The 225626-nt window shown below is 60.8% G+C and carries 219 protein-coding genes and 1 tRNA gene (2 of these 220 running past the window's edge); 127 read left to right on the forward strand and 93 right to left on the reverse strand.

Annotated elements, in window-relative coordinates; genetic code table 11:
- The 5 genes in view from J5289_RS05790 to J5289_RS05810 are tightly spaced (at most 49 nt apart) and all read right to left on the reverse strand, a layout consistent with a single transcriptional unit that may run on beyond the window.
- Positions 1 to 83 carry the 5' end (the start) of a phosphoribosyltransferase family protein gene (locus J5289_RS05790; RefSeq protein WP_209182913.1) on the reverse strand. Its footprint begins 547 nt before the window's first position, so the window shows 83 of its 630 coding nt (coding positions 1–83); its start codon is at positions 81 to 83; its stop codon lies off the left edge, out of view.
- A 49-nt stretch (positions 84 to 132) separates the two neighbouring features.
- Positions 133 to 495 carry a DUF305 domain-containing protein gene (locus J5289_RS05795; RefSeq protein ID WP_209182914.1) on the reverse strand — a complete coding sequence of 121 codons (363 nt, stop codon included), beginning with the start codon at positions 493 to 495 and terminating at the stop codon, positions 133 to 135.
- A gap of 49 nt (positions 496 to 544) precedes the next feature.
- Positions 545 to 853: a BrnA antitoxin family protein gene (locus J5289_RS05800; RefSeq protein WP_209182915.1), complete on the reverse strand. Its 309-nt coding sequence runs from the start codon at positions 851 to 853 to the stop codon at positions 545 to 547.
- Positions 837 to 1250 carry a BrnT family toxin gene (locus J5289_RS29705; protein ID WP_307877414.1) on the reverse strand — a complete coding sequence of 138 codons (414 nt, stop codon included), beginning with the start codon at positions 1248 to 1250 and terminating at the stop codon, positions 837 to 839. The genes J5289_RS05800 and J5289_RS29705 overlap by 17 nt, the downstream gene beginning before the upstream one ends.
- The gene (locus J5289_RS05810) at positions 1166 to 1936 is read right to left on the reverse strand and encodes a hypothetical protein (RefSeq protein WP_209182917.1); all 771 of its coding nucleotides are present in this window, start codon (positions 1934 to 1936) and stop codon (positions 1166 to 1168) included. The genes J5289_RS29705 and J5289_RS05810 overlap by 85 nt, the downstream gene beginning before the upstream one ends.
- Positions 1937 to 2165: 229 nt before the next feature.
- Between J5289_RS05810 and hisS the strand changes: the two genes are divergently transcribed.
- From hisS to hisG, 3 genes are read left to right on the forward strand one after another with little or no spacing between them, the layout of a single operon-like run.
- Entirely contained in the window at positions 2166 to 3716 is a 1551-nt protein-coding gene (gene hisS / locus J5289_RS05815) for a histidine--tRNA ligase (RefSeq protein ID WP_209182918.1), read from the forward strand.
- Positions 3717 to 3747: 31 nt separating this feature from the next.
- A complete protein-coding gene (locus J5289_RS05820; RefSeq protein ID WP_209187335.1) occupies positions 3748 to 4869 on the forward strand; it encodes an ATP phosphoribosyltransferase regulatory subunit in 1122 nt (373 codons plus the stop codon).
- Entirely contained in the window at positions 4866 to 5567 is a 702-nt protein-coding gene (gene hisG, locus J5289_RS05825; protein WP_209182920.1) for an ATP phosphoribosyltransferase, read from the forward strand. Before J5289_RS05820 ends, hisG begins: the two co-directional genes overlap by 4 nt.
- 345 nt (positions 5568 to 5912) lie before the next feature.
- On the opposite strand, the gene J5289_RS05830 is transcribed toward hisG, so the two are convergent.
- Positions 5913 to 6359: a DoxX family protein gene (locus J5289_RS05830; protein ID WP_209182921.1), complete on the reverse strand. Its 447-nt coding sequence runs from the start codon at positions 6357 to 6359 to the stop codon at positions 5913 to 5915.
- A gap of 199 nt (positions 6360 to 6558) precedes the next feature.
- Between J5289_RS05830 and J5289_RS05835 the strand changes: the two genes are divergently transcribed.
- Positions 6559 to 7266 carry a glutathione binding-like protein gene (locus J5289_RS05835; RefSeq protein ID WP_209182922.1) on the forward strand — a complete coding sequence of 236 codons (708 nt, stop codon included), beginning with the start codon at positions 6559 to 6561 and terminating at the stop codon, positions 7264 to 7266.
- 56 nt (positions 7267 to 7322) lie between these two features.
- Here the strand turns inward: J5289_RS05835 and J5289_RS05840 are convergent, their stop codons facing one another.
- The 3 genes from J5289_RS05840 to groES form a co-directional block, all read right to left on the reverse strand.
- Positions 7323 to 7766 carry a hypothetical protein gene (locus J5289_RS05840; RefSeq protein ID WP_202617130.1) on the reverse strand — a complete coding sequence of 148 codons (444 nt, stop codon included), beginning with the start codon at positions 7764 to 7766 and terminating at the stop codon, positions 7323 to 7325.
- Positions 7767 to 8515: 749 nt separating this feature from the next.
- Positions 8516 to 10168, reverse strand: coding sequence for a chaperonin GroEL (gene groL, locus J5289_RS05845; RefSeq protein WP_142824104.1), 1653 nt, complete (start codon positions 10166 to 10168; stop codon positions 8516 to 8518).
- Between the two features lie 66 nt (positions 10169 to 10234).
- Positions 10235 to 10531, reverse strand: coding sequence for a co-chaperone GroES (gene groES, locus J5289_RS05850; RefSeq protein WP_142824105.1), 297 nt, complete (start codon positions 10529 to 10531; stop codon positions 10235 to 10237).
- 319 nt (positions 10532 to 10850) lie between these two features.
- On the opposite strand from groES, the gene J5289_RS05855 reads away from it, so the two are divergent.
- The 4 genes from J5289_RS05855 (at position 10851) to mctP (ending at position 14495) form a co-directional block, all read left to right on the forward strand.
- Entirely contained in the window at positions 10851 to 11699 is an 849-nt protein-coding gene (locus J5289_RS05855) for a TIGR01459 family HAD-type hydrolase (RefSeq protein WP_209182931.1), read from the forward strand.
- Positions 11700 to 11720: 21 nt separating this feature from the next.
- A complete protein-coding gene (locus tag J5289_RS05860) occupies positions 11721 to 12701 on the forward strand; it encodes a bifunctional riboflavin kinase/FAD synthetase (protein ID WP_209182929.1) in 981 nt (326 codons plus the stop codon).
- Positions 12702 to 12832: 131 nt separating this feature from the next.
- Positions 12833 to 13030 (forward strand): DUF3311 domain-containing protein, encoded by a 198-nt coding sequence (locus tag J5289_RS05865; protein ID WP_111217578.1) that lies wholly within the window; start codon positions 12833 to 12835, stop codon positions 13028 to 13030.
- A complete protein-coding gene (gene mctP / locus J5289_RS05870; protein WP_209182930.1) occupies positions 13020 to 14495 on the forward strand; it encodes a monocarboxylate uptake permease MctP in 1476 nt (491 codons plus the stop codon). Before J5289_RS05865 ends, mctP begins: the two co-directional genes overlap by 11 nt.
- 316 nt (positions 14496 to 14811) lie before the next feature.
- Here the strand turns inward: mctP and J5289_RS05875 are convergent, their stop codons facing one another.
- The gene (locus tag J5289_RS05875; RefSeq protein ID WP_209182932.1) at positions 14812 to 15252 is read right to left on the reverse strand and encodes an RES family NAD+ phosphorylase; all 441 of its coding nucleotides are present in this window, start codon (positions 15250 to 15252) and stop codon (positions 14812 to 14814) included.
- Positions 15252 to 15662: an antitoxin Xre/MbcA/ParS toxin-binding domain-containing protein gene (locus tag J5289_RS05880; protein ID WP_209182933.1), complete on the reverse strand. Its 411-nt coding sequence runs from the start codon at positions 15660 to 15662 to the stop codon at positions 15252 to 15254. Before J5289_RS05880 ends, J5289_RS05875 begins: the two co-directional genes overlap by 1 nt.
- 292 nt (positions 15663 to 15954) lie before the next feature.
- Here J5289_RS05880 and ileS point away from each other — a divergent pair, with 292 nt between their 5' ends.
- Positions 15955 to 18930, forward strand: coding sequence for an isoleucine--tRNA ligase (gene ileS / locus J5289_RS05885; protein ID WP_209182934.1), 2976 nt, complete (start codon positions 15955 to 15957; stop codon positions 18928 to 18930).
- A gap of 134 nt (positions 18931 to 19064) precedes the next feature.
- A complete protein-coding gene (locus J5289_RS05890; RefSeq protein WP_142824109.1) occupies positions 19065 to 19694 on the forward strand; it encodes a hypothetical protein in 630 nt (209 codons plus the stop codon).
- A gap of 16 nt (positions 19695 to 19710) precedes the next feature.
- On the opposite strand, the gene J5289_RS05895 is transcribed toward J5289_RS05890, so the two are convergent.
- Complete coding sequence (locus tag J5289_RS05895; RefSeq protein ID WP_209182935.1) at positions 19711 to 20166, reverse strand: nucleoside deaminase; 456 nt, start codon at positions 20164 to 20166, stop codon at positions 19711 to 19713.
- A gap of 145 nt (positions 20167 to 20311) precedes the next feature.
- Between J5289_RS05895 and J5289_RS05900 the strand changes: the two genes are divergently transcribed.
- The 3 genes from J5289_RS05900 to J5289_RS05910 are packed head-to-tail and all read left to right on the forward strand — an operon-like array spanning position 20312 to position 23785.
- Positions 20312 to 22336, forward strand: a complete 2025-nt coding sequence (locus J5289_RS05900) for a pseudouridine synthase (protein WP_374108571.1) — start codon at positions 20312 to 20314, stop codon at positions 22334 to 22336.
- A 6-nt stretch (positions 22337 to 22342) separates the two neighbouring features.
- Positions 22343 to 22903: a 16S rRNA (guanine(966)-N(2))-methyltransferase RsmD gene (gene rsmD, locus J5289_RS05905; RefSeq protein WP_209182936.1), complete on the forward strand. Its 561-nt coding sequence runs from the start codon at positions 22343 to 22345 to the stop codon at positions 22901 to 22903.
- A gap of 3 nt (positions 22904 to 22906) precedes the next feature.
- Positions 22907 to 23785, forward strand: a complete 879-nt coding sequence (locus J5289_RS05910) for a patatin-like phospholipase family protein (protein ID WP_374108572.1) — start codon at positions 22907 to 22909, stop codon at positions 23783 to 23785.
- On the opposite strand, the gene J5289_RS05915 is transcribed toward J5289_RS05910, so the two are convergent.
- On the reverse strand, positions 23782 to 25587 hold the full coding sequence (locus J5289_RS05915) for a monovalent cation:proton antiporter-2 (CPA2) family protein (RefSeq protein WP_209182937.1): 1806 nt from the start codon (positions 25585 to 25587) through the stop codon (positions 23782 to 23784). The two genes, J5289_RS05910 and J5289_RS05915, sit on opposite strands and share 4 nt — an antisense overlap.
- 119 nt (positions 25588 to 25706) lie before the next feature.
- Between J5289_RS05915 and J5289_RS05920 the strand changes: the two genes are divergently transcribed.
- From J5289_RS05920 to lpxK, 6 genes are all read left to right on the forward strand, one after another.
- Positions 25707 to 27053, forward strand: coding sequence for a TldD/PmbA family protein (locus J5289_RS05920; protein WP_209182938.1), 1347 nt, complete (start codon positions 25707 to 25709; stop codon positions 27051 to 27053).
- A gap of 98 nt (positions 27054 to 27151) precedes the next feature.
- Positions 27152 to 27961, forward strand: coding sequence for a 3'(2'),5'-bisphosphate nucleotidase CysQ (locus J5289_RS05925; RefSeq protein ID WP_209206725.1), 810 nt, complete (start codon positions 27152 to 27154; stop codon positions 27959 to 27961).
- A 59-nt stretch (positions 27962 to 28020) separates the two neighbouring features.
- The gene (locus J5289_RS05930; protein ID WP_111217599.1) at positions 28021 to 28272 is read left to right on the forward strand and encodes a DUF4170 domain-containing protein; all 252 of its coding nucleotides are present in this window, start codon (positions 28021 to 28023) and stop codon (positions 28270 to 28272) included.
- Between the two features lie 162 nt (positions 28273 to 28434).
- Positions 28435 to 29754, forward strand: a complete 1320-nt coding sequence (gene waaA / locus J5289_RS05935) for a lipid IV(A) 3-deoxy-D-manno-octulosonic acid transferase (RefSeq protein WP_209206723.1) — start codon at positions 28435 to 28437, stop codon at positions 29752 to 29754.
- A 25-nt stretch (positions 29755 to 29779) separates the two neighbouring features.
- The gene (locus J5289_RS05940) at positions 29780 to 30496 is read left to right on the forward strand and encodes an HAD family hydrolase (RefSeq protein WP_209183017.1); all 717 of its coding nucleotides are present in this window, start codon (positions 29780 to 29782) and stop codon (positions 30494 to 30496) included.
- Between the two features lie 58 nt (positions 30497 to 30554).
- A complete protein-coding gene (lpxK, locus tag J5289_RS05945; protein ID WP_209206722.1) occupies positions 30555 to 31604 on the forward strand; it encodes a tetraacyldisaccharide 4'-kinase in 1050 nt (349 codons plus the stop codon).
- Here the strand turns inward: lpxK and J5289_RS05950 are convergent.
- Together J5289_RS05950 and mutL are read right to left on the reverse strand one after the other, a co-directional pair.
- Positions 31601 to 31831 (reverse strand): DUF2093 domain-containing protein, encoded by a 231-nt coding sequence (locus J5289_RS05950; protein WP_142824119.1) that lies wholly within the window; start codon positions 31829 to 31831, stop codon positions 31601 to 31603. The genes lpxK and J5289_RS05950 overlap by 4 nt on opposite strands.
- Before the next feature lie 60 nt (positions 31832 to 31891).
- Entirely contained in the window at positions 31892 to 33706 is a 1815-nt protein-coding gene (mutL, locus tag J5289_RS05955) for a DNA mismatch repair endonuclease MutL (protein ID WP_209182941.1), read from the reverse strand.
- A gap of 333 nt (positions 33707 to 34039) precedes the next feature.
- Between mutL and J5289_RS05960 the strand changes: the two genes are divergently transcribed.
- The 3 genes from J5289_RS05960 (at position 34040) to J5289_RS05970 (ending at position 39420) form a co-directional block, all read left to right on the forward strand.
- A complete protein-coding gene (locus J5289_RS05960) occupies positions 34040 to 35776 on the forward strand; it encodes a response regulator (protein ID WP_209182942.1) in 1737 nt (578 codons plus the stop codon).
- A 111-nt stretch (positions 35777 to 35887) separates the two neighbouring features.
- The gene (locus tag J5289_RS05965; protein ID WP_209182943.1) at positions 35888 to 37243 is read left to right on the forward strand and encodes a bifunctional diguanylate cyclase/phosphodiesterase; all 1356 of its coding nucleotides are present in this window, start codon (positions 35888 to 35890) and stop codon (positions 37241 to 37243) included.
- 131 nt (positions 37244 to 37374) lie between these two features.
- Positions 37375 to 39420, forward strand: a complete 2046-nt coding sequence (locus J5289_RS05970; RefSeq protein WP_209206721.1) for an NADH:flavin oxidoreductase — start codon at positions 37375 to 37377, stop codon at positions 39418 to 39420.
- A gap of 73 nt (positions 39421 to 39493) precedes the next feature.
- Here J5289_RS05970 and J5289_RS05975 read toward each other — a convergent pair whose 3' ends face one another.
- The 5 genes from J5289_RS05975 to J5289_RS05995 all read right to left on the reverse strand — a co-directional run bounded on the left by J5289_RS05975 (position 39494) and on the right by J5289_RS05995 (position 43568).
- On the reverse strand, positions 39494 to 40051 hold the full coding sequence (locus tag J5289_RS05975; RefSeq protein ID WP_142824124.1) for a PRC-barrel domain-containing protein: 558 nt from the start codon (positions 40049 to 40051) through the stop codon (positions 39494 to 39496).
- 278 nt (positions 40052 to 40329) lie between these two features.
- Entirely contained in the window at positions 40330 to 41217 is an 888-nt protein-coding gene (locus J5289_RS05980; RefSeq protein WP_209187337.1) for an SMP-30/gluconolactonase/LRE family protein, read from the reverse strand.
- A gap of 4 nt (positions 41218 to 41221) precedes the next feature.
- Positions 41222 to 41854, reverse strand: a complete 633-nt coding sequence (locus J5289_RS05985) for a 2-dehydro-3-deoxy-6-phosphogalactonate aldolase (protein ID WP_209206720.1) — start codon at positions 41852 to 41854, stop codon at positions 41222 to 41224.
- Positions 41851 to 42780 (reverse strand): 2-dehydro-3-deoxygalactonokinase, encoded by a 930-nt coding sequence (locus J5289_RS05990; RefSeq protein WP_209182948.1) that lies wholly within the window; start codon positions 42778 to 42780, stop codon positions 41851 to 41853. Before J5289_RS05990 ends, J5289_RS05985 begins: the two co-directional genes overlap by 4 nt.
- Positions 42780 to 43568 carry an SDR family NAD(P)-dependent oxidoreductase gene (locus J5289_RS05995; protein WP_142824128.1) on the reverse strand — a complete coding sequence of 263 codons (789 nt, stop codon included), beginning with the start codon at positions 43566 to 43568 and terminating at the stop codon, positions 42780 to 42782. The genes J5289_RS05990 and J5289_RS05995 overlap by 1 nt, the downstream gene beginning before the upstream one ends.
- A gap of 110 nt (positions 43569 to 43678) precedes the next feature.
- Between J5289_RS05995 and J5289_RS06000 the strand changes: the two genes are divergently transcribed.
- The 11 genes from J5289_RS06000 to J5289_RS06050 all read left to right on the forward strand — a co-directional run bounded on the left by J5289_RS06000 (position 43679) and on the right by J5289_RS06050 (position 54452).
- Positions 43679 to 44476 (forward strand): IclR family transcriptional regulator, encoded by a 798-nt coding sequence (locus J5289_RS06000; protein ID WP_209182949.1) that lies wholly within the window; start codon positions 43679 to 43681, stop codon positions 44474 to 44476.
- A gap of 206 nt (positions 44477 to 44682) precedes the next feature.
- Positions 44683 to 45417 carry a LuxR family transcriptional regulator gene (locus tag J5289_RS06005; protein WP_142824129.1) on the forward strand — a complete coding sequence of 245 codons (735 nt, stop codon included), beginning with the start codon at positions 44683 to 44685 and terminating at the stop codon, positions 45415 to 45417.
- A gap of 376 nt (positions 45418 to 45793) precedes the next feature.
- Positions 45794 to 46969, forward strand: a complete 1176-nt coding sequence (locus tag J5289_RS06010; RefSeq protein WP_142824130.1) for an Mrp/NBP35 family ATP-binding protein — start codon at positions 45794 to 45796, stop codon at positions 46967 to 46969.
- A 416-nt stretch (positions 46970 to 47385) separates the two neighbouring features.
- A complete protein-coding gene (gene corA / locus J5289_RS06015) occupies positions 47386 to 48363 on the forward strand; it encodes a magnesium/cobalt transporter CorA (RefSeq protein WP_142824131.1) in 978 nt (325 codons plus the stop codon).
- Between the two features lie 17 nt (positions 48364 to 48380).
- On the forward strand, positions 48381 to 50282 hold the full coding sequence (locus J5289_RS06020; protein ID WP_111217627.1) for a potassium transporter Kup: 1902 nt from the start codon (positions 48381 to 48383) through the stop codon (positions 50280 to 50282).
- A gap of 96 nt (positions 50283 to 50378) precedes the next feature.
- Positions 50379 to 51560 carry a cell wall hydrolase gene (locus J5289_RS06025; protein ID WP_244615286.1) on the forward strand — a complete coding sequence of 394 codons (1182 nt, stop codon included), beginning with the start codon at positions 50379 to 50381 and terminating at the stop codon, positions 51558 to 51560.
- A 266-nt stretch (positions 51561 to 51826) separates the two neighbouring features.
- Positions 51827 to 52171, forward strand: coding sequence for an AtpZ/AtpI family protein (locus J5289_RS06030; protein WP_142824132.1), 345 nt, complete (start codon positions 51827 to 51829; stop codon positions 52169 to 52171).
- Positions 52172 to 52251: 80 nt separating this feature from the next.
- Positions 52252 to 53004 (forward strand): F0F1 ATP synthase subunit A, encoded by a 753-nt coding sequence (locus J5289_RS06035; protein ID WP_111217911.1) that lies wholly within the window; start codon positions 52252 to 52254, stop codon positions 53002 to 53004.
- Positions 53005 to 53072: 68 nt separating this feature from the next.
- Positions 53073 to 53300 (forward strand): F0F1 ATP synthase subunit C, encoded by a 228-nt coding sequence (locus J5289_RS06040; RefSeq protein ID WP_111217634.1) that lies wholly within the window; start codon positions 53073 to 53075, stop codon positions 53298 to 53300.
- 75 nt (positions 53301 to 53375) lie between these two features.
- Complete coding sequence (locus J5289_RS06045; protein ID WP_209182951.1) at positions 53376 to 53957, forward strand: F0F1 ATP synthase subunit B; 582 nt, start codon at positions 53376 to 53378, stop codon at positions 53955 to 53957.
- Between the two features lie 3 nt (positions 53958 to 53960).
- Positions 53961 to 54452, forward strand: a complete 492-nt coding sequence (locus tag J5289_RS06050; protein WP_111217638.1) for a F0F1 ATP synthase subunit B — start codon at positions 53961 to 53963, stop codon at positions 54450 to 54452.
- Between the two features lie 52 nt (positions 54453 to 54504).
- Here J5289_RS06050 and J5289_RS06055 read toward each other — a convergent pair whose 3' ends face one another.
- Together J5289_RS06055 and J5289_RS06060 are read right to left on the reverse strand one after the other, a co-directional pair.
- Complete coding sequence (locus J5289_RS06055) at positions 54505 to 55179, reverse strand: ribonuclease HII (protein WP_209182952.1); 675 nt, start codon at positions 55177 to 55179, stop codon at positions 54505 to 54507.
- Positions 55180 to 55293: 114 nt separating this feature from the next.
- Positions 55294 to 56451, reverse strand: coding sequence for a PA0069 family radical SAM protein (locus J5289_RS06060; protein ID WP_209206719.1), 1158 nt, complete (start codon positions 56449 to 56451; stop codon positions 55294 to 55296).
- 143 nt (positions 56452 to 56594) lie between these two features.
- On the opposite strand from J5289_RS06060, the gene J5289_RS06065 reads away from it, so the two are divergent.
- The gene (locus J5289_RS06065; protein WP_209182954.1) at positions 56595 to 57116 is read left to right on the forward strand and encodes a glycosyltransferase family 2 protein; all 522 of its coding nucleotides are present in this window, start codon (positions 56595 to 56597) and stop codon (positions 57114 to 57116) included.
- An 18-nt stretch (positions 57117 to 57134) separates the two neighbouring features.
- On the opposite strand, the gene moaB is transcribed toward J5289_RS06065, so the two are convergent.
- The 4 genes from moaB to J5289_RS06085 form a co-directional block, all read right to left on the reverse strand.
- Entirely contained in the window at positions 57135 to 57689 is a 555-nt protein-coding gene (gene moaB, locus J5289_RS06070; protein WP_209182955.1) for a molybdenum cofactor biosynthesis protein B, read from the reverse strand.
- Complete coding sequence (locus J5289_RS06075; protein ID WP_209182956.1) at positions 57686 to 58594, reverse strand: 4-(cytidine 5'-diphospho)-2-C-methyl-D-erythritol kinase; 909 nt, start codon at positions 58592 to 58594, stop codon at positions 57686 to 57688. The genes moaB and J5289_RS06075 overlap by 4 nt, the downstream gene beginning before the upstream one ends.
- A 6-nt stretch (positions 58595 to 58600) precedes the next feature.
- Positions 58601 to 60436 carry a tetratricopeptide repeat protein gene (locus J5289_RS06080; RefSeq protein ID WP_209206718.1) on the reverse strand — a complete coding sequence of 612 codons (1836 nt, stop codon included), beginning with the start codon at positions 60434 to 60436 and terminating at the stop codon, positions 58601 to 58603.
- A 119-nt stretch (positions 60437 to 60555) separates the two neighbouring features.
- Positions 60556 to 61572, reverse strand: a complete 1017-nt coding sequence (locus J5289_RS06085; protein WP_142824140.1) for a polyprenyl synthetase family protein — start codon at positions 61570 to 61572, stop codon at positions 60556 to 60558.
- A 108-nt stretch (positions 61573 to 61680) separates the two neighbouring features.
- Between J5289_RS06085 and J5289_RS06090 the strand changes: the two genes are divergently transcribed.
- Positions 61681 to 61911: a DUF2007 domain-containing protein gene (locus J5289_RS06090; protein ID WP_209182958.1), complete on the forward strand. Its 231-nt coding sequence runs from the start codon at positions 61681 to 61683 to the stop codon at positions 61909 to 61911.
- 8 nt (positions 61912 to 61919) lie between these two features.
- The gene (locus tag J5289_RS06095; protein WP_209182959.1) at positions 61920 to 62693 is read left to right on the forward strand and encodes a tRNA1(Val) (adenine(37)-N6)-methyltransferase; all 774 of its coding nucleotides are present in this window, start codon (positions 61920 to 61922) and stop codon (positions 62691 to 62693) included.
- 66 nt (positions 62694 to 62759) lie between these two features.
- Here J5289_RS06095 and J5289_RS06100 read toward each other — a convergent pair whose 3' ends face one another.
- On the reverse strand, positions 62760 to 64097 hold the full coding sequence (locus tag J5289_RS06100) for an Nramp family divalent metal transporter (RefSeq protein ID WP_209182960.1): 1338 nt from the start codon (positions 64095 to 64097) through the stop codon (positions 62760 to 62762).
- A 456-nt stretch (positions 64098 to 64553) separates the two neighbouring features.
- Here J5289_RS06100 and J5289_RS06105 point away from each other — a divergent pair, with 456 nt between their 5' ends.
- The 4 genes from J5289_RS06105 (at position 64554) to J5289_RS06120 (ending at position 68528) form a co-directional block, all read left to right on the forward strand.
- Complete coding sequence (locus J5289_RS06105) at positions 64554 to 65162, forward strand: hypothetical protein (protein WP_209206717.1); 609 nt, start codon at positions 64554 to 64556, stop codon at positions 65160 to 65162.
- Between the two features lie 303 nt (positions 65163 to 65465).
- Positions 65466 to 67274, forward strand: coding sequence for a DUF3857 domain-containing protein (locus J5289_RS06110; RefSeq protein WP_209182962.1), 1809 nt, complete (start codon positions 65466 to 65468; stop codon positions 67272 to 67274).
- A 180-nt stretch (positions 67275 to 67454) separates the two neighbouring features.
- A complete protein-coding gene (locus tag J5289_RS06115) occupies positions 67455 to 68318 on the forward strand; it encodes a S49 family peptidase (RefSeq protein ID WP_209182963.1) in 864 nt (287 codons plus the stop codon).
- 18 nt (positions 68319 to 68336) lie between these two features.
- Positions 68337 to 68528 (forward strand): hypothetical protein, encoded by a 192-nt coding sequence (locus J5289_RS06120; RefSeq protein ID WP_142824147.1) that lies wholly within the window; start codon positions 68337 to 68339, stop codon positions 68526 to 68528.
- Between the two features lie 90 nt (positions 68529 to 68618).
- Here the strand turns inward: J5289_RS06120 and J5289_RS06125 are convergent, their stop codons facing one another.
- Together J5289_RS06125 and J5289_RS06130 are read right to left on the reverse strand one after the other, a co-directional pair.
- Entirely contained in the window at positions 68619 to 68933 is a 315-nt protein-coding gene (locus J5289_RS06125; RefSeq protein WP_142829223.1) for a type II toxin-antitoxin system RelE/ParE family toxin, read from the reverse strand.
- A gap of 8 nt (positions 68934 to 68941) precedes the next feature.
- The gene (locus J5289_RS06130) at positions 68942 to 69217 is read right to left on the reverse strand and encodes a hypothetical protein (RefSeq protein WP_142824148.1); all 276 of its coding nucleotides are present in this window, start codon (positions 69215 to 69217) and stop codon (positions 68942 to 68944) included.
- 104 nt (positions 69218 to 69321) lie between these two features.
- Here J5289_RS06130 and J5289_RS06135 point away from each other — a divergent pair, with 104 nt between their 5' ends.
- The 7 genes from J5289_RS06135 (at position 69322) to glyS (ending at position 77299) form a co-directional block, all read left to right on the forward strand.
- Positions 69322 to 70281, forward strand: coding sequence for a glycine--tRNA ligase subunit alpha (locus J5289_RS06135; protein ID WP_209182964.1), 960 nt, complete (start codon positions 69322 to 69324; stop codon positions 70279 to 70281).
- Positions 70282 to 70375: 94 nt separating this feature from the next.
- Entirely contained in the window at positions 70376 to 70927 is a 552-nt protein-coding gene (locus tag J5289_RS06140) for a LemA family protein (protein WP_209182965.1), read from the forward strand.
- Between the two features lie 95 nt (positions 70928 to 71022).
- Positions 71023 to 72297 (forward strand): 3-phosphoshikimate 1-carboxyvinyltransferase, encoded by a 1275-nt coding sequence (locus J5289_RS06145; protein ID WP_209182966.1) that lies wholly within the window; start codon positions 71023 to 71025, stop codon positions 72295 to 72297.
- 48 nt (positions 72298 to 72345) lie between these two features.
- Complete coding sequence (locus J5289_RS06150) at positions 72346 to 74286, forward strand: DUF2207 domain-containing protein (RefSeq protein WP_374108239.1); 1941 nt, start codon at positions 72346 to 72348, stop codon at positions 74284 to 74286.
- Between the two features lie 81 nt (positions 74287 to 74367).
- A complete protein-coding gene (locus J5289_RS06155; protein ID WP_209182967.1) occupies positions 74368 to 74652 on the forward strand; it encodes a type II toxin-antitoxin system RelE/ParE family toxin in 285 nt (94 codons plus the stop codon).
- Positions 74653 to 74662: 10 nt separating this feature from the next.
- The gene (locus J5289_RS06160; protein WP_209182968.1) at positions 74663 to 74959 is read left to right on the forward strand and encodes a HigA family addiction module antitoxin; all 297 of its coding nucleotides are present in this window, start codon (positions 74663 to 74665) and stop codon (positions 74957 to 74959) included.
- A gap of 105 nt (positions 74960 to 75064) precedes the next feature.
- On the forward strand, positions 75065 to 77299 hold the full coding sequence (glyS, locus tag J5289_RS06165) for a glycine--tRNA ligase subunit beta (protein ID WP_209206715.1): 2235 nt from the start codon (positions 75065 to 75067) through the stop codon (positions 77297 to 77299).
- Between the two features lie 32 nt (positions 77300 to 77331).
- Here the strand turns inward: glyS and J5289_RS06170 are convergent, their stop codons facing one another.
- The 4 genes from J5289_RS06170 to purD form a co-directional block, all read right to left on the reverse strand.
- Positions 77332 to 77928, reverse strand: coding sequence for a histidine phosphatase family protein (locus tag J5289_RS06170; protein WP_142824153.1), 597 nt, complete (start codon positions 77926 to 77928; stop codon positions 77332 to 77334).
- Positions 77929 to 78097: 169 nt separating this feature from the next.
- Positions 78098 to 79915, reverse strand: coding sequence for a methyl-accepting chemotaxis protein (locus J5289_RS06175; RefSeq protein WP_209182970.1), 1818 nt, complete (start codon positions 79913 to 79915; stop codon positions 78098 to 78100).
- A gap of 382 nt (positions 79916 to 80297) precedes the next feature.
- Entirely contained in the window at positions 80298 to 80744 is a 447-nt protein-coding gene (locus tag J5289_RS06180; RefSeq protein ID WP_209206713.1) for a plant virulence effector HPE1-like domain-containing protein, read from the reverse strand.
- 115 nt (positions 80745 to 80859) lie between these two features.
- Positions 80860 to 82131 carry a phosphoribosylamine--glycine ligase gene (gene purD / locus J5289_RS06185; protein ID WP_209182972.1) on the reverse strand — a complete coding sequence of 424 codons (1272 nt, stop codon included), beginning with the start codon at positions 82129 to 82131 and terminating at the stop codon, positions 80860 to 80862.
- A 160-nt stretch (positions 82132 to 82291) separates the two neighbouring features.
- Between purD and J5289_RS06190 the strand changes: the two genes are divergently transcribed.
- The 4 genes from J5289_RS06190 (at position 82292) to ubiA (ending at position 88032) form a co-directional block, all read left to right on the forward strand.
- The gene (locus tag J5289_RS06190) at positions 82292 to 84604 is read left to right on the forward strand and encodes a Tex family protein (protein ID WP_209182973.1); all 2313 of its coding nucleotides are present in this window, start codon (positions 82292 to 82294) and stop codon (positions 84602 to 84604) included.
- 141 nt (positions 84605 to 84745) lie between these two features.
- Complete coding sequence (locus J5289_RS06195) at positions 84746 to 86005, forward strand: cyclopropane-fatty-acyl-phospholipid synthase family protein (protein ID WP_209182974.1); 1260 nt, start codon at positions 84746 to 84748, stop codon at positions 86003 to 86005.
- Positions 86006 to 86134: 129 nt separating this feature from the next.
- Positions 86135 to 86944, forward strand: a complete 810-nt coding sequence (locus tag J5289_RS06200; protein ID WP_209182975.1) for a MipA/OmpV family protein — start codon at positions 86135 to 86137, stop codon at positions 86942 to 86944.
- A 125-nt stretch (positions 86945 to 87069) separates the two neighbouring features.
- The gene (gene ubiA, locus J5289_RS06205) at positions 87070 to 88032 is read left to right on the forward strand and encodes a 4-hydroxybenzoate octaprenyltransferase (RefSeq protein ID WP_209182976.1); all 963 of its coding nucleotides are present in this window, start codon (positions 87070 to 87072) and stop codon (positions 88030 to 88032) included.
- A gap of 51 nt (positions 88033 to 88083) precedes the next feature.
- Here ubiA and J5289_RS06210 read toward each other — a convergent pair whose 3' ends face one another.
- Positions 88084 to 88650, reverse strand: a complete 567-nt coding sequence (locus J5289_RS06210; protein WP_111217689.1) for a DUF6101 family protein — start codon at positions 88648 to 88650, stop codon at positions 88084 to 88086.
- A 319-nt stretch (positions 88651 to 88969) separates the two neighbouring features.
- Here J5289_RS06210 and J5289_RS06215 point away from each other — a divergent pair, with 319 nt between their 5' ends.
- The gene (locus J5289_RS06215; RefSeq protein WP_209182977.1) at positions 88970 to 91546 is read left to right on the forward strand and encodes a DUF1217 domain-containing protein; all 2577 of its coding nucleotides are present in this window, start codon (positions 88970 to 88972) and stop codon (positions 91544 to 91546) included.
- A gap of 516 nt (positions 91547 to 92062) precedes the next feature.
- Positions 92063 to 94528 (forward strand): DNA translocase FtsK, encoded by a 2466-nt coding sequence (locus J5289_RS06220; protein ID WP_247749036.1) that lies wholly within the window; start codon positions 92063 to 92065, stop codon positions 94526 to 94528.
- Positions 94529 to 94562: 34 nt separating this feature from the next.
- Here the strand turns inward: J5289_RS06220 and J5289_RS06225 are convergent, their stop codons facing one another.
- Positions 94563 to 95987: an FAD-binding oxidoreductase gene (locus J5289_RS06225; protein WP_209182979.1), complete on the reverse strand. Its 1425-nt coding sequence runs from the start codon at positions 95985 to 95987 to the stop codon at positions 94563 to 94565.
- Positions 95988 to 96022: 35 nt separating this feature from the next.
- The gene (locus J5289_RS06230; RefSeq protein ID WP_209182980.1) at positions 96023 to 97000 is read right to left on the reverse strand and encodes an L-threonylcarbamoyladenylate synthase; all 978 of its coding nucleotides are present in this window, start codon (positions 96998 to 97000) and stop codon (positions 96023 to 96025) included.
- 238 nt (positions 97001 to 97238) lie between these two features.
- Between J5289_RS06230 and J5289_RS06235 the strand changes: the two genes are divergently transcribed.
- Entirely contained in the window at positions 97239 to 97532 is a 294-nt protein-coding gene (locus J5289_RS06235; protein ID WP_142824164.1) for a hypothetical protein, read from the forward strand.
- Between the two features lie 47 nt (positions 97533 to 97579).
- Here J5289_RS06235 and pip read toward each other — a convergent pair whose 3' ends face one another.
- Both pip and J5289_RS06245 read right to left on the reverse strand, forming a co-directional pair.
- On the reverse strand, positions 97580 to 98602 hold the full coding sequence (gene pip, locus J5289_RS06240) for a prolyl aminopeptidase (RefSeq protein WP_257623375.1): 1023 nt from the start codon (positions 98600 to 98602) through the stop codon (positions 97580 to 97582).
- Positions 98603 to 98617: 15 nt separating this feature from the next.
- Positions 98618 to 99226: a DUF6656 family protein gene (locus tag J5289_RS06245; RefSeq protein ID WP_209182981.1), complete on the reverse strand. Its 609-nt coding sequence runs from the start codon at positions 99224 to 99226 to the stop codon at positions 98618 to 98620.
- A 614-nt stretch (positions 99227 to 99840) separates the two neighbouring features.
- Here J5289_RS06245 and J5289_RS06250 point away from each other — a divergent pair.
- Together J5289_RS06250 and J5289_RS06255 are read left to right on the forward strand one after the other, a co-directional pair.
- Positions 99841 to 101085 (forward strand): SRPBCC family protein, encoded by a 1245-nt coding sequence (locus tag J5289_RS06250; protein ID WP_142824166.1) that lies wholly within the window; start codon positions 99841 to 99843, stop codon positions 101083 to 101085.
- A gap of 2 nt (positions 101086 to 101087) precedes the next feature.
- A complete protein-coding gene (locus J5289_RS06255; RefSeq protein WP_209206711.1) occupies positions 101088 to 102173 on the forward strand; it encodes a hybrid-cluster NAD(P)-dependent oxidoreductase in 1086 nt (361 codons plus the stop codon).
- Positions 102174 to 102185: 12 nt separating this feature from the next.
- Here J5289_RS06255 and J5289_RS06260 read toward each other — a convergent pair whose 3' ends face one another.
- Positions 102186 to 103118, reverse strand: coding sequence for a glycoside hydrolase family 25 protein (locus J5289_RS06260; RefSeq protein ID WP_209182983.1), 933 nt, complete (start codon positions 103116 to 103118; stop codon positions 102186 to 102188).
- A 146-nt stretch (positions 103119 to 103264) separates the two neighbouring features.
- On the opposite strand from J5289_RS06260, the gene J5289_RS06265 reads away from it, so the two are divergent.
- Positions 103265 to 103741: a BA14K family protein gene (locus tag J5289_RS06265; RefSeq protein WP_209182984.1), complete on the forward strand. Its 477-nt coding sequence runs from the start codon at positions 103265 to 103267 to the stop codon at positions 103739 to 103741.
- A gap of 56 nt (positions 103742 to 103797) precedes the next feature.
- On the opposite strand, the gene J5289_RS06270 is transcribed toward J5289_RS06265, so the two are convergent.
- Complete coding sequence (locus J5289_RS06270; protein ID WP_209182985.1) at positions 103798 to 104796, reverse strand: transporter; 999 nt, start codon at positions 104794 to 104796, stop codon at positions 103798 to 103800.
- Between the two features lie 136 nt (positions 104797 to 104932).
- Here J5289_RS06270 and J5289_RS06275 point away from each other — a divergent pair, with 136 nt between their 5' ends.
- Positions 104933 to 106708, forward strand: coding sequence for an acyl-CoA dehydrogenase (locus J5289_RS06275; protein ID WP_209206709.1), 1776 nt, complete (start codon positions 104933 to 104935; stop codon positions 106706 to 106708).
- Between the two features lie 23 nt (positions 106709 to 106731).
- Positions 106732 to 107484, forward strand: a complete 753-nt coding sequence (locus J5289_RS06280; RefSeq protein WP_209182987.1) for a crotonase/enoyl-CoA hydratase family protein — start codon at positions 106732 to 106734, stop codon at positions 107482 to 107484.
- Positions 107485 to 107502: 18 nt separating this feature from the next.
- Here J5289_RS06280 and J5289_RS06285 read toward each other — a convergent pair whose 3' ends face one another.
- A complete protein-coding gene (locus tag J5289_RS06285) occupies positions 107503 to 108753 on the reverse strand; it encodes a class I SAM-dependent RNA methyltransferase (protein WP_209182988.1) in 1251 nt (416 codons plus the stop codon).
- On the reverse strand, positions 108750 to 109505 hold the full coding sequence (locus J5289_RS06290; protein WP_142824174.1) for a TlyA family RNA methyltransferase: 756 nt from the start codon (positions 109503 to 109505) through the stop codon (positions 108750 to 108752). The genes J5289_RS06285 and J5289_RS06290 overlap by 4 nt, the downstream gene beginning before the upstream one ends.
- A gap of 431 nt (positions 109506 to 109936) precedes the next feature.
- Here J5289_RS06290 and J5289_RS06295 point away from each other — a divergent pair, with 431 nt between their 5' ends.
- Complete coding sequence (locus J5289_RS06295) at positions 109937 to 111943, forward strand: methyl-accepting chemotaxis protein (protein WP_209182989.1); 2007 nt, start codon at positions 109937 to 109939, stop codon at positions 111941 to 111943.
- Between the two features lie 56 nt (positions 111944 to 111999).
- Here J5289_RS06295 and J5289_RS06300 read toward each other — a convergent pair whose 3' ends face one another.
- Positions 112000 to 112890: an AraC family transcriptional regulator gene (locus J5289_RS06300; RefSeq protein WP_209182990.1), complete on the reverse strand. Its 891-nt coding sequence runs from the start codon at positions 112888 to 112890 to the stop codon at positions 112000 to 112002.
- Between the two features lie 167 nt (positions 112891 to 113057).
- Here J5289_RS06300 and J5289_RS06305 point away from each other — a divergent pair, with 167 nt between their 5' ends.
- Both J5289_RS06305 and J5289_RS06310 read left to right on the forward strand, forming a co-directional pair.
- Positions 113058 to 113789 (forward strand): SDR family oxidoreductase, encoded by a 732-nt coding sequence (locus J5289_RS06305; RefSeq protein ID WP_209182991.1) that lies wholly within the window; start codon positions 113058 to 113060, stop codon positions 113787 to 113789.
- Positions 113786 to 114061, forward strand: a complete 276-nt coding sequence (locus tag J5289_RS06310; RefSeq protein ID WP_257625415.1) for an Atu4866 domain-containing protein — start codon at positions 113786 to 113788, stop codon at positions 114059 to 114061. The genes J5289_RS06305 and J5289_RS06310 overlap by 4 nt, the downstream gene beginning before the upstream one ends.
- A gap of 18 nt (positions 114062 to 114079) precedes the next feature.
- Here J5289_RS06310 and dxs read toward each other — a convergent pair whose 3' ends face one another.
- The 4 genes from dxs to J5289_RS06330 form a co-directional block, all read right to left on the reverse strand.
- A complete protein-coding gene (gene dxs, locus J5289_RS06315) occupies positions 114080 to 115996 on the reverse strand; it encodes a 1-deoxy-D-xylulose-5-phosphate synthase (protein WP_209182993.1) in 1917 nt (638 codons plus the stop codon).
- A gap of 122 nt (positions 115997 to 116118) precedes the next feature.
- Positions 116119 to 117042 carry a pirin family protein gene (locus J5289_RS06320; protein WP_209182994.1) on the reverse strand — a complete coding sequence of 308 codons (924 nt, stop codon included), beginning with the start codon at positions 117040 to 117042 and terminating at the stop codon, positions 116119 to 116121.
- Between the two features lie 138 nt (positions 117043 to 117180).
- Positions 117181 to 117432: an exodeoxyribonuclease VII small subunit gene (locus tag J5289_RS06325; protein WP_209182995.1), complete on the reverse strand. Its 252-nt coding sequence runs from the start codon at positions 117430 to 117432 to the stop codon at positions 117181 to 117183.
- 2 nt (positions 117433 to 117434) lie between these two features.
- On the reverse strand, positions 117435 to 118379 hold the full coding sequence (locus J5289_RS06330) for a histone deacetylase family protein (RefSeq protein WP_209182996.1): 945 nt from the start codon (positions 118377 to 118379) through the stop codon (positions 117435 to 117437).
- A 164-nt stretch (positions 118380 to 118543) separates the two neighbouring features.
- Here J5289_RS06330 and J5289_RS06335 point away from each other — a divergent pair, with 164 nt between their 5' ends.
- Complete coding sequence (locus J5289_RS06335) at positions 118544 to 118945, forward strand: thioesterase family protein (protein ID WP_209182997.1); 402 nt, start codon at positions 118544 to 118546, stop codon at positions 118943 to 118945.
- On the opposite strand, the gene J5289_RS06340 is transcribed toward J5289_RS06335, so the two are convergent.
- The 3 genes from J5289_RS06340 to J5289_RS06350 are packed head-to-tail and all read right to left on the reverse strand — an operon-like array spanning position 118946 to position 120818.
- A complete protein-coding gene (locus J5289_RS06340; RefSeq protein ID WP_209182998.1) occupies positions 118946 to 119509 on the reverse strand; it encodes a biotin transporter BioY in 564 nt (187 codons plus the stop codon).
- A 29-nt stretch (positions 119510 to 119538) separates the two neighbouring features.
- Positions 119539 to 120141, reverse strand: coding sequence for an energy-coupling factor transporter transmembrane protein EcfT (locus tag J5289_RS06345; RefSeq protein ID WP_209182999.1), 603 nt, complete (start codon positions 120139 to 120141; stop codon positions 119539 to 119541).
- Complete coding sequence (locus tag J5289_RS06350) at positions 120141 to 120818, reverse strand: energy-coupling factor ABC transporter ATP-binding protein (protein WP_209183000.1); 678 nt, start codon at positions 120816 to 120818, stop codon at positions 120141 to 120143. Before J5289_RS06350 ends, J5289_RS06345 begins: the two co-directional genes overlap by 1 nt.
- 109 nt (positions 120819 to 120927) lie before the next feature.
- Here J5289_RS06350 and J5289_RS06355 point away from each other — a divergent pair, with 109 nt between their 5' ends.
- The gene (locus J5289_RS06355) at positions 120928 to 122118 is read left to right on the forward strand and encodes a winged helix-turn-helix domain-containing protein (RefSeq protein ID WP_209183001.1); all 1191 of its coding nucleotides are present in this window, start codon (positions 120928 to 120930) and stop codon (positions 122116 to 122118) included.
- Positions 122119 to 122187: 69 nt separating this feature from the next.
- Here the strand turns inward: J5289_RS06355 and ribB are convergent, their stop codons facing one another.
- Together ribB and aroC are read right to left on the reverse strand one after the other, a co-directional pair.
- Positions 122188 to 123288 (reverse strand): 3,4-dihydroxy-2-butanone-4-phosphate synthase, encoded by a 1101-nt coding sequence (ribB, locus tag J5289_RS06360; protein WP_209183002.1) that lies wholly within the window; start codon positions 123286 to 123288, stop codon positions 122188 to 122190.
- Between the two features lie 10 nt (positions 123289 to 123298).
- The gene (aroC, locus tag J5289_RS06365; RefSeq protein ID WP_209183003.1) at positions 123299 to 124396 is read right to left on the reverse strand and encodes a chorismate synthase; all 1098 of its coding nucleotides are present in this window, start codon (positions 124394 to 124396) and stop codon (positions 123299 to 123301) included.
- Positions 124397 to 124833: 437 nt separating this feature from the next.
- On the opposite strand from aroC, the gene J5289_RS06370 reads away from it, so the two are divergent.
- Complete coding sequence (locus J5289_RS06370) at positions 124834 to 125091, forward strand: DUF1344 domain-containing protein (protein ID WP_209183004.1); 258 nt, start codon at positions 124834 to 124836, stop codon at positions 125089 to 125091.
- 15 nt (positions 125092 to 125106) lie between these two features.
- Here J5289_RS06370 and J5289_RS06375 read toward each other — a convergent pair whose 3' ends face one another.
- The 3 genes from J5289_RS06375 to J5289_RS06385 form a co-directional block, all read right to left on the reverse strand.
- On the reverse strand, positions 125107 to 125700 hold the full coding sequence (locus tag J5289_RS06375) for a histidine phosphatase family protein (protein ID WP_209183005.1): 594 nt from the start codon (positions 125698 to 125700) through the stop codon (positions 125107 to 125109).
- Positions 125701 to 125720: 20 nt separating this feature from the next.
- Positions 125721 to 126539: an enoyl-ACP reductase FabI gene (gene fabI / locus J5289_RS06380; RefSeq protein WP_209183006.1), complete on the reverse strand. Its 819-nt coding sequence runs from the start codon at positions 126537 to 126539 to the stop codon at positions 125721 to 125723.
- 121 nt (positions 126540 to 126660) lie between these two features.
- The gene (locus J5289_RS06385; RefSeq protein ID WP_209206707.1) at positions 126661 to 127845 is read right to left on the reverse strand and encodes a DnaJ C-terminal domain-containing protein; all 1185 of its coding nucleotides are present in this window, start codon (positions 127843 to 127845) and stop codon (positions 126661 to 126663) included.
- 305 nt (positions 127846 to 128150) lie between these two features.
- Here J5289_RS06385 and J5289_RS06390 point away from each other — a divergent pair, with 305 nt between their 5' ends.
- The 3 genes from J5289_RS06390 (at position 128151) to J5289_RS06400 (ending at position 133363) form a co-directional block, all read left to right on the forward strand.
- A complete protein-coding gene (locus J5289_RS06390; protein ID WP_209183008.1) occupies positions 128151 to 129155 on the forward strand; it encodes an ornithine cyclodeaminase family protein in 1005 nt (334 codons plus the stop codon).
- A gap of 13 nt (positions 129156 to 129168) precedes the next feature.
- Entirely contained in the window at positions 129169 to 130713 is a 1545-nt protein-coding gene (hutH, locus tag J5289_RS06395; RefSeq protein WP_209183009.1) for a histidine ammonia-lyase, read from the forward strand.
- Positions 130714 to 130804: 91 nt separating this feature from the next.
- Positions 130805 to 133363: a DUF1217 domain-containing protein gene (locus J5289_RS06400; protein ID WP_209183010.1), complete on the forward strand. Its 2559-nt coding sequence runs from the start codon at positions 130805 to 130807 to the stop codon at positions 133361 to 133363.
- Between the two features lie 81 nt (positions 133364 to 133444).
- Here J5289_RS06400 and J5289_RS06405 read toward each other — a convergent pair whose 3' ends face one another.
- Positions 133445 to 133903: an RT0821/Lpp0805 family surface protein gene (locus J5289_RS06405; RefSeq protein WP_142824196.1), complete on the reverse strand. Its 459-nt coding sequence runs from the start codon at positions 133901 to 133903 to the stop codon at positions 133445 to 133447.
- A gap of 63 nt (positions 133904 to 133966) precedes the next feature.
- Here J5289_RS06405 and pdxH point away from each other — a divergent pair, with 63 nt between their 5' ends.
- Positions 133967 to 134587, forward strand: a complete 621-nt coding sequence (pdxH, locus tag J5289_RS06410; protein ID WP_209183011.1) for a pyridoxamine 5'-phosphate oxidase — start codon at positions 133967 to 133969, stop codon at positions 134585 to 134587.
- 4 nt (positions 134588 to 134591) lie between these two features.
- Here the strand turns inward: pdxH and J5289_RS06415 are convergent, their stop codons facing one another.
- A complete protein-coding gene (locus tag J5289_RS06415) occupies positions 134592 to 135638 on the reverse strand; it encodes a polysaccharide deacetylase family protein (RefSeq protein ID WP_209183020.1) in 1047 nt (348 codons plus the stop codon).
- A 255-nt stretch (positions 135639 to 135893) separates the two neighbouring features.
- Between J5289_RS06415 and J5289_RS06420 the strand changes: the two genes are divergently transcribed.
- Positions 135894 to 137198 carry a D-alanyl-D-alanine carboxypeptidase gene (locus J5289_RS06420; protein ID WP_209183012.1) on the forward strand — a complete coding sequence of 435 codons (1305 nt, stop codon included), beginning with the start codon at positions 135894 to 135896 and terminating at the stop codon, positions 137196 to 137198.
- A gap of 91 nt (positions 137199 to 137289) precedes the next feature.
- The gene (locus tag J5289_RS06425; protein WP_209183013.1) at positions 137290 to 137598 is read left to right on the forward strand and encodes a MazG nucleotide pyrophosphohydrolase domain-containing protein; all 309 of its coding nucleotides are present in this window, start codon (positions 137290 to 137292) and stop codon (positions 137596 to 137598) included.
- 55 nt (positions 137599 to 137653) lie between these two features.
- Here J5289_RS06425 and tldD read toward each other — a convergent pair whose 3' ends face one another.
- The 3 genes from tldD to J5289_RS06440 form a co-directional block, all read right to left on the reverse strand.
- Positions 137654 to 139069, reverse strand: coding sequence for a metalloprotease TldD (gene tldD / locus J5289_RS06430; protein WP_209206705.1), 1416 nt, complete (start codon positions 139067 to 139069; stop codon positions 137654 to 137656).
- A gap of 61 nt (positions 139070 to 139130) precedes the next feature.
- Positions 139131 to 139745: an invasion associated locus B family protein gene (locus J5289_RS06435; protein ID WP_209187346.1), complete on the reverse strand. Its 615-nt coding sequence runs from the start codon at positions 139743 to 139745 to the stop codon at positions 139131 to 139133.
- Between the two features lie 82 nt (positions 139746 to 139827).
- Positions 139828 to 140442: an invasion associated locus B family protein gene (locus J5289_RS06440; RefSeq protein WP_142824202.1), complete on the reverse strand. Its 615-nt coding sequence runs from the start codon at positions 140440 to 140442 to the stop codon at positions 139828 to 139830.
- Between the two features lie 340 nt (positions 140443 to 140782).
- Here J5289_RS06440 and coxB point away from each other — a divergent pair, with 340 nt between their 5' ends.
- From coxB to J5289_RS06495, 12 genes are all read left to right on the forward strand, one after another.
- Entirely contained in the window at positions 140783 to 141673 is an 891-nt protein-coding gene (gene coxB, locus J5289_RS06445) for a cytochrome c oxidase subunit II (RefSeq protein ID WP_142824203.1), read from the forward strand.
- Positions 141674 to 141693: 20 nt separating this feature from the next.
- The gene (ctaD, locus tag J5289_RS06450) at positions 141694 to 143394 is read left to right on the forward strand and encodes a cytochrome c oxidase subunit I (protein ID WP_142824204.1); all 1701 of its coding nucleotides are present in this window, start codon (positions 141694 to 141696) and stop codon (positions 143392 to 143394) included.
- Positions 143395 to 143454: 60 nt separating this feature from the next.
- Positions 143455 to 144411, forward strand: coding sequence for a heme o synthase (locus J5289_RS06455; protein ID WP_142824205.1), 957 nt, complete (start codon positions 143455 to 143457; stop codon positions 144409 to 144411).
- Positions 144411 to 144545: a hypothetical protein gene (locus J5289_RS29160; protein WP_142824206.1), complete on the forward strand. Its 135-nt coding sequence runs from the start codon at positions 144411 to 144413 to the stop codon at positions 144543 to 144545. Before J5289_RS06455 ends, J5289_RS29160 begins: the two co-directional genes overlap by 1 nt.
- A gap of 75 nt (positions 144546 to 144620) precedes the next feature.
- Positions 144621 to 145169: a cytochrome c oxidase assembly protein gene (locus tag J5289_RS06460; RefSeq protein WP_244615291.1), complete on the forward strand. Its 549-nt coding sequence runs from the start codon at positions 144621 to 144623 to the stop codon at positions 145167 to 145169.
- 60 nt (positions 145170 to 145229) lie between these two features.
- On the forward strand, positions 145230 to 146105 hold the full coding sequence (locus J5289_RS06465) for a cytochrome c oxidase subunit 3 (protein ID WP_142824208.1): 876 nt from the start codon (positions 145230 to 145232) through the stop codon (positions 146103 to 146105).
- A gap of 118 nt (positions 146106 to 146223) precedes the next feature.
- On the forward strand, positions 146224 to 146607 hold the full coding sequence (locus J5289_RS06470; protein ID WP_142824209.1) for a DUF983 domain-containing protein: 384 nt from the start codon (positions 146224 to 146226) through the stop codon (positions 146605 to 146607).
- A 7-nt stretch (positions 146608 to 146614) separates the two neighbouring features.
- Positions 146615 to 147364, forward strand: coding sequence for an SURF1 family protein (locus tag J5289_RS06475; RefSeq protein WP_247749039.1), 750 nt, complete (start codon positions 146615 to 146617; stop codon positions 147362 to 147364).
- A 127-nt stretch (positions 147365 to 147491) separates the two neighbouring features.
- On the forward strand, positions 147492 to 148499 hold the full coding sequence (ispH, locus tag J5289_RS06480) for a 4-hydroxy-3-methylbut-2-enyl diphosphate reductase (protein WP_209183022.1): 1008 nt from the start codon (positions 147492 to 147494) through the stop codon (positions 148497 to 148499).
- 33 nt (positions 148500 to 148532) lie between these two features.
- Positions 148533 to 149501 carry a homoserine kinase gene (locus J5289_RS06485; RefSeq protein ID WP_209183023.1) on the forward strand — a complete coding sequence of 323 codons (969 nt, stop codon included), beginning with the start codon at positions 148533 to 148535 and terminating at the stop codon, positions 149499 to 149501.
- Positions 149498 to 149938 carry a ribonuclease HI gene (gene rnhA, locus J5289_RS06490; RefSeq protein WP_209183024.1) on the forward strand — a complete coding sequence of 147 codons (441 nt, stop codon included), beginning with the start codon at positions 149498 to 149500 and terminating at the stop codon, positions 149936 to 149938. Before J5289_RS06485 ends, rnhA begins: the two co-directional genes overlap by 4 nt.
- Positions 149939 to 150020: 82 nt before the next feature.
- Positions 150021 to 150329, forward strand: a complete 309-nt coding sequence (locus tag J5289_RS06495) for a Dabb family protein (protein WP_111217796.1) — start codon at positions 150021 to 150023, stop codon at positions 150327 to 150329.
- 58 nt (positions 150330 to 150387) lie between these two features.
- Here J5289_RS06495 and J5289_RS06500 read toward each other — a convergent pair whose 3' ends face one another.
- On the reverse strand, positions 150388 to 150873 hold the full coding sequence (locus tag J5289_RS06500; RefSeq protein ID WP_209183025.1) for a peroxiredoxin: 486 nt from the start codon (positions 150871 to 150873) through the stop codon (positions 150388 to 150390).
- Positions 150874 to 150934: 61 nt separating this feature from the next.
- A complete protein-coding gene (locus J5289_RS06505; protein ID WP_247749005.1) occupies positions 150935 to 151771 on the reverse strand; it encodes a protein-disulfide reductase DsbD domain-containing protein in 837 nt (278 codons plus the stop codon).
- 134 nt (positions 151772 to 151905) lie between these two features.
- Between J5289_RS06505 and J5289_RS06510 the strand changes: the two genes are divergently transcribed.
- The 3 genes from J5289_RS06510 to J5289_RS06520 all read left to right on the forward strand — a co-directional run bounded on the left by J5289_RS06510 (position 151906) and on the right by J5289_RS06520 (position 153970).
- Positions 151906 to 152511, forward strand: a complete 606-nt coding sequence (locus J5289_RS06510; RefSeq protein ID WP_209183026.1) for a YqgE/AlgH family protein — start codon at positions 151906 to 151908, stop codon at positions 152509 to 152511.
- Between the two features lie 93 nt (positions 152512 to 152604).
- Positions 152605 to 152796, forward strand: coding sequence for a CsbD family protein (locus J5289_RS06515; RefSeq protein ID WP_111217804.1), 192 nt, complete (start codon positions 152605 to 152607; stop codon positions 152794 to 152796).
- A gap of 88 nt (positions 152797 to 152884) precedes the next feature.
- Positions 152885 to 153970, forward strand: coding sequence for a putative zinc-binding metallopeptidase (locus tag J5289_RS06520; protein ID WP_209206704.1), 1086 nt, complete (start codon positions 152885 to 152887; stop codon positions 153968 to 153970).
- 25 nt (positions 153971 to 153995) lie between these two features.
- Here J5289_RS06520 and J5289_RS06525 read toward each other — a convergent pair whose 3' ends face one another.
- The 4 genes from J5289_RS06525 to thrC all read right to left on the reverse strand — a co-directional run bounded on the left by J5289_RS06525 (position 153996) and on the right by thrC (position 160283).
- Complete coding sequence (locus J5289_RS06525) at positions 153996 to 156833, reverse strand: sensor domain-containing phosphodiesterase (RefSeq protein ID WP_247749041.1); 2838 nt, start codon at positions 156831 to 156833, stop codon at positions 153996 to 153998.
- Between the two features lie 74 nt (positions 156834 to 156907).
- Positions 156908 to 157519 carry a GNAT family N-acetyltransferase gene (locus J5289_RS06530; RefSeq protein WP_209183029.1) on the reverse strand — a complete coding sequence of 204 codons (612 nt, stop codon included), beginning with the start codon at positions 157517 to 157519 and terminating at the stop codon, positions 156908 to 156910.
- Between the two features lie 47 nt (positions 157520 to 157566).
- On the reverse strand, positions 157567 to 158865 hold the full coding sequence (locus tag J5289_RS06535) for a pitrilysin family protein (protein WP_142824219.1): 1299 nt from the start codon (positions 158863 to 158865) through the stop codon (positions 157567 to 157569).
- 17 nt (positions 158866 to 158882) lie between these two features.
- On the reverse strand, positions 158883 to 160283 hold the full coding sequence (gene thrC / locus J5289_RS06540; protein WP_219276564.1) for a threonine synthase: 1401 nt from the start codon (positions 160281 to 160283) through the stop codon (positions 158883 to 158885).
- A 311-nt stretch (positions 160284 to 160594) separates the two neighbouring features.
- Between thrC and J5289_RS06545 the strand changes: the two genes are divergently transcribed.
- Positions 160595 to 161218 (forward strand): hypothetical protein, encoded by a 624-nt coding sequence (locus tag J5289_RS06545; RefSeq protein ID WP_209183030.1) that lies wholly within the window; start codon positions 160595 to 160597, stop codon positions 161216 to 161218.
- Between the two features lie 91 nt (positions 161219 to 161309).
- Here the strand turns inward: J5289_RS06545 and J5289_RS06550 are convergent, their stop codons facing one another.
- The 3 genes from J5289_RS06550 to J5289_RS06560 form a co-directional block, all read right to left on the reverse strand.
- Entirely contained in the window at positions 161310 to 161612 is a 303-nt protein-coding gene (locus J5289_RS06550; protein ID WP_209183031.1) for a DNA-binding transcriptional regulator, read from the reverse strand.
- On the reverse strand, positions 161584 to 161979 hold the full coding sequence (locus J5289_RS06555; protein WP_257623373.1) for a type II toxin-antitoxin system RelE/ParE family toxin: 396 nt from the start codon (positions 161977 to 161979) through the stop codon (positions 161584 to 161586). Before J5289_RS06555 ends, J5289_RS06550 begins: the two co-directional genes overlap by 29 nt.
- Before the next feature lie 107 nt (positions 161980 to 162086).
- Entirely contained in the window at positions 162087 to 162779 is a 693-nt protein-coding gene (locus J5289_RS06560; protein ID WP_111217934.1) for an HAD family hydrolase, read from the reverse strand.
- Positions 162780 to 162937: 158 nt separating this feature from the next.
- Between J5289_RS06560 and J5289_RS06565 the strand changes: the two genes are divergently transcribed.
- The 3 genes from J5289_RS06565 to J5289_RS06575 all read left to right on the forward strand — a co-directional run bounded on the left by J5289_RS06565 (position 162938) and on the right by J5289_RS06575 (position 164793).
- Entirely contained in the window at positions 162938 to 163606 is a 669-nt protein-coding gene (locus J5289_RS06565) for a GntR family transcriptional regulator (protein ID WP_209183033.1), read from the forward strand.
- Positions 163607 to 163783: 177 nt separating this feature from the next.
- Complete coding sequence (locus J5289_RS06570) at positions 163784 to 164368, forward strand: biotin transporter BioY (RefSeq protein WP_209183034.1); 585 nt, start codon at positions 163784 to 163786, stop codon at positions 164366 to 164368.
- Positions 164365 to 164793 carry a DUF1284 domain-containing protein gene (locus J5289_RS06575; protein WP_209206703.1) on the forward strand — a complete coding sequence of 143 codons (429 nt, stop codon included), beginning with the start codon at positions 164365 to 164367 and terminating at the stop codon, positions 164791 to 164793. The genes J5289_RS06570 and J5289_RS06575 overlap by 4 nt, the downstream gene beginning before the upstream one ends.
- On the opposite strand, the gene J5289_RS06580 is transcribed toward J5289_RS06575, so the two are convergent.
- Positions 164760 to 165473, reverse strand: a complete 714-nt coding sequence (locus tag J5289_RS06580; protein ID WP_209183036.1) for a helix-turn-helix transcriptional regulator — start codon at positions 165471 to 165473, stop codon at positions 164760 to 164762. The two genes, J5289_RS06575 and J5289_RS06580, sit on opposite strands and share 34 nt — an antisense overlap.
- Before the next feature lie 71 nt (positions 165474 to 165544).
- Here J5289_RS06580 and J5289_RS06585 point away from each other — a divergent pair, with 71 nt between their 5' ends.
- Complete coding sequence (locus J5289_RS06585) at positions 165545 to 165874, forward strand: NIPSNAP family protein (RefSeq protein ID WP_209183037.1); 330 nt, start codon at positions 165545 to 165547, stop codon at positions 165872 to 165874.
- Positions 165871 to 166236, forward strand: coding sequence for an antibiotic biosynthesis monooxygenase (locus J5289_RS06590; RefSeq protein WP_209183038.1), 366 nt, complete (start codon positions 165871 to 165873; stop codon positions 166234 to 166236). Before J5289_RS06585 ends, J5289_RS06590 begins: the two co-directional genes overlap by 4 nt.
- A 5-nt stretch (positions 166237 to 166241) precedes the next feature.
- Here the strand turns inward: J5289_RS06590 and J5289_RS06595 are convergent, their stop codons facing one another.
- On the reverse strand, positions 166242 to 166589 hold the full coding sequence (locus tag J5289_RS06595; RefSeq protein ID WP_209183039.1) for a DUF86 domain-containing protein: 348 nt from the start codon (positions 166587 to 166589) through the stop codon (positions 166242 to 166244).
- The gene (locus J5289_RS06600) at positions 166590 to 166886 is read right to left on the reverse strand and encodes a nucleotidyltransferase family protein (protein ID WP_142824229.1); all 297 of its coding nucleotides are present in this window, start codon (positions 166884 to 166886) and stop codon (positions 166590 to 166592) included. It abuts the gene before it with no gap.
- 144 nt (positions 166887 to 167030) lie between these two features.
- Between J5289_RS06600 and J5289_RS06605 the strand changes: the two genes are divergently transcribed.
- The gene (locus tag J5289_RS06605) at positions 167031 to 168164 is read left to right on the forward strand and encodes a site-specific DNA-methyltransferase (RefSeq protein WP_209183040.1); all 1134 of its coding nucleotides are present in this window, start codon (positions 167031 to 167033) and stop codon (positions 168162 to 168164) included.
- Positions 168165 to 168278: 114 nt separating this feature from the next.
- Here the strand turns inward: J5289_RS06605 and J5289_RS06610 are convergent, their stop codons facing one another.
- From J5289_RS06610 to mutY, 3 genes are read right to left on the reverse strand one after another with little or no spacing between them, the layout of a single operon-like run.
- Complete coding sequence (locus J5289_RS06610) at positions 168279 to 168644, reverse strand: nuclear transport factor 2 family protein (RefSeq protein ID WP_111217840.1); 366 nt, start codon at positions 168642 to 168644, stop codon at positions 168279 to 168281.
- A gap of 4 nt (positions 168645 to 168648) precedes the next feature.
- Positions 168649 to 169263 (reverse strand): HAD family phosphatase, encoded by a 615-nt coding sequence (locus J5289_RS06615; RefSeq protein WP_209183041.1) that lies wholly within the window; start codon positions 169261 to 169263, stop codon positions 168649 to 168651.
- Between the two features lie 16 nt (positions 169264 to 169279).
- On the reverse strand, positions 169280 to 170362 hold the full coding sequence (mutY, locus tag J5289_RS06620) for an A/G-specific adenine glycosylase (protein ID WP_374108238.1): 1083 nt from the start codon (positions 170360 to 170362) through the stop codon (positions 169280 to 169282).
- A 96-nt stretch (positions 170363 to 170458) separates the two neighbouring features.
- Here mutY and J5289_RS06625 point away from each other — a divergent pair, with 96 nt between their 5' ends.
- From J5289_RS06625 to J5289_RS06655, 7 genes are all read left to right on the forward strand, one after another.
- On the forward strand, positions 170459 to 170959 hold the full coding sequence (locus J5289_RS06625) for a DUF721 domain-containing protein (RefSeq protein ID WP_209183042.1): 501 nt from the start codon (positions 170459 to 170461) through the stop codon (positions 170957 to 170959).
- Between the two features lie 62 nt (positions 170960 to 171021).
- Entirely contained in the window at positions 171022 to 171246 is a 225-nt protein-coding gene (locus J5289_RS06630; RefSeq protein WP_209187348.1) for a DUF6290 family protein, read from the forward strand.
- Positions 171230 to 171502, forward strand: a complete 273-nt coding sequence (locus J5289_RS06635) for a type II toxin-antitoxin system RelE/ParE family toxin (RefSeq protein WP_209183044.1) — start codon at positions 171230 to 171232, stop codon at positions 171500 to 171502. The genes J5289_RS06630 and J5289_RS06635 overlap by 17 nt, the downstream gene beginning before the upstream one ends.
- A 211-nt stretch (positions 171503 to 171713) precedes the next feature.
- The gene (locus J5289_RS06640) at positions 171714 to 172409 is read left to right on the forward strand and encodes a DsbA family protein (protein ID WP_209183045.1); all 696 of its coding nucleotides are present in this window, start codon (positions 171714 to 171716) and stop codon (positions 172407 to 172409) included.
- Positions 172410 to 172829: 420 nt separating this feature from the next.
- Positions 172830 to 176288 (forward strand): chromosome segregation SMC family protein, encoded by a 3459-nt coding sequence (locus tag J5289_RS06645; RefSeq protein ID WP_209187349.1) that lies wholly within the window; start codon positions 172830 to 172832, stop codon positions 176286 to 176288.
- A 506-nt stretch (positions 176289 to 176794) separates the two neighbouring features.
- Entirely contained in the window at positions 176795 to 177688 is an 894-nt protein-coding gene (locus J5289_RS06650) for an MBL fold metallo-hydrolase (RefSeq protein ID WP_209183047.1), read from the forward strand.
- Between the two features lie 117 nt (positions 177689 to 177805).
- Positions 177806 to 179296, forward strand: a complete 1491-nt coding sequence (locus J5289_RS06655) for a diguanylate cyclase domain-containing protein (RefSeq protein WP_209183048.1) — start codon at positions 177806 to 177808, stop codon at positions 179294 to 179296.
- Positions 179297 to 179539: 243 nt separating this feature from the next.
- Here the strand turns inward: J5289_RS06655 and J5289_RS06660 are convergent, their stop codons facing one another.
- Complete coding sequence (locus J5289_RS06660) at positions 179540 to 179977, reverse strand: hypothetical protein (protein WP_209183049.1); 438 nt, start codon at positions 179975 to 179977, stop codon at positions 179540 to 179542.
- Between the two features lie 240 nt (positions 179978 to 180217).
- Here J5289_RS06660 and J5289_RS06665 point away from each other — a divergent pair, with 240 nt between their 5' ends.
- The 3 genes from J5289_RS06665 to J5289_RS06675 all read left to right on the forward strand — a co-directional run bounded on the left by J5289_RS06665 (position 180218) and on the right by J5289_RS06675 (position 184686).
- A complete protein-coding gene (locus J5289_RS06665; protein ID WP_142824241.1) occupies positions 180218 to 180850 on the forward strand; it encodes a CatB-related O-acetyltransferase in 633 nt (210 codons plus the stop codon).
- A 161-nt stretch (positions 180851 to 181011) separates the two neighbouring features.
- The gene (ppdK, locus tag J5289_RS06670; RefSeq protein WP_209206699.1) at positions 181012 to 183678 is read left to right on the forward strand and encodes a pyruvate, phosphate dikinase; all 2667 of its coding nucleotides are present in this window, start codon (positions 181012 to 181014) and stop codon (positions 183676 to 183678) included.
- 87 nt (positions 183679 to 183765) lie between these two features.
- A complete protein-coding gene (locus J5289_RS06675) occupies positions 183766 to 184686 on the forward strand; it encodes a DUF1499 domain-containing protein (RefSeq protein WP_209183051.1) in 921 nt (306 codons plus the stop codon).
- A 3-nt stretch (positions 184687 to 184689) separates the two neighbouring features.
- On the opposite strand, the gene J5289_RS06680 is transcribed toward J5289_RS06675, so the two are convergent.
- Complete coding sequence (locus J5289_RS06680; RefSeq protein WP_209183052.1) at positions 184690 to 185151, reverse strand: thiol-disulfide oxidoreductase DCC family protein; 462 nt, start codon at positions 185149 to 185151, stop codon at positions 184690 to 184692.
- 30 nt (positions 185152 to 185181) lie between these two features.
- Positions 185182 to 186096, reverse strand: coding sequence for an MBL fold metallo-hydrolase (locus tag J5289_RS06685; RefSeq protein WP_209187351.1), 915 nt, complete (start codon positions 186094 to 186096; stop codon positions 185182 to 185184).
- A gap of 183 nt (positions 186097 to 186279) precedes the next feature.
- On the opposite strand from J5289_RS06685, the gene J5289_RS06690 reads away from it, so the two are divergent.
- Positions 186280 to 186354: transfer RNA gene (locus J5289_RS06690), tRNA-Gln, on the forward strand.
- Positions 186355 to 186442: 88 nt separating this feature from the next.
- Here the strand turns inward: J5289_RS06690 and J5289_RS06695 are convergent.
- From J5289_RS06695 to J5289_RS06710, 4 genes are all read right to left on the reverse strand, one after another.
- Entirely contained in the window at positions 186443 to 187294 is an 852-nt protein-coding gene (locus tag J5289_RS06695; RefSeq protein WP_209206693.1) for a hypothetical protein, read from the reverse strand.
- Positions 187233 to 189035: an ATP-binding protein gene (locus J5289_RS06700; protein WP_209206691.1), complete on the reverse strand. Its 1803-nt coding sequence runs from the start codon at positions 189033 to 189035 to the stop codon at positions 187233 to 187235. The genes J5289_RS06695 and J5289_RS06700 overlap by 62 nt, the downstream gene beginning before the upstream one ends.
- Positions 189032 to 190378 (reverse strand): SIR2 family protein, encoded by a 1347-nt coding sequence (locus J5289_RS06705; RefSeq protein WP_209206689.1) that lies wholly within the window; start codon positions 190376 to 190378, stop codon positions 189032 to 189034. The genes J5289_RS06700 and J5289_RS06705 overlap by 4 nt, the downstream gene beginning before the upstream one ends.
- Before the next feature lie 162 nt (positions 190379 to 190540).
- The gene (locus J5289_RS06710) at positions 190541 to 191416 is read right to left on the reverse strand and encodes a hypothetical protein (RefSeq protein WP_209206687.1); all 876 of its coding nucleotides are present in this window, start codon (positions 191414 to 191416) and stop codon (positions 190541 to 190543) included.
- Positions 191417 to 191483: 67 nt separating this feature from the next.
- On the opposite strand from J5289_RS06710, the gene J5289_RS06715 reads away from it, so the two are divergent.
- From J5289_RS06715 to J5289_RS06735, 5 genes are all read left to right on the forward strand, one after another.
- Positions 191484 to 192299 carry a metallophosphoesterase gene (locus J5289_RS06715; protein WP_209206685.1) on the forward strand — a complete coding sequence of 272 codons (816 nt, stop codon included), beginning with the start codon at positions 191484 to 191486 and terminating at the stop codon, positions 192297 to 192299.
- A gap of 42 nt (positions 192300 to 192341) precedes the next feature.
- A complete protein-coding gene (locus J5289_RS06720) occupies positions 192342 to 193292 on the forward strand; it encodes an ABC-three component system protein (protein WP_219276565.1) in 951 nt (316 codons plus the stop codon).
- Entirely contained in the window at positions 193279 to 193530 is a 252-nt protein-coding gene (locus J5289_RS06725) for an ABC-three component system middle component 6 (protein WP_209206682.1), read from the forward strand. Before J5289_RS06720 ends, J5289_RS06725 begins: the two co-directional genes overlap by 14 nt.
- A complete protein-coding gene (locus J5289_RS06730; RefSeq protein ID WP_209206680.1) occupies positions 193527 to 195287 on the forward strand; it encodes an ABC-three component system protein in 1761 nt (586 codons plus the stop codon). Before J5289_RS06725 ends, J5289_RS06730 begins: the two co-directional genes overlap by 4 nt.
- A 445-nt stretch (positions 195288 to 195732) precedes the next feature.
- Positions 195733 to 195978 carry a DUF5334 family protein gene (locus J5289_RS06735; protein ID WP_247750669.1) on the forward strand — a complete coding sequence of 82 codons (246 nt, stop codon included), beginning with the start codon at positions 195733 to 195735 and terminating at the stop codon, positions 195976 to 195978.
- A gap of 7 nt (positions 195979 to 195985) precedes the next feature.
- Here the strand turns inward: J5289_RS06735 and J5289_RS06740 are convergent, their stop codons facing one another.
- Positions 195986 to 196537, reverse strand: a complete 552-nt coding sequence (locus J5289_RS06740) for a hypothetical protein (protein ID WP_209206676.1) — start codon at positions 196535 to 196537, stop codon at positions 195986 to 195988.
- A gap of 99 nt (positions 196538 to 196636) precedes the next feature.
- Complete coding sequence (locus tag J5289_RS06745) at positions 196637 to 197074, reverse strand: GNAT family N-acetyltransferase (RefSeq protein WP_209206674.1); 438 nt, start codon at positions 197072 to 197074, stop codon at positions 196637 to 196639.
- A 152-nt stretch (positions 197075 to 197226) separates the two neighbouring features.
- Here J5289_RS06745 and J5289_RS06750 point away from each other — a divergent pair, with 152 nt between their 5' ends.
- The 7 genes from J5289_RS06750 (at position 197227) to J5289_RS06780 (ending at position 207394) form a co-directional block, all read left to right on the forward strand.
- Positions 197227 to 197772 (forward strand): chloramphenicol phosphotransferase CPT family protein, encoded by a 546-nt coding sequence (locus J5289_RS06750; protein WP_209206672.1) that lies wholly within the window; start codon positions 197227 to 197229, stop codon positions 197770 to 197772.
- A 336-nt stretch (positions 197773 to 198108) separates the two neighbouring features.
- Positions 198109 to 198702 (forward strand): hypothetical protein, encoded by a 594-nt coding sequence (locus J5289_RS06755; protein WP_209206670.1) that lies wholly within the window; start codon positions 198109 to 198111, stop codon positions 198700 to 198702.
- 48 nt (positions 198703 to 198750) lie between these two features.
- On the forward strand, positions 198751 to 200664 hold the full coding sequence (locus tag J5289_RS06760) for an AAA family ATPase (protein WP_209206669.1): 1914 nt from the start codon (positions 198751 to 198753) through the stop codon (positions 200662 to 200664).
- 581 nt (positions 200665 to 201245) lie between these two features.
- Positions 201246 to 201995, forward strand: coding sequence for a hypothetical protein (locus J5289_RS06765; RefSeq protein ID WP_209206668.1), 750 nt, complete (start codon positions 201246 to 201248; stop codon positions 201993 to 201995).
- Positions 201996 to 202005: 10 nt separating this feature from the next.
- Positions 202006 to 204309 carry a DDE-type integrase/transposase/recombinase gene (locus tag J5289_RS06770; protein WP_209206667.1) on the forward strand — a complete coding sequence of 768 codons (2304 nt, stop codon included), beginning with the start codon at positions 202006 to 202008 and terminating at the stop codon, positions 204307 to 204309.
- The gene (locus J5289_RS06775) at positions 204306 to 205256 is read left to right on the forward strand and encodes a TniB family NTP-binding protein (RefSeq protein WP_209206666.1); all 951 of its coding nucleotides are present in this window, start codon (positions 204306 to 204308) and stop codon (positions 205254 to 205256) included. The genes J5289_RS06770 and J5289_RS06775 overlap by 4 nt, the downstream gene beginning before the upstream one ends.
- A complete protein-coding gene (locus tag J5289_RS06780) occupies positions 205253 to 207394 on the forward strand; it encodes a TniQ family protein (protein ID WP_209206665.1) in 2142 nt (713 codons plus the stop codon). The genes J5289_RS06775 and J5289_RS06780 overlap by 4 nt, the downstream gene beginning before the upstream one ends.
- Here the strand turns inward: J5289_RS06780 and J5289_RS06785 are convergent.
- The 3 genes from J5289_RS06785 to J5289_RS06795 form a co-directional block, all read right to left on the reverse strand.
- The gene (locus tag J5289_RS06785; RefSeq protein WP_209206664.1) at positions 207391 to 208065 is read right to left on the reverse strand and encodes a hypothetical protein; all 675 of its coding nucleotides are present in this window, start codon (positions 208063 to 208065) and stop codon (positions 207391 to 207393) included. The two genes, J5289_RS06780 and J5289_RS06785, sit on opposite strands and share 4 nt — an antisense overlap.
- The gene (locus J5289_RS06790) at positions 208062 to 208808 is read right to left on the reverse strand and encodes a DNA-processing protein DprA (RefSeq protein ID WP_209206662.1); all 747 of its coding nucleotides are present in this window, start codon (positions 208806 to 208808) and stop codon (positions 208062 to 208064) included. The genes J5289_RS06785 and J5289_RS06790 overlap by 4 nt, the downstream gene beginning before the upstream one ends.
- Positions 208809 to 209030: 222 nt before the next feature.
- On the reverse strand, positions 209031 to 210203 hold the full coding sequence (locus J5289_RS06795) for a Fic family protein (RefSeq protein WP_209183115.1): 1173 nt from the start codon (positions 210201 to 210203) through the stop codon (positions 209031 to 209033).
- 243 nt (positions 210204 to 210446) lie between these two features.
- On the opposite strand from J5289_RS06795, the gene J5289_RS29165 reads away from it, so the two are divergent.
- Positions 210447 to 211496, forward strand: a complete 1050-nt coding sequence (locus J5289_RS29165; RefSeq protein WP_247749007.1) for a D-alanyl-D-alanine carboxypeptidase family protein — start codon at positions 210447 to 210449, stop codon at positions 211494 to 211496.
- A gap of 81 nt (positions 211497 to 211577) precedes the next feature.
- Here the strand turns inward: J5289_RS29165 and J5289_RS06805 are convergent, their stop codons facing one another.
- Positions 211578 to 212279, reverse strand: a complete 702-nt coding sequence (locus tag J5289_RS06805; protein WP_209183116.1) for a RibD family protein — start codon at positions 212277 to 212279, stop codon at positions 211578 to 211580.
- Positions 212280 to 212494: 215 nt separating this feature from the next.
- Here J5289_RS06805 and J5289_RS06810 point away from each other — a divergent pair, with 215 nt between their 5' ends.
- Entirely contained in the window at positions 212495 to 213100 is a 606-nt protein-coding gene (locus J5289_RS06810) for a hypothetical protein (protein WP_209183117.1), read from the forward strand.
- Positions 213101 to 213145: 45 nt separating this feature from the next.
- On the opposite strand, the gene J5289_RS06815 is transcribed toward J5289_RS06810, so the two are convergent.
- The 3 genes from J5289_RS06815 to J5289_RS06825 all read right to left on the reverse strand — a co-directional run bounded on the left by J5289_RS06815 (position 213146) and on the right by J5289_RS06825 (position 215552).
- The gene (locus J5289_RS06815) at positions 213146 to 214174 is read right to left on the reverse strand and encodes an LLM class flavin-dependent oxidoreductase (RefSeq protein ID WP_209183118.1); all 1029 of its coding nucleotides are present in this window, start codon (positions 214172 to 214174) and stop codon (positions 213146 to 213148) included.
- Positions 214175 to 214354: 180 nt separating this feature from the next.
- Complete coding sequence (locus J5289_RS06820; RefSeq protein WP_247749008.1) at positions 214355 to 214807, reverse strand: hypothetical protein; 453 nt, start codon at positions 214805 to 214807, stop codon at positions 214355 to 214357.
- 247 nt (positions 214808 to 215054) lie between these two features.
- On the reverse strand, positions 215055 to 215552 hold the full coding sequence (locus tag J5289_RS06825) for a histidine kinase (protein ID WP_209183119.1): 498 nt from the start codon (positions 215550 to 215552) through the stop codon (positions 215055 to 215057).
- A 302-nt stretch (positions 215553 to 215854) separates the two neighbouring features.
- Between J5289_RS06825 and J5289_RS06830 the strand changes: the two genes are divergently transcribed.
- From J5289_RS06830 to J5289_RS06850, 5 genes are all read left to right on the forward strand, one after another.
- Positions 215855 to 216067 (forward strand): hypothetical protein, encoded by a 213-nt coding sequence (locus tag J5289_RS06830; RefSeq protein WP_209183120.1) that lies wholly within the window; start codon positions 215855 to 215857, stop codon positions 216065 to 216067.
- 151 nt (positions 216068 to 216218) lie between these two features.
- Positions 216219 to 216755, forward strand: a complete 537-nt coding sequence (locus tag J5289_RS06835; protein ID WP_209183121.1) for a PadR family transcriptional regulator — start codon at positions 216219 to 216221, stop codon at positions 216753 to 216755.
- 14 nt (positions 216756 to 216769) lie between these two features.
- Complete coding sequence (locus tag J5289_RS06840) at positions 216770 to 218680, forward strand: ABC transporter ATP-binding protein (RefSeq protein ID WP_257623371.1); 1911 nt, start codon at positions 216770 to 216772, stop codon at positions 218678 to 218680.
- A gap of 144 nt (positions 218681 to 218824) precedes the next feature.
- Positions 218825 to 219814, forward strand: a complete 990-nt coding sequence (locus tag J5289_RS06845; protein WP_209183122.1) for an aldo/keto reductase — start codon at positions 218825 to 218827, stop codon at positions 219812 to 219814.
- Positions 219815 to 219983: 169 nt separating this feature from the next.
- Positions 219984 to 221099 carry a metallophosphoesterase gene (locus tag J5289_RS06850; protein WP_209183123.1) on the forward strand — a complete coding sequence of 372 codons (1116 nt, stop codon included), beginning with the start codon at positions 219984 to 219986 and terminating at the stop codon, positions 221097 to 221099.
- Positions 221100 to 221223: 124 nt separating this feature from the next.
- Here J5289_RS06850 and J5289_RS06855 read toward each other — a convergent pair whose 3' ends face one another.
- The gene (locus tag J5289_RS06855) at positions 221224 to 222573 is read right to left on the reverse strand and encodes a hypothetical protein (protein WP_209183124.1); all 1350 of its coding nucleotides are present in this window, start codon (positions 222571 to 222573) and stop codon (positions 221224 to 221226) included.
- Positions 222574 to 222816: 243 nt separating this feature from the next.
- Here J5289_RS06855 and J5289_RS06860 point away from each other — a divergent pair, with 243 nt between their 5' ends.
- The 3 genes from J5289_RS06860 to J5289_RS06870 all read left to right on the forward strand — a co-directional run bounded on the left by J5289_RS06860 (position 222817) and on the right by J5289_RS06870 (position 224871).
- Positions 222817 to 223107 carry a hypothetical protein gene (locus J5289_RS06860; protein WP_209183125.1) on the forward strand — a complete coding sequence of 97 codons (291 nt, stop codon included), beginning with the start codon at positions 222817 to 222819 and terminating at the stop codon, positions 223105 to 223107.
- Positions 223108 to 223279: 172 nt separating this feature from the next.
- Positions 223280 to 223909, forward strand: coding sequence for a hypothetical protein (locus J5289_RS06865; protein WP_209183126.1), 630 nt, complete (start codon positions 223280 to 223282; stop codon positions 223907 to 223909).
- 173 nt (positions 223910 to 224082) lie between these two features.
- Entirely contained in the window at positions 224083 to 224871 is a 789-nt protein-coding gene (locus J5289_RS06870; RefSeq protein WP_209206660.1) for an SDR family NAD(P)-dependent oxidoreductase, read from the forward strand.
- A gap of 143 nt (positions 224872 to 225014) precedes the next feature.
- Here J5289_RS06870 and J5289_RS06875 read toward each other — a convergent pair whose 3' ends face one another.
- Positions 225015 to 225440, reverse strand: a complete 426-nt coding sequence (locus J5289_RS06875; RefSeq protein ID WP_209206658.1) for a helix-turn-helix domain-containing protein — start codon at positions 225438 to 225440, stop codon at positions 225015 to 225017.
- 102 nt (positions 225441 to 225542) lie between these two features.
- On the opposite strand from J5289_RS06875, the gene J5289_RS06880 reads away from it, so the two are divergent.
- On the forward strand, positions 225543 to 225626 hold the 5' portion of the coding sequence (locus J5289_RS06880; RefSeq protein WP_209206656.1) for an aromatic alcohol reductase. Its footprint extends 855 nt past the window's final position; the window shows 84 of its 939 coding nt (coding positions 1–84); it begins with the start codon at positions 225543 to 225545; its stop codon lies beyond the right edge, outside the window.

Consider the following 225626-nt stretch of genomic DNA (forward strand, 5'->3'; position numbering starts at 1 on the left):
ATCGGCACGATTGGCAGATCAAGCCGATAGCCGGCGACATCGACGGTCCAGTGCTGGGTTTCGATGGCGGCGGGATCTGTCATGGGGTCGGCCTCGGGCGGGGATGAAAGCGTGATTGCGCTGGTGCCGGTCTTACTTCCCGTGCGCCTTCAGCCAGGCCTCCATTTCCTTTATCTCCTTCTGCTGGGCCTCGATGACGCCCTTCGCCAGTTTGCGAAGTTCCGGATCCTTGCCGTATTGCAGTTCGACCTTCGCCATCTCGATGGCACCCTGATGATGGGGGATCATGCCGCGCACGAAATCGGCGTCGGCATTGCCGCTGTAGGTCAGGCCCATGTCCTTGTGCATTTTCGCGTTGGCAGCCGCAAAGGCCTGGCTCGACGGGCTCTGGTCACCCATCGGCTTGCTCATATCCATCTTTGACATGTCTTCGGCAAAGACGGTGCTGGAGGCAAAGGCGAGTAGGGAGGCCAGGAGGATGGTTTTCGTGAGCATAGAATTCCTCGTTCGGGGATGGGTCGAAATTTGGGTGAAGTCAGTTAGTTCAGATTTTGGCCGCCTTGCGCAAAGCCTCGTTGATACGGCTCTGCCAGCCCTTGCCGGTGGCCTTGAAGGCATCGATGACATCGGGATCGAGCCGCAGCGAGATTTGCCGCTTCGGCGCCTCGACCGCCGGTCGCCCCCGGGCCCGGCGAATGCTTTCCGCCAGATCCGGGAAAACCTCGGCAAACGGACGGGCATTCTTGAAGTCTTCCTCGGTCCATTCAGGATTGTCGGAAACCTCCTCCCAATCCTGGTCTGAATAGCCCCGGCCATTCTGGAAGTCGCTCCGCATTTCAGTTTTCTTTGTCATTCAACAGGCTCCTTTCGGCTTTGTGCGCAGGCCGCATCGATATTACCGAGACCGCCTCGCGCCCGAGAACGGCGAAGATGACTGCGGTCGTACCGTCATGTCGTCGCCCGATGGCCTTGAACCGTCCGAGTTTTGCCGGTTGCAAAAGAGCTGCAAGAAAGAAATCCGCGTCGAGTTCGGCGAAATCGAGGCCGTGCTTGTCGAAATTTGCGAGCCGCTTGCGCTCGTCCCACGTAATTTTCATCGCAAGAATACCCCCGAAGTGAATATTTGTCGATAATAAAAGTGCTACAATAAAACTTGCATCCTGCGCTATCCGCGCGACAGGCGGGCGGCGATCACCTGATGGACGATCTGGTAGTCCCGGCTCTCCTCGCCGAGCGGCGCCACCGGCCATGTCCAGCGCTCGATGGCCTCGGGCGGTGCGATGCCGAGCAGCAGGTCTGCCTGCTCGTGGATCTTGCCTGTCCGGTCGATGACGGCGTAGGCGATATCGGTGACAAGGCAGCTGCGACAGGGCAGGACGGCGAGGTCGGCAAGATGTGCGCCGACGAGGCGTGCCGCCGCATCCGCCGGCATGGTGCCTTTGCTGTCTTCGGATAGTCGCCGCTGCACGCCCCGGCCGATCTGCGACAGGAGGTTGGCTGACACAACGAGGTCGAGGTAGGGAACCTGCCGCAAAAAGCCGAGCGGTTCGAGGGCTTTCCCGGCGGCGAGCTGGTCATAGCCCGAGAGGTCGCGCTCGATCAGGCGGACGTTGCCGAGACGCCGGGCCTTCAGCCAGAGCCGCAGCGATGCCAGATGCACGAGATCGACCAGCACGACGGTATCGAAAGCCTGGGACAGTTCGACAATCGGTACATCGCGCAGCAGGCCTGAACCGAGCACCACGGCGGTGCGCCGCTGGGTAAGATCGGCCATTGCATCGAGCATAGCCTTCTGGCTGCGCATCTCGTGCTCTGCCCAGGCCGCTCGGCAGCGTCCGGCTCGCGACCAGAGGCTGACGGAAGAGCGGACGAACCGTCGAAACGGCTTGCCGGTGAGGGGCAGGGTGGCGATTTGCTGCAGCGTTTCGGCAATCATCGGCAGGCAGCGTCGGGCAAGGGTGGGGCCAAAACCAGGATGGCGGATTTTGCGGGTGGCGGCATGGCGGTTTGCTGGAGCATCGATGTCGGCCTTCCCGGAAAGATATCGGCGAGGGTGGCATTTTTCCCAGGCAACCGCCAGCCGCCGAATTGCCGTTGCAACCCTTGCCGCAATCGGCCCGATCCGCTAGGAAACCGCCACTGTCACAGGACCGGAATGCAGCGCCATGAACGACAAGCCGAAGAAGCCCCAGAAGCTGAGAGCCCGCCTGCCGCGCGGTTTTGGTGATCGCACTGCTGCCGATATCCATGCCACCAACGAGATGGTCGCAAAAATCCGCGAGGTCTACGAGCGCTACGGTTTCGACCCGATCGAGACGCCGCAATTCGAATACACCGATGCGCTCGGAAAATTCCTGCCTGACAGCGACCGTCCGAACGAAGGCGTGTTCTCGCTGCAGGATGACGACGAGCAGTGGATGAGCCTGCGCTACGACCTGACGGCGCCGCTCGCCCGCCATGTCGCGGAGAATTTCAACGAGATCCAGCTGCCCTACCGCACTTACCGCCAGGGCTACGTCTTCCGCAACGAAAAGCCCGGCCCCGGCCGCTTCCGCCAGTTCATGCAGTTCGACGCCGACAGCGTCGGCGCACCCGGCGTCCAGTCCGATGCCGAAATGTGCATGATGATGGCCGACACGCTGGAAGCGCTTGGCATCAAGCGCGGTGACTACGTGATCCGGGTGAACAACCGCAAGGTTCTAGATGGGGTCATGGAAGCAGCGAAGATCACAGATCCGGCGCAGAAGCTCACAGTACTCAGAGCTCTGGATAAGTTTGACAAGTTCGGCTGGGCTGGCGTGAAGCTGCTGCTTGGTGATGGTCGTAAGGATGAGAGTGGCGACTTTACTAAAGGCGCCGGCTTGAATGATGACCAGATAAAGGTGCTTGAGTGGTACATCAACGTTGATGAACTGGCAGATGGCGGTCTCAAGCAGAATTTAGATTTTGTAAGTTCCTTAGAATACTTGTTTGCCGATAAAAGCGAGATCGGTACCGAGGGCTTTGCAGAGCTGAAGACAATCGCATCTATCATTACGTCTGCTGGTTACCTTAGAGACCGAATTCGCATCGACACCTCCGTCGTCCGTGGCCTCGAATACTACACCGGCCCCGTCTACGAAGCCGAACTGACCTTCGACGTCACCAATGAAAAGGGCGAAAAGGTCGTTTTCGGCTCGGTGGGCGGTGGCGGTCGATACGATGGGCTCGTGTCGCGTTTCATGGGCCAGCCTGTGCCGGCCACCGGCTTCTCCATCGGCGTTTCGCGCCTGATGACGGCGTTGAAGAACCTTGGCAAGCTCGGTCAGGACGAGGTGCTGGCACCTGTGCTCGTCACCGTCATGGACAGTGATATCGAGTCTCTGGGAGGCTACCAGCGGCTCACGCAGGCGCTTCGTGGCGCCGGGATCCGTGCCGAAATGTACCAAGGCAGCGCCAAGAAGAAGATCGGCGACCAGCTGAAATACGCGGACCGTCGCGGTTGCTCGATCGCCATCATCCAGGGCGGCAACGAGCGGGCCGAGGGCGTGGTGCAGATCAAGGACCTGATCGAGGGCAAGCGCCTTTCCGGCGAGATCGAGGACAACGCATCCTGGCGCGAGGCGCGGGTGGCGCAGGAGATCGTGCCGGAAGCCGAGATTGTCGCCAAGGTGCAGGCGATGCTGGCAGCCCAGGCGGAGGACCGCAAGCGGGCGATGCAGGGGCAGCAGGCATGACGCGGGCAAGCGCCCGGGGGGAGATCGCCTGATGCCGCTGATCGATCTCCCGACTTTTGCGCCCGAGTTGCTGGCCGAATTTTCGGCCCGTCGCACCAGCCGCATCGACACACCCGTCATCCAGCCCGCCGAGCCGTTCCTGGACATGGCCGGCGAGGATCTGCGCCGCCGGATCTTCATGACCGAGAGCGAGACGGGCGAAAGCCTTTGCCTGCGCCCGGAGTTCACCATTCCCGTCTGCCTGCGCCACATCGAAACGGCGACAGGCACGCCGAAGCGCTACTCCTATCTGGGCGAAGTCTTCCGCCAGCGCCGCGAGGGCAGCCACGAATTCTACCAGGCCGGCATCGAAGATCTCGGCGACATCAATATATCGAGTGCCGACGCGCGTGCCATCGGCGATGCCACCGGCATCCTCACCCGCCTTTTGCCCGGCCGTCGCCTCAAGGTGACGCTCGGCGATCAAGCTGTGTTCGAGGCAGTCGTGCAGGCGCTCGGCCTGCCGCTCGGCTGGCAGAAGCGGCTGATCCATGCATTCGGCGATACCGCGCAGTTGCAGGCGTTGCTCGCCCGTCTGGTCAGCCCGCAATTCGTCACAGATCTCGACGACGACGTCGCCCGGCTGGTGGCGGAGGATGACGAGGCAGCGCTTGTTGCCCACATCGACGGGACGATGCAGAAGACCGGATATTCGACCAACGCCAGCCGCTCGCCGCAGGATATCGCCCGCCGGCTGAAGGAAAAGCTGCTGCTTTCGGAAACACGGCTCGACGATGCGGCCTATGGTGTGCTCGAGGAGTTCCTGTCGCTGAACGTGCCGCTGTTCAATGCGTCTGCAGCACTTGCCGGCTTTGCCGATGCGGCAGGCCTGCGGCTCGGCAATGCGCTGTCGCGCTTCGACGGCCGGGTGGCGGCGCTTGCCAATGCCGGCGTCGATCTCACCACCATCGAATACCGCGCCGCATTCGGACGGCCGCTGGATTATTATACCGGGCTGGTCTTCGAGGTCGCAGCCGAGGGATCGCCTGCGGTACTCGCCGGCGGTGGTCGCTTCGACCGGCTGATGGCGCTGCTCGGCGCCCAGAACCGCATTCCGGCTGTCGGCTTCGCGCTCTGGCTCGATCGCATCGAGAGTGAGAGGGCGCCGGCATGACCGTGACCATTGCCTTGCCCTCCAAGGGTCGCATGAAAGATGACGCGTCCGACATTTTCGCGCGCGCCGGCATGCCCATCGTCGCCGTCGGCAACGACCGTTCCTATCGCGGCCGTGTCGAAGGTTGGGACGGCGTCGAGATCGCCTTTCTCTCGGCATCCGAAATCTCCCGCGAGATCGGCAACGGCAGCGTCGATTTCGGCGTCACCGGCGAGGATCTCATTCGCGAGGGTCTGGCGGAAGCCGACAAGCGCGTCGAGTTTTGCGCCCGGCTCGGCTTCGGGCGGGCCGATGTCGTGGTCGCCGTGCCGGAAATATGGCTCGATGTCGATACCATGGCGGATCTCGGTGACGTCGCTGCCGATTTCCGGAGCCGCCGTGGCCGCCGCCTGACGATCGCCACCAAGTATGCCCGGCTGACCCAGCAGTTCTTCTCGAGCCAGCACGGCATCCAGCTCTACCGCATCGTCGAGAGCCTCGGCGCCACAGAAGGCGCGCCGGCCTCGGGTTCGGCGGATATCATCGTCGACATCACGTCCACGGGCTCGACGCTTGTGGCGAACCACCTGAAGGTGCTGTCTGATGGCATCATCCTCCGTTCGCAGGCCTGCCTTGTCAGGGCCCGGAAGGATAGCCACGCCGATGACCCGCTGATCGCCCGGATCGTCGCCGCAGTCAAAACAGCACTGCCGGAATAAACAACATCCCGACAACAGAATGGCCCACCGTGCGGATACGGTGGGCCCCAGACTGCTGACAAAGCTATGATCTAACAACTCTGCAGGTCACTCGGGAAATTGAGCCGGTTGTCAAACTCCCCTCATCCTCGCCCTTGTGGCGGGGATCCAGTCAGCTCAAGTCTTTGAGCTGAAAGAGTCTTTTGACCCGACAGACGTCGCGTCGCTGGATCCCCGCCACAAGGGCGAGGATGAGGGAGAGCAAGGTATCGCTTTCGTCAAACACGCTTTTTCAGGGTTTGTCAGCAGTCTGAGGCCCACCGTGCGGACACGGTGGGCCTTTTTGCATTGCGAGCGTTTAGGCTATCAGGCTGCGAGCGGGTAGGATCCGCGGCGGGCGTCGAGCGAGTAGGCGCCTGGACCGACTGTGGCGAGGAAAATGTAGGCGCCGGCAAGCGTGAAGTTCTTCATGACCATGATCTGGTTGAGCGCGTTGATCCAGCCCAGTGCCGCGTCCGGAAAGCCCGGAACGTTGACGGTCGGGAGGTGGAAGACCACTGCGGTGAAGATGCAGAATGCAGCGATTGCCCAACCGACGATGCGCACCTGGAAGCCGACGAGGACGCAGAGGCCGGTGACGAGTTCGAACAGGCCGGCAACGTAGGTCAGTAGCGTCGCACCCGGCATACCGGCGCCAGCGATCATGCCGGCAGTTCCGGCCGGGTCGGTCAGCTTGCCGAAGCCGGCGAAGATGAACATGAATGCCAGCAGGACGCGGGCAACGAGAATGATGATATTGTTGGTATTGGACATCGGACCCTCCGGATGTGCATTGCCGATCGCGGCAATCTCTGGAGCGCTTATTCGCTATTTTGCGTCCGTTGAAAAGATGAACGATCAAAGACGCTTCGTTCGCAAATAGTGAACGCGATGAGCGCCTGTTGACTTTGCAAACCGCGCCGGCAGGTTATGATATCGTTTCCCGTCAGACATATCCAAAAAGGCAATTCCCATGGCAGATCTGTCCTCCTTCCCGATCACCCGCCGCTGGCCGGCGAACAATCCCGATATCATCCAGCTCTATTCCCTGCCGACGCCGAATGGCGTGAAGATTTCCATCGCGCTGGAGGAATTGGAACTGCCCTATGAGGCGCATCTTGTCTCGTTCGGGACCAATGACCAGAAGACGCCTGAATTCCTGTCGCTCAACCCGAATGGCCGCATCCCGGCGATGATCGATCCGGATGGACCCGACGGCAAGCCTATCGGCCTGTTCGAGTCCGGTGCGATGCTGGTCTACCTCGCCGAAAAGACCGGCAAGCTGATGCCGACGGATGCTGCCGGTCGCTATGACGTTCTGCAGTGGGTGTTCTTCCAGATGGGCGGCATAGGCCCGATGTTCGGGCAATTCGGCCATTTCTTCAAATATGCCGCCGACAAGGTCGCCAACAACAGTTACCCGGTCGAGCGTTACCGCGACGAGACGAAGCGCTTGCTGGGGGTTCTGGAAGAACGCCTGAAGGGTCGGCAGTGGCTGATGGGCGATCTCTATACCATCGCCGATATCGCTTGCTTCCCGTGGGTGCGCGGCGTCGACGTCTTCTACGGCGGCAAGGATGTGCTGGGTCTTGCCGATTTCCCGGTGGTCATGGATTGGGTGGCGCGCTGCACGGCACGTCCGGCCAGCCAGAAAGGCCTCGAAATCCCGAAGCGTGACTGATCCCGGGATTGGTGGAACTTGCGGAGCCGGCACCGTTGCGCTGGTTCCGCAGCACTTTACTGGCGGCTGCCTGTGCTTTCGGATGCGCCGATCTTGAACCGCGGGAACAGGAAGACGCCGACCATGCTGCCGGAGTAGCGCTCCTCGGTGCCGATGGACTCGCCGATGCAGAAAACCGGCTGCCGCTGTCCGCCTTCGGCAAGCACGGTTGTGGAGAAGCAGAACGAGGAGGACGAGGTCGCTGCCTGTTCGAAAAGTTCCAGAATGCGGGAATGGTCGCGGCTGTCGTAGCAGCGCATCAGGTTCAGCAGGCCGCATTCCGTCACGTGCAGGCCGTGCAGTATCGTGCTGAGGCTGCCGAGCTTGATCACACCGCTGGCGAGATCGCCGATCCAGCGCTCGGACACGCAAAACTGGCTTAGAAGTTCATGGTCTTCCTCGACGCCACGGGATCCCTCGATGAAAGGCGCCGCAAGATTGGCTTTGGCAATCTTAAACAAAACGTTCCCCACTCCCGTGCGGCCACTCCCTGGCCAAGTACACTATCAGATTGTATATTTCCCGTCTCGCCTCAGATAGAAAAGCGAACGATTTGTAGCCGATGCCACGCGTTATTACTATAATCGCAGACATGGCGTTCAGGTTAGACACTTGAAAACCGTAACGCTCAAGTAGCGAAATTTGTTTCGCAAGAGCCGCAAAGCATCTTTAGACTGCAACTTGTTGGGAGCGAAGGTCTTTCGCAGATAACCTGCCGTTTTCCGCGCCCTGGTTCATCAAGGTCCGTTTTATAGAAGAATTATTAAAAACAGCAATGGGCCAAACGACGAAAACACGTCATATGTGCGTGTCAAAGCATATACTTAATGATCGTTTGCTGTTCAAGGTAAACCGGCTTTCGACTGGTCGTGTGCAAAAGCAGGAATTGAGAAGACATCGTCAAGAGACCGGATGCACGGCAGGAAACCATCGCTTCGCTCCCAATGCATGCGTGGAAAGGGGAGGGGAGTTCTTTTGAGATGAGCCTGTCGCTCATTCTCCAGGCGTCTCGGGCGCACTCTAGTCCGGGGACCAGAGCCCGTGATTTTGTCGACAGCACCGAGCTAACTTTGCGGAGACGGGATCAGAGGAATTGCCGGGATGCAATCTATGGGAGAATCGCACGGTATTCTTCTGCGTCGTCCCGAGGCGGCGGACAAAAAAGGGCGACCCGAAGGCCGCCCTCTCGATAGTGCGGTGATCCGAAGGATCACATCATGTCCATGCCGCCCATGCCGCCCATGCCGCCGCCCATTCCGCCGCCCATGCCGGCGCCGGAGTCCTTCTTAGGAGCTTCAGCAATCATGGCTTCGGTGGTGATCAGCAGCGAGGCAACCGAGGCTGCGTTCTGCAGAGCCGTACGGACAACCTTGACCGGATCGACGATACCCATGGCGATCATGTCGCCATATTCGCCGGTCTGGGCATTGTAGCCGTAGTTGTCGGTGTTGCTTTCGAGGATCTTGCCGACGATGATCGAGCCTTCGTCACCAGCATTTTCTGCGATCTGGCGAACCAGCGACTGCAGAGCCTTGCGGATGATGTTGATGCCGGCCGTCTGGTCGTCGTTGGCGCCCTTGATGTTGAGGACGACAGATGCGCGCAGAAGTGCGGTACCGCCGCCGGGGACGATGCCTTCCTGTACGGCAGCGCGCGTTGCGTTCAGCGCGTCGTCGATACGGTCCTTCTTTTCCTTGACTTCAACTTCGGTCGCACCGCCAACGCGGATGACGGCAACGCCGCCAGCGAGCTTGGCAAGACGTTCCTGCAGCTTTTCGCGGTCGTAGTCAGACGTGGTTTCTTCGATCTGAGCCTTGATCTGCGCGACGCGGCCTTCGATGTCGGACTTCTGGCCCGAACCGTCGACGATCGTCGTGTTTTCCTTGGTGATCGAGATCTTCTTGGCGCGGCCGAGCATTTCGAGCGTAACCGACTCGAGCTTGATGCCGATGTCTTCGGAGATCACAGTGCCGCCCGTCAGGATGGCGATGTCTTCGAGCATTGCCTTGCGGCGATCGCCGAAGCCAGGAGCCTTGACAGCAGCAATCTTCAGGCCGCCGCGCAGCTTGTTGACGACGAGCGTTGCAAGAGCTTCGCCTTCGACGTCTTCAGAGATGATGAGGAGCGGCTTGCCGGTCTGAACGACAGCTTCGAGAACAGGCAGCATTGCCTGCAGGTTGGAGAGCTTCTTCTCGTGAAGGAGAATGTAAGCGTCTTCCAGTTCGGCAACCATCTTTTCTGGATTGGTCACGAAGTAAGGCGAGAGGTAGCCGCGGTCGAACTGCATGCCTTCGACGACTTCGAGTTCGGTTTCGGCGGTCTTGGCTTCTTCAACCGTGATGACGCCTTCATTGCCGACCTTCTGCATCGCTTCAGCGATGTACTGGCCGATTTCCTTTTCGCCGTTGGCAGAGATCGTGCCGACCTGGGCCACTTCGTCCGAAGTGCTGATCTTCTTTGCCTTGGATACGATGTCCTTGACGACTTCGGCAACGGCGAGATCGATGCCGCGCTTCAGGTCCATCGGGTTCATGCCGGCAGCAACAGCCTTGCCGCCTTCGCGGACGATGGCCTGGGCCAGAACGGTTGCAGTCGTGGTGCCGTCGCCGGCGATGTCGTTGGTCTTCGAAGCAACTTCGCGGACCATCTGGGCGCCCATGTTTTCGAACTTGTCTTCGAGCTCGATTTCCTTGGCGACAGAAACACCGTCCTTGGTGATGCGCGGAGCGCCGAAGGACTTGTCGATGATGACGTTGCGGCCCTTAGGACCGAGCGTGACCTTTACTGCGTCAGCGAGGATGTCGACGCCGCGCAGCATTTTTTCGCGCGCAGTACGGCCGAACTTAATTTCTTTAGCTGCCATGTTAAAAACTCCCGGGCTGATGCCCAATTGGTTTTATGGAATTGTTGACGAAGAAAACCGGCTGGATCAGCCGATGATCCCCATGATGTCGGCTTCCTTCATGATGAGAAGGTCTTCGCCGTCGAGCTTGACTTCAGTGCCCGACCACTTGCCGAACAGGATGCGGTCGCCAGCCTTGACGTCCAAAGGAATGATCGTGCCCTTGTCGTCACGAACGCCGGTGCCGACAGCGACGATTTCGCCTTCCTGCGGCTTTTCCTTGGCGGTGTCAGGAATGATGATGCCGCCCTTTGTCTTGGCTTCAGATTCGACGCGGCGTACGACGACGCGGTCGTGCAGCGGGCGGAAATTGGTGGTTGCCATTGTCTAATCCCTCGATCGAATGACATTCACGGACCACGGGGGATCCGTATGGGTAGTGTTGGCACTCAGCCTCGGCGAGTGCTAACGACCTGCATTTAGGGACGGCGGTCGCGGGAGTCAATAACAGCGATAGTGAATTTTTGTACCGGAATTGTGACCCCGGCCAGAATTGCACGAACCCGTTGCTGGCCATGCAAGCGCATCCGCCATGCGACTGCGGCAATTCGGCGTCCCGGGCGAGCGGTGCTTTTTCAGACTTGTAATCTTGAAGCTGGTTTGCGATGTCAGCCGCAACGTCTTTTACCGGAAGAACAACGGCATGGCCAAGCGTATCGATAGCCTCCGCGACCTCACCAGCGCCTATGACGTCGTCCTGTGCGACGTCTGGGGCGTACTTCACAACGGCGTCGTGGCCAATGCAGATGCTTCGGCGGCGCTGGAGGCTGCCCGTGGGCGAGGCCAGACCGTGGTGCTGATCACCAATTCCCCGCGTATCTCGCCGCAGGTCGTCGAGCAGTTGCGGACCATCGGCGTTTCGGACGGTGCCTATGACCGTATCGTCACATCCGGCGACGTCACGCGCACGCTAATCGCCGAGGGTCCGAAGTCGGTGTTTCTGCTCGGCCCGGACCGCGATGTCGCCCTGATCGAGGGCCTTGGTGTGGACCGTGTTTCCGCTGACGAAGCGCAGTCGGTGGTCTGCACCGGCTTTTTCGACGACGAGACCGAGACCCCGGAAGACTATACCGACATGCTGAAGGCCTTCGCGGCTCGCAACGTGCCGATGATCTGCGCCAATCCGGATCTAATCGTCGAGCGTGGCCACAGGATGATCCCGTGCGCCGGCGCCATGGCTGCCTATTACAACCAGATGGGCGGCCAGACCCGCGTTGCCGGCAAGCCGCACCGGCCGATCTATGAGGCGAGCCTTGCGGCCGCCCGCGAGGTGCGCGGCGATTTCGATCTGTCGCGTGTTGTCGCCATCGGCGATGGGATGCCGACGGACGTGCGGGGCGCACTCGGCTATGGTCTGGACTTGCTCTATATCAGCCAGGGGATCCATGCCGGCGAATACACGATTGACGGCAAGGCGGATGAAGCAATCCTGCATGCCTTCCTGGACAGGGAGCAGGCGTCACCGACATGGTGGATGCCGACGCTCGCCTGAAACAGTCTGGATATTGACGCTATGACCGTTTTTCATCGAAACGAGACCCGTGAACAACTGCCGGCGCACCTGCGCGGTGGCGTGATCGCCATCGGCAATTTCGACGGCGTCCACCGTGGCCACCGGTCGGTGCTGGATCGGGCGCTGGAGATTGCCAGGGCACGCGGCGTTCCGGCACTGGTGCTGACATTCGAGCCGCATCCCCGCTCGGTGTTCCGCCCGGACGAGCCTGTCTTCCGTCTCACGCCTGCGCCGCTGAAGGCGCGCATCCTTGAGGCGCTCGGCTTTGACGCCGCCATCGAATATCCGTTCGATCGCGAATTTTCGCAACGCTCTGCAGACGAGTTCGTCAGCACGATCCTGATCGACTGGCTCGGCGCCTCCGAAGTCGTCACCGGCTTCGATTTCCATTTTGGCCACGGCCGCGAAGGCGGTCCGGCCTTCCTGATGAACGCCGGCAGTCGCCATGGTTTCGGGGTGACGTTGATCGACGCCTTTCGCGACGAGAATGCCGAGGTGGTGTCCTCGAGCCGTATCCGCGCATTGCTGGTGGACGGTGAAATGTCCGAGGCCGCCGGTCTGCTCGGCTATCGCTACCTCGTGGAAGCCGACGTCATAGGAGGCGAAAAACTCGGGCGCACGCTCGGCTATCCCACGGCCAACATGCGGCTGCCACCGGAAACCGAACTGCGCAACGGCATCTATGCCGTGCGCTTCCGCACTGCCGACCGTGTTATCTACGATGGCGTCGCCAGCTACGGACGCCGCCCGACTGTGACAGAAAACGGCGCGCCGCTGCTCGAAACCTTTTTGTTCGATTTCAGCGGCGATCTCTACGGGCAGCACTGCTCGGTGTCGTTTTTTGGCTATCTGAGGCCCGAACTGAAGTTCGACGGACTGGAGCCGCTGATCGCCCAGATGCGCAACGACGAGGCCGAGGCGCGGGCGTTGCTGTCAGGCGTCGCACCTCTCGGCGAACTCGACCGCATCCTCAATTCCTGATGCTGCGCCGCGCAATCGAATTGTGGGGTTTGTAAGGCAAAATTGCTTGCGCAGCCAAGCTTAGCGTTTATGTCTTGGGCATTCTAGAAGCGGAATCGCCGCGCTAAAATGTCCGAAAGGCACTGCTCATCATGGACAAACGTTCCGGAAAGGCAGCCCTCTGGCTGCTCGTCATTCCCTACATCGGGCTCCTCTGGGTGCCGTTCTACAATTTTCGCGATCCGGTGCTGTTCGGGTTTCCGTTCTTCTACTGGTACCAGCTTCTCTGGGTGCCGCTCACGGCTCTGCTGACATACATCGCTTACCGGAGCACGCGCCATGACGACTGATATCAATCCAACGGCGCTCGCCGTCTTCCTGTTCTTCTTCGCGCTGGTCACCGTCATGGGCTTTGTCGCCGCCCGTTGGCGCAAGCCGGAGACACTGGCCCATATTGACGAATGGGGCCTCGGCGGCCGTAATTTCGGCACTTGGATCACCTGGTTCCTCGTCGGCGGCGATTTCTACACCGCCTACACGATCATAGCAGTGCCGGCGCTGGTCTATGCCGTCGGCGCCTACGGCTTCTTCGCGCTACCCTATACGATCGTCGTCTATCCCTTCGTCTTCATGGTCATGCCTGTTCTCTGGAAGCGCGCCAAGGACCATGGCTATGTCACCGCCGGCGATGTCGTGCACGGCCAGTACGGCTCGCGCGGCCTGGAGCTGGCCGTGGCGATCACCGGCGTCATCGCCACCATGCCATATATCGCATTGCAGCTGGTGGGCATGACCGTCGTGCTCAAGGCGCTCGGCCTGCACGGCGAACTGCCGCTCGCCATCGCCTTCATCATCCTTGCGGTCTACACCTACTCGTCCGGTCTTCGTGCGCCGGCGCTGATCGCCTTCGTCAAGGACATCATGATCTATATCGTGGTGATCGTCGCGGTCGCCGCCATTCCGATGAAGCTCGGCGGCTACGCCAGCGTCTTTGCCGCAGCCGACGCCGATTTCCAAGCCAAGGGGTCCGGCAGCCTGTTGCTCGGCAGCAATCAGTATGTCGCCTATGCCAGCCTTGCGCTCGGCTCGGCACTTGCCGCCTTCATGTATCCGCACACACTGACCGGCATCTTCGCCTCCAACAGCGGCAACACCATCCGCAAGAATGCCGTGCTGCTGCCAGCCTACACGCTGCTGCTCGGCCTCCTGGCGCTGCTCGGCTACATGGCGCATGCCGCCCATCTCACGGTCTCAAGCCCGAACGAAGTGGTGCCGGCGCTGTTCCAGTCGCTGTTTCCGAGCTGGTTCACGGGCTTTGCCTTCGCAGCGATCGCCATCGGTGCGCTGGTGCCGGCTGCCGTCATGAGCATCGGTGCGGCCAACCTCTTCACCCGCAATTTCTGGAAGGCCTACGTCAATCCCGACGTCAGCCATGCGGGCGAGGCGCAGGTCGCCAAGATCGCCTCGCTGGTGGTCAAGGTCGGCGCGCTGCTGGTCATCCTGTTCCTGCCGACGCAGTTCGCCCTCGACCTGCAGCTGCTCGGCGGCATCTGGATCCTGCAGACCCTGCCGGCTCTTGTGTTCGGCCTCTACACCAACTGGTTCCGGGCACAGGGCCTCCTTGCCGGCTGGTTCGTGGGCTTCTTCGGCGGCACCTATCTGGTGTGGATCAACGGCTGGAAGCCGATGCAGGCCATCGCCTTCGGCGGCGCGCCCGTCATGATCTACATCGGCCTGCTGGCCCTTGCGGCAAACATCGTCGTCGCTTCTGCAGTGAACGCGGTGACGAAGGGTAGGGCCGTCGCACAGGCCTGACGGATCGAGCCTGGCCGTGGGTGGCAACGCCCGCCTCCTGGCAAACCCTGAAGAAGCTTGGTTGACGAGAGCTATCCCCACTCTCCCTCTTCCTCGCCCTTGTGGCGGGGATCCAGCGACACGGCGTCTGTCGGGTCAAAGGACTCTTTCAGCTCAAGGACTTGAGCTGAATGGATCCCCGCCACAAGGGCGAGGAAGAGGGAGAGTTTGGCAACCGGCTCAATTCCCGACTGACCTGTAGACTTGTTGGATATTGCCTTTGTCAGCCGTCTGGCCCGGGGGCTGCAACGCCTGCTGTCTCTTGCTCCCATTGACCCTACAGCTGCAGGAGACGGCTGTCGAAAGGATAGGATTTACTCTCCTCGATCCGGATTTCACCGGCGCGGGGATGCTGCGGGTTGATGAGAATGTTGGCCGCCGGCGGCATGATCGCTGACGGCACGCGGATCAGGCAAGCCTCGCCGCTCCGCAGGAGCTGGCTGCCTTTCGAGCGGGTGCGATTGATGTCGTCGAAATCGCCCTGATCGATGTCAATGTCGACTATTGGCAGATCGTCCGGACTTGAAATCCGCAACAGCTGGAAGGTCTCCGGAATCTGCTCAAGGCTGACCTGCACGAGCGTCTCCAGCAATGCAGTGGACGGATGATCGCAGCAATAGACGACAGGTATGCCCAGGTCGTGCCATCGGCCTGGCGCGACCAGCCCACCGCGACCGGAGAGGTCCGCGTAGTTGGATATGCGCCAGAGGATTGTCATCAGACATAAATGCCGTAGTCTATCTGATACAGCGACGTCTCGACCAGACGGGCTCCGGTCTCCGATTCCAGCAGGTCGATCGGGGCGATCCCTTTCAGCGCGCGATTGGGCTTGCGCAGCCAACTGTGGGCCTTGTCATGGTCGCCAAAAACCTTGTCTGCCAGCTCGCTGATGCGCAATAGGCGCTGGGCGCTGTCGTTTTCGGCAAGCGTCAGAGGCTCGCCTTTCTCGACACGCCGCGCAAGCGTTCTGCGCGGCGCCACGAAACGATGGATCTCCTCCGTCGAGAAGCCATGCTCTCTGAGTTGACCGACTGCCTTCGCCTCGAACGAGGGCCAGGCATTGTCGGTCACCATCACAAGTGCCGCTTGTGTCGACCTGCCGCCAGCTATCGGAAAACTATCTGCCATGGGGATGCTCCGTGCCATTTGCCAGTCATCATACGCGCAAATGGCCAAATCTTCAATCGTCGCTTTCGCCGCCGCCAACCTCTTCCTTTTCCCCCGAAAACCGCTTATGAACCGGCGGTAATGACCCAATTTTGGCTGGCAGTAGCGATACGAATTATAGGCCCGGCTTTCCGCGCGCATTAGCTGCCGGAAGGTCCGGGTTCTTGGCGCTTCCCCCAAGCGCTCCTCCGCCACCGAAAATTTCCCGATTGGATGCGCCCGCTTGGGGCTGCAAGAGACGATTGTCAGCACAATGACCGATACGCCTGAAAAGATCGACTATTCGAAGACCCTTTACCTCCCCGAAACCGAGTTCCCGATGCGCGCAGGCTTGCCGCAGAAGGAGCCGGAAATGGCGGCGAAATGGAAGCAGATGGGGCTCTACAAGAAGCTCCGCGCTTCTGCTGCCGGCCGCGAAAAGTTTGTCCTGCACGACGGCCCTCCCTATGCCAACGGCAACATCCATATCGGCCACGCGCTGAACAAGGTGCTGAAGGACGTCATCACCCGCTCGTTCCAGATGCGCGGCTTCGATGCGAACTACGTGCCCGGCTGGGATTGCCACGGCCTGCCGATCGAGTGGAAGATCGAGGAAAAATACCGCGAGAAGGGCAAGGACAAGAACGAGGTCCCGGTCAACGAATTCCGCCAGGAATGCCGCGACTTCGCGCAGGGCTGGATCGACATCCAGTCGGAAGAATTCTGCCGTCTCGGCATCGAGGGCGATTTCGACAATCCCTACACGACGATGGCCTTCCACTCGGAAGCCCGCATCGCCGGCGAACTGTTGAAGATCGCCAAGTCTGGCCAGCTCTACCGCGGCTCCAAGCCGATCATGTGGTCAGTGGTCGAGCGCACCGCGCTGGCCGAGGCCGAGGTCGAATACCACGAGGTCGAGAGCGACACGATCTGGGTGAAGTTTCCGGTGGTGAGTGCCGCGCTCGGAGCAGGTGCTCGCTGGGTTGATGAAAGTGACCTGCCGCAACTTGCGGAAGATGATCTGGCTATCAAAAAAGATTTGCTTGGCGCCAATGTTGTAATCTGGACGACCACGCCGTGGACAATTCCTGGCAACCGGGCCATCGCTTATTCATCGCGTGTGGCCTACGGTGTCTACGAAGTGACGGCATCAGAAAATGATTTTGGCCCGCGTCCGGGCGAAAGGCTGATTTTTGCAGATAATCTTGCCGAAGACTGCTTTGCGAAAGCCAAGCTTCAGTTCAGTCGTCTGCGAGGCGTTTCCGCCAAGCAGCTCGCCGCCATTACCTGCGGGCATCCGCTTGCGGCACTCGGCTACACCTTCAAGGTCCCCCTCATCGACGGCGACCACGTTACCGACGATGCCGGTACCGGTTTCGTGCACACCGCCCCGTCCCACGGTCGCGAAGACTTCGAGGCGTGGATGGCGAATGCGCGCCAGCTGGAAGCCCGTGGCATCTCGTCGAAGATCCCGTTCCCGGTCGACGATGCCGGCTTCTACACCGAGGATGCATTCGGCTTCGGCCCCTCGGCGGAAGGCGGTGCTGCTCGCGTGCTGGACGACAACGGCAAGAAGGGCGATGCCAACAAACGCGTCATGGAGGCTTTGATCGCTGCCGGCAACCTCTTTGCCCGTGGCCGCATCAAGCACGATTACCCGCATTCCTGGCGCTCCAAGAAGCCGGTCATTTTCCGCAACACGCCGCAGTGGTTCGTCTACATGGACAAGCAGCTGGACGACGGCAAGACGCTGCGCATCCGCGCGCTGGAGGCCATCGACCAGACCCGCTTCGTACCGGCCGGCGGCCAGAACCGTCTGCGCGCCATGATCGAGCAGCGCCCGGATTGGGTGCTGTCGCGCCAGCGCGCCTGGGGCGTGCCGATCTGCGTCTTTGCCGATGAAGAAGGCAACGTGCTGCTGGACGATGCCGTCAACGAGCGCATCCTTGCGGCCTTCGAAAAGGAAGGCGCCGACGCGTGGTTTGCCGAAGGTGCCAAGGATCGCTTCCTCGGCAACGAGCATGATGGCGACCGCTGGCAGATGGTCACCGATATCCTCGACGTCTGGTTCGACAGTGGCTGCACCCACACCTTCACGCTGGAAGACCGGCCGGACCTGAAATGGCCGGCCGACGTCTATCTCGAAGGCTCCGACCAGCATCGCGGCTGGTTCCATTCGTCACTGCTGGAAAGCTGCGCGACGCGTGGCCGCGCGCCTTACAACGCTGTCGTCACCCATGGCTTCACTATGGCCGAGGACGGTCGCAAGATGTCGAAGTCGCTCGGCAACACAGTCACCCCGCAGGAAGTCATGGGCCAGTCCGGTGCCGATATCCTGCGTCTCTGGGTCATGAACACCGATTATTGGGAGGATCAGCGTCTCGGCAAGACGATCATCCAGACCAACATCGATGCCTACCGCAAGATCCGCAACACGCTGCGCTGGATGCTGGGAACGCTGGCCCACGATCACGGCGACGACATCGCCTATGCAGACTTGCCGGAACTAGAGCAGCTGATGCTCAACCGCCTGTCCGAACTGGATAAGGTGGTGCGAGGAGGCTACGACGAATTCGATTTCAAGCGCATCGTCCGCTCGCTGTCCGATTTCGCCAATGTCGAACTGTCGGCCTTCTATTTCGACATCCGCAAGGACGCGCTCTATTGCGATGCGCCGTCGAGCCCTAAACGCCGTGCGGCCCTCTATGTCATCCGCAAGCTGTTCGATTGCCTCGTCCTGTGGTTCGCGCCGATGATGCCGTTCACCACCGAGGAGGCATGGCTGTCGCGCGATCCCAATGCTGTCTCCGTGCATCTTGAGCAGTTTCCGACGATTCCCGGCGAATGGTCGAACGAGCCAGTTGCGGAAAAGTGGAAGAAGGTTCGCACTGTTCGTCGTGCCGTCACCGGCGCGCTGGAAATCGAGCGCAAGGACAAGCGCATCGGCTCCTCGCTGGAAGCTGCCCCCGTCGTCCATGTCGGCGATCCCGAGCTTCTGGCGGCGTTGGAAGGTCTCGATTTCGCCGAGATCTGCATCACCTCGGATATTTCCGTCGTGGCAGGCGAGGGACCGGCAGAAGCCTTCCGGCTTGAGGACGGAACCAAGGTCGCCGTCGAGCAAAAACTTGCCGAAGGCGTCAAATGCGCCCGCTCGTGGAAAATCACCAAGGACGTCGGATCTGACCCGGCTTATCCCGATATTTCCGCCCGCGACGCAGCCGCAATGCACGAATTGGCGGCTTTGGCGTGAAGAAAATTACCGGATGAATTGCGTTAACTGCGTTCATCCGGTAAAAGCTGCCTGAAATTGGCCGAAGTTTTGCGCGAAGGGGCGTAGAACCGTGGTGGGCAATGAGTGCGCCGGCACGGCTGGGAAGGGTTTTCATGAAAGCGTTGCATAGGGTTCGTGTTGGCGTCTGCTTGGCTGCTTTGTTGGCAGGCTGCGGCGCGATGTCCGGCTGCATGAGCAGCCCGACCTACGGCACCGACAAGACATCGGGCGAACAGCTGTTCGATGACATCGCCGATATCGGCTCGATCTCGGCTGCGACGCCCAAGGAAAATGCCGTCAAGTATCCGCCTCGTCCGGGCCTCGTAGTGCCGCCGGCCAATGGCAGGTCGACCCTGACGCAGCCGCAGCAGTCGCTGGCCTCCTCTGACAATCCGAACTGGGTCGAATCGCCTGAAGACGCCCGCAAGCGTCTCGTTGCCGATGCAGACGCCAACAAGAATTCCGCCACCTACCGTTCGCCCTTGGTCTATTCCGATAGCCACGCCAACCAGATGACGCAGGCGCAGCAGACCGCGGCCTATCGCGAGGCGCGCAAGCAGCAGGACGGCACATACATCGACCAGCGCCGCTACCTGATCGACCCGCCGGCACAGTACCGCCAGGTTGCCGATCCAGCCGCCCTCAACGATCTCGGCACGCCGGAATCGAAGAAGGAAAAGAAGCGCCTGAAGGATGCCGAAGCAGCCCAGCAGACCAGCAGCTGGTGGAAGCCATTCCAGTAATCGAAGCCTGAGCGCGCTATTCGCCGCGCCGGGCCTGGAAAAAAGCCTTGAGGATATCGCTGGCATCGCTTTCGGCGAGGCCTGAATAGACCTCCGGACCGTGATGGCATGTCGGCTGCGCAAAGAAGCGCACGCCATTGTCGATGCCGCCGCCTTTCGGATCCTCCGCGCCATAGTAGAGCCTGCGGATGCGGGCGAACGAAATTGCCGCGGCACACATCGTGCAGGGCTCCAGCGTCACGTAGAGATCGGCATCGACCAGCCGCTCCTGGCCTAGCGTCGCGCTGGCAAGCCGGATCGCCACGATTTCGGCATGGGCGGTGACATCGTTCAATTCCCGGGTTCGGTTGCCGGCCCTGGCGATGACGGTGTTGTTGAGAACAACCACGGCGCCGATCGGCACTTCGCCACGCTGTCCGGCGGCGCGGGCTTCATCCAGCGCCAGCGCCATGAAATGATTTGTCCTCGCCATCAAGATTTTCCACTTAACCGAAGCGGCGTGACCTGATAGGACACGCCAAAGACCAATTTGGTCTAAAAACTCAGGCAAACATCAAATGACATTCAATGACAAGCCCAAGCGGCCTGGGTCCAAGCCCTTTCTTCGTGATAAGCCGATGCCGAAGCGCGAAGACACCAACGCTGCAAAACCCGCGCCTTCGAAGCTGACCAAGGCGAATATCCCGGATGACGCCGAGCGTATCTCCAAGGTGATGGCACGCGTCGGCGTCGCCTCCCGCCGCGATATCGAGCGGATGATCATGGAAGGCCGCGTCAAGCTGAACGGCGTGCAACTCGACAGCCCGGTCATCAACGTCACCCTGACGGACAAGATCGAGGTCGATGGCGTGCCGATCCGTGGTATCGAGCGCACCCGTCTGTGGCTCTACCACAAGCCTGCCGGCCTGGTGACCACCAATGCCGATCCGGAAGGCCGCGATACCGTATTCGACAACCTGCCGGACGACCTGCCGCGCGTCATGTCGATCGGCCGCCTCGACATCAACACCGAAGGCTTGTTGCTGCTGACCAACGACGGCGGCCTTGCCCGCGTGCTGGAATTGCCGACCACCGGCTGGCTGCGTCGCTACCGCGTCCGCGCCCACGGCGAGATCGACCAGGATGCGCTCGACAAGCTGAAAGAAGGCATCGCCGTCGATGGCGTGCTCTATGGCTCTATCGAGGCAACGCTCGACAAGGTGCAGGGCTCCAACGTCTGGATCACCATGGGTCTTCGCGAAGGCAAGAACCGCGAAATCAAGAACGTCCTCGGCGCTCTCGGCCTCGAGGTTAATCGCCTGATCCGCATTTCCTACGGCCCGTTCCAGCTCGGCGACCTGCCGGAAGGCCAAGCTGTAGAAGTCCGTGGACGCACGCTCCGCGACCAGCTCGGTCCGCGCCTCGTCGAAGACGCCAAGGCGAATTTCGATGCGCCGATCTACAACGTGAGCGGTGGCGACGCAGCTGACGACGACGAAGCGCCCGCCTCCCGTCCGCAGCAGCGCGATGACTGGGTCAAGCGCGAAAAGTCCAGCGACAAGCGCGCTCCCGCCCGTGGCCATCTCGATACGAAGCGCGAAGACAGCAAGGGCGGTGCCCGTGGCAAGGACGACGACCGTCCGAAGCGCGCACCGATGACGACGCCGCGCCGCAGCGCCAATGTTTGGATGGCGCCCGGCGCCCGTCCTCTTGGCGAGAAGGCAGCCGAAAAGGTGGCCAAGAACCTCGAACGATATGGCCCTTCGACCCGTGGTCCGCGCGTGCGCCCCGGCTCCGAGCGCCCGGATGAAGGTCCGCGCGTCCGTGTCAGTCGCGTCAGCGACAGCGAAGGAGAATGGATCCGCGCCACTGACGATTCCGACGACGCCAAGGGCAAGGGCGGCGGTTTCGGCCGCAAGAGCGCCGGCGGCGACCGTCCGCCACGCGGCGACAAACCGTTTGGCGACCGTGCCCCGCGCGGCGACCGGCCCCAGGGCGCAAAGTCCTTCGGTGATCGTCCGGCCCGCAGCGACAAGCCATTTGGTGATCGTGCTCCGCGTGCCGATAAGCCGTTTGGCGACCGCCCGCGTGGCCCGAGCCGCCCGCGTACCGAGGGCGAGGATCGCCCACGGACCAGCTCTTTCCGCAGTGACAGCCGCTCGGATGCCCCTCGTAGCGATCGTCCCTCCGGCGATCGGCCACCGCGCGGTGATCGTCCACAAAGCGATCGTCCTCGTGGCGACCGCCCTTATTCCGGCAGGCCGCGCACTGAAGGCGAGGATCGTCCCCGTGCAAAGCCGTTCCGCTCCGACGCTCCGCGTGGCGATCGTCCTGTCCGCAGCGAACGTCCGCAGGGCGAACGTTCCCTTGGTGACAAGCCGAGAAGCGACCGCCCGACGCGGTCCTTCGATGGCGACCAGCGGTCCGAGCGTCCGGCAAGGACTGAACGTCCCTCCGGTGAGCGCTCGTATGGCGACAAGCCGGCCGGTGCAAAGCCAGCAGGCCGTCCTTATACAGGCAAGCCAGCCGGTAAATCCTTCGGCGGCAAGCCAGCGGGCAAGCCGGGTGCAAAGAGCTTTTCCGGCAAGCCACGCGATGGTGCCGGCAGCGGTCGTCCGGCAGGGGGTGCTCCAAGGGGCGGCCCGAAGGGCAAGAGGGGCTAACGGACGGTGAGGATTGTCGGCGGAGAGTTTCGCGGTCGGTCTCTAGCCGTGCCCAAGTCCAACGCGATCCGGCCAACGGCTGACCGGACGCGCGAGAGCCTGTTCAATATCCTGAGCCACGCCTATCCCGAGGCGATCGACGCGACGCGCATGATGGACCTCTTCGCCGGTACCGGCGCGGTCGGCCTCGAGGGTGCCTCGCGCGGCTGCCGTCACGTGCTGTTTGTCGAAAGCAGCGTCGAGGGGCGCGGCCTCCTTTGGGAAAATATCGATGCGCTCGGCCTGCACGGCCGAACGCGGATGCTGCGCCGCGACGCCACCGATCTCGGCAGCGTCGGCAATCTCGAGCCGTTCGACTTCCTGTTCGCGGATCCACCTTATGGCCATGGCCTCGGCGAGAAAGCCTTTGCGGCGGCAGCAGATGGCGGCTGGCTAGTGCCGGGTGCTCTTGCGATCCTCGAAGAGCGTGCCGATATCGTCGTCAATGTGCCGCCTGCCTATATGTTGCTGGAGGTGAGGACCTTCGGTGACAGCAAGATGCATTTTTTCCGCTACCAGCCGGTTTGAGTTATGAATACGATCACCAGACTGGGTGATGAGATCACCGACACCATGGACACCTACAGATCGTCTCTGCCATCCGTGGCCGTATCCTTCGGCGGCGGCGGTGCACGTGGGCTTGCCCATATCCACATCATCGAGGCGCTGGACGAACTCGGCATCCGGCCGGTCGCCATTTCCGGCTCGTCGATCGGCGCTATCATCGGTGCAGGCATGGCGTCTGGCATGAGCGGGCTCGAGATCCGCGACCACGCTCTCTCCAGCATCGGCAACAGGAAGGCTGTCGCCAACCGGATCTGGGGTCTCAGGCCGAAGTCGGTACGCGGCCTGAAGATCGGGCAGTTCGATCTCGAGCGCGTGCTGCGGGCTTTTTTGCCGCATCAGGTGCCGGATAGTTTCGACGGTCTCCGCATTCCGATGAAGGTGATCGCTACCGATTATTATGGCCAGGCCGAGGTGGTCATCGAAGATGGCGATCTTATAGAGGCCTTGGCCGCTTCCGCCGCCATTCCGGCCATTTTCATGCCCGTGCGGCGAAACGACCGCGTCATGATCGACGGCGGCATTATCAATCCAGTGCCTTACGAGCATCTGATGGATCTTGCCGATATCGTCATCGGCGTCGATGTTGTCGGCGCGCCGGATGGTGACGGTACTCATGTGCCGAACCGTATGGAAAGCCTGTTCGGCAGCGGCCAGTTGATGATGCAGACGGCGATTGCCCTGAAGCTCCGCCTGCGTCCGCCGCAGATCTTCCTGTGCCCCGCAGTCGGGCGTATCGGCGTTATGGATTTTCTCAAGGCTCGCGAAATCCTCGCCATGTCCGTCGGCATCAAGGACGAGCTGAAATATGCGCTCGACGAGATCCTGACCGCACGCCAGACCTAGAGACTCGCTGGCTCCGACAGATCGTCGCTGGCATCGATGACTTCGACCGACCGCTTTGGCTTGATCAGCGGTTCCGGCTTGACCGGCTTCGAAAACAGCATGTCGGCACCTGCCTGCGGACCTTCCGTCGTCTGCAGAATCAGCCGCTGCTCGTCGCGCCTGCGAATATCTTCCTGGATCGCCATTGCCTCCGCTTCACCGACTCCGAGTTCCTCAAGGGTCCGCCGGCCGAACAACAGACCTGATTCCAGCGTCTCACGCAGCTCGTAATCGACGCCCGCTTTTCGCAGCGCGATGGAGTGGATACGGTCGTAGCTGCGCACGAAAATCCGGGCATGGGAATATTCAGCCTGCACCAGTTCGACGATCTTGTCGGTGATTTCCCGCGTGTGGGTGCAGATGACCACGATCTTGGCGCGGTCTATGCCGGCGGAGCGCAGCACGTCCTTGCGGGTTCCATCACCGAAATAGATGCGAAAACCGAAGGACGACGCCTGCCGGATGCGGTCGGCGGAAAAGTCGATCACCGTCACCTCGCGGCCTCCGGCAAGCAGGATCTGTGCGGCGATCTGGCCGAAGCGCGAAAAGCCGATCATCAGCACGTCGGCACCGGCGCCCTCGAAATTCTCGTCGATCTCTTCATGCGCATCGCCTGACATCAGTCGCTTCGAGAGCGCCACGGCAAGGGGCGTCAGCGCCATCGACAGCGTGACGATGGCGATCAGCAACGAGGCGGTGCTGTCGGAAAGCAGTCCGCCGGTGGACGCGGCTGTGCTGAACAGAACGAAGCCGAATTCGCCGCCCTGGGGCAGCAGCAGAGCGATGCGGATGGCGTCGTTATGCGACGAGCCCGATATCCGGCAGAGGGCATAGATGACAAGCGCCTTGACCGCCAGCAACACCGGCACGGCCATGAGTATGAAAAATGCGTGATCGTAAATCACCTGAAGCTGCAGCGACAGGCCGACGGCAATGAAGAAAATCGCCAGCAGCACGCCGCGAAACGGTTCGATATCCGCCTCCAGCTCGTGCCTGTACGAGGATTCTGCCAGCATCACCCCGGAGAGGAAAGCGCCCATTGCCATCGACAGCCCCGCCATTTGCATCAGCGTGGCCGAGCCCAGCACGACGAACAGTGCTGCTGCGATCATCGCCTCGCGGGCGCCGGTCCGGCCGATCACCTGGAACAGCGGCGTCAGCAGGTAGCGGCCGACCACGATCATGCCGGCTACCGCGCCTATGGCGATGGCAAGATCGGTCAGGGGATGGGCTTCCTGCTTCGGCCCGTCGAGCACAGTGATCAGTGCCAGCAGCGGCACGATGGCGAGATCCTGGAACAGCAGCATCGAGAAGGATCGCTGACCGTAACGGGTATTGATATCGCTCTGGTCGTCGAGGATCTGCATCGCGAAGGCGGTGGACGACAGCGCCAGGCCGAAGCCGGCAATGACACTGCCGCGCCAGTCGACCATGCCCGTAAGCCATGCGGCGAGCGTAAGGGCCATGCCGGTGAAAATGACCTGGGCGCTTCCGAGGCCGAAGATATCCCTGCGCATCTGCCAGAGCCTGGTCGGCTTCAGTTCGAGGCCGATGATGAACAGCAGGAATACGACGCCAAGCTCGGCTACGCCGAGAACAGCTTCGCCGTCGCTGATGCCATGCAATACGGGGCCGATGACGACGCCGGCCGCCAGGTAGCCGAGCACCGTACCCAATCCAAGCTTCTTGAAGATCGGCGCTGTAACGACGGTACCGCCGAGCAGCAACAGCGTTTCGGTGAAGAAGGCGTTGGGGGCTGACATGGTCTGTATCTTTCCGTAGGTAGGCAGTGCATATGCTGTCGAGCCCCAAGAATCGACACGCTCGGCCTTGATGCTTTCGGTACTGCACAATAAATGGAAGACGAAGGAAAGGCCAACTCATGTCCTCTGAAATCGATTCCGCAACACTACTTTCCCGCGCCGGCCAACTGATAGATCTCGCCCGCAAGGCCGGTGCCGATGCCGCCGATGCGGTCGTCGTGCGTTCCCGCTCGCAATCGGTGAGTGTGCGCCTCGGCAAGGTCGAAGGCACCGAGTCCTCCGAGAGCGATGACTTCTCGTTGCGTGTCTTCGTCGGCAACCGGGTCGCCAACGTCTCGGCCAATCCGGGTTTCGATCTCCAGGTTCTGGCCGAACGCGCCGTTGCCATGGCGAAGGTGTCTCCGGAAGATCCGTTTGCGTGTCTCGCGGACGACGACAAGCTGGCCCGCAACTACCCCGATCTCGATCTCTACGACCCGACCGAAGTCTCCACCGACCAGCTGCGTGAAGCCGCGCTGGCGATGGAGGAGGCAGGGCTTGCCGTCAAGGGCGTCAGCAAGTCCTCCGGCTCCGGCGCATCGGCCGGCATGGGCGGCATGGTGCTGGTGACCTCCCGCGGCTTCGAAGGTGCCTACATGGGCTCGCGGTTCGGCCGATCCGTCAGCGTCATCGCCGGCGAAGGCACGGGCATGGAGCGCGACTACGATTTCGACAGCCGTCTCTACTTTGCCGATCTGGATTCCGCCGAGGACATCGGCCGCCGCGCCGGAGAGCGGGTGGTCAAGCGCATCAATCCGCGCCAGGTTCCGACCGGCAAGAATGTCACCGTGGTCTTCGACCCCCGCGTCGCCCGCAGCTTCGTCGGACACATCGGCGGCGCCATCAACGGCTCCTCGGTCGCCCGCAAGTCGAGCTTCCTGCGCGACAAGATGGGCCAGCAGGTGCTGAAATCCGGAATGTCCATCACCGACGATCCACTCATCGTCCGCGGCTCCGCCTCGCGTCCTTTCGATGGCGAAGGCGTCAGCGGCCAGCGTCTGGTGATGATCGAGGATGGCGTGCTCAAGCACTGGTTCCTGTCGACATCGACCGGCCGGGAAATCGGCATGCCGACAAACGGCCGTGGCGTTCGCGGCGGCACAACCGTTACGCCATCGTCCACCAATCTTGCGCTAGAGCCCGGCGAGATGTCGCCGGAAGAGCTGATCAAGAGCGTCAAGGACGGGTTCTACGTCACCGAACTGATCGGCCAGGGCGTCAACATGATCACTGGCGAATACAGCCGTGGCGCAACAGGTTTCTGGATCGAGAACGGCGAACTGACATTTGCAGTGTCGGAGGTGACCATTGCCTCCAATCTCAAGGACATGTTCATGCGCTTCACGCCGGCCAACGATATCGACCGGAGCTTCAGCACCGCAGCGCCGACCATAGCCATCGAAGGCATGACGCTGGCCGGCCTCTAAAGTGCCTGTGTTTGGAAGTGCATAAAAACAAAGAGATAGAGCATTTTTGCGTTTCCGTGAAACGCTGAAATGCCCTAGGGCGTTACGGGAACAATAGCATGGCCGAGAGCGCAACGTTCAGCTGGCAAAGTGACCTGGACCTGATTGTCCAGGCGGCCCAGGAGGCCGGCGAAGTGGCACTCGGCTTCTTCCAGCAGTCTCCGGAAGTCTGGTGGAAAAATGGTGGGCAATCGCCCGTCAGCGCCGCGGACTATGCCGCCAACGATGTGCTTTCCAGAGTGCTGCAGGCGGCCCGGCCGGATTACGGCTGGCTCTCCGAAGAGACCGACGACGCATCCGATCGCCTCCAGCGCCGCACGTTGTTCGTCGTCGATCCGATCGACGGGACGCGCGGGTTTCTGGCTGGCTCGGAGATCTGGTGCATCAGTGTCGCCGTCGTTACCGACGGGCGCCCTGTTGCCGGCGTTCTGTTTGCGCCAGCGCTCCGCGAACTCTATGTCGCCGGGCTCGAAGGGCCTGCGCTCAAGAACGGCAATATACTCAAGGTGTCCGAGCCAAGAGCCGGCGATGTCCATCGGCTGGCAACTGCTGAAGACATGATTGCTGGCTTTGGCGCGGCGTTCCGCAGCACCGTGCAGCGCGTGAAGCACATCCCATCGCTTGCCTACCGCCTCGCCATGGTGGCCGACGGAAGGCTGGAAGGTACATTGGTCAAGCGCGATTCCCATGACTGGGATCTGGCCGCAGCCGACCTGATCCTGCAGCGTGCCGGGGGGCAGCTTGTCGACCTTGCCGGCGACCTGCTCGTCTACAACAAGGCTGTGGTAAAGCATGCCGAACTTTGTGGTGCCGGAGAGGCCCTGATGCCGGAATTCCTGCATCAGCTTGCCTCCCGACGAGACGGTTGACCTTTCACCCAAAATCGCTCAGATGAGCGTTGGGGGAGCGATAGGAAAGAAAGACAGATATGACTGACTCCAGCGCTAAAAAGCAGCTTCTGCATCTCGTTTTCGGCGGCGAGCTCGAAAATCTCAACGACGTGAATTTCCGTGATCTGAGCGGCCTCGACATCGTCGGTATTTTCCCCGATTATGCCAGCGCGCACATGGCCTGGAAGGCCAAGGCTCAGCAGACTGTCGATAACGCTCATATGCGATATTTCATCGTTCACATGCATCGCCTGCTCGATCCGCAGGATTCGGCCTCTCCCAAAGGCTGATTGCGGAAACCATTGATACAGCCGTGATTGTCGCGGGTCGGTCATAAATTTGCCAAGCATCTGGTTTTACTGCTCTTTTCGAGCTGAAACTTTATTTAGTCCAGTCGCAACAGTTTGGGTTTTGGCATTGATGACGATCACCACGGATCGGAGGCTTCTGCGATGAGCAGCTTTAGGGCGCGTATGGCGCTGAAAGCCTATCGTCTCGGCGGCGTCGCGATCTCGCCACTGATGACGCCCTACCTTGCGCTGCGTGCGACCAACGGCAAGGAAGACAAGGCAAGGCGTGGCGAGCGCTTCGGCTATGCCAGCGCCAACCGCCCGCAGGGTCCTCTGATCTGGTTCCATGCCGCAAGCGTCGGCGAAACCTCGGCCGTCGTGCCGCTGATCCGCGAAATCCGCCAGCGAAACATCCACGTGCTGTTGACGACAGGTACAATGACGTCGGCGCAGGTGACCCGCGAGCGTCTCGGCAATGACGTCATTCACCAGTATGTCCCGCTCGACCTGAAGCCTGCCGTCGCCCGCTTCCTCGACTACTGGCAGCCGGATTGCAGCATCATCGCCGAATCCGAGATCTGGCCGACGACGATCGGTGAACTCGTGGCGCGGCGTATCCCGCAGATCCTCGTCAATGCCCGCATGTCGGACAAGTCCTTCAGCCGCTGGCAGCGCCATCCGTCGCTGGCTGCAGCGCTGCTGGAAAATATGGCACTGGTTCTGGCGCAATCGGATGTCGATGCGGAGCGTTTTCGCGACCTTGGTGCGCTGCAGGTGAGCACCTCCGGCAACCTCAAGGTTGATACCGACGCACCGCCCTATGATGCGGCGGTGCTGGCCGATTACATGCGGCAACTCGGCACCCGCAAGACCTGGGCTGCCGTCTCGACCTTTGAGGGAGAGGAGAATGCTGCCGCCGTCGTCCACCGCACCCTCAAGGCGCGCGACGATCTGCTGACGATCCTCGTCCCGCGGCATCCCGAACGTTGCGACGATATCGAGAAGATGCTGCTGGCACAGGGGCTGAAAGTTGCCTGCCGGACCCGCAACGATCCGCTGACCGCCGATGTCGATGTATTCCTCGGCGACACCATCGGCGAAATGGGCCTTTACCTTCGGATGACCGAGGTGGCTTTCGTCGGCCGCTCGCTTTTCGAGAACAAGGGTGGCCAGAACCCGATCGAGCCGGCAATGATGGGCTGTGCGATCCTGACAGGCGGCCACGTGCAGAATTTTCGCGAGTCCTACCAAAGGCTGGCGCGCAGCGGCAGCGCCCGCATGGTTCGCGACACAGAAATGCTGGCCAAGGGCGTCCACTACCTTTTGACCAACGACACCGCCCGCGCCACCATGATCGAGGCCGGCTTTACGGCGGTGCACGAGATGCGCGGCGCCCTGACGGCGACGATCAAGGGGCTCGAGCCCTATATCAATCCACTGACGCTCAAAGCCCGGCTGCTGCCGAAGGCCGCGCAGGCTTGAGGACTTCCTGGTGACTGACGAACGACTGGCCACCATCCGGGGCATCCTTTTTGACAAGGACGGCACGCTGCTCGACTACAACAAGAGCTGGCTGCCGGTGAACCGGCAACTGGCGCAGATCGCCGCCGGCGGCGAGGCCGCGCTGGCGGACCGATTGTTGCTTGCCTGCGGCATGGACCCTGTGTCCGGCCACGTCGTTCCAGACAGCCTGCTCGCAGCCGGCAACACCCGCCAGATTGCCGAAGGACTGGTCGCCGCCGGTTCGACCCTCGACCTCGACGATCTCACGCGCCAACTTGACGACCTGTTTTCCGGCGCTGCCCAGTTTGCCGTTCCGGTCACGGATCTCGCCGCCTTCTTCGGCCGTCTGAAGGCGAGAGGATACCGTCTTGGCGTCGCCTCCAGCGACAATCAGACTTCCATACGTGAAACTGCCCGGCATTTCGGGTTTCTCGACTGCCTCGATTTTATTGCCGGCTATGACAGCGGGTTCGGCGTCAAGCCTGAGCCCGGCATGGTGCTCGGCTTCTGCGAGGCCACAGGCCTGTCTCCGGGCGATGTAGCCATGGTCGGCGATAACAATCACGATCTCCACATGGGACGTAACGCCAGCGTCGGGCTCACCATCGGCGTCCTGACCGGCACCGGTTCGCCGGAAAGCCTTGCCGCCGCGGCAGACTATTGCCTCGATGACATCACGGGGCTCGAGCCGCTTCTGCCCGACGCCCTGATGTCGCGCTAACCGCTTGCATTCAAGCGCAAACTGCCGTCTCTTTGCCGATAATCGAACAGGGGATCACATGGTATCGGAAGCACCGCCATTCTGGTGGACGAAGCCCGATTGGCGCGCGCGCCTGCTTTGGCCGGTGTCGTACCTCTATGGCCGCATCGCCGGCAAGCGCATGGCCAATGGCCGGCGAGCTTCCGTCCCGGTTCCAGTCATCTGCGTCGGCAATTTCACGGTCGGGGGCGCCGGCAAGACGCCGACTGCGCTCGCTCTAGCCCGTCAGGCAAAGGAAAAGGGGCTGAAACCCGGCTTCCTCAGTCGTGGCTATGGCGGCTCGGCGCGTGGCATCACCGTCGTCGACCCGGATAAACACACGGCTGTGGTAGTCGGCGATGAGCCGCTGCTTCTTGCGCGCGAAGCCCTGACGGTGATTTCACGGCGACGCATCGAAGGAGCCCGTCGCCTGGTCGAAGAGGGCGCCGATCTCATCATCATGGACGACGGTTTCCAGAGCGCCCAACTCGCCATCGATTATGCGCTGCTGGTGATCGATGCCAACAGCGGCATCGGCAATGGACATATCGTACCCGGAGGACCGTTGCGCGCGCCCCTTGGCGAACAGCTCCGGCATACGTCCGGGCTGCTCAAGGTCGGCAGCGGCAAGGCTGCCGATGCGGTGGTGCGGATGGCAGCTCGCGCCGGCAAGCCGTTTTTCACCGCCGTCCTGAAGGTGCGGGGGCAGGAGGGTTTGGCCGGCCAGAGCGTACTGGCCTTCGCCGGTATCGCTGACCCGCAGAAGTTCTTCCGCACAGTCGAATCCACCGGTGCCACAATCGTCGTCCATCGGCCTTTCGGAGACCACCAGCACTTAATCGATGCGGCAATTACCGATGTTCTCGACACGGCAAGACGCCACGACCTGAAGATCGTCACGACATCGAAGGATTATGTGCGTTTGCTTGGCAGATCCGGCGCTGCGCAACAACTGGTTGCCGAGAGCCTTGTCATTGAGGTCGAGATGACCTTTTCGGACCACCGCGCCGCGGATCTCATCATCGACAACGCCCTCGCAGGCTGCCGTAGCCGGAGGCTCGCGGCAGGCACCTCCGGGACCAAGGGCTAGCGACGCTGGTTGGGCAGGATACCGGCGCGCTTGTCGGCCTCAAACGAGGCGATGGCGTCGGCATAGGGTTCCTGGCGGGCAACGCTCCAGTAGCGGAGTTCGTCGAGCGGAATGCGCTGTCCGGTCATAGCGCAGATAACATGGGAGCCGGGCGCCAGCAGCTGGAAGTCGCCGTCGAGATAGCGCACCTTCGCTTCGCGGTTTCCGCTTCCCTCTAAAAGGTTCATTTCCGTCGTTCTCCTGCCATCGCCTGCCTTAGCGCGGCGGCGGGCATATTTCCAGCTTTTTCAGCTCCGGCCGAACAGCCGCTCGATATCGCTGAGCTTGAGCTCGATATAGGTCGGTCGCCCGTGGTTGCATTGGCCGGATCCGGGCGTTGCTTCCATCTGCCGCAACAGCGCGTTCATCTCCTCCGGGCGCAGTTGCCGTCCGGAACGCACCGAGCCATGACAGGCCATGGTCGCCGCGACATATTCCAGCTTTGCGCCCAGCAGCGATGACGTATCCCATTCGGCAATCTCGTCGGCGAGCTGGCGGATCATTCCCTGCGCATCGACCTCGCCCAGCATCGCCGGCGTTTCGCGCACTGCGATTGCTCCCGGTCCGAAGCGCTCGATGGCAAGTCCCAGATTGCCGAAGCTTTCGGCATGCACCATCAGCCGGTCGCAATCCTCTTCCGGCAGATCGATGATTTCGGGGATCAGCAGCACTTGAGACGGCATGCGCCTGGAATGCAGCGCCTTGCGCATTTCCTCGAACACCAGCCGTTCATGGGCCGCGTGCTGGTCGACGATGACCAGTCCATCTTCCGTCTGTGCGACGATGTAGTTCGCATGGATCTGCGCCCGGGCCGCGCCGAGGCGGTGCTGTGGCTGTGGTGCATCCGGCTGGAGGCCGGCATGGCCTCTGTCTACGCGCGCCGCCGGGGCCGATAGGTCCTCGAATGTTGCCTGCGCCGGTTCGCCGAAGCCGCTTGCCACCAACGTTGCATCGTATGGGCGCGATGGCGAAGTCTGTGGTGACCACGGTGTTGAAGGCGGGGAGGGGCGCCACGCCGCCTGGGCGCCGCCCCGGAAAGAGCGGAGCATGCTGTCGGCGCCGGTGGTTGCGGCCCGGTCGCCATCGCGCGACAACGCCTCGCGAATGGACCCGACGATCAGTCCGCGCACGAGGCCGGGATCGCGGAACCGCACATCGGATTTCGCCGGGTGGACGTTGACGTCGACCAGCGCCGGATCGATGCTGATCGACAGCACCGCCACCGGATAGCGCCCCGACGGAATTGTCTCGGCATAGGCGCCGCGGATCGCCGAGAGGATCTGCTTGTCCTGCACCGGTCGGCCATTGACGAAGGCGTACTGATGCGCTGCGTTGCCACGATTGAAGGTCGGCACACCGGCATAGCCCTTCAGACCGACGTCCTCGCGCTCGGCATCCAGCGCAATGGCATTGTGCTTGAAGTCCTCGCCGAGCACCTGCGCCATGCGCGCCAGCCTGTCGTCGCCGGTTGCGGCAAACTCCAGTGTCGAGCGGTCGGAGCCCGAGAGCACGAAGCGCACATGCGGAAAAGCGATGGCCATCCGCTTCACGACTTCGGTGATAGCTGCTGCCTCGGCACGTTCCGTCTTCAGGAATTTCAGGCGGGCGGGCGTTGCGAAAAAGAGGTCGCGGACCTCGACGATGGTACCGGGATTGGCGGCTGCCGGCCGCAGGTGCAGCAGCCTGCCGCCGGCGACGGCGATTTCGGCGCCGTCCGCGCCATCCGCCCTGCGGCTCGAAATCGACAAGCGCGCCACCGAGCCGATCGAGGGCAACGCTTCGCCGCGAAAGCCGAGGGTGCGGATGTTGTCGAGCGTATCCGATATCTTCGAGGTGCAGTGTCGGCGTACGGCAAGTTCGAGATCGTCCCGGTCCATGCCGCTGCCGTTGTCGCTGACCCGCAGCAGTGCCTTGCCGCCACCGGCAGTGGCGATCTCGATACGCGTTGCGCCGGCATCCAGTGCGTTTTCGATGAGTTCCTTGACCGCACTCGACGGCCGCTCGATGACTTCGCCGGCGGCGATCTGGTTCACCAGGGTTTCGGAAAGCTGCTTGATGTTCATGGCAGCATTTTCCCGGATTCTTGACCCCGTGGAAAGGAGAAACTGTCCGCTCAGGGCGCCGTCCACCTTATTCCGCGACGCAACATGTTCGCATCGCCATTAATCGGACCTTAATACTAAAAAGGCAGATTTCCGTTATTGTTTGAAATGATTGCAGGCGGTGCATCGCACCTGATCTCGGCGCGTGATGGCCAGCTGGAAACCGTCACATATACTGGCCGGCATCCGTCTGTTTCAAACAGCTTGCCAGCATGCTTACCGCAATTCGGCGCCGGCCAGACCGTGCCCGCCTGAGGGCCTCTCAGTGATCGATGCCATAGGGGAATCGGACGAATGACTGCCGAGTTTGAGAAGGCAGTGCTCTCCGTCAATGACGATGCGCCTGCCGATGGCACGCTGCAGACGGCGCTTTTCGATGCGATTTGCGAGGGGCTGCAGTCCGCATTCTTCGTCTACGATAAAAACGATACGCTGCTCTTTGCCAGCCGCCAGGTTCTGAATTTCTACCCGATTTCCGAGCACCTGTTGCGGCCGCAAACCCGACTGCGCGACTTCCTCGGTGCCGTCTTCGACACCGGTATCCGCCAGCGCGACATTGCCGGCAAGCGACCCGTTCCGAGCAGCCGCGAGGACTGGCTGTCTCAGACGATCGCCACCCACTGGCGCGAACGGTACGAATTCACCGAGCGCCATGGCGCCGATCGCTGGGTACGCTTTACCAAGCGCCGGCTCTCCAGCGGCTACGGTGTCTGCATCATCACCGATATTTCCGAGACCCGCAAACGCGAGGAGCAGTGGCGGGCGGACCTCGAGCGCGTTCAGCTCACCGAGGATATCCTCGACAACCTGCCCTTTCCGCTGTTCGTGAAGGACAGGGACCTGACCTACGTCGCCGTCAACAAGGCGCTCTGCGACAAATACCAGAAGTCCGCCGACGAGATCCTCGGGCGCAAGAGCAGCGACCTGTTTTCCACCGATGTCGCCCAGCGGTTCGGTGAAAGCGACCAGCATGTGATCGACACCGGTGACCTGTCGATTTCGCGCCAGCGGCAGATCGATCGCAGCGGCATGGAGCGGGACATCGTCACGCGCAAGCTCCGGATCGGCAAGCCCGGCCGCTATTTTCTCGTCGCCACGATGCAGGATTTGCCGACCGACGGCGGCGATTTCGACGAGTTCGGCCTTGCGTCCGCCATCACCGAATCCGGCGACCGCAGCTATCGGCGGGCCTATGTCCCGGTCGAGACGCTGCAGGCAGCCCTGCACAGACTGCCCGCCATGGAAACGTTCACCCCTGAAACGTTCAACGGTCAGAAGATACTCCTCGTTACCAACGATCTTGCGGCTGAATCGACGGCCCTGAAGATGCTTGCCAAATACGGGTTCGAGGCTTGCGTGGTGCGCAGTGAGGGCGAGGAGGCGGCGTTTCTCGATTTTGCAAGCTCGCTCGGTGTTCGAATCGATCTGGTCGTCATCGACAACCAGATCGGCGTGCGCGGCATGGAGCTGGCCGAACGCCAGAATATCGCGGCCCTCTGCCTCGACGGCGCGCAACTCGCCAACGAATTGACCTTCCGGATTGCCCGGTATTTCAACCGCAACATGCGCGGCAAGAGGCTCGCGCCGAAACATCCCGATGAAAAAATCTGGCCGATCTCGATCAGCACGGAAGACAACAGCTGCGAGATTCTGGTCGCTGAAGACAATGCCATCAACAAGATCGTCTTTTCGCAGATCCTCGAAGGCCTCGGCTATAGCTACAAGATCGCTTCCACCGGCGATGAGGCGGTGAGGATGTGGACCGAATACCGTCCCCAGCTGATGCTGATGGACATCACGCTGCCCGGCCTCAACGGGTTCGAGGCAACCAGGCTGATCAGGGAGGTCGAGGCAGGTTCGGCCAGTCGAACACCGATCGTCGGCGTCCTGACCCAGGCGCTCGACCAGGATCGCGATGCGTGCTTTGCATCCGGCATGGACGACGTCATCCTGAAACCCGTGAGCCCCGACATGCTGCAACTGGTGTTCCTCAAGCATCTCGGCAACGCACAGGCCCGCGAAACTGCTTAGCCACAAGCGCGCGCAGCCTCTCCCGCCCGGTCTCGCCAGGGCGTCGCTATCCATTTTTTAAGACTTAGCCGGCATTCTGCCTCATGGGTGGGAGACGTGTCGGAATTGCAGATGAAATCACCGGATTTGCCGCCCTTGCCCGTTAGCCAGACTGAGCTGCAGGCCATGGCATATACCGATCCGTTGACCGGGTTGGGCAATCGGTATCGCATGCGCGACCGCGTACGGCTGCTCGCGGAAGAGCGTGCCAGCGATCCTGCGCCCTTTACAATCGCCATTGCCAACCTGGATGCCTTCAAGCCGATCAACGACTTGTTCGGCGCAGAAGCCGGCGACGAAATCCTCTGCCAAGTCGCCCACCGTCTCAAGGCATGCATTCCTGATGGCGCAACCGTGACCCGTCACGATGGCGACGAATTCGCCTTCGTCCTGCCGCTGGTGTTCGAGCGTGTCGGCGGCGAGAAATTCGGCCAGATGATCCGCGAGGTGCTTTCCGCGCCCTACGACCTCGGCGACCGCAATGTCCGCCTCTCGGCGTCCTTTGGTCTTGCCATACACCCCTTTGCCGGCGACAACTTCGATGCCCTGCTGAAAAGCGCAGAGACCGCCCTTTACCGGTCGAAGCGTCGGGGTCGCGGCCAGATCACGGTCTATTCCAATGAAATCGCCGAGGAGATGAAGCGGGCGACGCAGCTGGAGCAGGCCCTGCGAAACGCCATCATCTCCGACGCCATCGATGTTCACTTCCAGCCGATCGTTTCGCTTGCCAACGACACCGTGGTCGGCTTCGAAGCGCTCGCCCGCTGGAGCGATCCGGATCTCGGCTTCGTTTCTCCGGCCGTCTTTGTGCCGCTGGCCGAGGAGCGCGGCTTTATCGATGCTCTCTCCGAGACCTTGCTGCGCAAGGCTGCGGAGGCAGCACTCGCCTGGCCGCGCGAATTGTTCCTGTCGTTCAACCTTTCGTCGGCGCAGCTGATGGATCCGGGAACCTCCAGCAGCGTGCTGGCAATTCTTGCGCGCGTCGGCTTTGACCCGCGCCGGCTCGAGCTGGAAATCACCGAGACCGCAGTCATGACATCTGCCGAGACGGCCCACCAGATCATCACCGACCTGCGCGCCGCCGGTGTCCGCATCTCGCTCGACGATTTCGGCACGGGTCAATCCAGCCTTGGCCGGCTGCGCGAGTTCATTTTCGACAAGGTCAAGATCGATCGCGCCTTCGTCTCGCGCATCAACAGCGACCGCGCATCCGAACATATCATCAAGGCCATTCTCGCCATGTGCGAAGGGCTGGACCTCGAGGTGGTGGCCGAAGGCATCGAGGACAGCGACGAGGCCGAAAAGCTGCGTTCCCTCGGCTGCGGCATGGGGCAGGGCTATTTCTACGGCAGGCCCGTCGATGGCGCCGCCACGCTGCGTTATCTGCACGAACGCTATTACGCGCTGAGCGATCACGCCAACGCCTGACACTCCAGGGTGTCTGTTTCGATCGCGCCGCTGCGCGACCACCGCGCGCCGCCGATAGGCCTCGCATTCTGCATCCAGCTCGGCAATGATGTCTGTCATGACGAACCCTTGGCATGCAGAGAAGACATATCATGGCCGAACCGACTGACCCCCTGCTGCAACCCTATCAGCTGAAGCATCTGACGCTCAAAAACCGCATCATGTCGACGGCCCACGAGCCGGCCTATTCCGAAGGTGGAATGCCCACCGACCGCTATCGCCTGTACCACCGCGAAAAAGCCAAGGGCGGTATCGCACTGACGATGACCGCGGGCTCTGCCGTGGTCTCGCCCGACTCGCCGCCGGCATTCGGCAACCTGCACGCCTACAAGGACGAAATTGTTCCGTGGCTGAAGGCGCTCACTGACGACTGTCATGAGTTCGGGGCAGCTGTCATGATCCAGCTGACCCATCTCGGCCGGCGCACCGGCTGGAACAAGGGCGCCTGGCTGCCTGTACTGGCGCCGTCGGCGATCCGCGAGCCCGCCCATCGCGCCTTCCCGAAGGAAGCCGAAATCTGGGATATCGAGCGCATCGTCGCCGATTATGCGGCTGCGGCGGTGCGGATGCAGTCCTCCGGTCTTGATGGTATTGAGCTCGAGGCCTATGGCCATCTCATGGACGGCTTCTGGTCACCGGCCACCAACCACCGCGACGACGCGTTCGGCGGATCTTTCGAAAACCGCATGCGTTTTTCGACTATGGTCACGGAAGCGGTCCGCAAGGCCGTCGGGCCTGACTTCATCGTCGGCATCCGCCTGGTGGCCGACGAAGACTGGGAGAAGGGACTGTCTCGCGAGGAAGGCGTGGCCATCGCCAAGACGCTTGCCAGCGGCGGCCAGATCGATTTCCTGAACATCATCCGCGGCCATATAGACGGCGATGCTGCGCTGAACGAAGTCATCCCGATCCAGGGCATGCGCGCGTCGCCGCATCTCGATTTTGCCGGTGATATCCGGGCGGCTACCAAGTTCCCGGTATTCCACGCTGCCCGCATCGCCGATGTCGCCACGGCCCGCCATGCGATCGCCGAGGGCAAACTCGATATGGTCGGAATGACGCGGGCCCACATCGCCGATCCGCATATCATCAACAGGATCATGGCAGGCGAGGAGGCCCGCATCCGGCCCTGCGTCGGCGCCACCTACTGTCTCGACCGCATCTACGAAGGCGGCGAGGCGCTGTGCATCCACAACGCCGCCACCAGCCGCGAGGCAGAGATCGGCCATGACATTGCGAAAGCCGAAATTGCCCGCAAGGCCGTCGTAATCGGCGCCGGACCGGCCGGCCTCGAGGCGGCGCGCGTTCTAGCCGAACGCGGGCATCATGTCGACGTTCTCGAGGCAAGCGGGCAGGCGGGTGGGCAGATCAATCTCCTTGTCCGCAACTCCAGACGCAAGGAAATGATCGGCATCGTCGACTGGAGGCTGCAGGAGCTCGAGCGTCTCGGCGTCATGATCCACTACGACACCTATGCCTCGGCAGACGAGGTGCTGCCGTTTGCTCCGGACCTCGTGGTTGTCGCCACCGGTGGCATCGCCCAGTCGCCGGAGCTGGAGGCCGGTGACGAGCTGGTGACCTCGAGCTGGGATATTCTCGCCGGCGCCGTCAAGCCGGAGGGCAGCGTGCTGTTGTTCGACGACAACGGCGGCCATCCCGGCATGTCGGCTGCAGAGGTTATCGCCATCGCCGGCGCAGACCTCGAACTGGTCTCGCCGGAGCGCTTTTTTGCGCCGGAGATGGGCGGTATGAACCACGTCCCCTACGCCAGGATCTTCGCCGAGAAGAACGTCCGGGTGACGATCAACACGCGCCTCAAATCGGTGCGGCGCGAGGGAAATGGCCTTGTGGCCGTGCTGGGGTCGGATTATTCGGAAAAGACCCGGATCGAGCGCCGCGTGTCGCAAGTGGTGGTCGAACACGGGACCATGGCCAACGCCGAGCTTTACGATGAACTGAAGCCCTTGTCGCGAAACCTCGGAGCGATCGATTACGGTTCGCTGATCGCACGAAAGCAGCCCTTGCGGACGAGCAATCCCGAGGGCAGCTTCGACCTGATCCGCATCGGCGACGCAGTCTCCAGCCGCAACGTCCACGCCGCAATCTACGACGCTCTGCGATACTGTTCGCTGCTATGACGTCGCATAGCAAAACGGCGGCGTTTTCACGCCGCCGCCGATAATCTATCGTCTGCTATAACCCGCCGTCGGGTTACTTGGTGGTCGTGGAACCGTCAGCCGGAGCGGTCGTCCCGCCGGCCGGAGCCGTTGTTGCCGGTGTCGAAGACGACGATTCGGAGGACTGCATTGCCAGCGTCTTGAATTCCGGAGCCGACTTCAGCGTGTCGGCCGACTCGGATGTCGTCAGCTTGACGGTACCGTCGGTGTTCTGGGCGATCGAAATGTTGCTGATCGGAACTGCGACGTTCTTGGCGCCGATACCCAGGAACCCGCCGACGCCGACCACGGCCGCAACGATGCCGCCATTCTTCTGCATGATGAGGTCGCTCACCTTGCCGATGCTTTCATTGGCACCATTGTAGACGGACTGGCCGATATAGGTGTTGGCACTGACCTGATCGGGCGACTGCTGGGTGATGTAGGAACCCGTGGAAGTTGCAGCCGGCGCGTCTGTTGACGGTGCCGTTGCCATCGGTGTCGTGGTTGTCGAAGGTGTCGTTGAAGTCTGCGCGAAGGCGACTGGAGCAAAGACGGAGGCAGCTGCAAAGATAGCGCCGGTAGCGACAGTGGTCATAAACTTGGTATTCATCGTCAATCTTCCTTTCGAGTGGATCGGTTGACCCCCGACATGGGCGGCGCCTGTCTCAGGCTCACCATCATCATGCCGGTTCTTATAGGAAATGGACGAATCTACGCTTTGTTCCTCGAAAAAACGGATGAAATTAGTGTTTTGCGGTAATCCTCAAGAAAGGCCGGAATGGCGCTTACTGGCGCAAAACGTCTGTCTGCGGGGCTTTCTCACCGCGTGCAAAAGGCGCCGGACAGTCGCCGGCGCCTTTCGAATTCCCGCAAATTAATCGCGATATATTAGAGAATGTAAGCCGGATCGAAGACGCCCTTGACCGTGATCCCGAGCTCCATGAGGGCACCAGCCTGCGGTTGTGTCGCCCGAGCCTCGTCATCGAGCCCTTCCCAGGCAGTCGTCACCACCAGGCGATCCGCATTGGGGCCGACGAAGGCCGGGCATGAGGGCTGCATGGCAGGCACGCGATGGCGCTCGATGCGCAAGCCATCCGGGCTGTAGCGATCGACGAAGCCCGATCCCCAGCGAGAGTTCCAGATGTAGCCGTCGGCATCGCAGACCGAACCGTCGATGCCGCCGATATCCTCCGAGCTGTCGACCAGCACCGTTGGCTCGCCGATGGGCAGGCCGGTCGCGGGGTCGACGAGGACACGCATCAGCCGGCTGATCCGCGTGTCGGTGTAATAGCCGAACGATCCGTCCGGCGAAAAGCAGATGGAGTTCGGGATGCTGATGCCATCGAATATCTTCGTCACCTTGCCTGCCGCAACGTGATAGATCGCGCCTGCCTGCATTTCCGCCCGCTTGCCCATGGTACCGATCCAAAGCGCGCCGGAAATATGCGTTCTGCCGTCGTTGGAGCGGTTTTCCGGCTTGTCCGCTTCGAGCGGCAGATAGAAGGTCAGGGCGCCGGTGGCGATGTCGCGGATGAACAGACCCTGTTCCGTTGCCAGCAGTTGCCTGTCCGCGTCGATACGCGCGAGGACGCTTGCCATCATCGGCAACTCGTGGACCTTCTTCCGGCCGCTGCCGAGCTGCAGTTCATGCAGTTCCTTGCCGAGAATGTTGAACCACCAGACCGTATCGGTCGCGGGATCGTAGGTCGGGCCTTCCCCAAGCACCGATGCGGTGTCGCACAGGATGTTGCCCTGGAATTCGTGAATGTCCGTCATGCCGTCACGCTCCTACTGCTGCATCATAGGCTGAGATGGTAACGCGCGCCCGCTCGGCAACATCGGCGGCAGTCATTCCGGGCTTGTAGAGGCTGGTGCCGAGCCCGAAGGCGAGGATGCCCACCTTGGTGTAGTCGGCAAAATTCTGGTCGGAAACGCCACCGACGGCGGCAATCGTCAGTTCCGGTGGCAGGATGGCGCGGATGCCGGTAATGCCGGAAGCGCCGAGCACGCCGGCCGGGAAGAACTTGAGGCCGGTAGCACCGGCGCGGGCGGCCGACAGGGCCTCCGTTGCGGTGAAGCAGCCGGGCATGGTCACCATGCCGAGGTCGCGACCACGGCTGATGACGGCAGGTTCGACATTCGGCGTTACCAGCAGCTTGCCGCCGACGGCATCGAGCCTGTCGACGTTCTCGACATCCAGCACGGTGCCGGCGCCGATGAGGCAATCGGCCGGTGCCATCTTGGCGGCCATTTCGATGGAGCGAAACGCGTCCGGCGAATTCAGCGGGATTTCGATGGCCGTCATGCCGGCTTCGATCAGCGCGCCGACGATGGCTTGCGTCTCTTCCGGCTTGATGCCGCGCAGGATGGCGATCAGCGGACGTTTCATCGGCGGGAAGGGGATACGGGTCATACGGCTGTTCTCTCATCGTTTGGCCAGATTGCCTTGGCGGCAGCGGAAAGCCCGCGTCGTACGGCGGCATCGGCGTCGATTGACTGATAGGATATAGATAAGGATTTGAAAGCAGTTTCATAGAGCGATTGCAGGCCGCCCGAGGCGACCAGCGTGATTGTCGCACTGTCGCCGGCAGAGGACAGGGCGCCCGCGATCTCGGCGCCGATCAGCGTTCCGGAAATCCAGGCCTTGGCGCCGGCAGGCGAAAGCCCGTGCAACAACTGCCCGGAGCGGGCACCGAACAGAAGGCTGGTCGCCATTGTCGGCTGCCTGAAAATCGCGCCCACCGCAGCCTCGAACGCTGGGGTATCGGGTTCGCCGGCACCGGCGATAGCCTGCGCCAGAATGCTGTGCTTGCTGATGACGTCGAACAGTTCGCCGGTCATGAAGGTCGAGAAGCCAGAAACTGTACCATCAACGACGCGGACCCATTTCGAATGGGTACCGGGCATGCAGACAATCTGCTCGCCGCGACTTTCGCCGGTGAGCGCTCCCAGCAGCTGCGTCTCTTCGCCGCGAATGACGTCGGGCGCCTCGCGAGCGCGCTGGGCGAGGCCCGGAAGAATGCGGATGTCCCGGTCCTGTCCGGGCACGGACACGGCCCCGGTAAGGATTGCCGAGAGCGCGGTCGGCGTGTCGATATAGCCGGCCTCGACCCAGCCTTGCCTGGCACCGGCCATGCCGCAGATGATCACGGGTACGTCGGCCGGAACCGAGAGGCTGTCGAGATGCCCCTGCAGGACGCCGGCAAAGCCGAGGCTCGCTGCGGTCGTCATGCCTTCGCCGCTGCGACGCTCGCCGAGAATGTTGCCATCCGTCCCGATCAGCCACAGTCGAAAGCTGCTGGTGCCCCAATCGACAGCCACATAGGCTGGTCTTTCCATCAGAAAACGCCTCCGTCAACGATAATGGACTGCGCCGTGATGCCGGCTGCGAGGTCCGATGCAAGGAAAAGGCAGGGACCGACGAGGTCCTCTGCCGTGAGAACATGTTTAAGGCACTGGCGGTCGACCATCCTGGCGATGCTTTCGTCGGTCAGCCACAATTCCTTCTGGCGCTCGGTGACGATCATGCCGGGCAGGATCGCGTTGACCCGGATGTCCTCAGGCCCCAGTCGGCCAGCCATGCTTTTGGTCAGGCCGATAATGCCGGCTTTGGCAGTCGCGTAGATCGGCACGTCGGGCATGTTGAGCATGAAGGCGATCGACGAGAAATTAATAATCGCGCCACCGCCACCAGCCCGCATCAGCGGCGCGACGGCCTGTGACACGAAGAACATCTGCTTCAGGTTGATGGCCTGGCTGTCGTCCCAATCCGCCTCCGATACCGTATCGAACTGATGCCGACCGTCCCATCCGGCATTGTTGACCAGCACCCGGATCGCGTCAAAGTCGGATTCGATGGCGGCAACGGTGCTCCTGATGGACGATACGTCGCGCAGGTCTGCATGATAGTAGGAGACAGGATGGGCCGAGCTGTTCGAGATCCGAGCGGCCAGCGCCCGGCTCGCGGTTTCGGCAATGTCGATAAAGGCAACCCGTGCGCCCTGCATCGCGAAACCTTCGACCAATGCTGCCCCGATGCCGGAGCCTCCGCCGGTAATGAGGACGGCCTTGTCTTTGAGATCGGCAATTTGCGCAGACGGTGTCTTCAAAATATCCTCCTGTCGCATCGAATTCCATTATTCGGAACTCAATTTGACTATTTGGAATTATCCGACTAGCGTCCAGCTGTGTCAACCGGCGATGCATCCATTTCGTCGCCCTTCGTAAAGGCAAGAGCATGGCGGGGAGCGAGCGAGCGACGACAGCAGACACCGGCACGCTGGGCAAGGTCATGGCGTTGCTGGACATCATTGCCCTGGCGGACACGCCGATGCGCTTCACCGATATTCTGGAGATTTCCGGACAGCCAAGGGGCACGCTGCACCGGCAACTCGGCCATATGGTGCGCGAAGGCCTGCTGGAGGTGGACAGGGATGGGCGATATCGCCCGGGCCTGCGCCTTCTCACCTTCGCAGCCCGCAGCTGGGCCGGAAGCGATATCAGGCGCATCGCCGAGCCGCATCTCGCTTTGCTCCACGACCAGACAGGCGAGACCGTCCACTTCGGCATTCTGCAGGATCTGCAGGTCATCTACCTCGACAAGGTCGAAGGCCGACAGTCCGTGCGGATGTATTCTCATATCGGCAATGCTGCACCCGCCTATTGCACCGGCGTCGGCAAGGCCGCGCTCTCGACGCTGAGCGATGCCGAGCTCCATGCCCGGGCCGCGCGGATGGAATTCGTAGCTTTCACGCCGCGTACGCACCTGACGGAGGCGACGCTGCTCGAAGAGATCAGCGATATCCGGCTGCGGGGCTTCGCTCTGGATAGGGAAGAACATGAGGCCGGCATATGCTGCGTTGCCGCCGCTATCCCGCCGGTCGGCGCGCGTCCACCGTCAGGAATCTCGGTCACAGGGCCGGCCTATCGTGTCACCGAGGATAGGTTGCGCCAATGGGCGCCGCTGGTGCAGGCGGCAGCGATGTCGATCTCTACCGATATCGACATTCGACTCGGTCCGCGTTCGAAGTTCTAGGCGATAGCATCAGGTGGTCCCGGCAACCGGCAATAGAACCGCGACTGGGGACAAAGATATGGTGCTACTCTTTTACTTGGATTTTGTAGTTGAGTAATTGCCTCATCTTGGCCATGTTGACGCGCCGCTTGCTGGCGCATGTTCTCGAACGCGCCGGCTTGGGAAATCGTGATTTCGTTTCGATTTTGCGTGTAGAAGATAGTATCATGGGGCTCATGGATCAGGCGGTACTCAGCTCGCACGATTTCGTTTCTGAAATTGCGGGCCTGAAAACACAGTTCGACGTCTTCAGATTCTTGAAGCGTGTCGCCGACGCCTATCGTTGCCGGACATTCTTGGTCCTGAACCTGCCGCCGACCACCTCTTTCGCATTGCAGAGCAACACAGTCGTTACCAACTGGCCCCCGGAACTCCTCACGCTCTACGACCAAGAGCGTCTCCTGGTGAACAGCACGGTGATGCGTCACCTGCGCAATTCCACCCTGCCGTTTTGTTTCGACTCGTCGAGCCCCGATATGGAGCGCGACGATGGAAAGACGAAAACGATTGTCGGGCTGCTGGAGCGGTTTCGCATTCCGCGCGGTGCGTATTTTCCAACGCACGATGCCTCCGGTCTTCGTGGCGCAGTTTCCTTTTCAGGCGAGCGTGAAGCCTTTACGCCTCACGAAATGCGCGATCTCAGCTATATTGCCATTCATATCTTCGAGCAGCTCGGCACGATCCGCAACATTGATACGCGCCTGACGGACCCGCTGACCGACCGCGAGATCGACTGCCTGACCTGGACGGCAGCCGGCAAGACCAGTGCCGAGATCGCCGAAATTCTCGGGCTGTCCGAGCACACGGTCAATCACTATCTCAACCGCACGACCAAAAAGCTCGACACTGTCAACCGCACCCAGGCTGTGGCGAAGGCGTTGCGCATCGGCATCATCAAGTGAAAGTATCTGCGTAATATTTATGCAGTGATTTACTGGTCGCCTAAGAAAATGGCTCTGCTCCGGCTGAATTTCTTCTTGCGCCGTTCCGGGCTTCGCCCTGCGCCCCTTGAAATCAATGCATTTTTTGTTTCATCCCAAACTGGCACGCTTTCTGCATCATCACTTTCAGGTCCAGAGGGGACTTTCATAACAGCGCCGGTCAACGGGCGCGGATGATACAGGCCGCTGTCGACAACGTGATGCTCCTCCCAGCACCGTTCGAGACAGCGGCCTTCATATTTTGGGATCTTGAAACTCTTGTAAAATCAGCACTGCCTCTTGGCAGATGCGCATGAAGGTCTATGACTGGATTGACAAAAGCAGGGAGTTTTGCCGCATGGCCGACGTCACGAAGGAACAGGTTCTCGAAACGCTGAAGACCGTTCACGGGCCAGACACCGAAAAGAACATCGTCGAACTCGGCATGGTCTCGGACATCTTCATTTCCGATGCAAAGGTCTATTTCTCCATCACCGTTCCGGCTGACCAGGCGACCGAGTTGGAGTCGCTGCGCCTGGCAGCAGAGCGTGCCGTCAAGGAAATCCCTGGCGCCAAGGGCGCTCTGGTGACTCTGACCGCCGACAAGAAGGCTGGATCCGCACCCCCGAGGCCGACACCCCCAAAGCCGGGCCCGGCCCCAGCTCCCCATAGCCACGGCCATTCCCACGCGCAGCCGGCAAAGGCTGCATCGCCTCCGTCGCGCGGCGCAAAGATCGGCGTACCCGGCATCGGAGCCATAATCGCTGTCGCATCAGGCAAAGGCGGCGTCGGCAAGTCGACGACGGCGGTCAACCTTGCTCTGGCGCTGCTTGCCAACGGTTTGCGCGTCGGCGTGCTCGATGCCGATATCTACGGTCCGTCCATGCCACGGCTGCTGAAACTCTCCGGTCGCCCCCAGCAGATCGAAAACCGCATTATCGTGCCTATGGAGAATTACGGCCTGAAGGTCATGTCGATGGGATTCCTGGTGGAAGAGGAAACCGCGATGATCTGGCGCGGGCCGATGGTGCAATCGGCCCTGATGCAGATGCTGCGCGAGGTCGCCTGGGGCGAGCTTGACGTGCTCGTCGTCGACATGCCGCCCGGCACTGGCGATGCTCAGCTGACGATGGCCCAGCAGGTGCCGCTCGCCGGCGCCGTCATCGTCTCGACGCCGCAGGACCTGGCGCTGATCGATGCCCGCAAGGGCCTCAACATGTTCCGCAAGGTCGAGGTGCCGGTGCTCGGCATCGTCGAGAACATGAGCTATTTCATCGCCCCCGACACAGGCGCACGCTACGATATCTTCGGTCACGGCGGCGCCCGGCTGGAGGCGGAGCGCATCGGCGTGCCGTTCCTCGGCGAGGTGCCGCTGACGATCAACATCCGCGAGACATCCGATGCCGGCACGCCGCTTGTGGTCTCCGAACCGGACGGGGTGATTGCCGGCGTCTATCGCGACATCGCCACCAAGGTGTGGGCGCAGGTGACCGGCCAGCCTCTGCGCGCCGCGCCGGCAATCGTCTTCGAATAGCATGCACGTGCCCCATAGTGCCGCCGCATTGCCTTGTCGGCACAATGTGCTACCCATGCCGTCGCGCCGTTTCTGCGGTCAAAGCGCACGGGAAAAGGGGTTGGACTTGATTCTTTGTCCGCTATGCTGCATATGCGCCGCCGATGCGATGGTCGCCGGATATGCCCTGGGGCAGCGGGCGGCTTGTTGGAAACTTCGGTTCGTGGCCGCGCAAGGGAATTGTGCGCCGCCCGCGAAATTGGTACTGCAACGCAGTGGAGCATGGATACGCCTTCCCGACAGGATCGGCAGAACGCGTCCCGGAGTTTTATGAAATTTTCAGAGATTTCGTCCCTAGGATCGCAGTCGTCGCGCATGCAGCGCCATGACGTCGGCTGTCTGCCCCGCCGTTTCCGGTCCATGGCAGGAGTAGGCCATTGATCACTGCCTACCGTTCCAACTGCAAATCGGTGCCGCGCGCCGATATCGTTGCCGCCAGCACCATCTCGGACGACATCGTCTGGATCGATCTGGTCGACCCGACCCGCGAGGAAGAAGACAAGCTCGAGGCGCTGCTCGGCATCCAGGTTCCGACCCGTGACGATCTGAAGGACATCGAGCCATCGAGCCGCCTCTACAACGAGAACGGCGCCGTCTTCCTGACCGCATCCCTGGTATGGAAAGCCGACTCCGAGCTGCCGAGCCTGACCGACGTCGGCTTCATTCTCGTCGGCAACAGGCTGGTGACGATCCGCTATGCCAATCCGAAATCCTTTGCCCTGTTCATAGCAGCACTGCACCGGATCCCGGAAGACATGCGCAGCGGCGCCGCCTTGCTCGCCAAGCTGATGGAAACCATCGTCGATCGTACCGCCGAGATCCTCGAGCAGGCCGTGTCGCGGATCGATGTGCTGTCGACCCACGTGTTCGGCGACAAGGCGCGGAAAGTCCGCCGTCCTTCGAACTATCTCGAGGAAAAGCTGCGCGACGTCGCCGGCCACCACCGTCTGGTGAGCAAGTCGCGCGATAGCTTGATGTCGCTGTCGCGACTTCTTACCTTCATGCATACGATCCCGGCTGTTCAGCAGGATCGCGAGACCAAGGATCTCTGTCGCAACGTGACGCGGGATGTCCAGTCTCTTTCGGAACATGCGTCTTTCATTGCCGGCAATATCACCTTTCTGCTGGATGCTTCGCTCGGGTTGATCAATATCGAGCAGAATTCCATCATCAAGATATTCTCGATTGCTTCCGTCGTGTTCCTGCCGCCGACGCTGGTTGCGTCTGTCTACGGCATGAATTTCGAACATATGCCCGAGTTGCACTCGACGTTCGGGTATCCTGCCTCCCTCGTGTTGATGGTGGTCTCGGCCGTCGTCCCGTTCTTCTTTTTTCGTTGGAAAGGCTGGCTCTGAGAGCCTAGTGGTCCCGAATGTCTCACGAAATCGATCATTCTCCTGACAGGAAGATGAGCCCGCGCAAACTCTTCTACCTGACGCTCGGCTCCGTCGGCGTCGTCTATGGCGACATTGGCACGAGCCCGCTCTATGCCTTTCGCGAGGCATTGAAGCCGGTTGCCGCCGACGGCCTGACGCGCGGCGAGGTGATCAGCCTCGTGTCGCTGATGTTCTGGGCGCTCACCATCATCGTCACCTTCAAGTATGTCCTTTTCCTGCTGCGCGCCGATAACGACGGCGAAGGCGGCACACTCTCGTTGCTGGCGCTGCTGCTGAAGACCGCCAATGGCCATACCGCCGTGCTGATGTTCCTGGGGCTGAGCGGCGCCGCGCTCTTCCTCGGCGATGCGATGATCACTCCGGCGCTGTCGGTTCTCTCGGCGGTCGAAGGCCTGAAGCTGGTGACGCCGCACTTCGGGCCCTATGTGGTGCCGATTGCCGTCGCCATCCTGGCGCTGCTGTTTGCCATCCAGTCGCATGGTACCGGCGCCGTCGCCCGCTATTTCGGGCCCATTACCGCCGTCTGGTTCATCGTCATCGGCGTCGCCGGCCTGCTGCGTATTCCGGACGACTACGGCATCCTCAACGCCTTCAATCCCTGGTACGGCATCACCTTCCTGATGCACGAGGGCATTCTCGGCATCATCGTGCTCGGGGCGGTCTTCCTGACCGTTACCGGTGCGGAAGCGCTTTACGCCGATCTAGGCCACTTCGGTCGCCGACCCATCCAGTGGGCCTGGTTTGCGCTGGTCTTCCCGTCGCTGACGCTGAACTACCTCGGCCAGGGCGCCATGGTGCTGCGCGAGCCGCTCACCATGTCCGATCCGTTCTTCCTGATGTTCCCACACTGGGCGCTGCTACCGGTCGTATTCCTTGCCACCTGCGCCACGATCATCGCCAGCCAGGCGGTCATCACCGGGGCGTTCTCGCTCACCCGCCAGGCGATCCATCTCGGCTTCCTGCCGCGCATGGAGATCCTCTTCACCTCTGAGACCAATACCGGCCAGATCTTTCTGCCGTCGGTCAACACGCTGCTGTTCTTCGGCGTGATCTTCCTCGTGTTGAGTTTCCAGACCTCCGATTCGCTGTCGACCGCCTACGGGATCTCTGTGACGGGCGCGATGGTGGTGACTTCCGTCATGGCTTTCGAGTTCGTCCGCGTTCGCTGGAACTGGTCGCTGCCTCTGACCATCGTCGTGCTGATGCCGCTGTTCCTGCTCGAGATGGTCTTCCTCGGCGCCAACCTGCTGAAGATCCACGACGGCGGCTACATTCCGGTCATGATCGCCACCGCCTTCACGGTCGTCATGTGGACATGGCGACGCGGCACGGCGATCCTGATGGAAAAGACTCGTCATACGGATATTCCGCTGCCGTCGTTCGTCAGTTCCATCGAGCGGAAGAGCGACCACTCGCCGGCTTCCGTTCCGGGCACCGCCATCTTCCTGACCAGCGACCCCGAATCCGCGCCCGCAGCACTGCTTCACAATCTGAAACACAACCATGTTCTGCACGAAAAGAACGTCATCCTGACCATCCGCACGGTCAACAAGCCAAGGGTCGCCAACAGCGACCGCTACACGGTGCAAAAGGTCTCAGAGCGGTTTTCACGTGTCGAGCTACGTTTCGGATTCATGGAATCGCAGAACGTCTCGCAGGCACTGGCCGCCTTGCGCAAATCCGGATTGAAGTTCGACATCATGTCGACCTCCTTCTATCTCGGACGCCGCAAGCTCGTGCCGGATGCAAAATCGGGCATGCCGCACTGGCAGGACCGCCTGTTTATCGCGCTCGCCAATGCCGCGACCGACCCGTCCGACTATTTCCGCCTGCCGGCCAACCGCGTGGTCGAACTCGGCTCGCACGTCATCATCTGATCGGCGGGGGATCTCGGCGAAATTAACCATCCATCAAGGTTAATAGGACATTATCTGCTAATGTTCCCGTCGGTGATGGAGTGGGTGTTGCGTCGCATGAGTTCGTACCAGGCCAAGCCTCGCCGGCAACCCAGAAACTGGCTTTCGCCCGCAGTCTTCGGCTGCTGCGCCTGGCTGATTTTCCCCTCCGTATCAGCGCAGGCCGACATTGCCGGGCTGCTCTCCGGCTCCGACGATTCGGGCAGCAACTGGCGCATGGTGCTGACGACGTCGCCGGCCGGCTCCATCCATCAGGCGGAGCTTGCCTTCGCCAATGCCGACGAAAGCGGCATCGAGGGTGGCGGCATGCTGTTGCCGGATGGGCGGCGTATTGCTTTCCAGTCCAAGGAAAAAGGCAGCGACCCGCGCCCGGACGAAGACCGCGTCCGCCGCCGCGACAAGAAGGGCAGGGTGACGGACGTCGTTCCCATGTCGCCGCCGAAAGATTTCACCGCCGGCTCCATCCTGCAGCGCACGACGCTGCTGTTCCACCCGGAACTCGACGTGCCCACCTCCGGCACCGGCGAGAAGACGGCGTTCGTCAAGGACGATATCGGCGACGGCGGCGTGCAGACAGCCTTCCTGTTTTCCAAGCAGGAGCCCCTGAAGGCCGATGGCGGTGTTCCACCCATTCTCGCAAGCCTCGTCACCAATCCTGTCGCCGACAGTCTGGCGCTGGGCTATGCCGAGCCCGGGCCCGACTATGCCACCGTCTCGCCCTTCGACAGCATCCTGAGTAAGCAACCTGCCGACAGCGGCCGTTTCGTGCCGCAGATCGGCGCCAAGGACCATCTCTGGGCGGCAAGCGTGTTGCCTGCAGCCGTATTTTCACCGGACGAACAGCAGTGCCTTGCGACCGGCATCTATTTCGAGGCCCGTGGCGAATCGGTGAAGGGGCAGGCGGCCGTGGCGCAGGTCATTCTTAACCGGGTCCGCAACCCGGCCTATCCGAAAACCATCTGCGGCGTCGTCTACCAGAACGAGGACTGGACCAACGCCTGCCAGTTTTCCTTCGCCTGCGACAAGGTCAAGGACCGCGTTAATTCGCCCGTTCATTGGCAGATCGCCCGCCAGGTGGCGATGGCGGTGACGGCCGGCAAGATCTGGCTCCCGGAAGTCGGCTCCGCGACCCATTACCATGCAGTCTACGTCAAGCCGCGCTGGGCGGCCGAGATGGTCAACGTCGGCCGCATCGGCATGCATCTCTTCTATCGGACGTATGGCGGCGGCTGGAGCTGACCGCCCGACCCCCGGGACGCGGCGCCCGCGGCAGCGGGTGCGACTTTCTGTCGTGATTTCGCAAAGCTCCCTTCAAGCGCATATAAGTCGATGATTTGCCTGCCTTTATTAATGGCGGGACATGTGCTTTCTACGTCTTGACTATGCTTTTCCATAAAACTATGTTCGCCCGAGTTCAAAACGGGCCGAAAGGTGGCTAAGCCTCCAGTTCGTTCTTAGGTTATCGGGGAAGGGTAGCGTTAAGGAACGGCAGCAGGGAGGGCGCCATGGTGGGGGATCAGGACGAAGGTCTTGAAAAGCGTAGGGCGCAATTGGGAGCCGAACTGGCAAACAAACGCGCTGCGACGGGGGAAGCCGAACGGGGGGAAGCTCGGGCTCAGGCCAGCCGCAAAGGCTATGCTCAAGCACTGAAACTCTCCAGCGAATTCGTTTCTGCCATCATTGTCGGCGCACTCATCGGCTACTTCTTGGACCGTCTGGCTGGCACCGGACCGTGGGGCATGATTATTTTCCTGCTCCTCGGGTTTTGTGCTGGTGTGCTGAATGTCTTGCGTATGGCCGGGAAGGTATCCACCCCAACGGTCGGCGACAGCAAGTCGGACAGGAAATAGGCAACAAGACTGCGCATCAGCGCATGTCTTCGAAGCATGGATATCCGCTGCTGAGGCGGGCAAGTGAGAGAGAACGCGCGGTGGCCAACGGTCCGATTCATCAATTCCAGATCAATAAGATCGTTCCGATCGAAATCGGCGGGCTGGATTTCTCATTCACCAATTCGTCGCTGTTCATGGTCGCATCGGTCGTTCTGGCTGGCGGATTTCTCTATTTCGCAACGGCGTCGCGCAGCCTGATCCCGGGCCGCGCCCAGTCCGTCGCCGAAATGTCCTACGAATTCATCGCCAATATCCTGCGTGAAGGTGCTGGCTCCGCCGGTATGAAATTCTTCCCGCTGGTCTTCACGCTGTTCATGTTCGTGCTGACCGCCAACCTGCTTGGCATGTTCCCCTATTTCTACACGGTAACAAGTCAGATTATCGTCACCTTCGCGTTGTCGATGCTGGTGATCGGCATTGTCGTGGTCTACGGCTTTTTCAAGCACGGCCTCGGCTTTCTGAAATTGTTTCTGCCGCAGGGCGTTCCCGCAGTGCTGCTGCCCCTTGTCATTTCGATCGAGGTTATCTCGTTCCTGGCCCGGCCGATCAGCCTTTCCGTCCGTTTGTTTGCCAACATGCTGGCTGGTCACATCACGCTCAAGGTGTTCGCAGGCTTCGTTGCCTCGCTTGGAGCCCTTGGCGCGCTCGGCATCGGTGGTGCCATCCTGCCTCTCATCATGACCGTCGCTCTGACGGCCCTCGAATTTCTCGTGGCATTCCTGCAGGCCTACGTATTTGCAGTGCTGACATGCATGTATCTGAACGATGCGCTGCATCCGGACGGCCACTGAGAAGTAAAGTCGTTGGTGCCGCGTGCACCAGTTAAAGCCAAAACCTATCAATCTAAGGAGTTTCTAACATGGACGCAGAAGCAGCAAAGTTCATCGGCGCCGGTATCGCTTGCATCGGCATGGGTGGCGCAGGCATCGGCCTCGGCACGATTTTCGGCAACTACCTGTCGGGCGCTCTTCGCAACCCGTCGGCTGCCGATGGCCAGTTCGGCCGTCTGATCTTCGGTTTCGCCGTTACGGAAGCTTTGGGCATCTTCTCGCTGCTCGTTGCTCTCCTCCTCCTCTTCGCCGTTTGATTTGTACGGTTTGATGGATCACGGCTTGCGGGAAGCGAGCCGTGATTCTTCGTATTTGCACCACTGGAGGTGAGCATGTTTGTGACTCCGGCTTATGCTGAAGAAGCCGCGCCGGCACCCGGCGAAGTGCACACGGAAACGGGTGTGGCCCCAGGCCATCACGCGTCTTTCCCGCCCTTTGACCCCAAGACATTTCCGTCTGCGCTGCTTTGGCTGGTGATTACATTCGCCATCTTCTACATCGTCATGCAGAAAGTCCTCGTGCCACGCGTTGGCGGGATCCTCGAGAGCCGGCATGCCCGGATCGCGCAGGATGTCGAGGAAGCCGCACGCCTGAAGGCCGAAGCCGACGCCGCTGTCGCGACCTATGAGCGCGAACTGGCAGAAGCCCGTGCCAAGTCCAATGCTATCGGTGCCGCAGCCCGCGCCGAAGCAAAGGCGAAGGCGGAAGCCGAACGCCGTGCCATCGAGGCAAGCCTGGCCGAAAAGATCAAGACCGCCGAAGCACGGATCGCCGAAATCAAGGCGAAGGCATTTGCCGACGTCGGCGCTGTTGCCGAAGAGGCTGCGTCATCCGTGGTCGAGCAGCTGATCGGTGTGCCGGCTTCGCAGTCCGAGGTTGCCGCTGCTGTCGCCAACGTCAAGCAGGAGGCATAAGCCATGGAATTCCATCTGGACGAAACCTTCTTCGCTCTCGTTGGCCTGCTGCTGTTCATCGCCCTCATCGTCTACATGAAGGTTCCCGGCATGATGGCGAAGTCGCTCGACGAGCGCGCCGACCAGATCCGCAACGATCTGTCGGAAGCCAAGCGTCTGCGCGAGGAAGCCCAGCATCTGCTGGCCGAGTACCAGCGCAAGCGCAAGGAAGCGGAAGTCGAGGCGGCCAATATCGTTGCCTCTGCCGCTCGCGAAGCCGAGTTGCTGACAGCCGAAGCCAAGAAGAAGACGGAAGAATTCGTCGAACGCCGCACTGCAATTTCCGAGCAGAAGATCAAGCAGGCAGAGCTCGACGCCATCAAGGAAGTTCGCGCTGCCGCTGTCGACTTGGCAATCGCCGCAGCCCAAACCGTCATCGCCAGCAAGGCAGACGCCGGTGTTCAAGCGAAGCTGTTCCAGGCAGCGCTTGGCGACGTCAAGGCAAGCTTGAACTAAGCTTTGTACACATCAATGCGAAAGGCCGGGCATCGTCCCGGCCTTTTTGCATTTAGGGGGTTTCGTTGGCGAGGACATCCTTGCGCATCGGCCGGAAGCTCATGCGGTGCAAAGGGCAGGGGCCGACAAGCTCGATGCTGCTGCGATGAACGGCGGTGGCATAGCCGGCATGGGCTGCAAAGCCATAGGCCGGAAATACCATGCCGGCCCTGACCATCATCCGGTCGCGCGTCACCTTGGCAAGAATCGAAGCTGCAGCGATCGACAGCGACCGCCGGTCGCCCTTGACCACAGCCCTGCCCGAACAGGGGAGGCCTGGTGGCACGTCGAGCCCGTCGACAAGCACGAAGCCTGCCGGGATCGCAAGACCGCAGACAGCCCGCCGCATGGCATCGAGGCTCGCCTTGCGAATATCGGTCGCGTCGATGCGCCCGGCGCTGGACGATGCGATTGAGATCGTCGATGTCGCAATGATGAATTCGAACAGCTCTTCCCGTCGGGTCGCAGACAATTGCTTGGAATCGTTCAGGCCTTCGGGAATGTTATCGGGATCGAGGATGACGGCGGCAGCAACGACAGGCCCGGCGAGAGGACCTCGGCCTGCCTCGTCCGTGCCGGCAACCGGCCAGTGGCCTGCCTTGCGCGCCGAGTGCTCGAGCGTGAAATCCGGGACGAGCGGCAGGTCTTCGAAGAGCTGGGGAGAATCGGGTGGCGTGCGACGTGTCATGCGGCTGACCCTCGCACGCCAACCCGATTTCCTGCAAGTCCCCCGGCATTGGGGCGGCCAAGCCGGGGGATATCCTTTGGACAGTCAGGGCAACCGTCCGCAGGAATGGGGTTTTCAGAGCAGCGACAACTGAACGCCACTGCCATCCGGCGGAACGAACAGATCGGTGCGCAGCCGAATGCTGCGGCGCGTAAGACCGAGCCTCTTGGTGGCCATCTCGAACCGGCGGCTGATCTGCCAGGCGTAGGGTCCGGCACCCTTCATCCGCTTGCCAAAATCCGCATCGTAATCCTTGCCACCGCGCATCTCGCGGACCAGCGACATCACATGCCGGTACCGGTCCGGATAGTTCTGCAGCAGCCAGTCGCGGAACAGCGGGCTGACCTCGAGCGGCAGGCGCAGCATCACATAGCCGGCCTCCTGAGCCCCGGCCGCCTTGGCCGAATCGAGGATCTTCTCGAGTTCATGGTCGTTGAGTGCCGGGATCATCGGCGCCACCATGACCGAAGTCGGGATGCCGGCTGCGGAAAGCATCCGGACTGCCTCCAGTCTGCGTGCCGGCGTCGAAGCGCGGGGCTCCATGGTGCGCGCAAGCTTGCGGTCGAGCGTGGTGACCGACAGCGAGACGCGCACGAGGTTCTTTGCCGCGAGTTCGCCAAGGATATCGAGGTCGCGCAGCACCATCGCCGATTTGGTGACGATGGATACCGGATGGTTGGCCCGGTTCAGCACCTCCAGGATCTGGCGCATGATCCGCCATTCCTTCTCGATCGGCTGATAAGGATCGGTATTGGTGCCAATGGCAATGACCTTCGGCTCGTAGCCGGGTTTGGCCAGTTCTCTTTCCAGCAGCTTCGGCGCATCCGGCTTGGCAAACAGCTTGGCCTCGAAATCCAGCCCGGCAGACAGCCCCATATAGGCGTGCGTCGGGCGCGCGAAACAGAAGATGCAGCCATGCTCGCAGCCACGATAGGGATTGATCGAGCGATCGAAGGGAATGTCCGGCGACGTATTGCGGGTAATCGCCGTGCGCGCTTTCTCGATCTGCACCTCGGTCCTGAAGGGAGGCAGGTCTTCCAGCGACTGCCAGCCGTCGTCGACGCTCTCGCGGCTCGATGGTTCGAAGCGACCGCCAGGATTGAGCCCAGCACCGCGACCACGCCGCCGGTCGATGTCGATCCGCAGACCGGACGAAACGATCAGTGCATCAGCCATATCTGCCGTGTTGGCAGGCGCGAATGCGGCCTGCCCTGCAAGGGACTGTTGGTTCATCGGTGGCTCCAGCGGCAGGGGATGCCCGTGCATCCCGATGTCTGACCTTGATTAAATTCCTATCGCAGCAATGAGAACAATGCAAGAACAAAATGCGGAAAACTGCGCTAGCATTCGATTATGCACCGCACTATAAACGAGCGATGTTGACAGTCATAATCGAATGCCGGGATCAGGAACCCGAATTGGCGCAGACACTTGCGTCCCTCGTCGCGGGTGCGATCGAGGGCCTGGTCTGTGACGTCGTGGTTCTCGACCATGGCTTAAGCGATGGCACCGAGCGCGTCGCCGATGCCGCCGGCTGCCGCTATCATACCGAATGGGATCTCGGCGAGATCCTGCGCTCCGCACGCGGCGAGTGGCTGCTCCTGGTAGAACCCGGCGCGCGCCCGCAGGCCGGCTGGATAGACGAGATCGGCGAGTATATGGCACTGAACAAGTTGCCTGCCCGCTTCACCGCTTCGCGTGGATACAGGCGGCCGTTGCTGCAGCGCATCGGTCGGGCGGTGTCGCCGCTGGAGTTCGGCTTCCTCATTTCAAAGGCTCAGGCCGTGGCCGCTGCCAGAAGCGGCATGACGCTGGCAGAACTTGCCAGGGGCCAGAAGCCCGGAAAGCTGTCGAGCGAGATCATCCCGTCCTGGGTGGCGGCGCGCTCGGTGCGCTGATCTGGCTGGCCTCTTTGATCAGACGGATTGCCCGCCGCGCTTGAGGTGCTCGTCGAGGCGAGGCATGATCTCGATGAAATTGCAGGGCATGTGACGGTAGTCGAGCTGTGCCTTCAGGATGCCATCCCAGGCATCCTTGCAGGCCCCGGGCGATCCCGGCAGTACGAAGATGAAAGTGGCATTGGCCAGCCCTGCCGTCGCCCGCGACTGGATCGTCGACGTGCCGATCTTGTCGTAGGAGATGCGATGGAAGACCGCCGAAAAACCCTCCATGCGCTTTTCAAACAGCGGCTCCAGCGCATCCGGCGTCACGTCGCGGCCGGTAAAGCCGGTGCCGCCGGTAGTGATCACCACATCGACTGCGGGGTCCGTGGTCCAGGCTTCCACGGTAGCGCGGATCTGTGCGATATCGTCGGGCACGATGGCGCGGGCGGCCAACCGATGGCCGGCGTCTGCAATGCGCCTCACCAGAGTGTCACCGGATTTGTCGTCTTCGGCTGTGCGGGTGTCGGAGACGGTGAGCACGGCAATGCCGACTGGCACGAAAGGCCGCTGTTGCGTCGAGCCTGTCATCGGAGATCTCCTGCGGTTGTCTGCGTTGCCTGAAAATACCAGTCCGGCCTGTGGCTGTGAAGCGAAGCGGCCGCAGCTTTGGCTGCATCCAGATCGTCAAACAGGGCAAAACAGCTGGCACCAGAGCCGGACATCCTGACGAGCCTGGGTCGTTGCCCGGCCATCAATACCGATAGCTCGCCGATCTCGGGGCAAAGTGCACGCGCCGGCGGTTCTAGATCGTTGCGGAGGCTGTCGATCACGGAAAGCCACTCGTGGCTACTCTTCAGTTGCCGGTGTTCGAAACCGAACGGTGGATTGTTCTTCTCCCTCAACTGACGAAAAACCGCCGGTGTCGATACCCCGACCAGAGGGTTGCCGATCAGCAAGCCGAAGGAGGGAAAGTCCGGCAGCACGTCGATCTCCTCGCCGATGCCACGGGCGATCAGCGGCCGGCTCGTCAGACACATCGGCACGTCAGCCCCGAGTTGCAGCGCAAGAGCCTTCAGCTTATCCGGCGTGAGAGTGATGTTCCAAAGCCGCATCAGCCCGCGCAAGGCCGCAGCGGCATCGGCCGAGCCGCCACCTATGCCGGAGGCGATGGGCAAGCTTTTCTCGAGATGAATCATCACCGGCGGTGCACTGCCGCCAGATGCCTGCCGCAAAAGATCGCGCGCCCTGATCACGAGGTTGCTAGTGGGTTGCTCCTGCGGGCCAAGAGACGTTGCGAACCGTCCGGATATCTCGAAACCGTCAGCATCGGCGGAGCGGAACCCCAGCCGGTCGCCATGATCGGTAAAAGTCACCAGCATGTCGAGCAGGTGGTAACCGTCGCCCCGAAGTCCCGTCACATGCAGGGCAAGGTTGATTTTCGCGGGCGCCTCTTCCGTGAGGTCGAAGGCGCCCGCGTCAAAAATCGATAGCATCGGTCGTCAGGATTTCTTGTCGACTGGCGGGGTCTCGGCCGGGACTGCTGCCGGCGGCTTGGATTTCTCCGCAGCCTTGGGGTCGTCGAGCGGCGGCAGGCCGTTGGCGATCTTGTCCTTCAGACGCGGCAGGTCGGCCTCTTCCGGCTTGTAGGTAATCGCCCGGTTCCACTGGTAGACGGCCTCGAGACGACGCCCGACGCGCCAGTATGCATCGCCGAGATGGTCGTTGACGGTGACATCGCCGGCTTCCAGCTGCACGGCGCGTTCCAGTTCCTTGACCGCATCGTCGAAGCGGTTGAGGCGGAAATAGGCCCAGCCGAGCGAATCGACGATGTAGCCGTCGTCAGGTCGCGCATCGACAGCCTTCTTGATCATCGCCAGCCCCTCGTCGAGGTTGCGGTTCATGTCGACCCAGGAATAGCCGAGATAGTTGAGCACCTGCGGCTGGTCGGGGTTTAGCTCGAGCGCCTTCTTGAAGTTCGGCTCGGCAATGTCCCACTTCTTCAGGCGCTCATAAGCGATAGCGCGCTGGTAGAAGATGTTCCAGTCGGCTTTGGTCGGCACTGGGCCGATGACCTCGACAGCCTTGTCATAGTTGTCGGCCATCGCCTGGTAGTTCTTGGCCTGAGACAGCACGTTGCCATAGGCAAGGTAGCTGCGGATATCCTTCGGATCGGACTCGATCAGCGACTTCAGGTGCTTGAGTGCATCTTCGGACTTGCCGCCCTGTGCCAGCGCCAGCCCGAGTTGCAGTTCAGAGATGCGGGCCATTGGCGATCCCGGCGGCACCTGCTTGTAGAAGGCGATGGCGCGGTCCATCTGGTCCTGCTTTTCGGCAATGCCGCCGAGCAGCACCAGCGTGTCCGAGCTCTTCGGGTCCAGCGCATTCGCCGTCTCGAGGTACAGCGATACCACGTCTTCGGCGCCATCGCGGTTTAGCGCGGCGGCAACGGAGAACAGCACGGATGCGGTCCCCTGCGAGGCGTTGGTCACGGCCTGCTCCGGCTTTTCACCCTTGCCGATGCTGTCGCGCAGCGCGTTCAGCGGCGCAAAATTGCTGATCATGCTGTCGCCGACGGAGATTGCGTCCAGCGCCTTCTGCTTGTTGCCTTCCTTGGCTTCGAGCGAGGCAAGCGCCATGACGGCGCGCATGTAGGTGTCCGGTGCCGTGGCGCCGCCGTCCTTGTCGAGCACGGCGCTGTTGAGGTGCGTGCGAGCCGATTTGGTATCGCCGATGACAAGGGCGATGGTGCCGGCCTGGTAGTTCTTGAAGATGTCGAACCAGTTCGGCCCCTGCATCTTGTCGACCATCGCCAGCGCTTCCTTGCCGCGTCCGGCGCCGACCTGCGCCCAGGCGGCAAGCAGCCCGTTCATCATCCGGTCGAGGTCGTTCGGGCCGGTGTATTTGAGGATAGCCTGGGCTGCGCTGTAATCGTGGCGGCGCATGGCGTCCATGCCGCGCACGATTGTGGTGATCCGCTCGACCGTCGGGTCGGACTTCAGTTCGTTGGCATATTTGACGCCTTCGTCGATATTGCCGTTGAGCAGCAGCGAAATCATCAGGCGTTGGCGGATTTCCGGGTTGCCCGGCTCGATCATCAGCGCCTTTTTGTAGAGCGCTATGGCGTTGATGTAGTCATGGTCGACATCGGCCGTGCGGGCGGCAAGAAAGGCGCCGGAAAAGGTATCGACGCGGTCCGGCTCGAAGGTCACCGTATCGCTCGCATCCACTGCCTTCTTGGACGTATCTTCGGCGTGCAGCACGTTGATTGCAGTCACCGAAATGAACGCGGCGAGAGCTGCGCTCGAAAGCAAACGAATGGCAAGTGTTTGCCGCATTAGAGAACCTTTCTTGGAGGGCAACCGGAAGCCGGTCGCGCCATGCATTCTTTCAGCACTGATTCACAACAGGATGGCTTTTTTGAAGCGGCCCCGCAAGAAATGCAGCTCGTCGCTTGTCAGTTAACGCGCTCGATGCAGAAGTCGATGACTTCCATCAGGGCCGATTTGCCGGGGCTGTCCGGCAACGGTGCCAGGGCATCTCGCGCAATCGTGCCGTAGTGGACGGCCCGTCCGATGGTGTCGTTGAGGGCGCCGTACTTGGTGATCAAACCCAAGGCCTTTTCGAGATTGGCGTCGCTGCTGTTACCGTTCTCGATGGCGTCGCGCCAGAAGGCACGCTCTTCCTCGGTGCCCCGGCGATAGGCGAGGATGACAGGCAGGGTGATCTTGCCCTCGCGAAAATCGTCGCCGACATTCTTGCCGAGATCGACGGCCTTGCCACCATAGTCGAGCACATCGTCGACCAGCTGGAAGGCGAGACCAAGATTGGTCCCGTAGGATTTCAACGCATTGCGGCCTGATTTGCCGCCATTGGCAACGATCGGCCCGACTTCCGCAGCCGCAGCAAAAAGCGCCGCCGTCTTGGCGCGGATGACCGAGAGATAGTCGTCCTCGGTGGTCTCCATGTTCTTGGCGACCGACAGCTGCAGGACTTCGCCCTCGGCAATGACACAGGCAGCCGTCGACAGCACGTCGAGTGCTTCCAGCGACCCGACATCCACCATCATGCGAAATGCCTGGCCGAGCAGGAAGTCGCCGACCAGCACGCTCGCCTGGTTGCCCCAGATCATGCGGGCCGTGGAGCGGCCACGGCGCAGATCGCTTTCGTCGACCACGTCGTCGTGCAGCAGCGTTGCCGTATGCATGAACTCGACAGAGGTCGCCAGCTTGACGTGGTTTTCGCCCTTGTAGCCAAACAGCGCTGCAGAGGCGAGCGTCAGCATCGGCCGCAAGCGCTTGCCGCCGGAGGAAATCAGATGCTCCGCGACCTCCGGGATCATCTGCACATCGGATCCAGCCTTGGAAAGGATCAACTGGTTGACACGCTCCATATCTGCCTTGGTCAGGTCGACCAGCGGCTTGACGGAGGCCAGTCTGTTTTTGCTTTCTTCAAGCGGTATCACGACGCCCAACGTCCCGAACTCCTGTTCATTTTGTGAAAACGACAATAAGAAGGGGCAGGGGACGCGGCAAGGGGCGAATTGTCCGGTCGCGCAAAATTGACAGGAAACGCCAGGTTCATGCACGAATTGATACGCACCAACGATCCCGTCACGCTTTCATTCGCCGAAAGCCTGATGAAGGATGCGGGTATCCGCTGCATGGTTGCCGATGAGGCAATGAGCATTCTCGAAGGCTCGCTCGGCATGCTGCCGCGTCGCTTCCTGGTCGACGGGGAGCGCGCCATCGAGGCCCGCCGCATCCTGATAGACGCCGGCCTTGGCGACGAGTTGCGCGCCGAGCGGCGCTGAGAGCGGCGATGAGCGAACCCGGCGAAACAATCGACGCTTTTCATCGCGGTGCGTTCCATATCGTCCAGCCGAAGGGCCGGGGACATCGCGCCGGCATGGATGCCATGCTGCTGGCCTCACTCGTCGACGATAACCGCGCCATCAGGGTTGCCGATCTCGGCGCCGGTGCCGGCGCTGCCGGTTTTGCCGTTGCCTCACGCCTCGAGCGTGCCGAGGTCACGCTAATCGAACGGTCTCCGGAAATGGTCGCCTTTGCCGAAAAGGGCCTCGCGCTGTCCGAAAACAGCCGTTTTGCCGGCCGGATATCGGTCGTCAGTGCCGATGTCACGCTGACAGGCAAGCGACGCAATGCTGTGGGCCTTGCCGACAACAAATTTGACCACGTCATCATGAATCCGCCCTTCAACGACGGCAGCGATCGGCTGACGCCCGACCCCCTCAGGGCGGAGGCGCATGCCATGACGGAAGGCCTTTTCGAGACCTGGCTGCGCACAGCCAGCGCCATCCTGGTCCCTGGCGGCCAGCTTTCGCTGATTGCCCGTCCGGAATCGATGGGCGAGATCATCGCTGCCTGCGGCCGGCGTTTCGGCGGGATCGAGATCACTGCCATCCATCCTCGCAACGGCGAAAGTGCGGTGCGGATCCTGGTGACCGCGATCAAGGGATCGAGGGCCCGCCTTGCTCTGCGCTTTCCGCTCGTCATGCACGAGGAAGGCGGCAACCAGTTCATGCCCTTCGTCGACGATCTCAACAACGGACGTATTGCCTATCGTCGACGGTAATGGATATATCTCTTTTTTTTCAAGTATTTCCGGACGCAAAACCGCTCAGCGCTTTTGCTGGAATTGCTAGAAGAAGATGTCTCCCAGTAGCTTGATGTTCAGAAGGGCAATGGCGAAGGCAATCAGGTAGGCAATTGCACTCAGCCAGCGCGGAGCCACCAGGGCACCCATCTTCGCCTTGTCGGCGGTAAACATCACCAGCGGGAAGACGGCGAAGGAAAGCTGCAGGCTGAGCACCACCTGGGTCAGGATCAGCAGTTCCGACGTGCCCTCGTCGCCGAACCAGATGGTGACGATAGAGGCCGGGATGATGGCCAGACCGCGCGTCACTGCCCGGCGGATCCACGGCTTCAGCCTGATCTGCAGAAAGCCTTCCATGACGATCTGGCCTGCCAGCGTCGCGGTCACCGTCGAATTGATGCCGCAGCAGAGAAGAGCAATGCCGAACAGGGTCGGCGCAATCGCCATGCCCAGCAGCGGTGCCAGCAGCGAGCTCGCATCGCCGAGTTCGACCACATCGGTCTTGCCGTGGGCATGGAAGGCGGCAGCGGCAAGGATCAGGATCGCAGCGTTGATCAGCAGCGCAAAGGTCAGCGCCACCGTCGAGTCGATCGTTGCAAACGTCAGCGCCTCGCGCTTTTCCGGCAGGGTCTTGCCGTATTTGCGGGTCTGGACGATGCCTGAATGCAGATAGAGATTGTGCGGCATGACGGTCGCCCCGAGGATGCCAAGCGCCAGGTACAGCATTTCCGGATTACGAACGATGTCTGTGGTCGGCAGGAAGCCACGGATGACGCCGCCCCAATCCGGATCGGCAAGTGCGATCTGGAAGGCGAAGCAGCAGGCGATGACGCCAAGCAGGGTAATGATCAGTGCCTCGATCCAGCGGAAACCGAGCCGCTGCAGATAGAGAATAAGAAATACGTCGAGCGCCGTCAGCAGCACACCCAGTTCCAGCGGCATGCCGAAGATCAGGTTGAGCCCGATGGCGGTGCCGATGACTTCAGCGATATCGGTGGCGATGATGGCGATTTCGGCGAGTGCCCAGAGCGGCACCGCGACATAGCGCGGGAATGCATCGCGACAGGCCTGCGCCAGGTCCCGGCCGCTGGCGATGGCGAGCCGGGCGCACAGCGCCTGCAGCACGATGGCCATCAGGTTGGACAGAAGCGCCACCGAGAGAAGCGCATAACCGAATTTCGAGCCGCCGGCGAGCGACGTCGCCCAGTTGCCGGGGTCCATGTAGCCGACCGCCACAAGATAGCCCGGCCCGGCAAACGCCATCATCCGGCGCAGCTTCGATCCGCTCTTCTGGGTGTCCACCGAACCATGCACGTCGGCAAGGCTGAGATCGAGGCTGTCCTGCCGCCAGCCGGCATCGGTTTTCGGTTTGATCGCGTCCATGGTGTCCTCGTCTGTATGCTGCAATGCAAGACTAGTTGTTTAGAATGATAATGCAAGTCATTCGCAACAAGAAATTTATGTGACGAGAAAATTTGCCGTGGCGGGGGTCATTTGCGGCAGCAGAGCGATGAGATGGTCAGGCTGATCGGGGGCGGAGGGATAGCGCGCGCATCGGCTTCGGTAGGCGCGGCCGCGTGGTGCGATACCGCCGGATAACAGCGCTACAAGGCCATAAATCGTGTCGGTATTCAGCTATGGGCAAGATGTTTATATTTATTGTTAATAATTTATACGTCATATATTCGTCATCAAACAGTCATGAAGACGCGTCCTTGACCCCTGCGCCCCATGTTCGCAAGGGTTGGCCGGGAAGGGGCATCTTTGGCAATCATCTGCTTTGCAAATAGCCGGTCGGAAATCGGAGGGCGCGCTGCCGCTGCCGTAGCGAGCGAGCTATTGAACGAGGGGTTTGGTGCCGCACTTTACGACTGCCTGGAACGGTTTGCTCTGGAAACCCACCTGCAATTTCCGCGCGACACATCGGTGCGAAATCCGGTTTGTGGAAGGCAGTTCATCGAAGAGACCAGAGCCCTCGCCCGAACCCATGAACATCTTGTCATCGACCTCTCCGGTGCCGGGGACCAGATCGCCGCGATCGCCTTTGCCATGGCGGATCTCGTGCTCATTCCCTTCCTCCCCCATCAGCCGGACGCCGCTCCGTTCGTAAGGACAATCGAGCTCCTCGACATACTGTCCTCCCACCGCTCGCAACCTCTGCGCCGTGCAGTTTTCCTCGCCAGCCACGACAGCATCAGTCCACGCGTGCATCTGGAGATTTCCGGCCAACTGATCCGCCGCGGCCTCGCAACATTCCCAGTGTCCTTCCAAGACCCGCCAGAGCAAGTCGTGGCAACCGGCAAAGTGCGATGCATCGATCACACTGAAGTCGCTGCCGAGAACGCCGCATCCTTCCTCAAGGCCGACATCGCACGCTTCACACAATACGCCCTCAACGCAGCCCTCCACCCAAACCACTCCACCACCTGCGCGCTGGCGGCCAGCTGATAAGGCTGTGGGCGCGTAAAAGTTACGGATCAAGCGCCTAAGTCCAGACCGCGCTACCTACTTCGCCACGGGAGTAGGAGGCACTTGCGCTACCTTCAGCCTGATTTCATTTTCGCCTAATATCGGGGTGATGCTTGTGGCATGCCGCCTGCCCACTCGTCGTCCACGAAGGTGATTGCAATGAAAAACGATTTGCCTTCCCGGTCGTCGCGCTCATGCATCCTGGCAAATCTTGCCGTTCAAACGCTTCTGTGCGCAGCGAGTATTCTAGTCCTCGCCCGAGAAGGCCATGCCGACCAACCCATGGAAAGGGTTGAAAGCATTCATTACGAAGTCGCACCGGATTATACATACAAGTTTACGATGGTCATCGACGACTTCGTGCAAAAGCAAGCGCAGATCAAGGATCTGTCGCAGTTTGCAATGACATATGACCCTGCCAGAACGTCGTTTCGTTTTATAAAAGGGTGGGTCGATGGACCCGACGGCGTTCGTCACGAACCGGCACCGGATGCCATATTCACCCGTCCAAGCGCCGCCTCGCGCGACGCACCGGGCTTCGTCTCCTCCGTGACGACGACGATTGTAATGCCAGCGGTGACAACCGGCAGCCATGTTCAATACGAGATCGAGGAGGTCATCTCCAAACCGTCCCTGATGGGCTTCAACGCGGCGGCATGGCTCGACCCGTTTCGAGACGCCAACGAGCAGGTGGTCATTGACATGCCTGCCGCACTTCCTTTCACCAGCGCCAGCCAGGGTGGTTTCGCAGTCTCCGACACGACGGCGAACGGCATTCGTCATATCGTGGCGGATGCCAGCGTGAGAAACGTGTCGGCCGGCGACAGAGAGCAGCACATGGCAGCTCTTCTGGAGTTCGAGCCGCTGTTTCTCGGCACCTCGCTGCGCAGTTACAACGAAGCCGGCGACATCTACTACCGCGTCAACAAGGGCAAGCCGGTTGTCACGGCAGAGATCGACGCGCTCGCCAAGAGTATCGTCGGAGATCGCAAGGGGCTCGACGCAGCACGCGCTATCTATGACTGGTGCGCCAAGAACATCCGCTATCTCGCCGTTTATATGAGCGATGACGACGGCTACGAATCGCATGACGCCGCGACCATCTTGAAAAACGGTTATGGCGATTGCAAAGACCACGTTACGTTGATGCAAGCCCTTCTTTCTGCAGAAGGCATCCGCTCCCAGCCGGCACTCATCGACTGGAGCAATCGGGCCAGACCACTTCCGCTCTGGTCGCCCTACGAGATCAATCACGCGATAATTTATCTGCCCGACTTCGATGTCTTCGCCAACCCGACCAGCCCCTTCACCCCGTTTGGTGTCCTCGATCAGGGACTGAGCGGCAAGCTCGCCATTGTCGCTGGCGAGCATTCCGAGGTGCGACGCACGCCTGAGATGACGCCGGAAACCGCGCAATTCGTCACCAAGGGCTCCATACGCATCAACGACGACGGAACCATCCTCGGCCAGGCGACCGCGACCATGTCACCCAGCATCGAAATGTCGCTCCGCTCGGCCCTGCAAAACCCCGATGAAAACAACCGCCGGATCGACCGCAAGCTCCGCAACACACCCGAAGGCGGCTTTGGCCGGCTTGTGACGAGCGGGCCGGAGGACATGGATCATCCTTTCAAACTCACGATGGACTGGCATAGTCCCCATGGCATGGACCCGACGGGTGGTGCGTTCGTGCTGCCATCGCCGCCGCTGTTCGACCCGATCGATGAGCTTCGATCGTTTCTCGACCGGAAGGGCAGGCGGGTTACGCCGATGGAGTTGCCCGTGCGTGATCTCAAATGGGCTTATAGCGTCGCCATGCCCGCCTCTTTCTGGATCGCTACTGCGCCCAGGGATGTCGATATCAGCAACGAAGTTGGGTCTTACAAGGCGATCTACCAACGCCAGGACGACTGCCTGGTCGTCCAACGTCAACTTGTCCTGAAGGCGAGAGAGCTCGAACCTTCCGCCTACGCCGATCTGGAGCGCCTTATCTATGCAGCGCAGAACGACTTTACAGCCATCGTGACGACAGGCGCCAGACAGATCGGATCTCCCGAGACGAGTGCAGACAGCTCCAAATGCCATCCTTGATCCGCTCCGTAATCTGATTGCTCCACCGCTTGCGCAGAACGCCACGAATCTGCAGCCAGTCACCCCGCAAATCAGGGCGCGCTGCGCTCTTCGCCCGCTTTCGTCCCGTCAGCCATTGTGTTTGCCGTTTCAATCCATACATGCTTGTGACTTGAACGGGACCAAAACAAGGGTTTGACGATGGCTGGACTGCTGAGACGACTGCTGCCGAAGCGATTTCGCAAGGAGGGGACGGTGATCCCCGTTGTTCGCCTCAGCGGTACGATCATGGCAGGTGGCAGCCCTTTCCGGCCAGCCCTCAATCTGGCCAGTGTGGGCCACGCTCTCGACAAGGCGTTTTCGATGAAGGCATCACCTGCGGTTGCCATTGTCCTCAACTCACCGGGTGGCTCGCCCGTCCAGTCGCGCATGGTCTACAATCGCATCCGCGACCTCGCGGTCGAAAAGAAGAAGAAGGTGCTCGTGTTCGTCGAGGATGTGGCTGCTTCCGGCGGCTACATGATTGCGCTCGCCGGCGACGAGATCATCGCTGACCCGACCTCGATTGTCGGATCTATCGGCGTTGTCTCCGGCGGCTTCGGTTTTCCCGAACTGCTGAAGAAGATCGGCGTCGAGCGGCGTGTCTACACCGCCGGCAGCAACAAGGTGATCCTCGATCCTTTCCAGCCGGAAAAGGAAAAAGACATCGACTACCTCAAGAGCCTGCAGCTTGAGATCCACACGATTTTCATCGACATGGTCCGCGAGCGCCGCGCCGGCCTGATCAAGGCGGACGATGATACGATCTTCTCCGGCCTGTTCTGGACGGGAACAAGGGGACTGGAGCTCGGCCTCATCGACGGCCTCGGCGAAATGCGCCAGGAGCTGAAGAAACGCTATGGCGAAAAAACGAAAATCGAGCTCGTCTCGTCGTCGCGTGGTCTGTTTGGAAGAAAGGCGCCAAGTATCGCCTTGCCCGGCCTTGACAGCATTGCCGCAGGTCTTGCATCCGGGCTTGCGGAAGCCGCAGAAGAAAAGGCACTATGGGGCCGATACGGATTATAACAACGGAACAGCCCCGGCATGGCGCAGCTCATTTTCATCATCGTTATCGGCAGCGTCTGCTGGCTGATCTACAAGCGCTTCATCAACGCGGCGCAGCGGCTGCAACAGCAGTCGCAGCGCCAGGAGCGCGAGCGCAGCACCGGCGCCATGGGCACGCTCGTCAAGGATCCGTTGACGGGCGAATACCGGCTGAAGAGGGACGAGGAATAGCGGGTCGCGGGATGCTAGTTCCGGATCAAACCTGCGAAATGCGTGCAGTGCCAAATGATTGACCAGGCTAGCTGCACCGCGAGTGCATCGCTAGCGCCGATGCCGGACCCGCGAAACCCAATCGGCTCCTGCATAGCTGATGCAGACTATTAGGATAGTGCGTGTTGGGTCGTCGACGGTGAAACAAACAACTGCTTTTTCAGAGGCCGGTATAGCGCGTAACCCGGGATAGATTTCGTCACGCACGGTGCCGATTTTCGGAAAGTCTGCGAGCGACGCAATGAAATTCACGATTTCATCTGTCTTTGCCAGTCCGACTGCAATGCCGGCATAGTCCGAAATCATCGAAACGGTCTCAAAAAGATCGTCTTCGACCGCCGGGTGCCTACGGATCGTATAGCGCATGGATGGCCTTACATGTTGTGTTGCGCGCTCAGCTTTTTCTTCACGCGCTCGGCCATGTCAGCGCCGTCCCACGGTAACCAGTCACCGACAGGCAAGGCCATCCGTCGCCGGATTTCATCTGTCAGTCCCACAGGATCTTCGGCGGAAGTTTCATTTTGAAGCATCATCCGGGCAATGCCAGCTTCCACCACGCTCGAGATCGACGGATAGATACCCTCCTCGACCAGTCGTTCTGCATAGCGCAAATAGTCTTCGGTAAGGGTAATCTCTGTCTTGACGTTCATTGTCCTTCTCCGATGAAGCCGGTGTTTCTCTATACTTGTTATCTTGACCCCTGTCCCCTCCCATGGCACCAGTCGCGCTTCTTACCGCAATTCGGATCCCCATCATGACGGCTGCAGCCATTCCCGATCACATGAACCCGAAGCGCTCGTTCCAGGCGCTGATCCTGACGTTGCATGCCTATTGGGCGGATAAGGGTTGTGCGGTCCTGCAGCCCTATGACATGGAAGTCGGCGCCGGTACCTTCCATCCCGCGACGACGTTGCGCGCGCTCGGTCCGAAGCCTTGGAAGGCAGCCTATGTGCAGCCGTCGCGCCGCCCGTCCGATGGCCGATACGGCGAAAACCCCAATCGCCTGCAGCACTATTACCAGTATCAGGTGATCCTCAAGCCGAACCCGCCGAACCTGCAGGAATTGTATCTCGGCTCGCTGGCCGCCATCGGTCTCGATCCGCTGCTGCACGACATCCGCTTCGTCGAGGACGATTGGGAAAGCCCGACGCTGGGCGCCTGGGGTCTCGGCTGGGAGTGCTGGTGCGATGGCATGGAAGTCTCGCAGTTCACGTACTTCCAGCAGATTTGCGGCATCGAATGCGCACCCGTCGCCGGCGAACTGACCTACGGTCTCGAGCGGCTGGCCATGTATGTGCAGGGCGTCGATAACGTCTACGACCTCAATTTCAACGGCCGCGAGGGCGACGAGAAGATCTCCTATGGAGACGTCTTCCTGCAGGCGGAGCAGGAGTATTCGCGCCACAATTTCGAGTTCGCCAACACCGAGATGCTGCATCGCCACTTCATCGACGCAGAGAAGGAGTGCCTGGCGCTTCTGGCATCAGGCGCGCCGGGCGAGGGCGACAAACGGGTCCTGCACAAATGCGTCTTCCCGGCCTATGACCAGTGCATCAAGGCCAGCCACGTGTTCAACCTGCTCGATGCGCGCGGCGTGATCTCGGTCACCGAGCGCCAGAGTTACATCCTGCGTGTGAGAACGCTCGCCAAGGCTTGCGGCGAGGCCTTCCTGCTGACCGATGCTGGCGGCGCCACCGTCATGCAGGCGGCCTGAACCGCTCGTAGATCGACCCTTAAATGACGCATGACATCGGCGCCGGGAACGCATAGGGTCCGACGCAATTCTCTGTCGTTCCGGGGGCTTGACGATGTACATTATTCTGGGCGTGGCTGTGCTGGCCGCGATCTATGTGATCTTTGTCTACAACGGTCTCGTGCGTGCCCGGCAGGTGGCCGAAGAAGCCTGGTCCGGCATCGACGTGCAGCTGAAGCGCCGCGCCGACCTGATCCCCAACCTGATCGAAACCGTGAAGGGCTATGCCACCCACGAAAAATCGACGCTGGAGGAGGTGGTCTCCCTGCGTAACCAGGCGCAGGCCGTGCCATCAGGCGATGTCGCCGCTCGCGGTGTCGCCGAAGGGCTGCTCGGGCAAGCTCTCGGCCGGGTCATGGCGCTGGCCGAAGCCTATCCCGACCTCAAGGCCAACCAGAATTTTGCCGAGCTGCAGGCCTCGCTGGAAACGATGGAGAGCGAGTTGCAAATGGCGCGGCGCTATTACAACGGCGCTGCCCGCGACCTGAACGTCAAGGTCGAGAGCTTCCCGAACAATCTCGTGGCCGGCCCCTTCGGTTTTGCCAAGCGTCCTTATTTCGAAGTCACCAACGAGGCCGACCGCGCCGTTCCCACAGTAAAATTCTAGATCTTTCCCCTTTCGGAATGGTTTTGCGACGGATATGGAGGCGATAGAACCTGTTGCCGGGTTACCGTTTCGTTGGCAGATGGAAGAGATTGACGATGGGCAGAGCGAAACTCACGATTATCCCGCCGGGCAAGCCGCTCACCGGTCGCGCCATGCCGCCGGGATCGAAGTCGATCACCAATCGCGCGCTGCTTCTGGCCGGCCTCGCCCAGGGCACAAGCCGGCTGACCGGCGCGCTGAAAAGCGACGACACCCGCTACATGGCCGGCGCCCTGCGCGCCATGGGCGTCAGCGTCGAGGAGCCGGATAACACGACTTTCATCGTCACCGGTACGGGTGTGTGGTCTGCGCCGGAAAAGCCGCTGTTTCTTGGAAATGCCGGCACTGCGACGCGCTTCCTGACGGCGGCGGTGGCAAGCGTTGCTGGAACCGTCGTCGTCGATGGCGACCAGCATATGCGTAAACGGCCTATAGGGCCGCTGGTCACCGCATTGAAATCACTCGGCATCGACGTTGAAGCTCCGACAGGATGTCCACCTGTGACAGTGCGTGGCAACGGCCATTTCGGCTCTGGCCGGGTGGAAGTCGATGCCGGCCTTTCCAGCCAATATGTCTCGGCATTGTTGATGGCTGCACCTCTGGCATCGCCGGGCGCAAACCAGCCCGTCACCGTAACCCTTGCAGGTGCAGACATCGGCGCGCGCGGCTATGTGGACCTGACCCTGGATGTAATGCAGGCTTACGGAGCCAAGGTTGAGCAGCGCGACGGCGTCTCCTGGACCATTCAACCGACCGGCTACACTGCAACTGATTTCCACATCGAGCCGGATGCTTCGGCCGCCACCTATCTCTGGGGCGCCGAGGTGCTCAGCGGCGGGGCCATTGACATCGGAACGCCGGCAGACGCGTTTACCCAGCCGGATGCCAAGGCGTACGCGGTGATCTCGGCGTTTCCGCATATGCCTGATGTCATCGACGGATCGCAGATGCAGGACGCTATCCCGACCATCGCCGTGCTGGCCGCTTTCAACGAGACGCCGGTGCGCTTCGTCGGCATCGCCAACCTGCGCGTCAAGGAATGCGATCGCATCCGCGCCCTGTCGACCGGCCTGAACGCCATCCGCGAAGGGCTGGCGACGGAGGAGGGCGACGACCTGATCGTTGCTGCCGATCCGAGCCTCGCCGGGCAGCGTCTGGAAGCGGAAATCGATACCTTTGCCGATCACCGCATTGCGATGAGCTTTGCGCTGGCTGGTCTTGTTATCGACGGGATTACCATTCTGGATCCCGATTGCGTTGCCAAGACATTCCCTGACTACTGGCAGGTGCTGGCATCGCTGGGGGTGACTTATACGGACGACGCCAGCTAGCGAAACCGTTTCGCGGCGCGCGCTACACTGGGTTCGGGGGAACGCATCGTGATACGGATTGCCGCACGTCTTTGTCTGCTGTGTCTTGGGCTGCTCGTTGCCGGGGCTGCATCGGCGCAGGAGGTCATCACCGCCTTCCAGCAGGCCATCATCCTCGACAAGGACGCCTCGATGCAGGTGACCGAGACAATCGGCGTCAATGCCGAGGGTCGCGATATCCGCCATGGCATTTTTCGCGATTTCCCGCTGACGTTCCAGGATGCGACCGGCAGGACAGCGACCGTCGATCTTACGGTTCAATCGGTTAGCCGCGATGGCAGCCCTGAGCAATGGCGCAGCGAGAGTATCGAAGGCGGCATCCGCATTTATATCGGGTCTGCCGACGTCACCCTCAGCCCCGGACGCCATGAATTTCAGCTCACCTACAAGACCAACCGCCAGACCCGCTATTTCGACGACCACGACGAGCTGTACTGGAACGTCACCGGTACCGGATGGGTGTTCCCGATCCTGCAGGCGTCGGCAACGGTCATGCTGCCCGAAGGTGTCAGGCCGCAGGGTCTCGATTTTGCCACCGGGCCGCTTGGATCAAAGGGCAGGAATGCCCGGGTCAGCGAGGACGGCAGCGATGTCGTTTTCGAGACCACCCGGCCGTTGGCGCCAAAGGAAGGCCTGACGATCGCCATCAAGCTGGCAAAGGGCGCCGTCGATGCTCCGAGCGTCGACCAGCAGCGCGCCTGGTTCCTGCGCGACAACAGCGACCTGATCATCGCCGGCATCGGCCTGTTGCTGGTGCTGGCGTACTATAGACGCAGCTGGGTCAAGGTTGGCCGCGACCCCGACCGCGGTGTCGTCGTACCCCGCTGGGATGCACCTGAAGGAACCTCGCCAGCCTTGGTCAACTATATAGACAATCGCGGCTTTTCCTCCGGCGGCTGGACCGCACTGTCCTCCGCCGCGCTCAATCTCGCCGTCAACGACTACGTCGTGCTGGAAGATCTTGACAGCAGCATCGTCATCCGCCGCACGGCCAAAACTGCAGCCGGCAAGCTCGATGCCGGCGAGCAGACGTTGCTGAACGCGATTGGCGGCAAGGACGACGCGCTGGTCATCGACAAGGCCCACGGCGAAAAGGTTCAGGCAACCGGCGAGGCGTTCCGCGACGCGATCGAGAAGGAACATCGCGACGCTTACTACAAGAGCAACGCGCTCTACACGTTCGGTGGCATCGTGCTGTCGCTGGTGGTGTTCGTCTGCATCGTCGTTTTCGGCCGGCTGCACGAAAATGCAATGCCGCTGATCATCGTGCCCGGCATGCTGTCGGTTTTCGGCGTCGCGGTCGCCGCCTTCATTGGAAGGTCGTTCCGTCCCAATGCAGGCACGGTGCGCAAGGTCTTCGCGGTACTGGTCTTTGCCTTCATCGCCTTTGTCGCCGTCTCTGTCGTCGCCATCCTCTTCGCTGCGCAGACCTCGTCGCCCGCCATCGTCGGCGACCTGCCGCTGACGGTCGCGATCATCGGCATCTTCGCTGCCAATTGCGTCTTCTTCTTCCTGATGGGCGCGCCGACTGCCCTCGGCGCCAGGGTGATGGATGGCATCGCCGGGCTCCGGCAGTACCTGACGCTCGCCGAAAAGGACCGGATGAACATGCAGGGCGCTCCGACCATGTCGCCGAAGCATTTCGAAACGCTGCTCCCCTATGCGGTGGCGCTCGGCGTCGAAAAGCCCTGGACTAAAAGCTTCGAGAGCTGGTTTGCCGCAGCCGCCATCGGCGGCGTTGCTTACGCGCCAGGCTGGTACGGCGGCAGCTTCGGTGCCGACAGCTTCTCAGACCGCATCGGCGGCTTCTCCTCATCGATGGCCTCGACCATAGCCTCGACGATCCCGGCTCCCGTCTCCACCTCCGACAGCGCCTTCTCCAGCAGCGGCGGTGGCAGCTCATCCGGCGGCGGCGGCGGCGGCGGCGGTGGAGGCGGGGGCGGTTGGTGAGTTGAGGGAGCGCGGCGAAGCCCAACCCCACGGCTTGACCTAGTTATGTATCATGGTATGATACGGTGAAATGGAAGCTGAATGGTAATTCTTTCGTTCAAGGATGGGTCGACGCGCGCCGTTGCTTCCGGCGTTGTGCCGAAAGGCTTTCCCGCCGACCTTGCGCGACGTGCTATTCGCAAGCTGACCATGATCGAATATGCCAACCAGCTTTCGGACCTACGTTCGCCGCCCGCAAATCATCTCGAGGCGTTGAAGGGAGATCGTGCCGGCCAGCATTCCATCCGCATCAACGATCAATGGCGGATTTGCTTCGTCTGGACCGATGCTGGCGTCGAAGATGTCGAAATTGTCGATTACCACTGAGGACGACGCAATGAAGCACATTCTCCCACCGGTGCATCCGGGTGAAATCCTTCGGGAGGAGTATCTGGCACCGCTTAAAATGAGCGCCGGTGCCCTCGCGCGCAAGCTGAACGTCCCGCGAACGCGCATCGAGCGTCTGGTCGCCGAGGAAACGCCGGTGACCATCGATACCGCGTTGCGGTTGGCCCGCTTTTTCGACACGACGCCGGAGTTTTGGATGAATATGCAAACTGGCTACGAACTGAAGCGCCAGGCGGAGGAAAAGAGAGCCGAGATCGCCGCTATCCCAGTCCTCCATGTCGCTTGAACATGGCCGGGTCATCGCTGATTTAAACGATTGCCTTGATGACTTTTGCTGCCGGGCTTGCTAAGCCCGCCGCAATCATTGGCAGCAACGCAAAGACCATTTCCCATGCCCGATCTCCTGCTTGAACTTCGCTCCGAGGAAATTCCGGCCCGCATGCAGCGCAAGGCCGCGGGAGACTTGAAGAAGCTTGTCACCGACGCACTGGTCGATGCTGGCCTGTCCTACGAGGGTGCGCGGGAATACTGGACGCCGCGGCGCCTGACGCTCGATATTCGCGGACTGACCGCGCGTTCCGCCGATGTCCGCGAGGAGCGCAAGGGACCGCGTCGCGATGCCAACGCCCAGGCGATCGAAGGTTTTCTGCGCGCCGCTGGGTTGTCGTCCATCAACGAAGCGCAGATTCAGAGCGATCCCAAGAAGGGCGAATTCTACGTCGCAATCATCGCCAGGCCCGGCCGCGCTGCCGAGGAGATCATTGCCGACGTCATGCCTGGCATCATCCGCAATTTCCCCTGGTCGAACCCGATGCGCTGGGGTGCCGCTTCTGCAAAGCCCGGCTCGCTGCGCTGGGTCCGCCCGCTGCAGTCGATCGTCTGTACCTTCGGCACTGAGCATGAAGGCACTGTCGTCATCCCGTTCGAGATCGACGGTATCGTCGCGTCCGACGTCACCTATGGCCACCGTTTCCACGCGCCCGCAGCGATCACCGTCAAGCGCTTCGACGACTATGTTGCCGGCCTGGAGAGAGCCAAGGTCATCCTCGACGCCGAGCGCCGCAAGGAAATCATCGCTGCCGATGCAGCAAACCTGGCCTTTGCCAGCGGACTGGAACTGGTCGACGATCCAGCCCTGCTCGAGGAGGTTTCCGGCCTCGTCGAATGGCCGCAGGTGCTGATGGGCGAGTTCGAGGCGGATTACCTGACGATCCCCTCCGAAATCATCCGCCTGACGATCAAAACCAACCAGAAGTGCTTCGTCACCCGTCCCCGGGGCAGCGAGACGCTTTCCAACAAGTTCGTGCTGATCGCCAATATCGAGGCCAGCGACGGTGGCGCGGAAATCATCCACGGCAATGGCAAGGTCGTGCGCGCCCGGCTATCCGACGCGCTGCACTTCTGGAAGCGGGACCAGGGCGATCTCCCCGACCTCAACACGCTTCAGGCGTCGGCTGCAAAATTCAATCTCGACCTCGGCAAGCCGCTCGACCAGCGCATGGCCAAGCTCGATGCCCTCAACGTCACCTTCCACGCCAAGCTCGGTAGCCAGGGCGAGCGCGTTGCGCGCATCCGCAAGCTCGCTGCAGCACTGGCAGCGGTGACCGGTGCCGATGCAGGCCTCGTAGACCGCGCCGTCGTGTTGGCAAAGGCCGACCTGCGCACCGAAGCCGTTGGCGAATTCCCGGAGTTGCAGGGGCTGATGGGCCGGAAATATGCGGCTCTCCAGGGCGAGGACCCGTCTGTCGCTGCTGCCATCGAAGATCACTGGAAGCCGAACGGCCCATCTGACCGGTTGCCGCAGGATAAGGTCGGACTGACCGTGGCGCTAGCCGACAAGCTCGACACGCTCGTCGGGTTCTGGGCGATCGACGAGAAGCCGACTGGCTCCAAGGACCCCTATGCCCTCCGCCGCGCAGCGCTCGGCGTCGTGCGTATCGTGCTCGAACAGCGCATCCGCCTGCCGATCATGCGCTATCTTAGCGACCACATGGCGATAGTCGATGAATCCGTCGAAATGGCCGGCCTCCGCCAGCAGATGCAGGAGCATCCGGACGGACTGATGAAGTTCGGCCACGCGAACGGCGAGCAGATGCTGGCGCGCGAGCGCGACCTGCTGTCGTTCTTCCATGACCGGCTGAAAGTCTATCTGCGCGATCAGGGCGCCCGCTACGATCTGATCGATGCGGTCCTGACACCAGAGACGGACGACCTGCTGATGGTGGCCCGCCGCGTCGAGGCCCTGACCTTCTTCATCACCTCCGAAGACGGCAAGAACCTGCTTGCCGGCACCAAGCGTGCAACCCAGTTGCTTGCGGCCGAGGAAAAAAAAGGTACCGTCGTCGCCGATGCCGTGACCCCGGCTTTGTTGACACTCGATGCCGAGAAGGATCTGTTTGCGGCCGTCGCCAAGGCCTCCGGGGAGGCGTCTTCCGCTATCGCCACGGAGGACTTCCGCTCGGCGATGACGGCATTGTCGACGCTGCGCCTGCCCGTCGACCGGTTCTTCACGGATGTCCTGGTCAACGACGAGGACGTTGCCGTGCGTGGCAACCGCCTGGCGCTGCTTCGCCTGATCCGCGAAGCCACTGGCACGGTTGCCGATTTCTCAAAGATATCCGGCTAGATTAACTATCGGCGGCCCCGGTGAGCCGCCGATCAGTACATAAAAATTTGCGTCTGGTTCCAGCGGCGGATGACTGGCTCCCCGAGGTCGTGCTCGTATCCGAGCACGCTGATGCTCGCCGTGTCGAGAACCAGCAGCGCGCCGCCTTCTGGCGGCAGGCCGATCCAGCGGGCGCTGAGCACACGCAGGAAATGGGCGCTGGAAAAGATCAGCACGCGGTCGTTTCGCGCCCGCAATGCGGCAATGATGCTGTCTGCCCGCGCACCGACATCGGCGGCAGCTTCGCCCTCAGGGGCGCCATCGCGAAACAGATGCCAGTCCGGACTTGTCTTCAGGATGTCCTTCGTCGTCACCCCTTCATAGGCACCGTAGTCCCATTCCGCCAGGTCCGCCTTGATCTCCCGCCGGTCACCAAAACCGGCGAGGGCGCAGGTGTTCGATGCGCGCATGGACGGGCTCGACCAGACGGCGTCGAAATGCTGGCCCTGCAGCCGGTCGGCCAGTTTCACGGCCGCTGCTTCGCCTGCTGCGGTCAGCGGAATGTCGGACCGGCCCGTATGCTGTCCGGAAAGGCTCCACGCCGTCTCGCCGTGCCGCACCAGGGTGATTTCAGGCCATGCACTGCTCATGTCGCTACCTTTCGCTCATCTGCGGCTGTCGCATCCGATAACCCCATATCGCGGCGGCGGTGCTGCCAAGTCAACTGCCGATAACGTGATGTGCGCGACAGGTCCACCGCAGGCAAAAACCGCCGGATCGCTCCGGCGGTTGTGGAAAGATCGTCGATTTTTCCGGGCATCAGGCAGCGCGGCGGGCCTGCTGCATGGTGGGGCGGCCATCGGAGATGCGGAAGCCGCGGATCAGGTCGAGCAGCTCCTCGGTGTCGCTGGCCAGCGTTTCGGCCGAAGCCGTGGTTTCTTCCGCCATGGCTGCGTTCTGCTGGGTGGCGGCGTCGAGCTGGTTCATGGCCGTTGAAATGGAGCGCAGCGTCGTATCCTGTTCGGAGGCGCTGTGGGCGATCTTCGAGACGATCTCGTTGGCCGCCTTGATCTGGCCGGAGATGCGCTTCAGCGCCTCGCCGGCGTCGCCGACCAGGCGCACGCCGTGCTCGACCTGCGTCGAGGACCGGGCGATCTGCTCCTTGATTTCCTTGGCGGCCGCTGCTGAGCGTTGCGCCAGTTCGCGGACCTCCTGGGCGACCACGGCAAAGCCCTTGCCGGCTTCACCGGCGCGTGCAGCCTCAACACCGGCATTGAGCGCCAGCAGGTTCGTCTGGAAGGCGATCTCGTCGATGACGCCGATGATCTTGCCGATCTCCGTGGACGACTGTTCGATGCCGCTCATGGCGCCGATCGCCTGTGCCACGACGCCATCGCTGCGCGAGGCCTCGACGCTGATGGTGTCGACGCGCTTGCTGGCCTCATGGGCGCCTTCCGCTGTCTGGCGGACGGCAACGGTGAGCTCATCGAGAGCCGCCGATGTTTCCTCGAGGCTGGCGGCCTGGCGTTCGGTACGCTGCGACAGTTCATTGGAGGCGCGGCGGATCTCTTCCTTCGAGACGCCGATGTCGTTGCCCTTGGAGTTGACGCGGCTCATCGCCGCCTCCAGATGCGACAGGGCTTCGTTGAAGTTGTTGCGCAGTCCGGCATAGCTGGCGCCGAGGTCGCCGCAGCGGATTGTCAGGTCGCCCTTCGCCAGTTGCTCGAGCGATTGGCCGATGGTCGCGACGACGCGTGCCTGCAAGTCGGCCTGGTCCTGCTGATGGCGAACGTTCTCCTGGCGCTCGGCACTGATCTGTCGTTCCTGGGCTTCCTGAAGTTCGGCCAGCGCATGCCGCTCGCGGATTTTCTGCTGCAGCGATTGTGTCGCCTTCGCCATCATGCCGACTTCGTTGTGCAGGCCGGTGTGCGGGATCGCAAGCGTAACGTTCTCGTCCGCGACGGCATTCAGTGCGCCGCGTACATCGGCCAGTGGCCCGGAGATGCTGCGGATCACATACAGTGCGGCAGCGATGGCGATCACGAAGACCGCAAGGCCGACCAGCAGCGTTTGCCAGATCGTCGCCCGTACCTGCGCTTCCAGGTCGTCCATGTAGACGCCGGTCGCAAGCGTGATGTGCCACGGCGCAAAGACCTTGGCATAGGCGCTCTTGCGGAAGAATGCATCGGCTGGCTGTTGCGGCTTGGGTCCGTAGAAATCGACGACGCCACCGCCGGCCTTTCCGACCTTGACGAGTTCGTCGCGATACATGTTGCCTTTCGGATCCGGCTTGCCCTTGTTGCTCAGCCCGACCTTGGAAGGATCGTAGTGGATTTTGAGGACGACGTCGTCGTCATAGCCGAAGAGGTATCCATCCGGTTCGAAACGGATATGCGAAAGCTCGTCGAATGCCTGCGCCTGCGCCTGCTCGTGCGTCAGCGTGCCGGCTTTTTCCCGATCGTAATATTGCTGGAGGATAGACAGCCCGGACTCGACCTGCGTGCGCAGCAGTGCGTAGCGCTCGTGGTAGATGGCTGCCGCAGAACTCTGGATTTGATAATAGGTGACGCCAGCAAAGGCGATCATCAGGCCGGTAACCAGCATCATCAGCTGGGTCGAAATTCGCAGGTTCTTCATCAGGCCTCGCAACGGAATAGGTTCGATTATCCCGGTGCGGTATCCTACCGCTTGATCCTGCGCCGTCGATCATGGCGCATCTGTTGCTGCTGAAGTCACATGCTGCTTCCGGTACGGCGAAGTTGCATCGCGTTCACCTAACAATGCTTTAAAGCTGTCCATATTTAGGGCTTTTATCGGCATTAACAGAGGTGATTGTCACCGTAACGGCGCATCCGAGAGTTTTCAGCCCCGAATGCTGCGAGAAACGGCGGTGAGGGCGAATATCTCTCGGCATCTGCGAAAAACAAAAATGCGCCCCTGCTTCTCTTCAGGGACGCATCTTTCTGCCTTTCGGCGCACCCCTATCGACTGGAGTTCGATGGGGAGGGGAATGAGCGGGCTACTGAAGGCGCAACTGGAAATCCGAGGTGTCGAGAGGCTTGGTCAGCGGCGTGGCTGCGGCGATCGCTGCCGTCATCGCACTGCGATCGATGCCGTCAGGCGATACCCCGGCTGCGGCCAGTGCTTCCGGCGACGCCTTACTGATGAATACGACCGGCGATCCGCCCAGCCAGGCTTCGGTGCGGACGACCTTCTGCTCGCCGTTGATCTGGCGCACCACGGTCGTCTGCGTCCCCACCGGCAGTTCGGGAACCACATAGCTTTTCTTGGCGACCGCCTGCTTGATCGGCGCGCAATCGACGCAGACCTTCGACTGGATGCTGTCGCCGCTGGTGCGCGTCGCGCCGTCGAGCGTCAGGAACGACGATGCAGATGCGGAGCCGCAGATCAGCATGGCTGAACTGCTGATCAAAACGAATGCTGCACTCAGGATCGTGGGACGCATGAAACTCTCCATCGGATACTGCGAAGAGATTAGCGCGCCTTTGTTTCCATCCGGTCAGCGGAATCGGTAAAACTTTATCGGAAACGCGGATTTGGGGTAGAAAAGGGCCGTCCAGTCAGGCCTTTTCGCGCTCGATTGCCCGCCAGCCGATATCGGTGCGGCTGAAGCCGTTGTCCCAGACCACCTGCTCTGAAAGCGAATAGGCGCGCTTCTGGGCCTCGCCGACGCTGCTGCCCAATGCCGTCACCCCGAGCACCCGGCCTCCGGTCGCCACCAGCACACCGTCCTTCAAAGCTGTCCCGGCATGAAACACCTTCGCACTGTCGCTGTCTGCGGGCAGGGCGGCGATGACGGAGTTTTTCGCATAAGTCCCGGGATACCCCTTCGAGGCCATGACGACGGTCAGCGCCGCATCGTCGCTCCATTCGGCGGTCACCTTGTCGAGCGTGCCGTTGGCGCAAGCGAGCAGCAGCGGCAGAAGATCGCTTCTCAGCCGCATCATCAGCACCTGGCATTCTGGATCGCCAAAGCGGACATTGTATTCGATCAGTTCCGGCCCCTTGGCGGTGATCATCAGGCCGGCAAAGAACACGCCGGAAAACGGCATGCCACTTTCGGCCATGCCGCGCATCGTCGGCTCGATGATCTCCTTCATCGTCCGCTCGATCAACTCGGGCGTCATCACTGCGGCTGGCGAGTAGGCTCCCATGCCGCCGGTGTTCGGGCCGGTATCGCCGTCGCCGACGCGCTTGTGGTCCTGGGCGGTGGCCAGCGCCAAAGCGTGAGTTCCGTCGCTGAGGCAGAAGAAGCTTGCTTCCTCGCCATCGAGAAAGGCTTCGACGACGACTTCCGCACCCGCCGACCCGAAGGCGCCGTCGAAACAGTCGTCGACAGCAGCAATCGCCTCGTCCAGCGTCATCGCCACGGTGACGCCCTTGCCGGCAGCAAGACCATCGGCCTTGACGACGATGGGCGCGCCCTCGGCGAGAATATAGGCCTTCGCCTTGCCGGCATCGTCGAAACGCTGGTAGGCGCCGGTCGGGATATTGTAGCGGGCGCAGATGTCCTTGGTGAAACCCTTGGAACCCTCGAGCTGCGCAGCAGCAGCGGACGGGCCGAAGACGGCGATGCCGGCCTCGCGCAAGCGGTCGCCAAGCCCCGCAACCAGCGGCGCCTCGGGGCCAACGACGACAAAATCGATGGCTTCCGAGAGGCAGAAGGCGGCAACGGCGTCGTTGTCTTCGGTATCGACGGCCACCAGCGTTGCATGCTCGGCGATGCCGGGATTGCCGGGAGCGGCGTAAAGCTTGGTCAGCAGCGGCGATTGCGCCAGCTTCCAGGCCAGCGCATGCTCGCGTCCGCCCGATCCGATCAACAGAACTTTCATCGCCTGCCCCTTTGTTGCCAGAACTTGGCGGTTAAGCAGCCCTGCCGCAAAGGTCAAGCGGCAATTCCTGTGGAGTCCACCAGAAGCACCGACTGAGATCATTGCCTTGCCGCTTTCTCGGACTATGGTCGCCGCAATCAGACGCAACGCAGAGATCCCCATGGCCGCAGACATCCGCTCCATCGCAGCAATCATTTCCGCCGAGATCAATGCCCGGCCTGAGCAGGTGGTTTCGGCGGTCGGCCTTCTCGACGAGGGCTCGACGGTGCCGTTCATCGCCCGCTACCGCAAGGAAGTGACCGGCGGGCTGGATGACGGGCAGTTGCGGACGCTGGCCGAGCGGCTCGTCTACCTGCGCGAGCTCGAGGCACGGCGCGCCTCGATCAGCGACAGCATCACCAGCCAGGGCAAGATGACCGACGAGCTGCAGCGCAAGATCGCAGGCGTAACCACGAAGGCCGAGCTCGAGGATATCTACCTGCCGTTCAAGCAGAAGCGCCGCACCCGCGCCGAGATCGCCCGCGAGCGCGGTCTAGGGCCATTGGCGGAGGCAATCCTGAAGGATCGCAGCCGTGAACCCGCGCAGCTTGCCGAGGGCTATGTCGCCAACGAGGTGACCGATGTGAAGATGGCGCTCGAGGGTGCCCGCGACATCATTGCCGAGGGCATCGCCGAAAATGCCGATCTCCTGAAGACCTTGCGCGCCCATATGCGTCAGAATGCCCAGCTGCGCGCCAAGGTCGTCGATGGCAAGCAGGAGGCCGGCGCGAAGTTCTCCGACTATTTCGATCACACCGAGCGCTGGGCAACGGCTCCCGGCCATCGGGCTCTCGCCATGCTGCGCGGCTGGAACGAGGAGATGCTGACGCTGACGATCGAGATCGACGCCGATCTTGCGTCACCCTTCAAGCCGGTCGAGCGGATGATCGCCACGGCCTACGAGATCGGCGCCCAGAAGCCCGGCGACCGCTGGCTGATGGAGGTCGCAAGCTGGACATGGCGCGTCAAACTGTCGATGTCGCTGTCGCTCGACCTGATGCGCGAGCTGCGTGAACGGGCCGAGCAGGAGGCGATCCACGTATTTGCGCGCAATCTCAAGGACCTGCTGCTCGCAGCACCCGCCGGCGCTCGCGCCACCATGGGTCTCGACCCCGGCATCCGCACGGGCGTCAAGGTTGCCGTCATCGATGCCACCGGCAAGCTGCTCGAGACCGCCACCGTCTATCCCTTCCAGCCGCGCAACGATGTGCGCGGTACGCTGGCGACGCTCGCCGCGCTGGCAGTCAAGCACAAGGTCGAGCTGATCTCGATCGGCAATGGCACCGGCAGCCGGGAAACCGAAAAGCTGGTGAGCGACATGCTGCTCGAATTGCCCGGCGCCAAGCCTACCAAGGTCATCGTTTCCGAAGCGGGCGCCTCGATCTATTCGGCATCGGAAGCGGCAGCCCTGGAGTTCCCGAATCTCGACGTGACGTTGCGCGGCGCAGTATCGATTGCCCGGCGGCTGCAGGATCCGCTGGCCGAACTGGTCAAGATCGAGCCGAAATCGATCGGCGTCGGCCAGTACCAGCATGATGTCGACCAGCAGAAGCTGTCGCGCTCGCTGGATGCCGTCGTCGAGGATGCAGTGAATGCCGTCGGTGTCGATCTCAACACGGCCTCGGCGCCGCTGCTTGCCCGCGTTTCAGGCCTTGGTGCGGCGATTGCAGAATCCATCGTCCGCCACCGCGACGAGGCCGGACGTTTCGAAACCCGGCGCGATCTCCTGAAGGTCGCGCGGCTTGGGCCCCGGGCCTTCGAGCAATGCGCCGGCTTCCTGCGCATCACCGGCGGCAAGGAGCCGCTCGACGCCTCCTCGGTGCATCCGGAAGCCTATGGCGTCGCCAAGAAGATTGTCGCCGCCTGCGGTCGCGACCTGCGCAGCTTGATGGGTGACAGCGCCGCGCTGAAGGCGGTCGATCCACGCGCCTTCGTCGATGAACGCTTCGGCCTGCCGACCGTGCGCGATATCTTGGCCGAGCTCGAAAAACCCGGCCGTGACCCGCGCCCGAGCTTCAAGACGGCAACCTTTGCCGAGGGTGTCAACGAAATCAGCGACCTAAAGCCAGGCATGATGCTGGAGGGCACTGTTACCAATGTCGCGGCCTTCGGCGCCTTCGTCGATATCGGCGTACACCAGGACGGTCTGGTTCACGTCTCGCAGCTGGCGGACCGTTTCGTGAAGGATCCTCATGAGGTGGTGAAGGCCGGCGACGTCGTGAAAGTCCGCGTCGTCGACATCGATGCCAAGCGCAAGCGCATCGCCCTCAGCATGCGCAAGGACGCCGGCGATGACGCCGCGCCACCGGCCCGGGAGAACCGTAGCGGTCCCGAAACGCGGGTGATGCCCGCAAAGCAGCAGGGCAATCGCCCGGCACCGCAGACGCAGGGCAGCTTCGGCGCGGCGCTCGCCGATGCGCTCAAGCGAAAATAGTCACTTAGCTTATATATTTGCAAGAATGTCACACTGCGGCAATGTTCGTGCCGGAGTGCCTGTACCGCCGTTCGTAAGCTTGCCAGACTATCTTGAGGGGATAATGTTTCCTGATTGTCTGTCATATGATTGCGAGGCGTCATGGCGTCGTCACTGCTTGCTCTTGTCACCAAAATTATCCGCAAAGGCTCCCTTCAGATCACGCTCTCCAACGGCGAGACGCATCTGCTCGGTGATGGCACCGGCCAGACAGTTGCGGTGCGCACCGCCGACCGCGAGGCGGAGGACGCCATCGCCACAGATCCGACGCTGAAGCTCGGCGAAATGTTCATGGAAGGCCGGTTCATCCTCGAACAGGGCGACATCTATGATTTCCTGTCGCTGGTGAAGCTCAACACCACGGACGAGTTGTTCGATCTCAAGATCGCCATGAAGCTGATCGGCCGCATTGCCTGGCAGCAGCTGAAGAGCCGCCTGCCGGTCAACCGCAGCAAGCACAATGTCGCCCACCACTACGATCTCTCGGCCAAGCTTTTCGACCTCTTCCTCGACGAGGACTGGCAGTATTCCTGCGCCTATTTCGAGCCGCCGGGCATCGGTCTCGACGAAGCCCAGCTCGCCAAGAAGCGCCATATCGCTGCCAAGCTGCGGCTCGAGCCCGGTCAGTCCGTGCTCGAGATCGGCTCCGGCTGGGGTGGAATGGGGATGTACCTGGCGGAATCGACGGAGAATGTCGATTTCACCGGCATCACGCTCAGCGAGGAGCAGCTTAAGGTGTCGCGCGCGCGCGCTGCAAAGCGCGGCCTTTCCGACCGGGTGCGTTTCGAACTGCAGGATTATCGCTACCTCAGCGGACGCAAGTTCGACCGCATCGTCTCGGTGGGCATGTTCGAGCATGTCGGCATCGGCAATTATCGCAAGTTCTTCAGCAAGGTCTCCGAGTTGCTCGCCGATGACGGGGTGATGGTGCTCCATTCCATCGGTCGCCCGAGGCCAAGCTTCTCCACCAACGCCTTCATCGAGAGATACATCTTTCCCGGCGGCTATATCCCGTCTCTGGCCGAGACGACGCCGGCTCTGGAAAAGGCCAACCTGCTGGTCAAGGACATCGAAATCCTGCCGATGCATTACGCCTATACGCTGCGTCACTGGCGAGAACGTTTCATCGCCCGCAAGGAGGAAGCCGTCGCCCTCTATGACGAGAAATTCTTCCGGATGTGGGAGTTCTACCTGGCAGGTTCGGAGATGGCCTTCCGCTGGGAGCAGCTTTTCATCTTCCAGATCCAGATCGCCAAGGACCAGTTCGCGGTTCCCGACAACCGGAATTACATTGCCGAAAACGAGGCTAGGCTGAAGGAATTCGAAGCTCGCCGCGCACCGTTGGAAAAGGTCGTGTTCTGATCCCCGCGTCCTTGCCATGACTGTCTGCGGGCGAACAGGGTCGGCGCTTGGTTAAGCAAGTGGTAATGCGATCCGGATAAGTTTAGGCATTCCGGGCTCTTGCCTTTGTATTGCGTAGTAGGATTTCCCATGGCCAAGACCTCGAGTCTGCTGATTTCGTTTGGATTTTTTGCGACAATGGCAGGGGCCGCCACGGCTGGCGACGGTCGTGCCTGGTGGTCCGGCGATTGGTATGTCAGCGTCGGCGCTGCCGGCTTCGTCGGTCCCAAATTCGAGGGCGCCAAGCACAACAAGTTACAGTTTTCGCCGCTGATCTCCTTCGGCAAGCAAGGACCTGCGCCGCGATTTACCTCGCGCAACGACAATCCGGCTTTTGCATTGCTCGATACCGGGACATTTCGGGCCGGCATCGTCGGCAAGTTTGTGCCGAGCCGGGATTCGAGCGACGGGCGTGAACTGCGCGGGCTGAAGGATGTCAAATGGGGCGCAGAGGCCGGTGGCTTCGTCGAGGTCTACCCGACCGACTGGATCCGCGCCCGTGCCGAAGTGCGCCAGGGTATCCGCGCCCATAACGGCATCGTTGCCGATGTGGCGGTTGATGCCTTCACCGACATCGCCCCTGATCTGCGGCTCTCCGGTGGACCGAGGGCAACCTTCGCGACGGCGAACTATTTCGATACCTATTACGGTGTCGACGGCAAGGAATCGGCGGCCAGCGGGCTCGATCGCTACAATCCCGGCGGCGGCCTGAAATCCGTCGGTGTCGGCGGTGCGCTGACCTGGCAGGCAACCAAGAATTTGAGCACCAGCTCCTTCGTGGAATACCAGCGGCTGAAGGGTCCTGCAGCCGACAGCAGCCTGGTGCGTGAACGCGGCGACAAAAACCAACTCGTCATCGGCCTGTCCGCCACCTACCGCTTCGGCTTCACGCTGAACTGATAAGGCGCCCGTCGGAACAGTTCGGCGAAAGTGCTTGGCAGTTTTGCGTCTGGAAGTGCGTGAGAGCAGATAGGTCCAACATTTTCGCATTTCCGTGAAACGCTGAAATGTTCTAGACATTTCCCATGAGCAACAGCCACGATTTCCGCGACCGAGTCGCCGATGCGCCATCCGATAACTTCGTCTACAGGGCATTGCCGCCTTGGCTGTGGCCCTATGCCCAGCTGGCACGCTGGGACCGGCCGATCGGCTGGCAGCTGCTGCTATGGCCGTGCTTCTGGTCGGTGACCTTGGCCGCCAATGCCGCCTTGACGCTGGGCGAGTTCGTCGGTCCGCTGCTGTTCTACCATCTCATCCTCTATTTCATCGGCGCGGTGGCGATGCGCGGTGCCGGCTGCACGTTCAACGATCTCATCGATCACGATATCGATGCTTCCGTGGCGCGCACCCGCTCGCGGCCTTTGCCGTCAGGCCGTGTCAGCCGCAAGCAGGCAAAGATATTCATTGCATTGCAGGCTCTCGTCGGACTGTTCGTTCTCCTGCAGTTCAACTGGTTCTGTGTGGGCCTCGGCTTGCTGTCGCTGGGACTGGTGGCGGTGTACCCCTTTGCCAAGCGCTTTACCGACTGGCCGCAGTTCTTCCTCGGGCTTGCCTTTTCCTGGGGCGCGCTGATGGGCTGGGCCGGCATCTTCGGCAGCCTGTCGCTGCCGCCGATCCTGCTCTACATCGCCGCTATTCTCTGGACCATTGGCTACGACACCATCTATGCCCATCAGGACAAGGAGGACGACGAACTGATCGGCGTCCGCTCGACGGCGCGACTGTTCGGCGAAAAGACGAAGGTATGGCTCGTGGGCCTCTATGGCGCGGCGCTGGTGCTGATGTTCCTTGCCTTCGCGCTGGCCGGCGCAGGTCTCATCGCATTTCTTGGCCTTGTCATCGCCGGCGGCATGTTTGCCTACCAGATCGTCGTCCTCGATATCGAAGACGCGCCACAGTGCCTGATCCTGTTCCGCTCGAACGGCAGGGTGGGCGCCATCATCTTTGCCGGCTTGCTGTTGTCCATGGCGCTTTCCACCCCCGGATAAAACGCAAAACCCGGCGCAGGCGCCGGGTTTCAGGGGAGGGGGACTTGATCCTCAGTCGCGGGCGATGATCTCGCGACCGGCGATCTTGAGTGTGACGCCCATCTTGCCCGATATGCGACGAACCAGGAAGCGGGGGCGTCTGTCGGCAAAGAACGAATGGCGGCGGCGCGGCTGGGTTTCGTTGGTACGCACACCGCCGAGATGATCTTCGAGCAGGCGAGCGACGCCATCCGCTTCGACCATCATCATCGGGATATTGAAGGCTTCGGACCATGTGCGCCAGTCGGCAGCGATGTCGCTGAGATCATGGGCGACGAGCAGCGGGATGCAGAGATCCGGATCGTCATGGTGCAGTTCGAGCGTCACGGTCACTTCGCCGTCGCCATGGTCGATGGCCCGGGCGGCAACGCCCTTGAAGGCGCGCTTCGGCAGGGCAATCGAAAGCGGCAGTCCGCTCGATGGCAGCACCTTGCGCAGCACGGCACCGCGGGAGTCGATGGTGATCGTCACGTCGCCGGTAGCACCGCGCATGGCATAGCTGACATGCTGCGGGAAGCGGTTTGGATCGAGCCGCAGTGTCGTTCCGGCCCAGACAGGCTTAAGGACGGTATTGGTCATCGTTTTCTACCCTTGTCTTATCATGAGAGCCGGTTTTCCGGTCTTCTTGACGGAGAACTTTCGCCCTCTCGATGACCCGAGACTAGGCGCACCCCCTTCCAGACAGCTTAAAAATTGCGGTTAAGAAAAGTTTGCGTCGTCAAATGGTTAGCAAAAACGAAGTCGCCAGGGTTTCCATAATATGAATATGTGCCGATGCGCGTCGTGCCACTCCGGCGCAGCGTCGTGGCGGCCGATGTAAAGTCCCGGGTAAGGTTTGGGGGCGATAATCGGCAAGATTCGAAAACGGTCTCGAGTGTAGACTTCAAGGTGCGCGTAGATGACATCGACCTATCTGAGCTACACGCTCGATACAAAGAACATGACGTCGACCCTTGCGCGCGTTGCCTCCCAGCCGACGACGAAGCGGGAAGTCGACTACTACAATGCCAATATCGGCAAGGTGAAAACCGTCGACGACCTGATGGACAACTACCAGCTCTACAGCTACGCGATGAAGTCGTACGGGCTGGAGGACTTCACCTACGCCAAGGCGTTCATGAAGCAGGTGCTGACCAGCGACCTCAGCGACAGCAGCAGCTTTGCCAATCGCCTGAACGACCCGAAATACAAGGCCATTGCGGCAGCATTCAATTTCGGCGCTTCTACCGCGACGACGGCGCAATCGAGCGACACCCTGACGACGATGTTCGGTTCGACGTCGACATCGACTTCGTCTGACACGACGGATGCGGCCATCGGCCTCTACCAGCAATCCTTCACCGACGAAGAAACGGCGGCAAAGACTGCCAGCGACGCCTATGACGCGGCCATCGGCTCGGTCAAGAATGTCGACGACTTCCTCAGCGATACCGATCTCAGGGACTATGTGCTGAAAGGCTACGGCATCGACCCGACCAATATTTCGAACAGCTTCCTGAAGTCGATGCTGACCAGCGACGTGTCGGATCCGAACAGCTTCGTCAACGTCAACGGCAGCGCCGCCGACAAGGCGATGGCGGCGCAGTTCAGCTTCAATGCCGACGGATCGATCGCCACCACCACGCCGGATGCGGACAAGAGCTACTACGAGGCCAATATCGGCACGGTTACATCGGTGGACCAGCTGGTGTCCGATCCACGGCTGTTCGATTACGTGAAGACGGCCTACGGCATCGATCCGTCGCTCACGGGTGCGAAGTTCGTGGCCTCCGTGAAGGACCCCGGAACCGCTTCGGATAACGGCCTGACGAGCGTGCTGACCGAGTTCAATTTCGGCAGCGACGGCACTGTCGCAACGGGCGCGTCTGCCCAGACCGCCGACCAGATCAGCACCACATCGACAAACTACGCCGCCAACTATACCAGCCAGATACAGACGTTCAGCCAGAAGGCTGCCGTCATGGAGGCCTACAACACCACCGTCCCGTCATTCGTCACCTCCGTCGCCGCAGCTGACGATGCTGCCTACTACAAGGCGCATATCGGCTCGGTGACGTCGGTCGAGGACCTGACCTCGGATACGCGCCTGTTCGACTACGTCAAGATCGCCTACAACCTGCAGTCGCTGGATGCGCAGGCGTCGGACAACACGCTCAAATACGATCTCGAGACGTCGGTGGAAGACCCCACCTACGCCAAGCTCGTCGGCTTTTCGGGCGTGGTCGCCCAGTTCAACTTCCAGTCCGACGGGACGGTGGCCTCCGGCACCGTGGCGCAAACCTCCACGCAGCTGGCTGCAGCGACCACGGCATTTTCAGCCAACTACCAGTCGGAGCAGACCACGGCGGAGGCGGATGCCGTGGCGAACTACGAGACCCGCATCGCCAAGGTCAAGAATATCAACGAGTTCTTTGCCAGCAATGCGACGGCTGACTCCAGCACAACCAACGATAATCTGCCGGAACTCTACCAGATGGCGCTGCGCTCCTACGGGATCGGCGAAAACGAGATTTCCAAGGCGCAGATGAAGAAGATCATGGAGAGCGATCCCTATGATCCGAAAAGCTATGTCAACACGCTGAAGGACGATCGCTTCGTCAAGCTCGCCAAGGCTTTCAATTTCGACAGCGCCGGCACGATCAAGCCGCAGGTGACGGCGCTCTCGACGACTCAAGTCAACAGCTACATCTCTGAATATTCAACCGAGACGCGACGCGGATTGACGGGTTCGGCACTGACGGCGGCAACGGCCACCGTCAAGAAGGATGCCACCTACTTTACCACCAACATCGCCAAGGTGACGAGCGTTTCAGACCTTCTGGCCGACCCGAAGCTTACCGACTTCATCCTCAAGGCCAGCGGTATCGATCCCAAGAAGGTGACAACAGACACACTGAAAAAGGCCTTTGCGTCGGACCCCGACAATTCGAAAAGCTTCCTCAACACCACCGCCGGTGCCCAGTTCAAGGACATTGTCGAAGCTTTCAACTTCGGCACCAACGGCACCATGGTCGATACCAAGCTCGGCAGCGCCCAGAACAAGGGCGCACTCGACGCCACCAACGAACTCTACCTGCACCAGACCCTCGAATCGCAGGAAGGCGACAACAACCCCGGCACGCGCCTTGCCCTCTATTTCCAGCGCCAGGCACCGAATATCAATTCCGTCTACGACATCATGTCCGACACGGCGCTCTATTCGGTCATCACCACCACTTTCAGCCTGCCGAGCGCGATTTCGTCGATGAACGTCGACGACCAGGCGACGCTGCTGAAGAAATTCGTCAACGTTGACGATCTTCGCGATCCAACGAAACTGAACAAGCTGCTGGAGCGCTTCTCGGTCGAATACGATCTGCAGAACAATACCGGCAGCACCTCCTCGTCGGCCCTGTCGATCCTCCAGGGGTCTTCGAAGTCTATCGGCATCAGCGCCGATACGCTGCTCTCCATCGCCCAGCTTTCGACTTCCTGATCGCAACGGAACGCCCGCGCCGACCGTGCATGCCGCAGTCGTCAGGACCTGCCTTGGCGTCGATGGCGGCTAAAATATTTATCTGTGCCAGCCAGCCAAAAAGCCCGCAAAACATGAGTTTTTGCATCCAGCCCTTCAAACTGCCACCAATTCGGAAGGAACTTATTAACCGTCCCTGGCCTATTCGATTGGGGTAGCTATCGGCCAATCAATGACTGGATTGCAGGTCTTATGCGTTTTTCCAAAACCAACTTTTCCAACGGCGAAACGGATTTCCAGCGGGACGTCCATGCCGACGCCGAACGTGCCGAAGCGGAACTGCGGGAAGCCCAGCAGATCGCCGAGCGCCGGGCCTACCTGGAGCAGAAGCTGATCCAGGCGCGCGAAGCCAAGCGCCGATCCGAAATCGCCCACCAGCAGCGCGCCGACCAGCTGAAGGCGGCGCAATTGCGCCAGCCACAGGTAACGCCGGTCGCTGCTCCGGAAGCAGGCCTTTCCCCGACCGGTCGCACCAATATGCCGCTGGTGCCACCCCTGGTGCCAGCCGATGCCGTACAGGATTGGCAGACTGCCTTTTCGCTGGCACCGAATGTCCGTTTCACGCGGACACCCGAAAGTCTGATCAGCCGCAAGAAATCGCCGGACTCGGACGTTAACGAGACGGAGCAGACCATCCAACAGACCGCAGTCAAACAAGCCATCATCAGCCCCGAGGCACCAGCAACGTCGCAACCTGCCGAGGCTGCACGCACGAGCGTGGAAACACCGCGCCAGATCGAGACGCCGCGCCCTGCTACGCCGATGCCATGGAACAACAGGCTCGTCGAGGATATCTTCACGCCGGCATCCACGCCTGTTCCACCGCTGACCGCCTGGCAGCGCCAGCCCGTCGCCGTCGTGCCGCAGGCGCAGCTGGCCTCGCATCTGGCCAACCTGTCGGACTTTGCCTTCTGGGACGTCATGCCTTTCGACGGCGAACTCGCTCCCCCGGTAGCAGCAACGGCACCGGCATTCGTTGCGCCTCCGATGTCCGCTCCACCGATCGAGACGACGCAACAATCGGCGACATCGCTCTACCGCATCATCGACTGGCAGCCCTCCGGCCGCGCAGCCACACCGGCGCCGGTCGTGCCAGTGCCGGAGGCTGCAGTCGTCCAGCCGAACGAAGTCGCCGAGCCTATCGTCCTGACACCGCTGGCGCCGGCAACCGTTGCCGCACCTCCGGTCGTCGCTGCCGTCGTTCTGCCCAAGCCAGCCACAGTTGCAGCCCCGGCAAAGCAGGCCCCGGCCGCGCAGGTCGTTGCTCCCGCCCCGAAGGCTGGCGTTGTCGATGCTGCACCGAGCCGCCGCATCCCGGTCGCGACCCGCAGCGACCGCCCGGTCAGCCCCGCGCCGATGGAATGGCGCCCGGTCTCTGTTGCCAGTGACGGCGAATACGAGCTGCCGCCGCGCGAACTGCTGCAGGAGCCGCCGGAACGGGTCGGCGTCATCATGACCCAGGAAGCCCTGGAGCAGAATGCCGGCCTTCTCGAAAACGTGCTGGAAGACTTCGGCGTCAAGGGCGAGATCATCCATGTTCGCCCCGGTCCGGTCGTCACCCTCTATGAATTCGAGCCGGCCCCCGGCGTCAAATCCTCGCGCGTCATCGGCCTTGCCGACGATATCGCCCGCTCGATGTCGGCGCTGTCTGCCCGTGTCGCCGTCGTGCCCGGTCGCAACGTCATCGGCATCGAACTGCCGAATGCAACGCGCGAAACCGTCTACTTCCGGGAGATGATCGAATCGGAAGATTTTGCCCAGAGCAGCTTCAAGCTGGCGCTCGGCCTCGGCAAGACCATCGGCGGCGAACCCGTTATCGCCGAACTTGCGAAGATGCCGCATCTGCTCGTCGCCGGCACCACCGGCTCCGGCAAATCAGTTGCCATCAACACGATGATCCTGTCGCTGCTCTACCGCATGACGCCGGAAGAATGCCGCCTGATCATGGTCGACCCGAAGATGCTCGAACTCTCCGTCTATGACGGCATCCCGCATCTGCTGACGCCTGTCGTTACCGATCCGAAGAAGGCCGTGCTGGCGCTGAAATGGGCCGTGCGCGAGATGGAGGATCGCTATCGCAAGATGTCGCGCCTCGGCGTCCGCAACATCGACGGCTACAATGCCCGCGTGGCCATTGCCCGCGAAAAGGACGAGACGATCCTCGTCACCGTCCAGACCGGTTTCGACCGCACCACGGGCGCACCGACGGAAGAGAGCCAGGAACTCGATCTGGCCCGAATGCCCTACATCGTCGTTATCGTCGACGAGATGGCCGACCTGATGATGGTCGCCGGCAAGGAAATCGAAGGCGCCATCCAGCGTCTGGCGCAGATGGCCCGTGCCGCAGGCATCCACCTGATCATGGCAACCCAGCGCCCGTCGGTCGACGTCATCACCGGCACGATCAAGGCCAACTTCCCGACCCGCATCTCCTTCCAGGTCACCTCGAAGATCGACAGCCGCACGATCCTCGGCGAGCAGGGTGCCGAGCAGCTGCTTGGCCAGGGCGACATGCTGCATATGCAGGGTGGCGGCCGCATCTCGCGCGTCCACGGTCCCTTCGTATCCGACGAGGAAGTCGAGAAGGTCGTGGCCCACCTGAAGATGCAGGGCCGTCCGGAATACCTGGATACCGTCACTGCCGGTGAAGAGGACGAGGAAGAGGAAGAAGACGGCGGCGCCGTGTTCGACAAGAGCGCCATGGGTTCCGAGGATAGCGACGACACCTACGAGCAGGCGATCAAGGTCGTCATGCGCGACAAGAAGTGCTCGACCTCCTACATCCAGCGTCGCCTCGGCATCGGCTACAACCGCGCCGCCTCGCTCGTCGAGCGCATGGAAAAGGAAGGCCTCGTCGGCCCCGCCAACCACGTCGGCAAGCGCGAGATCATCTCCGGCAACCGCAACGCCACGCCGATGCCGCCGCAAGACGACATGGATTGAGCAACAGGCGGCGGCGCGTCTGCGTCGCCGGCCGCTAGACCACCACGACCTTGCCGGGGTTCATGATCCCGGCAGGGTCGAAGCTTTTCTTGATCCGGCGCATCAGTTCCATTTCGATCTCCGGCCGGATCGATGCCAACTCGTCCCGCTTCAGCTGGCCGATGCCGTGCTCCGCCGAGATGGAGCCCTCGTGCTTCATCACCAGCCCGTGGACGATCCGGTTCATCTCCCGCCAGCGACCGATGAATTCCGCCTTGTCGGCCCCGACAGGCTGCGAGATGTTGTAGTGGATATTGCCGTCGCCCATGTGGCCGAAAGCGCAGATGCGGGCGCCCGGCATGGCCGCCATGACAGCTTGCTCCGCCTCGTGCATGAATGCAGGGATCTGCGACACCGGCACCGACACGTCGTGCTTGATCGAGCCGCCCTCGGGCTTCTGGGCGCCGGACATGCTTTCGCGCATGTGCCACAAGGCCTTCTGCTGCGCCTGAGAGCTGGCGATCGTCGCATCCTGCACCAGCCCGGCCTCGAAACCCTGTTCCAGCAGCGCCGACATCATCCGCTCGGCGGTTTCGGCTGAATCCGAGGTGGAGATGTCGATCAGCACATACCACGGGTGGACGGTCTCCAGCGGATCGCGCACGCCGTCGATATGGCGGACGGTGAACTCGACGCCAATGCGCGGCATCAGCTCGAAGCCGGTCAGCGCCGGACCGCAAAGACCGGATGCATTCCTGAACAGCGACAGCGCATCCTCGACCGACCGGATGCCGGCAAAGGCGACCTGATGCCCCAGCGGCTGCGGAAAAAGTTTCAGGACCGCGCCGGTGATGATGCCGAGCGTGCCCTCGGCGCCGATGAACAGGTCACGCAGGTCATAGCCGGTATTATCCTTTTTCAGCCGCCGCAGCCCGTTCCAGATCTCGCCGGTCGGCAGCACGACTTCGAGGCCGAGGCAGAGCTGGCGCATGTTGCCATAGGCAAGCACGGCCGTGCCTCCGGCATTGGTGGCGAGATTGCCGCCGATCCGGCATGATCCTTCCGAACCGAGCGACAGCGGAAACAGACGGCCGCAATCCTCTGCTGCCTTCTGCACGTCGGCAAGGATGCAGCCGCCATCGACCACCATGATCCCGGCAACCGGATCGACCTCGCGAATGCGGTTCATCCGTTCCAGCGAGACGATCACATCGGCGCCGTTGTCGCGCGGCGTCTGGCCGCCGACGAGGCCGGTATTGCCCGTCTGCGGTACGATCGCCGTTCCCGTTTCGGAGGCAAGCTTCAGAATGGCCGAGACCTCCTCGACCGAACCGGGCTTCAGCACCAGCGGCGAGGCGCCATGATAGAGCCCGCGATTTTCGACGAGGCGAGGGGCGATGTCGGCCGCCTCGCGCAAGACATGGGCAGCGCCGACGATGGCAGCAAAGCGGTCGAGCAGGGCGGGAGAGGGGGTGGCCATGCGTGCTGGTCCTTGTCTTACTCGGAAACTCTGGTCTAGTCGCGGGGTGCCGCGGCGCGGCGCAGCCGGTCGTTGATCGCTTCGCCGAGACCGTCTTCCGGGATGGTGGTGAAAGCCATCCCGATAACGCCCGTGGCGTCGGCACGTTTCATGAAGTCGAAAAGGTTGGCTGCAGCTTCGGTGAGATCGCCGGAGGGGCTGAGGTTGAAAATGACGGACGCTTCCTCCTCGCCAGCCACCGGCTTGCTTCCGAAGCGGATCAGCGCCTCGCCGGCGGTGACCTCGGTGGCGTCCAGTCTGACCATTGCGTGCGGGGCGTAGTGGGAGGCCATCATGCCGGGGGCCTCTATCGCCGGGCTAGCGCCTTCCTTGCGCGTCAGTGGAATGCCGGCCACGCGCTCGATGTCTTCCGCCGTCAGCCCGCCCGGACGCAGCAGCCGCATCCCGCCGCCGCTATCGATCTTGACGATCGTCGATTCGACACCGACGTCGCAGGCGCCGCCATCGAGAATGAGCTCGATCTTGCTGCCGAGATCGGACTCGACATGGGCAGCGCTGGTGGCGCTGATCCGGCCGGATGTGTTGGCACTCGGGGCCGCCAGAGGTCGGTCGAAGGCGCGGATAAGGTCGGCGGCGAAGCCATCGGGAACCCGGATGCCGACACTGTCGAGGCCCGCGGTCGCCAGCGCATGGATGTTGCTTTCCGGTTTCAACGGCAGCACCAGCGTCAGCGGCCCCGGCCAGAAGGCTTCGGCCAGCTTGCGCGAGATCGGGTCGAACACCGCGTGCCTCTCCGCCATGGCAAGATCGCTCATGTGGCAGATCAGCGGGTTGAAGCTCGGCCGGCCTTTGGTCTCGTAGATACGGGTGATCGCCACCGGATTGGTCGCATCGGCGGCAAGCCCATAGACGGTCTCGGTCGGCAACGCGACCGGAAACCCGTCGGCGAGCAAGGCCGACGCCCGAAAAATCGCGCCGTCCCTGTCGTGGAAGATGTCGATAATCTCTGCCATGCCCGACCCGTTTCCTGATCGATCTGTCCTTAGGCCTTTCCGGTGGTGGAGGGCAAGTGCCACGAGGTCGCCGGGTCGTTCGAACCGCGACGATCGCTCTAATTCAGGAACCCTCGCCAACCGCCATCAAGCAAATTTGATAAGGCGAAGCCCAATGCCGCCTTGCTGGTCGCAGCAATGATCCCAGCATGGATTTCACCAGATGCTTGATCCACGCTGCCTCAGAGGAACAATCACAATGAACCGGCATACAGGCGATTTCGTCGTAACGGGCAATGCCGTCATCCGTAATGAGATCAGCGGCGTCACCTACGTGAAGCCGGGCGCCAACCTGGTTTCACGCGGCAGGCTATCGGGCGGACTGATCATCGAAGCCGGCGGAAACGCCGTCATTTCCGGCGAGGTGGGTCGCAATCTGCTGAATGAGGGAAATCTGGTTCTCAAAGGCCATGTCGCCGGAAAGCTCATCGGGCAACGGCGCTGTTGTGATGCAATCCGGCGCCACCGTAGCCGGCAACGATCTTCCTCCTGAAATGTCACCCAAAGTTCATCGGCGTAATCGAGGGCGACAGGCTAGGCTCACCTGCTTGAAGCAAAGGCATCAAGCGCGAGCCGCATTTCCTTTCTCGACATCGGGCCGCCGTGGCCTTCCTGTTCGATAATGAGCAATCTGCTGTTTGGCCAAGCTTGATGCAGCCGCCATGCCGTTACGAGCGGTCCGCTGAAGTCTCGGCGACCGTGGATCAGAACGGCGGGGATATGCTGGATCGAGCCCATCCTTTCAAGAATAGTATCGCCGCCCCGCAGGAAGCCGTCATTGGCCCAGTAATGGGTGACCAGAGTTGCAAAGTTTGCTGCACGTATTTCGTCGAAACGCCGGGGATGCGGTGCCCAGTTCGGATCGAGGGAGACATGCGTGGACTCCCAGTCGTTCCAGCAACGAGCGGCGGCCCTGCGATCGTCCGCGTCCGATGAAGCAAGCCTGCGTGCGTAGGCGTCGACGGGTCGCTCGGTTCCGGTGCGCCCGGAGGCTCGTTCGAACTGATCCCAGGCTTCCGGGAACAGGCACCCGACACCTTCGGTAATCCAGTCGACTTCTGCGCGGCTCGTCGTCGTGACTGCCATGAGAACAAGCTCGGAAACCCGGTCCGGATGCGACTGCGCATAGGCCAGAGCCAAAGTCGAACCCCAGGAGATCCCCGCGACCAGCCAGCGTTCCACTGCAAGATGGTGCCGCACCGCCTCGATGTCTCTTATCAAGGCCTGTGTGGTGTTTCCGGAGAGTTCGTTCAGATCGTCGATCGCCAGCGGTCGGCTACGCCCGCATCCTCTTTGGTCGATACCGATAAGGCAGTATCCTGCGGGATCGAAGAGCTCCCGGTAGCTCCCCGAGCCGAGGCCGCTGCCCGGTCCGCCGTGCAGGTAGAGGGCGCACTTTCCGTCGGGGTTTCCCGATTTCTCCCAGTAAATCTCGGTCTTGTCGTCAACCTTCAGCAGGCCGTGAGCCAGCAGGTTATCTCTCGGGTCGCTCATGAGGTTGTAGTCCGGGGTCTTGAAGAGGCTTTCCGAGTTCGACGCGGCCGGGGCGGCGCGGTCGCTCACCCAATGCACCTACGCTCAAAGCTGGCGGATGATGTCGCGGAGTTGTTCGTTGCGGGCGCCAAGCAGCAAGACGTTGCGGATTGCCGTTTGCGGATCGACGGTGCGAAACAGTACGCCGTTGCCGCGCACGGCGCGGTTGATGCCAAGAGCCTTGTCATCGTTGCTCTGAATCTGCTCGACGGCGACCGCGAAGTACATGCGTGGATGCCGCTGGTCGATCTTGACGAAGCTGGACTCGCTGTCGTCGATCTCGGCGTAGAAATTGGCGATGTAAAAGGCCCAGCTGACATTCTTGTACTCGGCGAACTGCGTTCGTGACGCCGTCACGTGGCAGTAGCCGAGGTGCGGCCTCTCGGCGAGTGTCCGGTGAAAGACTAGTTTTGGAAATTGGATCGCCCTGTGAAAGCCGTTCAGCCGCTCGTGCGTCTTTTCGCCGGCGGCCTGCAGAAGGAGTGCGGTGCGCTCGGCGACGGCATCGTAGCTGAGATAGCGCCGGTCTTTTTCCCGCCTGTCCTTTTCGCGCGTGATGCGGCCGGTCCGCAGGAACTCGCTGTGGATGGCAGCCGGGGCTGGCGGCTGGACTGCGGCTTCTGCCTTGGCATCGAAATATCTGAGCTTGGCCATGCTGCGCGCTCGCGGTTCAAAATCGTACCTACAGGCTACGCTGTCATCGTTAAGAACGCATGAAATCGCCTTTGCTACGATGCTCCACCCGCTATCTCAGGCTAAAACGTATTTGCGGCGTGCCAAGCGCATTTATGTCGCAAACAGGCATTTGCTACCAGGTCGGTTTGAATGCGGAAGCGGCGCGTCTCCGTCCTCTATTCTCCGTCGGTCGTAAACGCTTGTTCTGCAATGCATGCAGTCCCCACCGATGCGTATCTCGGGCGGCTTTTCCGCTGTCGTCAATTTCCGTGCTTATGTCGCATAGAAGCCACGTCGTAATCGGGCGCGATGTTTATATGGGGAAAGGTCGCAGGAGACCGTCCGCAAGAAGCGTTTTGCTGGCAGCGCGGTCGAAAACGGCAAGAGGTCGGGGTCGGTAAAACGCCTCTGGTCGCAAGTCCGGAAAGGCGGCATGATGTCTCGTCAGGCGAATCTCGTGCTGGCGCGGTGTTTGAGGCAATGCGTTTTGAAATGGGCCGCAGTCGGCGGTCGAAAGGTCACAGGGCAGGCCGATCTCGGCTCGCTCCTATCATTTTATCCCGCTGGTCGGCGATAGGCACGAGGACATCAGGATGGATATTCGCAACACGATGCTGCGGCAGCTGAAGAACCGCCGCGAGGGATTCAGCCTCGAGCAGCCCTTCTATATCGATCAGGATTATTTCAAGATCGATATGGAGATGATCTATTATCGCGACTGGCTGTTCATGGGTCATGATTGCGAGGTGCCGCGTGCCGGCAACTACATCACCGCCCAGGTCGGCGAATATCCTATCGTCATCGTCCGTGGCCGCGACAAGGTCATCCGCGCTTTCCACAACAGCTGCCGCCATCGCGGCTCGCGCGTCTGCTCATCGGATCGCGGCTCTGCAGCCAAGCTCGTCTGTCCCTACCATCAGTGGACCTATGACCTCGACGGTTCGCTGCAGTTCGCCCGCCAGATGGCCGACAGCTTCGACAAGAGCCAGTACGGCCTGAAGCCGATCCATTGCGAAAGCGTGGCCGGCTATATCTTCATCTCGCTGGCGCAAACAGCACCTGATTTCCAGCCCGTTCGCGACAGCATCGCCCCCTACATGATGCCGCACCGCCTGAGCGAATCCAAGATCGCCTTCCAGAGCACCATCATCGAGAAGGGCAACTGGAAGCTGGTCTGGGAAAACAACCGCGAGTGCTACCACTGCGCCGCCAACCACCCCGAGCTTTGCCGCACCTATCCGGAAGCTCCGACGGCAACCGGCGTTCAGGGCGCCGGCGACGATCCGGTCATCGCTGCCCACTGGGCGCATTGCGAGGCCGGCGGCCTGCCGAGCGAGTTCAAGATGGACCCGACCGGCCAGTTCCGTGTTGCCCGCATGCCGCTGATCGAGGGTGCCGAGAGCTACACCATGTCCGGCCAGCGCGCCGTCAAGAAGCCGCTTTCGGACGACGTCACCATGAGCAACATCGGCACGATGCTGCTGTTCCACTATCCGTCCACCTGGAACCACATGCTGGTGGACCATGCGATCTCCTTCCGCGTGCTGCCGCTCAACGCCGAGGAAACCGCCGTCACAACCAAGTGGCTGGTCCACAAGGATGCGGTCGAGGGCGTCGACTACAATCTCGAGGAACTGACCCACGTCTGGACCGAGACCAACGACCAGGACCGCCGCATCGTCGAGGAAAATGCTTTCGGCATTCACTCCCCTGCCTACGAGCCCGGTCCTTATTCGGAGCTGCACGAGGGCGGCGTGGCGCAGTTCGTCGAATGGTATGCTGATTTCATGACCAGCCGTCTGCAGGGCGAGCAAGCCAAGCTTTCGGTCGTGGCCTGAGCATGAGCGTAGCGGGAACAGCGCGTCACCTTCACCTCGACCAGATGCAGCCCTGGAGCGACAGGCAGCACCTGCTCGAATGCCTGTCTGTGACGCCGGAGGCGCCCGATGTGATGACCTTCACGTTCCGCTCCGACAAGGACAACTGGTTTCGCTATCTGCCGGGCCAGTTTGTCACGCTGGAACTGCCGGTCGGGCCGGAGCCGCTGATGCGGACCTATACACTGTCGTCCACCCCGACGCGGCCTTTCTCGGTCGCCGTCACTGTCAAGGCGCAGAAGGACAGCATCGGCACGCGCTGGATGTTCGACAACCTGAAGCCTGGCATGCGTATCCGCGCCTTCGGGCCGCTCGGCGATTTCACCCATATCCGCCATCCCGGCGAGAAGTACCTGTTCATCTCGGCCGGTTCCGGGATCACGCCGATGATGTCGATGACGCGCTACATGAGCGATGTCGCACCGCTTTCCGATATCTCTTTCATCAATTGTGCCCGTGGCCCATCGGAAATCGTCTTCCGCTCCGAGCTTGAATATCTCGCCCGCTTCATGCCCAACCTCAATCTCGGCTTCATCGTCGAGGAGCGCGGCCAGATGGAGCTGTGGTCCGGCCTGCGCGGCCGCATCGACAAGGCGAAGATCGCGCTGCTGGCCCATGATTTTCTCGACCGCACTGTGTTCTGCTGCGGCCCCGACATGTTCATGAATTTCGTCAGCTCCAGCCTCGAGGCTGCCGGCTTCGACATGAGCCGCTACCATCAGGAAAGCTTTCGCCCGGCCTCTGCCGACCTTGTGCCTGAACCCGCCGTCGGCCCGGAGGGCGAGGTCGCCACCTCGATCCGTTTCACCATGGCCGGCAAGGACGTTGTCTGCGCGCCCGGCCAGACCATCCTGCAAGCCGCCCGTGGTGCCGGCATCCGCATCGGCGCCGCCTGCGAATCCGGCCTCTGCGGCACCTGCAAGGTGATGAAGCTTTCCGGCGATGTCGAGATGAACCACAATGGCGGCATCCTCGACGACGAGATCGACGAGGGCTACATCCTCGCCTGCTGCTCGCGCCCGAAGACGGACGTCCAGATCGAAGCGTAAGCGCAGGGCTCGTCAGAAATCCTGGTAGTTGAGAGCCGTGACCTGTACTTTTGCTGCCGGGCCGGGTGCCGATGCCAGCATCGACGGCGTATCGATGCGTGGGGGCACGAGATCGCCCTGCGGCCATATCCTTGCCAGCTGGGTCTTCGTCATCGATGCCATGTTCACATCGATATCCGGCAAGGTTCCGGCCACGCGGTAGGGGCAGCGGCGCGACGAGCAATTGTCGGCGGAGGAGAACTGCCACATCGCATAGTCCGTCCAGTTGCCGAGCGGAAACGTGCCTTCGACGTCGGGCTTGTAGCGCGCATACCAGAGCGGCAGGCGCGACAGGATCTGGTAGTCGCTGCGGTGGTCGGCGATGAATCTTGCGACCACATCGTTGGCATAGAGGATCGGGTAGCGGCCGGTGCGCTCCTTGATATGGATCGCGAAGATCTGGGCGTCGGCCGGCGACATGAACTGTTGCGGATCTAGCCCGTCGATGTCGAGCACCATAAGCTCGTCCGCCTTAGGGTCGGCGTAATCGAGGAAATGGTTTGCCTGGTCGATGGGATTGCCGGGACGGCCGAGGTGGTAGGCGCCCCACAACATGCCGTTCGATTTGGCGATGAGCCGCCGGGTGCGAAAGAGCTCGCGGCTGACGGCATATTTGCGCCACATCGTCTTGCAGTGACCGACCGTATCGCCGGAATGGTCGCTCGTTTTGCAGGCGTAATCTTCCGGCAGACCGTCGGAGGCCTTCGAGACGAAGCCGCTGATGCGCGTATCCTGCAGCAGCGCATCCCAGTCGATGCTGTTCAGCTCGTAGGCGTCGATGATGAGCGCGTGTTCGGGATCGTTCCAGGGCTGGCGTTCGCCGGCCACCGCCAGCCTGTTTTGCGCCGGCAGCGCCAGGATCAGAAGAGAACCGATAATCAGGGTGAGAACTGTTCGCTTTCCCATGGTCTGTCGAGGGTAGGCGCATATGGTTAATGCGCCGTTAAGGGTTGCATGCTGCCCCGGCTGCGGGTGTGTCGGTGGGCTGAATTTGGAACTTTCCGCCCACAAGTTCGTTTTATCGACACCAGATTTACGGATTGGAGACGAAAATGTTAAAGATACGTACCAGAGCCGTCACGCTCGCTCTTGCAGCAGCAGTTGCTGTTACGAGTTTTACCCCGTCCTTCGCGCTGCCGATGCCATCCGTTTCGGCAGCCCCGCCAGCGGTCTCCGGCGCGGCGTCTTCTGATGTCCAACAGGTGCAGTACTGGCGCCATCGGGGCGGCGGCTATTATAGAGGCGGCTACGGTCGCGGTTACTACGGCGGCTATCGCGGATACCATGGATACCGCCACGGCTACCGTTACCACGATGGCTATTGGTTCCCTCTGGCAGCCTTCGGCGCCGGTGCGCTGATCGGCGGCGCTATCGCCAGCGAGCCACGCACCTACGCGCGCCCCGCAGCTGGCATCAATCCACGCCATTACGAGTGGTGCGCAAACCGCTATCGCTCGTATCGTGGTTACGACAACACCTTCCAGCCGAACCACGGCCCGCGCCAGCAGTGCCTGTCGCCCTTTTATTGATAACCAGGTGATCAGACTGCAAAGTGCCCGGTTAACAGCCGGGCATTTTTTATGCGCTACAGAATGCGCACCCGCCGCAGCAGCCACCAGGCGAGCAGGATGGACGCGCCGATGATCGCGACCGCATAGGCAGTCCCGTGCTCGCTGCCGGCAAAGGGCAGGGCGGTTGTGTTCATGCCGAAAAAGCCGGTTACCAGCGTTGGCGGCAAGAGGAAAGCCGTCATCAGCGACAGGATATAGAGATGCCGGTTCGTCTCGGAGGAAAGCTTGGAGTCGATTTCCTCGTGCAACAGCCGCGCTCGCTCCTGTAGGGCATAAACATCGTGGTCGACCGTCTCCAGCCGCGTCGTCAGCCGCCCCGCCACGTCGTCGAAACCATCGGGCATCTCGTCGTCGTCGGAAGCCGCTGCCCGGCGCATGAGAGACAGGATGGTGCGCAGGTGTCGATGGACGCGGACGATGGTGCGCCGTACCGGAGCCAGCCGCCGCCGCTCGTCGCGAAAAGTGGCATCGTAGACCACGTCCTCGATCTGGTTCATTTCCTCCGTGGTCTCGATGACCAGCGCGATCAGCGTCCGCTGGAACTCGACGACCAGCGCCTCGAAGATATCCAGCGGCCGATGAAAGCGCGCCGGGTTCTTTTCGATGGTGGCGCGCACCCGCTCGACGCTGCGCAAGGGCTGCAGGCGCGTGGTGATGATGAAGCGCTCGGAGATGGCAAAGTGCAGCCAGCCGATGTCGCGCGTATCCTGGTCGAAATCGAGCTGGAAATCCACCAGCGTGCCGAAGATCACCTTTTCGTCGACGGTGATGGTGGCATGCGTATCATGCGTCGTCAGGGCTTGGCGCATATCGTCGGTAAGGCCCGGGAAGTCTTCCAGGAAAGCAGCGACACGGGCATCGACGAGATTGAGATGCAGCCAGACGAAGCCCTCCAGCGACATCAGGGCAGAGCGTTCGATGGTATCGGGGAGGCGCTCGGATCGACCTCTATCGGGCGAAAGATGGTGTGCCCAGACAAAGCCCGGAATGGTCGGATTGAATATTGTCGTCATGCTGCATCGCCGTTTAAGGTAAACATGTGCATAGGCCCTGCTTGTGACAGCTTCTTAGCAGCTGCGCGACCCACCTGCAGGAAAAAACGCCGGCCGGAGGTGGTCGGCAGCATCGGCATGATCGGGAGGAGACCGAATGTACAAGGCGCCTGTCGCGGAAATCGCGTTCACGCTTCGCCACGTGGCGGGGCTGGACCAGACCATCGAGATTGGCTCGCTCGGTGATCTCACTGTCGATGTCGCCGACGCCATCCTTGAGGAGGCAGCCCGCTTCACCGACAACGAAATCGTACCGTTGGCAGCCATAGGCGACACCGAGGGCGCGCGACTGGTCGACGGCGCTGTCGTCCTCCCCGAACGCTGGCCGAAACTCTATCGCGACTGGTCGGCCGGCGGCTGGAACGGCCTGACGGCATCGCCGGAATTCGGCGGTCAGGGTCTGCCGCAAATGCTGAATGTCGCCACGCTGGAAATGTGGAACGGCGCATCGATGGCCTTCGGCCTGGCGCCGACGCTGACGATGGGCGCCATCGAGGCCCTGTCGGCCCATGGCAGTCCGGCGTTGAAGGATCGTTATCTCGCCCGCATGATCTCCGGCGAATGGACCGGCACCATGAACCTGACGGAGCCGCACGCCGGCTCCGACGTCGGGGCGCTGACCAGCCGTGCAGAACGCCACGAGGACGGCAGCTACCGCATTTTCGGCCAGAAGATCTACATCACCTGGGGCGATCACGACGCAGCCGACAACATCATCCATCTGGTACTCGGCCGGTTGCCCGATGCTCCCCCGGGCACGCGGGGCATATCGCTGTTCCTGGTGCCGAAGTTCCTCGTCGAGGCGGACGGGTCGCTCGGTGCCCGCAACGATCTCTTCTGCCACTCGCTCGAGCACAAGCTCGGCATCCATGGCTCACCGACCTGTACCATGATCTACGGCGATGGCAGGTTCGGCGAGACACCGGGCGCCATCGGCTGGCTGGTCGGCGAGGAAAACCGCGGCCTCGCCTGCATGTTCACGATGATGAACAACGCGCGGCTCGCCGTCGCCATTCAGGGCGTCGGTGTCTGCGAAGCCGCCACCCAAAAGGCCCTTGCTTATGCCCGCGAGCGCCGGCAAGGGCGGGCAGCGGGACATAAGGGTGGATCGATGAGCCCGATCGTCGAGCACCCCGATGTCGCCCGCATGCTGCTGACGATGAAGGCGCTGACAACAGGCGCACGCGCCATCACCTATGCCTGCGCCCACGCGATCGATCTTTCCCATGCAGGCATCGACACAAACCATTGGCAATCCCGTGCCGCGCTGCTCACCCCCATCGCCAAGGCCTTTGCCACCGATTGCGGCGTCGACGTCGCCTCGCTCGGCATCCAGGTGCATGGCGGCATGGGCTATATCGAGGAGACCGGTGCCGCGAGGCTTTGGCGCGACGCCCGAATTGCGCCGATCTATGAGGGCACCAACGGCATTCAGGCGATCGACCTCGTCACCCGCAAGCTGCCGCTGGACGGAGGCCATGCTGTGCGAGGGCTGATCGGCGAGTTGCAGGCGATTTGCGAGAGTGTCGCGGCGGCTGGATTGCCGGCCTTCGGGGCGACGGCGGACAGGTTGCGGATGGCGATGGCGGACCTCGATGCTGCAACGGATTGGCTGCTGGCAGCGCATGCCGGAGACCGTGTCGAGGAGGCGCTTGCCGGCGCGACACCCTATCTGCGGCTGTTCGGGCTGGTGCTGTCAGGCTGCTACCTCGCCAAGGGAGGCCTCGCGGTGACCGACGACGGGGAGGTCGGGGGACGCATCGCACTTTGCCGCTTTGCCGCAGAAAACCTGCTCCCTGAAACCGCAGCGCTGAAAGACCAGGTAATGCGCGGTGCTGACAGCCTCATTGCCGCGCGCGCCCTGCTGACATGACCTGCTGACATGAGGAGCCATTCATGACCGACCATATCCTGATCGAAACTCCGGAGGCCATGCCTCATGTCCGGGTGATCCGCTTCAACCGGCCGGAAAAGAAGAACGCCATCACCCGCGCCATGTATGCCGCAATGACCAAGGCCCTGCAGGCGGCGAGCGCGGAGGCAAGCGTTCGCGTCGTCGTCTTCCTCGGCCAACCCGGCTGCTTTTCGGCCGGCAACGACATGTCCGACTTCCTGGCCTTTGCCATGGGCGGAGCGATGGGTACGGAGGTGCTGGATTTCCTCAATGCGCTCGCCGGTTTCGACAAGCCGCTGGTCTCGGGCGTCGACGGCATGGCCATCGGCATTGGCACGACCATCCATATGCATTGCGACCTGACGCTGGCATCCGGCCGCAGCACATTCCGCACGCCCTTCGTCGATCTGGCGCTGGTGCCGGAGGCAGCCTCCAGCCTCATCGCGCCACGGCTGATGGGCTACCAGCACGCCTTCGCGCTGCTGGCCGCCGGAGAACCGCTGACGGCGGAGGAAGCCCGGCGCGACGGGCTGATCTGGAAGGTGACCACCGAGGAAGCTCTCGAGGAGGAGACGCTGGCGGTCGCCGCAAAATTGGCCGCCAAGCCGCCGGGCGCCCTGAAAATCGCCCGCGACCTGCTGCGCGGCCATCAGCAGGATATCAAGGCGCGGATCGCCGAGGAGGCCGGGCATTTCGAAGCGCAACTGCGCACCGCAGAAGCCCGCGCCGCGTTCGAAGGCTTCTTCAAACGCTGAATTCGGAAGAGGCCTCGCTTACTTCTCGAGCGAGACCACCACTTCGACGTGGGATGTCCAGAGGAACTGATCGATCGGCGTGACCTTGGTGATGCGATAGCCGGCCTCGACTAGGATGGCGAGGTCGCGCGCCAGGGTCAGCGGATTGCAGGAGACCGCGACGATCTTCTTGACCGCCGAACGCGCCAGTTCCTTGACCTGCGCTTCGGCGCCCGCGCGTGGCGGATCGAAGACGACGGCGTCGATATACTTGAACTCCGCCGTCATCAGCGGCCGGCGGAACAGGTCGCGCCGCTCCGTGCTGACCGGCTTCAGGCCCTGCGTCGTGCGAGCGGCAAGATCGAGAGCCGCCAGCGCCTTGCCGTCGGATTCGGCGGCATGGACGCGGCCGAGACGGGCAAGCCGCAGCGCGAAGGTGCCGGAGCCGGCGAACAGATCGACGATGCGCTTGGCCTTGCCGATATGGGCGACAACCAGATCGGCCATCACGTCTTCGGCTTGCTTGGTCGCCTGGGTAAAGGCACCGGGCGGTGGCGAGACCTGCACGCCGCTGAAATCGATCATCGGCTTGGTCTTCTCGAGGATGATTTCGTCGTTCAGCGAAATGCGGGCGATGCCGCGCAGCGACAGTATGGTTTCGATGGCGGCGCGACGCTGCTCGTCCGAGAGCGCCTTGATGCCGTCGACGGCGATGTCGAGGCCGGCCAGCGTTTCCAGCACGCTGATGCGGAAAGCTTCTGCATTGATCGACAACGCCTTTGCCACCATGCGGATCGCCGGCAGCTTGCCGACGATATCCGGTGACGAGATCGGACATTCCTCGATGGCGACGATGTGATGGCTGTCGGTCTGGTTGAAGCCGATCAGCACGTCCTTCTCGGTGCGGCGTGCGGCAAACACCACGCGCCGGCGCTGGCCCGGATGGGCCGCCACGAGGTCGTCGACGTCAGGCGTCAGGCCCTTCGACTTAAGCGCGTCGATCACCAGCTGCCGCTTGAATGCCCGATATGGTACATCGGCGTAATGCTGCAGCGTGCAGCCGCCGCAGGTGCCGTTGATGCCATCGGGACCGAAGTGCCGGCACGGCGGCTCCTGCCGGTCGGGCGATGCCTTGAGGACGGACATCAATGTGCCCTTGTCCTTGATCCGGGCAATCGCGACGCTCTCGCCGGGCAGGGTGAAGGGCACGAAGATCGGGCCGTTGGCATCATGGGCGATACCATCGCCCTGGCCGCCAAGCTTGTTGATGGTAACTGTTTCGGCGCTCATGGCTTGCGTCCCGCCAATAGGAATTCATGGTTTCCGTCGCCGCCGGCAATCGGCGAGGGGATAAGGCCAAGCGTTTCCCAGCCCATTTCGTCGACCAGCCAGCGCTCGAGGTCGGCAGCCACGTCGGGCGCCGTTTCCGGTAGTTTCAACAGGCCGGCCTTGCTGACGGCTTCGCGGCCGGCCTCGAACTGCGGCTTGACCAGCAGCACGCAGAAGGCGCCGGCTTCGGCAAGCTCGAGGGCCGGCACCAGCGCCAGCTTCAGCGAGATGAACGACACATCGGAGACGATGAAGGTGATGGCGCGGTTGTCGATATCGTCCGATGTCAGGTAGCGGGCGTTGAGGCCCTCGATGCTGGTGACACGCTCGTCGCCGGCGACGCGCGGATGGATCTGGCCATGGCCGACATCGATGGAGGTGACATGTGCGGCGCCGCGCTGCAGCAGTACTTCGGTAAAGCCGCCGGCGGATGCGCCGACGTCCAGACAGTCGTGACCGGCCGGATCGAGCTTGAAATGGTCGAGCGCCGCGACCAGCTTCAGCGCCGCGCGCGAAACGTAGTCCTGTGCGGGATCGTCGATTTCGAGCACGACATCGTCGGCAAAGGTCATGCTTGCCTTGGTGATGACCTTGCCGTCGACCTTGACGGTGCCACGCTGGATGGCGTCACGGGCGCGGGATCGGCTAGCCACGAGGCCTCGCGACAGGACAAGCTGATCGAGGCGGTACTGGGGAGGAAATTGTTCTGACATGGCCTGTCCATGACCGCCAATGCCATCAGTTGCAAGCTTTTTATATGTCTCAAGCCGATCTCCGCCTGTTTCCAACGCCTGCCGGCCCGGAATCCGCCTGCGTCATCAGCTGCCCGCCAACGAAACAGGCACTGGCATCACGAAGTCCCGGCGACGACCTCCCCGATGACCGCGACGGTCTTAATGTCTGCCGGAATGCTTGGGGATCGTGCTTCGGTGCGCAACCATCGCGCTATCGAAGTTAAACGATTGGAAAGCTATGAGCGCTAACGTTGCGGCCATTGCGATGGCCCCTCGAGGGCCAAGCCCGCCATGATGGCATCTGCCAGGTCGCGCCTATCCGATCATGTTTCATCAATTTGACCTCTCGCTGCGTTCCATGGCGCCGCGAGGGATGTTCTCTGAGGACAGCGCTCAGGAGGCGCTTGGCGATGTCTGCTAAAAATCTCTCTCTGAATGGCAAGCTGGCGATTACGTTCGTCGCGCTCATTCTGCTTTTCGTTTCCGTCTCGGCCTTCGTCTATTCGAAGGCCCGCATATCGGCCGCAGCCGCCATCGAACAGGCGCAGTCACAGAAATTCGTCAACCTCGTCGACGACTCCCTGCAGGCCATGCTGGAGCAGGCGGTCAATCTGCGCGGCTTCCTTCTTTTCCGCAGCAACAGCACCTATGGCGATCTCTTCGCCAACCGCGAGCGGATGCTGAAAAGCATCACGGCAGCCAAGGATGCCGCCGGCGGCCATGCCGATATGCAGCAGGCCCTCGATACCATGCAGAAGACGGCCGATCTCTATTTCCATCAGCTGGCCGAGCCCCAGGCGAAGGCCCGCAAGGAAACCGAGATGCCGGTCGACCAGATCGTCAAGATCGGTGTCAATGAAGCCAAGGGCCAGCTGGACGGCTTCCGCGATGCCGCAGCCAAGGTCAAGCAGATCGCCCGCAGCCAGGCCGATGTGCTGGCCGCGACGCAGGCCAAAGCCAACAGCGACCTGAGCTGGACGCTCATCCTCGGCGGTATCGTTGCTTCGCTCGCTGCCGCCATCCTCGCCTTTCTCCTGTCGCGCACCATCGTCAAGCCCATCGTCGGCATGACAGCGGCCATGGGTCGGCTGGCCGGCGGCGACAACAACGTCGAGGTCCCTGGCTCCGGACGCGGCGACGAGGTTGGCCGGATGGCTGAAGCCGTGCTGGTGTTCAAGGATGCCGCAATCGAGAAGTTGCGCCTTTCCGGCGAAACCGAGCGGATGCGCAGCGACGCCGAGCGACGCCGCCACATGGACGACGACCAGAAGGCCCGCGAAGAAGCAGAACTGCGTTTCGCCATGGACGCGCTGGCCGCCGGCCTGTCGACATTGGCAAGCGGCGATGTCGCTGCACGCCTCGAGCAGGTCTTCGCCCCGCAATTCGACAGCGTCCGCATCGATTTCAACAACGCCGCTGAAAAGCTCGACGTGACGCTGCAGTCCGTCGGCGACAATGCCTCCGCCATCAGTGCCGGTGCCGACGAGATCCGCACCGCCGCCGACGACCTTGCACGCCGTACCGAACAGCAGGCAGCATCGGTGGAGGAAACGGCCGCAGCCCTCGAGCAGGTGGTAACGACCGTGCGCGACTCCGCCAAGCGCGCCGAAGACGTCGGCCATCTCGTCGAGCGTGCCCGTCTTGGCGCCGAGCGCTCCGGCGACGTCGTCCGCAAGGCGGTATCGGCGATGCACGAAATCGAAAAATCATCGGGCGAAATCAGCAACATCATCAGCGTCATCGATGACATCGCCTTCCAGACCAACCTTCTCGCTCTCAACGCCGGTGTCGAGGCTGCGCGTGCCGGCGAGGCTGGCAAGGGCTTTGCCGTCGTCGCCCAGGAAGTCCGCGAACTCGCCCAGCGCTCGGCAAAAGCTGCCAAGGAGATCAAGGCGCTGATCAACACGTCGGGCACGCAGGTCAACGCCGGCGTGGCGCTGGTCGGTGAAACCGGCAAGGCGCTGGAAGCGATCGTTTCCGAAGTCCGCGAGATCAACCAGAACATCGCCGCCATCGTCATCTCGACCCGCGAGCAATCGACCGGCCTCCAGGAGATCAACCTCGCCGTCAACGCCATGGACCAGGGCACCCAGCAGAATGCCGCCATGGTCGAGGAACAGACGGCAGCAAGCCATTCGCTCGCAAGCGAAGCCAGCGCTCTCGACGACCTGCTCCGTCAGTTCAAGCTGAGCAAGGGCCGCCAGGCACAGACATCGAAGCCCGCCGCCTTCTCCCCGAAGCCTGCAATTGCACCGAGGCCCGCTGCGTCCTCATCGAGGATTACCGCCGCCACGGACCGTACCCGCGCGGTAGCCTCACCGGCCCGCGCCCTCGGCCAGACCCTCGCCAAAGCCTTCAGCGGCGGCAAGCAGTCCCCCGCCAGCGCCCCGGCCCAGGAAAACTGGGAAGAATTCTGAGAGCCGGCTTATAACACTGAGTTCAACGAAAGGGCGGTGCAGCAGCATCGCCCTTTCTAGTTTGGCGCGGCGGGTGTGGCGGTGCCACGCATCCGTGCCACGTCGCGCCGGGGCGTCTCCCGGTGGGTGCGGCGATAATCGCGGCTGAATTGCGAAGGGCTGTCGTAGCCCACCCGAAAGCCAGCTTCGGCCGCAGTCAGCCCCTCGATCATCATCAGCCGCCGTGCCTCCTGAAGACGGATCTGCGTCCGGAATTGCAGCGGGCTCATCTCCGTCGTCGTTCGAAAATGCTCGTAGAAGGACGACGGGCTCATGCCGGCGATATTGGCGAGATCCTGGATTGCAAACGGCGCTTGAAAGTTCCGGCAGATATAGTCGATGGCGCGGCCGATCTGGTTGAGGCGGCTTTCGCCATTGGCAATCTGCCGCAGCATGGCGCCCTGCGGCCCGCCCAGCAGGCGATAGAGGACTTCCCGTTCGACGAGCGGTGCCAGCGCCGCCGCTTCCTCCGGTTCGTCCAGAAGCATCAGCATCCGCGCAACAGCATCGATGAGCTTCGGCGTCGTGGCGCTGAGGCTGGCCGCCGGGGTATTGTCGACACGCGCGGGTGTCATCGACACCATCTCGGCGAGAATGCTGGCGTCGAACTCGAGCTTGAAGCAGAGATACGGTTCGCAGGCGCTTGCCTCGATCACGGCGCCGATGACGGGCAGGTCGATGCCAACGACCAGATAATGAGCCGCGTCGTAGACAAGACTGGTCTCGCCGATCACGGCCCGCTTGCGACCTTGGGCAACGATGCAGCAGGAGGGCCTATAGAGTGTGTGGACGGGCTCCGTTTCGGCCGAACAGCGGATCAGCCCGACGCGGGGGATGGCGGTATCGTAGCTGCCGTCTTCCGGTGCGTGGCGGTCGATTAATCCTGCGAGTTCGGCAATTCTTTCCATCGCCGTACTCTGTCCCGGGGAAAGCTTGTTGCCAAGACCACGAGGACGCTTTCGGAGGATCGTGCAAGAAATTCGGAAAAGCTGTCTACCGCCATCTTGGTCTTGAAGTCAGTTTGTCGCCACCAAAGACGGCAATTCCGTCGTCTCTTGGCTGGAAGGACATCGCAATGACAGGCATCAGGGACAAGGTGGTTCTGATCACCGGCGCAAGCAGCGGCATCGGCGCAGCCGTGGCCATCGAACTCGCCGCAGCAGGCGCTCGCGTCGTCATCGGGGCAAGACGCAAGGACCGGCTCGACGCGCTGAAGGCAGAGATCGAAGCCAGCGGCGGAACGGTGCTTTCGCAGGCTCTCGATGTCACCAGCCGCAGGGACATGGACGCCTTCGTTGCAGCCGCCATGGAGGCATTCGGTCGTATCGACGTGCTCGTCAACAATGCCGGGATCATGCCGCTGTCGCCGATGGCGTTGCTCAAGGTCGAGGAATGGGACCGCATGATCGATGTCAACATCAGGGGCGTTCTCTATGGCATCGCTGCCGTGCTGCCGATCATGAACCGGCAGGAGGCCGGGCAGATCATCAACGTCTCGTCGATTGGTGGGCTCGCGGTGTCTCCGACAGCCGCCGTCTATTGCGCCACTAAATATGCTGTCAGGGCCATTTCCGACGGCCTGCGGCAGGAAAATACCAAGCTGCGCGTCACCTGCGTCTATCCGGGCGTTGTCGAGTCGGAACTGGCGGATGCGATAACCGACCCAGCCACGGCCGAAGCCATGGTCGCCTATCGCAGCATTGCGTTGAAGCCCGAAGCCATCGCCCGGGCTATCCATCATGTCATCGCCCAGCCCGGGGATGTCGATACGAGCGAGATCGTCGTCCGCCCTACGGCTGCCGCATGATGACAGATCCATCACGCAACGATGAGGTCCGGACAATGCCCCATCCCTATGTCGGCTTGTGGATGACTGCCGATGGCGTCATCCGACACCGTCTTCTCCCGGACAACCGCTACGATGAAGCCCGTGGACGGCACGAAAGCGCCTATCGTGGCCGCTACAAAGTAAGCGGCACCCACATCGAATACTGGGACGATACCGGCTTTACGGCCGATGGCGATTTCATCGACGGCGTGTTGCACCACGCCGGGATGGTTCTTTATCGCGCCGGCTGACCCGGCACATCGCCGATATCAGCCGGCGATGCCGGCGATATTCGGGCGTCCGAGCGCCTTGAAGACAGTCTGGACGATGTTGGCGCGGTCGAGTCCGGCATAGGCGAGCATCGCCTCGGGCTTCGCCTGCTCCATCCAGATGTCTGGCATGACGAGCGAGCGGATCTTCAGGCCGATATCGAGCAGGCCGTCTGTAGCGAGGAACTGCAGCACATGGCCTGCAAAGCCGCCGACGGAACCTTCCTCGATGAGGATCAGCACCTCGTGATGGCGGGCCAGCTGGCGGATCAGGTCGTGGTCCAGCGGTTTTGCAAAGCGCGCATCGGCGACCGTCGTCGACAGGCCGGCAGCATCGAGATCCTCGGCGGCCAGCAGGCTGTCGGCCAGCCGCGTCCCAAACGACAACAGCGCCACTTTCGAACCTTGCTTGACGATGCGGCCCTTGCCGATCTCGAGGATCTCGCCACGCTCCGGCATCTCGATGCCGACACCTTCGCCGCGCGGGTAGCGGAAAGAAATCGGACCCTCGTCATAAGCGGCGGCAGTGCGCACCATATGCTTCAGCTCCGCCTCGTCGGATGCGGCCATGACGACGAAGCCGGGCAGGGTGGCAAGGAAGGTGGTGTCGAACGAGCCGGCGTGGGTCGGGCCATCGGCGCCCACGAAGCCGGCTCGGTCGATGGGGAAGCGCACCGGCAGCCCCTGGATTGCCACATCGTGCACCACCTGGTCGTAGGCGCGCTGCAGGAAGGTCGAATACAGCGCCGCAAATGGCTTGAAGCCTTCGGTGGCAAGACCTGCAGCAAAGGTCACCGCATGCTGCTCGGCGATGCCGACGTCGAAACAGCGCTTCGGGAAGATCTCTGCCAGCTTGTCGAGGCCGGTTCCGTTCGGCATGGCGGCGGTGATGCCGACGATCTTGTCGTCGAGCTTTGCCTCCTGGACGAGGGCGTCGGCAAAGACGCTGGTATAGCTCGGTGCGTTCGGCTTCACCTTGGCCTGCGTCCCGGTGATCACGTCGAACTTGTTGACGCCGTGATACTTGTCGGCGGCAGCTTCGGCCGGCGCATAGCCCTTGCCCTTCTGCGTCACGACGTGGATCAGCACCGGCCCTTGAGCATTATCGCGGACATTGCGCAGCACCGGCAGCAGATGCTCGAACGAATGCCCGTCGATGGGGCCGATGTGATAGAAGCCCATCTCCTCGAACATCGTGCCACCCGTTACATATCCGCGCGCGTGCTCGACGGCGCGGGTGATGGCGCGGTCGACGTTCTTGCCGAGATAGGCGGTCAGCTTCTTGCCGATTTCCCGCATGCCCATATACGTCCGGCCAGATGCCAGCCGCGCCAGATAGGCACTCATGGCGCCCGTCGGTGGCGCGATCGACATGTCGTTGTCGTTGAGGATGACGATCAGCCGTGCGTCCAGCGCGCCGGCATTGTTCAGCGCCTCGTAGGCCATGCCGGCAGACATTGCGCCATCGCCGATGATGGCGATCACCTTGCGGGCGGTGCCGTCGAGTTCCGCTGCCACCGCCATGCCGAGGCCGGCCGAGATTGACGTCGACGAATGGGCCGCGCCGAAGGGATCGTATTCGCTCTCCGCCCGGCGGGTAAAGCCGGACAACCCGCCTTCCTGGCGCAGCGTCCGGATGCGGTCGCGGCGTCCAGTAAGGATCTTGTGGGGATAGCACTGGTGGCCGACGTCGAAGATCAGCCGGTCGTTCGGCGTATCGAATACCTTGTGGATGGCAATCGTCAGCTCGACAACTCCGAGGCCAGCACCGAGATGGCCGCCGGTGCGCGACACGGCATCGATCATCTCGTCGCGCACTTCACGCGCAAGCTGCGGCATGTCTCGGTCTTCCAGCTTGCGAAGGTCGGCGGGAAAGTCGACCTGATCCAGCAGCGGCGTCTTGGGCGATGATGTCACAGGCTGGAGCCTCTTCTTATGTTCTTGGACGGGCGGCCCGCCATACCCGAAAATAGATCGTTGCGAAAGAAGCCGTTTCAAGGGGCTGCGGCAAGTTGGTCCCCTTCGGCCTGCGGGGCGAGTTAGCCTTCCGGCAGCGGAATGAATTCTTCCTCGTCGCCAGGGACGATATCGAAGCGGCCGGTACGCCACTCTTCCTTCGCCTGTTCGATACGCTCCTTCGAGGACGATACAAAATTCCACCAGATATAGCGTTTCGAGCTGAGTGCCGCACCCCCGAAAAGCATCAGGTGGCAGCCTTTTTCGGCGGCCTTCAGCGTGATCGCGTCTCCCGGGCGAAAGACCAGCAGTTGATCCGCCTCGAAACGGTCGCCAGCCACCATCAGCGCGCCCGACAGAACATAGACGGCGCGTTCTTCGTGGTCGGCTCCAAAGGGAAACGAACGGCTGGGCTCCAGTGCGAGGTCGACATAGAGCGTGTCGGAAAACACCTTCACCGGCGATGCCAGGCCGTCGAAGTTGCCGATGATCACACGCCCGGTGGCGCCGTCGCTGTCGATGACAGGCATGGCGTTTTTATCGGTGTGCGAGAAGGATGGGTCGATCTCTTCCTTGTCCTCAGGCAAGGCAAGCCAGGTCTGCACGCCCGAGATCGATAGCGGATGGCCGCGCAAATTGTCGGGCGTGCGCTCGGAGTGCACGATGCCCCGGCCTGCCGTCATCAGGTTGAGATCGCCGGGCCGGACGATCTTCTCGGTGCCGAGGCTGTCGAGGTGGCGGATCTCGCCGTCGAACAGGTAGGTGACCGTGGACAGCCCGATATGGGGATGCGGCCGGACATCCATCGCCTGGTCTGCCCGCAGCACCGCCGGTCCCATCCGGTCGAAGAAGATGAACGGCCCGACCAGCCGGCGCCGGCTCGTCGGCAAAGCCCGCCGCACGGAAAAACCGCCGATATCCGCCGTGCGCGGAATGATCAGCTGTTCAATGGCATCGGAGGCACTGGCATCGCCGGGAAGAGGGTCTTTGCCGGGGAAAAAGGACATCGGGATCTCCTGTCGGTGACGGCAGATTACCCGCACATCCATTGCAAGCCAATCGTATAAGGCAAGATCCAGGTCCGACGAAAGCCCTGCAAATTGGGCAACTCTGTCAGCGGATGCGTGCTCCCAAACGTGGAAGCGTTACTGGCCGTCCAGCGGCTCGACGCCGACAGGCTTGCCGGCTCGGTCCAGGCGGATCTTTTCGATGCGGTTTTCAGCGGCGGAGAGCAGCGCTTCGCAATGCTTCTTCAAGGCTTCGCCGCGCTCGTAGATCTCGATGGATTCGTTCAGCGCCACGTCGCCGCGTTCCAGCCGCGCGACGATGCTTTCGAGCTCGGCAACAGCCTTTTCGAACGAGTAGTCGGACACATCCGGCTTGGCACTGTCAGTCATCGTCAACCCTTCATCATACGCAGAATATGCAGGCCCGCCGATTCGGCCAGCCCCTCCAGATCATATCCGCCTTCGAGCAGGCTGACGACCCGGTTCTTGGCGCTCTTGTCGGCCATTTCGAGAACGCGCCCGGTCGCCCAGTCGAAATCCTCGCCGGTCAGGTTGATCTGCGCCAATGGATCGCGGTGGTGGGCATCGAAGCCGGCCGAGATGATGATCAGGTCCGGCCGGAAGTCGTCGAGCGCTGGCAGCACGCGCGACTTGAACGCCTCGCGGAAATGGTCGCTGCCGCTGTTTGGCGACAGCGGTGCATTGACGATGGTGCCTTTGCCGCCGGTTTCCGTCTTGGCACCGGATCCCGGATAAAGCGGCATCTGGTGCGTCGAGCAGAACAGCACGGACGGATCGTCCCAGAAGATGTCCTGCGTGCCGTTGCCGTGGTGCACGTCCCAGTCGACGATGGCAACGCGCTCGGCACCGTAGGTTCGCTGCGCATGGCGCGCGGCAATGGCGGCGTTGTTGAAGAAGCAGAAGCCCATCGCCTTGTTTTTCTCGGCGTGGTGGCCGGGCGGGCGGGAGGCCACGAAGACATTGTCGGCAGCCCCGGTAAACACGTCGTCCACCGCAGCCATCGCCGCGCCGACGCCGGTCAGCGCCGCCTGCAGGCTTTTCGGGCTGGCGTAGGTGTCCGCTTCCAGCTGGTTGATCTGCCCTTCGCCGTCCTCGGCGTCGGGGATCGAGCGCATCACAAATTCCAGGTGCTCTTCCGGGTGGGCGAGCAGGATGGCGTCCTCGTTGGCCTGCGGCGCATCGCGCCGTTCCAGCCGGGCGAAATTGGGATGCTCCAGGGCAATGTTGATCGACCGCAGCCTGTCGGATCTCTCCGGATGGCCATCGGGCGTGATATGCTCCAGGAAAATCGGATGTTCGTAAAGACGCGTGCTCATGCGGTCAGCCTAACTATGAAACATCTCATCTAGCACGGCAGATGGGAACGATCACCACAATGTCAACAAATGCGCTTAACCACGAGGGGGAAAGGCCCGTTTACTTTCGGCCGAGGCGGTGCTTAAGCTTTCATTAAGGACAGCGTGTCCGTCAAGGTTGTGTAATGAGTAGAGCCCAGCGAGCAGACATCACCGAAATGCGCGTTCCACCGCGCGATGTCGACAGGTTCGGCCAGATGTTCATCGCCTCCTACATTTCGGAGGCCGAAACCGCGCTGTCGAACTTCTGGCGTGAACGGCCCGAAGTCCGCGACGAGCCGATATACATCCCGACCCGCGCCTCATGCTCGCTACACAGGGGGCTCAGATACGACGAGTTTGCCCGCTTCTCGGTGACGGTCAACAAGATCGGCGGCAAGTCGGTCGGCTTCCTGGTGATGGTCGAGGCGGGCAACGAACTGGCCGCCGAAGTAGAGATCCTCTGGCTCGCCGTACGTGGCGAGGAGCACGAGCCGTCGCCGCTGCCGGAAGACACCCGCGACTGGCTCTACAAATATCTCGACTGATCAGTTCCGCTGCGGCAGCAGCGGATAGCCGGCCATGACCGCGCGGCCGACCAAGGCTGCGACGACCGCCTTGACGATATCGCCGGGCACAAAGGCCAGCGAGCCGAAGAAGGCCTTGCTGAAACCGATATTGGCGGCAATGGCGAGATAGGCGATCCCGAAGGCATAGAGCACGACCACGCCGCCAGCGACGGAAGCGATGAAGAAACCGATGCCCTGTGCGAGGCCAGACTGCTCTGTCTTGACCAGTCGCTCGGAGAGCATGCCGGTCACGAACGCCGCAAAAATCCATCCGACCAGGAAGCCTGCCGTCGGGGCAACGAAGACCGCGAGCCCGCCACGGCCGCCCGACAGCACCGGCAGGCCGATGGCCACCAGCAGCACGACGATCAGCGCGGCGATTGCCCCGCGTTTGGCCCCGAGCACGACGCCGGCCATCATCACGCCCAGCGACTGCGCGGTGATCGGCACCGGAATGACGCCGAGCGAGATCGGCGGCAGAAGTCCGAGCGCCACGATGATCGCTGCGAAAAGGGCGGAGAGGACGAGGTCGCGGGTGCTCATGGGGGGCTCCAAAATCAACTGTTACTTTTTCAATGCCGCCGAATGCCGCGCGCGTCAATCGCTGCGGCGATGGCGTCTGCGTCCCGCAGCGTCAGAATGATCAGCGGCACCAGCGTTGTCCGCACCCGGATCGTCAGCCCGCGCGCCTGATGCGCCTCCCGGATCGCCGCATAGCGACCGACGATCTCAGGCACGAAGCGGACCACAAGACCGACCGCAAGACCGATATCGGCGGCCTTCACCAGCCCTGTCCGTTCAAGCGGCATCGCCGCCCAGGTGATTTCGTCCATGAAGTCGGCAATGGTAGTCGTCGCCGTCACCGTGGCGGCAAACAGCGTCAGCGTTACCAACCTGAGGACGGTGACCAGGGCCTGATCCCACGGATTGAATAGCAGGCTGAACAGGCTGACGAAGGCAATGGTCAGCAGCACCGGCCGCAAGCGCTGCAGCGCCTCCTTCCAGCCCAATCCGCAGGTAAAATAGAGAAACGCCCCTGCCAGTAGCGCCACGCCCAGCACGCCGGGGTGACCGGTCGCAAACAATGCGATACCGAGCAACGCCATGACAATGAGCTTCAGCCTTGCGGAAAGGCGATGCATCCAGCTGTCGGCATCGACATAAAGCGATTGCATCAGCGGGCGATCTCCCGGTAGAGCGCAATGCTGTCGCCGGGTGATCCGTCGGCGACGAGCCGTCCCTTGTCGAACAGCAGCACGCGCTCGAAATTCTCGATCAGTTCGAGGTCGTGGCTGATGACGATGACGTTTTCAGGCAGTTCGCCGATCATTCTCTCGACCCGCCCACGGTTGCGAAGATCGAGCTGGTTGGTAGGCTCGTCGAGGATCAGGATGTCGGGGCCGGTGACCAGCACCGAGCACAGTGCCGCCAGCTGCAGTTCGCCGCCGGAAAGCTCGTGGGCGCGGCGGTCGGCCAGGTGCCGGGCGTCAAGGCGCTCGAGCACGGCATCGACGGCAGCCGCAATCTCCGGCTTGCCGAGCCCGCGATTTTTGAGGCCCAGCGCGATATCGTCACGCACGACCGGCAGGATGATCTGGTTCTGCGGCGACTGGAAGATGAAGCCCACCTTGCCAAGCACCGCCTTGGCATCGGCGACGGTATCGAGCCCATCGACCACCACGCGGCCCGTCGTCGGCTTGGCGAGCCCGTTTATCATCCGGGCGAAACTGCTCTTGCCGGAGCCGTTGAGGCCGATGATGCCGATGCGCCGCTCGATCAGCGTCACGCTGAAAGGCTGAAGCGCGACCTGCTGGCCGAACTGCAGTCCCGCCTGCTCGAAGCGAATATCCAATGTAGGCCCTCGTGAAACGGAGACGCTGTCCTATAGCCGGTAAATGCGGGGTGGCAAATATAGAAGGCTGCCGTTTGATATGCTGCCGATAAAGGGCCATCCTCTTCGCATGACGATTCTGATTTCAAACAGCGACGCCCGCCGCGTCTTCCTGGCCCGTCAGGGGCTGGCGACGCCACCCAACCGCGCGCTCGACAAAGCCGGCCTGCTGCAGCTGATCAAGGACATCGGCTTCGTCCAGGTCGACAGCATCGGCACCGTCGAGCGCGCCCATCACCAGATCCTGTTTTCCCGCAACCAGACCTATCGGCGCGAGCACCTGACCGAACTCCTCGAAAAGGACGGTGCGCTTTTCGAGCACTGGACGCACGATGCCTCGATCCTGCCGAGCGATTTCTTCGTCTACTGGAAACACAAGTTTCGCCGCGAGGACGCCCTGATCATCGAGCGCTGGCGCAAGTGGCGGGGCGAGGGGTTCGAAGCCGCCTTCGAGGAAACCTTCGAGCGGGTTGCCAAGGGCGGCGCGATCATGGCCCGCGAGATCAAGGCCGACGGCCATGTGTCGGGCGGCTGGTGGAACTGGCATCCGAACAAGACGGCGCTGGAATATCACTGGCGCACCGGCAAGTTCGCCATCGCCGGCCGCCGCAATTTCCAGAAGATCTACGATCTCGTCGAGCGCGTCATCCCCGCCGAATTCCTGGCTGGAGAGGTCGACCACGACGCTTTCGTCGACTGGGCCTGCCGCAGCGCGCTGCAGCGCCTCTGCTTTGCCACGTCAGGCGAGATTGCCGCCTTCTGGAACCTGCTGACGCCCCAGGAGGCCAAGGCCTGGGTCGATGCCCACCGCCAGGAACTCTGCGAGGTGCTGGTCGAACCGGCGCTCGGCGGCAAGCCGCGTCCATCCTTTGCGTTTGCCGGTTTCGAGGAGGCCATCGAGCACCATCCGGATCCGCCGGCCCGCCTGCGCGTGCTCAGCCCCTTCGATCCGGCGCTTCGCGACCGTGATCGCACGCAGCGGCTGTTCGGTTTCTTCTATCGTATCGAGATCTTCGTACCGGAGGCCAAGCGGGAATACGGCTACTACGTCTTTCCGCTGCTCGAAGGCGACCGGCTGATCGGCCGCATCGACATGAAGGCCGACCGCAAGGCCGGTACCCTCGAGGTCAGGCGCCTATGGCTCGAGCCAGGCGTGCGCGCCTCCAGCGGCAGGCTCGAAAAACTTAGCGCAGAACTCGAGCGCATCGCCCGGTTTACCGGCGTCGAGCGCGTGGTGCTGCTCGACGGCTGGCGCGGGTGACGTTATCCGTCCCTGTCTCGCTCATACGCCAGGGCGCACAGAAGCGCGCCGCAGTGTTGTCGAGTGGCCTCAGCAGATCTCGGTTTGCGCGATCTTGATGCCGAAACCTTCGAGCCCGACATAGTGGCGCGAGCGCGTCGTCAGCAGCTTGATCGAGGTGACGCCAAGATCTTTCAGGATCTGCGCGCCCAGTCCGATTTCCAGCCATTCGCTGTCGCGGGTCTGGGCTTCGGCATGGGCCTCGCGATCTTGCCGTGTCTTGCGGCCATTGTCGTGGTGACCGACGCCGACGGAGCCTTCGCGTAGGTAGACGATGATGCCGCGGCCCTCGTCAGCGATCTTCTTCATATAGTGCTCGACCGGGCGGCCCTTGCCGAAGACGTCGCTGGCGACGTTTTCCGGGTGCAGGCGCACGGGCACATCGACGCCGTCCCGGATATCACCGAAGACGACGGCGAGATGCTGCATGGTATCCCATGGCAGCGAATAGGTGTGGGCGCGGGCCTTGCCGAAGGCGGTCTCGATATCGAAGCTCGAGCCGAGTTCGATAAGCGTTTCCTTGCGCTGGCGATAAGCGATGAGGTCGGCGACCGAGATCGACTTGAAGCCATGGGTTTCGGCAAAGGTCGACACCTGTGGGCCACGCATCACGGTGCCGTCGTCGTTGACGAGTTCGCTGATGACGCCGATGGGGGGCAAGTTCGCCAGCCGGCAGAGATCGACGGCAGCTTCCGTATGGCCGGAGCGCATCAGCACGCCGCCTTCGCGGGCGATCAGCGGGAAGATGTGGCCGGGGCGGACGAAATCTCCGGGGCCGACATTGGGGTTTGCGAGGTTGCGGACCGTCAGGTTGCGGTCATCGGCGGAGATCCCCGTCGTCGTGCCGTGCTTGAAATCGACTGACACCGTGAAGGCGGTGGTGTGGGCGGAGTCGTTTTCCGCCACCATGGCATTGAGGTTCAGCCGCTTGGCTTCCTCGCGCGGCATCGGCGTGCAGACGATACCGGAGGTGTGTCGGACGATGAAGGCCATCTTTTCTGGCGTGCAGTGGACGGCCGCGACGATCAGGTCGCCTTCGTTCTCGCGGTCGTCGTCATCCATGACGACGACGATCTCGCCGGCTTCGAAAGCTCTGATGGCATCGACGACGCGCTTCTGGTCGTAGGGCATGGAAACGTCCTTATGTCAGCCGGCCGGTCTGGCCTCGGTCTCTCAGATAATGATCGGCGATTGCACAGGCAACCATCGCCTCGCCGATCGGCACTGCGCGGATACCGACGCAAGGGTCATGGCGGCCCTTGGTGCGCAGGTCGACATTGCGTCCGTCCTTGTCGATTGTCTGGCGTTCGGTGAGGATCGACGAGGTCGGCTTGATGGCGAAGCGGGCAATCAGCGGCTCGCCTGTCGAAATGCCGCCAAGTACGCCGCCGGCGTGGTTGGACAGGAAGATCCGCTTACCGTCGTTGCCCATGCGCATCTCGTCGGCGTTCTCCTCGCCGCTCAGTTCAGCCGCGGCAAAGCCATTGCCGATCTCGACGCCCTTGACGGCGTTGATCGACATCAGCAGCGAGGCGACATCCTGGTCGAGCTTGCCGTAGATCGGTGCGCCTAGGCCGGCCGGAACGCCTTCGGCGATGACCTCGACGACAGCGCCGATAGACGAGCCGGCCTTGCGGATGGCGTCGAGATAATCTTCCCAGACGGGCACTATCTCGGCGTCGGGCGCAAAGAACGGATTCTGGTCGACCTGTGCCCAGTCCCAGTTGTCCCGGTTGATCTTGTGCTTGCCGATCTGCACCAAGGCTGCGCGAACGGTGACGCCGGGCACCACAAGCCGGGCAATGCCGCCGGCCGCAACCCTGGCTGCCGTCTCGCGGGCAGAAGAGCGACCGCCGCCGCGATAGTCGCGGATGCCGTATTTCAGGTCGTAGGTATAGTCGGCATGGCCGGGACGATACTGGTTGGCGATCTCGCCATAATCCTTGGAGCGCTGGTCGGTGTTCTCGATCAGCATCGAGATCGGCGTGCCCGTGGTCGTCATGGTCACACCGTCATCGTCCAGCATCACGCCGGAGAGCACCTTGACGATGTCGTCCTCGCGCCGCTGGGTCACGAACCGCGACTGGCCGGGCTTGCGCTTGTCCATCCAGACCTGCAGTTCGGCCAGCGTGAACCGCAGCCCAGGAGGGCAGCCGTCGACCACGCAGCCGAGCGAGGGGCCGTGGCTTTCGCCCCAGGTGGTAACGCGGAACAGATGACCAAACGTATTATGCGACATGGGGAACGACCGGCTTGCCTTTGGGCCTGCCTGTCAGTGCGACGGGCGCGGCTTGATCTTCGAATTGCGGCACACTCTTAGGACAAAATCAGGCCGAGGCAAAAGGCTTTCTTTGCCGGAGAACTGTTGGAGAAACACAATTGCGAACACTTGCGGACGGGCGCGCCACGCTCCGCGGCGATGCCATCATGGCGGCAAGCCGAGCGCTGCAATCATAGTTTGAAGTGCCATGACCGGGACCGATCGCGAAATGGGCTTACCCGCCGCCGTTTGACCTTTGTCGACAAAGCCTGTCCCTGGTTAATCCGAACTTAATGAAACGCTTAAAGATGATTCATCATTAAGGCGGTAAAAGCCTTTGTTACGAGCAACTTCAGCCATATTCGGAAGGCTATTGGTCAACATCAGAACGACCGAATTTGGAAGAGGTTGGTAAAATGCGATTCTTTGTTGCCACATTATTGGCCACAGCCAGCTTTCTTGCGCCGGTTGCAGGCTTTGCCGAAAGCGCCGACGTCGAGGCGGTCATCCGGAAGGTCGATCTGAAGAATCGGAGCCTGACGCTGGACGACGGCAAGACCTACCAGGCCCCGCCCAGTTTCGACTTCAACGGGCTAGAGGTCGGGCTCAAGGTCATCGTCTTCTATACCGAAGTCGACGGCAGGCGCGTTATCAACGATCTGGATATCGTCTAGCGACAGGCGGCAGGATCAGTCGATCCAGCCGATGGTCCTGTCCTGCAGTTCGATCCTCAGGATCTTGTCCTGGGGGATCTCGCCCTCGGCCGCTTCTTCCTTGGGTATCTCGGCGACGAGGCGGAACAGCGAGCGGATGACGCCGCCATGGGCGACGCAGACGGTCGGTTTGTCGACCGATTGCAGCCACGAGCCGACCCGCCATGACAGGATCTCGTAGCTCTCGGCATTTTCGCCCGGCGGGATGAAGTCCCACTTGCCGGTGTTGCGCTCGACAAGTCGCTCGGGCTGGGTGATTTTCAGTTCCTTGAGGGTGGAGCCTTCCCAGGCGCCGAACGACACCTCGACCAGCCGCTCGTCCGTGCGATAGTCCTCGGGCGGGAGCCCCATTGCCGCACGGGCGATCTCCATCGTCGCCCTCGTCCGGGCAAGCGGGCTTGCAACGTAGTCGAAATTCAACGCTTCATCACCGAGCAGGGCAGCCAGCGTCAAACCGTTGACGCGGGCCTGCTCGCGGCCAATATCGTTGAGATCGATGTCGCGCTGGCCCTGAAGCCGGCGCTCGGCGTTCCAGTCCGTCTGGCCGTGGCGGATGACGTAAAGCGTCAAAAATGCATTCCTGTCTGAAATCAGTCCTTGATGACGGAAATATCCGGCGCATCGACGGCCTTCATGCCGACGACATGATATCCGCTGTCGGCATGATGGATTTCGCCGGTGACGGAACGCGACAGGTCGGAAAGCAGGTAGAGACCGACGTCGCCGACTTCCTCGATGGTCACGGTGCGACGCAGCGGTGCGTTATACTCGTTCCACTTGAGGATATAGCGGAAGTCGCCAATGCCTGACGCGGCCAGCGTCTTGATCGGTCCGGCCGAAACGGCGTTGACGCGGATGTTCTTCGGTCCGAGATCGACGGCCAGGTACTTTACGCTGGCTTCGAGTGCGGCCTTGGCAACGCCCATGACGTTGTAGTTCGGCATGACCTTCTCGGCACCGTAATAGGTGAGGGTCAGCATGGCGCCGCCATCGGTCATCAGCTTTTCAGCGCGACGGGCAATCGAGGTGAACGAGAACACCGAAATCTGCATGGTCTTGGCAAAGTTGTCGGCAGACGTATCGACGTAGCGGCCGGTCAGTTCGTCCTTGTCGGAAAAGCCGATAGCGTGCACCACGAAATCGATCTTGCCCCAGAGCTTCTCGACATTGTCGAACACGGCGTCGATGGTGGCTTCGTCGGAAACATCGCAATGGCCAGCCAGATGACCGCCGATTTCGGCTGCCAGCGGCTCGACACGCTTCTTCAGCGCATCGCCCTGATAGGTTAAAGCAACCTCGCCGCCCTGCGCATGGATTGCCTTGGCAATTCCCCATGCGATAGAGCGGTTATTTGCCACGCCAAAGATGACGCCGCGTTTGCCTGCCATCAGGCCTGTTGCTTGAGCCATAGTCTGCTCCCTTGAACTTCAATCGACCCTGCCTATGGCATAGGCGGTTCGAGGGTTCAAGCTAGGCTAGCATCATCAACTGTTAGGGAACGTAATAAAGGGTGCTCGCGCTACCGAAATGCTACAGAAACAATCCATCCTTCATGCTGCGCATCAAATCCGTCATCTTGTGATCGGGTTTTTCCCAAAGCATCAGCCGCAATTCGACCACCAGATCGCCTTTGCCGCCCTCGTCATTGGCAAGGCCTTCGCCCGGAATGCGGATGGTGTGGTCTGAGCCGGACCATGGGGGCACGCTGACGGCGAGCCTGCCGCGCGGTCCCTCGATCGAGGTTTCCCATCCGAGCACTGCATTTTCGATGGTCACCGGCAGGGTGGTGTGCAGATCGAAGCCCTTGACGCTGAACCGCTCGTGCGGTTCCAGATGCACGGTAACCGCCACGTCGCCCCGCAGCATGCCTTGCAGCTTCAGCCCTTGCCCCTTGAGGTGGACGACCTGGCCGTCGCTCATGCCGGCAACCGCTTGGAACCGCACTTCCTTGCCGTCGGCAAGCGGTACGGTGATCCACTGCGCCTTGATGATGTCGTCGAGCGTGATGCGGGCTTCGGCGGCAATCTCGGGGGCTTTTTCCTGAATGGGGGGAGCAGCACCGGTGATGCGCCGGACGAGCGATGTCAGCATGCCGAAAGGCGGGAGGGCGATGATGGCGGCAAGGGTGCTTGTCGCAACCGCCGGCTCGACCTCGGGGGCTGCAGGCTCGGCAGCCTCCGACTCGGGAGCATCCGCCGCCTTCTGTGCCGTTGCCGGCTTTTCCGTCTGGGCTGCGGCGCGGGCGCCGAAAATACGTTCGACCATGTCCTCGGCTGTTTCCGGGGCAGCGGTGCCATCGGGTGCCGCAGAAGGCGAGGCGGAGGGCGAGGGGGCGGCAGAGGCTGCGGCCGCCGCTGCTTTCTGGGCCTTCTGGGCGTTGGCCCGCTCCAGTTCTTCCATCAGCCGTTCGGCTTTGGCACGCGCCACCTTGGCGCGTTCTTCGGCTTCGCGCGCCGCCTGGCGCTGCTGCATGATGGTCGGACCGTTGCCCTTGGCTGCGGACGACATATTGATCACCTGATCGTAGCGGCTGCGTTTCTTCGGATCCTTCAAGGTCTCGTAGGCGCGGCCGACTTCGGCGAACCGGGCCGTCGCCGTCGGGTCGTCGCGGTTGTGATCCGGATGGATGGCCTTGGCCATGGACCGCCAGGCTGCCTTGATCTCGTCCACGTCGGCGTCCTGTCTGACGCCCAAAGTCTTGTAAGGATCACGCATGTGTTCGATCGCCGCTTTTTTGCTGGTACGCCATGTCAAACATGCCGTTTCCACTTCACTGACGCCTCGGTCGGTCCCGCCGAAGCGGAATCCGTGGCATATATATTGTGATCCTGCGGGACAGTTGCTAATCAGGTGTTACAGTGGGCGCCCAGTGGCCTGCGATCTCCGGCGATGGTTATTCATTCACTAAAAATTGGGGTAATAACAGACCGGACTGTTAAGGATGCGGGCGGGATTTGCCGATTTGACGCATTTGGCGCCTCGCTTGCCAACGACCGGCCAATTCACAAGCAGGACGGCTTATGCAGGAAATCTGGATCGACTATCTCAACGCCATGGACGTCAAGGCGCTGGCGCTCACCAACGACGATATCCTCGGTGCCGTCTCAAAAGCCCTGGACGCGCAGGGGCGCGGCGAAACAGTCATCGAACCACGCGTCCATCTCGTGCCGGAAAGTTCGGACAAGGGGCACTTCAATGTGCTCCGCGGCTACGTGAAGGCGCTCGGCTATGCCGGCGTCAAGGTGGTCGGGGATTTCGTCGACAACTACAAGGTTGGCCTTCCCTCGGAGATGGCGGTGCTCAATCTCTTCGATCCGCAGACCGGCGTGCCCAAGGCCATCGTCGATGCCACCGCCATCACCGACATGCGCACCGGCGCCGTGACCGCTATCGGTGCGCGGCATCTGGCCCGCAAGGACAGCAAGATCCTCGGCCACATCGGCGCCCGCGGGACATCCTACTGGAACGTCCGTCTGCTGGACCACATCTTCGATTTCGACGAAATCCGCATCCATTCCCGCCGTCCGGAAAGCCGCGATGCCTTTGCTGCGCGTCTCGAGCAGGATCTCGGCAAGAAGATCGTCGTCACCGAAACCTGGGAAGACTGCCTTGACGGTGCCGACATCATGATCGAGGCAAGCCGCCTGCCGGAACCGACGCCGTTGTTCAAAACCTCCTGGGTCAAGAAGGGCGCCTTCGTCGTACCCTACGGCACGATGAGCGCGCTGGAGTTCGATCTCACCGACATCATGGACAAGGTCGTCGTCGACGACTGGGGCCAGTGCGGTCCCGGTCGCCCCTATGGCGCGTTGCGCCGCCATGTCGACGAGGGCAAGGTGACGGCGGAAAACCTGCATGCCGAAATCGGCCAGATCGTCTGCGGCGCAAAGCCCGGCCGGGAAAGCGACGACGAAACCATCCTGTTCTGGCATCGCGGCCTTTCGACCACTGACATTGCACTCGGGGCTGCCATGGTCGACAAGGCCCGGCGGCTTGGCATCGGCCAGCGGCTGCGCTTTGCCTGAGGATCCAGAGGACATGAAAGTTGGCAAAGGCCGGGTAGGCGTGATCTTCGACCGCAGCGGCGGCAGTGTCGAGGCCGTCTGCGCCATCGCCCGTCGGCAGGCCACAGTCTCGGTCGACAGCATCGCCATCTCCGGCATCGATGCCGCCTATGCCTGCCTCGTGCGCCACGCCGCGCAAGGCGAAGCCATTTACGGTGTCAGCACCGGCCTTGGCGCCGCCGTCGATACGCGCATCGATCCGGCGGAAGGCTCCGGCCAGTCGGCCATAGCGCGCCCCCGTGCAGTCGGCGTCGGCCGGTTCGCAGAGGTCGCGGAAGTCCGGGCGATGATGGCGAGCCGGCTTGCCCGCTTCTGCCTCGGCTATTCCGGCGTCTCGTCTCCTGTCGCCCTGACGCTCGCCGAAATGCTCAATCGGGGCATCCATCCCCGCGTGCCGATGACCGGCTCCATCGGCGAGGCGGATCTTGCACCGCTCGCCCATATCGCCTTGACGATGACGGGGGAGGGTGTCGTCCTCTCCGGAGAGGACAAGCTTCAGTCGGGCGCCGAGGCCTTTGCGTCGGCCGGCCTGGACCTGCCCGTCTTCGGCATCAAGGACGGCCTGTCGCTGATTTCCTCGAATGCTGCATCTGTTGGGCTCGCCTGCCTGCTGCTCGAAGACATCGGCTACGTCTTCGATGCCCACATCGGCGCGGTGGCGCTATTGTTCGAGGGGTTCCGGGCCAGCATCGATCCGCTCCATCCCCTTTCCGACCGTCTGCGACCGGGCCCCTGCCAGGGCGAGGTGGGCGCTGCGATCCGGGCGCTGCTCGAGGGCGGCGATCTCGTGGCCGGCAACGGCGCGAGGCGGTTGCAGGACCCCCTCAGCCTGCGCTGCGCCCCTGCCGTCTCGGGCACGGCGCTGCATGCCTTCCGGTCCGCATTTGCCGCCACCGAACTCGAACTTCGCTCCAGCGACGATAATCCGTCGGTCATCGCCGATGAGGATATCGTGCTGCCGACCGGCAATTTCGATCCGACCCACATGGTTCTCGCCTTCGATACGCTGGGCCTCGCACTTGCGCGTCTGGCGGCGATGGCGGCGGAGCGGATGATGAAGCTGCTGTCGCCCGGTTTCTCGGACCTGCCGCGCTTTCTCGCCCCGGCGCAACCTGGCGCCAACGGCTTTGGCGCGCTGCAAAAGACCATCGCCGCGCTGACGGCGGAGATCGGCCATCTCGCCATGCCGATGCCGTTCGTGGTGACGCCGGTGGCTGACCGCGTCGAAGACTATGCCTCGATGTCGATGTCGGTCATCGACAAGACGAGGCAACTGGTGGCGAAGTGGCGCTATCTGACCGCGATAGAGCTGATCGTAGCCGCCCGTGCCGTGGATCTCAGGGAAGGCATCGTGCTTGGACACGGCGCGCAATCCCTGTTTGAAAACATTCGCGCCATCGTGCCCCCGCTCGTCGCGGATCGCTCCTCGAGCGACGATATCCATGCGCTCGCCGACGCCATAGAGACGGCCCGGCTTCTTCCGCCACAGGCCCCAGGCAACGCCACAGCTCAGTTATAAAAGAAACGCCGCCGTAAAGTCTCGGGTAAGCTTACGCTGCTACAATAGAAAATCCTATTCGATCTGACGCAAGCTGTGGGGCCACGCGATCATGACATCGACCTACCAGAGCTTTACGCTCGATACCCGTAATATGACGTCGACGTTGTCGCGAGTGTCCTCGCAGACGACGACCAAGCGCGATATCGACTATTACAATGCCCATATCGGCAATGTGAAGACGCTCGACGATCTCATGGGCGACTACCAGCTCTACAGCTACGCCATGAAAGCCTATGGCCTGGAAGACTTCACCTATGCCAAGGGCTTCATGAAGAAGGTCTTTTCCAGCGACCTCAGCGATGCCACCAGCTTTGCCAACCGCCTGAACGATCCGAAATACAAGCAGATTGCCGCCGCCTTCAACTTCGGTGCATCGGGCACGCCAACGGCGCAGACGGCTGCGACCTCGACGAAGATGTTCGGGGCAGCCGCCACCAAGACGACCGACGCATCGATCGGCCTCTACCAGCAGTCCTTTGCCACGGAAGAGGCCGCGGCGAAGACCGAGACGGACTATTACGACGCCAATATCGGCTCCGTCAAAACAGTCGACGACTTGCTGAAAAACACCCGCCTCAGGGATTACGTGCTGAAGGGCTACGGCATCGATCCGACGAACGTCTCGAACAGCTTCCTGAAGTCGATGCTGACGAGCGACCTCAGCGATCCCGCAAGCTTCGTCAACGTCAGCGGCAGCGCGGCCGGCAAGGCGATCACGGCGCAGTTCAATTTCAATGCCGACGGCACCATCTCCACCACGACAGCCGACGCGGACAAGGCCTATTACGAGGCCAACATCGGTGCGGTGAAGTCGGCGACCGATTTCGTCTCCGACCGTCGGCTTTTCGATTATGCCAAGGCAGCCTTCGGCGTCCCCTTGAAAGTCACGGATGTGCAGTTCGCCGCTTCGGTGGCCGACGCTGCCACGGCGGAACGATACGGCCTGACCTCGACACTGGCGCAATTCAACTTCCAGGCGGATGGAAAGGTGGCCGATGGCGCCGTGATCCAGACCGCCGCCCAGATCAGCACGACATCCGCAAACTATGTTGCCCAGTATAAGAGCCAGGTCCAGACCCTCGGTCAGCGCTCGGCAGTCATGGACGCCTATAACGACACGGTGCCTACCTTCGTTACCGGCGCCGCTGCGGCCGACGATGCCGCATACTACAAGGCAAACATCGGTTCGGTGACGTCTGTCGAGGAGCTGACACACAACAAGCGGCTCTTCGACTACGTCAAGATCGCCTACAATCTGGAGGGGCTCGACGGGCAGGCGAATGAAAATACGCTGCGCTATGACTTCGAGAACGCTGTGGAAGACCCGGTCTATGCCAAGCTGATCGGTTTTTCCGACGTGGTCGCGCAGTTCAATTTCCAGTCCGACGGCACCGTCGCATCGGGCACGCAGGCCCAGACCGCCACCCAGCTCGCAGCCGCGACAAAATCCTACACCACCAACTACAAGGCGGAACAGGCGGCCACCACCGTCGATGCCGTGGCCAACTACAAGACCCGCATCGCGGCCGTGAAGACCATCGACCAGTTCTTTGCGAGCAACGCCACCGCCGACAAGAGCAAGGCAAACGACAATCTCCCCGAACTCTACCAGATGGCGTTGCGCTCCTACGGTATCGGCGAGACTGAGATCTCCAAGGGCCAGATGAAGAAGATCATGGAGAGCGATCCCTATGATCCGAAAAGCTACGTCAACACCCTGAAGGACGACCGTTTCGTCAATCTGGCAAAAGCGTTCAATTTCGACAGCGAGGGCAAACTGAAGCTGCCGGTCACGGCTCTCTCGACCACGCAGATCAACGCCTACATCTCGGAATATTCCAAGGACAGCAAACGCGGACTGACCGGCCCCGCTCTCACCAAGGCGGTCGCCCAGATCAAGACCGACGCCACCTATTTTGCGACCAAGATGGCCGATGTCACCAACCTGTCCGACTTCCTGAAGGACAGCAAGCTGACGAACTTCGTGCTGACGGCCAACGGCCTCGATCCGAAGAAGATCACCGCCGACACGCTGAAAAAGGCATTCACCTCGGATCCCGCCAAGGCCAACAGCTTCATCAACACTGCGGCGGGAGCGCAATTGAAGCCCATCGTCGACGCGTTCAACTTCGGCATCGACGGCAAGCTCGTGGACACCAAGCTCGGCTCGGCGCAAAACAAGGGCGCCCTGGATTCGACGAACGACCTCTACCTTCACCAGACCCTGGAAAAGCAGGAGGGCGAAACCAACGACGGCATCCGGCTTGCGCTCTATTTCCAGCGCCAGGCGCCTGCCATCAATTCCGTTTACGACATCATGGCCGACAGCGCGCTGTATTCAGTGATCACCACCACCTACAGCCTGCCCAGTGCCATTTCGTCGATGGATGTCGACGCGCAGGCAAAGCTCCTGAAGAAATTCATCAATATCGACGACCTGCACGACACGAAGAAGCTGAACAAGCTGCTGCAGCGCTTCTCGGTGGAATACGACCTGAAGAATAACAACACCGGATCGTCGTCGGCGCTCTCCATCCTGCAGCCCTCCGGATCCTTCGGCGTGAGCGCCGACACGTTGCTGTCGATCGCCCAGCTTAAGCGTGGCTAGTTTTATCAAGGGATAGGCGGTTGCCGAGCCATAGTCCGCAATGGGCTCGGCCGGGCCGATGCGCGGCTAGACCCGGTATTGTTAGCCCTGTGGCTGGAAAGCCAGGACCTGCCACTCGTTGTCGCCGACAAGGCATGTCTTGCCGTAGAAATTGGCGATCCCGTCATAGGCGTGACGGGTGGTCCGGAACTGCCGGCAAACCTGGCCGGTCGCATTGTTTTCGACAATCGTATCGATCACGCCGGCGCTGCCGGTCGAGGCATTGGCCCAGGCCAGAGGCTGGCCCTTGAGCTTGCTGAGATCCGCCGATGTCACGGCGTTGCGCACGGTGACTTCGTCGGACACGGTATCGGAGGCGGGTGGCGTCTTCGAGACGGCACCTGTGGTCACCGACTTGTCCACCTTGGCGGAACTGAAAAGATCCATTCCGCCGGTGGTGCAGCCGGAAAGCGACAGAAGAGCGATGCCCATGGCAGCGATGATGCCGCGCTTTGAAAGCAGGCCCTTTGTATAGACTGTCGATCTTGTTATGACTTTCACCCGTATGTTGCTGGGCCAGACAAACCTGGACACTTTGATTAAAATCCGGAGCGCTTAACCAATATGTCGGAAAACGAGTTAACAAGCAGTGACTTCACCCTGCAAAACGAGCCTTTTGTGCTGTTTTCGAGCTGGTTGGAAGAGGCGCACGCCTCTGAGTTGAATGATCCGAATGCAGTTGCGCTGGCAACGGTGGATGAAGATGGTTTGCCAAACGTCCGCATGGTCCTCCTGAAGGGTTTCGATCACCAAGGATTCGTATTCTATACAAATTTCGAAAGTCAGAAAGGCCAAGAACTGCTTTCGGCGAAAAAAGCGGCCATGTGCTTTCACTGGAAATCGCTGCGACGCCAGGTGCGGTTGCGCGGTCGCGTCGAAGTGGTGACCAACGAAGAGGCCGACGAGTATTTCAAATCCCGGCCGCGCGGCAGCCGCATCGGCGCCTGGGCGTCGAAACAGTCACGGCCGCTGGAAAGCCGGTTCGCGCTGGAAAAGGCTGTCGCGGAATATACGGCGCGCTACGCCATCGGCGAAATCCCGCGTCCCGAAAACTGGTCCGGCTTCCGCATCCGCCCGCAGTCGATCGAGTTCTGGAAGGACGGCAAGTTCCGGCTTCACGACCGCATTGAGTTCCGCCGAACGGCCGAGGATGCGGCCTGGGATAAGGTACGCATGTATCCCTGACCGGTCATCCCTTTCCGACCATCCGCATGGGAATGCCGGAAGCCAGGGCCTCGACGTAACGGGGCTTCTGGTAATATCCGTTCAGTGAAATACGCGGCAGCAGCGTCATCGGCGCTGCTGCCGTGGAAGGCACGGTGCCCGGTCGCGTCGTCACGCCGACGGTGAAACCAAGGCTCGCCGCGATCTGTCCCTCGCGTGCGGATACCGCGCTGGCCGTACCGTAGGGATAGGCAACGGTGGTCGGGCGTCGGCCGGTGATGGCCGCCACATAGTCTGCCGATTCGCGGATGTCGAAGGCGACTTCCGCGGGGCTGAGCCTTGCGAGCGCCCGATGGCTGACCGTATGGGCGCCGAGAGACACCAGGGGGTGGCGTGCCAGTGCCTGAAGCTCGCCAAAATCCATGATCAGCGCGCGCACGATCTCCAGCGGCTGGATGCCTTCATCCTCTGCCAGCCAGTCGATGGCCGATACCGCCTCCATCTCGTCCGTCCCGTGCACGAAAGCTGCAAACCGCTCAAATGCCAGTTGCTTTTGCTCGAGGTCGCCGAGATCAAGCCGTTCCAAACCCCTGCCGAAATCGAAGGCGAGGGTGTGGCGCTCCCTGAGGAGAACGGAAAGCGTCTCCCACCACATGCTGTGGGTTCGCTCGGAAAGCCCCTTGGCAACGAAGATCGTCACCGGCACGCTGTGCCGCTCGAACACGGGCAACGCATGCTCGACATTGTTGCGGTTGCCATCGTCCAGCGTGAATGCGGCAAAGCGGGTGGCCCCGCCAGCGGCTATGCGTTGCGGCAGTTCGTCGAGGGCCACGAAGATCCGCCCCTCCGCCTTCAGTTCGCGGATCGCCCGGTCGAGAAACTGCGGCGTGACTTCGAGGTGCCGGTTCGGCGCGAAGGGGAGGGGACTGTAAGGTCGCACATGGTGAAGGGTGAAGATCGCGCCGACACCGGCGGCCGCTTTCATTGCCCCGAGCGATTTCAACAGCAACGCCGCATCCAGCCCTGCGCCGACAGCCGTCCGCTTGAGCCGGCGTCGGAGCTCTGGGCTGATGAGGTTTGCCATGATGTCGGTCCGGGTCTGGGGTCATGGCCGGGCTCGGCCGCGTCCAGAATAGGCCGATGCCACTTAACCCTTGCTAAATTATGCTTAAATTCGTCGATATTAACCTGCCCTTTACCGTGACACGTAAAATTGGCGGTCAAGCGCGATTATTGCCTCGATATCGCGCCAAAATCACGCTTTTGTCGCATAATTGCACAGCCGGCCGTCGCGGCGAGCTGGCATTTGTTTCGGTTGGGGACAGGTATGAAGAAAATCTGGGTGGCTCTCTCGGCAGCTGTCGTGCTGGCGAACTCGTCTATTGCCGCCTATGCCGGCAGTGCCTACTTCATAATGGATGCGAAGAACGGCAAGGTCCTGGCGTCGCAGAGTGCCGACGAACTGAACCATCCGGCATCGCTTACCAAGATGATGACCCTCTATCTGGCCTTCGAGGCGCTGCATCGCGGCAAGCTCGGCTGGAACTCCGAACTCAAGGTGTCGAGCAACGCCGCCGGCAAAAGCCCCACCAAGCTCGGCCTGCGCCCCGGCAGCACCGTCACCGTCCGCGAAGCCGTCAATGGCATGATCATCAAGTCGGCCAACGACGCAGCCACCGTCATGGCAGAAGCGCTCGGCGGCAGCGAAAGCAACTTCGGCCGGATGATGACGGCCAAGGCCCGCCAGCTCGGCATGAGCCGGACCACCTTCGTCAATCCATCGGGTCTCCCCGATCCTCGCCAGATCACCACCGCCCGCGACATGTCGACGCTCGCCGTCGCGCTGATCAACGACTATCCGACCGAGTATCGCCTGTTTTCGCAGACCGGCTTTGTCTATCGCGGCCGGCCGATCCGTGGCCACAACAACCTGATGTACCGCTACAAAGGCATGGACGGCATCAAGACCGGCTACACCAATGCCTCCGGCTTCAACATCGTCAGCACGGTTCGCGACGGCAATCGCCGCCTCATCGGCGTCGTCCTCGGCGGCCCCACGGCGCGTGCCCGCGACGACAAGATGGCCGGATTGCTTAATCGATACATGAGCCAGGCATCGTCCGGCGGCGGCAGCCGTCTGGTCGCAAGTATCGGTGGCCGGGCTGCTCCCCGTGAAGTCGAAGTCGCATCCGCATCGCCTGACATCGATGTGCCGGCTCCCCTGGCGCCGCGCCGTACCACCGTCATCACCCGCACGGTCGCCACGGCGACCGGTCTTGCCGTGCCGATCGAACGGCCGCAAGCGATGCAGGAAATAGTCAACAGGGCCGAGGCTGAAGACGATGCGCCGTCGGCTGAGATGACGGCATCGACCGGCTCGTCTGGTGGTGCCTGGCAGGTGCAGATCGCCGCCACGCCTTCTGCCAAGGCGGCCAAGGATCTGCTGGCGACAGCACAGGCGAAGACCGGCGGCCCGCTGCTCAACGCCTTTGCCTATACGGAGGAAGCCGGCAAGGGCTCGAAGAAAGTCTATCGCGCCCGCTTCGTCGGCTTCGAAAGCCGGGCTGCCGCAGACAATGCCTGCAGCGCGCTGAAGAAACATGATTTCAAATGCATGGCGATGCCGGGCTGAAGCCGGATACGCCTCTTTTCCTTTACACCCGTCGGGATAGACGCCGACGGGTGAATCATGCATCTCTCCATCAGAACGTATGGAGAACGAAATGCTTGGCGATCTATCTGCGAAATTCGAAGAAGCGTCCCGGTCTTATGCCGAGCAGAACGGCATCATCCGCGACGCTGAGTGGTTCTTGCTTAAGCTGCAGGAAGAGGTCGGAGAACTGACGCAGGCCTTCAACCACAAGACCGGCAGGGGCCGTCGAAAAGGCCTATCGGACGAGCAGCTTGCAGAGGCCATGGAAGATGAAGCCGCCGACGTGCTGGGCCACATCCTGCTGTTTGCAAAGGCCCACGATCTCGACATCGCAGCCGCTGTCGAGCGGAAGTGGCGGTTCACGCCCGATATCCGCTGAAAGCCATCACGGCTGGACCACATCCGATATGGCCGACCGCATCGATTTCCGAGCCTTAAGCCTTCGTCCCACCCACAGTCACCTGATCCATCCGCAGATGCGGCTGGCCGACGCCGACGGGGACCCATTGACCGCCTTTGCCGCAATTGCCGATGCCGGTGTCGAGGCTGGTGTCGTTGCCGATCATCGAGACGCGCTTCATCGCATCCGGGCCGTTGCCGATCAGCATGGCGCCCTTGATCGGCGCGCCAATCTTGCCGTTTTCGATCATGTAGGCTTCGGTGCAGCCGAAGACGAACTTGCCGGAAGTGATGTCAACCTGGCCGCCGCCGAAGGAAACTGCGTAGATGCCCTTCTTGACCGACGCGATGATTTCGGCCGGTGTCTTGTCGCCGGACAGCATGAATGTGTTGGTCATGCGCGGCATCGGCACGTGGGCATAACCCTGCCGGCGGCCGTTGCCGGTTGGCTGCATGCCCATCAGCCGGGCGTTCTGGCGGTCCTGCATGTAGTTGACCAGCTTGCCGTTCTCGATCAGCACGTTGTAGGCCGACGGCGTGCCTTCGTCGTCGATGGTGATCGAGCCGCGGCGGTTTTCGATGGTGCCGTCGTCGACCACGGTCACTCCCGGCGCGGCGACCATTTCACCCATCAGCCCGGCAAAGGCGGAGGTCTTCTTGCGGTTGAAATCGCCTTCGAGCCCATGTCCGACGGCCTCGTGCAGCATGACGCCCGGCCAGCCGTTGCCCAGCACGACGTCCATCGTACCAGCCGGCGCTTCCAGCGCGTCGAGGTTGACCAGCGCCTGGCGCAGCGCCTCGTCGGCTCCGTAGTGCCAGCTGTCTCCGGTGATGAAATCGCCAAAGCCGACTCGGCCGCCGGTGCCGTAAGAGCCGGATTCCTGCCGGTCGCCATCGCCGACCATCACTGAAATATTGATGCGTGTCATCGGCCGGATATCGCGGACGCGGTGGCCGTCGGCGCGCAGGATGTCGACGACCTGCCAGAAGGCAGCGACCGATGCAGTGACCTGGCGGACCTTGCCGTCCTTGTCGCGCAGATAGCTGTCGATCTGCTGCAGGAGCTTGGCCTTGTCCTCGAAGCTCGGGCTGCCGATCGGGTTTTCGTCGCTGTAGAGCCGAGTGTTGGTGCGCTGCGGGGCGGCGGCGTAGGAGCCGGCATAACCGCGCGTCACGGCGCCGACGGCATCGGCCGCGCGCTTGAGTGCCGCTTCCGAGAGATCGCCGGCATGGGCATAGCCGACCGCCTCGCCGGCGACGCTGCGCAGGCCAAAGCCCTGTTCGGTGTTGAAGCTGCCGCCCTTCATCCGTCCGTTGTCGAATGTCAGCGATTCCGACTGGACGTGTTCGACGAAGAGTTCGCCATCGTCGGCGCCGTTGAGCGCATCGGCGACGATGCTGCGCAGCTTGGTTTCGTCGGTGTCGAACAGGGTAAGCAGATCGGTGTTCATGAAATTGGTACTCCGTTCATGCCGATGTAGGTCCGGCGCGCAGGCAGAGCAAGCCCGGCGATCAGGGAAGGGCCGTATAACCTTCGGCAAAGCCTTTCAGGTCGACGGGAATGCCGATGCCTTCTTCCTGCGTCTGGAAGACGGTGAAGGTCGCGGTCGTGCCTTTGCGCAGGGTGCCGAGCAATTGCTCCTCGAGCACGACTTCGGCGTAGCAGCCATCCGAGAAGCAGCGGGCGAAATAGGCGTTGCCGATGTCGGCGCCATCGATGTACAGGCCGAGACCGTTCGGCAGCAGCACGCTCAGTGGCGCCTGTACCCTGAGCAGTCCGGTCTTGCCGCCGGGCGCCTTGGACACGGCAACCGAAATCTGCATCTCCGGCCGCTCCTGCGACACGACGCTCTGCATCAGCACGCATTTCTTGTCGGGGCTGTTGTCCGCAGTGCCGCAGACTTCCGTCCAGGCGCCGAAGGTGGTCTTCGCCTGGCTGGAAGCGGGTGGAGGCGTGGCGGGTGCGGGAGCCGGTGCCGGCTGTGCTTCAGGGGCGGGGGCAGGCGCTGCCGGTTGCGGGGCGGGCGTCGTCTGCGCCGTGGCGGGTACGCTGGCGACCGCCCATGCAAGAAGCGCCGCGGCGACAGTGCGGGGTACCCAAAAGCCGGCAAGTAAACCAAACCGCATTGAAGCCTCTTCCAAGAAGGTCGCGCGCCCCGCAGAACGGGACGCCATGAACCGTTAAGTCCCGGCGATCACGCCGGAGACATCACGGCAGGACATCGTAGCCTTCGCCAAATCCCTTGAGATCGACGGGGATACCGATCTTATCCTTATCCGCAGCCTCGCGTACGGAAAAGACCGCAGTTGATCCGGAGCGCAGCATTTTCAAAAGATTATCGTCCAAAGCGACTTCCGCATAGCAGCCATCGGCAAAACAGCGCACGAATTGCGTCTTGCCGAGGTCTTTTCCATCGACGATCAGCCCGAGGCCACCATCGGTCGGCTGGAAAGGATTGAGCAGAACGCCGAGCGGCGCCAGCACGCGCAGGATCTTCGCCTTGCGGTCGGCCGTTTTCAGCACCACGACGGAAAGCCCGACCTCCGGCCGGTCCTCGGCGATCACATTCTGCATCAGCGCGCACTGGTTGGTCTGGGCGCCGGCAGGCTTGTCGCAGATCACAGACCATGCGCCGTGCATCGACTGGACGGTGCCGGGCGGCTGCTGTCCGCCCTGCGGCACAGGCACTTGTTGTACAGGCACCTGCGCCGGCGCCGGTGTCGGCGTGGCGGTCTGCGGCTGCTGGGCGAATGCGGGCAGTGAAGCCGAAGCGGCGATGCCTGCCGCCAGCAACCCAAGCCGCGCGAGGGAACGAAAACCCATGGAAACCCCTAGTTTCGAATCATTGCGGCCATTCTTGCGGGTGCACCCGTCAAATGAAAGCCCTGGACGCTGGATTCCATTTTCACTGCGGCGGAAATAGGACCTGCAGGCGCTTTTGTCCAAGGCTCCTGCACTGCCGCTCGGTGATTTTTCGTAAAGTTACACAATAGTTCGCGCATCTTAGCCCTGCCGAAAGATTAGACCGAGCAAAAATGCCGCACAGGCAAACACTCGGGAATTGTTGCTGCCACGGTGAAACTGTGGTTTGAAGAAGATGAGGAATGGTGGGATTCTGCGTTTGAACGGAGAGGGTTCAAGCGCTTTAGGGAGATACATCGTCATGAAGAGGACCAATGCAGTTCTGGCGTCGCTCGCCTGTCTGCTCTTTACGACCCGTAGTTTCGCCGATCAACCGATGCCGTGGCAGATGGGGATGCAGCCCTCGGCAACGCCGATCATGAGCCAGGTGCGATGGTTCGAGCAATATACGCTCTGGTTCATCGTGCCGATTACGCTGTTCGTGCTGGCCCTCCTCATCATCGTCATGATCAAGTTTCGCGCCAGCAAGAACCCCGTCCCATCGCGCACCAGCCACAACACGCTGATCGAAGTCGCATGGACCATCGGACCGGTGCTGGTGTTGCTGTTCCTTGCCGTCCCATCCTTCGACCTTCTGACCGCGCAGCTGACATTCCCGAAAAATCCCGACGTCACCGTCAAGGTCACGGGGACGCAGTGGCAGTGGAACTACGAATACGAGAACACCGGCGATACGCCGCTGGCCTTTGACTCCTACATGCTGAAGGATCCGGACCGCGCCGCATCCGGCAAGACTGACAAGGCGATCTATCCGCGCCTGCTTGCCGTTGACAACGAACTCGTGCTGCCGGTCAACAAGGTCGTCCGCGTGCTGGTGACGGCGGCGCCGACCGATGTCATCCATTCCTTTTCCATGCCGTCATTCGCCATCAAGACCGACGCCGTGCCCGGCCGCCTGAACGAGACCTGGTTCAAGGCCGAGCGTGAAGGCATGTTCTACGGCCAGTGTTCGGAGCTCTGCGGCAAGGACCATGCGTTCATGCCGATTGCCATCCGGATCGTCTCCGAGGACAGATACAAGCAATGGCTGACCGTCGCCTCGAGCGACCTGGGCAAGGCCAACAAGGCGCTTATGGCCGAGGTCGACACGCCGTCTAAGACGGTCGATGTCGCCGCGAACGTCGCGCAGTAATCCGGGGGGAGATGATTAACATGGCTGGTTCCGCCACACACGACAAGCTGTCCGATGCTCACGGTCACGACGACGCCCATGCGCATGGCGAACAACACGCGCACAAGCCGAGCTTTGCCAATCGCTGGCTGTTCTCGACCAACCACAAGGACATCGGCACGCTTTACCTGATCTTCGCGATCATCGCCGGCGTCATCGGCGGTATCCTGTCCGTGCTGATGCGCATGGAGCTGCAGGAGCCGGGCATCCAGATCTTCAATGGTCTCGCCGCCATGGTCTACGGGTACTCCGGCGATGCCGCCATTGACGGCGGCAAGCAGATGTACAACGTCTTCACGACCGCGCACGCGCTGATCATGATCTTCTTCATGGTCATGCCGGCGATGATCGGCGGCTTTGCCAACTGGATGGTGCCGATCATGATTGGCGCGCCGGACATGGCTTTCCCGCGCCTCAACAACATCTCCTTCTGGCTGATCGTCCCTGCCTTCATCCTGCTGCTGATGTCGATGTTCGTCGAAGGTCCGGCAGGCGCCTACGGGGCCGGCGGCGGCTGGACGCTCTATCCGCCCTTGTCTTCGACCGTCGGCCATCCCGGACCGGCAGTCGATCTGGTGATCTTCGCGCTGCACATCGCCGGTGCCTCGTCGATCCTCGGCGCCATCAACTTCATCACCACCATCCTCAACATGCGCGCCCCCGGCATGACGCTGCATAAGATGCCGCTGTTTGCCTGGGCCGTGCTGATCACCGCCTTCCTGCTGCTGCTGTCTCTGCCGGTTCTGGCCGGTGCGATCACCATGCTGCTGACGGACCGCAATTTCGGCACAACCTTCTTTGCGCCTGAAGGCGGCGGCGATCCCGTGCTGTTCCAGCACCTGTTCTGGTTCTTCGGCCACCCGGAAGTCTACATCCTGATCCTGCCCGGATTCGGAATGATCAGCCACATCGTCTCGACCTTCTCGAAGAAGCCGATCTTCGGCTATCTCGGCATGGCCTATGCCATGGTCGCCATCGGTGCCGTCGGCTTCGTCGTGTGGGCGCATCACATGTATGCTGTCGGCCTGTCGCTCGATACGCAGCGCTACTTCGTCTTTGCCACCATGGTCATCGCGGTGCCGACCGGGGTGAAGATCTTCTCCTGGATCGCCACCATGTGGGGCGGCTCGATCTCGTTCCGCACGCCGATGATCTGGGCTATCGGCTTCATCTTCCTGTTCACCGTCGGTGGCGTCACCGGCGTGCAGCTTGCCAATGCCGGTTTCGACCGTCCGGTCCACGATACCTACTACGTCGTCGCCCACTTCCATTATGTTCTGTCGCTCGGTGCCGTGTTTGCAATCTTTGCGGCCTGGTACTATTGGTTGCCGAAGATGTGCGGCTACATGTACAATGAGAAGATCGGCAACCTGCACTTCTGGGTGATGTTCGTCGGCGTCAACATGGTGTTTTTCCCGCAGCATTTCCTCGGCCTTGCCGGCATGCCGCGCCGCTACATCGATTATCCGGACGCCTTTGCCGGCTGGAACTTCGTGTCCTCGATCGGCTCCTATATCTCCGGCGTCGGCGTGCTGATCTTCCTTTACGGCGTCTACGACACGTTTGCGAAAAAGCGCGTTGCCGGTGATAATCCCTGGGGCGAGGGCGCAACCACACTCGAATGGCAGCTTTCGTCGCCGCCGCCCTACCACCAGTGGGAAGAGCTCCCGCGCATCAAATAATCGCTTTCGGAGCGCCGCCCGACGGGCGGCGTTTTGATCGAGACAAAACTGGACTGTGTAATGACCGTTATCGACAACCACGAGATCCTGGCTTCCGAAGGCGACCTCGGCCTGTCGCAGGCCAGTGCGCGCGATTACTTCGAGCTTCTGAAGCCGCGCGTGATGCAGCTCGTGGTGTTCACCGCGCTGGCCGGCCTGGTGCTGGCGCCCGGTCACATCAATCCGTTCATTGCCGTCATCTCGATCCTCTGCATCGCCGTTGGAGCCGGTGCCTCCGGCTCCCTCAATATGTGGTATGATGCAGACATCGACGCCATCATGACCCGCACCGCCAAGCGGCCTATCCCGTCCGGCCGCGTGACCGGCTCGGAAGCGCTCGGCTTCGGACTGGTGCTGTCCGGCTTCTCGATCACCATTCTGGCGCTCGCCGTCGGCTGGCTGCCTGCCGCCATTCTCGCCTTCACGATCTTCTTCTACGCCGTCGTCTACACGATGTGGCTGAAGCGCTCGACGCCGCAGAACATCGTCATTGGCGGTGCTGCCGGCGCATTTCCGCCGGTCATCGGCTGGGCCTGCGTCACCGGCACCGTGCCGATGGAAAGCATCGTCCTGTTCCTCATCATCTTCCTCTGGACGCCGGCCCACTTCTGGGCGCTGGCACTGTTCAAGATGAAGGATTACGGCTCCGTCGGCGTGCCCATGCTGCCGAATGTCTCGGGCATTCCGACCACCAAGAACCAGATCGTCGTCTACGCCGTGCTAACCGCCGTTGTCGGTGTGGCACCGACCATGATGGGCATGTCCTCGATCGGCTACGGGATCGTCGCCGGCATTCTCGGCGCCATCTTCGTCTACTGTTCGATCACCGTCTGGCGGATGCCGGAAACCGATGTGAAGATGGTCCCGGCCAAGCGGATGTTCGCCTATTCGATCTTCTACCTCTTTGCCATCTTCTCGGCCCTGATGATCGACCGTCTGGTGACGGTGCTGGCCTCGGGCACCGGAGGCTGGTTCTGATGGAAACCGTCAAGCTCACCGCCGCCCAGAAGAAATCGAGACGCGGGCGCAATGTCGCTCTCGGACTGGTGCTTGCGGGGCTGGTGGTGATTTTCTACGTGATGACGATCATCAAGATCGGCACGGGACATTAAGGGAGAGGCTCTTTGGAGGAGGAGACGTCAGGGAGAGCAAGATCGGTCGGGCGCAACAACGGCCTGATCGTTCTGATGTGCCTGAGCTTCGTGGTCGGCATGGGCGCGATGAGCTATGCCGCTGTGCCGCTCTATCGCATGTTCTGCCAGGTCACCGGCTTCAACGGTACGACGCAGCGCGTCGAGCAGGCTTCGACCGTAGTGCTCGACAAGCGCATCCGCGTCACATTTGATGCCAACGTCGCCTCGGGCGTGCCCTGGGACTTCAAGTCGATGCAGCGCGAGGTCGATCCGAAGATCGGCGAGACGATCATGATCAAGTTCGTCGCCGAGAACAAATCAGACCAGCCGACCCGCGCGCAGGCGATCTTCAACGTCTCGCCGATCGAGGCCGGCGCCTATTTCAACAAGGTGCAGTGTTTCTGCTTTAACGAGACGGATCTTGCGCCGGGGGAAAAGCGCGAGATGCCGGTGGTTTTCTACATTGATCCGGAGATTACCAAGGCGGCGGAAACCAAGGACATCGGCACGCTGACGCTGTCCTATACGTTCTATCCGCGGGATGACGCCAAACCCGTGGCATCGAACGAGGCTGCGGCCAAGGTCGGGGTGAAGAAGCTTTAGGGAGGAGGGCATCCGGTTTACCGGCTGCCTTAAGGGAAAAGTTACTCGGGGATTGCTGATATGGCTGACGTACACCAGAAGAACCACGATTATCACATCATCGATCCGAGCCCCTGGCCGATCCTTGCGGCGATCGGCGCGCTCGTCATTACCTTCGGTGGCGTGGCCTATATGCGCTATCTCAACAACAGCCCGTTCAAGCTGTTCGGCATCGATTTCGCCAGCCCCTGGCTGTTCTTCATCGGCCTCGTCGTCATCCTCTACGTCATGTACGCCTGGTGGGCAGATACGGTGAAGGAAGCCCATGAGGGCGCCCATACCCGCGTCGTGTCGCTGCACCTGCGCTACGGCATGATCATGTTCATCGCTTCGGAAGTGATGTTCTTCGTCGCCTGGTTCTGGGCCTATTTCGACGTCAGCCTGTTTCCGAACGAAGCCATCCAGGCCTCGCGCGTCATATTCACCGGCGGACAATGGCCACCGAAGGGTGTCGAGGTGCTCGATCCCTGGCATCTGCCGATCTACAACACCATCATCCTCCTGCTGTCGGGCACGACCGTCACCTGGGCCCATCACGCGCTGCTGCACAACGACCGCAAGGGCATGATCACCGGTCTGGCGCTTACGGTTGCCTTGGGCGTACTGTTCTCCAGCGTCCAGGCCTATGAATATGCCCACGCGCCGTTTGCCTTCAAAAGCTCGATCTACGGCGCTACATTCTTCATGGCGACGGGTTTCCATGGCTTCCACGTGCTGATCGGCACCATCTTCTTGGCTGTCTGCCTGATCAGGGCGATGCGTGGCGATTTTACGCCGACCCAGCATTTCGGCTTCGAGGCCGCCGCCTGGTACTGGCATTTCGTCGACGTGGTCTGGCTGTTCCTGTTCTTCGCCATCTACATCTGGGGCGGCTGGGGCGCACCCGTCGCCGGATGACGAAGGCGGCGATGGCACGTCCTTGACGCTGGTGCCTGTTGGATGTCGCCCTAAGGCGAGTAGAGTTTTGCGGGGCGGGAGCAAGGCTTTTCGTATCCCGCCTGGAAGGCATGACATCATGGTCAACGACACTGCCCATTTCCCGCCGGTTGATCCCATCAGGGTCGGCCTCCGGGGTCGCTGCCCGCGATGCGGACAGGGTGCGTTATTCGATGGTGTCCTAGCGCTGAAGCCTCGTTGCGCTGCCTGCAACCTCGATTTCTCCTTCGCCGACAGTGGCGATGGCCCGGCTGTTTTCGTCATCCTCATCGTCGGCTTCATCGTCATCGGTCTGGTCCTCTGGCTGCAGGTCAATTACGGCCCGCCAATCTGGGTCCACGGGATATTGTTCGGCCCTCTGACCATTCTCCTGTCGCTTTTGTCGCTGCGCTGGAGCAAGGGCATCTTCGTGGCGCTGCAATACCGTCACGATGCCAGCGAAGGACAAATCGAACGTGACTGACGTGCCGATGCAAAAGCCGGGGGCAAATATCGCCTGGCAGGTTTTCAAGGTCCTGCTGCTTCTCTCGGTTCTTGCCGTGCTGCTTGCACTTGGCACATGGCAGGTCCAGCGTCTCAAGTGGAAGGAAGGCCTGATTGCCGATATTGCCGAACGACAGGCTGCAGCACCGGTCCCGCTAGGCGATATCGAGGCGATGGCTGTCCGCGGCGGCGATATCGAATACCGCCGCGTGACGACGTCCGGTCGTTATCTCAACGACAAGGAGCGCCATTTCTTCGCCACCTATAACGGCATGTCGGGCTTCTACATCTACACACCACTCGAGCTCGATGGCGGTCGCCTGCTCTTCGTCAACCGGGGCTTTGTTCCCTACGACCAGAAGGAGCCGAAGACCCGCGAAAAAGGCCAGCTCTTCGGCATGCAGGCCGTGGCAGGCCTCGCCCGCGCCAAATTGCCCTCCAAGCCGTCGTCGCTGCTGCCGGACAACGACATTGCCAAGAACATCTTCTACTGGAAGGATTTGGACGTGATGGCCTCCAGCGTCGGGCTGGATGCTACAAGGGTGCTTCCCTTCTTCGTCGATGCCGATGCAACGCCCAATCCCGGCGGCCTGCCGGTCGGCGGCGTCACCATTGTCGACCTGCCCAACGACCATCTGCAATACGCCGTCACCTGGTACGGCCTGGCGGCAGCGCTGGTCGCCATCGTCGCGATTTCCTGGCTGCGCAAACGCCATCCTGATGCGCCGGCGCAGTAGGCGCGTTTCGCGCAACCCTGTGCGGATGCAATAGAATTGCTTCAATTCATCGGCACTTTAGGCTAGATGGGCGGGCAGGGCGCACCTATCTGTGGTTTGCCCTTGTCCCCGGGCTTTTGGAAAAGACATGAACATCGCCGTTTCGAAACCTGCCCTGACCATTCGCCTCTGCGGCCCGCGCGGCTTCTGCGCTGGCGTCGACCGGGCCATCCAGATCGTCGTGCTGGCGCTCAAGGCCTATGGCGCGCCGGTCTATGTCCGCCACGAGATCGTCCACAATCGCTACGTCGTCGAAGGTCTTGAGGCCAAGGGCGCGATCTTCGTCGAGGAACTCGGCGAAATCCCGCCGGAGCATCGCAAGCAGCCTGTCGTCTTCTCCGCCCATGGCGTTCCGAAATCCGTGCCGGCCGATGCCGACAGCCGCAACCTCTTCTATCTCGATGCCACATGCCCGCTGGTCTCCAAGGTCCACAAGCAGGCCATGCGCCACAACCGGCTCGGCCGCCACGTCGTCCTCATCGGCCATGCCGGCCACCCGGAAGTGATCGGCACGATGGGGCAACTGCCCGAGGGCACGGTATCGCTGGTCGAGACGAGTGCCGATGTCGATGCTTACGTACCGGTCGATCCCGACAATCTCGGCTACGTCACGCAGACGACGCTGTCGGTGGACGACACGGCCGGCGTCATTGCCCGGCTGCAGGAGCGCTTTCCGAACCTGACCGCGCCGTCAGCCGATTCGATCTGCTATGCCACCACCAACCGCCAGGAAGTGGTGAAGCAGGCAGCACCCGGTTGCGACCTCTTCATCATCGTCGGCGCGCCGAATTCCTCCAATTCGAAGCGCCTGGTCGAGGTTGCGTTGAGGGCGGGTGCAAAACAATCCGTTCTGGTCCAGCGCGCGTCGGAAATCGACTGGGACAATATCGGCGATATCGCTACGGTAGGCCTGTCCGCCGGCGCCTCCGCCCCGGAGGTAATCGTCAACGAGATCATCGAGGCTTTCCGGCACCGCTACGATGCGGCGGTCGAACTTGCCGAGACGGTCAAGGAAACCGAGAACTTCCTGGTCAATCGCGAGCTGCGGGATGTCGAGCTGACGACTGCCGACATGGCTTTCGTCAACGGCGAATAAACAACATCAGCGACGCCAACCCAGGAATAATCCGTGGCCGTTTATACAGACATCACCGAAGACGATCTCAAGACCTTTTTGACCCAGTATGATTGCGGCGAACTCACCTCCTACAAGGGGATCGCCGAGGGCGTCGAGAATTCGAATTTCCTGCTGCACACGACGCGCGAGCCGCTGATCCTGACGCTCTATGAAAAGCGCGTCGAAAAGGACGACTTGCCGTTCTTCCTGGGCCTGATGCAGCATCTTTCGGCGCGCGGCCTGTCGTGCCCGCTTCCCCTGCCGCGCCGCGATGGCGCTCTTCTCGGCGAACTCTCCAGCCGCCCTGCCGCGTTGATTTCGTTTCTCGAGGGCATGTGGCTGCGCAAGCCCGAGGCGCACCACTGCCGCGAGGTCGGCATCGCGCTTGCAAAGATGCATGTCGCAGGCGAGGGCTTTGCCATCGCCCGGCCGAACGCGCTCTCCTGCGCCGGGTGGCCGCCGCTGTGGGACAAGTCCGAAGCCCGCGCCGACGAGGTCGAGCCCGGCCTGCGGGATGAGATCCGGTCGGAGTTGGCTTTTTTCGACGCAAACTGGCCTAAGGATCTTCCCTCGGGCGTTATCCATGCAGACCTGTTCCCCGACAATGTCTTTTTCCTCGGCGACCAGCTTTCCGGGCTGATCGATTTCTACTTCGCCTGCAACGACATGCTGGCCTATGACGTTTCGATCTGCCTCAATGCCTGGTGCTTCGAAAAGGACGGCGCTTACAACGTCACTAAGGGTCTGGCCATGCTCGACGGCTACCAGAGCATCCGGCCGCTCAGCGACGCCGAGATCGAGGCGCTGCCGACGCTGGCAAGGGGCTCGGCGCTGCGCTTCTTCCTGACGCGGCTCTACGACTGGCTGATGACGCCGGCCGGAGCCATGGTCACCAAGAAGGACCCTCTCGAATATCTGCGCAAGCTGCGCTTTCATCGCACGGTTGCCACGGGCGCCGAATATGGGTTGGCCAAAGCATGAAACATGTCGATATCTTCACCGACGGTGCCTGTTCCGGTAACCCCGGCCCGGGCGGCTGGGGCGCAGTGCTGCGCTACGGCGATGTCGAGAAGGACCTCTGCGGCGGCGAGGCCGAGACGACCAACAACCGCATGGAACTGATGGCGGCGATCTCGTCGCTGGGTGCGCTCAAGGATGCCTGCGAGGTCGATCTCTACACGGACTCGAAATACGTCATGGACGGCATTTCGAAGTGGATCCACGGCTGGAAAAAGAACGGCTGGAAGACCGCCGACAAGAAGCCGGTGAAGAACGCCGAGCTCTGGCAGGCGCTGGACGCAGCCTATAACCGCCACAAGGTCACCCTGCATTGGGTCAAGGGCCATGCCGGCCACATCGAGAACGAGCGCGCCGACGAACTCGCCCGAAAGGGCATGGAGCCGTTCAAGAAGCGCTGAAGCCGGCTGCAACACGAACAACAAGCATGTTGCCGCCCGTCGTTTTCCCGGTATGGTGCGGCGGTCACCCGGGAGGTTTCACATGATCCTGCACTGCGTATTTTTGCGCTTCAAGGCCGCCGTCACGGCGCCGGAAAAGCAATCCATATTTGAAGCGATCGTCGCATTGAAGCAGGTTATTCCAGGCATTCTCGACGTAAAATATGGCCCGAATGTCTCGCCGGAAGGCTTGCATGGCGGCTTCGTCGATGGCTTCGCCGTGACCTTCGAAAGCGGCGCTGCCCGCGATGCCTATCTCGTCCACCCCGAGCACGTCGCCGTCGGCGAACGCATCGTCTCGTCCACCGATGGCGGCCTGGCCGGATTGCTGGTGTTCGATCTCAATATCTGAAAACGGTGCAGGTAGAAGGATCTGGAGGGATGTCCGGCATCCCTCCAGCTGTGTCTGATCAGAGCTGCCCGATCATCGTTGCTGCGGCCGAGACCGTCGCTTCGCCGGGGTTTTCCTCGACGTTCAGTGTTTTGACGACGCCATCTTCTACCAGCATCGAGTAGCGCTTCGAGCGCACGCCAAGACCGCCGCCGGAGAGGTCGGCGTCGAGGCCGAGCGCCTTGGTGAAGGCGGCATCCCAGTCGGCGAGGAAATGGATCTTGCCCATGCTGCCCGATTGCTGTGCCCAGGCACCCATCACATGCCAGTCATTGACAGAAACGACGGCAACTTCATCGACACCCTTCGCGAGGATGGCATCGAGGTTCTCGAGGTAGCCCGGCAGATGGTTCAGCGAGCAGGTTGGCGTGAAAGCGCCGGGGACGGCAAAAAGCACGACGCGCTTGCCCGAAAACAGCGTGTCCGTCGAGATCTCGGTCGGGCCGTCGGTCGTCTTTTCCTTGAACGTGGCGGCGGGAATTTTCTCGCCGATGGCAATAGTCATGCGTCTCTCCTGGTTTTTTCTGTCCCGTGCGTCTGAACGCCCGTCGATATCTATGACCGCTCTACTCCATGGCAAGCGTCGTTTCCATCGCGCGGCTGCCGTCCACGACCAGTATGCCCCAACTCTTGCCGTGCACAACATAGGTCTTCGGCAATTTGCCGATTGTCAGGGCAACATCGACATCGCGACCGTTACGGCTGGCGCTGGCCTGCTTGAAAAACACATAGCCGCTGGGGCCGGTCACATAGACCTGGGGAATGCCGTCGCCAGCGTCCGGTAGCGTCAGATGCAACGACAATGTCTTGCCGTCGGGCGAAAGGCTGTGGCTCCTGACGCCGAAATCGGCCGAAGGTTTCTGTGGAAGCGCTGCCGCTGCAGCGGTGACGATGGCTGCATCCCCGGCATCGGCGGACGAACCCGGCGGCGGCAATGCGACGCTCATGGTTGCCTGGAAGGGAACGCAGATATCCTTGCAGACGCCGATAAAGGCCGTGATGTCGAGTTTTCGCTCGCCGGCCGCATTGATATCGAGCGGCAGGCTGATGGGGGCGTCGTAACCGACCTCGTGGACATTGCCGAGCGAGATGACCTTTGGCGCCGGATAGCCGATATTGTCGATTGTCGCTTTGCTTCCCGCAGGCAGCGTGAGTTGCGGCGGGATGCCGCTTTCTCCGGGCTCGCGCCAGTAGGTGATCCAGCCGGCACCCGGCTCGATCTGCAATGCAGCCTTCACGTGGCCGCTGGCGTCGGCGGGCATTGCCACCAGCCGCATCCGGCCACCATCGCTGGTGGCCCAGTCGCTTGTCGCCGCATGAGCAGCGGAGACCAGCATCAGGGAGATCGCAAAAACACCTGCGGCCGACATCGGGATCCGGAAAAGTCTGGGATAGGAAATCATGGAAACAGCGTTAGACGAAGGCGGCCGCACGCGCATCATGCGATTTTTAGCAATCGATCATTTTCAGTTGATTGATCCGTCACATTACCCCATCTTTATCCGGGGGGGATGATAAAGAGCAGTGAGGAGACAGGATGTCGTTATCGACGCTAAAGTACAAAGGTGCACGCGGCTTTCTCGACGGTCAGTTTCTGATCGCAATGCCGGGAATGGCGGACAGTAACTTTGCCCGGACGGTTGTCTATATCTGTGCCCATTCGGATGCCGGAGCGATGGGTTTCATTATCAACCGGTCGCAGAACCTCAGCTTCACCGATGTTCTTCTGCATTTGGACATGATCAAGACTGACGATGCGATCATGCTGCCGGATCGTGCCCGCAGTTTCCCGATCCAGACGGGCGGCCCGGTCGAGAGCGGTCGTGGCTTCGTCCTGCACTCCGACGATTACAAGAGCGAGAGCAGCATCGCTGTCAGCGACGACATCAGCCTGACGGCAACGCTCGATATCATCCGCGCCATTTCCAACGGCAACGGCCCTAAAAAGGCGACGATGCTGCTCGGCTATGCCGGCTGGAGCGCGGGGCAGTTGGAGGCGGAAGTCAGCAACAACGGCTGGCTGAATTGCGCGCCGAGTGAAGACCTCATCTTCGACCGCAGCCTGGATGACAAATACGAGCGGGCGCTGGCATTGCTCGGCGTCACGCCGGCGATGTTGTCGAGCGAAGCAGGCCACGCCTGATAAACCACTGCCGCCACTGGAACGATATCCGACTGTTGACGTTTTTCCTGTACGACGCACGCATCGTTCGTCGCCAACCAGGGAGTGAGACACATGGGTAGCACCAGCGACAAGATTTCCGGTAAGGCCAATGAATTGACCGGCAAGGCGAAGGAAGCCGTCGGCAAGGCCACTGGCGACAACGAGACGCGTGCCAAGGGCGCCGTTCAGGAAGCCAAGGGGAAGGCCCAGGTTGCCGAAGGGAAGGCCAAGGACAAGCTCAAGGACGCCGTCGATCGCGCTTGAGCGAACTGGATAAAGATCTCAGGCCTGCCGCGCCAAAGCGTGGCGGGCTTTTCGATATTTAAGACCGTCGTCGAAAAGGACCGGGCCCATGCGATTGTTTGACTGCGACTCCTGTGGACAGTCGGTGCATTTCGACAATCGCCAGTGCGTCCGCTGCGGCCACCGCCTGGGTTTCGTTCCAGACCGGCTGAAGATGTACGCGCTGGAACCCGACCAGGAGCCGGACTGGCACATCGTTTCGGAACCGTCTCGCTCGCTGCGCTTTTGCTCTAATGCCGCCCTGGATCTCTGCAACTGGATGGTCGATTCGGACGATCCGCAAGGCTTTTGCGCGGCCTGCCGCCATAACGGGCTGGTGCCGAATACCGGGACATCCGAGGGTGTCGACCGCTGGCGCCGGATAGGGCAGGCACAGCGCCATCTGTTTTATTCGCTTTTGCGTCTCGAACTGCCGCATCCCGATCGCAGCGAAGATCCGCAGGGCGGGCTGGTGTTCGATTTCCTCGAGGACAAGATCAACAGCGCCGGCTTCGTCGTGCCCGCCATGACCGGCCACGACGACGGCCTGATTGCCATCCGCGCGGCCGAGGCGGACGACGTGACGCGCGAAATGGCGCGCATGTCGATGCACGAGCCCTACCGGACGCTGCTCGGCCACTTCCGCCACGAGACCGGTCATTTCATCTGGAACAAGCTGGTCCGCGACGTCAATAATTTCGACGGCTTCCGCGAGGCGTTCGGCGACGAGCGCGAGGACTACGGCGCAGCACTGCAGCGCCATTACGAGAACGGGGTGCGTCCGGATTGGCAGCGGAGTTTCATCAGCGCCTATGCCAGCTCCCACCCTTGGGAGGATTTCGCCGAGTGTTTTGCGCACTACCTCCACATCGTCGATACGCTGGAGACAGCCCGTGCCTTCGGCATCGCGGTCGATCCCCGCGGTCATGAGGAAATGGCGTCGGAGGTGGATTTCAATCCCTACAGGGCGCACGATGCCGAGCAGCTTGTGTCCGCCTGGGTGCCGCTCAGTGTTGCCGTCAACAGCATCCAGCGGAGCATGGGGCAGCCGGACTCGTACCCGTTTGTCCTCTCCCCGCCGGTCGTGAGAAAACTCGATTACCTGCTGCGGCTCATCCGTGACGCAGCTGCAGGTCAGCCAATGCAGGCGGCCTGACCAGCGCGAGGCGGGGAGGCATGCCTCAGGCGCGCCTTGTCAGCGGAAAACGTTCCTTCAGCAATCGCAGCACCGATTCAGAGCCCATCGGCGGTCCGAACAGGAAGCTCTGGCCATAGGTACAGCCCATCTTGGCGAGCTCCAGCGCATCTTCCTCGGTCTCGATACCCTCAGCGACGACTTTCATTCCAAGTTCGCGCGCCATCGAGATCACGGAGCGCAGCAGCACGGATTTCTTGTCGCTCTCGTCGCGCACCAGCCCCTTGTCCAGCTTGATCGTGTCGAAGGGGAAGCGGGTGAGGTAGGAGAGCGACGAGTAGCCGGTGCCGAAGTCGTCGAGTGCGAGGCCGAGGCCTGCTTCGCGCAACTTCGCCAACACGAGACGCGCCTGTTCCGGATTTTCCATGACCATGGTTTCCGTCAGTTCGAGCTTGATGCGGGACGGATCGCAATGGGTCTTGGCAAGCAGCGCCCGGACGTCGTCGTAGAGTTCATTGTTGAGCAGCTGGGCGCTCGACAGGTTGACGGATACGAACAGCGGCAACTCGCCCGTCTGGCGTGTCCAGGCCATCAGGTCGTTTGTCGCCTGCTCCATGGCGAACATGCCGAGCGGGCCAATGATATCGGTCGCCTCGGCAATCGGGATGAATTCGGTGGGCGAAATGTTGCCGCGTTTCGGATGCTCCCAACGCATCAGCGCCTCGAAGCCGGCGATCTCGGCATCTTCCAGCCGGACGATGGGCTGGTAGACCATCGACAGTTCCTTGCGCTCGACGGCGCGACGGAGATCGGATTCCAGTTGCAGGCGGTCGGTGCCGAAGTTGCGGAAGGCCGGCAGGAAAGGTTCGACCTTGTTGCCGCCGGCGCGCTTCGAGCGATACATGGCAAGCTCGGCGTCGCTGAGCAATCCGGCAGCGCTTTCCTGCTGGTCGACCCAGGAAGTCAGCCCGATGGAGGCGGTCAGCACGATTTCGCGATTGGCAAAGTTCAGCGGCACCATGATGGCCTTGCTGACGGCATCGGCGAAATCCGCCACCTTGGTCGGATCGCGCTCGGACACCAGGATCAGGCCGAACTGGTCGCCTGAGAGCCGCGCCAGCGTGTCCTGCGGCTTCAGTAGGCGGCGCAGGCGACGTGTCAGGGCGACCAGAATGTTGTCGCCGGCCGCAACGCCCAGCGCATCGTTGACCATCTTGTACCGGTCGATATCGATGACCATCACCGTCGGTCGGACCAGATCGCCGGCGGGGGCAAGGGTCAGCACGGCCTGCAGTCGGTCGAGGAAAAGCTGCCGGTTCGGCAGTCCGGTGAGGTTGTCGTGCAGCGCGTCGTGCAACAGGCGCTCGACGGAATTCTTCTGCTCGGTGACATCGACCACTGTACCAACGCAGCGAATGATTTCGCCGTTCGATCCCAGCACCGGCCGGGCGCGGATGGCCAGCCAATGGAAATGGCCGTCCTCGGCGCGGATGCGGAACTCGTGGTTCAGCCTGCCACGACGATGTTCCAGCAGCACGTCCAGCGTCGCCCGGAAGCGGTCGCGGTCGTCGGGGTGCAGCCGTGGCAGCCAGTTGCGCGCAGCACCGTGCATGCTACCGGGCGAGAGGCCGAGCTTCTGCGAGATATCGGGAATGGTGACGACCCGGTCGCGCGCCACGTCCCAGTCCCAGACGGTATCGCCGGAGCCGGTGAGTGCCAGCGATTGGCGCTCCAGATCGGAAAACAGGCCCTGCTGGAAGGCGCCGCCGGCAAAGGCGTGCTGCATGACGGTAAAGCCGATCAGAAGTACGATGAGCACCAGACCGCCGCCGAGTGCCGGCTGGATGATGTCGTTGTCGAGCTTGCCGGTGACCGTCAGCCAGGCGCCGAACAGCCAGACGAGGATGAGCGCCCAGGCCGGCACCAGCAGGATCGCCCGGTCATAGCGGTTGATACCGAGATAGACGATGAGCAGGATGCCGGCGGTTGCCGTTAGCGCCATCGACAGGCGGGCGATGCCGGCGGCAATCGACGGATCGTAAATTGCCACGCCGAAAAGCAGCGCCAGCCCCAATATCCAGGCTAGCGTGACATAGCCGAGATGGGCGTGCCAACGGTTGAGATTAAGATAGGTGAACAGGAAGATCACCAGGCTGGAGGCCAGCGCCACCTCGACGCAGGCCCTCCATATTCGCTGGTCCCCGGATGTGATGCTGATCAGCTTGCCGAGAAAGCCGAAGTCGACGCAGATATAGCCGAGCACCGCCCAGGCAAGAGCCGCGGTAGCCGGCAACATCGACGTACCCTTGACCACGAAGAGGATGGTGAGAAACACCGCCAGCAGGCCGGAAATGCCGAGCACGATGCCACGATAGAGCGTGAAGGCGTTGACCGTATCCTTGTAGGCGTTAGGCTCCCACAGATAGATCTGCGGCAATTCCGGGGACGACAGTTCGGCGACGAAGGTGATGACGGCGCCGGGATTGAGTGTGATGCGGAACACGTCAGCCTCGTCGCTCGGCTGCCGGTCGAGCGCAAAACCTTCACTCGGTGTGATGGCGATGATGCGCTGCGAGCCGAGGTCGGGCCAGAACATCTTTGAATTCACCAGGCGAAAATGCGGGGCGACGATGACGCGCTCCAGCTGTTCTTCCGAGACGTTGGCCAGTGCGAACACCGCCCAGTCGCCCTGGTGACCCGGCGAACTCGAGCGCACCTCGATGCGGCGGCGGATACCGTCGGCACCGGCAGCGGTCGACACCTGGAAGGCCTCGCCCTGGTTGGCGTAGATCTCCGTCGTCTTCGTCAGGTCGAGCGCCGTATCGTCGCGCGATATCTTCACCGGCTCCGCAGCCCGCGCGCCGGTCGCAAGCATGGCGGTCATCGCAAACAGGGCAACGAGGAACGCGATCAGGGAATGGCGAAGGAAGTGTGGTTGGGAAGGAGTGTCGGCAATCATCAGCGTGTGGTCTTCCCGAGCGGGTCCGTGTCTGTGGCCAAGCGAGAAAACATCACGTGATCACGCCATTGGCCGTTGATTTTCAAGTAGCCGCGCAAATGGCCTTCCCGTTGGAACCCGGCCTTCTGCAAAAGCCGCACGCTACGCTCATTCTCCGGAATACAGGCTGCCTCGATACGGTGCAACTCCAGCCCGGAAAAGATATAGGGTATAACTATCTCAAGTGCGGCGAACATATGGCCTTGGCCGGAATAGCGCTCGCCCATCCAGTAACCGATCATGCAGCTCTGCGCGGCACCGCGCCTGATATAACCGACAGTGAGCCCGCCGAGCAGAGTGGAGTTGTCGCGCTTGAAGACCAGAAACGGTACTGCCTGGCCGGAGTTGTACTCCTGCTTGCCCCGCACGACGCGGGTCCGGTAGGCGCCCTCGGTCAGTTCGTCGGTACGCCAGGTCGGCTCCCACGGTTCCAGGAACCGGCGGCTCTCGGCCCTGAGCTTCTGCCACTGGCTGAAGTCGGAGTTGCGCGGCAAGCGGAGAATATGGTCGGCGCCCTCAAGTTCGATCGTGTCCGGCTGCCGAGACAGAAACCGAAAAACCGACTTTGGCATTCGTCCATGTCTCCCGGAACTGGATCGTGGGGGGCCTCCGGCTGGGATCAGCCGTTGGCGGCTTTGGATGCCTGGCGTGGTGTGGCCAGCGAGGCGATGATGTCTTCCATCGGCGCCAGCTCGTCGAGCGGACCGATAGCGGAGAGGGTCGGCACGGCGTCGAAGAAGAGGCGGCCGGCGAGATCGGTCAGCCGCTGGATGGTGATGCCCTCCAGCCGTTCCATCATCTCCGGATTGGGGATCGGGCGGCCGTAGAGCATCATCTGCCGGGCGACCTGTCCGGCCCGTGCGGCAGGACTTTCCTGACCCATGAGCAGCTGGGCCCGGATCTGGGCGCGGGCGCGGTCGATTTCCTGCTGGTGGATCTTGTCGGCGGATTTGCGCAGCTCATCGACGATCACAGGCAGCAGTTCCGGCAGGTTTTCGCCGCCGGTTGCGGCATGGATGCCGAAAATGCCCGTGTCGGAAAAGCCCCAATGGAAGGCATAGACCGAATAGCAGAGCCCGCGTGTCTCGCGGACTTCCTGGAACAGCCGCGACGACATGCCCCCGCCAAGGATGTTGGCAAGAATCTGCGAGCAGTAGAAATCCCGCGCGTGGTAGGCGCGGCCCTCGAAGCCGAGCAGGATCTGAGCATCCATGAGGTCGCGCGTCTCGCGGACGCTGCCGCCGACGTAGCGGGCTGTCTCGATGACGGGCGCTGCAGATGGCGCTGTCGGAAGGCTTGCAAAGCGGGTCTCGACCTGCTTGACGAAGCTGTCATGATCGACTGCACCGGCTGCCACCACGAACATCCGGTCGCAGGTGTAGTTGCGTCCGAGATAGCCGCGGATCTGCTCCGGCGTGAAGCCGAGCACGGTTTCCGGCGTGCCGAGGATGGCGCGTCCCAGCGTCTGGTCGCGATAGGCGACTTCCGAGAATTTGTCGAATACGACGTCGTCCGGCATGTCGTTGGCAGCGTTGATTTCCTGCAGGATAACCTGCTTTTCGCGCTGTAATTCGTCCTCGTCGAAGGCCGATTCCGTCAGGATGTCGGCGAGAATATCGACAGCGAGCGGCACGTCTTCTTTCAGCACGCGCGCGTAATAGGATGTCGTTTCCGTTGATGTCGCGGCATTGACCTCGCCACCGACATTCTCGATTTCCTCGGCAATTTCGCGTGCCGTACGGCGAGCCGTGCCCTTGAACGCCATGTGTTCCAGAAGGTGGGCAATACCGTGTTCGGCTTCGGTCTCGTTACGCGATCCCGACTTGATCCACACACCGAGTGCGACGCTTTCAAGATGCGGCATCAACTCGGTTACTACCGTCAGCCCGGATTTCAGCCGGGTGCACTCAACTGTCATATTAGATCTTTCTGCGCTTAACGTCTTGAGGCCTGAGCATGGTCACCGATAAAGCTTTCCACGGCTTTGAGGTCGGGATCCAGGATGTCGAAGCGCTCCTCCCTGTGCATCAGATCAGCAAGCCACGTCGGAAGCGCCGGGTCAATACCGGAGGCTGATTTTACTGCGGCGGGGAATTTTGCGGGATGGGCGGTGGCCAGCGTCACCATCGGGCTGTTCGGCTTTTCAAATTTACTGGCGACGAAGACGCCGATCGCGGTGTGCGGGTCCAGCAGGTAGCCGGTGTCAGCATAGGTCTGGCGGATGGTCTCGGCCACCTGTTTCTCGGTCGCCCGGCCGGCACGGAAATCGCGCTTGATGAAGCGCATGGCTTCCGGGGCGATGTCGAAACCGCTCGACTGCTTGAGGCTTTCCATGGCGGCGCGCACCCGGGAGGCATCGCGGCCATTGGCCTCGAAGAGCAGCCGTTCGAAGTTGGACGAGATCTGGATATCCATCGACGGCGAGGTTGTCGCCTTGACGGCCCGCATCTCGTAGCGGCCGGTCTTCAGCGTCCGCGCCATGATGTCGTTCTCGTTGGTGGCGACCACCAGCTTGTCGATCGGAAGGCCCATCTGCTTGGCGACATAGCCGGCAAAGATATCGCCGAAATTGCCGGTCGGCACGGTGAACGAGATCTTCCGGTCCGGGCTGCCGAGCGCCACGGCTGTCGTGAAATAGTAGACCACCTGCGCCATGATGCGCGCCCAGTTGATCGAGTTGACGCCGGAAAGGCCGACGCCGTCGCGGAACGGCGCGTCGTTGAACATCGCCTTCACGAGGTTCTGGCAATCGTCGAAATTACCGTTGATGGCCAGCGCGTGAACGTTGGAAGCCGTCGAGGATGTCATCTGCCGCTGCTGCACCGGCGAGACCTTGCCATGCGGGAAGAGGATGAAGATGTCGGTGCGATCGCGCCCGGCAAAGGCGTCGATGGCCGCACCGCCGGTGTCGCCCGATGTGGCACCGACAATCGTTGCCCGCGCCCCGCGCTCGGCCAGCGCATAATCCATCAGCCGCGCCAGCAGCTGCATGGCGACGTCCTTGAACGCCAGTGTCGTGCCATGGAAGAGCTCCATGATAAAGCTGTTCGGGCCTGTCTGCACCAGCGGTACGATGGCCGGATGGCGGAAGGTGGCATAGGCCTCGTCGATCATGCTACGGAATATCTCTTCCGGAATTTCGCCGTTGGTAAACGGCAGCAGCACGCGGAAGGCAATTTCCTGGTAGCTCTTGCCGCGAAAGCCCCGGATGTCCTTCTTGCTCAGTTGCGGCCATTCACGCGGAACGTAGAGACCGCCGTCGCGTGCGAGGCCTGCCAGCAGTGCATCGCAGAAACCGAGGGCAGGGGCTTCTCCCCGGGTTGAGATATATTCCAAGGTCTTTACCTCTGATGTGGACGGTCGGACGGAAGATGGGTTGTCTGAAGTCTATGCCGGAAACGGCCCGTAGATGCGCCTTTTTGCGCCAAATCCGCGGCCTGATTTTCGCAACCGTACGATTGTGCACGCCTCCGTCGAAGCGCGCCGGAAGCCGTTGCAGCGGAGGGATTTCGAAAATTGAACCAAAACGAAGCGTACCCAATCGATTTTTCGAAGCGCCGCTGATATAGACCATCGCCAAGTGCGATGAAAGGCCCGCAATTCAACCCGGGCTTGGCAAATTCATATTGTGTACAGGGTGATTTATCGTGTCAGGCAGAGCTTCGCGTCTACTTCTCGCCGTATCGTTGACAGCAGCATTGAGCGGCTGCAGCTCGCTTGGGCTCGGTAGCAAGGACAGTAAGGACCCCGCAACGCAGATCAGCGTTGCGCCGGAAGGAACGGCATCCGCCACGCCTGCCACCCAACCAGTGGGGCAGGCCTATGTCGCCGGAAAGTGCCCGCAAATCGTCATTCGCGACGAGGGTGCGATTTACAAGACCTACGCCAAGGGCGCCAAGGACGATGCATCGCAGCTCGCCTACCAGGCTTCTCTGGTGCAGGGCACACGCCAGTGCACCACCGACGGCACGGCGCTCAACATGACGGTCGTGGTGCAGGGCCGCCTCGTTGCGGGTCCCATGGGCGGTTCCGGCAGCGTCAACCTGCCGATCAAGGTTTCCGTCATGGATGGCCAGACCGTGCTCTACAGCGACACGACGAATTACCAGGCCTCGATCCCGCCCGGCGAGGGCTCGGCGCAGTTTCTCTATACCGACAACAAGATCCGCGTGACCGGCGGCGCGGCCGGCTTCGTCAGCGTCTACGTCAGCTTCGAGCAATCGCCCGCCGCCCCGACCAAGACCGCCCGCACCGTTCGCAAGAGAAAATAACGGCCGTCGCCAGGGCTACAGATACTTGGGTCGTATCCCTAAGAGAATGCCCGCACAGGGCGGGCATTTCATCAAGGAACCGGTTGATATCCTAGCGCAGGATATCGAGCCCTTTACGCTCAACAAGATCGAGAATCTTGATAGCGGTGCTATTTGGTTTTTTGCTTCCTTGTTCCCATGCGGCAACGGTTATCTTTTTAACGTTGATGAAGCTTGCAAATACAGCTTGGCTTGCCTTTGTGGCTGCTCTGATCTTCTTGATTTCATCGGGAGAATAGTCACGCAAAGGAGGGAGGCAAAGCGCGTCGAACTCTCTCATCGTCATGTCGTCCACTAAACCCGCTTCGTGCATTCGCTCAGCAGACTTATGTACGTTTTTCAGAATCCGGCTCATTACACTCAATCTCCAGTATGATGTTCTTTTTGATCATCTCAGCCAGCTTCTTGTCATCCGCAGTCATATAGACATTGCATAGCTTTCGAAGGGCAGCCTTCTCATTCTTCGTGATGTTATCAGTCTCGTTCTTCGCGAAGCCGTGTACAAAAATGAGCCTATCAGCTTGCCGATGGCCAACGAGAGTTCGATAACCTCCTGACTTGCCTCGGCCTGGCGCGGCAACCCGTTTCTTTACAAGAAACCCACCGAGGCGGGCGTCCACGAGGCCGTCTTCAATCTCTTTTGCAGCCGCGCACAGCATAGCATCTGTCACGCCGTATTCGACGGCCCAGTTGTTAAACTCTACGTCCTTCAAGACTCTCACAGGAAATGACTATATCACTCCGTGATATAGTCATCAAGGTGGTGCCTTAATCTACGTTCTGTCTCCGCGCTTCAACGTGGCCATCAGCCGATATCCAACGCGTAGGCTCAGAGGACGCCGTCCCATTCGGCGAGGGCTGCAACGACGCCCGGCAGGTCCGTCATCCGCGAAATCACGGTTTCGGCACCGGCATCGGTCAGCCGGTCGGCGTGCGACGGGTAGGTGTGGGAGGCGCCGGTAAAGCCGATTACCCGCATGCCTGCTTCGCGGGCGGCGTGCACGCCATGGACGGAGTCCTCGACGACGACGACCTGCGACGGCGAGAGATCGAATTGCGCTGCGCCATGCAGGAAGATGTCCGGCTTCGGCTTGACGCGGTCGGGGCCGAGATCCTTGGCCGAATAGATATGCGGCGCGAAGGAGGAGTGCAGGCCGACCTTGGTCAGCATCATCTCAAGACGCGCAGAACTCGAATTCGAGCAGATGCAGCGCGGCAGATCGATGCGTGACAGGGCCAGTTCGATGCCGGGAATGGCGGTCACGTCGTTGGCAAGGCGCAGGTCGAGAAGTTTTTCCGAGCGTTCGAGCAGCGACGCCGAAAACGGAATGCTCGCTTCCCGCTCGACTTCGAAGAGGATGTTCTGCCAGGTCATGCCCGAGAAGCGCTCGCCCATTTCCTCGACGCTGATCGGGTATCCTGCCTCGGTCAGCAGCTTGGATTCGACCTCCGCCGCGATGATTTCCGAATCGACGAGGACGCCGTCGCAGTCGAAGATGATGAGGTCGAAGCCAGTGTTCATGTCGATCAAGCCTTTGGATGAGCAGCTTTGGATGAGATGGTGCGGCTTTACACGACGGGGTCCGAAAGCTCAACCGATGCGCGGGCATGCCTGGCCTGCGGGTGAGGGGAGGCTTTCTCTTCTCGACAAGGCTCCGGTGCCTCAGTAAGGATCGCCGCATGGCCCGGGAAAAAGACGACACCATCGCAAACCGCATCAGCCGGGTGCTTGCCGAGCGCATCATCCATGGCGAGCTTGCGGCCGGCCTGCGTCTTCGGCAGGACCACATCGCCGAGGAATTCGGCGCCAGCCACGTGCCGGTGCGCGAGGCCTTTCGCCTGCTCGAGGCGCAGGGGCTTGCCATCAGCGAGCCGCGCCGCGGCGTGCGGGTCGCCTCCTTCGATCTGCGGCAAGTCCGCGAAGTGGCCGAGATGCGCGCCGCCCTCGAGGGGCTTGCTCTCAAGCACGCCGCACCGCATCTGACGCCGGCGATACTCGATGCCGCCGAAGAGGCGACGCGGGAGGGCGACGCGGCTGCCGACGTCCGCGCCTGGGAGGCCGCCAATCGCCGCTTCCACCGCCTCATCCTGACGCCTTGCGGCATGACGCGCCTGCTCGCCGCGATCGATGACCTGCACGCCGCCAGCGCCCGCTTTCTCTTCTCCGCCTGGCAATCGGGCTGGGAAACGCGCACCGACCAGGATCACCGCGCCATCCTCTCGGCCCTTCGTCATGGCAAGGCCGACGATGCCGCCGCGATCCTCGGGCAGCATGTCTTGCGCATCGGCAAGGCGCCATCGCGCGCTCCGGGTGGCGCGCCGCAAGAAATTTTCGTCATCGTCGGCTGATTCCAAAATTATAGATAATCGTGTGTCTGCCAGTCTTTTTCGAGGCTTGGGTATGTGAATTCCTGCGACCAAATGCTGCCTCGATTGCGGGAAAACTCGTCTATGGCACTTGCGCACCCATGAAGTCTTGCGCATAAAATAGATAGTCACTGAAATTATCTATAATATGGAGCAATCATGTCCCAATCCCACCCCATCTCGATTTTCGATCCACTGCGGCTTGGCAGTCAGTCGCGCCCGATGCAGGCGCTTTTCGTCTTGGCAGGCACGATGGTCCTCGCCCTCGCATCGCGCCTCTCGGTGCCGATGGTGCCGGTGCCGATCACCATGCAGACCTTTGCCATCACCATGATCGGCGCGCTGTACGGTTGGCGCCTGGGCGTCATCACGGTACTTGCCTGGCTCGGGCAAGCCGCCGTCGGTCTTCCCGTGCTCGCCGGCGGTGCTGGCGGACTTGCGCCGTTCTTCGGGCCGACAGCCGGTTATCTCGTCTCGTTTCCGATCATCGTGGCTTTGGCCGGTTGGTTTGCTGAAAAAGGCTGGACCGGCGCCCGCTACGTCCGCAGCTTCCTCGCCCATCTCATGGCCAATTTCCTCGGCCTTGCCATCGGCGGCGCATGGTTGGCAGTGCTGATGGGCGCGGAGAAGGGCTGGTTGTTCGGCGTGGCGCCCTTTATCCTCGGCGGCGTGCTCAAATCTGCCCTTGCTGCGGCGATCCTGATGGGCATCGGCAATCGGAGCAGCGAGACTGGCGCGCGTTGACGGTCAGGCTTCGGCTCCATCACCTGCTGTGCATGCTGACCTTTATCGGTGAGGGCTACGATTCGGCCTTCACCGAGAACTACCGCAGCATCGCGCGGCGGTTGACGGAAGGCGAGGACATCCTGCTCGTCTTCGGCCCGGACGACATCTGCGCGCCCCTTTTGGATGGCCCGGATGCCCACTGCCTCCTTGCCAGCGTGGATATCCGGGATAACGCAGCAGCCGCGTCCATCTCGGCGCTGCTGGGTCGCAAGGTCGGGGCCGGATCGACGCTGCTGCCCGATGCCGCGCTGCTTGCCGCCCTTCGGACGGCTTTTGCAGAGGGCACGATACGGCAGGCCTGTAGCGGTTGCGAGTGGGACGGGCTGTGCAGCCGCATCGCCTCCGGCTGCTATTCCGGAATACTCGTCGATCCCGCCAGTTGATCCACGGGGAAGTGTTTGAGAAACTGCCGCTCTCCGGCGGCAGAAAACAGGATCGAGCGGCTGCCCTCCGCGCGACGCGCCCAGCCTTCGTCGAGAAATCGGCTCAACAACGCCTTGCCGAGGCTGCCGGCCAGATGCGCCCGCCGTTCGCTCCAGTCGAGGCACGAGCGGCAAACCGGCCGCCGCGATGCCTTGAGCAACGACGCATCGATGCCGATATCTCGGAGGCGAGTTTCACCCGTCGCTGTCAACGACAATCCGTCGCCGAGCGTATCGATCGATCCGCTGGCGATCAGGCTGTCGAGCATCCGCACACCGTAGTCGCCGGCCAGATGATCGTAGCAGATACGTGCCTTTCGCAGCGCCGGTTCCTTCGGCCCCGGCTGATGGCGCAGATGCCCGCGACCGGCCGCAAATCCCATGATGCTTTCCAGCAATTTGCCGACGCTGTCGTCGGCCAGTGTGAAATAGCGATGGCGACCCTGCTTCTGCTGGGCGAGCAGCCGTCCTGCTTCCAGCTTTGCCAGATGCGAGCTTGCCGTCTGGACGGTAATCCCGCCCGCTGCCGCAAGCTCGGTTGCCGTCAGCGCCTTGCCGCCCATTAGCGCGGTCAGCATGTTGGCGCGCGCGGGATCGCCGATGAGCGCGCCGATCTGGGCAATGTCCGGTCCTTCTTTCATACTTCGACCGTAGCCGAAGCATTGTCGTTTCGCAACATGGCAAAACGACGAGGCAGAAAAGGAGCGTCACCATGATCACCTGTTTCATCCGCTACGAAATCGACCCCTTCAGCGGCGAGGCATTTGCCGAATATGCCCGCAACTGGGGCCAGGCAATTCCGCGCTGCGGCGGCGATCTCATCGGCTATTTCGGACCGCACGAGGGCTCGGCAACGACAGCCTACGGTGTCTATTCCATCGAAAATCTCGCCGTCTATGAGGCTTACCGCACCAGGCTGGCCGCAGACCCTATCGGCCGGGAAAACTATGCCTTCGCCAGGCGCGAGCGCTTCATCCTGAAGGAGGACAGGATATTCCTGAAGAACGTATCGCTGCCGCACGCGGCAAAGGTGCAGCCATGATCGCCGTCATCTTCGAAGTCCTGCCCTATCTCGGCGAACGCCACACCTATCTCGATCTTGCCGGCGAACTCAGGGAGGAACTCGAGAAGATCGACGGTTTCCTCTCGATCGAGCGCTTCGAAAGCCTGACGATGCGCGGCAAACTCCTGTCGCTGTCCTTCTGGCGCGACGAGGAGGCGGTCAAGACCTGGCGAAACCTCGAAGTCCACCGTGCCGCCCAAAAGGCCGGCCGCAACGACATCTTCGCCGACTATCGCCTGCGCGTCGCCCACGTCGTGCGTGATTACGGGATGAAGGATCGAGCCGAGGTGCCGGAAGATAGCCGCGAGAGGAGTGATGGGGTGGAAACTACGAGTTGGTAGGGATTCTACGCAGCTTTTGTTTGTGCTCTCATCTTATGGATTGCACTCCTCAGGCCTGCGACGTCGCCGATAATTGTATCCCATATAATCTCGTCGGCGATACGATGATATTCGTGCCTCAAGATATTTCCAATCGCTCGGATCGCTTGCCACTCGATCTCAGGTGTGAGCCTCTTGAGATCTTCAGGGATATGACGGCTTGCCTCCGAGACAATTTCTATTGCCCTTTGCAGACCGAGCTCGGTGAGGAGGTCCATCATGACCTTCTCACGGCTTCTTCCCGCCACAGTCTCTTCAATAAAATCTATCATTCCAAGTATATCATCGAAAATAAGTTGAATATCTCTGGCCATCTAAAATATCCGTATTGCTGAACTTTCTATTCTGTCTTTCAACTTGTGATGCAGACTGTTGCGCGTGGTAACATCGACGTCGGTAGGTAGCGCGTCCTCAAGAAGAAGCTTTATGCTGGCAAGATTGATCAACGAGAATTTCTTTGTCCTGTCATAATCAATAAACACATCGAGATCGCTCGTCGGGCCGGCCTCGTTGCGGGCCACCGAGCCGAACAGGAAAAGCGAGGTCGCGCCGAGCGCCTTCAGCGCATCAGCCTGCTGTTTTAACGCTTCGATGGCCTCATCTCGGGTCATGGCGGCATCATAGCAAATAAGCAGATCCCGTGCCACGCCGAAATAAATTCCCAAATCGGTCCGCGCTTCAGGGTTTGGTAACCAACTTAGGTAACCATACCGGACAGTTAAAGCGTAATGCGTAAGCGTAAGAGCGAGTATCCCATGGCGTCAGTTTTCCCGCTTGCCGACCTCAAGATCTCCGAGAGGCCGGGGTCCTGGATCGACACGATCATCAAGGGCGACTGCGTCGCCGCGTTGGAGGCACTGCCCACCCATTCCGTCGACGTGATCTTTGCCGACCCGCCCTATAACCTCCAGCTTGGCGGCGCGCTTCACCGTCCCGACCAGTCGCTGGTCGATGCGGTCGATGACGAATGGGACCAGTTTGCCTCGTTCGAGGCCTATGACGCGTTTACCCGCGCGTGGCTGCTCGCCTGCCGCCGCGTTCTGAAGCCGACCGGCACCCTCTGGGTCATCGGCTCATACCACAACATTTTCCGCGTCGGCTCGATGATGCAGGATCTCAATTTCTGGATCCTCAACGACATCGTCTGGCGCAAGACCAACCCCATGCCGAACTTCAAGGGTCGTCGCTTCCAGAATGCCCATGAGACGATGATCTGGGCGAGCCCGAGCGCCAAGGCCAAGGGCTATACCTTCAACTACGATGCCCTGAAGGCCTCGAACGACGACGTGCAGATGCGCTCCGACTGGCTGTTCCCGATCTGCAGTGGTGGCGAGCGGCTGAAGGGTGAGGACGGAAAGAAGGCCCATCCGACCCAGAAGCCGGAAGCGCTGCTGGCCCGTGTCATCATGGCCTCGTCGAAGCCCGGCGACATCATCCTCGACCCGTTCTTCGGCACAGGCACCACAGGCGCCGTCGCCAAGCGTCTCGGCCGCCACTTCGTCGGCATCGAGCGCGAGCAGGAATATATCGACCACGCTGCCGCCCGCATCGCTGCCGTCGATACGCTCGGCAAGGCGGAACTCGTCGTCATGACCGGCAAGAAGCAGGAGGTGCGCGTCGCCTTCAACGTGCTGGTCGAGAACGGCATGATCCGCCCCGGCCAGGTGCTGACCGATAGCCGTCGCCGCTACAGCGCCATCGTGCGCGCCGACGGCACGGTTGCATCCGGCGGCGACGCCGGCTCGATCCATCGCCTCGGCGCCAAAGTCCAGGGTCTCGACGCCTGCAACGGATGGACCTTCTGGCATTTCGACGACGGGAAATCCCTGCGCCCGATCGACGAACTCCGCTCCATCATCCGCGCCGATCTGGCGAAAGCCGAAGCCTGACGGCCTCGCTGGATCCCACGCTCACCGCCTGCCGATTGTACCTCCAGTTGCGGCAGGCGGCGCGAAGACGCCCAGGGTGACGAGCCCTGGGCGTCCTGCATTTCAGCCTGTTGTTCAGAACGCCTGATAATCAGTCACTGCGACGCTGACCACCTGGCCGTCCTCGTTGAAGGTGATCGTTTCCTCGCCTTCGCGCACCAGCGGCTTGCCAGTCACCGCGTGGGTCGCCCGCACCGACCAGACGGCGCGGCCGGACAGCGGCGTCAGCGTTTCGACGAGGCTGTTGACGCCCACCTGATCCGGATAGGTCTCGAAATATTGGCGGATTGCCGCAAGCACCGCCTCGCGGCCAACAAGGCTGCCGACGCCGTTCGAGACATAGGTGGCTTCGGGCGCGAAAAACCGCTCCATGGCCGCATAATCCATGCCGTTGACGGCTTCATGGAAGAGTTCGATGCGTTCTGCCGGATCGAATTGCATGGTCTCAAACCTCGATGCCAAATGTTGCAAGATCGGCGCGCAGCTTGTCCGCGCCGGTGAAATGGACCGCGTTCCAGCCGGCAGCCCTCGCACCTTCGACGTTGGCAAGCGAATCGTCGATGAAGATTGTCGATGCCGGATCGAGGCCGAAGCTCTTCGCATGGGTCTCGTAGATCGCCACGTCCGGCTTGATGAGCTTGATGTCGCCCGACACCGTGACGCCGCGTGTCTTGGTGAGGAACGGAAACCGCTCCTGAGCCTCGCGAAAGGTGTCGGAGGCGAAGTTGGTGAGCAGCGTCACATCGCGGCCCTCGGCAATCAGTTTCTCCATGATCGCGACACTGTCTTCGTAGTGGTGCGGCACCATCTCGTGCCAGTGCTTGCGAAAGGCGCGGATCTGCTCGGCGCGCTCGGGATGTTCGGCGATCAGCAGGTCCTCCGCCTCCTGCCACGTGCGGCCCCGGTCCTGCTCGATGTTCCATTCGTGGGTGCAGACATTGGCAAAGAACCAGTTGCGCTCCGCCTCATCGGGAATGACACGGGCGAAGGGGAGGTTCGGATCGTAGTGGATCAGGACCTTGCCGATGTCGAAAACAATATGCTGTATCTGGGGCGTCATCGAAACCTCTCATGCGCTAATCGAAAGCACGGGGAATAGCCTGGGCGATCGCTTTTTTCATGACGGTCGGCAAGGCCTGTGCGTCAAGATTTATAACCGGCTCCCACCATCCGTCATTGCTTTTGGATCTGGCGCCGACGGAAGCGCGGAAAATCGACAGCCGCAGCTCGAAATGCGTGAAGACGTGCACGACGGTGCCGCAGGCCTGCCACTCGGCAGCGAAGGGTGCGGCATCCACAGTCATGTCGCCGTCGATCCGCGCCGTCCACGCTGTTGTCGGCACCTCCGTCATGCCGCCGAGCAGGCCGCTGTCGATCCGCCGTCGCAGGAGGATTTCGCCGGCATCGTTGACCGCAACGAAGGCCGCACCCTGGCGCACCGGCTTTGTCTTTTTCGCCGCCTTCACCGGAAAATGCTCCGGGTCATGCAGCGCAAGAGCCTCGCAGCTGCCATTGAACGGACAGAGCGCACAGGCCGGCCGCTTCGGCGTGCAGATCGTCGCACCGAGATCCATCATCGCCTGTGCGAAGTCGCCGGGCCTGACCGCTGGCGTCAGCGCCACCACCTTCTGCTTCATCAGCGGTTTTGCCGCCGGCAAGGGTGTGGAGATGGCATAGAGCCTGGAGATGACGCGCTCGACATTTCCGTCCATGACTGCCGCCTGCCGGTCGAAGGCGATGGCGGCAACGGCTGCCGAAGTATAGTCGCCGATGCCCGGCAGGGCACGCAATCCCTCTTCTGTATCAGGAAAGCGGCCGCCATGCTCCCCGGCCACGGCATCGGCGCATTTTTTCAGATTGCGAGCCCGGGCGTAGTATCCGAGGCCTGCCCATGCAGCCATGACGTCGTCGACAGGAGCGGCCGCGAGATCGCCCACTGTCGGCCAGCGACTGACGAACTTGGCGAAATAGGCCTTCACTGCCGCGACTGTCGTCTGCTGCAGCATCACCTCGGACAGCCAGATATGATAGGGATCGGGCAGAATTCCGCTGGCGGCCATCGAGGGCGAGACACGCCAGGGCAGGTCGCGGTGATGCCGGTCGTACCAGGCAAGCAGCACTGCGGCGGACGGAAGCGTAAGCTGTTTCAAGGTCATCATTTGCCGCATCAGGGAGATATGGCCTATACTTGGCCGAGCTGCGTCGGCGGATCAAGGTCCGCAGCGCCAAACAATGACCCCCGAGGCGTGCTGTCGATGAGTTATCCCCGCAAAGGCGCCAAGCAGATCTCCGAAGTGGCGAATGGCCTCATCGATCCGGTACTGGCGCGCCGGGCCGGCATCAGCACCGCCTTGCTCGGCTCCTGGGACGATATCGTCGGCGCCGATTTTGCCGATTGCACCCGCCCGGAAAAGATCGCCTGGGCCAAGCGTAACGGTCCGGGCGAGGGCGGCTACCAGCCCGGCGTGCTGACCATCGCGTGCGAAGGGGCCCGCGCCCTGTTCCTCACCCACGCCCAGGGCGAGTTGCTCCAGCGCATCAACGGCTTCTTCGGCTTTGCCGCCGTGCACCAGATCCGCATCGTCCAGAAGCCGGTCTCCCAGCACGCCAAGCGCTCGCGCGCGCCGCTGCCGCTGAAAGGCGCCGCCGCGGTGAAGCTCGAGGGGATGATGGAGGGCATCGAAAGCGACAAGCTGCGAGCCGCCGTCCAGAGGCTCGGGACGGCTGTGCTGGGTAAGCGCAGTGCCGGCAAATAATTTGGAAGCTTTTCGTCTGCAGATACAGGTGCTATACACGTATAGCACCGGGAGATATGTCCATGCTTGCCCTGCGTTTGCCTCCTGACATTGAAGCAAGACTAGATGAGCTCGCCAAACGCACCGGGCGGAGCAAGAGCTTCTATGCGCGTCAAGCGATATTGGAACACTTGGACGATCTGGAAGACCTCTACGTCGCCGAGCAGAGGCTCGAAGAATTCCGTAGAGGCGACAGTGATAGCATTTCTCTCGCTGAGTTGATGGCGCGCCATGGCGTGGAGGATTGAGTTTCAGCGGCCGGCGGAACGCGATCTTGAAAAGCTCGATCATGAGAGCGTGAAAAGGATACTCCGTTTCCTTCACACGCGTGTCGCCAGCCTCGAGGACCCCCGGTCGATAGGGGAGGCGCTTCGCGGATCGGAACTTGGAAACTTCTGGAAGTATCGTGTTGGAGACTATCGCATCATTGCCGACATAGACGACGGCACCGTTCGGATATTGGTCGTCCGCATTGGCAATCGGAAGGACGTCTATCGCCGCTGATCGAAAGGAACGATCATAGGGCCGTGGCAAAAGTCGGTCCGGGAACATTCGTCGGACTGCATGGCCTAAAATAATCCTCCCACAGCAAACGCGTATTCGTCCCACCGGTCACAATTCTTTGAAGAAAGTTCCTGTCCCCTGCCTTGTTCGCGGCACGGAGCCGTTATATCGCAGATATCAACAGACGATTTTCTCTTAACACGGGTGATATATGCCGATGTCTGACATGCTTCTGACCAAACGCCATCTTCTCGGCGGTGCTGCCCTCGGCGCATTCGCAATGGCGCTGGCCGCGACCGGTGCCGGCACTGCGGTTGCCGCAACCGCGCCGACCCCTGAAGGCACGGTCGACATGGCGCAGGCGCTGCAGCCTGGCAAGTCGCCCGACATGGCGGTGGGCGACCCGAATGCCAAGGTCAAGATCATCGAATACATGTCGACGACCTGCCCGCATTGCGCCCATTTCGCAGCCACCACTTTCGATCCGATCAAGACCAAGTATATCGACACCGGCAAGGTCTACTTCATCATCCGCGAATTCCCGATTGCCAGCCAGGATCAGGATCCGGCAGCCTATGCCGCTTTCATGCTGGTACGCTGCGCCCCGAACGGCCCATCCGTGCCGCTGCTCGAGACATTCATGAAGCAGCAGATGCAGTGGGCCGGTCCCGCGGTCACCGATGTTCGCGCTTCGCTGCTTCAAATCTCCAAAATCGCCGGTTTTACACAAGACAGCTTCGAAGCCTGCTTGAACAACGGTGCACTTGTGGATGATATAAACGCCGTGCGGGCTCGCGGCGTCACGTTCGGCGTCAACGGCACTCCCACCTTCCTGATCAACGGGAAGCGTTACTCCGGGGATATGTCGGTTGATTCAATGTCGGCCATCATCGACAGCATGCTCTGACCCGCGCCACGTTTCAATGACGGGCAGCGGAGGCAGTCCTGCGCCCGTCATGTATCTCCCAGGGGAACCGTTCTCGAGGCGCGTCGGCAGCCTATGGCAAAGTGTCGGCAAGGTGCCGTTCACGTCGCGCTGCGCTGTTTCCTCCCCTCATTCCTGTGCTTGTCACAGGAATCCAGCCAAGGCGCGTCTGCGCCTTGAGAAGACTCTCCTGCAATCGAAAAACGACCTCTCGCGCCCAAGGACTTGGGCGCACTGGATTCCTGTGACGAGCACAGGAATGAGGGAGGAGAGGGTGGCACCCTTTCATGTCCAATCGAGACCAGGCGCGCCAGCCTTCCCGCACATCTCGCAGATGCGAACGCCTTACGGGCGACATGCCACTCGAGCTGACAGAGGCGGGTACACCACCCCGACCTCGCAATGAAATTCAACAAGCTCCGTCTCGTCGGCTTCAAGTCCTTCGTCGAACCCTCGGAATTCGTCATCGAGGGCGGCTTGACGGGCGTTGTCGGGCCGAACGGCTGCGGCAAATCCAATCTCGTCGAAGCCCTTCGCTGGGTGATGGGCGAGAATTCCTACAAGAATATGCGCGCGTCAGGCATGGACGACGTGATCTTCTCCGGCTCTGGCCATCGTCCGGCACGCAACACGGCAGAAGTGGCGCTCTATCTCGACAATTCCGACCGCACCGCACCCGCCGCCTTCAACGACAGCGATGAAATCCAGATCACCCGCCGCATCGAGCGCGAGCAGGGCTCCGTCTACCGGATCAACGGCAAGGAAGCCCGAGCCAAGGATGTGCAGCTGCTGTTCGCCGATGCCTCGACCGGCGCCCGCTCGCCGTCGATGGTCGGCCAGGGGCGCATCGGCGAATTGATCCAGGCCAAGCCCCAGGCACGCCGCCAGCTGCTCGAGGAAGCTGCCGGCATTTCCGGGCTCCATTCCCGCCGCCACGAAGCGGAGCTCCGCCTGCGCGCTGCCGAAACCAATCTCGAACGGCTAGACGACGTCACCACCCAGCTCGATAGCCAGATCGAGAGCCTGAAGCGTCAGGCCCGCCAGGCCAACCGCTTCAAGATGCTGTCGGCCGACATCCGCGCTCGCGAGGCGCTGCTACTGCATATTCGATGGGTGCAGGCCAAGCAGGCCGAGGGCGAGGGCGAGAGCGCCCTGAACCAGGCGACGGTCGTCGTGGTGGAAAAGGCGCAGGCCCAGATGGAAGCGGCAAAGGCGCAGGCCGTCGCCAGTCTGAAAATGCCGGAGCTGCGCGAGGCCGAGGCCAAAGCCGCCGCCGGTCTGCAGCGTCTGCAAATCGCCCGCACCCAGCTGGAGGAAGACGTAGGCCGCATCCTGCGCCGTCGCGACGAACTGATGCGCAGGCTGGCCCAGCTCGGCGAAGACATCAAGCGCGAGGAACAGCTGGTGGTCGACAATGCCGCCATCCTTGAACGCCTCGATGCCGAAGAGGCGGAGCTTTTGGACATGCTCGCCGATTCCGGCCGGTTTTCGGAGGAGAGCCGCACCGCATTCGAGGCCGCAGCCACGACGCTTGCCGAAAGCGAAGGGCTGTTCGCCCGGCTGACGGCGGAGCGCGCCGAGGCTGCCGCCGTCCGCAACCAGCTGGAGCGCGCCATCCGCGATCTCGGCGACCGCAAGATGCGACTTGAGCGGCAGATGGCCGAGGCAAACGGCGAACTTGCATCTATCGCTGAGAAGATGGCAAGTCTGCCGGATCCGGTCGAGCGACGCGAGCAGGTCGAAGCCGCCGAAATCGGTGTCGAGGATGCCGAAACTGCCGCCCAATCTGTAGAGGCGGCGCTGGCAAAAGCCCGCGGCACCGAGGCCATGGCCCGCCCTCCGGTGGAGCAGGCCCGCACCCGCCTCAACGCTCTCGAAACCGAGGCCCGCACCATTGCCCGCATGCTCGACGGCGGCGGCGCTGCCGGGGGCTTTCCGCCGGTTGCCGACGATATCAGCGTCGATCGCGGCTTCGAGACAGCGCTGGGGGCAGCGCTCGGAGACGACCTCGATACGCCGCTCGATCCAGGCGCGCCTGCCCACTGGTCGGACAACGGCGATGGCTCCAACGATCCTGACCTACCTGAAGGCGCAACTCCGCTCACCGCCCATGTCGGCGCACCATCGGCCCTGAAACGCCGGCTCCGGCAGATCGGCCTCGTCGCCGGCGGCGATGCCGTGCGGCTGATGGCGGTCTTGAAGCCCGGCCAGCGGCTAGTCACCCGCGAAGGCGCTGTTTTCCGCTGGGACGGCCACATCACCGGCGCCGATGCGCCGAGCGCAGCAGCCCTGAGGCTCGCCCAGCGAAACAGGCTTGCCGAGCTGCAGGCGGAAGTCGAGCTCGCCGCCGAGATCCTGGCGGAAGCCGAGGCGCTGCTGGCGGCTGCAGCCGACGCCATCCGCGCGGAAGAGCGTCGCCTGGCTGAAGCTCGGGAACGCGGCCGTATCCTGGCGCGTCAGCTTTCCGATGCCCGTGAGGCATTGGCGGCAGCAGAGCGCGCTTCTGGCGATCTCATTCGTCGTCGCGACGTTCTCAATGAGGCCGTAAGCCAGCTGACGGCGCAGATCGAGGATCTGGCGATCCAGGACGAGAATGCCCGGATCGAGATCGAGGATGCACCAGACCTCACCGTCATCGACGCGCAATTGCGCGACCAGCAGGCCACTGTTGCGACTGACCGTGGCGTGCTGGCCGAGGCGCGTGCCCGCTACGAAGGCCTCAACCGCGAGAATGAGGCCCGCCAGCGCCGGCTTATGGCCATCGGCCAGGAGCGCGAGACGTGGCGCCAGCGCGTGGCGAGCGCCGACGGCCACATCCAGACGCTGCGCGACCGCGAATCTGAGGCCCGCGAGGAAGCCGCCGAACTGGAGCTTGCGCCCGATGAGTTCGACGACAAGCGCCGGGCGCTGATGAGCGAATTGCAGAAGATGGAGGAAGTCAGGCGTGGGGCTGCCGACCGCCTGGCGGAGGCGGACATTGTCCAGCGCGAGGCCGACAAGCAGGCGACAACGGCGCTCTCCGAGCTTGCCGAAAGCCGGGAGCGGCGTGGCCGGGCCGAGGAACGGCTGATGTCTGCCCGCGAAAGGCGGCTGGAAAGCGAAGCCCGCATCCGCGAGGCCCTCAACGTTGCCCCGCACGAGGCGCTGCGCATCGCCGGCAACCCAACCGGAGGCGAGGCGGACCTGCGCGAAGTCGAACGCGAGCTGGACCGGCTGAAGATCGAGCGCGAGAGGCTGGGCGCCGTCAACCTGCGGGCCGAGGAAGAGAGCAAGGAGCTCAGCGACAAGCTGGCGGCGCTCATCAAGGAGCGCGACGATATCATCGACGCCATCCGCAAGCTGCGCGGCGCCATCCAGAGCCTCAACCGCGAAGGCCGCGAACGGCTGATCGCCGCCTTTGATATCGTCAATGTCCAATTCCAGCGGCTGTTCACCCATCTCTTCGGCGGCGGCACGGCCGAGCTGCAGCTTATCGAATCCGACGATCCTCTCGAGGCCGGCCTCGAAATCCTCGCCCGCCCGCCCGGCAAGAAGCCGCAGACCATGACGCTGCTCTCGGGCGGCGAGCAGGCACTGACCGCGATGGCACTGATCTTCGCCGTGTTCCTGACGAACCCCGCACCGATCTGCGTGCTCGACGAGGTCGACGCGCCGCTCGACGACCACAATGTCGAGCGCTACTGCAACCTGATGGACGAGATGTCCGCCTCGACAGACACCCGCTTCGTCGTCATCACCCACAATCCCATCACCATGGCCCGCATGGACCGCCTCTTCGGCGTCACCATGGCCGAACAAGGCGTCTCCCAACTCGTCTCCGTCGATCTTCAAACCGCGGAACGGCTGCGCGAAAGCGCGTGAGCCGGAGGTCTGGTTGCATTGCCATCACGGCGGATGGCCCGGCGAGACCACCGAGACAACAGTCCGCAAGACCGATGCAACGAGCAGTCATAACTCCCGATGGGGTGTCCAGCCGGCAATCCACAGCGCCCGCAGTCGGTCGCCGTCATTTTCGAAATGGTCGCCGTCAAGGCTGCAGCGCGCCACGCGGTCGGCGCGGAAGCGTCCATTCTGGTAACGGGATGGTGTGCTCTCTGATAGTTAACGTTCGTATCTGGCTCGGAGTCGATCTCACTGATTGTTGGGCTTTTAAGTGAGATGGAACCGTTTTCCCGCTGGACCGTTATCTGTCCAGCAGTTGACCTCTGCTTCAAAACAACCGGTTTCCCCTGACCGGTCGCAAAAGCCTCGCAGTAGCGGTACGCCGTTCTGGGAGGCTTTTTTATGGTGCGGTGATCGATAAAGTTAGCTGGCCGTTCGAAGTCGCACTCGCGCTGCAAAGCGGAACCCACCACCGGAGGAACCCGATGTCTGATTTCACTGCGTCGCTCCGCGTTGTCGAACCCTATCCCGGCATTTTTGCCTATTACGACGGACGGATCGAGGGCAGGCGGCTTCATTCGGACAGGCCGAACTGGCTGGACGACGGGGCTTATTCGCTGGGGATTGCCTCCTATGCCATCATCGACGGGGCCGAGGCGCTGGTCTACGATACCCACATGTCGCTGGCCCACGCTGCAGCGATCCGCGACCATCTGGAGGCGCTGGGTGCACGGTCGATCCGCGTCGTGCTCAGCCATTGGCACACCGACCATATCGCCGGTAACGCCGCGTTTGCCGATTGCGAGATCGTTGCACTGAAGGGTACTGCTGATGCGATGGCGGCCAATCGCGAAAAGCTGGAGAACGGCGATCCACCCATTGCGCCTGTGGTCATGCCCACCCGTCTTTTTGAGACGAAACTCGAGCTGGCGGTCGGCAAGCGTCGCATTGAACTTCATCATTTCGACATCCATAGCGCCGACGGCAATGTCCTCTGGTTGCCGGATGAGGGCATATTGCTCGCCGGCGATACGCTGGAAGACACGGTGACCTACATCTCCGAGCCGCAGAATATTGCCAACCACATCCGCGAACTCGCGCGCATGCGCAAATGGCCGATCAAGCGCATTCTGCCCAATCACGGAGCCTTGGGGCGCATCGCCGACGGTGGCTACGAGCCCACGCTGATTGATGCCAACCGCCGATATCTCGTCGCGATGAGCGACATCGCGGCCGGGAAAACGGTTCCGGATCATGATCTTGCAAGCTTTGTCGCGGATGATGTCGCAACTGGCGCAATCCTGTACTTCGCGCCCTATGAAGCCGTCCATGCCGAAAACATCGTAGCCGTCCGGTCGGGCCGCAAGCCGGAAAGGTGACAATGGCCATCCGGCAACTGAAACTTGTCCCGTAATCATCCGTTCCTGTCGTGATCCTTGCGGATAAGCAATGAGAATATAAGTGTTTTCGTAACTATTCACGGATAGTGTTTTTGCATGAAAAATCATTGCGTTAAACCAAAAGAGGAAGGAAGGCTCGACTCCGAGCGGCTCAGGCTCGAAACGCTGGAGATGCTGGGTTTGCTGGATCCTGTGGCCGAACGTGACTTCGATGTGCTGGTCTCGATGGCGCGACGCACCCTCGGCTGCAGCGTCGCCCTGCTTTCTCTCGTCGGCTCCGATCGCCTGTTGTTCAAGGCAAGTGCCGGTGTACAGTTTGCCGATACACCGCGCGAACATTCGTTCTGCTCGACTGCGGTCGCGCTGGAAGAGCCGTTGATCGTGCCGGATGCCAGTGTTGATCCGCGTTTCTCAGAACATCCGCTTGTGAAAGGTGCGCCTCACATTCGTTTTTATGCCGGCGTGCCGATACGCGCTAAAATCTCCTACGGCAGCGATGTGTCCGTAGCGATCGGCACCGTGTGCGTCGTCGACGAAAAGACGCGTGTCCTCAGTGCGGAAGAACTGGCTTCCATCGCAGATATTGCGCATCTGGTGGAATCGATCATCGATGCACGACTGACCGCACTGTTCACCGCGCAGATTGCCGATGAAAGCGAAGGCCTCGTCCGCAGTCTCTACCGCGAGCAAAGACAGCTCAAACAGGCCGAGCGCATGGCCAACATCGGCTCATGGCGGCTGGTGCTCGGCAAAAATCGGGCAGAGTGGTCCGACCAGGTTTTCGCCATTCACGAGTTGCCGGTGGGCCAGATGCCGCCGCTTGAAAAGGCATTGGATTTTTATCCGCCACATGCCCGCGAAACCGTGTCTGCCGCTATCGAGCGGGCACTCCAGACAGGCGAACCCTTCGAAGTCGAGACCGACTTCATCACGGCAAAAGCCAATGCCCGCAGGGTGCGATGCCTCGGTGAAGTCGAGATCCGCGATGGCACACCGGTGGCACTGATCGGCGTCTTTCAGGACGTCACGGCTCGATACCATATGGAGCAGTCGCTCCGCCGCATCGCCGGAACTGACGATCTGACCCAACTGGCAAACAGGGCGCAATTCAACCTCGTTCTCGACGAGCGGCTGGATCATGCGCGGGCGCACAATGAAACTCTGGCACTGCTGCTGATCGACCTCGATGGTTTCAAGGCGATCAACGATCAGTGTGGCCACCTTGCCGGAGACGACCTTCTGCGTCTCATCGGCGAGCGGCTAAAAGCGCCGTATCTCTCCCGCTGCTTTGTCGCGCGGCTTGGCGGCGACGAGTTCGTCGTCGTCGTTTCGGACCCGGCCGATGTCACCGACTTCGAAAACCTGCTCTCGCGTTTACTTTCCGACCTGAGGCACACCGTCACCAAGGGGAAGGGGCTGCTGCACATATCCGGCAGTATCGGGATATGCTGGCTGGACGACACGGTCACCAGCCGCAGCGATCTGGTGCAACGCGCCGACGTCGCCCTTTATGCTGCAAAACAGACCCAGCGCGGCACCGCCCAGGCACATGTCCCCGAGAAGTGGCAGGAGTCGCTGGGACTGTAATTTGCCTCGACGCTGCATCGCCCGCGAACGTGGATGATGAAGCGATGCCGGTGCACAGGGCTGAGGCGAAACAATCTTCACTGCCTACATAGCCGGGCATTCGCCCCAAAAGCGCCGTTCAACTCGACCGACAAGGTACCCATGGTGGGCTGAGAGGTCGACGCCAAAAAAGAACACCGCCGGCTGGGCCGACAGTGTTCCGATGCTTCTGGGCCCGCCCTGGAGCAAGCCGGGTGCTTTCGCTTAGTACTGGTCGTCGTTGGATCGGTCAGACGAGCCGCTCATCTTTTCGATGATCTGCATCAGCGTATCCGAGCAGACCTTGGTCGGTTCGTCGTCCGCGCATTTGACATCGATCTTCGTCCGACCGTCCTCGATGCGGAAATGTGCGGCCTTCGACGGTGGCGGTGGCGGACGGTGGTGCCCGCCCATACCCATATCGCGGCCCATCTCGCGAGGGCCGGGCGGCGGTGGCGGCGGCGCATCGCGACCCGGCATGGGCGGCGGTGGAGCATCGTTGGCGTCGCTCATGACTTCCGGCACTGCGGAATGCGGCGGTGGCGCCATCTTTTCCTGTGCTGCCGGAGGGGCAGGCGGCGTCGGCTGCGGCGAAGCCGTCTGGGCAAAGGCCGATGTCGTCAATGCGGCGATGGCTAATCCGGTCACTATAATGGACTTCATTGGGTTTTCCTCGTGCGTTGATAGCACCAGTTAACCCTGCGGACGCCATTTCGTTCGGGCGTGCTCGAGATTTTGTCGCGGAGCGGGGCGGTTTGTCGGTGCGGACTGCGTCTGGCGACGCTGTAGGATCGCTATTCAGATTATTGATGAAAGCATTTCGGTGGCGCGATGGATTTCCTCGGTCGTGGAAAATAACATAGCTGCTCCTACCGCGCTTGCCTCGTACTGAACGGTGTCCATATGCCTCTTCTCGATGCGAATGCAATCAATCCCATCACTCTGCCTGACGGAACTTTGTATCGCGATACTGTCTATCTTAAAAACGTTGTCAGCCATCCGCGCATGGAGATCGGCGAGTACAGCTATTTTACGCACTCCGGCAAGCCTGAAGACACTGCCGAAATACTTGCTCCCTACCTCGGGCATAGCGTCCGCGAGAAGCTGATCATCGGCAAGTTTGTCCAGATCGCGAGAGGTGCATATTTTATCACCAGTTCAGCCAACCATCCGATGGCGGGCCTCACAACCTATCCATTCCGTATCTTTAGCCCCGAGACCTTCGGATACAAAGATCTGCCGGTGAAGGATACCGTTGTCGGGCATGACGTATGGATCGGCCATAATGCTGCTATCATGCCGGGTGTGCACATCGGCGCTGGAGCGATCATCGCTGCTGCGTCCGTGGTCGTTCGAGACGTTCCACCTTACGCCGTTGTAGGAGGAAACCCTGCCGCGGTCATTCGGATGCGATACCCCGAAGAAGTCATCAGCGCGCTTCTGGATATTGCGTGGTGGGATTGGCCGGTCGAAAAAATCGAAGCGAACTTGGTCGCGCTCGAAAATGGCGATCTCGATGCTCTAAAAACTGCTTGAGAATGAGGTAAGCGCAGTTTGCGGGGACCGCATCCTGTTATCTTCCTCGTGCCCGAAGCTGCTGCGACCATCTTTTATACCGCATCGCAACATTCCGCCGTATTTGTCGCCTTTCAATTCTTCGGGGATCGATTACGATTGGCCTTTGAGGGGCGTGCGCAATGGTCAAGTGGGTTTACACATTCGGCGACGGCAAGGCGGAAGGCCGGGCCGGCGATCCCGAGCTTCTGGGCGGCAAGGGCGCCAATCTGGCGGAAATGTGCAACCTCGGCCTGCCTGTGCCGCCGGGGGTCACCATCATTGCCGATGCCTGCTGCCTGTACCTCGGCAATGGCCGCAATTTTCCCGACGAGATGAAGCACGAGGTCATGGCGGGCCTTGCACAGATGGAGGCGATTGCCGGGCGACGGTTTGGCGGCGCCGAGCGTCCGCTGCTGGTGTCGGTGCGCTCCGGTGCCCGCGCCTCCATGCCGGGCATGATGGATACCGTGCTCAATCTCGGCCTCAACGACGAGGCAGTCGAGGCGCTGGCAATCGATTCCAGCGACCCGCGCTTTGCCTGGGACAGCTATCGCCGCTTCATCCAGATGTATGCCGATGTCGTCATGGGCATCGACAACGAGGTTTTCGAAGAAATCCTCGAGGACGAGAAGGGCCGGCTCGGCCACGAATTCGATACCGATCTGACAGCCGGCGAGTGGCAAGCGGTGGTCGTCCGCTACAAGGCCGTCATCGAGGAGGATTTCGGCAAGACCTTCCCGCAGGATCCGCATGACCAGCTCTGGGGTGCGGTCGGCGCCGTCTTTGCCAGCTGGATGAACCCGCGCGCCGCCACCTATCGGTTGCTGCACAATATTCCGGAAGCCTGGGGCACCGCCGTCACCATCCAGGCGATGGTGTTCGGCAATCTCGGCGACGAATCGGCAACCGGCGTCGCCTTCACGCGCAATCCGTCCACCGGCGACAAGGAGCTCTACGGCGAATTCCTGGTCAAGGCGCAAGGCGAGGACGTGGTCGCCGGCATCCGCACGCCGCAGAGCCTCACCGAGGCTGGCCGCATCGCCTCTGGCTCCGATCGCCCGTCGATGGAAAAGCTGATGCCGGCAGCCTTCGCCAGCTTCAGCCGCATCTGCGCCGAGCTCGAGGCCCATTACCGCGACATGCAGGACATCGAATTCACCGTCGAACGCGGCAAGCTTTGGATGCTGCAGACCCGCGTCGCCAAGCGCACGACGCAGGCGGCGATGAAGGTCGCCGTCGACATGGTCGCGGAGGGAATCATCAGCGAGGACGAGGCCGTTATCCGCATCGATCCCTCGACGCTCGACCAGCTGTTGCATCCGACCATCGATCCGCGCGTCTATCGCGAAGTCATCGGCAACGGCCTGCCGGCATCGCCCGGCGCTGCCACCGGCGCCATCGTCTTTTCCGCCGATGAAGCGGTCGCTGCAAGGGCGGAAGGCCGCAAAGTGATCCTCGTGCGCGTCGAGACCAGTCCGGAGGACATCCACGGCATGCACGCGGCGGAGGGCATCCTCACCACGCGCGGCGGCATGACCAGCCATGCGGCCGTGGTAGCGCGGGGCATGGGCATCCCTTGCGTCGTCGGCGCCGGCAATCTCCGTCTCGATGTCCGTAACGAGCGGCTGATCGCCCCCGGCATGTCGTTCGGACGCGGCGACATCATCACCATCGACGGTTCGGCCGGCCATGTCGTTAAGGGCGCGGTGCCCATGACCCAGCCGGCGCTCTCCGGCGATTTCGCCCGCATCATGGCCTGGGCCGACGGAACACGTCGCATGACGGTGCGCACCAATGCCGACACGCCGGCCGATGCGCGCGCCGCACGGGCGTTCGGCGCCGAAGGCATAGGCCTTTGCCGCACCGAGCACATGTTCTTCGAAGGCGACCGGATCCATGTGATGCGCGAGATGATCCTTGCCGAAAACGAGGCCGGACGACGCGCCGCCCTCGACAAGCTGCTGCCGATGCAACGCTCCGATTTCACCGAGCTGTTCGCGATCATGCACGGCCTGCCCGTTACCATCCGCCTGCTCGATCCGCCGCTGCACGAATTCCTGCCGAAGACCGATGCCGAGATCGCCGAAGTCGCCGCCGCCATGAACATATCGCCTGTCTTCCTGCGCCAGCGGGTCGATGCGCTGCATGAATTCAACCCGATGCTCGGCCATCGCGGCTGCCGGCTGGCGATTTCCCACCCCGAAATCGTCGAGATGCAGGCCCGGGCCATCTTCGAGGCGGCGGTCGCAGCGGCGCGCGCGACCGGGGCTGCGGTGGTGCCGGAAATCATGGTGCCGCTGGTCGGTCTCAAGTCCGAGCTCGACTACGTCAAGGCGTGCATCGATGCGGTTGCCGCCGCAGTGATGGGCGAGGCGGGCATGAGCATCGACTATCTCGTCGGCACGATGATCGAATTGCCGCGCGCAGCCCTCAGGGCCCACGTCATCGCCGAGGCTGCCGAGTTCTTCTCCTTCGGTACCAACGACCTGACCCAGACGACCTTCGGCATGTCGCGAGACGACGCCGCCGCCTTCATCCCCACCTATCAGCGCAAGGGGATCATCGAGCGCGACCCGTTCATCTCGCTGGATTTCGATGGGGTTGGCGAGCTGATACAGATTGCCACGGAGCGCGGCCGGCGCACCCGGGGCGACATCAAGCTCGGCATCTGCGGCGAACACGGCGGCGATCCCGCCTCGATCCATTTTTGCGAATCGATCGATCTCGACTATGTCTCCTGCTCGCCGTTTCGTGTGCCCATCGCAAGGCTTGCGGCCGCCCAGGCAACGATCAAGGGACGGAAGTGACGATGCGAGGCGTTTCGTTTACCAAAACCGTGCTCTAAACAGAGGCTCGATACTGTCCTTTCCGGCCGCCGATCCGATGAGCCCCCGATGACCATTCGTTTCGATCGACCTATCTCCGGTGCTGCAAAAGCGGCGCGACTGGTCGCCGCCTTCGCGCTGGTGCTGTGCATCCTGACGTTGCTCGACCATCGCTTCGGGCCCTTGACCACGCCCTATCTCGCCCTCTTCCTGCTGGTGTCGGCAGTCCTTGCAGCCGTGGCAGTGCTTCTGGCTGTCATCGGCCTGGCGCAGCTCTGGAAAACCGGCGCAGTTGCCGGTGTCTCGTCAATGAAGGCGCTGGTCTATGCCGCGCTCCCGCTGGCGCTGCTTGGGCTTGCGACGCAACGATACGTCACCCGTCCACAGCTTTTCGATGTGACGACCGATCTTGCCAATCCGCCGGCCTGGCTTGCCCAGCCGCGCGTCGATGCACTCTGGCTTTCAAGAGACGCAAGGATCACGCCCGCCACCCGCGAGGCGCAGGGCATGGCCTATCCGGAACTGACGGGCCGGCGCTACGAGGGGGCGATGGACCGTGTGCTGCTGGCGGTGCGGAAAGTCGCGCGACAACGCGGCATCGCCTTCGTCAGGGCCGAAGGCACGGAGATCCGCGACCCCACCATCGACGACCTGCCGGTCAAGCCGCAGCGCGGCGGCCCGATCGTCGTGGCGCCCGATATCGGCCCCATCCCGATGAAGCGGCCGGAGGGCGTGCTGGAAGGGGAGGATCCGATCGCCACGCTGATCCAGCGCGTCACCGACGTGACGTTGCAGGGCGAGACAAGGACGAAAATCATCGGCCTGCCGCTCGACGTGGTCATCCGCCTGCATGAGGAAGCTGAGACGACGCTGGTCGATATCCGCGTTGCATCGCGCTACGGCGCCCATGATCTCGGCGTCAGCGCCGGCGTGGCCGAGGCCTATCTGAAGGCTCTCGATGCGGAGCTTCTGGGAATCGCCGGCAACTGAGCGTTACGCCAAAAACCGCGCCCGCTCCTGCGGCGTCGGCACGTAGCAGCTTTCGCGCCTTCCGGCGATATCGAGGCGGTGGCGGGCGATGAAGCCATAGAGCCTATCGCGCCATCCGCGTGGAACGATGCGCACCACGCCGGCCAGCGACCACGGCAGGCCGAGCCCGGCCAGCACCCGCAGCGTCGCATCGGATTTCAGATAGGCCCGACCGTTCTCGATCAGCATGTTCGTCTCGTAGTCGCGGGTCTCGAGGCCGTAATGCCGATAGAGCGCATCGCCGAGCGGCGTCTGCGCGGCGATGAACCGGTAGCGACCCCTGCGGTCCTGGTTGAGGACGAAGCGGACCCAGGCCGAACAGAAGACGCAATGGCCGTCGAAGACGATGATCGGCCGTCCGTCGTCGAAATCGGGAACGGCAGCATCGTCGCGATAGCTGAAGTCTCTTGTGCGCGCCATGGTCATCCCTTTTGTGCAGGCCAGTATCTGTGAGCCTCAGGCGGCCGGGCGGTAGGTGCCGAGCAGCGATGGCGGGCCGTCGGTCGCGACCACTCCCTTTTCCACCAGATCTTCCAGATGCGCCAGCACGGAAAGCGCGGCAGCGCCATGCAGGCGAACATCGGTATCGCGGTAGATTGCCCGCACCATGTCGGAAATCAGCCGGTCGCCGGCCTTGATGCGCTCATGGATCGCCCTTTCGCGCATCCGCCGGTGCGTGCGCAGGCCGCGCATGAAGGAGGCCGGCTCGCGCACCGGCCCGCCATGGCCGGGAAAGAAGATCTTGTCGTCGCGCGCAAGCAGCCGCTCGAGCGAGGCCATGTAATCGGCCATCGCCCCATCCGGCGGCGCCACGACGCTGGTCGCCCAGGCCATGACGTGGTCGGCCGAAAACACGATGCCGGATCCTTCCAGCGCAAAGCAGGCATGGTTGGCGCAGTGGCCGGGCGTCAAAAGCGCCGTCAGCGCAAAGCCGTCGCCGAAAATCGTCTGGTCGTCGGCCACCGCGATATCCGGCACGAAATCGATGTCGGCGCTTTCCGCGAACGGATTGATTTCACCCTCATGCAAAGGGCGTGCGGCCCGGTGCGGTCCCTGTCCGACGGTAAGCGCGCCCGTTTCCTGCTGCAGTCGCCGTGCCAGCGGCGAGTGGTCGCGGTGAGTATGGCTGACAAGGATATGGCTGACGGTGCGGCCGGCAAGCACGGCCATCAGTGTCTCGAAATGGGCAGCACTGTCCGGCCCGGGGTCGATGACCGCCACGCACGAGCCGGCGCCGACGATGTAGCTGTTGGTGCCATGGAAGGTGAAGGCGCTCGGATTTTCGACCGTCAGCCGCTCGACGCCGGGAGCCACAGGCACGCCACGGCCATAGCCGGGATCGAAGGAGCGGTCGAAGTCGGGGCTTGCCATGTCACTCTGCCAGTTCCCGCCCGGCACAGGCCGAACGATCCAAAGTACGTTTCCCCTTCCGCCGTAGCATAGCGCCCCCCGAACATCAGAAAAATATGCTGTCTTGCAAAACTTAGTGATTGTGACGGCGGCTCCGCTTTGCTAATCAGGCCTCGGTTCGGCGACACGGTCGCCCGACCATGCTGGGGCGTCGCCAAGCGGTAAGGCAACGGCCTTTGATGCCGTCATACCCTGGTTCGAATCCAGGCGCCCCAGCCAGCAACTATAGCTCGCCACATATCTTTGAGCATTCGCCACTGAATCTGAGCAAAACGCCCTCTTAGGTGGTGTAACTGCTCGTTCCTGGTCACGCGAAAACGAAAAGGCGACCGGCTTCCTTTCGAACGTCGTGGACGATCTTCAAATTAGGAAAGAGACCGAAATCGAGGCCTGCTGTCCCAAGTGCATCAGAAACTCGATCCGCATCGGCTTGCGCGGGAATTGATTCGGAATTTTCTCGTGCGTACGCGAAGGCCTCGCTGACCAAAGCTTTAAGGGAAGCCCACGACACAGCGTCATTGTTTCGCTCATAGTCGACCCACTGCTCGTCCTCCAGCGGGGTGACAAGAGGCTTGCCATTCACCTGCTCCGTTCGCGCAAGTGTGACCTGATAGTTCCGGATGATATTTGACAGTCTCGCCTGAGCGCCCTCGGCCGCGTGTTGGATCGATGCCTTTAAAACATCCAATGTCTCTGCGCTGCAAGTTTTCATCCGATTCACTTGCGCTATGTTCGGGATCAGATCGCTTCCGTCAAAATTGCGGCGAATGTTGTGATCGCAAACCTCGATGAGATCATGCAACGCCATCGGCAATAGCGAATTGGCGGCCACTAACGCCGCTTCGCGATCCCGAAGATCGCGTTCTCTGCCATCGCGAATCTGATGGGAAACTCCGAAAAGTGCAATCAAAGCGGCCAGCGCTGTGGCAGCGATGGTGAGGATTGTAGTGAAGTAGCTCCGAAATGCGTCGTCGTTCTTCGTAATGTCGATGAACCAGAAGACGACGAGGAAAAACTCGGAAGCTAAAAACACGCCAAGAACGACGCCATTCAGCGAGATCAAGGATGCGTAACGTTTGCAAAAAATCCGCAAGGCTTTAAATCTCGGTGTTTTCTTTATCGAGGCGAGTGCCCCAATATGCTTGGTAACGAGGCCCATGGGATTCCGGCTGCTGCCCTTTCTCAGGGCGATCAATCAGCACAGGGAGTGGGGCCGGAAGCTCCGGGCCAACGATGATCGCTTCGCCTTGAGCGAGCGAGGGAATGAACGCCGCAGCGTCGCGATCCAGCTCGCCACATGATCGCTCGATAGTCTCCCGGTCGCGGTCGTTCGTGAGACGGTGGACGAACAGCGTACCGAGCTGACTTAAGACATCCGAGGGAACGTCTCTGGGGCGCTGTGTAGCTATCGTTGTCGTTAGCCCGTATTTTCGGCCTTCCTTTGCGATGAGACCGAAAGCATCCAGCATGACGTGGTTTGTGTCATCGCCTATTGATCGACCGATGAACTGATGAGCCTCATCGAGGAAGCAGACCAGCGGACATGTCTGGAAGACATTTTGGCGAGCGAGACCCAGCAAGTAGCGTCCAAGCGTATTTAGCAGCAGCTCTCGGGTGTTATACTTATAACTGACGTGCTCGAAGGACAACACGAGTGCGTGTTGTTTCGGATTTGAAATGAATTCCTGTATTTCCTTGCAAATATCCGCACCTTCTTCTGAGAACAGACATCTTAATTCCGATGATGAAAAATAATTTTCGATACGTACAAGCAAAGGATTGCAGTTGCCCAAAGCAAAGTCGTCATGGTTCCCAAAGGAGCCGAGGGGGCCGTTGGTATGCTGCTTTATGCACTCTTCTTTGATCTGGTCCGAAAGCAAATGGATATCAAAGTCACAGAGATGCGAATCGAGTTCCTTCGACAAGTTGATCAGCGCCAGCGACATGGCATGACGACTGTTCCCTGCCTTTTTCACAACGCCGCTTTGGCCAATCTCGATATAACCGCGCTTACTGACTGCGTATTGCTCGCTACCATCGTCCATTTTCGTGAGAGGATATCGTGGAGGTTCCTGCCGCAGCGCTGTCGCGAGCCTTAAGCTCTTAATAGCACTGCGAAGGTTTGGGCCTTGCATTTGCGCTGATGGCGTCAGTAGCGCGTATAGATCAATCTCAGATAGTTGCCTGTAAGGAAACCTGGCAAGCGGCTGGTCATCATTCGCCTTCGAGAACGAGAATTCCTTCGCTCCAGACACCTTCCCAGCAAACTCGCCCGTGGGATCGAAGAGGATGCATTTGCCGCCCAGCCGAACAATCTCGTTCAAGAGCTTCGACAATGTCCAGCTCTTGCCGCCTCCAGTCGCGCCAAAAATTCCACAGTGACGTCCAAACAACTTTTCAGGTGGCATAGCAATCAATGCGTCCGCGATGCCGGACAGCCTACCGAGATTCACCAGAAGGCGTTCATCCTTTCCCGGCTCGATCTCACCTTGCAGCGCTTCTCGAATGGCGGCTGCAAGTGCACCACCATCTGCGAGATAGACCCCGTCACCGACGCGCGGCTTGACGTTGATCCCGCGAGTGACTCTGTGGGTCGCTTTATTGACGGTCGCAAGAAGCTGCGCCCGCCCTTGAGGTTCTGCGCTTGCATCAACTTCCATCTGGCGCTCAAGCCCAAACCGCTGCCTCTCTGGAACCAATACGTCTGTTATCCGGCCGAGAATCGTCTCCTGGTCGCAATCGATGAAAACAAAATCACCGGTCGCGCCTCTAGCCAGACCTCTTTGACCGCTTGCAGCCAACGCCTTCGGTAAAGTTAGCTCAATCGAAGACGCGCTCACCCTCGTGACAGTGCCAACGCGTTTGTCTGGATCGATCAACGCGATTACTGGATCGGTCATATTGCTCCATCCCTGATCTGATCCAGCCGCATCTGAAGGCGTTGCCGGTCCGACTCGCCCGTGATCGCTGGAATGGCATCGACCAAGTCCTCGAACCTGCCGTTAAGCAAGGTCACTCGGGGATCGCCTTCTGTGACTAAGCGAGCCATCCGATTTTGATATTTCCTTGTCGGTAGCCCGACGTCCAGAAGGTGGTCGGGTGCAGGATACGCGTCCAGCTTCGCCGCCGGGATGAAAGACGGATCGACCAAAATGACACGGAGGCTAAGGTTCGACTCAAGAGCTGACCAGATGGGGGCACTGATATGGTCGTCAGCGAAGCCAAATCCGGCGATCAAGAGTGCCGTATCCGGTTCACGAAGGGCTGCTTGAAATGCCGCGAACATGTCTAAGTACGGGCTTTCGAAAGCTTCCTGATATTTTGTCGACCGGGGATAGATTAGAACGGGGTTCAGGGCTGGATCGCTGGCCCGAGACCGGATGACTACGCTGTCAGCACGGCGTCGCCAATCAATTGAACCGTGAAGCTTATAAAGGTGAAAGACGCCATCGATGTAATCGGCTTTTGTGCCGGATGTCTGCCTCCTGACAAGATCGTGCTGAAAATAGTCACGATTGAAACGTTGTTCGGCACTGTGGGAGAAGCCGTCGATTAGTACCACGCCCAGGCGAGATGCGGCCTCTTCGACACAAAGATCGTAATTGGTCGTGAAAACCTTGACACGGGGCTTATCGACCGCGCGTTTTGCGAACTTCTGGATCAACCCACGATGGGCAGTTAGCGTCGTGGCCTGGTCTACAAAATCTACTTTGCCGAGGATTGCGCTCTCGGCCTTTTCGATGAAGACCTTCAATTTGAAAATCGGTCCATCGGGATCGGTCTTCTCTTTTTCCTTGGCTCGGACCTCCATCAATTCGAGCTTCATCTTGCAGAGACTGAGGAGATTCTCGATATCGCCTGCTTGCAGTTTGCCGTTTTCCTCCGGCGGCAAACTGCCAACAACATCCAGGACGACGTCGTCGAAGGCTGAATGGTCAGTCAGGGAGTTCTCGCAAACCTTTTGTCTGGCGGCGTGCCAAAGGTCGCTCATTCCAGGTGCTTCTAGTGGGCCAGTGTTTTTCGCGCTGAAGGAGGCCCCTGAACCAAGGAGCGTTAGCACATTTGTCGCATGGACGGCCTGCGTCAGAACCTCGTGGATACGCCCCTTCGCTCCGGAAATCCTTTTGCTACTGGCGTCATCTGGATCAGACTCCTGATCTTCCCATGCGAGCCATTTTCCTTCACGGGTCAGAAGTCGAAGGTTTCCCCCAGCGCCCTTCTTGTTTGTCCAAAAATCGCTCACAGGTCCTCCCCGACTCATCGATCAACATGGTTTCGGGTGGAGTTATTCGCGCATCCGCTTTCAACGCAAGCGGTCATGCAGCCATATACCGCTAATTTCCGTCAGTATTGTCTTGCAAGCTAGGCGAGTGCGGCTGGCGTCCGCTGCCAGTACCTTACGTCGTCACATCTTGAGATGATGCTGCTGATGCACTTCAACCGCTCGCACTGGTTTGTGGCCCAGGTACGTGACGCTCGGGTAGCCCCGCCAATCTAACTCTGGTTGGACACCATACTCACCCATGGCGGCTCTTTGAGCCATCTTTTTGGGAGCGGCGGCATCGTGTCCAAACACAGCCTCTATCTTTGGCTGCGAGAGATACAATATGGTATGAGCGACCAGGCGCGTTCCTGCGACCGCTGCGGATCGGTCTCCTAAAACCGATGGATCAAGGGCATATGACACAGAGTTTGTTGCCGCCTCCAGCGGTTTGCCGAGGGGTATTTTTTGATGGTAGAACCGCGTCAAACCCTTCAGCATGTCGCCTATGTTCTGGTCTTCATTGACGAATTTCGGGTCATTGCAAACCAGGGCGACGTCGAAAAGAAGCTCTCCGTACTCGACCGTTTGCCGGACATAAGCGCCCTCAAAAAATATGTCTTCGTCGGCATCAACCGCTAGCTCGCGCCTTTTTCCAAAGGAAACGAAGATCGTTTCGAACGGTAAGCGCTCTTTTTCGAACTGGCGTCCGACAAGGCTGTTAGACTTAAACTGGTCAGCAAGGTTGGATATATCAAAGAGCCGACCTCCGTGCAGCATAACGTCTTCGGCCAGCGATTTGAGGCCAACCAAGGTTTCGAATCGCTCGGTGCGTTCATCGGGCTGCATCCCTGCAAATTCTTTGGACGAAGCCCAGTTCTGAATAATCTTCTGCTGATTATAGGTGTTGCACAGGTCTGAATTCTCAATGGATGCCCTATATGTTCTGGCAAGCTCATGCATCCGGTTCTCAAATAGGGTGTCGAACATTATTGCCCGAGAAGGATGAGGGTAGCGCATTGCTCGTTTCCATATTTCGCGATAACGAGTTTCACATCTGGTTTTGCAAGGGAAAAGAGAGCATTTTGTGAGGGAGCTTGAACGACCAGTCTACGCTATTGGCGACGTGCACGGCCGCCCCGACTTACTCCGGCCCCTTCTGGATGCGATTGCTGATGACGCCGTTGGCGAAAATCCAAAGATCATTTTCCTTGGCGATATCGTCGACCGAGGCCCGGACAGCAAAGAGGCGCTTGAACTTATCGACGAAGCCTTTGATCGCTTCCCTGGCTCGCAGCTTATTCTAGGAAATCATGACGAGTATTTCTTGCTGGCGATGGAAGGTCTTTTGACCGATAGCGATGCGATCAATTGGCTTGAAGGTAACGGTGGCCGAGCAACGATAGAATCGTATCTCCCTGGAACTCGTCCGTCCGTCGGCCAGTTCGCTGATTTCATCAGCAGGTACTATGAGCATCATCACACCCTATTAAGACACGCCGTCAGTCAGGTTGTGGTAGGTGATTACTTCTTAGTGCACGCCGGAATTCGACCTGGGATCACGCTCCAAGCCCAGTCCACCTACGATATTCGTTCAATTCGTGACGACTTCCTGCTGTATTCCGGCTCGTTTGAAAAGGTCATTGTACACGGGCATTCGATCACGCGCTCTGGCTTACCAGAGGTCTATCCGAACCGGATAGCACTGGATACTGGTGCTTTCACGACCAACCGTTTGACAGCTTGCAGGATAAGTTGCGAGAACACACCAGCTTTCCTGATGACAAGCGTGAATGGTGCCGAGGTAGTCGTCGAACGTGTTTCACCGGCTTCGGCGACAAAAAGCAGCTCGTTGGTTGCCGAAGCCCGCAACTTATCTTGCTTTCCACAAACCCCACATTGATACTTCTACGAGAATCTGCGTGGGACGTCTGGAGGGATGATAGTGGCGCGTGAATGGCGGCAGTTGCTTGAACTGCGTTTGAGGAAAAGCACCTCGACAAGTTTTCAGAAGTTCTTTGCAGAGTTTATGGGCTGCTTGTATCCAGATGACTACATCCCAGTCAGACCCCATGGCTCGCTGGGCGACGGCGGCATGGACGGCTACATGCGAAGCAGCGACACGCTCTATCAATGCTATGGTGCGGAAAATGGGGTGGTCAATAATATCGCTAACGTCACTGGCAAGATGAAAGCCGATTTCGATACGGCTCGCATAAACTACGAAAATCTCAAGGAATGGCGATTTACTCACAATCTCATTGATGTTCCGGCCCCGATTGTTAAGGAATTGTTTGCGCTCGAAATTGAGGGCAAAAAGCACGGTATAAAAGTCGGATTTTTTGGGATCAATAATTTCCGTGAATTGCTACCGCAACAGTCAGCGGACAACCTCGAAGAGCTTATCGGCATCCGAGCGTTGAACGCCTCTCATGTTGAGGAGCTGCCTAGACTCATCTCTGAAATCCTCGACGGTGTCATCGACGAAATTTATTCTTCGGGGATCGAAAAGAAGCTCGCCGCCCTTCCGATCAAACCGGTCCCGCTTGATAAGCTGGACCACAATAAGATTCCTCCGATCTGGAGAGAGCATCTTATCACCTGGCTGAAACACGCGCACACGGTAGAGTACGTGATCGGCAACTATCCTACTGAGAAAGCGGCGGAGCTAGCGCCGCGCTATTTTCACGAACGATACAAGCTTCTTAAACAACAAGATTTGTTGCCGAAGACCATTCTGGAGACCCTGCATGAACAACTTGCGGGGTTTGTTTCGGAACACAATGGCCGCTACGAAGCCGCTCTCGCAATAATGGCGAGCATGTTTGAATCCTGCGTTATCTTCGAGGATAAAGAGAAGGCAAAATACCCGGAAGTCATCAATGATCCTGCCTAGCAAATTCTTGCCCGCCGACCGCGCCCTGATAACTGTAGGTGGCGAGGTTCTGACGGTGATCAACGAGACGCCTCGCTCGGTCAGCGAGGTCTGGGAACGTGTGAGCGCGGATAGAAAAACGCGCGGGCAAATCCTCGGCTTTGACTGGTTTACCTTAGCTCTCACTTTTCTTTATGCCTTACAGATGATCGAAATGAGCGATGGGCTTTTGCGGATTCGCCGGGCGGTGAAGCCATGATCATCACTGTCGGTAGCTCGCTTCCATCGTTTCGGACGATCACTTTCCATAGCGGCCTCAATATTCTTTTGGCCGATGAAAGCGAGATTTCGACAGAGAAGCAAACGCGAAACAGCGCCGGGAAATCGAGCATCATTGAGATCGTGCATTTCCTATTGGGTGGCGATATCACCCAAGGTACGCCGTTTGTCGCTAAAGCTTTGGCCAGGACATCGTTCTGGGGAGAGTTCAACATCGCCGGGACTAAGACCAAGGTGACCAGGCATGTTAATATGGCGGATCGCGTCTATGTCGAGTTCGATAGTCAACCTGAGACACCGCTCGTGCAGGAAGGCGACCTCATCGAGCCGTACACCTCTGTGAGAAATTGGAATGCGTGGCTCGGTCATGTGATGTTTCGACTTCCGCTACAACGCGAAAAAACAGTCTTCGAAGACGGCGGCCCGACCTTTCGTATGCTGTTGCCGTACTTCGCTCGTCGGCGCGGCAACGGCGGCTTCCTACATCCTGCAAAGGCTTTTGAGAAAGCTCCGGACCCCCAAGCTCAGACGGCACTTTCGTATATGATGGGTCTGGACTGGACCATTGTTCGCGCATTCGACGAGGCGAAGCAGGCAAAGAAGGAAATTGACGCGGACGCTAAAAACGCGATTCGCGCCAATCCTTCACTGACCACGCTTGCGTCTGTGACGGCTGAACATGTTCTAGCCCAGCAGCGTGCTGCAAGGTTGTCCCAGCAGATCGCTGATTTTCAGGTTGAGGAGCACTATCACGACCTCATGAAGGAAGTGACCGCCTCACGCCTGCAGGCCGAGCGGTTGACGCGCGAGGAGGTTCAATATGCAACCGGCATCAAGCATATCGAAGCCAGCATCGAGAATGAGAAGCGGTCGACTTTAAGCGATGTCGAACGGCTCTACGACGCTGTCGGCTTTCAATTGCCGGACAGTGTCCGTATCGGCTTCGAAAGCGTTGCTGCCTTCCATGAATCGGTCGTAACGAACCGGAAATTCCATCTTTCCCAGGAGCTTGAACGAAATCGGCAGCGACTTCGGGAAATCGACGCCGAAAGACGTTCTCACACAACTCGCCAGAGTGAAATCTATCAGAGCCTGAAAGGAAAGGGCGCTTTTGGTGAACTGGTCGACATGCAGCGAAGGCTTGCTGAGGTCAATCAACAGGTCGCCACACTTGCTATGCAGAAAGGTGCTCTGCAGAAAGCAGAAAGCAACAAAAGCGAACATCGCAAAGAGCGCATTAACCTCAAGCAGAGGCTTGACGCTGACTTGGCTGCTCGCGAGAAGGCCGTACGGGACGCCACACTCGCTGTTAATGAGGCTCTAAACGCTCTTTATGAAGCAGATCGAAACATGTCACTGCGTATCGAGAGCACAGAAACCGGACCTCGCTTTATCGTTCATATCGACGGAAGCCGCAGCGGCGGGATCGCGAACATGGAGATATTCGCGATGGATTATGCGCTTTTCAAGCTCGTGTCGACGAGCTTCGGTGGGCCGCATTTCTTGATCCACGACAGTCATCTCTTCGATGGTGTAGATTCGCGGCAGGTTGCGACAGCGCTGGAGATTGGCGGCGATCTGGCCCACGCGGTGGCGGGTCAATACATTGTCACGATGAACAGCGACCTTTTTAAAGAATTGCCGTTCACGGAGGGATTTGACGCAAAAAACCATGTTCTGCCAGTGGTGCTAGGTGACACAACGACAGGAGGCCTGTTCGGCTTCAGGTTTGAGTGAGGCTATCAGTCAGGGTGCCGGGAACGCTCCCTTTCCTGGTTGTCATACTTTTGCGACTACACGGAATGTTCAAAGCTGGCTGATCAAGACCGACCTTTCATGAATGCATCCATGGCGAACCCAAGGTAGCCGCATTTACCTAAAGATGAATTGGGCCAAAATACAACTCGACTCTAGCCTTTGGCTCGATACAGTAGAGCTGGGTTCGGAGACATGCAATTTTTGCGGTGTGCGCATTTGCGCGGGAGTTGGCCCGTTCGAACTTCGCTCGGGAGGAAATAATGAAAGCCGTAATAGCCTGTGTATTTATAACGTTGTCTGTGATCGCTTCGGCATCGACGGCCGGTGCGCATGGCGGAGGGTTAGATAAGAACGGATGCCACCACGACAACAAAAATGGCGGAAGTCATTGCCATTGAGGTCGTTTTTGCTGACTCTCCTCTGCTTGTCTTTCCCTATCGCAAGCGCGGTGGCCTGGGACGGCGTTGATAGCGGCACGGGTGGCTCTGTCGAAATAGGCAAGGGAAATCTTGTCAGGTCAGGCAGCAGCATTGAGGTCTTCGATCACAACTCTGGCGAAGTCCGCAACGTCGACGTCCAGAGCATTCGGCTCTACGGCAGCACCGTCGAGGTCGAGGTCTATGACAATGACAGCGGAGAATACCGGACGTTCGATATGGAGTCAGACTGACCCTTCGTCAGGTCGTCGACTTCCAAACTATCAGGACGGCGCAGTATGACCTGCGCCGTCCTGATGCCCTTACATCACTTTCTTGATGTCGACATACGCGCCATTGGTCTTCAGGGTAACCGTGACGGGCCCGCTTGTGCGGTTGCGCCAGAACCACCCATGCTTGCCATCGAATGCAGCCAGCAGCTCGCCTGAATCGCGGTTCAGATCGGCCTTTCTTATAGCTTGTGGTCTGCCCGCCATTTCCATCTGCATGCATATCGTAGTTGAGGCCACCCCCTTGCGCCGTCCACTCATAGGCGGCCTTGGCACCCTTCGACATCGTCAGCTTGATTTCCGTCGCCTCGCCAGGCTGCAGTGTGACGGACATTTCGTCCTTTCGCGTGGCGGCTTGGGCGTGGGCGGACGAGATGCCGAACTCACGGATGATCCGGTCAATCAAACTCGATCCCTGTTGCACGGGAACGGGTCCTGGTTGGACTCCGCCGGGCTGTGGCGTGGTGGCGTTGACACGATCCGTCTCCGCCTCTTCAGCAAGCTGAACCTTGATCTCACCCATCGCCGTTAGCCCCATACGCCAGAGTTCTTGTCGAGCTGATGACCGCTATGAGCTAACACCAGTCGACACCGCTCGGCGGCTTCGCGCCAACAGGAGACATCAAGGCCTTGTCTTGGTAAGCCGGATTTGGCTGCCCTTGGCCTCACGCTCGTTGCCCCAGCCGAGATGCCTGTAGAAGCCCGCCGCACGGCTGTCCCTGTCCGTTTCAAGCCAAATCTCGGAATGGTGGTTGAATAGCTCGCTTTCCGCGACTAGCACCAGTTGGGTGCCCGAACCTTTTCCCTCGTGTGCAGGGAGGACGAATGCGGCAAAAAGAGAAGCGTCAGCCACGTCTATCATTGAAAATCCAACGATTTCATCGCTCACTACAGCAACCCAAGCGCATGGCGAAGCAGAAATCATCTCAGAGACCGAATTGTCGGTAATGCCTAGCTCGGCAAGACGCTCTCGGGAGATGTGATTTTCCCGCACCGAGGTCGGGACACGGAATAGGGTTGCAACATCACCCGGTTCAGCAAGCCTAATCTCCACTGTCATTGAGTCCCCTGCATTTCTACAAACGTCGCTGATATCACCTACATCCTAAACGAATGTGACGGGTCATGGCCTGTCGGCTTCGGGTAATTTGCGGTCATTGCTTTGTTACATCGTTGCCGTAAGCGCTGTCTGAAATCAGGAGGGACCGGTGGATGGCACACGTTATTTTTCTGCATGGCGCGTCGAGCAGTGGCAAGTCAACTATTGCAAAAGCGCTGCAGAAGCGCATCGAGCAACCGTTTTGGCATGTATCTATTGATCATCTGCGCGACGCGGGCGTGCTTCCGACCGAACGCTTTAAGAACGGAGATTTTCGCTGGGGTGATGCCCGGACGGCCTTTTTCAATGGGTTTCATGGATCACTGCGGGCCTACGCGGATGCCGGTAACAATCTCATTCTTGAGCACATTCTTGATACCGAAGGATGGCTTGAAACGCTTGTCGATCTCCTGGCAGAGCATGACGTCGTCTTCGCCGCCGTGCATTCACCGCTCGCAACCTTGATTGAGCGTGAAGCCGCGCGAGGTGACAGGCCGGTGGGCAGTGCCAAGAAGGACTTCGAGACAATACATGCAGGAAAAACTTATGACATCGAATTGCAATGCGATGACGGCGTGGATCGCAACGTCGAGAAGTTACTCGACGCGTGGCGAACTGAAAGTCGTTCGTCAAATTTCGCAAAACTGAAGTCCGCCTAGTGCCGACTGCGGTCAATGGCGGGAGCGAGTTGATGATAGTCTCCGATGTTTTAATCACGCGGCGCGAGTACGATCCATCGAGATTATTGCCGAAGCTGTTCGCACCTGATTGCCTGTTTAGTTGACGTTAGATTTCTCCGTAGCGACAGGGGTTTGGTCTATCGCCGCTTATTCGGTCTGCTTTGATAAAACCGCTTGATGACTGCTTGACAGGGACGAATTCGTTCTGTATTTGTTCCGCCATGACCCAGCACGTTCGCACATTGCTACGAATAACCCTATGAGCCGTTCCGCTTAGGCGGGACCTTTAGTGTTGTTCTATTGCGAGTGTTCCTGATGAGCGTCTCTCTTTCATCCCCGACAGGGTCGCCGACTGTTTCGGCACAAACCTTTTATCCACTTGGCACTGTTAGATGCTCCGGTCCGATTGTATACCGAAGCCAGCTTGCCAGGGATTTGGCATGCATTCTTGATGTCGATGACAACGTTATCTCCTGGTCATGCATGCCGGTTTGCCTTTCAAACGGCATCCAAACTTATCGCCCTGATTTCCTCGCCGAACGCCATGACACATTAACTCTCATCGACGCTTCGGCCGACGGACATCCCGACTGGATTTCCCAAAGTGCTGAAGCCGCCGGGTATAAGTACGAGACGGCTTCGCGTTTCTCACTTCCCAAAGTGAGATTGAAGAACGCCAAAGACTTGCTCCGCTATGCCAGATACGAGACCGCGCTTTCCGACCGCATCCGCCTCCTTGCGGCTCTTGATGAGCATGGCAGCCTCACCGTTGCTGAGTGCCTCAACGCTTTCCAGGAAACAAAACCGATAGCTGGGCTTGCGAGCCTCGTCCTTCATCGCTTCATCACGATGGACCTAGACGAGACCCTCATCGGCCCAGAGACGCAGGTTCGTCGCAAGCGCGACTGATCCCGACTTCCAATTGGTTTCGCAGCATGAGCTGCAGGTAGGTTTCCCATGTCCAAGTTAGAAAAACCGAGAAAGCGGCAGAAGCCCGCTTCGGCGTACGGGTTTGCATTGCATTGCAGCGTCACGAGGGCTGTTCGTTCAGTTCCGGCATTCGCTGCAGGTGCGCCCGGGATACTCGTGCTCATTACGCCCAAGGGGAAAGCTCCCTTCGATTACGTTAAGCCGATCACCACGGCACTCCATGGAAGTGACGTCGATTATCTCGGCCGCGACTTGGGCTTCATGTGCATTGTATCGAAGGATCGTCCGGAAAAATCTATCGGTGAATTCGAGACCGAATGCCGAGATAAGCATCGGGCAATCGTGATCGCAGAGTCCCGGGATATGGTTCCGACGGTAATCTCGTTGGCGGCAGACGCAGTGATCGATATCCCGCCAATCACGCCGACCGACCTTCAGGCCTCTTGCCACTGTGCGCTCAATATTGAGGCCACAGAGCAACAAGCTGCCGAAGCGCTCTCGTATCCCGAGGCAATGGTTTGGAGTGCGTTACGGGTAGGGCGACCGATGCATGAAACTCTCCGCAGATTGAGGGAAGCGACGGAGGTCGAAAAAGACACCGTCGCATCACGCAGACGTTCCACTCCCGTTGTTCGTCTTGAGGAAATGCCTGGGTACGGGCAGGCGAAAGACTGGGGCATCCAGCTTGCTGCCGACCTCACGCAATGGCGAACCGGCAAACTTAATTGGAGTGATGTCGATAGGGGCTTGTTGTTGAGCGGACCGCCCGGGGTGGGGAAGACTCAGTTCGCGCGGTCCTTGGCAGCAAGCTGTGACTGTCACTTCATTGCGTCCTCGCTCGGTCAATGGCAGGCACGCGGGCATCTCGGTGATCTCCTCAAGGCAATGAGAGCGGATTTCGACGCCGCCCGGCAAAACGCGCCGTCAATTATCTTTTTGGATGAACTCGACAGCGTTGGTGACCGGGATACCTTCACCCACGAGCATGCATCATATTCGGTGCAGGTCGTGAATTGCTTGCTCGAATGCATCGATGGTGTTGCCGGACGAGAAGGGGTCATCGTTGTTGGCGCTACCAATAATCCGAGCCGCATCGACCCCGCGTTGAGACGAGCTGGACGCCTCGACAAGCACGTCGTCATCGGGATGCCCGACGAGGGGGAACGGGTCGCGATCCTTGCACACCATCTCGGCACCTCTCTTCCTGCAGAACAGCTCAAGGTCCTCGGACCGCAGATGGAAGGCATGTCTGGTGCTGACATCGAACAGTTGGCTAGGCAGGCGAGAAGAATTGCTCGCAAGGAGGGTCGATTGATGACAGTGGACGATCTTGCGGCGAACTTACCTGCGCTTATTCCCGTCGACGGATTCTACAGGCAGACAGTTTCCGTGCACGAGGCAGGTCACGTTATCGCGGCCGACCAGATCGGTTACGGTGACCTCGTCGGCGTGTTTGTTGCTCGACAGCTCAGCCCGCGCATTCAGGAACAGCAGGCCGGGGCGGCCGCGTTTCGCTACAAGCCGATCTCATTCAGGGATCGCCAATCATACTTGGACGAGATTTGTACCAACCTCGCAGGGATCGCTGCGGAACAACTCATCTTTGGGCGTCACGGCGACGGCTCCGGCGTTGGCAGCGATAACGATCTCCGACGGGCGACCCGGTTAGCTTACCTCGTCGAGGGCAACTTCGGCATGGGCGATGGACTTCGCTTCATCGACATTTCAATCGACGGCAATTCCGTTCAGGGCGACCGTCAGCTTTCTCGAAAGGTCGACCGGGTACTCAGCTCCGAGTTCGAAAGAGCCAAAGTCATTCTTTCAGAGCAGCGGCCACTCCTCGAAGCCTTGTCAAAGGAATTGCAAGACGTCGGGCGGGTTTCTGCCGAGCGGTTCATTGAAATCAAACAGAAATCTGGGCTTCCAACGAGAGGGCATTAGCGTCGTGATAAGGAAATCACTCAAAACTCTGTGCCGATTTTTCCAAGGAATTACCCATGAAAATAGGTTTCTCGTGACTTCTACGAGTAGTTTGAAATACGTTGTCATCACGTTCGTGTTGGAGAGTAAGACCGTGAAAGCAGCGCTATCTCAATTGAAGGACCTATGGGCGTTTAGCCTGTCCGTGCGCTGAGTCTTATCTCGGCCACGCCAGGCCGAACGCTACCGAGAAACCGTAATTGGACCAGGTAGCATGAACGTATTCGAAGATAAATTTATCGGTGTTGTCGTGCCCCATGCAAACATGCATGTCGGGGCCATCGCCGTGTTTTGCCGACTACCACGCATAACGAACTGAACCGTATTTCCGATCAGTCCGAATGTGTTTGGCCGACAGATGTCGCGCCATTGATGGAGGTTGGCGTGATTTTTCCCGCTTCGAGTTTCTCCCGTAAAGTACCTCTTTCTCTCGTTGACCTTGAGCGCCTTGGCGTTCCGGCAATGATCATCCACGCACTCGCTTGCGAAGCCTGTGGCCGTCGCAATGCGGCAATTCCTTCCGATCTCGGAGGGGCTTGCTAATGAAAACGGGATTTGAGCCAGGAAGTCAGCCAGTCTTTGAACCCGCGCGTCGCGTGATGCACATCACTTTGCCCGGCATCGCTCCGAGCCTCAAGGTGGACGGCGGCTATGTGCGCACGCGGCTTCCGTTGATGTTGGACGGCATGTTGCATTTGGAGACGAACCCGGCAGTCGCCCGGATTCGTCCGTACCCGATCCGCATTGAATACGCATCCAGCCAGACGAGCGAGATGTTCAAGATGCGCGACCACACATTCGATCTTGGTGTCGAAATGCGTGATGGTCGTCGCATCTACATCGACTACGAACCCCTTGCTATTCAGCAGGAACGTCGTTGGATTGCTGACCGCACCGAACGTCTGCAAGACGTCACGCGCCGCGAGCTGGGCGCTGATTATGCCGTTCACGACGAGCGTACTCTTTATATCCAGCCGCGCTTCGCCAACATCAAGATCATTTACCGCCACATGCGCGTCAAAGATCACGATGCCCTCATGGTCGTGCGCCGCGTGGTTGCTCAGATGGCAATGCCAACCAATATCGCCGCCGTCCGCGACGAAGCGAAACTGCGTGGACTCCGGTTCGAGGTATCTGACCTTACCGGCCAGACAGTCGTTTTCGCCAAGGACCTCGATGGGGTCGACCGTGCGTTCACGGCAATCATGCAGATGGCGGCCATGGGAGAGGTTTGCATCGACCTCTCGCGACCTTTTAGCGACGCCTCGCTCCTTTTTGAACCTGCAGTCTGAGGAGGTAGCAATGTCGATCCGTGTAAATCCCACTGCCTTCCTCAACCCTAATGCCATTAAGATGGCAATGACGGCCAATGATCTTGATCTGCCCCAGCCTAAAGAGACCCAGAATCACCAGCCAATCGCGATGGCAGCTGGCGAAAGTTATGATATTTACTCAACGGGTCACCTGCGCGTTGGACGCTACGTAGTGCGCTCTTGGTCCGTCGATGACAGGTTCGGCGCGTTCGTAACCATGGACAACGTTCTCAGCAACAGCTCCATCCATCTTACCATCTCGCAGTTGCTCTATCTGGAAACACACCGCCGGATGCGTCCGAACAACACTGGGCAACGAAACGACAACGCCCCTGGAACGGCATTCAAGCTTTCCGACAAGCGTAAGGAGAAGGCGACGCGATACCTCGGTTACGTTGAAGCCTGCTTGAAGGGTGCAAATGACGCCCAGCAGCCTGTCCGGCGAGGCATTATTGAGGCTGCGGTCCGAAATCACGCCGCCATCACAGGCGACAACGATCCGCCGTGTTACAATACCATGGCGCTCAAAATTAAGCAGTATTCTAACGGCTCCTTTGACTACTTGGTCGCTCTTGCGCCGAAAACAGGGTCTGGGAATCGGTCTCATCGGTTCTGCGACAGGATCGAAGAACTTCTCGCCGATGCCGTCGAGTGCGCTTGGCGTTTGAAATCCGGTGACTGGCTCGATGTAAAGCGTCTTTTCGTTTCTCAATTGAAGAAGCCCGAAAACGCCGATTTAAAGGCGATCACCCACGAGAGCGGTTGCTTCGTCCGTCCGTCCAATCGAACGATGCAACGGCGCTTTGGTGCCATCGACGACTATCAAAGGACGCTTTGGCGATACGGGGCTGCCTACGCGAAGAAGCACTGCGACATCTATATTCGTCAGGCATTGCCCGATCATCCGCTCGATATCGTCGATGTCGATTTCACGCCTATCCATGTCACGGTTATCGATGATGAGCGGCCGATCATTTACGGCCGCCCGCATCTTATTGCTTTCCGTGACCGGAAAACCGGGTCAATTCTCAGCAAAGCCGTCAGCTTCGTCGGAGCTTCCTTCGAGGCTTTTCTTGAAGCGTTGAAAATGGCTATCACGCCAAAGGACATGTCTGCCTATCCGGGGCTTGAATGGAAGCAGCATGGGGCGTTCGTGCGCCTTGGTGTCGACAATGACCAAGCACTCATCAATGACGACGTTCGGTTCACACTCTCTCAGTTGGGTATCCAGCTCGTAGAATACAGACCTGGGCATCCCTGGGAGAAAGGGGGGGTGGAGCGTCTCTTCAGCATCCTCAATCAGGACGTTGTCCACAATCTCCCCGGCGCAACGATGTCCAATGTGGTTGAGCGTCAGAAGTTCGCAGATGTCAATGAAGAGGAACCGCAGATCACGCTCAGCGAGCTGGATTCCTTCCTCACGCACTACATCTGCGAAGACTATCACCGGAGCGCACACAAGGGTCTCGGTATGCTCAGAACGCTCGACGGCGTTCCGAACAAGCTTTGGGATGAAGGCATCAAAAATGCCAAAAATCGACGTCCGTTTGACCATGACATCCTCGTTCGTGCGTCTGGAAATACGTCGGAGGTAGCAATCCGCAACGGCAACGTAATCTGGGATAATCTTGTTTACACCCATCCTGATTTGCTTGTCGTGCAGGCGGACGCTGGCAACAAGACGGCCGTTCCTGGCGTAAGCACAACACTTTACAAGGCATGGCGCGATCCTACCGACCTTGGCGAAATTTACATTCTTGATCACCACCACGACCGAGTGATCACAGTGCCGGTACAGCCAATTGACGCTTGGTATGCCAAAGGCCTGAGACTCTACCAGCATCGGAAGATCATCGCCTACAACCGTGAAATGGGACGAGACTCCCGAGACTTCGAAGGTGCACTGGACTCCTTCGCAGACCGTCTTGTCGAGATCAATCGCATTCGCGGCAACCGACACACACGTCAGGCACTCGCAAGGTTCCACGCCAAGGCTTCGAAGAAATACGTTCGCAGCCGGATTGTGGAGATTGACCATGAAGCGCCGTCTGGGGCCGTTCCAATGGAACTCGGAAATACATCGCCCGCTCAGAGTGCGTCGTCCGTTTTCGTTGCGCCTCAGCCATCTGCACCAACGCCCAATGAGCAGGCCGTGCCGCAATTTACACAGCCGAAACCGCCATCGAGCCCGGCAGCATACTCGCCCAGCGTGGGCAAGAAATACGACCTGGATGTCGATTCTGATGACGACGACATCTCTGCGCTCTTCAACAAAAAGGACGACGACAAATGATGGTTTTCCCCAAGTTCCACACGACGCCGTTCAACACCGACCAGGAGCGGGATGCAGCGTCGCGTCTTCCTCCGGCCGAACGTCAGGCAATGGTGAAGAACGTTCTGTTCCCATACGACCAGTTTCTGGCCGTTTCCAAGCAGATTGAGAAATTTCACCGGCCAGTTGAAGGCGGAGATGCCGATACCGGTTGGTTGGGTGGCCTGATCGGTGAATATCGCTCCGGAAAGACGTTCATTCTGCAGAATTTCGCACGTCAGTACCCGCCTGTGATTACCGACAATGGATTTCAGCAGGAAGTGATTTATCTCCAAGCGCGGCTTGATTGGGACACGCTTGAGCTTGGTCGACAGATTTACCTTGCGACCGGCATTCCGACGCTTCCTCGCCTCACGACATCGACTTTAAATACCAAGGCGGCCCGCAGGATTATCGACTGTGGCGTGAAGCTCATTATCGTTGACGACGCGCATTGTCTTCTTGGTACTCCGGGTCGCCGTCGCACCGTCTTTATTTCCCTGATCAAATATCTCCTGGATCAGGTTAACGCGTGCAACATCCTTCTCGTGGGTCCTTCTATCGTTGAGCGCTCGATGGAAACCGATCTTCAGATGTTGGGGCGCGGCGGCTTTCCTCGCTTCCGAACCGAAGGGTTTGATGCGGAAAGGCATGGGCGAACGCAGTTCCGTGTATTTTTGCATGGTGTCGATCAGCGGCTTCCGTTTCGCCAGCTGTCCGACCTTTCTGCAAAACGATACATCGCTGACCTGTACGAGGTCTCCGACGGTTCAATCGGTATGGTCATGAACATCATCATCGCCGCCGCATACGATGCAATCAACGACGACACCGCGTGCATTATGCGAGAGCATCTGGAGCGAGCGGCCATGGACCGCTTGCCGACCGGGAAGACCTACAAGCCATTCGGCCAAGTGGTGCCTGCATGACCATCGCTTTCGATATCCGAACCACGCCTTTCAGTCGCTGGACAATTGAAAACGAGCGCGACGAACCTGGGCATGGCTATTTCGCGCGACTGGTTGCCGCCGAGGGTCATTCCAGCGTTACGCGTTACAGCGATGGCATCGACGTGGACACGCGTAACATGAACCCTGAGAGGCTGATGGAGATTATTCTGAAGCTCCCTCTCAGCGAAGAGCGCAAGTTGCGCCTCCGCAATGCGACGCCAGTGCGGAAAGACGACGGCGTCTGGCTGGCCGGGCAGCGCTTTAACCACGCAAACCTCTCGTTTTCTTCTAGGCGGTGGTGCCCAGGCTGCTTACACGAGAGCGCTCACCACCGGGCCTGGTGGGACATCATCGCGATTGCGGATTGTCCGTATCACCGCCATCCGCTGCTCGATCTTGATCTGCATGGGGAGCCTGTTCGTTGGTGGTGGCCGATCATGAATATGTCGCCGCGCGGACAGATGCTCGCTGCCCCTTTTCCGAGAGCCAACGATACCGAAACGTTCGCAGGCTACATCATCGGCAGGCTTGGCTTTGATCGCCGTTTTGAGGCACCCATTCTTGATCAGAGCGACATCGGTACCGTAATCGATCTCTGCCACCTCGTTGGCCGGTTGCTGGCGTCTTCGTCCCTGTCTGACGTTCCGCCGGATGACTGGAAATTTGTAGAAGCTGGATTTCAGGCATTGAGCGGCGATGCCGTGGCATTGGTCGAAGCTGTACGAGCTTGGATTAGACTTGCTGTTCCCCAGGAAGTCCGAACCAAAGGGTATGGCTTTGTTTTCCGGTGGATCGTTGAAAGGAAGTGGGGGCTGCTGGACCTGCGCCTCACTGACATGCTGCAAAAAGTGCTTCGCAAGGCGCTGGCGCTCGAAGCCCGGGAGTTTTCCGGGCCGTTGACGTCGGATGCTTTCCTGGACGAAGAGGTCAGTCTCGCAGCCTTGGCCCACCGCATGGGTGTCGCGAGAAACGGCGTTGCTACCGTCGCCGACATGCTCGGGTTTCTTCCCAAGCGTGAGAAGTATCGCGGACTGGTGATGTTCGATCCGTCCGAAGCCGATGCTATCGAAGCCTTCTGGCACAAGACGATCCACCGTAGGCAAGCGGCCCCATTGCTTGGGCTGACGCCTCCCGAGATTAAAGCCCTTGTTGATGCGGGGAACCTTCGAGAGTTTTCAAGCCTCGGAGTGGCTGATGACGAAGGATTCCGATACCTGAGATCGGATGTCAACGAAGTGCTCAATAGGCTTGCGGCGCTCTGCAAAGACGGACCATCCGCGCACCGGACCGGCTTCCGTCACTACGCGAAAGACCACAAATTGCGCAGGGGTGATCTCGCTGTATCCATCCTCAAAGGTGAGCTTGAGATTGTGGTTGCCGATCCTGCGAAGATTGGCTTTGAAGGCCTGGCGATCATCTGCGAGCCGATCAAATCGACGCGTCGGCCTTTACGCAAGCTTCAGCGTTCCAAAACCATGATGTCGGTAGGTGAAGCAGAGGTTGAACTGAGCGTTACGCGTGAGACGATGTTGCGGCTGCTCGACGGTCGTCATTTGAAGGAAGGAAAGGGGGATGGTGCGGCCCGTTGGCTTAGCAAGACGTCTGTAATGGCCTTCGCTGCCAAATATCGGAACGCCAGCACTTTCCTGCGGTCATTGAATGTCAGCCTGGACGAAATGATCGCAGTCATGGCCGCGAGCGGGTTCAAACCTCTGCTTCCCAGAAGGCCGAAGGCAGAGGCGCGGTCGGTAAACACGATTTATCGGTACGAGGACATCGCTTTGGCGTTTGGACTGAACGCTGATCCCACACAGATCGACGATCCAGAATTTTGGAGGCTTTGGGAAAAGGTGAGGGCACTTGGAGGGAACATGCCGCCGTACCTTCAATTTCCTTCGCAGCTGCCAGTTGATGGGCAGATCGTTAGCAACGCGGGTAACAACGTCGCTTTCTTTGTCAGCTTCGAGCCCGAGGATCGCGTTTTAAAGTTTGAGGGAAGGCGACGGGCGTCGGAACTGGGGACCGTGACGCTCATGGTTTGCGATATCGAGCCCTCGTTGAGCTGTCTGGAAGAGGCACTGGTATCGCTGATCGAGATGACTCCCCGGCGGCGCTAACCGATGTCGGCAAAGAAATCTGCGATCCGCAATACGCTGCGGGTCGTGTTTTTCCAAGCGGGCGGGCCGACCACTACACCCACGTCAAGCCTTTCGAAAATAGTGTAGCAGCCAACGACATTGTATCCTGCCTCTTCGAGCTTGATCTTCGCAGCGGCCATTTGCGATCCAGTCGTAAGGAAATCATCAAATATTACGATTGGCAGATTTGTCGCACCATTGACCCGAAAAGCTGCGAGGTGATCATCAATTCGACGGGCACGCTGATTTAAATGTGATTTTCCTACGAGTGCATTCCAGCGCAGCATGTCGAGGCAGACGCTACCGTTTGCCATCCGATTGACGATTGTTTTGGCTATGCGCAGTGTTCGAAAAACGTTGTTTTGGCCGATGACGCCATCGCCATTCGGGATTGGTACCAAGGCCACAGGATACGGGTAATGAGCCATTATTTGCGCCGCAAATAACCTATTGATTTCGTGCTGAAATAACCCGACGTTGTTTTTGTTGATCTTGGTGTAGACGCCGTTGATCCAGAAGTTAAAACTACCGTTCAGCTGCTCGGCTTTCACGACCCGCTTCATGTGGATGGCGTCCCACTCGACCTGGGGGCGATTTTCTTTCTTCTCCGCATTGTATGGTATCAGACACGTCACGGAGATATCGGTCATCGGCGTATGGCTTCCAATAGCTCGGCCGTGTCAGTCAGCACACGGGTTTTGGGATGTTTGAGAAATTTTGATGGCCAGGTGACTGACTCATCTTCAACAACTGAGCGCATGATGAAGAGCCAACGGTTATTTCTTTGGCATTCTGCAGCCTGGTGCAGTGTGCCTGAGGTGTCGGACGCCTCGACGATCACCGTGGCGTCGCTCAAAACGGCCATGACCTTGTTTCGTGCCGGAAAATTGGATTTGTAAACCTGCTCACCGATATTGAACGGCGAGATGAGCAGGTGCTGATTGTAAATTTCCATCTGCAGTTCAGCGTTCTCGGCAGGGTACGCCTTATCCAAGGGGGTCCCGACGACTGCGGCTGTTTGCCCGCGTGCCTCTAATGCTGAAGTGTGAGCAACCGTATCAACACCTTTCGCCAAGCCGCTCATGACGAGAACGTCTGCTTCAGCGAGCTGCCTTGAAAGCTTTGCTGCTCGGCGAATTCCATCAGGGCTAATCTGCCGAGTACCAACAATCGAGACTGTTGCCTTGCTCAGAAGGCGAAGATCGCCTGCATAATAAAGGAATGTGTCTCGCTCCCCATAGCTCCGCAGCAGATCGGTTTGTCCGGTGTTGCTTGCGCTTCTGCCAAATTGCTGCAGTACCTCCTGGAGAGTGGCCGTGCGAATTCGCTCGGGCCTCATATACAATGAGGATGGCCGCCTAGCTTTAGTGGTGGTTGCAGCAGTGGCTTTCATTGGCCCATCATTACAGCGATTTCAAGCGATTCGCGAGGTCTACAACCGGCCCGACTACAGGTCGCTGGTCAGTGCTCAAAGATATGTGTCGTTGCTCTGAGCTATGTGGCGATATGCTCAAAACACGTTGGCGACGACCCTGAATACGATAATGAAATCAGGAAGCCATGCTCAGAGATACCGGGCGAGCCTCAGCAACTTGAGACCCATTCTAGCGTAACACTAACGAACGGCAGGGTAGAGACTTGGAAGCCATCGCTCGATGACATCGAGTGGGAAGCCGAGGCGGACTTTGCCCTTGGGGCTATCGGATACCAGCACGCCCCGTTCAAGCAGGCCGGTCAGAACCGTACGCGCTTGTCTCTCCTGGTAGCCGGTGAGCGCCTGCGCCTGGGATCGGGAAAATTCTCCTGCCAGCACCGCTTCGCGCAGCAGCGGCCAACTACCCTTGGGCAGGCGCTGAATCTGCACTTCCTCGGCACACCAGACTTCGATCCGGTTCAGTAACTCTTCGGGCTGAAGCAATCCCTCCATGAAGGTCACCTGATCGACGCAGCACGAGAGGAAGAACGTGGTGAAATCGGTCAGGCCTGCCTGTGTAAGGTTACCTCGACCATCGAGGTCGCCGCGGCGTGGCTGATCCGCCCGCGCCAGCAGGCGTTTGTAGTCATCAACGTTTCGTGCAAGGCCGCGCGACACGGACCAGAGTTCCGAGCCTATCCCGAGGTCCCGCAGCAGCGCATGTGAAAACAAGCGGGTGACGCGACCGTTGCCGTCGAAGAAGGGATGAATCCATGCGAGGCGATGATGGGATGCTCCGACGCCGATGATCTTCTGAAGCTTGGAAAGCATATTCATGGAATAGGTTTCGACAAAACGATGAAGCAATGACGCGATCATCGCGGGTTCCGGCGCAATATGGTCGCCAACCCTGACATGCCGCGTCCGAAGCTCACCGGGGACCATTCTGATTTCCTCGCCGGTGTCAGGATTTGCGACGATCAGCAATTCTTCCGGCAGGCGCCGGCAGAATTCGCCGTGAAGCCAGCAGATTCCCGCCACGGACAGGACCGGGAACGGCATGTCACCGTGGTCGATGAGCTGCTGGACCTCTATGTGCGCGCGTGCTTCGAGCTGCAGGTTTCTTTTTTCAGTCTCCGCCGCATACTCGCCGGCCATCGCACGATCAATATCGATTGGTAGCGTGTTATGTCCCTCGATGAGGTTCGAATAGTAGCAGTTCATCGAGCGAACCAAATCGCCAACCGATGCGCGCAAAACCGGATGCAGTCGCGCGGCAAAACGACTGGCTGCCGAGGTCAGCTCGATTGCCAGGTCCTCCAGTTCCCGGTTGCTGTCAGGAAGCAACGGTTCCATGCTTGCAAGCGAAACCATTTTGCCGCTTTCTCTGCCGATAAATAGATGATGTTTATCATAGCTATAGAAGGCAATGTCTGCAATCGTTTTGCCGATGTTATTGCCGCATCGGAATTTCCTGCTTTCGCCGTTCCGGGGGATGCGGCGAGGCCAGTCCAGACTTCATCTGGCCCCCATCGCCATGCCCTCGGTCGTCACCAAACTCTTGTGTCCGCATCGCTCGTCATGGCATGAGGAGATCTTTGTGCAGGAGGCGGGTTTATGATCGGAGCGCTGTTGGCGGCAAGGCGGTGGACGGCCTGGGTGTTGGTTGCTTGCCTTTTCGCAAGTGCGCCGGCCAGTGCCACGCCGGTGCTGGTCGTCGATACGGCAACACGCCAGGTCCTGTACCAGGAGGACGCAGGCGCGCCATGGTATCCGGCCTCTACCACCAAGCTGATGACGGCGCTGGTTGTTTTCGAAGCCCTGCGTGCCGGTCAGGTCAGCCTTACGACACCTGTGGTCATGACGCGCAATGCCACGAAGCAGGCTTTTCTCGAATCCGGCCTGACCCTTGGGCGAACGATGACGCTCGAGGACGCGCTGTTTGCGGCGCTCACGGCATCGGCCAACGATGTCGCCGTCGCCCTTTCCGAAGCGGTGGCGCCCGATGAGGCGTCGTTCGTCCAGCGCATGAACGCGGAGGCCGTGCGCCTCAAAATGACCGGCACCCACTTTTCCAGTCCCAACGGCCTGTTCGACCGGAAAAACTATACGACCGCACGCGATCTTGCGATCCTCGGAATGGAGATCGACCAGATGTTTCCCGAGTATCGGCGCTTCTTCGCAGCGACGGCTGTGACGATCGACGGCAAGGAGATCAAGTCCAACAATGCGTTGCTGACCAGCTTCAATGGCACGATCGGCATGAAGACCGGCTTCCTCTGTGCTTCCGGTCGAAACTATGTCGGGCTGGCCACGCGGAACGGGCGGCGCGTGATGGTGGTTCTTCTCGGCGCCACGACGGAGCGGGAGCGCAACGAACGGGCGGCGCTTTATCTGACGCAGGCCTTCGAGGGCCGGCTGTCTCCGTCAGGACCCGTCGACGATGTCCAAAATCGCACCGATATCGCACCGGAGGACATGCGTATCCGCCTCTGCACGGCCAAAGCAGCAGCCTATGAGGCCAGTCGCGATGCGCTTTATCCGATGGGCTTGCCGGGCCAGGAGACCTATCTGCGGGACCAGATCCCCGGCCAGGTCCACGAGATCAGAACGTGGCCCACAGAAATCGTACCCGACGTGCCAGCCCCTCCGCGCCGTCCCTCGTGATCCGGAGGATGGGCCGGTTCTGAGAGGCCGCTTTGCGGTGATGTCAGCAATGCGAGGTCACCGGCTGGAGACCAGCCGTCCTCACTGCGGCTGTTTCACCGCATAGCGCAGATGCAATGCGCCGTGGCCGAGGGGTTCGCAGGAGATCAGCGAGAGCTCGGCTTTCCCCGTCAGGCCTTCCTCGCCGTAGGCGATGATGCGGTCGCTGCCATCGCGTGCCTCGAGAGCCGGCGCAACGACGAAACTGAGTTCGTCCACCAGTCCGGCGGCGATCAGCGAGCCGTTCACGGCGGCACCGCCTTCCAGCAGAATACGGGTGATGCCGAGTTCGCGGCCGATGAGGTCGAGCATCGCGCCGATGTCCATTTCCGGCGTTTCCGACACGACATAGGAGACGCCGTCGGCAGTCAGTTCGGCCAGATGGCTGTCGGGCACGTCGCGTCCCAGCAGCACGACGACATGGTCGCCATAGAGCGCGTCGCTTGAAAAATGCAGTTTGCCCGAGCGGTCGAGCGCAATCGCGAAACTCGTGGCGGCTGTGTTGGCAAAGTGATGCGGCCGCCTGACATCGAATGGTGCCGCCGGTGGATGGGCGCCGGCCTTGGAAATCTCGGCCATCGTCACGCGCCCGACCATCCAGGCATTGGCATCGTGTGCCTTGTGCACCTTCTCATACAACGCCGACCAGTCGGAGCGGCTCCCATCCGGGCTTGTCGTCCAACGGCTCGGATGCAAGCTGCCATCCGGCGATGTGAGCATGAGGCAAATAACGCGAGGTCTCATCTGGCCAATCCTTTGTATCGAAAGTCTGTGATGGACCCATATAGGCAGCGGCCCGGGATCGAAAAGATCCGCCAGCCTTGCCTGCTTCCGGACGCAATCAAAAATATGTGGCGAACATAGTTACATAAACTGCCCGCGAAAGGACTCTTTCCGACAAAACCCCTGCCGCAATTCAGGGTCTCTATAGGGCAACTGAAACAGCCACGGAGAGAATCATGACTTCGCAGCAGCAGACCTGGTACAGAGCCGGCAGCGACATCGTCGCGCGGGCAGGATTTTCGCTTGTCATGTGCGGCGCCCTGGCGGCCGTCATCTATGTGACCCACCGCAACGGTTCGGAAGAGCTGGCCGCCGCATCGATGAACAATGCGCCGAGAGTTGCGATGGTGCTTCCCGGAATCGCGGAAAACCCCGGTGCCTCCGTGGCGCAGGCGGCGATCGACGCCAGTCCGGCAGCAGCGCCCGTGGTCGCCAATATTCCGATCCCCACCTTGCGCGTCGTAGCAGCGGCTGATCCGGCTCCCCGGCATGCGCCCGTGCCCGCCAAGCGGGCGGTGAGGGAGGCGGTCGTCGCAAGCGCCGGTACCGTCAGCTTCGAGAGTTGCCTGCCGGGCTGCGAAACGAAGGATCCGCTGATCGTCGGCCACGTCGCCGCGCCGAAGGTGCCCGCCGCGTTCCCGGACGACGGCGACGCACTGGTGGAACAGGTCAGTTTGCAGGATAGGGAGCCGGGTCTCCTCGGCAGGGCGATGGATGCGCCTAGCCTCGTCTATCGCACCGGACGCAAGGCTTTGACGAGCCTGGTCGCTGCAGCCATGTAAACTCAGCGGCAATGCAGGGCAAATCTCTGCCCTGCGGCATCACCGTCAGGCGAGCAGATCGCGGACCATCGGTGCAACCTTGGTCCCGTAGAGTTCGATGCAGCGCATCAGCTTTTCGTGGGGAAGCGGGCCCGCGCTATATTTGAGGTCGAAGCGGCCGACATCGAGCGCCTTGATCGTTGCAGCGATCTTGCGCGCCACAGTCTCCGGCGAGCCGACATAGAGCGAGCCGTGGTCGATTTCCTGGCGGAACTCCGATGCCTCCATCGGCGGCCAGCCTCGTTCCGCACCGATCTGGTCGCGCATGCGCTTGTAGTCCGGCCAGAATTCGGCCCGCGCCTGCTCGTCCGTGTCGGCGACATAGCCCGGCGAGTGCACGCCGATCGCTTGCATCGGCAGCTTCAGCTGGTCATAGGCCCGCTTCGAGAGGTCGACATAAGGCACGAAACGTTTCGGGTCGCCGCCAATGATCGCCAGCATCAGGGGAAGGTTGTGGCGTGCCGCGCGCACGACAGACTCAGGGCTTCCCCCGACACCGATCCATGTCCGCAACGACCCCGTCTCGATCGGCGGAAAGACCTGCTGGTTGGTCAGTGGCGGGCGGATGGTGCCCTTCCAGCTGACCGACTTCTGCGAGACCAGGGCCGCGAAAATCTCTAGCTTTTCCTCGAAAAGCGTTTCGTAATCGCGCAGCGCGAAGCCGAAGAGCGGGAACGACTCGGTAAACGAACCGCGCCCGAGAATGACCTCCGCGCGCCCGTTCGAGAGTGCGTTGATAGACGAGAAGCGCTGGAACACCCGGATCGGGTCGTCGGAGGAAAGCACGGTGACAGCCGAGCCGAGCCGGATACGGGTCGTGCGCATGGCCGCAGCAGCCAGCAGGATTTCGGGCGCGGACACGGCAAAGTCCGCGCGGTGATGCTCGCCGATGCCGATGAAGTCAATGCCCAGGGTGTCGGCCAGCACCGCCTCTTCGACGACATTGCGCAGCACCTGCGCATGGGTGAGCGGCACGCCGTCGGCAGACGAAGTGACGTCGCCGAAAGTATCAAGGCCAAGTTCGATCGATGTCATGGGCGTACTCTGATGGTTCTGGGGTGGGACGATAGGCTTGCCGGATGGCGTTCAGGCACGGAGGTGGGCATCGCGCCAGGGTTGTTCAAGCCGGCACGCTGGGTGCCGCCCCGCAAAGCCCGAAAATGCAAACAGGCGGCCCGGAGCCGCCTGCGCCATGTCCATCCTGTCGGCAGCGTCCTAGCTGGCGGCGGGAGGAGGTGTCGGGATGAGCAGTTCGGCGCAATAGGATGGGCCGTTCACGCCGGGCATGTCGCCAACGATGCGGATCGAGCGGATAACGTAGTCCGACGAGGTGGTTATGTCAGCCTTGCAGCTGAGATTGACGGTGCGGGCTGGCTTGCCCGGCGTTCCATCGGCAGTCTTGGTCTCGACGCGGACCTTCTTGTAGCCGCCGCGCCAGTTGTAGACCCGGCCGCCGCCGTCGTCATGGTCGGAGATCGGAGGGCCGTAGGCGGCAAAGAACTTGCCGGCAGATCTGCCAGACCAATAGTCCTGAACGGGATTGGCCTTCATCATCGGAATGGTGGCAACGTTCGAAACGGTCGTGCATCCGGCGAGGGCCATCATCAGCCCCGCCGCAGAAAACATGCGGATGTTCATCGTATCGTCCTTGAGCTCGTTCTCGCGCATTGACTGCCGGAAAAGCCGCTGTCCCGCGCCGTTCCCGTCTGTCCCACCCACGGCTTTACCGCCAAAGTCGATAAAAGCAAATTATCATTAGCGGCCTTGTCACGAATTTGATGGGAGTGTTGCGCCAGATGCACGTCTGGCCGCTCGCAACCGGCGTGCGCGCCGCTGCGGGTGAGGGGTATCCCGGTCGCCAGCCCCGAGGCAACGCCATTGCGCTGTCCCGGGGGCAAGTTCTATCGGTTTGGTGCTATTTGACGGCGACCAGCGACGAAAGGATCGACGTCAGTTCCTTGTCGTGCTTGCTGCCGGAATCCTTAGATCCCCAGTAGGTGACGACAAGCAGCTTGCCGGGAACAGGCGACAGGAAGGCGAGTTCCACATCGACGGCACCATCATTGTCGGTGCCCTGCCAGCCGAGCGTCGACATTTTCATGCCGTTGATGGTGTTGTCTCCCTCGTCCTTCTGGGTTGCAGGATCGATCTTGACGCCGCTTTTCGTCAGGAAATCGATCGCATCGCTGACGACCTTGTCGGAGGATTTCTCGTCAGCGACGTCGATCGAGAAGTAGACTGCAGAATCGTCCGAGGTCGCATCGATGCCGGTCTCGGTTTCTTTCGGCGCCCAGCTATGGGGAATGGTGACGGACGCAATCGGTGCATCGCTCGGAAATTTCAGCGTTTCCGCCTGTGCAAGAAGCGGGAAGCCGAGAGCCATGGCGGAGGCGACGAGAAGTAATTTGTTCATGGGAAAATCCTTGGGGCGCGTTCGGCGTATTATTAGCGAGGCAAAGAGGCGACCACGGCTTTGCTCGTGATCAGCTTGCGGTAAATTCGGCGAAAAATCGACACAATGTTGAGTGGCAGTAGCGACCAAATTTGGGTTGTTTTTCCAAACCAGAAAGCGGAAGTGGCCTGAAGCCCGAATGGCCGCAATCGCAGAGCACGCCCCACGGCACCGGCGGAGCAAATCGCTGCTGATTGCCGCGAATGACGGAACGATCAGAAGCCAAGCCCGTTACTAGCCAAAAGCAATTCTCGGAGCACATCATGTCCAACCCCCACACTGAGACAGGCGGCCCGCACAAATCCGACCGGAATTTTGTGTCCGGCAGGCAGGCCGCTCAGACCCAATACGCCGAAGGCGGAAACGCCAGCTACGGCTCCATCAGGCAGGAAGAAGATGGCGAGGCGCTCCAGACGCAGAGCACCAACACCCTCGTCATGCTGCAACTGGCCTCGTTCGAAGGCCGTGCCATGTAAGGCAACAAGGTGTGTCCCGCTTCGCGAAATTCTTGATAAGCGACAGCGCAGGGCACCGCACGGGCCAAGCCGACAATCACCGGAGAAATCACGTCCCGGCCGACGGAGGTCTAATCTTGAATCCCGATATATCGAGATCTATATCGGGAACATGGACAACAAATCTCACGACGGCGGTCGCCAGCACGGACACCACGGCAAGCATCACCAACATCTCAGGGGCAGGGAGGGCAAACGTCCTTTCGACTATGGGGAGCTGCGCCTTCTCCTTCTCACGATGATTGCCGACAATCCCTCGCATGGCTATGACCTCATGAAAGCTATCGAGGAGCGCATGGGCGGCAGCTATTCGCCGAGCCCGGGCGTAATATATCCGACCCTCGCATGGCTTGAGGACATGGGCTACGCTACCATCGACATCGACCAGCCTGGCCGGAAGCGATACCGCATCACCTCCGAAGGCGAGGCATTTCTCATCGCCAACAGGGCGTCCGCAGACGAGCTCGTCGCGCGCGTCGGGACTGTGCGTGGCGATGGCGTCGTGCCTGTCCCTGCGGCGATCATTCGAGCCATGGAAAACGTCAAGCTGGCTCTGCGACTTCGGCTTCGCGGTCCGCTGGAAGACCATTCGGCTGAAATTATCGCCAGCGCGCTGGATGCCGCGGCGAAAACGATCGAACGCTCTTGAGGGCGCCGTCAAAGGTGACGTCTCGTCCTGGCGAAGCTGCCGGTTCGAAAGCGTCTGAACCCGCCGGCCCCGCTGGCGGACCGCAGCCATCCGGCAGCAGCCTCCGCGACAAGCTGGGCAATCTGCGGCTTCTTGCGCGGCTTGTCGCCCAAATCTGGAGAACGAGTCGATGGCTGACGCTTGCCAGCATGTGCCTGAGGCTCGTGCGCGCCCTCCAGCCGGTCCTCGCCCTCTATGTCGGCAAGCTCATCATCGACGAAGTGGTGCGCCTGGCCGCAACCCATTCCGCCTCATCAAGTCTCTCTGAGTGGTGGGCCAGCGGGCGACTGAACGTCATTCTTCCGTTGCTGGCGCTGGAATTCGCACTTGTTTTCGCTCTCGACCTGCTGACGCGGGCAACGACGCTGGTCGATTCTATCCTCGGCGAGCGTCATTCCAATACGGTGAGCGTCGAGCTGATGCAGCATGCTGCAAAGCTGGACCTGCGTCACTTCGAAAGCCCGGAATATCAGGATAGGCTCGAGCGCGCCCGACGCCAGGCGGCCGGTCGCAATGCGCTGTTGCCGCAGATGTTCGGGCAGGCCCAGGACATGATTACCGTCGCCACGCTGGCCGCCGGGCTGCTGGCCTATGCACCGTGGCTCATTCTGCTGCTGGCGCTATCCTTCGTTCCGGCCGTCTGGGGAGAAACGCGCTTCAACATCAGGTCTTACGACCTCACGCGCGGCCGGACACCGGAGCGTCGGCAGCTCGAATACATTCGTTTCATCGGTGCCAGCGCCGGCACCGCGAAGGAGATGAAGCTCTTCGGCCTCGGGACGTACCTCGTCGACCGCTTCAAATCGCTGTCCGAGACGATATTTGCAGAAACACGAACGCTGTCGATTCACCGGGCGATCTGGGGATCGCTGCTCGCCGCGATCAGCACCCTGACCTACTACGGTGCCTACGCCTACATCGTCTGGCAGACCATCGTCGGTGTATTTTCGATCGGTGACCTCGCATTTCTTGCCGGAGCGTTCCTGCGCCTCAACGGGCTCTTCCAGAAGATACTCCTCGGGTTCACGCAGATTGCCGGGCAATCGCTGTATCTCGACGATCTCTTCTCGTTTTTTGAAATCAAGCCGACGATAAGTTCGCCCGTTGATCCAAAGCCATTTCCGCAGCCGATACGCGATGGCATCGTGTTCGACGACGTCGGGTTTCGATATCCGGATACCGACATATGGGCCGTGCGGGGCCTCAGCTTCATATTACGTGCCGGCGAGACCTTGGCGCTGGTCGGCGAGAACGGAGCTGGCAAGACGACGATCGTCAAACTGCTGACGCGCCTCTACGATCCCGACGAAGGTCGGATCACCGTCGATGGCGTAGATCTTCGGGAAATGGACATCGCGGAGATCCATGCCCATGTCGGGGTCATCTTCCAGGATTTCACGCGCTACAGCTTCACGGCGGCAGACAACATCGGTGTCGGACGCATCGAGGCGCGGACCGACATGGAGAGGATCGAGGGCGCCGCCGAACTGAGCCTTGCCGACGCTGTCATCAGCAAGTTGCCGCTCAAATACGAACAGCCGCTCGGCCGTCTGTTCAACAAGGGGCGCGATCTCTCCGGTGGCGAATGGCAGAAGCTCGCTATCGCGCGAGCCTATATGCGGAATGCCGAGCTGGTGATCCTCGACGAGCCGACGGCGGCCTTGGATGCCAAATCGGAGGCGGAGGTCTTTTCCCGGTTCAAGAGCCTGGCCGAAAAGACGACGGCGGTCCTCATTTCGCATCGCTTCTCGACTGTCCGGATGGCGGATCGCATCCTCGTCCTCGAAAACGGCAGTATTCTGGAGAGTGGAACCCACACCGAGTTGCTCCAGCAAGGCGGGCGGTATGCGCAACTCTTCGAGCTTCAGGCGGCTGGATACCGTTGAACCGGTGAGTGCAGGATTGCTCCGGTTTTCATCCATACCCTGCTGGTCCCGCTTGCCGTCAGCGCTATAGTCGCCGCCCCGGACTGTCTTTCGAAAAGCCTTACGCTATGTTGCCCTCATGCGCACCGTAGGAGGAGCTACGCCATGGAATACCGCCGTCTCGGAAAATCAGGGTTGAAGGTCAGCGAGTTCTCGTTTGGATCGTGGGTCACGTTCGGCAAGCAGGTCGATGGCAGCGATGCCGTCAGCCTGATGGCGCACGCCTACGACAGCGGGGTCAATTTCTTCGACAACGCCGAAGGTTACGAGAGCGGCAAGTCCGAACTCGTCATGGGCGAGGCCCTCAAAACACTCGGCTGGAGCCGCGACAGCTTCATCGTTTCCAGCAAGGTGTTCTGGGGCGGCCAGAAGCCAACGCAGCGGGGTCTTTCGCGAAAGCATGTCACCGATGCTGCCCATGCCGCACTGAAGCGACTGCAGGTGGAGTATTTGGATCTGTATTTCTGCCACCGCCCGGACATCGATACCCCGATCGAGGAAACGGTTCGCGCCATGCACGATCTCGTCACCCAGGGGAAAATCCTGTATTGGGGGACATCCGAATGGTCGGCCCAACAGTTGACGGAAGCCTACGCCGTGGCCCGCGACCTGCGCATCACGCCGCCGACGATGGAGCAGCCGCAGTATAACCTGTTCGAGCGTCAGAAGGTCGAAGCCGACTATCTGCCCCTCTACGATCTGATGGGACTGGGTACGACGATCTGGTCGCCGCTGGCTTCCGGCGTTTTGACCGGGAAATACAACAAGGGCATTCCCGACGACGGGCGCATGAACCTACCGGGCTATGAGTGGCTGAAGGAAAAATGGTCGAGCGAAGACGGTCGCGCCCAGCTCTCGAAAGTCTCCGAGTTGGCCGACCTTGCCGGTGAAATCGGAATCTCCATCACCCATCTGTCGCTACTGTGGTGCCTGTCGAACCGCAATGTTTCGACCGTGATCCTGGGCGCATCCCGCCTGAGCCAGCTCGAGGACAATCTTGCGGCGCTCAGCCATAAGGACAAGCTCACCACCGATGTCCTGGAGCGCATTGAGGCCATCTTCGGAAACAAACCCGCCGCGCCGCAGCGGTTCTGAGTGGAAAAAGCCGGACAGGCGCTCGTAGCGGGAACATCAGCAATGATTTCTACCGCCCGGGCGTCGAACCGTTTCCGAACCGCATTTAAAAATAGATTTCCATCGGTTGGTTTCCTAACTAAAGGCGGCTTGCGCGTCCCGATCTATTTCACTGGAAAACCTCTGATCCATGTTCAACATCATTCTCGGACTGCCATGGCTTCTGGTCGTGGTGCGCTTCATCGAACCGTTGCCATGGCCATGGTCGATAAAATTGCTTCTTGCCGCCGTTCTGCTGATTGCATCACAATTCCTGCTGTTCTGCCGTCTTTCGTCGGGATCGGTTTTCTCGCCCGAGTTTCCAAGGCCGATCATCATTGCTTTCAACGTGCTTTTTGGCGCCACAGTCCTGCTTGCGGTATTCCAGATCGGCCTCGACCTGGTCTCGATTGTCCTCTGGCCGATAAAGGGTGCGTTTCCAGTCATTTGGCCTGAGTTCAGATACGGAATGGGGATTGTTGCGCTTTGCCTTGCCATGTTTGGTTTGAGCCAAGCCATCTGCGTTCCAGCACTCAGGGATATCGAAATTCCGGTATCCGGTCTTCCCGCCGCCTTTGATGGATATCGCCTCCTGCAGTTGACCGATCTCCATATCAGCAGACTGTTTCCCGGGCGCTGGGCAGAAGCGGTGGTGTCGAAGGCGAACGCTCTCGATGTGGACCTGATTGTGATGACGGGGGACCTTATCGACGGCGATGTCGAGCACCGACGTCTCGATGTCCAGCCGGTCGCGAAACTGCGGGCGCGGGACGGTGTCTGGGCCATTCCCGGCAACCACGAGTACTTCTTCGACTATAAGGAATGGATGCGCGAATACCGGGTGCTGGGACTTCAGCCACTTTTGAACCAGCATGTCGTCATCGAGCGCGACGGAGCGAAGATCGTCATCGCAGGCGTAACCGACCGCTCCGCCGAACATTCGGGCAATGTTGGGCCGGATTTGCCGGCGGCCATTCTTGGTGCTCCCGAAGGGGCACCGGTTATCCTGCTCGATCATCAGCCGATGGAAGCGGCAAGTGCTGCCAGGGCAGGGGTCTCGCTTCAGCTTTCCGGCCACACCCATGGAGGAATGGTCGTCGGGCTTTCCAGCCTTGTGGCGAGGGGCAATAACGGGTTCGTTTCCGGCCTTTACAAGGTGGGAGGCATGCATCTCTATGTGAACAACGGCACGGGGCTTTGGCCGGGTTTTGCCCTGCGTTTGGGAAAGCCGGCGGAACTCACCCGCCTCACTCTCCGGTCCGCGTAGCAGACCGGAATTTCGGCATTACGAGAGCTGTCATTGACGGTTACGTTGCTGCTATCCGCGGTGGGACAACCGTTTCAATCGCCGGCGTCAAAACATCGCCGGTCCATTGCGATTTGAGCATGCCTCAAGCTGCGAGGTCTTGATGATCCTGCAGGCTGTCAGAATGCGAAGCCAAAAGCTGGCGCGCGACAATGTCGTGGTTGAGCCAGAGAACAGGGCCGGATGGCTGCGAGGTCTCTCCGAATATCAGTTTCCCGGTGGCTTCCACAACTAGAGTGCTCAGGCGGTCGCTGATCAGCGCCTTCCCATCGCGGTGCATCTGGGTGATTTCGCTGGACGCCCCGATGACAAGATCGGTCTGCTTCTGGCTGTTTGCCATAGGCCACGCCGAAAAGTCGTAGAAGGGGCGCATGACGTCGTTCGCCTGCATTTCGGCGATCTTGCGGAAGACATCTTCCATCGTAAACCCGTCCGCGAGAAGCTGTCCGCAGGCTTGCCACTGGTCGTCGACCCATTGACCGCCGCCCTCCTGCTTGAGCGCCAGCAGCAGCGGAATGAGCGGCAGTTCGATGCCCGTGAAGACATCCGAGGAATTCGTCCGGATTTCGGGGCAGTTGTAGACTGTCGCTTTGATCCCGGCTTCCCAGGCGCGCGTCGCGATGCTTTCAAGCCGCATCTTGGCGTAGCCCTGGGTGTAGTTGGTGTAAGTCTGCCAGCGATACTCGCCATCGATCAGCACTGCGGAGCCATGATAGCCGTAGGCGGTGTACCTGACCGTGCCGCCCGATTTCTCGATCCTGTCGCGTATGGCGGAGCTGAACTCGATGAGATGTCCGAAAGTGTCGGCCGACACCTCGTCGAAATTCTGCAGGATGAGCTTGCCCATATCGCTGTCGAGCAGGGTCTGCGACGACATGTGGCGCGCTCCGCGCCCTTTGTAGATGCGGTTGGCCAGCACGAGGAAGACCTTGGCCTTCGGAATGCCTCCGGCCATCGTATGGGCGAAAAATACGTTCTTGCCATCGGCGATCATGCCGTCAAGCACATCCATCACCTGGGCAAGCGCACTGGTAAACCGGGCTGTCCCCGTCGCGCGACAGCGCGCCACGTAGTCCCAGTCGAGTTTCTCGTCCTGCCAGGTCTCGAGCGTCATCTCGCCAAGCAGATCGGTGGGTGTCGGACCGCCGGCGGGAGCATCCATATCGAAGCCTGCCATCAGCGGGATATTGATGATCCGGCCGCCCAGGCGAGCTTCGGCAGCTGAGAGTTCTTCGGCATCGAGCGGGCGCAGGCGACCGCTTTCATCGCGGCGTCCAACCGTGACACCGACAATCTCCATTCCAGCAGCACGTGCCTCGTCAAGCAGGCCCGTTGCATAACCGCGACCGAACAATTCGCCGAAAAGCACGAAAACGTCGCCTTTGCCGAAGACCGTATTCTTGGCCAGGCGACTGACAGCTATTGGCTTATCCATGAGTTTCACTCTTGATCATGCGTCATAGCGCGACGCGTCTCGATGATTTCACCCCCAGATGCCCTGATAAAGCGAAAAACAAAACTCATTTAAAGTGACCAAACATTTCACAGCGTGAACTGCCGCCCGAAATTGCGCACGAATGCAGGAGCTGAAATGTTGACCCAACGTCGTGTCATCACCAGATAACGATCTATCGGAGGCCTATTTGACCGATCCACAGCACGTTTGAAGGAATTCAAGATGAGCACGCCCACCACCGCGATCGAAACTTTGAGCGTTCACGAGCGCGAGGATTTGCTTGTCGGGTTGGCCATTGCCCTCGAGGGTGTTGCCAAAGAAGCACTGGTGGAAGGCAACAAGCATTTCGCTGCGGTCTCGCAGGGAATGGCCGATGCGATTCGCGTCAATGCCGACGACTGGGCTCGTGAAGATGTCGAGAATGCTGGCTTTGCAGCTCAGCAGGCGTCGGAAATGCTGTCGAGGTTCAGGGTCGAGCATCCGCACCGCGTCGTGACCTACGCACTGAATTAGGCCGTCAGCGCTCGCGCGTGACAAGCTTTCCACGACGGAGATCTCGACTCTATCGGCACCGAGCCTTTGCAAGTCGCGCTATCCCGGATGAGGCCGGCGCTTTTCCGACATACCAGCAACGCAGACGGCAACCGGTGTTGACTTCGATTATGGCGACGCCCATTTCGTCGGGATGCCAAGGACCGAAAAGACCGATGCCCCGGAACTGCTCAAGGAGTGGGCGCTGTCCCCAGCGACGACACTTGGCTCATCCGTGCGCGCCAAGGGAATTCTTCTTGAAGTCCGGGCGCGGCTGCCTTTGGCGATCCGGAAATCTCTGGATATCGACGGCTCGATACTGAGACTGGTAATGCCGGAAACCTCGAAGACCGTTTTTCGCTCAGTGTCGGCTGTTGTCACCGAGGCGCTCGCAGATATCGAAAGCCTTCCGGTCATCCCGCGCGAGATTCAGGATATCCTGACGATCACGACCACGGAAAGGCACCGGTGGCTGAAGGACGGGCGACTGCAGAGTGCCGGAATTCGCACGGTCAGACTGCGCGGGCGGGCGAAACAGATCACGTTCCACGTCTTCGATCCAAGGTTTGTCGAGGATCTGCTCAACCGCAGCGTGGTGGACGAGTGGCGCGAAGACGATGTTATCGCTGCCGCCGAGAAAAGGCGGCAGGCTTCCTGGAAGAGAAAGCTCACCCGTTCGCTGAAGACTGAAAAAACGCCGACTAATTCTGCAAACGGCGGTGACGATGCCCGTTCGCCACTGAGCGGCTGGGAAGAGTTTGGGCGCGATGGCCTTCTGCGCTAGGTGGCTTCACGGAAATTTCGAGATCGCTCGATACTTCGAGACGCTTCTATCCGTCGGCGCTATCCTGCCGCTGCCGGCAAATTTTATGCACTCTGCCAGCGACCAATTCCTCCGACTTGCCATGACGGCCATCGGCGGCAATTCTAAACACGTCAAAATGGGAGAGAGAAAGAATGGAACTGGGTCTCAAAGGGCAGAATGCTGTCATCACCGGAGGCAGTGTCGGAATTGGCCTGGCGATTGCGGAAGGACTTGCCGCGGAGGGCGCCAACGTCATTCTGGCTGCACGAGGCCAGGAAAGAGTTGAGGCAGAGGCCGCCCGCATCGCTTCCAAATACGGGGTGTCTGCGACAGGCATCGCTGCCGACGTTGCGACTGCCGAGGGAACGAACAGCGTCATCCGCGCCGCTGCTGAAGCCGGGGGAGCGGATATCCTCATCAACAATGCTGGCACCGGCTCAAACGAGACGGTCATGGAGGCCGATGACGAAAAGTGGCAATTCTACTTCGACCTGCATGTCATGGCTGCGGTCCGGCTTGCCAGGGGTCTTGCGCCCCAAATGCGGGAAAAGGGCGGCGGCGTTATTTTGCACAACGCGTCCATATGCGCCGTGCAACCGCTTTGGTACGAGCCCATCTACAATGTCACCAAGGCCGCCTTGATGATGTTCTCGAAAACTCTTTCCACCGAGCTGATCCCGCAGAACATAAGGGTGAACTGCGTGAACCCCGGCCTCGTCCTGACGCCGGACTGGATCAAGACCGCCAAGCAGCTGACTGCCGATAAAGGTGGCGACTGGCAGGGTTACCTCGATTCGGTGGCGAACGAACATGCGCCCATCAAAAGGTTCGCCACTCCGCAGGAAGCCGCCGACATCTTCGTTTTCCTGTGCTCGGACCGCGCGAGCTATTCCGTCGGCTCGACCTATTTCGTCGATGGCGGAATGCTGAAGTCTATGTGAATTTTGGCCTGTCTCGGTCGCACCATCAGTCCAGGTGCGGCCGAGCAGCGTCGGTTCTCGCGGTCACCGAAAGTATGGGCTGTGCGCAAGCCGCCGACCACCATGGATGCTAACGAACCTGCCCGACGCAACCTGCAAACCCATCAGAAAGACTGCCACGACGGTTTCTCCTGCGGCCGGGAATCGTACTCGTCACGCGACTTTCGAAACTGGTCCGAATTCTCGACGACCCATGTCCAAAGGGGAATCATGCGGATCAGCAGCCCCATCCCCAGCTCGGTAAGCTCGTATTCCACGCGGGGCGGCATCTCCACGAGATCATAGCGCGCGACCAGCCCATCTCTCTCGAGTTGGCGGAGGTTGCGTGTCAGCATCCTTTGGGTCACACCATGCATTCTTCGCCCGATATCCGCATGGCGCAGTCTGCCATAGACACCCAGGGTGTGGATGACGCCCAGCGACCACCGGTTGCCTGCATGGGTGAGGACCTCGCGCCTCACCCCGTCCTCATCCTCGCGAAGGCCGTCGCAGACGGCTTGGGAGTAGCTGAGGATTTCGTCTCTGGTCATCGTCCTGCCCTCCGGTATCACGCGTGTACCTTCTTACGACCCTGTCTGGAATATGCCAGTTACCCGTTCACACGAACGATGTGACGACAAAGGATTTCCAAGATGAACACTTCTCGAACTGCAAACTCACAGTCGATCCTGTTAATCGGTGCCGGAGAACTCGGCATGCCTGTTCTACGCAATCTG

The organism is Rhizobium sp. B230/85 (assembly GCF_019355735.1).
Taxonomy (GTDB): Bacteria; Pseudomonadota; Alphaproteobacteria; order Rhizobiales; family Rhizobiaceae; genus Rhizobium; species Rhizobium rhododendri.

What these genes read in the sequence shown, in the direction of transcription:
- J5289_RS06615 (WP_209183041.1), bottom strand. Translation starts at nt 169,263, where the DNA reads ATGACGCCCCAGATACAGCATATTGTTTTCGACATCGGCAAGGTCCTG.
- ppdK (WP_209206699.1), top strand. Translation starts at nt 181,012, where the DNA reads ATGGTCAAGTGGGTTTACACATTCGGCGACGGCAAGGCGGAAGGCCGG.
- J5289_RS06020 (WP_111217627.1), top strand. Translation starts at nt 48,381, where the DNA reads ATGTCTCACGAAATCGATCATTCTCCTGACAGGAAGATGAGCCCGCGC.
- J5289_RS06780 (WP_209206665.1), top strand. Translation starts at nt 205,253, where the DNA reads ATGACCATCGCTTTCGATATCCGAACCACGCCTTTCAGTCGCTGGACA.
- J5289_RS06550 (WP_209183031.1), bottom strand. Translation starts at nt 161,612, where the DNA reads ATGAGCCGGATTCTGAAAAACGTACATAAGTCTGCTGAGCGAATGCAC.
- J5289_RS06120 (WP_142824147.1), top strand. Translation starts at nt 68,337, where the DNA reads ATGGCGCAGCTCATTTTCATCATCGTTATCGGCAGCGTCTGCTGGCTG.
- mctP (WP_209182930.1), top strand. Translation starts at nt 13,020, where the DNA reads ATGACGACTGATATCAATCCAACGGCGCTCGCCGTCTTCCTGTTCTTC.
- J5289_RS06745 (WP_209206674.1), bottom strand. Translation starts at nt 197,074, where the DNA reads ATGACAGTGGAGATTAGGCTTGCTGAACCGGGTGATGTTGCAACCCTA.
- J5289_RS06680 (WP_209183052.1), bottom strand. Translation starts at nt 185,151, where the DNA reads ATGACCATGGCGCGCACAAGAGACTTCAGCTATCGCGACGATGCTGCC.
- ubiA (WP_209182976.1), top strand. Translation starts at nt 87,070, where the DNA reads ATGAGCAACAGCCACGATTTCCGCGACCGAGTCGCCGATGCGCCATCC.
- ispH (WP_209183022.1), top strand. Translation starts at nt 147,492, where the DNA reads ATGAACATCGCCGTTTCGAAACCTGCCCTGACCATTCGCCTCTGCGGC.
- hisG (WP_209182920.1), top strand. Translation starts at nt 4,866, where the DNA reads ATGACCGTGACCATTGCCTTGCCCTCCAAGGGTCGCATGAAAGATGAC.
- J5289_RS06610 (WP_111217840.1), bottom strand. Translation starts at nt 168,644, where the DNA reads ATGCAATTCGATCCGGCAGAACGCATCGAACTCTTCCATGAAGCCGTC.
- J5289_RS05830 (WP_209182921.1), bottom strand. Translation starts at nt 6,359, where the DNA reads ATGTCCAATACCAACAATATCATCATTCTCGTTGCCCGCGTCCTGCTG.
- J5289_RS06520 (WP_209206704.1), top strand. Translation starts at nt 152,885, where the DNA reads ATGCGATTGTTTGACTGCGACTCCTGTGGACAGTCGGTGCATTTCGAC.
- J5289_RS06270 (WP_209182985.1), bottom strand. Translation starts at nt 104,796, where the DNA reads ATGACGACAATATTCAATCCGACCATTCCGGGCTTTGTCTGGGCACAC.
- J5289_RS06345 (WP_209182999.1), bottom strand. Translation starts at nt 120,141, where the DNA reads ATGCAATCGCTTTATGTCGATGCCGACAGCTGGATGCATCGCCTTTCC.
- coxB (WP_142824203.1), top strand. Translation starts at nt 140,783, where the DNA reads ATGAAGAGGACCAATGCAGTTCTGGCGTCGCTCGCCTGTCTGCTCTTT.
- J5289_RS06195 (WP_209182974.1), top strand. Translation starts at nt 84,746, where the DNA reads ATGGCGTCGTCACTGCTTGCTCTTGTCACCAAAATTATCCGCAAAGGC.
- J5289_RS06190 (WP_209182973.1), top strand. Translation starts at nt 82,292, where the DNA reads ATGGCCGCAGACATCCGCTCCATCGCAGCAATCATTTCCGCCGAGATC.
- J5289_RS06110 (WP_209182962.1), top strand. Translation starts at nt 65,466, where the DNA reads ATGGAAAGGGTTGAAAGCATTCATTACGAAGTCGCACCGGATTATACA.
- J5289_RS06510 (WP_209183026.1), top strand. Translation starts at nt 151,906, where the DNA reads ATGTCGTTATCGACGCTAAAGTACAAAGGTGCACGCGGCTTTCTCGAC.
- J5289_RS06645 (WP_209187349.1), top strand. Translation starts at nt 172,830, where the DNA reads ATGAAATTCAACAAGCTCCGTCTCGTCGGCTTCAAGTCCTTCGTCGAA.
- J5289_RS06160 (WP_209182968.1), top strand. Translation starts at nt 74,663, where the DNA reads ATGAAGCACATTCTCCCACCGGTGCATCCGGGTGAAATCCTTCGGGAG.
- J5289_RS05810 (WP_209182917.1), bottom strand. Translation starts at nt 1,936, where the DNA reads ATGATTGCCGAAACGCTGCAGCAAATCGCCACCCTGCCCCTCACCGGC.
- J5289_RS05865 (WP_111217578.1), top strand. Translation starts at nt 12,833, where the DNA reads ATGGACAAACGTTCCGGAAAGGCAGCCCTCTGGCTGCTCGTCATTCCC.
- J5289_RS06850 (WP_209183123.1), top strand. Translation starts at nt 219,984, where the DNA reads ATGTTCAACATCATTCTCGGACTGCCATGGCTTCTGGTCGTGGTGCGC.
- J5289_RS06795 (WP_209183115.1), bottom strand. Translation starts at nt 210,203, where the DNA reads ATGGTTTCGCTTGCAAGCATGGAACCGTTGCTTCCTGACAGCAACCGG.
- hisS (WP_209182918.1), top strand. Translation starts at nt 2,166, where the DNA reads ATGAACGACAAGCCGAAGAAGCCCCAGAAGCTGAGAGCCCGCCTGCCG.
- J5289_RS06025 (WP_244615286.1), top strand. Translation starts at nt 50,379, where the DNA reads ATGAGTTCGTACCAGGCCAAGCCTCGCCGGCAACCCAGAAACTGGCTT.
- J5289_RS29160 (WP_142824206.1), top strand. Translation starts at nt 144,411, where the DNA reads ATGGAAACCGTCAAGCTCACCGCCGCCCAGAAGAAATCGAGACGCGGG.
- J5289_RS06340 (WP_209182998.1), bottom strand. Translation starts at nt 119,509, where the DNA reads ATGAGCACCCGCGACCTCGTCCTCTCCGCCCTTTTCGCAGCGATCATC.
- J5289_RS06525 (WP_247749041.1), bottom strand. Translation starts at nt 156,833, where the DNA reads ATGACCGCCATGCTTGCGACCGGCGCGCGGGCTGCGGAGCCGGTGAAG.
- J5289_RS06865 (WP_209183126.1), top strand. Translation starts at nt 223,280, where the DNA reads ATGCCAAGGACCGAAAAGACCGATGCCCCGGAACTGCTCAAGGAGTGG.
- J5289_RS06785 (WP_209206664.1), bottom strand. Translation starts at nt 208,065, where the DNA reads ATGACCGATATCTCCGTGACGTGTCTGATACCATACAATGCGGAGAAG.
- J5289_RS06630 (WP_209187348.1), top strand. Translation starts at nt 171,022, where the DNA reads ATGCTTGCCCTGCGTTTGCCTCCTGACATTGAAGCAAGACTAGATGAG.
- J5289_RS05890 (WP_142824109.1), top strand. Translation starts at nt 19,065, where the DNA reads ATGAAAGCGTTGCATAGGGTTCGTGTTGGCGTCTGCTTGGCTGCTTTG.
- J5289_RS06055 (WP_209182952.1), bottom strand. Translation starts at nt 55,179, where the DNA reads ATGACACGTCGCACGCCACCCGATTCTCCCCAGCTCTTCGAAGACCTG.
- J5289_RS05980 (WP_209187337.1), bottom strand. Translation starts at nt 41,217, where the DNA reads ATGACGGACATTCACGAATTCCAGGGCAACATCCTGTGCGACACCGCA.
- J5289_RS06655 (WP_209183048.1), top strand. Translation starts at nt 177,806, where the DNA reads ATGAAAAATCATTGCGTTAAACCAAAAGAGGAAGGAAGGCTCGACTCC.
- J5289_RS05990 (WP_209182948.1), bottom strand. Translation starts at nt 42,780, where the DNA reads ATGGAAAGACCAGCCTATGTGGCTGTCGATTGGGGCACCAGCAGCTTT.
- J5289_RS06155 (WP_209182967.1), top strand. Translation starts at nt 74,368, where the DNA reads ATGGTAATTCTTTCGTTCAAGGATGGGTCGACGCGCGCCGTTGCTTCC.
- J5289_RS06040 (WP_111217634.1), top strand. Translation starts at nt 53,073, where the DNA reads ATGGACGCAGAAGCAGCAAAGTTCATCGGCGCCGGTATCGCTTGCATC.
- J5289_RS06080 (WP_209206718.1), bottom strand. Translation starts at nt 60,436, where the DNA reads ATGCGGCAAACACTTGCCATTCGTTTGCTTTCGAGCGCAGCTCTCGCC.
- J5289_RS05985 (WP_209206720.1), bottom strand. Translation starts at nt 41,854, where the DNA reads ATGACCCGTATCCCCTTCCCGCCGATGAAACGTCCGCTGATCGCCATC.
- lpxK (WP_209206722.1), top strand. Translation starts at nt 30,555, where the DNA reads ATGGTATCGGAAGCACCGCCATTCTGGTGGACGAAGCCCGATTGGCGC.
- J5289_RS06280 (WP_209182987.1), top strand. Translation starts at nt 106,732, where the DNA reads ATGACCGACCATATCCTGATCGAAACTCCGGAGGCCATGCCTCATGTC.
- ileS (WP_209182934.1), top strand. Translation starts at nt 15,955, where the DNA reads ATGACCGATACGCCTGAAAAGATCGACTATTCGAAGACCCTTTACCTC.
- J5289_RS05820 (WP_209187335.1), top strand. Translation starts at nt 3,748, where the DNA reads ATGCCGCTGATCGATCTCCCGACTTTTGCGCCCGAGTTGCTGGCCGAA.
- J5289_RS06565 (WP_209183033.1), top strand. Translation starts at nt 162,938, where the DNA reads ATGGCCCGGGAAAAAGACGACACCATCGCAAACCGCATCAGCCGGGTG.
- J5289_RS06870 (WP_209206660.1), top strand. Translation starts at nt 224,083, where the DNA reads ATGGAACTGGGTCTCAAAGGGCAGAATGCTGTCATCACCGGAGGCAGT.
- J5289_RS06700 (WP_209206691.1), bottom strand. Translation starts at nt 189,035, where the DNA reads ATGACCGATCCAGTAATCGCGTTGATCGATCCAGACAAACGCGTTGGC.
- J5289_RS06290 (WP_142824174.1), bottom strand. Translation starts at nt 109,505, where the DNA reads ATGTCAGAACAATTTCCTCCCCAGTACCGCCTCGATCAGCTTGTCCTG.
- groES (WP_142824105.1), bottom strand. Translation starts at nt 10,531, where the DNA reads ATGGCAACCACCAATTTCCGCCCGCTGCACGACCGCGTCGTCGTACGC.
- J5289_RS06285 (WP_209182988.1), bottom strand. Translation starts at nt 108,753, where the DNA reads ATGAGCGCCGAAACAGTTACCATCAACAAGCTTGGCGGCCAGGGCGAT.
- hutH (WP_209183009.1), top strand. Translation starts at nt 129,169, where the DNA reads ATGAAAGTTGGCAAAGGCCGGGTAGGCGTGATCTTCGACCGCAGCGGC.
- J5289_RS06385 (WP_209206707.1), bottom strand. Translation starts at nt 127,845, where the DNA reads ATGCGTGATCCTTACAAGACTTTGGGCGTCAGACAGGACGCCGACGTG.
- purD (WP_209182972.1), bottom strand. Translation starts at nt 82,131, where the DNA reads ATGAAAGTTCTGTTGATCGGATCGGGCGGACGCGAGCATGCGCTGGCC.
- J5289_RS06665 (WP_142824241.1), top strand. Translation starts at nt 180,218, where the DNA reads ATGCCTCTTCTCGATGCGAATGCAATCAATCCCATCACTCTGCCTGAC.
- J5289_RS06770 (WP_209206667.1), top strand. Translation starts at nt 202,006, where the DNA reads ATGTCGATCCGTGTAAATCCCACTGCCTTCCTCAACCCTAATGCCATT.
- J5289_RS06595 (WP_209183039.1), bottom strand. Translation starts at nt 166,589, where the DNA reads ATGGCCAGAGATATTCAACTTATTTTCGATGATATACTTGGAATGATA.
- J5289_RS06010 (WP_142824130.1), top strand. Translation starts at nt 45,794, where the DNA reads ATGGCCGACGTCACGAAGGAACAGGTTCTCGAAACGCTGAAGACCGTT.
- J5289_RS06625 (WP_209183042.1), top strand. Translation starts at nt 170,459, where the DNA reads ATGAGTTATCCCCGCAAAGGCGCCAAGCAGATCTCCGAAGTGGCGAAT.
- J5289_RS06355 (WP_209183001.1), top strand. Translation starts at nt 120,928, where the DNA reads ATGACGATTCTGATTTCAAACAGCGACGCCCGCCGCGTCTTCCTGGCC.
- J5289_RS06495 (WP_111217796.1), top strand. Translation starts at nt 150,021, where the DNA reads ATGATCCTGCACTGCGTATTTTTGCGCTTCAAGGCCGCCGTCACGGCG.
- J5289_RS06675 (WP_209183051.1), top strand. Translation starts at nt 183,766, where the DNA reads ATGACCATTCGTTTCGATCGACCTATCTCCGGTGCTGCAAAAGCGGCG.
- J5289_RS06600 (WP_142824229.1), bottom strand. Translation starts at nt 166,886, where the DNA reads ATGACCCGAGATGAGGCCATCGAAGCGTTAAAACAGCAGGCTGATGCG.
- J5289_RS06255 (WP_209206711.1), top strand. Translation starts at nt 101,088, where the DNA reads ATGAGCGTAGCGGGAACAGCGCGTCACCTTCACCTCGACCAGATGCAG.
- J5289_RS06455 (WP_142824205.1), top strand. Translation starts at nt 143,455, where the DNA reads ATGACCGTTATCGACAACCACGAGATCCTGGCTTCCGAAGGCGACCTC.
- J5289_RS05910 (WP_374108572.1), top strand. Translation starts at nt 22,907, where the DNA reads ATGAATACGATCACCAGACTGGGTGATGAGATCACCGACACCATGGAC.
- J5289_RS06740 (WP_209206676.1), bottom strand. Translation starts at nt 196,537, where the DNA reads ATGGGTGAGATCAAGGTTCAGCTTGCTGAAGAGGCGGAGACGGATCGT.
- J5289_RS05925 (WP_209206725.1), top strand. Translation starts at nt 27,152, where the DNA reads ATGGCCGAGAGCGCAACGTTCAGCTGGCAAAGTGACCTGGACCTGATT.
- J5289_RS06580 (WP_209183036.1), bottom strand. Translation starts at nt 165,473, where the DNA reads ATGAAAGAAGGACCGGACATTGCCCAGATCGGCGCGCTCATCGGCGAT.
- moaB (WP_209182955.1), bottom strand. Translation starts at nt 57,689, where the DNA reads ATGACAGGCTCGACGCAACAGCGGCCTTTCGTGCCAGTCGGCATTGCC.
- J5289_RS06640 (WP_209183045.1), top strand. Translation starts at nt 171,714, where the DNA reads ATGCCGATGTCTGACATGCTTCTGACCAAACGCCATCTTCTCGGCGGT.
- fabI (WP_209183006.1), bottom strand. Translation starts at nt 126,539, where the DNA reads ATGGCTCAAGCAACAGGCCTGATGGCAGGCAAACGCGGCGTCATCTTT.
- J5289_RS06635 (WP_209183044.1), top strand. Translation starts at nt 171,230, where the DNA reads ATGGCGTGGAGGATTGAGTTTCAGCGGCCGGCGGAACGCGATCTTGAA.
- J5289_RS05895 (WP_209182935.1), bottom strand. Translation starts at nt 20,166, where the DNA reads ATGGCGAGGACAAATCATTTCATGGCGCTGGCGCTGGATGAAGCCCGC.
- J5289_RS06585 (WP_209183037.1), top strand. Translation starts at nt 165,545, where the DNA reads ATGATCACCTGTTTCATCCGCTACGAAATCGACCCCTTCAGCGGCGAG.
- ribB (WP_209183002.1), bottom strand. Translation starts at nt 123,288, where the DNA reads ATGCCCTACGACCAGAAGCGCGTCGTCGATGCCATCAGAGCTTTCGAA.
- J5289_RS06260 (WP_209182983.1), bottom strand. Translation starts at nt 103,118, where the DNA reads ATGGGAAAGCGAACAGTTCTCACCCTGATTATCGGTTCTCTTCTGATC.
- J5289_RS05930 (WP_111217599.1), top strand. Translation starts at nt 28,021, where the DNA reads ATGACTGACTCCAGCGCTAAAAAGCAGCTTCTGCATCTCGTTTTCGGC.
- J5289_RS06750 (WP_209206672.1), top strand. Translation starts at nt 197,227, where the DNA reads ATGGCACACGTTATTTTTCTGCATGGCGCGTCGAGCAGTGGCAAGTCA.
- J5289_RS05800 (WP_209182915.1), bottom strand. Translation starts at nt 853, where the DNA reads ATGACAAAGAAAACTGAAATGCGGAGCGACTTCCAGAATGGCCGGGGC.
- J5289_RS06215 (WP_209182977.1), top strand. Translation starts at nt 88,970, where the DNA reads ATGACATCGACCTATCTGAGCTACACGCTCGATACAAAGAACATGACG.
- J5289_RS06300 (WP_209182990.1), bottom strand. Translation starts at nt 112,890, where the DNA reads ATGGAAAGAATTGCCGAACTCGCAGGATTAATCGACCGCCACGCACCG.
- J5289_RS06875 (WP_209206658.1), bottom strand. Translation starts at nt 225,440, where the DNA reads ATGACCAGAGACGAAATCCTCAGCTACTCCCAAGCCGTCTGCGACGGC.
- J5289_RS06805 (WP_209183116.1), bottom strand. Translation starts at nt 212,279, where the DNA reads ATGAGACCTCGCGTTATTTGCCTCATGCTCACATCGCCGGATGGCAGC.
- glyS (WP_209206715.1), top strand. Translation starts at nt 75,065, where the DNA reads ATGCCCGATCTCCTGCTTGAACTTCGCTCCGAGGAAATTCCGGCCCGC.
- J5289_RS05975 (WP_142824124.1), bottom strand. Translation starts at nt 40,051, where the DNA reads ATGAATACCAAGTTTATGACCACTGTCGCTACCGGCGCTATCTTTGCA.
- mutY (WP_374108238.1), bottom strand. Translation starts at nt 170,362, where the DNA reads ATGATGACCTTGAAACAGCTTACGCTTCCGTCCGCCGCAGTGCTGCTT.
- J5289_RS06660 (WP_209183049.1), bottom strand. Translation starts at nt 179,977, where the DNA reads ATGAAGTCCATTATAGTGACCGGATTAGCCATCGCCGCATTGACGACA.
- J5289_RS06710 (WP_209206687.1), bottom strand. Translation starts at nt 191,416, where the DNA reads ATGCGCTACCCTCATCCTTCTCGGGCAATAATGTTCGACACCCTATTT.
- J5289_RS06860 (WP_209183125.1), top strand. Translation starts at nt 222,817, where the DNA reads ATGAGCACGCCCACCACCGCGATCGAAACTTTGAGCGTTCACGAGCGC.
- J5289_RS06305 (WP_209182991.1), top strand. Translation starts at nt 113,058, where the DNA reads ATGACAGGCATCAGGGACAAGGTGGTTCTGATCACCGGCGCAAGCAGC.
- J5289_RS06815 (WP_209183118.1), bottom strand. Translation starts at nt 214,174, where the DNA reads ATGACATCGATCGAACTTGGCCTTGATACTTTCGGCGACGTCACTTCG.
- J5289_RS06835 (WP_209183121.1), top strand. Translation starts at nt 216,219, where the DNA reads ATGGACAACAAATCTCACGACGGCGGTCGCCAGCACGGACACCACGGC.
- J5289_RS06230 (WP_209182980.1), bottom strand. Translation starts at nt 97,000, where the DNA reads ATGGCAGAGATTATCGACATCTTCCACGACAGGGACGGCGCGATTTTT.
- J5289_RS06500 (WP_209183025.1), bottom strand. Translation starts at nt 150,873, where the DNA reads ATGACTATTGCCATCGGCGAGAAAATTCCCGCCGCCACGTTCAAGGAA.
- J5289_RS05995 (WP_142824128.1), bottom strand. Translation starts at nt 43,568, where the DNA reads ATGCGACAGGAGGATATTTTGAAGACACCGTCTGCGCAAATTGCCGAT.
- J5289_RS05835 (WP_209182922.1), top strand. Translation starts at nt 6,559, where the DNA reads ATGGCAGATCTGTCCTCCTTCCCGATCACCCGCCGCTGGCCGGCGAAC.
- J5289_RS06755 (WP_209206670.1), top strand. Translation starts at nt 198,109, where the DNA reads ATGAGCGTCTCTCTTTCATCCCCGACAGGGTCGCCGACTGTTTCGGCA.
- aroC (WP_209183003.1), bottom strand. Translation starts at nt 124,396, where the DNA reads ATGTCGCATAATACGTTTGGTCATCTGTTCCGCGTTACCACCTGGGGC.
- J5289_RS06725 (WP_209206682.1), top strand. Translation starts at nt 193,279, where the DNA reads ATGATCCTGCCTAGCAAATTCTTGCCCGCCGACCGCGCCCTGATAACT.
- J5289_RS06005 (WP_142824129.1), top strand. Translation starts at nt 44,683, where the DNA reads ATGGGGCTCATGGATCAGGCGGTACTCAGCTCGCACGATTTCGTTTCT.
- J5289_RS06530 (WP_209183029.1), bottom strand. Translation starts at nt 157,519, where the DNA reads ATGCCAAAGTCGGTTTTTCGGTTTCTGTCTCGGCAGCCGGACACGATC.
- J5289_RS06125 (WP_142829223.1), bottom strand. Translation starts at nt 68,933, where the DNA reads ATGCGCTATACGATCCGTAGGCACCCGGCGGTCGAAGACGATCTTTTT.
- J5289_RS06465 (WP_142824208.1), top strand. Translation starts at nt 145,230, where the DNA reads ATGGCTGACGTACACCAGAAGAACCACGATTATCACATCATCGATCCG.
- J5289_RS06695 (WP_209206693.1), bottom strand. Translation starts at nt 187,294, where the DNA reads ATGGGCCTCGTTACCAAGCATATTGGGGCACTCGCCTCGATAAAGAAA.
- J5289_RS06090 (WP_209182958.1), top strand. Translation starts at nt 61,681, where the DNA reads ATGCACGAATTGATACGCACCAACGATCCCGTCACGCTTTCATTCGCC.
- J5289_RS06765 (WP_209206668.1), top strand. Translation starts at nt 201,246, where the DNA reads ATGAAAACGGGATTTGAGCCAGGAAGTCAGCCAGTCTTTGAACCCGCG.
- J5289_RS06825 (WP_209183119.1), bottom strand. Translation starts at nt 215,552, where the DNA reads ATGAACAAATTACTTCTCGTCGCCTCCGCCATGGCTCTCGGCTTCCCG.
- J5289_RS29165 (WP_247749007.1), top strand. Translation starts at nt 210,447, where the DNA reads ATGATCGGAGCGCTGTTGGCGGCAAGGCGGTGGACGGCCTGGGTGTTG.
- J5289_RS06855 (WP_209183124.1), bottom strand. Translation starts at nt 222,573, where the DNA reads ATGGATAAGCCAATAGCTGTCAGTCGCCTGGCCAAGAATACGGTCTTC.
- J5289_RS06220 (WP_247749036.1), top strand. Translation starts at nt 92,063, where the DNA reads ATGCCGCTGGTGCCACCCCTGGTGCCAGCCGATGCCGTACAGGATTGG.
- J5289_RS05900 (WP_374108571.1), top strand. Translation starts at nt 20,312, where the DNA reads ATGCCGAAGCGCGAAGACACCAACGCTGCAAAACCCGCGCCTTCGAAG.
- J5289_RS06145 (WP_209182966.1), top strand. Translation starts at nt 71,023, where the DNA reads ATGGGCAGAGCGAAACTCACGATTATCCCGCCGGGCAAGCCGCTCACC.
- J5289_RS06045 (WP_209182951.1), top strand. Translation starts at nt 53,376, where the DNA reads ATGTTTGTGACTCCGGCTTATGCTGAAGAAGCCGCGCCGGCACCCGGC.
- J5289_RS06830 (WP_209183120.1), top strand. Translation starts at nt 215,855, where the DNA reads ATGTCCAACCCCCACACTGAGACAGGCGGCCCGCACAAATCCGACCGG.
- J5289_RS06730 (WP_209206680.1), top strand. Translation starts at nt 193,527, where the DNA reads ATGATCATCACTGTCGGTAGCTCGCTTCCATCGTTTCGGACGATCACT.
- J5289_RS06100 (WP_209182960.1), bottom strand. Translation starts at nt 64,097, where the DNA reads ATGGACGCGATCAAACCGAAAACCGATGCCGGCTGGCGGCAGGACAGC.
- J5289_RS06435 (WP_209187346.1), bottom strand. Translation starts at nt 139,745, where the DNA reads ATGCGGTTTGGTTTACTTGCCGGCTTTTGGGTACCCCGCACTGTCGCC.
- J5289_RS05880 (WP_209182933.1), bottom strand. Translation starts at nt 15,662, where the DNA reads ATGGCAGATAGTTTTCCGATAGCTGGCGGCAGGTCGACACAAGCGGCA.
- J5289_RS06605 (WP_209183040.1), top strand. Translation starts at nt 167,031, where the DNA reads ATGGCGTCAGTTTTCCCGCTTGCCGACCTCAAGATCTCCGAGAGGCCG.
- J5289_RS05950 (WP_142824119.1), bottom strand. Translation starts at nt 31,831, where the DNA reads ATGAACCTTTTAGAGGGAAGCGGAAACCGCGAAGCGAAGGTGCGCTAT.
- J5289_RS06065 (WP_209182954.1), top strand. Translation starts at nt 56,595, where the DNA reads ATGTTGACAGTCATAATCGAATGCCGGGATCAGGAACCCGAATTGGCG.
- J5289_RS06095 (WP_209182959.1), top strand. Translation starts at nt 61,920, where the DNA reads ATGAGCGAACCCGGCGAAACAATCGACGCTTTTCATCGCGGTGCGTTC.
- J5289_RS06560 (WP_111217934.1), bottom strand. Translation starts at nt 162,779, where the DNA reads ATGAACACTGGCTTCGACCTCATCATCTTCGACTGCGACGGCGTCCTC.
- J5289_RS06570 (WP_209183034.1), top strand. Translation starts at nt 163,784, where the DNA reads ATGTCCCAATCCCACCCCATCTCGATTTTCGATCCACTGCGGCTTGGC.
- J5289_RS05915 (WP_209182937.1), bottom strand. Translation starts at nt 25,587, where the DNA reads ATGTCAGCCCCCAACGCCTTCTTCACCGAAACGCTGTTGCTGCTCGGC.
- J5289_RS06330 (WP_209182996.1), bottom strand. Translation starts at nt 118,379, where the DNA reads ATGAGCACGCGTCTTTACGAACATCCGATTTTCCTGGAGCATATCACG.
- J5289_RS05920 (WP_209182938.1), top strand. Translation starts at nt 25,707, where the DNA reads ATGTCCTCTGAAATCGATTCCGCAACACTACTTTCCCGCGCCGGCCAA.
- J5289_RS06000 (WP_209182949.1), top strand. Translation starts at nt 43,679, where the DNA reads ATGGCGGGGAGCGAGCGAGCGACGACAGCAGACACCGGCACGCTGGGC.
- J5289_RS06275 (WP_209206709.1), top strand. Translation starts at nt 104,933, where the DNA reads ATGTACAAGGCGCCTGTCGCGGAAATCGCGTTCACGCTTCGCCACGTG.
- J5289_RS06470 (WP_142824209.1), top strand. Translation starts at nt 146,224, where the DNA reads ATGGTCAACGACACTGCCCATTTCCCGCCGGTTGATCCCATCAGGGTC.
- J5289_RS05795 (WP_209182914.1), bottom strand. Translation starts at nt 495, where the DNA reads ATGCTCACGAAAACCATCCTCCTGGCCTCCCTACTCGCCTTTGCCTCC.
- J5289_RS06760 (WP_209206669.1), top strand. Translation starts at nt 198,751, where the DNA reads ATGTCCAAGTTAGAAAAACCGAGAAAGCGGCAGAAGCCCGCTTCGGCG.
- J5289_RS05855 (WP_209182931.1), top strand. Translation starts at nt 10,851, where the DNA reads ATGGCCAAGCGTATCGATAGCCTCCGCGACCTCACCAGCGCCTATGAC.
- J5289_RS06790 (WP_209206662.1), bottom strand. Translation starts at nt 208,808, where the DNA reads ATGAAAGCCACTGCTGCAACCACCACTAAAGCTAGGCGGCCATCCTCA.
- J5289_RS06180 (WP_209206713.1), bottom strand. Translation starts at nt 80,744, where the DNA reads ATGCGTCCCACGATCCTGAGTGCAGCATTCGTTTTGATCAGCAGTTCA.
- J5289_RS06170 (WP_142824153.1), bottom strand. Translation starts at nt 77,928, where the DNA reads ATGAGCAGTGCATGGCCTGAAATCACCCTGGTGCGGCACGGCGAGACG.
- J5289_RS06265 (WP_209182984.1), top strand. Translation starts at nt 103,265, where the DNA reads ATGTTAAAGATACGTACCAGAGCCGTCACGCTCGCTCTTGCAGCAGCA.
- groL (WP_142824104.1), bottom strand. Translation starts at nt 10,168, where the DNA reads ATGGCAGCTAAAGAAATTAAGTTCGGCCGTACTGCGCGCGAAAAAATG.
- J5289_RS06050 (WP_111217638.1), top strand. Translation starts at nt 53,961, where the DNA reads ATGGAATTCCATCTGGACGAAACCTTCTTCGCTCTCGTTGGCCTGCTG.
- J5289_RS06030 (WP_142824132.1), top strand. Translation starts at nt 51,827, where the DNA reads ATGGTGGGGGATCAGGACGAAGGTCTTGAAAAGCGTAGGGCGCAATTG.
- J5289_RS06775 (WP_209206666.1), top strand. Translation starts at nt 204,306, where the DNA reads ATGATGGTTTTCCCCAAGTTCCACACGACGCCGTTCAACACCGACCAG.
- J5289_RS06295 (WP_209182989.1), top strand. Translation starts at nt 109,937, where the DNA reads ATGTCTGCTAAAAATCTCTCTCTGAATGGCAAGCTGGCGATTACGTTC.
- tldD (WP_209206705.1), bottom strand. Translation starts at nt 139,069, where the DNA reads ATGAACACCGATCTGCTTACCCTGTTCGACACCGACGAAACCAAGCTG.
- J5289_RS06440 (WP_142824202.1), bottom strand. Translation starts at nt 140,442, where the DNA reads ATGGGTTTTCGTTCCCTCGCGCGGCTTGGGTTGCTGGCGGCAGGCATC.
- J5289_RS29705 (WP_307877414.1), bottom strand. Translation starts at nt 1,250, where the DNA reads ATGGCCGGTGGCGCCGCTCGGCGAGGAGAGCCGGGACTACCAGATCGT.
- J5289_RS06515 (WP_111217804.1), top strand. Translation starts at nt 152,605, where the DNA reads ATGGGTAGCACCAGCGACAAGATTTCCGGTAAGGCCAATGAATTGACC.
- J5289_RS06225 (WP_209182979.1), bottom strand. Translation starts at nt 95,987, where the DNA reads ATGGCCACCCCCTCTCCCGCCCTGCTCGACCGCTTTGCTGCCATCGTC.
- J5289_RS06535 (WP_142824219.1), bottom strand. Translation starts at nt 158,865, where the DNA reads ATGACAGTTGAGTGCACCCGGCTGAAATCCGGGCTGACGGTAGTAACC.
- J5289_RS05860 (WP_209182929.1), top strand. Translation starts at nt 11,721, where the DNA reads ATGACCGTTTTTCATCGAAACGAGACCCGTGAACAACTGCCGGCGCAC.
- J5289_RS06685 (WP_209187351.1), bottom strand. Translation starts at nt 186,096, where the DNA reads ATGGCAAGCCCCGACTTCGACCGCTCCTTCGATCCCGGCTATGGCCGT.
- J5289_RS06060 (WP_209206719.1), bottom strand. Translation starts at nt 56,451, where the DNA reads ATGAACCAACAGTCCCTTGCAGGGCAGGCCGCATTCGCGCCTGCCAAC.
- J5289_RS06320 (WP_209182994.1), bottom strand. Translation starts at nt 117,042, where the DNA reads ATGTCCTTTTTCCCCGGCAAAGACCCTCTTCCCGGCGATGCCAGTGCC.
- J5289_RS06115 (WP_209182963.1), top strand. Translation starts at nt 67,455, where the DNA reads ATGGCTGGACTGCTGAGACGACTGCTGCCGAAGCGATTTCGCAAGGAG.
- J5289_RS06475 (WP_247749039.1), top strand. Translation starts at nt 146,615, where the DNA reads ATGCAAAAGCCGGGGGCAAATATCGCCTGGCAGGTTTTCAAGGTCCTG.
- J5289_RS06200 (WP_209182975.1), top strand. Translation starts at nt 86,135, where the DNA reads ATGGCCAAGACCTCGAGTCTGCTGATTTCGTTTGGATTTTTTGCGACA.
- J5289_RS06390 (WP_209183008.1), top strand. Translation starts at nt 128,151, where the DNA reads ATGCAGGAAATCTGGATCGACTATCTCAACGCCATGGACGTCAAGGCG.
- J5289_RS06075 (WP_209182956.1), bottom strand. Translation starts at nt 58,594, where the DNA reads ATGCTATCGATTTTTGACGCGGGCGCCTTCGACCTCACGGAAGAGGCG.
- J5289_RS05970 (WP_209206721.1), top strand. Translation starts at nt 37,375, where the DNA reads ATGGCCGAACCGACTGACCCCCTGCTGCAACCCTATCAGCTGAAGCAT.
- J5289_RS06135 (WP_209182964.1), top strand. Translation starts at nt 69,322, where the DNA reads ATGACGGCTGCAGCCATTCCCGATCACATGAACCCGAAGCGCTCGTTC.
- J5289_RS06845 (WP_209183122.1), top strand. Translation starts at nt 218,825, where the DNA reads ATGGAATACCGCCGTCTCGGAAAATCAGGGTTGAAGGTCAGCGAGTTC.
- ctaD (WP_142824204.1), top strand. Translation starts at nt 141,694, where the DNA reads ATGGCTGGTTCCGCCACACACGACAAGCTGTCCGATGCTCACGGTCAC.
- mutL (WP_209182941.1), bottom strand. Translation starts at nt 33,706, where the DNA reads ATGAACATCAAGCAGCTTTCCGAAACCCTGGTGAACCAGATCGCCGCC.
- J5289_RS05875 (WP_209182932.1), bottom strand. Translation starts at nt 15,252, where the DNA reads ATGACAATCCTCTGGCGCATATCCAACTACGCGGACCTCTCCGGTCGC.
- J5289_RS06250 (WP_142824166.1), top strand. Translation starts at nt 99,841, where the DNA reads ATGGATATTCGCAACACGATGCTGCGGCAGCTGAAGAACCGCCGCGAG.
- J5289_RS06140 (WP_209182965.1), top strand. Translation starts at nt 70,376, where the DNA reads ATGTACATTATTCTGGGCGTGGCTGTGCTGGCCGCGATCTATGTGATC.
- J5289_RS06400 (WP_209183010.1), top strand. Translation starts at nt 130,805, where the DNA reads ATGACATCGACCTACCAGAGCTTTACGCTCGATACCCGTAATATGACG.
- J5289_RS06325 (WP_209182995.1), bottom strand. Translation starts at nt 117,432, where the DNA reads ATGACTGACAGTGCCAAGCCGGATGTGTCCGACTACTCGTTCGAAAAG.
- J5289_RS06505 (WP_247749005.1), bottom strand. Translation starts at nt 151,771, where the DNA reads ATGATTTCCTATCCCAGACTTTTCCGGATCCCGATGTCGGCCGCAGGT.
- pdxH (WP_209183011.1), top strand. Translation starts at nt 133,967, where the DNA reads ATGTCGGAAAACGAGTTAACAAGCAGTGACTTCACCCTGCAAAACGAG.
- J5289_RS06590 (WP_209183038.1), top strand. Translation starts at nt 165,871, where the DNA reads ATGATCGCCGTCATCTTCGAAGTCCTGCCCTATCTCGGCGAACGCCAC.
- J5289_RS05960 (WP_209182942.1), top strand. Translation starts at nt 34,040, where the DNA reads ATGACTGCCGAGTTTGAGAAGGCAGTGCTCTCCGTCAATGACGATGCG.
- waaA (WP_209206723.1), top strand. Translation starts at nt 28,435, where the DNA reads ATGAGCAGCTTTAGGGCGCGTATGGCGCTGAAAGCCTATCGTCTCGGC.
- J5289_RS06420 (WP_209183012.1), top strand. Translation starts at nt 135,894, where the DNA reads ATGAAGAAAATCTGGGTGGCTCTCTCGGCAGCTGTCGTGCTGGCGAAC.
- J5289_RS06130 (WP_142824148.1), bottom strand. Translation starts at nt 69,217, where the DNA reads ATGAACGTCAAGACAGAGATTACCCTTACCGAAGACTATTTGCGCTAT.
- J5289_RS06650 (WP_209183047.1), top strand. Translation starts at nt 176,795, where the DNA reads ATGTCTGATTTCACTGCGTCGCTCCGCGTTGTCGAACCCTATCCCGGC.
- J5289_RS06425 (WP_209183013.1), top strand. Translation starts at nt 137,290, where the DNA reads ATGCTTGGCGATCTATCTGCGAAATTCGAAGAAGCGTCCCGGTCTTAT.
- J5289_RS06310 (WP_257625415.1), top strand. Translation starts at nt 113,786, where the DNA reads ATGATGACAGATCCATCACGCAACGATGAGGTCCGGACAATGCCCCAT.
- J5289_RS06245 (WP_209182981.1), bottom strand. Translation starts at nt 99,226, where the DNA reads ATGGCCAAGCTCAGATATTTCGATGCCAAGGCAGAAGCCGCAGTCCAG.
- J5289_RS06370 (WP_209183004.1), top strand. Translation starts at nt 124,834, where the DNA reads ATGCGATTCTTTGTTGCCACATTATTGGCCACAGCCAGCTTTCTTGCG.
- J5289_RS06820 (WP_247749008.1), bottom strand. Translation starts at nt 214,807, where the DNA reads ATGCGCGAGAACGAGCTCAAGGACGATACGATGAACATCCGCATGTTT.
- J5289_RS06175 (WP_209182970.1), bottom strand. Translation starts at nt 79,915, where the DNA reads ATGAAGAACCTGCGAATTTCGACCCAGCTGATGATGCTGGTTACCGGC.
- rnhA (WP_209183024.1), top strand. Translation starts at nt 149,498, where the DNA reads ATGAAACATGTCGATATCTTCACCGACGGTGCCTGTTCCGGTAACCCC.
- J5289_RS06210 (WP_111217689.1), bottom strand. Translation starts at nt 88,650, where the DNA reads ATGACCAATACCGTCCTTAAGCCTGTCTGGGCCGGAACGACACTGCGG.
- J5289_RS06810 (WP_209183117.1), top strand. Translation starts at nt 212,495, where the DNA reads ATGACTTCGCAGCAGCAGACCTGGTACAGAGCCGGCAGCGACATCGTC.
- J5289_RS05965 (WP_209182943.1), top strand. Translation starts at nt 35,888, where the DNA reads ATGAAATCACCGGATTTGCCGCCCTTGCCCGTTAGCCAGACTGAGCTG.
- J5289_RS06235 (WP_142824164.1), top strand. Translation starts at nt 97,239, where the DNA reads ATGAACCGGCATACAGGCGATTTCGTCGTAACGGGCAATGCCGTCATC.
- J5289_RS06460 (WP_244615291.1), top strand. Translation starts at nt 144,621, where the DNA reads ATGTGCCTGAGCTTCGTGGTCGGCATGGGCGCGATGAGCTATGCCGCT.
- J5289_RS06335 (WP_209182997.1), top strand. Translation starts at nt 118,544, where the DNA reads ATGAGTAGAGCCCAGCGAGCAGACATCACCGAAATGCGCGTTCCACCG.